The organism is Pseudogemmobacter sonorensis, assembly GCF_042762395.1.
Lineage (GTDB): Bacteria > Pseudomonadota > Alphaproteobacteria > Rhodobacterales > Rhodobacteraceae > Pseudogemmobacter > Pseudogemmobacter sonorensis.
Window position 1 is genome coordinate 114909 of sequence record NZ_JBEFZE010000001.1, and the last position, 225451, is coordinate 340359.

Genomic DNA, 225451 nt, shown 5'->3' on the forward strand with positions numbered 1-225451 from the left:
GTGGCGGGGGCGGGGCGGGTGAGGGTCTTGGGCATTCGGATCCGGTTCCGGCTGGCTCGGGTCAGAGGACGCGCCCGGCGACCGCGTCGAGCCGGGCAAGAAGGTCGGGGTCGCGGCGGTCCGGCGCGGTCATCAGCGCATGGGTCAGCGCGCTGTCGCAGCCGCATGGGCAGGCCTGGCGCGTGGCGCCAAGCCGCGCGGGCAGGGCCGCGACGCAGGCCCGGGCCTTGGCGGCATTGGCCGAAAGCGTGGCGATCACCGCCGCCACATCCACCGCGTCATGGCCGGGATGCCAGCAGTCGTAATCGGTGACCATGGCGAGGCTCGCATAGCAGAGCTCGGCCTCGCGGGCGAGCTTGGCCTCTGGCATGCCGGTCATGCCGATCACATCGGCGCCCCATTGGCGGTAGAGCAGGCTCTCGGCCCGGGTCGAGAATTGCGGCCCCTCCATCGTCAGATAGGTCGCGCCCTCATGCAGCCGCACCCCGCTTTGGCGCGCGGCCTCGGCAACCCTTTCTCCAAGCCGGGCGCAGGTCGGGTCGGCCAGCCCGACATGGGCGACAAGGCCTTCGCCGAAAAAGCTTTTCTCGCGCGCGAAGGTGCGGTCGATATATTGGTCGACCAGGACGAAATCCCCCGGCGCGAAACCCTCCTGCAAGGATCCCACCGCCGAGACCGCAAGAACGTCGGTGCAGCCGATGCGCTTGAGCGCGTCGATATTGGCGCGATAGGGCAGCGAGGAGGGCGAATGGGCATGGCCGCGGCCGTGACGGGGCAGGAAGGCGACCTTCACCCCCGCGATCCTGCCGACCAGAAGATCGTCCGAGGGCCGCCCCCAGGGCGTCTCGACCCGGGTCCAGGCGGCCTCCTCCAGCCCCTCGATCTGATAGACGCCCGATCCGCCAATCACACCGATCATCACCTGCATTCTGGATCCCCCCTCGGGCCGTTCCCGGGCCAGGGAATGCTATCGGCGCCCCCCGGGATCGGCAAGGGGAGGGGCGCCGGCCCCGCCTCGCCGCCCCCCTCTCCCCGAACCCGCCCGCCGCCTGACCCGCCGCAGTGCCGCCTTTTTCCGCATCCCGCCCTTTCTTCTTTGCAGAAATATCCCCGCCGGAGGCGCAGGCCGACCATCCCGCGCCAGGGCCCGCATTGCGCGAACCCCGCACATGGCGCCTCTTGCGCGCGGGCGCGTGGGGTTATAGGAAGCGCCCGATTTCGACCCCCTCGCAGATGCCGCCCCGGCAGGATGCGGCCGGGATCTGGATCGGGGATTTTTCGGGCCCTTGCCATCGGGCCCAGATTTCGGGGGGGTGACCGTGCCGCTTCTGGTGATGAAATTCGGCGGCACCTCGGTCGCCGACCTTGATCGTATCGCCAATGCCGCCGCCAAGGTCCGGCGTGAGGTCGAACGGGGCTATGACGTCATCGTCATCGTCTCGGCCATGTCGGGCAAGACCAACGAGCTGGTCGGCTGGGTTGAGGGCACCTCGAAATTCTACGACGCCCGCGAATATGACGCGGTGGTCTCTTCGGGAGAGAACGTGACCGCCGGGCTGATGGCGCTGCGGCTTCAGGAAATGGGCGTGCCCGCGCGAAGCTGGCAGGGCTGGCAGGTGCCGATCAACACCACCTCGGCCCATGGCTCGGCCCGCTTCGTCGACATTCCGCGCGCCAATCTGGACGCGAAATTCGCCGAGGGCTTCAAGGTCGCCGTGGTCGCGGGCTTTCAGGGCGTCAGCCCCGAGGGCCGGATCACCACGCTGGGCCGGGGCGGATCGGACACCACCGCCGTTGCCTTCGCCGCCGCCTTCGGCGCGGAACGCTGCGACATCTACACCGATGTCGACGGCATCTACACCACCGATCCGCGCGTGAGTTCGAAGGCGCGCAAGATGGACCGCATCGCCTTCGAGGAGATGCTCGAACTGGCCTCGCTGGGCGCCAAGGTGCTGCAAACCCGTTCGGTCGAACTGGCGATGCGCTACAAGGTGCGGCTGCGGGTGCTGTCCTCCTTCGAGGAAACCGACGAAAACTCCGGCACCCTGGTCTGCGACGAGGAGGAAATCATGGAATCGAAAGTCGTCAACGGCGTGGCCTTCTCGCGCGAGGAAGCCAAGATCACCCTCTTCACCATCGAGGACCGCCCGGGCGTGGCCCAGGCCATCTTCGGCCCCCTGGCCGAGGCCGGGGTGAATGTCGACATGATCGTCCAGAACATCAGCGAGAAGGATTACGACGAGCACCATTCCGGCGCCGTCACCGACATGACCTTCTCCTGCCCGATCAACCAGGTCGAGCGCGCCAAGAAGGCGATGGAGGATGCCCGCACCCGGGGCGAGATCAAATACGACGAATTGATCATCGACACCGATGTGGCCAAGGTCTCGGTCGTGGGGATCGGCATGCGCAGCCATGCGGGCGTGGCGGCCACGGCCTTCCGGGCGCTGGCGGCGGAAAACGTCAATATCAAGGTGATCTCGACGTCGGAGATCAAGATCTCGGTGCTGATCGACCGCAAATATCTGGAACTGGCGGTGCAGGCGCTGCATGACGCCTTCGAACTGGACAAGCCCTGAGGATCTGGGCCTGAGGGGCAGGGCCCGAGGATCTGGGCCTGGGGATCTGGGCCTGGGGGATCTGGGCGGGCTTCGGCCCGGCCCTGGTCCTGAAGCGATGAAACCGCGCCGGGGCGATCCGGGCGCGGTTTTTCAATGGGCGGGGCTCGGTTCGCCCGTGCTTGTGGGCGGTTCGTGTGGCGAATGGGTCTGGAGGCGCCATCCGTGGCGTCGGCGCGCCTGTGGGGGCAGAGGTGGCCTCGGTCATGGCCCCATGCCTTCCGCGGTCGCGCCGCCCCGCCTTGCCCGCCCCGCCTTGCCCGCGCCCCGTCTTTCCCGCGCGGCGTTGCGCCTGCGGGCTTTCGCCGTTAAGCGGAGGGAAAGCGATCACGGGAGGTAAGGCCATGAGCCGCGCATTCGTATTCCCCGGCCAGGGGGCGCAGACCATCGGGATGGGCCGGGCGCTGGCCGAGGGCTGGAGCGCGGCCCGCGCCGTCTTCGACGAGGTGGACGAGGCGCTTGGCGAGAAGCTTTCGACGCTGATCTGGGAGGGGGAGCTGGAAGAGCTGACCCTGACCCGCAACGCCCAGCCCGCGCTGATGGCGACCTCGATCGCGGCCCTGCGCGCGCTGGAGGCCGAGGGGTTCGACCTGGTCGGCACCGCCGATTTCCTGGCCGGGCATTCGCTGGGCGAGTATTCGGCGCTTTGCGCGGCGCAAAGCCTGAGCCTGGCCGATACCGCGCGGCTCTTGCGCATCCGGGGCGAGGCCATGCAGGAGGCGGTGCCGGTGGGCCTGGGCGCGATGGCGGCGCTGCTGGGGCTGGATTTCCAGGCGGCCTCGGAGGTCGCGCATGAGGCGGCGCAGGGCGAGGTCTGCCAGGCCGCGAACGACAACGATCCGGGGCAGGTGGTGGTCTCGGGCCATCGCGGCGCGGTGGAGCGGGCGGTGGAGATCGCCAAGGCGCGCGGCGCGAAACGGGCGCTGATGCTGCCGGTCTCGGCGCCCTTCCATTGCGCGCTGATGCAGCCCGCGGCGGCGCGGATGGCCGAGGCGCTGGCGGCGGTGGTGATCCGCGATCCACTGGTGCCGGTGGTGGCCAATGTCAGCGCCGAGGCGGTGCGCGATTCGTCCAAGGTCCAGGATCTGTTGGTGGCGCAGGTCACCGGATCGGTGCGCTGGCGGGAATCGGTCCTGTGGATGGAAAGCGCGGGCGTGACCGAATTCTGGGAGGTCGGCGCGGGCAAGGCGCTGTCGGGGATGATCCGGCGCATCGCCAGGGAGGCGGTGACGAAGCCGGTCGGAACCCCGGCCGACATCGAGGCGCTGAAGGCCTGACGGCGGCGCCTTGGCGCATCCGCCGGGAACAATCTGGATCAATGGGACGAAGCAGGAGAACGCCATGTTCGATCTGACGGGGAAGACGGCGCTGGTCACCGGCGCATCGGGCGGGATCGGGGCCGAGATCGCCCGCGCCCTTCACGGGGCGGGGGCCACGGTGGGGCTTTCGGGCACGCGGGTCGCGCCCCTGGAGGCGCTGGCCGAAGAGCTTGGCGCGCGCGCCCATGTGCTGGCCTGCGACCTGTCGCAGCCCGAGGCGGTCGAGGGGCTGGTCAAGCGCGCGGCCGAGGCGATGGGCTCGGTCGAGGTGCTGGTCAACAATGCCGGAATCACCCGCGACGGGCTGGTGATGCGGATGTCGGACGAGGATTGGCAATCGGTGATCGACGTCAACCTGACCGCCAGCTTCCGGCTGTGCCGGGCGGCGATCCGGGGCATGATGAAGGCGCGCCGGGGGCGGATCGTCAACATCTCGTCGGTGGTGGGGCAGACCGGCAACGCGGGCCAGGTGAATTATGCCGCCGCCAAGGCCGGGCTGGTGGGCCTGTCGAAATCGCTTGCCGCCGAGGTGGCCAGCCGGGGAATCACCGTCAATTGCGTGGCGCCCGGCTTCATCGAGACCGCGATGACCGAAAAGCTGAACGAGGCGCAGCGCGCGGGCATCCTGGCCGCGGTCCCGGCCGGGCGGATGGGCGCGCCGAAGGAAATCGCCGCGGCGGTGCTTTACCTGGCCTCGGACGAGGCGGGCTATGTCACCGGCGCAACGCTGCATGTCAACGGCGGCATGGCGATGGTCTGAGCTTTCGTCCCACCCTCCGCCCCCCTGTCGGTCGCGGCGCGGGGGCGGACACGGGTGGACTCGGGCGGGCGCGGGAAAGCGTTTGCCATCATGCGCGCGGGTTGCTATAGCGCGCGCCAGAATTCCCGGGGGTTTCGATCCCCGGTGCTGCCGCCTCGGCGGGGCGAAAGAGGCCCGGGGACCCCTCCGGGCGGATGAACCAGCCGGGGGTTGTCCCCGCGAACGGAGTAGAGGACGAAACATGAGCGACATCGCCGAGCGCGTGAAGAAGATTGTCGTCGAGCATCTGGGCGTCGAAGAGGACAAGGTGACCGAGAACGCCTCGTTCATCGACGATCTCGGCGCCGACTCGCTTGATACGGTCGAGCTGGTCATGGCCTTCGAGGAAGAGTTCGGGATCGAGATCCCCGACGACGCGGCCGAGACCATCCAGACCTTCGGCGATGCGGTTTCCTTCATCTCCAAGGCCGCCTGAGCCGGATTTCCCGTCTGACGGGTGAAAGGGGTGTCCCGGTCGGGGCGCCCCTTTTTTCTTTGCGCGGGACCCGGGGGCGCTGGTTGGGGGGCGGTCTAGGGATGCCGGTTCCGGGGCACGGCTTTCAGGGTGGGCGGCCCTGAGGCCCCGCTTTCAGGGCGCTGCCTTCAGGGTGGCGGCCCTGGGGCGCTGTCTTCTGGGGCGCGCCCCTGAGGCGCCGCCTTCGGGTGGGCGCGGGGGTCAGCCCGCCCGCGCCGCCCGGCGCGCGAGACCCGCCACGTCGCGGCTGAGGCGAAGCGCGGTTTCCATCCCCTCGACCGGGGTCCAGCGCGCCTCCAGCGCATCGTCGGCGGCCAGCGGCTCGCCCGCCTGCCAGCGGCACAGCACCGCGACCAGCACGAAATGATGGCGCAGCCCTCCGTCCCCGGCGCGGTCGAGCGCGTCGAGCGCGTCGATCACCCGCTCGGCCCGCGCGGTGACGCCGGTCTCCTCGCGCAATTCGCGCTCGGCGGCGGCGAAGAGGGATTCGCCGGGCTCGATCCGGCCGCCGGGAAAGCCCCACAGGCCCGCGTCGGGCGGGTTGGCGCGCCGCACCAGCAGGGCGTGGCCGTCGCGCAGGACGACGGCAAGGACGGCCGGAACTGGGCGCGGGAAGGGATCGTCAGCGGGCATGCGGGATTTCCAGGCTGCCGGAGAGGCGCTTCGATGAGGGCGTTTCGATGCGGGGGCCTTAGAGAGGGCCGCCGCCGGGATCATCGTGGTCGGGCCGTCACGGATCTGTCAACCGTCCGCGCCAGGTTGGGCGGGCGGGGCGGTTTCGGCGGCGACCATGATCCCGATCAAGGCGGCCCGCGCCTCGGCGGCCTATCGGTGGCGCAAAGATGAATCCTGGATGGAGATTGGCAGATGAAGGCAGCACGTTGGCACAAGGCGCGCGACATTCGGATCGACGAGATCGACGAGCCCGACGCCGGGCCGGGCCAGGTCAAGATCCGCGTCGGCTGGACCGGGATCTGCGGCAGCGACCTGCACGAATATCTGGCCGGGCCGATCTTCGTCCCGGTCTCGGCCCCGCATCCGGTCAGCAAGGATGTGGCGCCGATCGTGATGGGGCATGAATTCTCGGGCGTGGTCGAGGCGGTGGGCGAGGGCGTGACCCGGGTCCGGCCCGGCGACCGGGTGGTGGTCGAGCCGATCCTGGCCTGCGGCACCTGCGCGCCCTGCCTGCACGGCAAATACAATGTCTGCGACAATCTGGGCTTCCACGGCCTTTCCGGCGGCGGCGGAGGGTTCGCCCCCTTCACCGTGGTCGGCGAACGCTGGGTCCATCCGATGCCCGAGGGGCTGTCGCTGGAACAGGGCGCGCTGGTCGAGCCCGCCGCGGTCGCGCTTCACGCGGTGCGGATCAGCCCGCTTCGGGCGGGCGATACGGCGGCGGTCTTCGGCGCCGGGCCGATCGGCCTTCTGCTGATCGAGGCGCTGCGCGCGGCGGGGGCGGCGGCGATCCATGTCGTCGAACTGTCCGGGCAGCGCGGGGCCAAGGCACTGGAACTGGGCGCGACCTCGGTCATCAATCCGGCCGAGGTCGCGCCCGCGGAACGGATCCGCGAGCTGACCGGCGGCGGGGTCGAAGTGGCCTTCGAGGTGACCGGCGTGCCCGCCGTCCTGCAGCAATGCATCGACGCCACCCGCTACGAGGGCGAGGTGGTGGTGGTCTCGATCTGGGAGAAGGAGGCCGCCTTCCAACCCAATACGGTGGTGCTGAAGGAGCGGTCGCTGAAAGGCACCATCGCCTATCGCGACGTGTTCCCGGCGGTGCTTGACCTGATGACGCGCGGCTTCTTCCCGGCCGAGAAGCTGGTCACCAAGAAGATCGCGCTGGCCGATCTGGTCGAGGAGGGGTTCGAGGCGCTGGTGCGCGAGAAGACCCAGATCAAGATCCTGGTCGAGCCGGGCGCCTGAGCGGCGGGGGCCAGAGAGCCGGGCGCCCCGGGGGACCTGAGCGGCGGGGGCGGCTTGAAGCTGACGCGCGCGGCCGGGGGCCTGAGCGGAGGGGCCGGATCGACAGGGGGAAGGGCGGGCGGCTGCGGTGTGGCCGGACGAGAGGGGCGCCCGCCCGTGCATTCCTGCGAGAGGGGACGCCCTTGCCGGGGGGATGAGACTGGTTGATGCCACTCGGAGCCGGGAGCCGGGAGCCGGGAGCCGGGAGCCGGGAGCCGGGAGCCGGGAGCCGGGAGCCGGGAGCCGGGAGCCGGGAGCCGGGGAGGGGGCAAGGCCTTGGCCGCGCGCGGGCTTCTGCCCGGGCCGGGCGGGGCGGTGCCAGCTCTGTTGCGGCTGTGACGATGGGCGTGTATCACCCGCGGGGAAACAATCGCCTTGTCCAAGGGGGGAGCATTGATGCGCCGCGTCGTCGTCACGGGTCTGGGAATGGTCACGCCGCTGGCCTGCGGAGTGGAGGAAACCTGGAGCCGCCTGCTGGAGGGAAAATCCGGCGCCGGACCGATCACCCGCTTCGATCCGGCCAATGTGGTGACGAAATACGCCTGCGAGATCCCCTTCGGCGACGGCACCGACGGCAGTTTCAACCCCGACGACTGGATGGAGCCGAAAGAGCGCCGCAAGGTCGACGACTTCATCCTTTACGGCATGGCCGCCGCCGTCCAGGCGGTGAAGGATGCCGGGATCGGCGAGCTGTCCGAGGAAGAGAAGCTGCGCGCGGGCGTCATGATCGGCTCGGGCATCGGCGGCCTGGGCTCGATCGCCGAGACGGCCAGGCTGATCGCGGAAAAGGGCCCGAAGCGGGTTTCGCCCTTCTTCATCCCCGGCGCGCTGATCAACCTGGTCTCGGGCCAGGTGTCGATCCGCTTTGGCTTCAAGGGGCCGAACCATTCGGTGGTGACCGCCTGCTCGACCGGGGCGCATGCCATCGGCGACGCGGCGCGGCTGATCATCTTCGGGGATGCCGACATCATGGTGGCGGGCGGGGCCGAGAATCCGATCTCGGAAATCGGCATCGCGGGGTTCAACGCCTGCAAGGCGCTGTCCACCAAGCGCGAGGACGATCCGGTCAAGGCCAGCCGCCCCTATGACGCCGACCGCGACGGTTTCGTCATGGGCGAGGGCGCGGGCGTGGTTGTGCTGGAGGAATACGAACACGCCAAGGCGCGCGGCGCGAAGATCTATGCCGAGGTGCTGGGCTATGGCCTGTCGGGCGACGCCTATCACATCACCGCCCCCTCCGAGGATGGCGACGGCGGCTTCCGCTCGATGTCGGCGGCACTGAAGCGCGCGGGCGTGACGCCCGCCCAGGTCGATTACATCAACGCCCACGGCACCTCGACCATGGCCGACACCATCGAGCTTGGCGCGGTGGAGCGGCTGCTGGGCGAGGCGGCGGCGGGGGCCACCATGTCCTCGACCAAGTCGTCGATCGGCCATCTGCTGGGTGCTGCGGGCGCGGTGGAGGCGATCTTCTGCATCCTCGCCATCCGCGACCAGATCGCGCCGCCGACCATCAACCTGGACAATCCGGCGGTGGCGCCGAAGCTGGACCTGGCCCCGAACAAGGCGGTGCGGCGCAAGATCGACATCGCGCTGTCGAACAGTTTCGGCTTCGGCGGCACCAATGCCAGCCTGGTGCTGGGCAAGGTCGGCTAAGGATGTGGAAGAGCATCGCCTCGAACGCGCTGACGCTGTTCATTGTCCTTCTGGTCGCGGTGGCGGCGCTGGTCGCCTGGGGGCGCAATGAATTCGTGCGGCCGGGGCCCTTGGCGGATGCGATCTGCGTCGAGGTGGAGCGGGGGGCCAGCATGGCCTCGGTCAGCCGCAACCTGGAGGCGCAGGGCGCGGTCTCGGATGCCAGGATCTTCCGCATCGGCGCGGAATATTCCGGGCGGGCGCGGGATCTGAAATTCGGCTCATACCTGGTGCCCGCGCTGGCCTCGATGGAGGATGTGCTGGGGATCGTCACCACGGGGGGGCAATCGACCTGCGGGCAGGAGGTCTTGTTCGTAGTCTCGGTCGCCTCGGCCTCGGTGCAGGTGCGCGAGCTGGACCCGGCCACCAACCGCTTCGTCGAGGTGGTGCGCTTCAACCCCGCGAGCGAGGCCGCGCCGGTGGAATATCTGGATGCGGTCGAGGTGGCGGGGATGCGGTTCCGCATCACACTGGCCGAAGGGGTGACGAGCTGGCAGGTGGTGGATGCGCTGAAACGCGCGGATTTCCTGACCGGCACGGTCGAGGCGGTGCCCGCCGAGGGCACGCTTGCCCCCGACAGCTACGAGGTCGACAAGGGCGCCGACCGCGCGGCGCTGGTCGCGCAGATGGAGGCGCGCCAGGCCCGCATCATGGCCGAGCTTTGGCCGACGCGGGACCGCGACCTGCCCTATGACACGCCGGAAGAGGCGATGATCATGGCCTCGATCATCGAGAAGGAGACCGGGGTCGCCGACGAGCGCCCGCTGGTCGCCAGCGTCTTCGTCAACCGCCTGCGCCAGGGCATGCGGCTTCAGACCGACCCGACGGTGATCTACGGCATCACCAAGGGCGAGGGCACGCTGGGCCGGGGCCTGCGGCAGAGCGAGCTTCGCGCCGCGACGCCGTGGAACACCTATGTGATCCAGGGCCTGCCGCCGACGCCGATCGCCAATCCGGGACGGGCCTCGATCCAGGCGGCGCTGAACCCGGGCGAGTCGGATTACATCTTCTTCGTGGCCGACGGAACGGGAGGACATGCCTTCGCGGTCACGCTGGAGGAGCACAACCGCAATGTCGCGCGCTGGCGCGAGATCGAGGCGGCGCAGGCCGCGGCGGGGGCCGAGGGCGAAGAAAGCGGCGTGCAGACCGCGGATTGAGCGTGGTCGGCCAAGGGTCTGAAACGGCTGGGTTATCCGGGGGGGCGGTGCGCGCGGGGGCAGGCCGCCCTCCTTGCGTTTCGGCGGGATCCCTGGGGTCGGGTTAACGGAAGATTAAAACTGAGATCTCATAACCATTTGATCTTGTTGATTTTTTATCTTGACCTTCCGCACGGTCCAATGTAGGACTTATGGCATGCTGGTAGAAATCCGAAGACGGCCGGGGCTGATCCCCCGCGCCGTCTTTTCATTTCTCTCGTGCGGGGGCGGCATGGGGCAGGCGGACGGATATGACAGGTATGACCGAGGGCGACAGCGATCCCGAAGGGGCGCTGAAACTGACGGAGCAATTGTTTCAGGTCGCGGTCGAGGATCTGAACGAGGCGTTCGAGGCGATCCGGGGTGGACGTTTCGAGGCCGCGAAAGAGGGCAGGCGCGCGGTGCGCGACCTGCACGACCTGACCAAGCTGGTGCTGGAGGAACGTAGGAATGTCGAAAAACTCCGCAAGCAGGTCGCCGGGGCTGTCGGAGCCCGGGGAGAGCTGGACCTCGACGCCGCGCGCGATGAAATCGGGCGCCGTCTGGCTTGCCTCCGCGCAGCCCGAGGAGATTGACGCCTTCCTGGGCAGCCTGTCGGAAAACGCGCTGATGGCCTTGCCCTGGGTGTTCGAATTCTGGGCGCTGCCGCATCAACTGCCGCCCGAGACGGCCTGGAAGACCTGGGTCATCATGGGCGGGCGCGGCGCGGGCAAGACGCGGGCCGGGGCGGAATGGGTGCGCGCCCAGGTCGAGGGTGCTACGCCCTCGGCCCCGGGACGGGCGCGGCGGGTGGCGCTGGTGGCCGAGACGCTGGAACAGGGGCGTGAGGTGATGGTGAAGGGCGAGAGCGGCATCCTGGCCTGTTCGCCCCCCGACCGGCGGCCGCGCTGGATCTCGACCCGGAACCTGCTGGAATGGGAGAACGGGGCCACCGCGCAGGTGTTCTCGGCGCATGACCCGGAGCGGCTGCGCGGGCCCCAGTTCGATGCCGCCTGGGCGGATGAGCTGGCGAAATGGCCCAAGGCGGGCGCGGCCTGGGACCAGTTGCAATTCGCGTTGCGGCTGGGGGAGAATCCGCAGCAGGTGGTGACGACGACGCCGCGCAATGTCGAGGCGCTGAAGGCGATCCTGCAGAACCCCTCGACCGTGATCACCCGCGCGCCGACCGAGGCGAACCGGGCCTATCTGGCGCAAAGCTTCCTGGCCGAGGTGGAGGCGCGCTATGGCGGCACGCTTCTGGGGCGGCAGGAACTGGCGGGAGAGCTGGTCGAGGATCTGGAGGGCGCGCTCTGGACGCCGATGATGGTGGCGCGGGCGCGCGGCGCGGCGGCGGTCTCGCCCGCGCGGGTGGTGGTGGCGGTGGACCCGCCGGTGACCGCGACGAAGCAAAGCGACGAATGCGGCATCGTGGTGGTGGGCGCCGATACCCGGGGGCCGGTCGGAGAGTGGCGGGCGGTGGTGCTGGCCGACCGATCCGTCCGGGGGGCGAGCCCGGACGGCTGGGCCCGTGCCGCGCTGGCGGCGATGGCGGAATTCGGCGCCGAGCGCATGGTGGTCGAGGTGAACCAGGGCGGCGATCTGGTGACGCAGGTGGTGCGCCAGGTCGATCCGATGGTGTCCCTGCGCGAGGTGCGGGCGATGCGGGGCAAATGGCTGCGCGCCGAGCCGGTGGCGGCGCTTTACGAACAGGGCCGCGTCGCCCATGGCCCGGATCTGGCCGGGCTTGAGGCGCAGATGCTGCAGATGACGCGCACCGGCTGGCAGGGCCGGGGCAGCCCCGACCGGCTGGATGCGCTGGTCTGGGCGCTGACCGAGCTGATGATCCTGCCCGCGGGCCGGACCGGCCGCCCGGGTGTTCGGACGATCTGACGACGAAAAACTGGCGAACGACGGAAAAACCGGAAGAGGCGGCGCAACCGAGGGGGCGCGGCGCGTCTTCTTGCGGCCGGATGGAAGGAGCGCGAACGTGTTCGATTTTCTGAGAAAAGGCGCGGCGACGGGGCCTGGGGCGCCGGATGGGGTGCCAGAGCGCAAGGCCAGCGCCAGCGGGCGGGTCATCGCCTGGGCCAGCGGCGGGCGCGGCCCGGCCTGGAGCCCGCGCGACGCGGTCTCGCTGACGAAAAGCGGGTTCCAGGGCAATCCGGTGGGGTTCCGCGCGGTCAGGATGATCGCCGAGGCGGCGGCGGCGGTGCCGGTGATCTGCCAGGATGCGGGCCACCGCTATGAAAGCCATCCGGTGCTGGACCTGCTGGCGCGGCCCAATCCGGGGCAGGGGCGGGCGGAACTGCTGGAGGCGGTCTACGGGCATCTGCTGCTCAACGGCAATGCCTATGTCGAGGCGGTGCCGGGGATCGGCGCGCTGCCGGGCGAATTGCATGCGCTGCGGCCCGACCGGATGGCGCTGGTCCCCGGCGCCGATGGCTGGCCGGTGGCCTACGACTATACCGTGGGCGGGCGCAGCCACCGCTTCCATATGGGCGAGGGGCCGGGCGCGATCTGCCATATCCGCAGCTTTCACCCGCAGGACGACCATTACGGCCTGTCGCCCTTGCAGGCGGCGGCGGTGGCGATCGATGTCCACAACTCGGCCAGCGCCTGGTCGAAGGCGCTTCTGGACAATGCGGCGCGGCCCTCGGGCGCGATCGTCTACAGGGGGGTGGACGGCCAGTCGGTGCTGACGCCGGATCAATACGACCGGCTGGTCGGCGAGATGGAGGCGCATCACCAGGGCGCGCGCAATGCCGGGCGGCCGATGCTGCTGGAGGGGGGGCTCGACTGGAAGCCGATGGGGTTCAGCCCCTCGGACATGGAATTCCACGAGACCAAGCTTTCCGCCGCGCGAGAGATCGCGGTGGCCTTCGGCGTGCCGCCGATGCTGATGGGGATCCCGGGGGATGCCACCTATGCCAATTACCAGGAGGCCAACCGCGCCTTCTACCGGCTGACGGTGCTGCCGCTGGCGGGGCGGGTGCTGGCGGCGCTGGCGCATTGGCTGGCGGGCTTTGCAGCGGAGGGGCCGGTCGAACTGCGCCCCGATCCCGACCAGATCCCGGCGCTTGCCGGTGAGCGCGACCAGCAATGGAAGCGCGTCGGCGAGGCGGTCTTCCTGACCGATGCCGAGAAGCGCGCGCTGCTGGGCCTGCCGCCTGTCGCCACAGAGGCGGCGGAGGGGGCATGAGCCTGCGCAAGGAAGGGCCGGGTTCGCGCTTCGTCCTGGACAGCTTCGACGCCGCCCATGCCCGGATCGAGGCCAACGAGCGCGTTCTGGAGGAACGCTGGAGCGCGCTGGAATTCCGGCTGGGCCAGATCGACCAGGCGCTGGAGCGGCTGGAAAAGCGCATCTGGCTGGGGGTTTACGGCGTCGCGGCCTTTCTGCTGGCGCAGGGGGCCGAGGCGGTGATCACGGCGGCGATGAGGTAGCGAGATGCTGGAACACAAGTTCCACCGGCCCGAACGGGGCCTGGTGATGACCGAGACCGCGCAGGGCGGGCGGGGGATCGAGGGCTATGCCTCGGTCTTCGGCCTGCGCGACCAGGGCGGGGATGTGGTGGCGCGCGGCGCCTATGCCGCCTCGCTGGCGCGGCTGGCGGCCAGGGCTGGGCGGGTCAAGATGCTGTGGCAGCACGACCCGGCCCAGCCCATCGGCCTTTGGGAGGAGGTGCGCGAGGATGCCACCGGCCTTTGGGTCAAGGGGCGGCTGCTGACCGAGGTCGAGCGCGGCCGCGAGGCGGCGGCGCTCTTGGAGGCGGGCGCCATCGACGGGCTGTCGATCGGCTATCGCACGCTGCGGGCCGGGCGCGACGGCAAGGGCCGCCGGGTGCTGCATGAGCTGGAGCTGTGGGAGGTCTCGCTGGTGACCTTCCCCATGCTTCCCGAGGCGCGGGTCGCCGGCAAGTCCGACGACCTGCCGCAGGCCCTTCGCGAACTGGCCGGCCTTTTCGACGAGGCGCGCCGGTCCCTGGCCGGGCGCTGAGGCGCCGGGGCCCATCAACCGAGAAAGAGGATCACGAGGATGACCGAGAGAAAGGCTCGGGCCGGGGAAGGATCGCCTTTGGCCCAGACCGAGGATCCGGCGGCGGAAGTGAAGGCCGCAATGTCGGTTTTCCTGAAGGAGTTCAATACCTTTCAGGGCGAAGTGAAACAAGCGTTGCAACATCAGGAAGAGCGACTGACCATGCTTCAGCACAAGACGATCAGCTATGGCCGCCCGGCATTGTCCGCCATGGTCGAAACCGATGCCCCGCATCTGAAGGCCTTCAACGCCTATCTGCGGCGCGGCGACGACGAGGGGCTGCGCGGCCTTGCGCTGGAGGGCAAGGCGATGTCCTCGGCGGTTGCGGCCGACGGCGGCTATCTGGTCGATCCGCAGACGGCGGACACGATCCGCTCGCTCTTGCTGTCGACCGCCTCGCTGCGGGCGGCGGCCAATGTGGTGCAGGTCGAGGCCACAAGCTTCGACGTGCTGATCGACCGCACCGAGGTCGGCTCGGGCTGGGCGACCGAGGTGGCGGCGCAGGCCGAGACCTCGACGCCCGCGATCGAGCGCATCTCGATCAAGCTGCACGAGCTTTCGGCGATGCCGAAAGCGAGCCAGCGCCTGCTCGACGACAGCGCCTTCGATGTCGAGGGCTGGCTGGCCGGAAAGATCGCCACCCGCTTCACCCGCGCCGAGGCGGCGGCCTTCATCACCGGCGACGGCGTGGACAAGCCGCGCGGCATCCTGCATCCGGCCAAGGTGGCCAATGCGACCTGGGCCTGGGGCCAGATCGGCTATGTGCCCACCGGCGCGGCCGCGGATTTCGCCACCGCCAATCCGGCCGATTGCATCATCAACCTGGTCTATGCGCTTGGCGCCGATTACCGCGCCAACGGCACCTTCCTGATGAATTCGAAGACCGCGGGCGCGGTGCGAAAGATGAAGGATGCCGACGGCCGCTTCCTTTGGGCCGACGGGCTTGCGGCGGGCGAGCCCGCGCGGCTGATGGGCTATCCGGTGCTGATCAGCGAGGACATGCCGGATGTGGGCGCGGGCGCCTATCCCGTGGCCTTCGGCGATTTCCGCGCGGGCTATACCATCGCCGAGCGCCCGGACCTGCGCATCCTGCGCGACCCGTTCTCGGCCAAGCCGCATGTGCTGTTCTACGCCTCGAAGCGGGTCGGCGGCGATGTGACCGACTATGCGGCGATCAAGCTCTTGCGCGTGGCGGTGTCCTGACCCCGGCGGCGGCTTCGTGATCCCGGTCCCGGCATGTCCGGGGCCGGGTCCGGGCGCGTGCCGGGGCGCAATCCCGCGTGCCCTTTCCGTGTCGTCCGGCTGCTCCCGATCTTCGCATGAGCGGCACGGGTGGCGGTGGCGGGGCGGCGCGCGCCCGGTTCCCAGAAATCTGCGGCAGACGAGGTATGAGATGGTGTTGACCGAGGTGACGGGGGTGCCGGGCGCGGCGCTGCCGGTGGCGGCGCTGAAAGAGCATCTGCGGATGGGAAGCGGCTTTGCCATGGCGCCCGACCAGGACGGGCTGCTGGAGGCCTATCTGCGCGCGGCCATGGCCGCGATCGAGGGCCGCATCGGCAAGGCGCTGATCGAGCGGCGGTTCCGGCTGGTGCTGGAATACTGGCGCGGCGGATCGGAACAGCCGCTGCCGCTGGCGCCGGTGGGCGCGATCGAGGAGGTGGTCCTGGTCGATGCGGGCGGGGTGGAAAGCGTGGTCGCGCCCTCGCGCTACCGGCTGGTGCGGGACCTGCACCGGCCGAAACTGGCGGGGATGGCGACCGTCCTGGGCGGCGCCCTGCCGGACCTGCCGCCGGGGGGGCGGGTCGAGATCGGCTTCGAGGCCGGGTTCGGCCCGGGCTGGGACGACCTGCCCGCCGATCTGCGCCAGGCGGTGCTGCTGCTGGCGGCCGAATATTACGAACATCGCCATGAGGATGCGGCGGCGCAGGCCGGGCTTCCCCGGGGCGTGGCGGCGCTGGTCGAACGCTGGCGCCAGGTGCGGATCCTGGGGGGGAGGGGTCGATGAAAGTGCCGCATCTTGCCCGCGCGCTGGTGCTTGAGGCGCAGGCGCGCAGCCCGGACGGCGCCGGGGGCCATGTCGTGACATGGGAGGCCTTGGGCCTGCTTTGGGCCGAGGTGGCGGCGGGCGCAGGCCGCGATCCGGCGGGCGAGGAGGTGATCCTGACCTCGGTCCCCTACCGGATCACCCTGCGCGCCGCCCCCGTGGGCAGCGCGATGCGGCCGGTGGCGGGGCAAAGGTTCCGCGAGGGCGCCCGGATCTTCACCATCCAGGCCGTGGCCGAGCGCGATGCCTCGGGCCGCTGGCTGACCTGCTTTTGCCGCGAGGAGGCCCCGCGATGAGCTATGGCGCGACGGCCGCGTTGCAGGCGGCGGTGTTCCAGCATCTGGCGCAGGACCCGGCGCTGGCGGGCGTGGCGATCCATGACGCGGTGCCGCCGGGCGCGCCGGGGACCTTCGTGCTGATCGGGCCCGAGGAGGTGCGCGACGCCTCGGACCGGAGCGGCGCGGGGGCCGAGCACAGGCTGGCGATCAGCGTGATTTCCGATGGCGCGGGGTTCCTGGCGGCCAAGGGGCTGGCGGGGGCGATCTCGGACCGGCTGGCGGGGGCGCAGCTTGCGCTGTCGCGCGGGCGGCTGGTGAGCCTTGGGTTCGAGCGCGCGCAGGCGCGGCGGATCGGCGAGGGCGAGGTGCGGCGGATCGACATGACCTTCCGCGCCCGCGTGGAGCTTTGACGCGCCATCCCGGCGCAGGACATTTCCAAGGAGAGAGCCATGGCAGTGCAAGCCGGCAAGGACCTGCTTTTGAAGATCGACCAGACCGGAGACGGCCAGTTCGAGACCGTCGCGGGGCTGCGCGCCACGCGGGCGAGCTTCAATGCCGAGACGGTGGATGTGACCAGTCTTGAAAGCTCGGGCGGGTGGCGCGAGTTGCTGGCCGGGGCGGGGGTGCGCTCGGCCTCGATCTCGGGCTCGGGCGTGTTTCGCGATTCCGAGACCGACGAGCGTGCCCGCCAGATCTTCTTCGACGGCGAGATCCCGGCCTTTCAGGTGGTCATCCCCGATTTCGGCGTGGTGGAGGGGCCGTTCCAGATCACCTCGCTGGAATACTCGGGCAGCCACAACGGCGAGGCGAGCTACGAGATCAGCCTCGCCTCGGCCGGGGTGCTGACCTTTACCGCGCTGTGAGGGCGGCCGATGGCGAACCCCTGGGCCGGAGAGGTGGAGGTCACGCTGGACGGCGTGGCGCATGTGGCGAAGCTGACGCTGGGCGCGCTGGCCGAGCTTGAGGCGGAACTGGGCGAGGGCTCGCTGGTCGCGCTGGCCGAGCGGTTCGAGGCCGGGCGGTTCTCGGGGCGCGACGTGCTGGCGCTGATCGTGGCGGGGCTGCGCGGCGGCGGCTGGCGCGGCGGCGCGGGCGACCTGATCGCGGTCGAGATCGGCGGCGGCACGGCGGGGCCGGGGCCGGTGGGTGCCGCGCAGGCGGCGGCGCAGCTTCTGGCGCGGGCCTTCGCGCTGCCGCCTGCGGGCGGGGCATGAGCGGCGCCCGCATCGACTGGCCGGGCCTGGTCCGGGCGGGGCTGCACCGGCTGGGGCTGGCGCCCGGGGCGTTCTGGGCGCTGACCCCGGTGGAGTTGAAGATCATGCTGGGGGCGGATCAGGCCGCCGCGCCCTTGACTCGGGCGCGGCTGGCCGAACTGGCCGCGGCCTTTCCCGATGCGATGAAGGGGGCGGATGATGGCGGAACTGGAAAGCCTGACCGAGCGGCTGGCGACGCTGGAGGAGCGGCTGGGGGCCTCGGCCCTGATGGTGACGGCCTTTGACGGCGAGCTGGCGCGGCTGCGCCAGTCGGCGGCCTTCACCGGGCGCGAGGTGGGGGCCCTGTCGGCGGGGATCTCGGGCGGGCTGCGGCGCGCCTTCGACGGGCTGGTCTTCGACGGGCTGAAGCTGGAGGACGCGCTGAAGGGCGTGGCGCGCAGCATCGTCGACACGGTCTATTCCATCGCCATGCGCCCGATCCACAACGCCGCCGGGGGCGGGATCGCCCAGGGGCTGGCGACGATGATGGGCAGCATGATGCCCTTTGCCGATGGCGCAAGCTTTTCGCAGGGCAGGGTGATGCCCTTTGCCCAGGGCGGGATCGTGACCGGCCCGGTCGGCTTTCCCATGCGTGGCGGGCGCGGGTTGATGGGCGAGGCGGGGCCCGAGGCGATCATGCCGCTGGCGCGCGGCGCGGACGGTCGGCTTGGCGTGCAGGCCCAAGGCGCGGGGGCACGCGCGGTGAATGTGGTGATGAACGTCACCACCCCCGATGTCCAGGGGTTCGAGCGCAGCCAGAGCCAGATCGCCGCCCGGCTTTCGCGGGCGATGGGGCGCGGGCAGAGGAACAGGTGAGCGGTCGGTCGGGTGAATGGGCAGTCGGGTGAATGGGCAGGCAGGGGAGCGGTCAGCACAATGGCATTCCACGAGGTGAGGTTTCCCGCCGGGCTGAGCTTCGGCTCGGTCGGCGGGCCGGAGCGGCGCACCGAGATCGTCGCGCTGCAAAACGGGCATGAGGAGCGCAACACCCCCTGGGCGCATTCGCGCAGGCGCTATGACGCCGGGGTGGGGCTGCGGTCGCTGGACGATCTGGAGGCGCTGGTGGCGTTTTTCGAGGCGCGGCGCGGCCAGTTGCACGGGTTTCGCTGGAAGGACTGGTCGGATTTCAAATCCGCCCCGGCCACGCGCGCGGTCTCGGCGCTGGATCAGGTGATCGGGCTGGGGGACGGGCGGCAGGCGGTCTGGCCGCTGGTGAAGACCTACCGCTCGGGCCCCGGAAGCTATCTGCGCCCGATCGCCAAGCCCGTGCCGGGCACGGTGCTGGTGGCGGTGGCGGACGATCCGCTGGTCGAGGGGGTGGATTTCACCGTCGACCCCGCCACGGGCGAGGTGCTGTTCGACCATCCCCCCGCGCCCCTGACCCAGATCACCGCCGGTTTCGAATTCGACGTGCCGGTGCGTTTCGACACCGACCGGATCCAGGTCTCGGTCGCGAGTTTTCAGGCGGGCGAGGCGCCCGACGTTCCGGTGGTGGAGATCCGGCTTTGAACGACGCATTTCACGCACATCTGCAATCCGGCACCACCACGCTGTGCCGCCTGTGGTCGCTTGTCCGCCGCGACGGGCAGGTGCTGGGCTTCACCGACCACGACCGCGACCTGACGGTGGGGGGACAGGTGTTCCGGGCGGGCTCGGGCCTGACGGCCTCGGCGCTGGAACAGTCGAGCGGGCTTTCGGTCGACAACAGCGAGGCGGTCGGCGCGCTGAGCGATGCGGCGATCAACGAGGCCGATCTGGCGGCGGGGCGCTTCGATGGCGCCGAATTGCGGATCTGGCTGGCGAACTGGGCCGCGCCCGCGGAGCGGCGCGAGATCTTTCGCGGCACGCTGGGCGAGGTGATCCGCCGCGGCGGCGGCTTCCGGGCCGAGCTGCGGGGGCTGGCCGAGGCGCTGAACCAGGAGACGGGCCTGGCCTATACCCGCAATTGCGGCGCGGTGCTGGGCGACGGGCGCTGCCGGTTCGACACCACGCGCCCGGGCTATGCGATCGAGATCGAAGCCGACGAGATCGACGCCGAGGGGCGGATCTTCGGCTTCGCCGCCTTGCCCGGCTTCGATCCGAACTGGTTCGACGGCGGTCGGTTCGAGGTGCTGGGCGGCGCGGGCGCGGGCCTCGTTGCCATGATCAAGGGCGACCGGATGGTGGGGGCCGGGCGGCGGGTGGAGCTGTGGCAGGCGATCCGCGCCGGGGTCCGGCCCGGCGACATGCTGCGGCTGGTGGCAGGATGCGACAAGCTGCCCGGCACCTGCCGCGCCAAATTCGGCAATTTCGAGAATTTCCGGGGCTTTCCGCATCTGCCCGGGGACGACTGGCTGACCAGCTATCCGCGCGGATCGGACGGGGGCTGAGGGGCGGGCGATGGCTTGGGGACGGGCGAAGGGGGAGGGATCTGCGATGGCAGGCCTGGGTTCGGAGGCACCGGCTGAGGGGCGGCTGGCGGAGGCCATTATGGGCGAGGCGGTGGTGGCCGAGGCGCGGGCCTGGATCGGCACCCCCTATCTGCATCAGGCCAGTTGCCGCGGCGCGGGCAGCGATTGCCTGGGGCTGGTGCGGGGGATCTGGCGCGTGCTTCACGGGGCCGAGCCCTGCCCGGTGCCGCCCTATACCGCCGATTGGGCCGAGGTGGCGCGGCACGAGGCGCTGCTTGAGGCCGCGCGGCACTGGCTGGTGCCCAAGGCGCAGGACGATGCGGCGCCGGGCGATGTGCTGGTGTTTCGCATGCGCCCGGGCGGGATGGCCAAGCATCTGGGCGTGCAGTCGGCCTGCGGGGTCGGCGGCGGCGGGCGCTTCATCCATGCCTACAGCGGCCATCACGTCACCGAAAGCGCGCTGACCGCGCCCTGGACGCGCCGGATCGCGGCGCGGTTCCGCTTTCCGCTGAAAGGAGAATGAGACATGGCCACTCTGGTGCTTTCGGCGGTAGGGGCGGGGATCGGCGCGGGGTTCGGCGGCACGGTGCTGGGGCTTTCCGGCATGGTGATCGGGCGCGCCGTGGGCGCCACCCTGGGCCGGGCCATCGACCAGCGGCTGATGGGCGGCTCTGACGCGGTCGAGGTCGGGCGGATCGACCGGCTGCGCATCGCGGGCGCAAGCGAGGGCACGCCGGTCTCGAAGGTCTGGGGCCGGATGCGGCTGGCGGGGCAGGTGATCTGGGCCTCGCCCTTCGAGGAACATGCCGCGCGGCGCCGGGGGGGCAAGGGCGGCGGCGGCAGCGTCACCGAATACAGCTATTCGATCAGCCTCGCCATCGGCCTGTGCGAGGGCGAGATCCTGGGGATCGGGCGGATCTGGGCCGATGGCGCAGTGATCCGCGAAAGCGACCTGACGCTTCGGCTTTACACCGGGACGGACGAGCAGATGCCCGACCCCAAGATCGAGGCGGTCGAGGGGGCGGGACTTGCGCCGGGCTATCGCGGGCTGGCCTATGTGGTGATCGAGGATCTGGACCTTGCCCCCTGGGGCAACCGGGTGCCGATGTTCAATTTCGAGGTGATCCGCGCCGCACAGGGGCCGGGCGTGCAGCGCGGCCTGGCCGATCTGGTGCGGGCGGTGGCGCTGGTGCCGGGCACGGGCGAATATGCGCTGGCGACGACGCCGGTGCATGAGGAATACGAGCCCGGCCATGCCAAGGCGCTGAATTCGAACAGCCCTTCGGGAAAGACCGATTTCAGGACTTCGCTGGATCAACTGGTCACCGAATTGCCGAATGCTGGTTCGGTTTCTCTGGTGGTGTCATGGTTCGGTGACGACCTGCGCGCCGGATCCTGCACCATTCGCCCCAAGGTCGAATACAAGGCCTTCGATGGCGTGGGCATGCCCTGGCGCGCGGGCGGCATCGCCCGGGGCGAGGCGATGGAGGTCCCGCGCGAGGAGGATGCGCCGATCTATGGCGGCACGCCCTCGGACGCGTCAGTGGTCGAGGCGATCCGCGCCATCCGCGCCGAGGGGCGGGAGGTGATGTTCTACCCCTTCATCCTGATGGAGCAGCTTGCGGGGAACAGCCTGCCCGATCCCTGGAGCGGGGGCGAGGGCCAGCCGGTGATGCCCTGGCGCGGCCGGATCACCACCGCGCTGGCGCCCGGACGGGCGGGCACGACGGACCGCACGGCCGCGGCCACGGCCGAGGTGGCGGCCTTCTTCGGGGCGGCCCAGCCCTGTCATTTCACCGTGAATGGCGAGATCGTGCAATATTCCGGCCCCGAGGAATGGGGCATGCGCCGCTTCATCCTGCATTATGCAAGGCTTTGCGCCGTCGCGGGTGGGGTGGATGCCTTCTGCATCGGCTCCGAGATGCGCGGGCTGACGCAGATCCGGGGCGCGGGCGACAGTTTTCCCGCCGTCGCGGCGCTGTGCCAGCTTGCCGCCGAGGTGAAGGCGATCCTCGGTCCCGGCTGCCGCGTCAGCTATGCCGCCGACTGGACCGAATACGGCGCCTATGTCGCGGATGGGAATGTGTATTTCCCGCTCGACCCGCTGTGGTCCGACCCGGCGGTGGATTTCGTCGGCATCGACAATTACATGCCGCTGTCGGACTGGCGCGATGGCCCGGACCATCTGGACGCGCATTGGGAGACCATCCATTCGCTGGACTACCTGACCGGAAATGTCGCGGGCGGCGAGGGGTTCGACTGGTATTACGACAGCCCCGAGGGCGAGGCGGCGCAGAACCGCCTGCCGATCACCGACGGCGCCTACGACGAGCCGTGGATCTATCGCGTCAAGGACCTGCGCGGCTGGTGGGAAAACCCCCATCACCCCCGCACGGGCGGGGCGCGGGCCGCCGCCCATACCGGCTGGGCGCCGATGTCGAAACCCATCGTCTTCACCGAATACGGCTGCGCGGCGATCGACAAGGGCAGCAATCAGCCGAACCGGTTCCTCGACCTTCGATCCTCGGAATCTGCGCTGCCGAGGGCGTCGGACGGGCGGCGCGACGACCTGATGCAGATGCAATATCTGCGCGCCGTTGACCGCTACTGGAGCGATCCGGGGAACAACCCCGTCTCGCCCTATTACGCGGGGCGGATGCTGGATGTTGCGCGCTCGCATGTCTGGGCCTGGGACGCGCGGCCCTTCCCGGAATTCCCGGCGCGCGGCGATCTCTGGGCGGATGTGCTGGCCTATCCGCGCGGCCATTGGCTGAACGGCCGGGCCACGAACCAGCCGCTTTCGGCGGTCATCGCCGAGATCTGCGCCGATGCGGGGGTGGCGGAGATCGACACCTCGGGCGCCGAGGCGGTGGTGCGCGGCTATCTGGTCGACCGGGTGCAGAGCGCGCGGGCCGGGCTTCAGCCGCTGCTTCTGGCCTATGGCTGCGATGTGTTCGACCGCGAGGGCCTTCTGCATTTCGAGATCCGCCGCGCCGGGACCGATTTCGAGATCGACCCCGACCGGCTGGCGGTGACCGAGGGGCTTGCGGGGCGGATGGAGCTTTCCCGCGCGCCCGAGCCCGAGATCACCGGCACGGTGCGGCTGGGCCATATCGACGCCGACGGGGTCTACGATTCCCGCACCGCCGAGGTGCGCCATCCCGACGAGGCGCTGGTCTCGGTCTCGACCAGCGAATTCCCGCTGGCGCTGACCCCGGCCGAGGGGCGCGGCGTCGTCCACCGCTGGCTGACCGAGATGCGGGTGGGGCGCGACGGGTTGCGGCTTGCGCTGCCGCTGTCGGCGCTGGAGGTGGGGCCGGGGGCGCGGCTGCGGCTGCCCGACGGCAGCCATTACCGGGTCGAGCGGGCCGAACTGGCCGAGGCGCGGCTGATCGAGGCGCGCCGGATCGAGCGGGGCGCCTATGACGGCACCGACTTCACCGACGAACCGATCCTGCTGCGGCCCTTCGTGGCGCCGGTGCCGGTGCATCCGGTGTTTCTGGACCTGCCGCTTTTGACCGGAGAGGAGGTGCCGCATCAGCCCCATGTCGCGGTTTCGGCCCAGCCCTGGCCGGGATCGGTCGCGGTCTGGTCCGAGACCGGGGCGGGGAGTTTCGAGCTCAATCGCCTGGTGGCGGCGCCCGCGCTGCTTGGGCGGACCGAGACGGCGCTGCTTGCGGCGCCCTGCGGGCTATGGGACCGGGGCGAGGCGCTGCGGGTGCGGCTGGCCGGGGCGGCGGCGGGCCTCGCGGCGGGGGGGCTGGCCTCAGCGGGTCCGCTCGCGGTGCTGAACGGGGCCAATGCGGTGGCGATCGGCGATGGCAGCAGCGATCTGTGGGAGGTGTTCCAGTTCGCCCGGGCCGAGCTGGTGGCGCCCGGCGTCTGGGATCTGTCGATGCGATTGCGCGGCCAGTTGGGCACCGACGGCATCATGCCCGAGGTCTGGCCCGAGGGCAGCCAGGTCGTGGTGCTGGACCGCGCGCTGGTGCAGCTCGACCTTGCCGCAGGCGCAAGGGGGCTGGCGCGGCGCTGGCGGATCGGGGTCAGCGCGCGCGGCCATGACGATCCGGCGGTGGTCGAGCGGACCGAGGCCTTCCGCGGCATCGGGCTGCGGCCCTATCCGGTCGCGCATCTGCGGGCAAGGGCGGGGGCGGGCGGGCTCTGGCGGATCGACTGGATCCGGCGGACGCGGATCGAGGGCGATTCCTGGGAACAGCCCGAGGTGCCCCTGGGCGAGGAGAGCGAGGCCTATATCCTGCGCGTCATGGCGGGCGAGGCGATCCTGGCCGAACATACCCTGGCCCAGCCGGGTTTCGACTATACGGCGGCGATGCGGGCGGCGGACGGGGCGGGGCCGGGCTTTGCCGTCGCGGTGGCGCAGGTGTCGCAGCGTTTCGGGCCGGGGCCGTTCCGGCGGATCCTGCCCGGCGGCTGAGCGGGGCGGGGCGGCGCCTCGCGGTTTGGCGATTGCCGCGCCGGGGGGGATGGCCCATAATGCCGCCCTGCATCCCCTTGCTGCGGGGATGCCCGGATGACGAGCACGGGGACCCCAGCATGGCCGAGACCAGACAGCGCCTTACGCCTCTCGACCCGGTCTGGTCGCGGATTTGCGACGAGGCCGAAGAGGCGGTGCGGGCCGAGCCGATCCTGGGCGCGCTGATCCATTCGGGGCTGCTGCATCACGCCACCTTCGAGCGCGCGCTGGCCTATCGTTTCTCGCTCAAGCTCGCCAGCGGCGAGATGAGCGAGCAGATCCTGCGCGAGATCGCCGACAGCGCCCATGCCGCCGAGCCCCTGCTGGGCGCGGCGGCGCGCGCCGATCTGATGGCGGTGTTCGAGCGCGACCCGGCCTGCCACCGGCTGATCCAGCCGGTGCTGTTCTTCAAGGGCTATCAGGCGATCCAGGCCTATCGCATTGGCCATTGGCTGTGGCAGGCTGGCCGGCGCGATATGGCCTATTTCGTGCAGATGCGGGTCAGCGAGGTCTTCGGTGTCGACATCCATCCGGCGGCGCGGATCGGGCGCGGGCTGATGATCGACCACGCCCATTCCATCGTCATCGGCGAGACGGCGGTGGTGGGCGACAATGTCTCGATGCTGCATTCGGTGACGCTGGGCGGCACCGGCAAGGAGCATGGCGACCGCCATCCCAAGATCGGCGACGGGGTGCTGATTGGCGCGGGCGCGAAAGTGCTGGGGAATATCGGCGTCGGCCATTGCTCGCGCATCGCGGCGGGGTCGGTGGTGTTGGAGGAGGTGCCGCCCAATACCACGGTCGCGGGCGTCCCGGCGCGGGTGGTGGGAAAGGCGGGCTGCGCGCAGCCCTCGCTCAGCATGGACCAGAATCTGCCCGGCTGACTGGATTTCGAGGTGGCCCTCGCAGGCCGCTCAGAGCGGGCCGAGCAGGCGGGTGCAAAGCTCCGGCAGTTCCGAAATCCGGGTGAAGGCGCCGCGCGGCATATCCCTGTGGGCGGGGCGTTCAAGCTTGGTGCCCTCGGCATTTCCCTTGCTGTGACGCGAGGGGCGGAAGCCCGAAATATCGGGCAGGGGATGGCCCGGCGCGCCCCCGAACCACAGGAAATGGTCGAATGCCAGTTCTTCGGTCACCACCATCCAGACGGTGCAGCCCGAGGGGTGGTGGCCAAGCCGCGTGCAGATGCCGACCTTGGCCGCCTTGCCACGCATCACTGGATATGGCGGGTCAACGCATCGCGGCTGAGCACCAGATCATGGCCGCCCGCATCGAATTCCGAGCGCAGGATCTCGGCATCGGTGACGCCCGCGCGCCACAGATGCCTCAGAAGCTCACCCACGAACAGATGTTCAAGAATGATCTCCCGCAACACCGAGTTGCGGGAGTGTTTTTCGTGATCCGTCACGCCAGCATCGAGATCGGATTCTCCAGCGCATCGACCACGGCCTGCAGGAACTGCGCCCCAAGCGCGCCGTCAATCACCCGGTGGTCCACCGAAAGCGTCATCGACATCACCGTCGCCACGCCCAGGGTTCCATCCGCCAGCACCACCGGCTTTTTCAGCCCGGCGCCCACGGCAAGGATCGCGCCATGCGGCGGGTTGATCACCGCGTCGAAATTCTCGATCCCGAACATGCCGAGGTTCGAGATCGCGAAACTGCCGCCCTGATATTCATGCGGGGCAAGCTTTTTCGTCTTGGCGCGGCTGGCGAGGTCCTTCATCTCGGCCGAAAGCGCCGAGAGGGTCTTCTTCTCGGCATCCTTCAGGACCGGGGTGAACAGCCCGCCCTCGACCGCGACCGCGACGGCGACGTCCGAGGGTTCGAGCTTCAGGATCCGGTCCCCGGCCCAGACGGCGTTGGCATCCGGCACGGCCTGCAGCGCCACGGCACAGGCCTTGATGATGAAATCGTTGACCGAAAGCTTCACGCCGCGCGATTCCAGCCCCTTGTTCAGCTCGGCGCGGAATTTCATCAGCGCATCCAGCCGCACCTCGCGGCGCAGGTAGAAATGCGGGATGGTCTGCTTGGCCTCCGAGAGCCGCGCCGCGATGGTGCGGCGCATGCCGTCGAGCGTGACCTCCTCGTGGGGGCGGTCGGCATAGGTCTTCAGCACGGCCTCGGTCGAGGGACCGGCAGGCGCCGCAGGCTTTGCCGCCGCCGGGGCAGGGGCCGCCGCGACGACGGGGGCCGCGGCGGGTTTCGCGCCCTCGACATCGGCGCGCACGATCCGGCCATGCGGACCCGAGCCCTTGATCGCGGTCAGGTCGAGCCCCTTTTCCTTGGCGATCCGCCGTGCCAGCGGCGAGGCGAAGACGCGCGCGCCCGTCGCAACTGGCGCAGAACCCGCCAGCGCGGCACCGGCCTCGGGCGCGGCGCCGGGGGCGGGGGCCGCCGGGACGGCCTCGATGGCCGGAGCGGCGGCCGGTTTGACAGAGGCGCCCGCCGCCGGGACCTCCTCGCCCTCCTCGACCAGCACGGCGATCGGCGTGTTCACCTTCACGCCCGAAGTGCCCTCGGCGATCAGGATCCGGCCGACGATCCCCTCATCCACCGCCTCGAATTCCATCGTCGCCTTGTCGGTCTCGATCTCGGCCAGGATCTGGCCGGACTTGACCGCCTCGCCTTCCTTGACCAGCCATTTCGCCAGCGTGCCCTCTTCCATCGTCGGAGAAAGCGCGGGCATCAGGATTTCGGTTGCCATCTTTCTGCCCCCCTCAGCGATAGGTCACGGATTTCACCGCCGCCACGATCTCGGCCGGGGTGATCAGCGCCAGTTTTTCCAGATTGGCCGCATAGGGCATCGGCACATCCTTGCCGGTGCAGGTGATCACCGGCGCATCGAGGTGGTCGAAGGCCCGCTGCATGATGGTCGAGGCGAGGTGGTCGCCGATCGACCCCACCGGGAAGCCCTCTTCCACCGTCACGCAGCGGTTGGTCTTCTGCACGCTCGCCAGCACGGTGTCGTAGTCGATCGGGCGCAGGGTGCGCAGGTTGATCACCTCGGCCTCGATGCCCTCGCCCGCCAGCAGTTCGGCCGCGGCCAGCGCATGGCCGACCCCGATCCCGAAGGAGACCAGCGTCACATCCTTGCCCTCGCGCATGATCGAGGCCTTGCCGAAGGGAATGGTGAAATCCTCATCCATCGGCACTTCGAAAGAGCGGCCGTAGAGGATCTCGTTTTCCAGGAAGATCACCGGGTTGTTGTCGCGGATCGCCGATTTCAGCAGCCCCTTGGCATCGGCCGCCGAATAGGGCATCGCCACCCTCAGCCCCGGGATCGCGGCATACCAGGCCGCGTAATCCTGGCTGTGCTGCGCGCCCACCCGCGCCGCCGCCCCGTTCGGGCCGCGGAACACGATCGGGGATCCCATCTGGCCGCCCGACATGTAAAGCGTCTTCGCCGCCGAATTGAGGATCTGGTCGATCGCCTGCATGGCGAAGTTGAAGGTCATGAATTCGACGATGGGCCGCAGCCCGCCCCAGGAGGCGCCGACGGCGATCCCGGTGAAGCCGTGTTCGGTGATCGGGGTATCCACCACCCGCCTGGGTCCGAATTCATCCAGCAGGCCCTGGCTGATCTTGTAGGCGCCCTGGTATTCGCCGACCTCCTCGCCCATCAGGAAGACGGTCTCGTCGCCGCGCATCTCCTCGGCCATGGCCTCGCGAAGCGCCTCGCGCACGGTCATGGTCTTGGTGGCGGCGCCTTCGGGCAGGTCGGCATGCGGCCAGCCTTTCGCGGCCTGGGGCGCGGAATGGGGCACAGGGCCCGCCTGCGCGGCGCCGGCCAGGGGCGTGGCGGTGGGGGCGGGTGCCGCCGGGACGGCCTCGATGGCCGGAGCGGCGGCGTTTGCTCCCGCCGCCGGGACCTCCTCGCCCTCCTCGACCAGCACGGCGATCGGTGTGTTCACCTTCACCCCCGCCGTGCCCTCGGCGATCAAGAGCTTGCCGACGATCCCCTCATCCACCGCCTCGAATTCCATCGTCGCCTTGTCGGTCTCGATCTCGGCCAGGATCTGGCCGGATTTGACCGCCTCGCCTTCCTTGACCAGCCATTTCGCCAGCGTGCCCTCTTCCATCGTGGGCGAAAGCGCGGGCATCAGAACTTCGGTTGCCATTCTTCTCTCTCCCCCTCAGACGTAGATATCGGTCCACAGCTCTTCGAGCGGCGGCTCCGGGCTTTCCTTGGAGAATTCGGCGGCCTCGTTGACGCGGGCCTTGATCTCCTTGTCGATGGCCTTCAGATCCTCGTCCGAGGCCAGACCGCCCTGCAGCAGCAGGTCGCGGACATGTTCGATGCAATCCTTTTCGGTGCGGATCTTCTCGACCTCCTCGCGGGTGCGGTATTTCGCCGGATCCGACATCGAATGGCCGCGATAGCGATAGGTCATCATTTCAAGGATGTAGGGGCCGTTCCCGGCCCGGCAATGCGCCACGGCCTTCTCGCCTGCCGCCTTCACCGCCAGCACGTCCATGCCGTCGACCTGCTCGCCCGGGATGCCATAGGCCACGCCGCGCTCGTAAAGCGTCTTCGACTTGGTCGAGCGTTTCACGCTCGTCCCCATGGCATATTGGTTGTTCTCGATCACGAAGATCACCGGCAGCGACCACAGTTCAGCCATGTTGTAGGTCTCGTAGACCTGGCCCTGGTTCGCCGCGCCGTCGCCGAAATAGGCGAAGGTCACATTGTCGTTGCCAAGGTATTTGTCGGCGAAGGCCAGGCCCGCGCCAAGCGGCACCTGGGCGCCGACGATGCCGTGGCCGCCGTAGAAATGCTTCTCGCGCGAGAACATGTGCATGCTCCCGCCCTTGCCCTTGGAATAGCCGCCGATCCGCCCGGTCAGTTCCGCCATCACCCCCTTGGGGTCCATGTCGCAGGCCAGCATATGGCCGTGGTCGCGGTAGGAGGTGATGCGCTTGTCGCCTTCCTTGGACGCGGCTTCCAGCCCGACGACGACCGCTTCCTGTCCGATGTAGAGGTGACAGAAGCCGCCGATCAGCCCCATGCCGTAAAGCTGGCCCGCCTTTTCCTCGAACCGGCGGATCAAGAGCATCTCGCGGTAGTATTCCAGAAGCTCGTCCTTCGAGACATTGGGTCTCGCGTCGGGCTTTCGTGCCATTGTGGTCCTCCCCGCAGGCGAATGGTTCAACGTTGAACCATCTCTAGCCTATCGGTGTTTGCTGGGCAAAGCGAAAAATCGGCGGGGCGGCTCCGCGCCCTGCCCGGGCGGGGGCCCGAAGGTCAGCGGCACATCCCGCTGATCCAGCCGGGCGGAAGCGCCGAAGCGGGCGCGGCCCCCACCATGCCCTGGCCGACCTGCACCAGCGACCGGCCCAGCCCGGCGCAATAGGCCCGCATTCCGGCGGCGATCTGGGCATGGCTGGCCTTGCGCGTGTCGAAGATCACCATGTCGAACCCGTCGAAATCGCCGTAGCGCGCCGATCCCAGCGGGGTCGGGGCGGCGTTCATCAGCATGTCGCGCCCCGGCACGAAGCGCGACACCGACGAGGCGCGGAGATTGACCGCCCCCGCCACCTGCGGCTCGCTCCAGATCCGGGCCGCGATCGGCGCGACCGCCCCCTGGGCGGCGGGCCTGCGGTCGGGCGGGGCCGAACAGGCGGCCAAAACGGCCAGCGCCGCGCATTTGATTGCGATGGATCTCATTCCTGTCCCCTTCATCGGCCCGCGCGAGGGTTCGGAAAGGCGCGCGGCCGCGCCGCCTTCAGGATCAGCCGATCATGGCATGAGCATGACCGGAACCGGGAAAGCGCCGGGGCAGGGGGGATAGGATCAGCGGATGACGATCTCGTTGGCGCGGATATAGCCCAGCACGTCGCGCGCCTGCTGGTCGAGCAGGTCGAGGTCCAGATAACCGTCCGACAGCCGCAGCGTCATGTTCTGCATCCGGTCCAGCTCGGCCCGCAGCCGGTCGCGCTCGGCGCGCAAAGTGTGGGCCTCGGCGCGGATCTCGACCCGGCGGAACACGCCGTAATCGCCCTGAACGGCGGCAAAGGTGAAATAGGCGCCCAAAGTGAACGCCAGGCTGAAATAGACCAGCCCTCCGATATTTCGCCCTGCCGCCGCCTGGGTCATCCGCTCGTGCCTCATGACGCCCCTCTTTGCGGGGGCATGGCCGAATCATGCCACGGGCGATTCGAAAAGGGAATCCCCCATCTGCCCGTTTTCGCGCGGAATTTCTCAGGGCTGTTGCAGGTTCGAATCACCTTGCCGGGTCCCTCGGGGCAGGGGGCCAAGCAAAGGCCCCCCGGAGCGGATCCGGGGGGCCTTTCCGGCCGGGCGCGAGCGACCGAGAAGATCATCGACGACACGCCGACCCGCCATATCCAGTGACGCGCGCCCGCGAAGATCAACCCGCGACCGAGGCCGCGTGGATCGAGGTCACCGCGCGCTCCAGCACCGCGTCGAATTCGGCATCCGACTGCTGCGCGCTCAGGCCCTCCGACAGCGCGCGCGAGAACGAGGCGATGATCCCCCGGTTCCGCGCCAGGATCTCGTTCGCGGCATCGCGCGAATGGCCGCCCGACAGCGCCACCACCTTCAGCACCTTCGGATGATCGACCAGCGGCGCGTAGAAATTCGCGACCGTCGGCAGCGACAGCTTCAGCATGACCTTCCGGCCTTCGGGAAGCTGGTCCAGATGGCGCAGGATCGCCTTTTGCAGCAAGTCCTCGGCCTCGGCCTTGTCGGGGATCGAGATCGTCACCTCGGGCTCAAGGATCGGCATCAGCCCGGCGGCGGTCACCTGGGCGCCGATCTCGAACTGCTGGGCGACGACCGCCTCGATGCCCTTCTCGTTGGCGGCCGAGACCACCGAACGCTCCTTGGTGCCGAAGATCCCCGCCTTGGCGGCGCGGGCCAGAAGCGCGTCCAGCCCCGGCATCGGCTTCATCAACTGCACGCCGTCGGCCTCGGCCTCAAGCCCCTTGTCGATCTTCAGGAAGGGCACCACGCCGCGCTTTTCCCAAAGATAGGTCGCGGTCGGGATGCCGTCGATGTCGCGGTCCATGGTCTGTTCGAACAGGATCGCGCCCACCACCTTGTCGCCGGTGAAGGCGGGCGATTTGATGATCCGCGCGCGCATGGCATGGATCAGGTCGAACATCGCCTCTTCGCCGTCATAGGCGTCGGCCTCGACACCATAGAGCTTCAGCGCCTTGGGGGTCGATCCGCCCGATTGGTCGAGCGCGGCGATGAACCCCTTGCCGCCCGCGATCAGTGCCGTCTGTTCCGCCTTGCTCATCTTCTCATCCTTCCCCGAACTGGTCCTCAGGCCGCATAGCCGGATCGGCGCGCGGCCTGCAATGCTGATTGCGCTAGCACGCGCCGCCTCAGGCCAGAAGCGCCGCGACTCCGGGCAGTTCCTTGCCCTCCATCCATTCCAGGAAGGCGCCGCCCGCGGTGGAGATGAAGGTGAAATCCTGCGCCACCCCGGCCTGGTTCAGCGCCGCCACCGTATCGCCGCCGCCCGCGACCGAGACCAGCCGCCCCGCCCCGGTCAGCCGCGCCGCCTCTTTCGCCGCCGCGACCGTGGCGGCATCGAAGGGCGGGATCTCGAAGGCGCCGAGCGGCCCGTTCCAGATCAACGTCGCGCATTGCGCCATCACCGCCTTCAGCCGCGCCACCGTCTCGGGGCCCGCATCCAGGATCATCGCATCCTCGGGACAGCCCGAGGCCGAGACGATCTGGCTTGCCGCATTGGCCCTGAATTCGCGCGCCACCACCACATCGACCGGCAGGTGGATCCGGCAGCCCAGGCTTTCGGCCTTGGCCATGATCTCGCGCGCGGTCTCGGCCATGTCGCGCTCGGCCAGGCTTTTGCCGACCGGGACGCCCTGGGCGACAAGGAAGGTATTGGCCATGCCGCCCCCGATCGCCAGATGGTCGACCTTGCCGACCAGATTGCCCAGGAGTTCCAGCTTGGTCGAGACCTTGGCGCCGCCCACCACCGCGATGACGGGGCGCGCGGGCGTGCCGAGCGCGGCCTCAAGCGCGCGCAGTTCCGCCTCCATCAGCCGACCCGCGGCATGGGGCAGGGCGCGCGCCAGCGCCTCGGTCGAGGCATGGGCCCGATGCGCGGCGGAGAAGGCGTCGTTGACATAGACTTCGCCCAGTTCGGCGAAAGCGGCGGCCAGGGCGGGGTCGTTCTTCTCCTCGCCCGCATGGAAACGGGTGTTTTCCAGCAGCACCACCTCGCCCGGCGCGGCCGAGGCGATGGCCGCCTTCGCCGCCGCGCCGGTGCTTTCGGGTGCGAACACCACCTTGCGGCCAAGCGCCGCCTCCAGCGCGGGGGTGACGCGGCCCAGGCTCATCTCCGGGACGACCTTGCCCTTGGGCCGGTCGAAATGCGCCAGCAGCACCGGCCTGCCCCCGCGTGCGAGGATATCCTCGACGGTCGGCACGATCTTGTCGATCCGGGTGGTGTCGGTGACCCGCCCGTCCTCCATCGGCACGTTGATGTCCACGCGCACCAGCACCGTCTTTCCCGCCAGCGCGATGTCGTCGAGTGTCTTCCAGCCCATCTTGATCCCTCTCCTGTTCCTTGCGGCGGTCGGCCCGGGGGGCTTCGCCGCCCCGGGGCCTTTCGCCGGTTGTCCCGCCGATCGTGTTTCGGCGCAATTTCTTTCGCGCAAATTCCCGCCCGTCAACCGATCACACCCATTTGCCCTTCCCCTCGCGCGCCCGCGCCGCTAGGTTCCGGCCCGACCGAAAGCCCTGAAAAGGACCAAGACCCATGGCCGAGATCAAGGATCCCGAGAATACGATCATCCTGACGCTGAAGGACGGCGAGGTGGTGATCCAGCTTCTCCCCGAGGTAGCCCCCAAGCATGTCGAACGCATGAAACAGCTTGCCCGCGACAAGGCCTATGACAATGTGGCCTTTCACCGCGTCATCGAAGGCTTCATGGCCCAGACCGGCGATGTCGAACATGCCAATATGGAGAAGGACTACAATCCGCGCCGCTCTGGCACCGGCGGGTCGCAATATCCCGATCTTCCGGCGGAATTCTCCAAGCTCCCGCATGCCCGCGGCTCGATCGGCGCGGCGCGCTCGATGAACCCGAATTCGGCCAACAGCCAGTTCTTCATCAATTTCAAGGACAACAGCTTCCTCAACGGCCAATATACCGTCTATGGCCAGGTGATCTCGGGGATGGAGCATGTCGACCGGATCGCGCGCGGCGAGCCGCCCGCCAACCCCGACCGCATGATCACCGTCCGGGTGGCCGCCGATGTTGCGTGAGCTGCGCCTGACCCTTGCGGCGGCCGGGCTTTTCGCCGCGGGCCTCCTCCCCGGCCTCGCCCCGGCGCTGGCGCAGGAGGGCCTGCCCGACCTGCCCGGCCCCAATCTGGTGATCGAGATCGCGGGCACCGCCAACGGCACCGTGGTCATCGACCTGCTGCCCGACACCGCCCCCCGGCATGTCGAGCAGATCACCACGCTCGCGCGCCAGGGCGCCTATGACGGCGTGGTGTTCCATCGCGTGATCGAGGGTTTCATGGCCCAGACCGGCGACGTGAAATTCGGCAAGACCGGCGGAGATACCCGCATGGCGGGCATGGGCGGATCGGACCTGCCCAATATCCCGGCGGAATTCTCGAACATCTCGTTCCAGCGCGGCATCGTCGGCATGGCGCGTTCGAACGATCCGAATTCCGCCAACAGCCAGTTCTTCATCATGTTCGCCGACGGCGCCTTCCTCGACGGCCAATATACCGTGGTGGGCCGGGTGATCTCGGGCCTCGACGTGGTCGACCGGATCCAGCGCGGCGAGCCCCCCGCCACGCCCGACGTGATGGTGAAGGTCACCGTCACCGAATAGCCGAACCACCGAACCGCATGAAAAAGGCCCGCCCGGATCCCCCGGGCGGGCCTTTCCAACACCCCCCGAACCCCTTCCCCCATTCTTCTTTGCAGAAATATCCCGGGGGTGAGGCGCCAAAGGCGCCGAGGGGGCAGCGGCCCCCTCCCTTGCCGCACATTCATCCTCTGGACGCCCGCCTCCGGGCGCTCAGCCGATCTCCACCAACGCATGGCGCTTCTTCCCGGCGGTCAGCTTCACCGGATCCGCCAGATCGCCCGCGCCGATGCGCAGCCCGGCATCGGTGACGATCTCGTCGTTCATCCGCGCGCCGCCCTCGGCGATCAGGCGCTTGGCATCCTTGCCCGAGGCCGCCAGCCCCGCCCGCACGAACAATTGCACGATGCCGAAGCCATCGGCCAACTCCTCGGGCGCGATCAGGATCCGGGGCAGGTCCTCGCCGATGCCGCCCTTCTCGAAGACCTCGCGCGCGGTGGCCTCGGCGGCCTGCGCCGCTTCCTCGCCATGCAAGAGCGCGGTCGCCAGATTGGCCAGCAGGATCTTGGCCTCGTTGATCTCCGAACCCTGCAGCGCGCCCAGCCGGTCGCATTCCGCCACCGGCAGCTCGGTGAAGATCTTCAGGAACCGCCCCACATCGGCGTCAGAGGTGTTGCGCCAGAACTGCCAGAACTCATAGGCCGAGAGCATGTCGCCGTTCAGCCAGACCGCGCCCGAGGCCGATTTCCCCATCTTGCGCCCGTCCGAGGTGGTCAGCAGCGGCGTGGTCAGCCCGAAGATCTGACCATCCATCACCCGCCGGGTCAGGTCGATCCCGTTGACGATATTGCCCCATTGATCCGAGCCGCCCATCTGCAGAAGACAGCCGTAGCGGCGGTGGATTTCCAGGAAATCATAGGCCTGGAGGATCATGTAGTTGAATTCCAGGAAGGACAGCGACTGCTCGCGGTCCAGCCGCGACTTCACCGATTCGAAGGACAGCATCCGGTTGACCGAGAAATGCCGCCCGATGTCGCGCAGGAATTCAAGGTAGTTCAGATGGTCCAGCCATTCGGCATTGTCGAGCATGACCGCATCCGTCGCGCCCTCGCCGTATGACAGGTAGCGCGCGAAGACCTTCCGCAGCCCGGCGATGTTCTCGGCGATCCGCTCGGAGGTCAGCAGCGGACGCTCCTCGCTGCGGAACGACGGATCGCCCACCTTGGTCGTGCCGCCGCCCATCAGGGTGATCGGCTTGTGGCCGGTCTTTTGCAGCCAGCGCAGCACCATGATGTTCATCAGATGGCCGACATGCAGCGAGGCCGCCGTGGCGTCATAGCCGATATAGGCCGGCACCACGCCCCTGAGAAGCGCATCGTCCAGCGCCTGATAATCCGTGCAATCGGCGACGAAGCCGCGCTCGAACATCACCTTGAGGAATTCGGATCGGGGTTGGTAGGCCATGGTGCGCTCCGCGCTCTCGTGCAAATAGTGGGCCGCATATAGCCGGGTGGGGGCCAAAGGGAAAGATGCGCGAGGCGCGGGTGAAGACGGGATCGGGAAAGGCGGCGGTCATGGCGATTTCGGCGGGGGCGGTTTCGGCGGGGTCGGGTTCGTCTGGCGCAGGTCCGGCCGAAGCGGGCGGGGCCAGCCCAGATCGGGCGAGCGCGGATCGGGCCGGGCCAGGCGCGGGCACGGCGGATCTTGCCGGCAAAGCGCCGGTCTGGGCGCTTGGCGCGATGTCGGGGACCTCGCTCGACGGGGTGGATGCGGCGATGATCCTGACCGACGGGCATCGGGTGCTGGAATTCGGCCCCCATGCCTATCGCCCCTATACCGAGGCCGAGCGCGCGACCTTGCGCGCGGCGCTCGGCCGCTGGCCGGGCGAGCCGGGCGTTGCCGAGGCCGCCGAGGTGGTCGAGACGGCGCATGCCGAACTGCTCTCGCGGTTCGAGGGCGCGCAGGTCCTGGGCTTTCACGGCCAGACGCTGGCGCATGATCCGCAGGGGCGCGGCACCCATCAGGCCGGGAACGGCAGCCTCCTGGCCGAGGTCCTGGGCCTGCCGGTGGTCTGGGATTTCCGCTCCTCCGACGTGGCCTTGGGCGGGCAGGGCGCGCCGCTCGCGCCGTTCTACCATTTCGCGCTGGCGCGCCGGATCGGGGCCGAGGCGCCCCTGGCCTTCCTCAACCTGGGCGGCGTCGGCAATCTGACCTGGGTCGATCCCGCGCAGCCGGGCCCCGAGGTGCCGGGCGCGCTTCTGGCCTTCGACACCGGCCCGGCCAATGCGCCGATCGACGATCTGATGCGGGCGCGGCTGGGGCTGTCTTGCGACCGTGACGGGCGCATGGCCGCGAAGGGCCGGGTGCGGCGGCAGGTGGTCGAGGCCTTCCTGCGCGATCCCTATTTCGCGCGGATGCCGCCGAAATCGCTCGACCGCGACGCTTTCGCGGGGCTGCTTGAGCGGGTCCGCCGCCTCGACACCCCGGCCGCCGCCGCCACGCTGACCGCCGCCGCCGCCAGCGCGGTCGCGCGGGGGGCCGAGCATTTCCCCGCCCCGGTCTCGCGGCTTCTGGTTGCGGGCGGGGGGCGGCACAACCCGGTCCTGATGCGCCATCTCGCGCGCCAGATCGGCGTCCCGGTGGCGCCGGTCGAGGCGGCGGGCCTTGACGGCGACATGATCGAGGCCCAGGCCTTCGCCTTTCTCGCCGTGCGGGTGGCGCGGGGGATGGCGACCTCGGGCCCCGGCACGACCGGGGTCGCGGCCTTCGTCGGCGGCGGCCAGATCAGCCGCCCCGAAACTGGGCCCGAAACCGATCTCGAAACCGGGCCAGAACCGCCCGGGCCGGGGCCGGATCCGGCATGAGTCCGATCCCGACGCGCGAGGGGATGGAGCGCGGCCAGCTCTGGATCTATCTGCTGGCGATCCTGGCGGGGCTGGGGCTCGGCGCGGTCCTGCCGCCGGGCGCGGGCCCGGGGCTGGAGGCCTTGCTCTGGCCCGCGCTGGCACTGCTCTTATACGCCACCTTCGCCCAGGCGGGCCTCACGCGCCTGCCCGAGGCCTTTCGCGACCGAAGGCTGATCGCGGCGGCGCTGGCGGGGAATTTCGTCGCCCTGCCGCTTCTGGTGCTGGCGGTGCTGCAACTGGCGCCCGATGATCCGCCGATCCGGCTGGGGCTTTTGCTGGTGCTGCTGGTGCCCTGCACCGACTGGTTCCTGACCTTCACCCATCAGGCCGGGGGCGACCTGCGCCGCGCCATCGCCATCACGCCCGCGCTGCTTCTGGGCCAGATGCTGGCGCTGCCGCTTTACCTGTGGCTGTTCATGGGGTCGGAATTCGCGGGGCCGGAATTCGCCGGAATCGTTTCGGGCATGCGGATGGCGGCGGTGTTTCTTGGCGTGATGGCGCTGCCCTTGGCTCTGGCCTTCGCGACCGAGAAATGGGCCGCGCGCGCGGCCCGGGGGGCGGCGCTGGTCGCGCGGATCGGCTGGGCGCCGGTGCCGCTGCTGGCGCTGGTCTTGTTCCTGATCGCCGCCTCGCAGGTCGAGCCGGGGCGGGGCGCGCTGCCGGTTCTGTGGCGGATCCTGCCCGCCTGCCTGGCCTTTCTGGCCGGGGCGGTGCTGATCGGGGTCGGGATAGGCCGGGGGCTGGGGCTGCCGGTGGCGCAGGCGCGGGTGCTGGTCTTCACCTTCGCCACCCGCAATTCCTTTGTCGTGCTGCCCTTCGCGCTGGCGCTGCCCCCCGGCTGGGAGGCCGCCGCCGTCACCGTCATCTTTCAGTCGCTGATCGAGCTTTTCGCGATGCTGGCGCTGTTGTGGCTGGTGCCCAGATGGCTGTTGCCCGACAGAACCGGCGAATGAAAAGGGCCGGGGTTTCCCCCGGCCCGTTTCATATCCTGCGGCGTCCCCCTCGGGGCAGGGCCGTTCTCAAAACAGGGCCTTGGCCTTGGCCACCGCCGCCTCGGCGGTGATGCCGAATTCCTTGTAAAGCCGGTCATAGGGCGCCGAGGCCCCGAAGGAGGACATGCCGACGAAATCGGCCTTGGCCTCGCGCCCGCGCTCACCCAGAAGCCAGCGGTCCCAGCCCTGGCGCACGCCCGCCTCGATGGCGATGCGGACCGGGCCCGAGGGCAGGACCTTCTTGCGCCAGGCCTCGTCCTGCCGGGCGAACAGCTCCATCGACGGCATCGAGACGACGCGGGTGCCGATGCCTTCGGCCTCCAGCGTGGCGCGGGCGTTCAGCGCGATCTCGACCTCCGATCCGGTGGCGATCAGGATGACCTGACGCTTGCCCGTGGCTTCGGCCAGCACATAGGCGCCGCGCGCGGACAGGTTCTGTCCGGTGTGCGAGGTCCGCACGGCGGCGAGGTTCTGCCGGCTCAGCGCGAGGACGGAGGGCGTGGCCTTCTGCGTCAGCGCGATCTCCCAGCACTCGGCCACCTCGACCAGATCGGCGGGGCGCAGGACCAGCGTGTTGGGCGTGGCGCGGCTGATCGCCAGATGCTCGACCGGCTGGTGGGTCGGCCCATCCTCGCCCAGGCCGATCGAATCATGGGTCATGACATAGACCACCGGCACACCCATCAGCGCCGAAAGCCGCATCGACGGCCGGGCGTAATCGGTGAAGGCCATGAAGGTGCCCGAATAGGGCCGCAGGCCGCCATGCAGCGCCATGCCGTTCATCGCCGAGGCCATGCCGTGCTCGCGGATGCCCCAATACATGTAGCGGCCCTTGCGGCTGTCCAGGTCGAAGACGCCCAGATCGGCGGTCTTGGTGTTGTTCGATCCGGTAAGGTCGGCCGAGCCGCCGAAGGTCTCGGGCATGATCGGGTTCACCGCCGCCAGCACCTTTTCCGAGGCCGCGCGGGTGGCAAGCTTCGCGGGCGCCTCGACGGCGGATTTCTTCACCGCGCGGATCGCGGCGGCCAGCTTCGCCGGCGCCTCGCCCGAGAAGATCCGCTCGAATTCGGCGCGCTTGCCCTGGGGCAGGGCGGCCAGCCGGCTCTCCCATTCCGCGCGGGCCTCGGCGCCGCGCCGCCCCAGGCCTTCCCACCAGGCCTTGATCTCGGCGGGCACCTCGAAGGGGCCGCCGGTCCAGCCATAGACATCCTTGGCGGCCTGAAGCTGGGCCTTGTCGGTCAGCGCGCCATGGCCTTTCGACGTGTCCTGCGCGGCATGGCCAAGCGCGATATGGGTCTTGCAGTCGATCAGCGCCGGGCCGGGGCTGGCCTTGGCGGCGGTGATCGCGCGGTCGATGTCCTCGGGGTCATGGCCGTCGCAATGGAACACGTCCCAGCCCGAGGCCGCGAAACGCGCGCGCTGGTCGGTCACGTCGGAAAGCGAGACCTTGCCGTCGATGGTGATGTCGTTGTTGTCCCACAGCACGATCAGCCGCGACAGCTTCTGGCGCCCGGCGATGCCGATGGCCTCCTGGCTGACGCCCTCCATCAGGCAGCCGTCGCCCGCGATGACATAGGTGTAATGGTCCTGCACCTTGGCGCCGTAGCGGGCGCGCAGGTTCTCTTCCGCCATGGCGAAGCCCACGGAATTGGAGATGCCCTGGCCCAAGGGGCCGGTCGTCGTCTCCACCCCCGCGACATGGCCGTATTCGGGATGGCCCGCCGTGATCGCGCCCCATTGGCGGAAGCTTCGGATCTGGTCGAGCGTGACATCCTCGTATCCGGTCAGATGCAGCAGCGCATAGATCAGCATCGAGCCATGGCCAGCCGACAGGATGAACCGGTCCCGGTCCGGCCAGCGCGGCGCCTTGGGATCGAATTTCAGATGTTTCTCGAAAAGCACGGTCGCCACGTCGGCCATGCCCATCGGCATGCCGGAATGGCCCGAACTGGCGGCGGCGACGGCATCGAGCGTCAGCGCGCGGATGGCGCTTGCACGCATCCAATGGTCGGGGTGGCGGGCTCGGATCTGTTCGATATCCACGGGGCGCGTCCTTCATCCGGGGCTGGAACCTGCGCGCCCCTTAGCCCATGGCGCCGCGCAAGATCAAGCGAAGAGCCGGGACGGCCCCCAAGGCCTTGGCGGGAAAGGGGCAGGGGCCGGGGCGGTGAGGGGCCGGATTCGCGCCAAACCGGCGCCGGGGGGCTTTCGCGGTCGATTCGCTTGCGTTACCCTTGGGCGGAGAAGGGGCGGCGACGGCCCCGCGACCGGGGCCCCGACAGGTCCGGGTCCGCCCTCCGCGCCCGGCCCGGCGGGACCCGGCTGCGGGGCGGGAGGCGGCAAGAGGTGCAGGAAGGGGTGGCGGATGCAGGAGATCGTGGAACTTGAGCGGCGGATCGCCGCCGCGCTGGAGCGGATCGGCCTCGGGATCGAGGCCCTACCCCTCCCCGCGACACCGCCCGAACCCGCGCCCAAGGTCGAGCCCGCGCCCAAGGTCGAGCCCGAGCCCGAGGCGGCGGCGGAAGATACGCCCCCCGATGGCGCAGAGGACGCGCCGCTGCCTTCCCCTGGGCCCGCGCCGGAGGCCGAGGGCCTCGTCATCTCGCGCCTGCGCCAGCGCCTTGCCGAGGCGCGCGAATCCGAGGCCCGGCTGCGCGCCGAACAGGAAGAAAAGCTCGCCCGCCTCATCCATATCAACGACATCCAGGGGCTGGAGCTGCAACGGATGCGCCGCGCCACCTTCGCGCTTGGCGAGGAATTGCGCCGCCTGCGCGAGGCCGGGGCCGAGGCGCTCTCGGACCCCTCGCTGATCAACCGCGCGCTGCTGGCCGAACTCGACGCCCTGCGCGCCACCCGGTTTTCCGAAATCGCCGAACTCGACGATATCTCCGCCGCGCTCGACGCCCATCTGACGGCGGCCGAAACCCCGCCCGCCCAATCCCTGCCGGACGAAGGCGCCATGCCCGCGGCCAAAGCCCTGGAGGCCGACGATGCCTGAGATCGAAGTCACTATCGGCGCGCGGAATTTCACCGTCTCCTGCCAGCCCGGAGAAGAGCATTTCCTGCGCGCCGCGGCGGGCCTTCTGGATGCCGAGGCCCAGCCCCTGGTCGCCGCGATGGGGCGGCTGCCCGAATCGAAGATGCTTCTGATGGCGGGGTTGATGCTGGCGGACAAGACCGCCGCGCTGGAGGATGAGCTGCGCAGCCTGCGCGAAAGCATCGCCGCGCTCGAGGCCCGGCCCGCGCCCGATCCGGTCACCGTCGAAGTGCCGGTCATCCCGCCCCAGGTGCCCGAAACCCTCGCCGAAATCGCCGCCCGTGCCGAGGCGCTCGCAGCGCGGATCGAGGAAAAGGCGGCGGGCTGACCCGCTGCCGCAATCGCCGACCCGCGCTGCTCCGGCAAAGCGCCCCGCCCGATCCATGGGGCGTTCATCGCCCCGGGGGCGCGAAAACGCTCCACCCGGCGCCTGACCACAGGCGCCCCGACCACAGGCCCCCCCGACCACGGGCCCCCCGACCACGGGCCCCCCGACCACGGGCCCCCGACAAACCGGCCGCATCGAAGCACCCGTCTCCCCGCTCCGGGGCTCTGCTGCAAAGGCCGAATCTCCCGCCCGCCTTCTCTCCCCCACGGTGCCCGGATCGGCCCTGGCCGCGCAATCATGTCCCTGAAAATAAAACATGCGCGCAGCGACGACCCTAAACCTCCTGCCCCGATGGCCGCGCTCCGGCTCCAGGCATACCGATTTCCGAACCATGCTCCACAAGCCGCAGAACAGAATCCCGCCCCCGCCATGACGGACAGCGCCCCAGATTCCACCCGATCCGCCCCAGAACCGGCACGGTTCAGGACATGCCGGACACAGCCCTCAACCTGCAGCGCGAAGCCCGCACGCCCATATCACACCGCACCCGCGCCTCCGCTCCCCCCGCGCCACCGCCAAGGCAGCACCCGCGGCCCCTAGACCTGGGCCTTGACCCGGATGCGATAGCGCCCGTCGACGAACACTCCGGCAATCGCGGGCAGCAGGATGCAAAACCCCACCAATCAAGGGACACCGCACCGAACCCGGAACCCACCCCATTTCTTCTTTGCAAAAATATCCCGGGGGTGAGGCGCCAAAGGCGCCGAGGGGGCAGCGCCCCCTTCCTGCCCCCCAACGAAAACCGCCCGCCGCTCGAGGAGGGCCCAAGCCCCCGCCGACAAGCCTCAGCCGTTGCCGCGCCCCGGACCGCCCCCGGCGAAAAGCCCCGCCTCCTCGGCGGCGCGGCGCAGGGCGCCGGACTTGTTCACCGTTTCCTGGTATTCGGCCTCGGGATCGCTGTCATAGACCACGCCGCCCCCGGCCTGGATATACAGCTTTTCGTCCTTGATCACCGCCGTGCGCAGCGCGATGCAGAAATCCATCTCGCCATTGGCGGCGAAATAGCCAAGCCCGCCGCCATAGACGCCGCGCTTCTCGGGCTCCAGCTCGTCGATGATCTCCATCGCGCGCACCTTGGGCGCGCCCGAGACCGTGCCCGCGGGCAGGCCCGCCAGCAGGGCCGAGAGCGCATCCTCGCCGTCGCGGATCTCGCCCACCACGTTCGAGACGATATGCATCACATGGGAATAACGCTCGATGATGAACTTCTCGGTCGGCCGCACCGTGCCGGGCTTCGCCACCCGGCCCACATCGTTGCGGCCCAGGTCCAGCAGCATCAGATGCTCGGCCAGTTCCTTCTGGTCGGACAGTAGGTCCTCCTCCAGCGCGCGATCCTCGGCGGGCGTCGCGCCGCGCTTGCGCGTGCCCGCGATCGGGCGCACCGTCACCTCGCCGTCGCGCAGCCGCACCAGGATCTCGGGGCTGGCGCCGACGACCTGGAAGGTGCCGAAATTGAAGAAGAACATAAAGGGCGAAGGGTTGGTCCGCCGCAACGAGCGGTAGAGCGCGAAGGGCGGCAGCGCGAAATCCATCGTCCAGCGTTGCGAGGGCACGACCTGGAAGATATCGCCCGCTCGGATATAGCCCTTGGCCTTCTCGACCGCCGCGCGATAGGCTTCGGGCGCGAAATTCGACACCAATGGCCCGGTCAGCGCCGCGCCGTCCATTGCCCGGCTTGCCCCCCCGGGCGTGCGGTCCAGATCGCGCAGCGCCTCCATCACCCGCTCGGCGGCCTGGGCATAGGCGGCGCGGGCCGACAGCCCGCTCGCCGCCCAGGCGGGCGAGACCAGGATCACCTCGCCGCGCACGCCGTCCAGGATCGCCACCACCGAAGGCCGCAGCAGCACCGCATCCGGCGTGCCGATCGGATCGGGGTTCACATCGGGCAGATCCTCGACCAGGCGGATCATGTCATAGCCCAGATAGCCGAACAGCCCCGCCGCCATGGCGGGCAGGCCCTCGGGCATGTCGATCCGGCATTCGGCGATCAGCGCGCGCAGGTTCTCCAGCGGATCTCCGGGCTGCGGGGCGAATTCCCCGGGTTCGATCCGGGCCTGGCGGTTGATCTCCGAGGCCTTGCCCCGGCAGCGCCAGATCAGGTCGGGCTTCATGCCGACGATGGAATAGCGGCCCCGGATCTCGCCTCCGGTGACGGATTCGAGCATGAAGGTCTCGGCCCGCGCCTCGGCCAGCTTGAGCATGAGCGAGACCGGCGTGTCCAGATCGGCCGCCAGCCGGGTCCAGACGATCTGGTTCCTGCCCTGGCCCCAGGCTTTTTCGAAGGCGTCGAAGGCGGGTTCGAGGGTCATCTTACTGCAGGCTCGCATTCACCAGATTGATCGCGTTCTGGTCGATGGAAATGCCCGCCGCGCGCGCGCTGGCATCGGTAAAGGCCGTCAGCGCATCCCGCGCCAGCGCGGTTTCAAGATTGCGGGCCAGATCGTCGCGCGCCGCATCGGCCGCCTCGCCGGTCTCGGCGGCGGCATGGATCTGGTCGAGCCGCAAGACCGCGACGAAATCGCCCGAGACGATCACCCGCAGATCGCCCGGTTCCATGGCGAAGATGTCCCCGATCAGCGTCGCGGGCGCATTGGCGATCGCGCCCGAGCGGGCGATCTCGCGCGTGACCTCGACCATGCCCTGGGTGGAAAGCGAGGCGCCGCCCTCGACCGCCGCCTTGATCGCCTCGGCGCGCGTGGCCAGCGCCTCGGCCAGCCGGGCGCCCTCCAGCGCGTCGTTCACCGCCTCGCGCGCCTCGTCGAAGGGGATGGGGGCAGGAGGCAGGGTCTCGACATATTCGATGGCGACCACGCCGCCGTCGTCCAGCAGCACCGCTTCGGCGAAATCGCCCTCGGCCACCGCCTCGGCGGCCTGGCGGAAGGCCGAATAGCCCTCAAGCACATGATCGCCCTGAAGCGCGGCCGCGTAATCGAGCGTGCCGTATTCCATCCCCATCAGCCCGGCCAGCGAATCGAGCGATTCTCCCCCGGCCAGCAGGTCGTCGATCTCGTCGACCCGCGCCGCGATCTCGCGCCGCGCGGCCTCGGCCTGGATCTCCTCGGCCAGTTGCGCGCGGGCCTCCTCGAAGCTGACCTCCTCGCCCGGAAGCGTGCCGTTCACCCGGAACAGCGCGGGCCCCAGCGGGGTTTCGGCCGCGACGACCGTGCCCTCCGCCGCCGCGAAGACCGCAGCCCCCGCCGCGCCCAGTTCGGGCTCGCTCACATCGCCCATGTCGACCGCGATCATGGTCAGGCCGCGCGCCTCGACCAGAGCCTCGAACCCGGTCCCGGCCTGATGGGCGGCCAGGGCGGCATCGCGGGCGGCCTCGTCGGGATAGACCAGCCGCTCGACCAGCCGCCGCTCGGCCACGACGAATTCGGCGATGCGGTCCTGATAAAGCTGCTCCAGCGCGGGTTCATCGACCGGCTGGTCGCCCGCAAGCATCGCGGGCAGCAGCATCGCATATTGGATACGCTTGGATTCGGGGCGGGTGAAGGCCTCGGGATTGGCGTCGTAATAGGCCCGAAGCGCCGCCTCGTCCGCCGGGGCGGGCAGTTCGGCCAGATCGCCCGGCCCAAGCCGCAGAAGCGAGAAACCCCGCCGCTCGGCCTCGAAACGGTAAAGCGCATCGACCAGCGCCGCAGGCGCCCTGGTCCCGCCCGCGACCGAGGCCGACAGAAGCGAGCGCGAGATGTCGCGGCGCACCGAGGCTTCGAATTCCGCCTCGGTCCAGCCGTTCTGCTGCAGCGACTGGCGGTAGCCCGTGCGGTCGAAGCCGCCGGTCGCCCCGGTGAACGAGCTTGAGCGCATCACCTCGGTCGCCACCGTGGCATCGCCGACCGAGACGCCCACCGACCAGGCCTCGTTGTCCAGCGCCGCCTGCGAGACCAGCTCCGACAGCACCTGCTCGCCCAGGCCGAGCGCCAGAAGGTCCTGGACGCCGAAAGCCATGCCGAACTGCTGCGTGATCGCCGAGGATTGCTGGTAAAGCGCCCGCGAATATTCGCGAGTGGTGATGCGGGTGTCGCCCACGGTGCCGATGGTCGAGACGGTGGTGCCGAAGCTCGACGCGCCGAAACCGCCAAGGCCCAGGATCAGAAGCGCGGTGACGCCCCAGGTCGCGGCCTGCTTGCCGCGCGCGGGCTTTTTCCGCTCGCCTCCGTCGTCCGATCCCGCCTTCGCCTCTCGCGCCTTCGCCATGCCCGGCCCCGCCTTGCTTCCCGTCCAGTTCCCGGACTGTCTAGAGGGAAGGCGGGGGCGGGGCAAGATGGGCAGGCCAGACCGCCCGCCGCTCTCAGGGCCGGAAGGCCGACAGCCGGGCGAACATCTCGGCGATGCCGGTGGCGTCGATATTGGCGAAGGCGATGCGGATCTGGCGCCGCCCGGCCGCGGATCCTTCGGGCTGGAACATGGTGCCGGGCAGCATCAGCAGCGCGCAATCGTCGACCAGCCTTTTGCACAAAACGTCCGAGGCCATGTCGTAGGGATGCTCGACATAGGCGAAATAGGCGCCGCAACCCAAGAGCCGCCAACCCTCCAGCGCGGCGAAGCCCTCGATCATGGCGCGGCGGCGGGCAAGGATCTCGTCGCGCTCGCCCGCCACCCATTGCGACAGGTTGCGCATCCCCCAGAGCGCGCCGATCTGGCCAAGCTGAGAGGGGCAGATCGCCACGGTGTCGAGGAATTTCTCGACCTCGGCCAGCCGCGCCTGCGAGGCGGTGATCGAGCCGACGCGATGCCCGGTCAGCCGGTAGGCCTTGGAAAAGCTGTAAAGCTGGATCAGAACCTCGTCCCAGGCGGGATCCTGAAACAGGTCGTGCGGGCGCCCGCCGGTCAGGGCAGAATGGCGGCTGTCGAAATCGCGGTAGGTCTCGTCCACGATCAGGGCGAGGCCGTGGCGGCGGGCAAGGTCGCGGAATTCGGCCAGGACCGGCGCCGGATATTCGACCCCGCCCGGATTGTTGGGGGTGACCAGCACGATGGCCCGGGTCCGAGGGGTGATCAGCGCGGCGCAGGCCCCGGCCGAGGGAACCAGCGTCTCGCCGCTGTCGAGGGGAACCGTGGCCACCCCGTTCATGTCGAGCCACATGCGATGGTTGAAATACCACGGCGTGGGCAGGATCACCTCGTCCCCCGGTCCCGCGAGCGTGGCCATCACCGCGCAGAAGGCCTGGTTGCAGCCCTGGGTGATCGCGACCTGCGCAGGCAGGATCCTTCCGCCATAGGCCAGGGAAAACTGCTCCGCGATCTCTTCGCGCAGCGCGCCCATCCCCAGGACGGGGCCGTAGAGATGCGCCTGCGGATCGTCGAGCGCGGCCGCGGCCAGGGCCTCGCGCAGCCCGAGCGGCGGACTTTCGACCGGGGCGGCCTGGCTCACGTTGATCAGGGGGCGGGCGGGGTCGAAGCTCTTGCCCTGGATCCAGCGCCGCGCCTCCATCACCGGAGGGGCGTCGGTCGTGGCGAAGGCGGGGTTCAGGGGCAGGGGCATCAAGCGGATCCGTTCGGGCTTGTGGCAAACCGGGACGGGGGCTGTCTGCCCCCGGCGCCCTTTCAGGGCGCTCCCCCGAGGATATTTGGACCAAGATGAAAGACCAGATGCTTCGTCTTCATCTTGGCAGAAATATCCCGGGGGTGAGGCCCGCAAGGGCCGAGGGGGCGGCGCCCCCTTGCTTCAATCCGCGCCGCGATAGGGCTGCACATATTGCAGCGCCATGTCCCAGGGGAAGAAGATCCAGGTGTCCTGGCTGACCTCGGTGATATAGGTGTCGACCTGCGGGCGGCCATGGGGCTTGGCATAGACGGTGGCGAAATGCGCCTTGGGATAGAGCCGCCGCACCAGTTCCAGCGTTTTCCCCGAATCGACCAGATCGTCGATCACCAGGATGCCGGAGCCGTCGCCCATCAGCTCGGCCTGGGGCGATTTGGTGACCTGCGCCTCGACCTGGGCCTGGTGGTTGTAGGATTTCACGCTGATCGTGTCGATCACGCGGATGTCGAGTTCGCGCGCGACGATCATTGCCGGAACCAGTCCGCCCCGGGTGATCGCGACCACGGCGCGCCATTGCCCGCCTTCGCCGGGCCCGCGACCGTCGAGCCGCCAGGACAAGGCCCGGGCATCGCGATGGATCTGGTCCCAACTGACATGGAACCCTTTCTCATGCGGAAGGCGATCTGCGGCGGCCATGCGGTCCTCTCTGTCGTTGCGGGTGGCGGCGGGTCGATATCTGCGGGGCGTGAAGTTCAGGGCGCGGCGATCCCGATCCGCGGAAGGGCGCCCATTCCCGCGAGGCTGCGGTCGATCTCGGTCTTGGGGCCGATAGGGCCCGTGCGGGTGGGCTCGGGCGGGCAGATCCGCGCGACGATGCCGTTCCACGGCGTCTCGTCGCGAAACATCCTCGCGGGCGCCGCCGCATGGGCACGAGGCGCGCCGCCCGGCGGCAGGGGGCCGAGCCGGGGGCCGAGGAAGATCGCGCGGAGCATCGCCGCCGGTTCGGGAGTGGCAAGCCGGGGTCGCAAGGCCGAGAGGCCCCGGCGGGGCAGGGGGCGCATATCCAGAGGGGCGCGGGTACGCCCCCAGGCCATCCACAGCGGACAGGCCGCGCCGAAGATCTTAAGCGTCCATGGGGCGACGGCGAAGAGGGCGGTCGGCCTGGGCATCGCCGCCAGGGCGCAGAACACCGCGCCGGTCCCCGCCATCAGCGGCATGCCGCTGCGCAGCCCCTCGATTCGCGCCGCCATCCGCGCCGCCATCCCCACCGCAGGCCCCGGGCGGCGCGCGGCGGCGAGGCGCGCGCGCCCCGCGAAGGCGAGGGCGGCGGCCGGGATCACTCCTTGCGGCCCGTCACGATGTCGATGTCCGGGGCGTCGATCGCCTTCATGCCCACGACATGATAGCCCGCATCGACATGGAGGTTCTCGCCCGTGGTGCCCGAGCCGAGATCCGACAGCAGATAAAGCGCGGCCTTGCCGACCTCTTCCTGGGTCACGTTGCGCCGCAGGGGCGAGTTCAGCTCGTTCCAGCGCAGGATATAGCGGAAATCGCCGATCCCCGACGAGGCCAGCGTCTTGATCGGCCCGGCGCTGATCGCATTCACCCGGATGCCGTCGCGGCCGAAATCCTCGGCCAGGTATTTGACGGAAGCCTCCAGCGCGGCCTTGGCCACGCCCATCACGTTGTAATGCGGCATGACCTTTTCGGCGCCGTAATAGGTCAGCGTCAGGATCGAGCCGCCAGGCCCCATCAGCGCCCCCGCCCGCCGCGCGACGGCGGTGAAGCTGTAGACCGAGATGTCCATCGACATCAGGAAATTGGCGCGGCTGGTCTCGGCATAGCGGCCGCGCAATTCGTTCTTGTCGGAAAATCCGATGGCATGGACGACGAAATCGAGCTTGCCCCATTTCGCCTCCAGCGCGCCAAACAGCGCGTCGAGGCTTTCCTCGCTGGCCACGTCGCATTCGTAGAGCAGCGGCGTTCCAAGGCTGGCCGCCAGCGGCTCCACCCGCTTCTTGAGCGCATCCCCGAGATAGGAGAAGGCAAGCTCGGCCCCCTGCGCGGCCAGGGCCTGGGCGATGCCCCAGGCGATCGACTTGTCGTTGGCAAGGCCCATGATCAGGCCGCGCTTTCCTGCCATCAGTCCGGTTGACATTCCGTTTCCCTCGCCCACCCTTACGGCACGTTGAGCCCGGTGTTTAGGCGCAAAGGCGGTCTGCCGCAAGGGTTGCGGGCGGGGGCGGGGCGGCGCGCGCCGGAGAGGCGGGGCGGCCCGTAAAGGACGAAAGGACAGGCGATGGTCGGGGCAGGGGACGGGGCGCAGGGCGGGGCGCCGGATCGGCAACAATCCGCGGAGGCGCCGCCCGCGCGGTCGGGGATCTTCGCGGGCGCGGATCCCTTCGCCATCGCGCGCCGCTGGCTCGCCGAGGCCGAGACCAGCGAGATCAACGATCCCAACGCCATCGCCCTTGCCACGGCGGATGCCGACGGCCTGCCCAATGTGCGGATGGTTCTGCTCAAGGAGATCGAGGCCGACGCCTTCGTCTTCTACACCAATTACAATTCGGTGAAGGCGCGGGAGATCGGCAGTGCCGAGGCGATTGCCCAAGGTGAAGGCAAAGCTGCCTTCGTTCTGCACTGGAAAAGTCTGCGGCGGCAGATTCGGGTGCGCGGCCTGGTTTCGCGTGAGGATGGTCCGCAGGCGGATGCCTATTTTGACAGCAGAAGCCTGAAGTCTCGGCTGGGGGCCTGGGCCTCGCAGCAATCCCTTCCGCTGGCCTCGCGCGAGGCGCTGATGGCCGAGGTCGCGAAGGTTACGCTGCGCCAGGGACCGATGCCGAAACGCCCGCCGCATTGGGGCGGATTCCGCATCCATCCCGTGGAAATCGAGTTCTGGGCGGACGGCAATTTCCGCCTGCACGACCGCTTCCGCTGGACCCGGACGGGACTGGACGCGCCCTGGGGGATCCAGCGTTTGAATCCATGATTACGGTTGCGTGGTAAACTATTATTCCGGGATGTTACGATTTCCTCTTGAACCTTACCCTTCGAAAGCCGCATCAACACGAACGGGGCTTAATCTGGGGAGATAGCTCTTGCTATGACGGAAGAAGAGAAGGCCGTGCAGTTGTTGCAGGGCCGGGTGAAGTGGTTTGATCCGGCCAAGGGCTTTGGCTTCATCGTATCAGATAATACCAATGCCGACATCCTGTTGCACGCCAATGTCTTGCGCAATTTCGGGCAAAGCTCGGTCGCGGACGGTGCGGGAATCACGGTGCGGATCCAGACCACCTCGCGCGGCGTTCAGGCGGTTGAGGTTCTGAAGATCGAGCCGCCGGAAGGCGGCTTGGTTCCGCTTGGAGACGAAGCGGGCGTCGTGTCGACCGAGGATCTGCTCGGGCTCGAGATGGAGCCTGCGCGCGTCAAATGGTTCGACAAGGCCAAGGGTTTCGGCTTTGCCAATGTCTTCGGGCGTCCCGAGGACGTGTTCATTCATGTCGAGGTGCTGCGCGTCTCGGGTTTCGCCGATCTGGGATCGGGCGAGGCGGTGGCGCTGCGGGTGGTCGAGGGGCGCCGGGGCCGCATGGCGGTGCAGGTGCTGAGCTGGGAAAGCGCGGTGAAGGCGCGGGCCGGGCAAGAGGCCTGAGCCCGGCCGCGCGGGCCCCGGATCTTCCTGCGGGATCTTCCTGTGGAAATCGTTCCTGGAGCCCTCCCGGACCCTGTCCGGGGGCGCGTCCCTGCCTGTCCGGCGGCTGGTCTTTCGGCGGCGGGGGTGGCATCCTTGCGGGGAAACCTTCAGGGAGGCGCGTCTGGCATGGATGCCGATATGACCCTTTTGCCGTCCGCTCCGGCGGATCCGGCGTCGCCGCTGCGATCCGGCGGCGGCGGTCGCTTGCCTTGCGGGCGCGGCATGGCGGCGGCGCGGTCGCGCGGCTTGCCGCGCGCCGACGGGCGGCTTGCAAGGTCGTCCTTTGGGGGCGGCCGGTCGCTTTGCCGGGCTGCGCAGGGCCTTGCCATGCTGCGCGGTTGTCTCCTCATGCCGGGTGGTCATTTTGCCGCGCGGCAGGGGGCTTTGCCATGCCGATGAGCGACCGCTTTGCCGGACTGCCCGGCCGCGCTGCCGCGCTGCGCGGTTGCCTTGCCGCGCTGCTCGTGGCGCTGCTTGCCGCCATTCCGCCCGCCGCCGCCCGGGCCGAGACCACCGACACCCCGGCGCTTGCCGCCTGCGCCACCGACCGCGTCGACATCGGCTGGGCGACCGGGCGTCAGAGCTTCGTCGTCGAGATCGCCGACACCGCCGAGAGCCGGGCGCTCGGGCTGATGCACCGCGAGTCGATGCCTGCCGGGGCGGGGATGCTTTTCGTCTATGAAAGCCCGCGGCCGGTGGCCTTCTGGATGGAGAACACGCTGATCCCGCTGGACATGGTCTTCGCCGACGCCTTCGGGCGGGTGACGCGGGTCCATGCCGAGGCGGTGCCGCTGGACCGCACCCCGATCGATGGCGGCGAGGGCGTGCGCTTCGTGCTTGAGATCAACGGCGGGCTGGCGGCGCAACTGGGGATCGAGCCGGGCGCGCTGCTGCGCCATCCCGCCATCGGCCCCTCGGCGCTCTGGCCCTGCTGAACGGGGGCGCTCGCGAAAGGCCGGTTTTCGCGAGCGGCCTCTGGTGAGGGTTTGGCGGCAGCGCCGTCATGGGTGCGGTAACGGCCCGGGCCGGGGTTCCGGCCCGTCGCCCCGGCGCCGAGGGCGCATCCGAACGGGCGCATCCGAAGACGCCCGCCGCCGTTCCGCCTTTGGCCTCGCCCGCCCCTCGGAGCGCCCCTCAGATCGGCGCGCAGGCCGCGCGAAGCCAGGCCTGCGCCTCGGGCCCCAGCCGTGGCCCGATCCGCTCAAGCACCCCGGCGTGATAGCCGTCCAGCCAGGCGCGCTCTTCGCCCGAAAGCATCGCGGTCAGGATCAGGCGGCGGTCGAAGGGCACCCAGGTCAGGGTCTCGAAATCGAACTGCCGCCGCAGATCGCCAAGCGCCGAGGCCTCGCGCACCACGATCAGGTTCTCCAGCCGGATCCCGAAGGCGCCCTCGCGGTAATAGCCCGGCTCGTTCGACAGGATCATGCCCGGCTCCAGCGCGACCTCCGAGACGCGCGAGATCCGCTGCGGCCCCTCATGCACCGACAGGAAGGCGCCGACGCCATGCCCGGTGCCATGGTCGAAATCCAGCCCCGCGACCCAGAGCGGAAAGCGCGCCAAAGGATCCAGGTCGCGGCCCGCAAGGCCCGCGGGCCAGCGCGCCCGGCTGATCGCGATCAGCCCGCGCAACACCCGGGTATAGCAGGCCCGCGCCTCGTCCCCCGGATCGCCGATGGCGAGGGTCCGGGTGATGTCGGTGGTGCCGTCGGGATATTGCCCGCCGGAATCGACCAGCAGCAATTCGCCCGCGCGCAGGGCGCGGTCGGTCTGGGTGGTCACCCGGTAGTGGATGATGGCGCCGTTCGGGCCCGCGCCGCAGATCGTGTCGAAGCTGATGTCGTGCAAGGCGTTGGTGGCGCGGCGAAACCCTTCGAGCGCCGAGACCACGGCGGTTTCGGTCAGATCGCCCGGCGCCTCGCGCTCCAGCCAGCACAGGAATTCGACCATGGCCGCGCCGTCGCGCAGATGCGCCTCGCGCATGCCCGCGATCTCGGCCGGGTTCTTGCGGGCCTTGGGCAGGCGGCAGGGATCCTCGCCCCAGGTGATCGCCACGCCCGCCGCTTCCAGCGCCAGCGCCACCGCCAGCGGCGCGCTGCCCTGGTCCAGCCGCACCGGGCCGCTCAGCCCGCGCAGCGCGGGCGCGAAATCCCCGGGCGGGGCAAGCGTGACCTCGGGCCCCAGATCGTGGCGCAGCCCGGCGTCGAATTTCGCCTCATCGGCGAAAAGCAGGACCGAGCCGTCGTCGCGGAGAATGGCGAAGGCCTGCACCACCGGATTGCGCGGCACGTCGCCGCCCCGGATGTTCAACAGCCAGCAGATCGAATCCGGCAGGGTCAGGACCGCCGCCCGCTCGCCCCGTTCGCGCAGTTCCGCCGCCAGCCGCGCGCGTTTGGCGCCATGGCTTTCCCCGGCCAGATCTTCGCGGTGAGGGAAGGCCCGCGCCCCCGGCCCGGGCGGCCGGTCCGGCCAGATCGCATCCACCGCATTCGCCACCGGCCGCAGCGTGACGCCGCCCGGGCTTAGCGCCGCCGCGATGGCGTCGATCTCGGCCCTTGTGTGCAGCCAGGGGTCGAAGCCGATCACGCCTTCGGCCAGATGCTCGCGGATCCAGGGGCCGGGCTTGACCTCGGGCCAGGGCACCGGGGTGAAGGCCGCGAGATCGACCTGGGCCTTGACCTGGGTGCGGTAGCGGCCGTCGACGAACACCCCGGCGACCCCGGGCAGCACGATGCAGAACCCCGCCGAGCCGGTGAAGCCGGTCAGCCATTGCAGCCGCTCATCCCGCGCGGCGACATATTCGCCCTGATGGGCATCGGCGCGCGGCACCAGAAACCCGGCGAGCCCCTGACGCGCCAGTTCGGCCCGCAAGGCCGCCAGCCGGGGCGGCCCCTGTTCGGGCGATGCGGTGCTGTCGAAGGTCTGGAACACGGGGGTCTGGAACACGGGAAACCTGCCTTTTTCCTGATGCCTTGGAGGAGCGGGGAGGGCACACCGCCCAGCCGGGGAAGCCCCTTTCCCCGATCACGCCGATCACGCCGGGCGCGCGGCGGCGGCCTCAGGCCACCCGCCGCCGTCCGCGCTGGCCGCGCGGGTCCTTGTCGAACAGCCCCGCCAGTTGCTCGGTCATCGCGCCGGCCAGTTGCTCGACATCGGTGATCGTCACCGCGCGCTGGTAATAGCGCGTCACGTCATGGCCGATGCCGATGGCGATCAGTTCCACCGCGCGGCGCTTTTCCACCATGGCGATCACGTCGCGCAGGTGCTTTTCAAGGAAGCTCGCCGGATTGACGCTCAGCGTCGAATCGTCGACCGGCGCCCCGTCCGAGATCACCATCAGGATCCGCCGCGCCTCGGGCCGCGCCATCATGCGCCGATGCGCCCATTCCAGCGCCTCGCCGTCGATGTTTTCCTTCAGCAGCCCCTCTTTCATCATCAGGCCCAGATTGGCCCGCGCCCGCCGCCAGGGCGCATCGGCGGATTTGTAGATGATGTGGCGCAGGTCGTTCAGCCGACCCGGCGCCGCCGGACGGCCCTGCGCCAGCCAGCGTTCGCGCGATTGCCCGCCCTTCCAGGCCCGGGTGGTGAAGCCCAGGATCTCGACCTTGACCGAGCAGCGCTCCAGCGTGCGCGCCAGCACATCGGCGCAGATCGCGGCGATCGAGATCGGCCGCCCGCGCATGGATCCCGAATTGTCCAGCAGCAGCGTGACCACGGTGTCGCGGAATTCGGTGTCCTTTTCCCATTTGAAGGAAAGCGGCGTCGTCGGATTGGCCACCACCCGCGCCAGCCGCCCCGCATCAAGGATGCCCTCCTCCAGATCGAAGAGCCAGGAGCGGTTCTGCTGCGCCTGAAGCCTGCGCTGAAGCTTGTTGGCGAGCCGCCCGACCGCGCCCTTCAGAGGGTCGAGCTGCTGGTCCAGATAGGCGCGCAGCCGCTCAAGCTCGGCGGGTTCGGCCAGATCCTCGGCCCGGATTTCCTCATCGAAATCGGTGGTATAGACCGCGTAGTTCGGATCGGCGTCGGAATAGGGCGCGGGCGCGGGGGGCTCGGGCGGGGCCTCGCCCTGGGGGACCTCGGTCTCCTCGCCGGATTCGGCGTCGGCCTCTTCGTCCATGCGGACCTGGGCCTGGGACTGATCCTGTTCCTGCTCCTGGCTGCGCTCGGGGCTGGCCTCTTCCTCGCCGCCCTCCTCCTCGTCCTGGGAATTGTCGTCGGGGGCGTCCTGGTCCTCTTCGGCCTCGTCCCCGGCCTCGTCCTCGTCGGGGCGGTCGGGATCGTCGCCCAACTGGTCGCCATAGCCCAGATCGGCGATCACCCGGCGCGCCAGGCGGGCGAAGGCGGCCTGGTCGTCCAGCGCGCCGTCAAGCCCCGCAAGCGCGCCCCCCGCATCCCGGGTCAGCTTTTCCGACCACAGGTCGAGCACGTTCTGCGCCCCCCCCGGCAGGGGCCGCCCGGTCGCCAGATGGCGCACCAGATAGCCCGCCGCCACGGCAAGCGGCGCATCCTCGGCCCGGCCGATCTGGGCATAGCCCTTGCGGTCGGCCTCATGCCCGATCCTTGCGTCGATATTGGTCGCGGTGCCGGGCATGAAGCGCGCGCCAAGCGCCTCGGCCCGGGCGGTTTCCATCGCATCGTAGATCTCGCGCGCCAGTGCGCCCACCGGGGCATAGCGCGCGGCCAGCGCCTCGTCATGGTGGCGGCGGCGCAGCGCGAAGGCATCGGCGGTGCCGCGCGCGAGCAGCACCTCGTCGCGGGTCAGGCGGCGCGAGACCTGCGGCAGCCGCAGGCCCTCGCGGTTCATCCCCGGCGGGTCGACCGAATAGGCCACGGTCATCTCGGGATCGTCGGCCATGACCCTCGTAGCCTCGGCCAGGGCTTTCTTGAACGGATCGGCGGGGTTTTCGACAGGTTTCGACATGGCGCGAAGATGGCACCCCGCGCGGGCGGGGGCAAGGCCGTCCGCTGTCGCGGGGCCTTCGCAAGGCAGGCTCTTCGCGTGGCGCCGCGGCCCGGCAGCGGCGAAAGCCTCTTCTGGGTGCGGGGGCGCACAACCGGCCCGCCATTGTGCGCAATTGCCCGGAATCGGCGCCCCGGGCATGATCGACCCATCGAACAGGGCGCCCGCCCGGCCCCAAGGGGGAACCGGAGGCGCGGGCGCCGGGTTGGACCGAAGCGGAGCGGCCCGTGCGGGGCCGGTCCGGCCTCGGCCCGCCGATCAAGGGCGACGGGCCCCGGCCCGCGCCGCAACCAGGAGAAGCAACGACCATGTCGAAACCAAAAATCGCCGTCATCATCGGCTCCACCCGCCCGACCCGCTTTGCCGAGATCCCGGCGAAATGGATCGTCGAAAAGGCCCGCGAACATGGCGAGCTGGACGTGGAACTGGTCGATCTGCGCGACTATCCGCTGCCCTTCTTCGACGAGGTGGCCTCGAACGCCTGGGCGCCCTCGCAGAACGAGGTCGCGGTGGCCTGGCAGAAGAAGCTGGCGGAGTTCGACGGCTATATCTTCACCGTGGCCGAATACAACCATTCGGTCACCGGCGTGCTGAAGAACGCGCTGGACCAGGCCTATGTCGAATGGGCCAAGAAGCCTTTCGGCGCCGTGGGTTACGGCGGCACCGGCGGCGCGCGCGCGGTCGAGCATCTGCGCCTGATCGCGGTCGAGCTGCAAGGCGTGCCGGTGCGCAACGCCGTGCATATCGGCGGCGGGGATTTCTTCAAGGTGCATCCGGGCTTCGGCGGCTCGGGCGATCTCTCGGAGATCGAGGGCTCGATCGGCGCCTCGGCCAAGGCGCTGCTCGACGACATCGCCTGGTGGGCCAAGGCCACCAAGGCCGCGCGCGGCTGACCGAAGCGGTCTTCGAGGGTTCAGGCGAAGGTTCAGGGCGGTCTCCCGAAGGTTGGGGGGCCGCCCTTTTCCGTTTCCTGGCGCGCGCCGATCCTGCGGATCACCGCGGCGGCGTCTCCTCCAGATCGCCATCGGACACGAGGAAGGCGGCGGAGAGCGGCGCCAGCCCGCGGGCGGCATCGTCCGGCCAGGGCGCGGCGGGCTGGTGACGGGCGCGGGCGTGATTGGGCGCCTGCGGCGATTGCGTGATCGACAGATCGTAAAGGATTCCCGGCTCCAGCGCGAAAGTGGCAAGCGTCACATAGGATTCGCGCGGGTAATGGCAGTAGGGGTCCCAGACCGAGACGGTCTGGCGCTGCGCCTCGCGCCCGTGGTCCAGCAGCACCACATCCAGCAGAGGCGAGGCGGGGCCGATTTTCTGATGCTGGACCAGGCGGGCCCTGGTGGTCCTGCCGCCGGTCGCCCGCAGGCCAAGGCGCATCTCCCGCCGCTCGGGCGACCATGCCGCCTCGACCGGGGTCACCCGCACCGGAAGGTCGGGCGCCCGGGGCAGGTCGCGCAACCCCGGAAGCACCCGGCGCGGATCGCCGATCCGGGCCATCCCGGCAAGGATCTGCCGGACATAGATCCGCGCGCCCGCATGGGTGGTGTGGACGCTGACGAACCGCCCTTCGATCGGGCCCTCATCGGTCAGGTCGACCTCGATCACCGGCAGGTAGTGGCGTCGGCAAAAGCGGTGGAAGCGTTCATATTCCGGGTTGGCGCGGGGGTGGCGCTGGCTGGGCACCGGCAGCATCAGGGTGATCGGCGCGATTCCGGCATCGACCAGGCTGGCATAGACGAAGGCGATCTCCTCCTCCGTCGCCCGCGTCCCGCGCGAGACATCCTCGATCAGCGGCTCGAACAGGCAGACATCGGGGCGCCATTCCAGCAGTTCGGCCAGTTTCGCCAGGCCGCCGTCGGAAAGGCGGTTGCCGGGATAGGTGAAGCGCCGAAGCGTCGAGGCGCCGATATCGGCAAGGTGGTCGCGGCACAGCACTTCGGTATAGCCGGTGACCGCCCCGGTGGAATGATGGACGGACTGGGCGCTTACCGACGCCCCGAGAACGGCAAGACGCAGCATTCTGGACTCCTCTGTCGCGGCCGAGGGGTAGCACGAGGGGCTGAGGGTGAACAACCGTCCTGGGCCGGGCGGTGGACAAGACGCGGCGCTGGCGCGGCCAAGGTGGAAGCTGGGCGGCAGAGGTCCCGCATCGGGCCGACCGGCGGGGCGCAAAGACGATCCGCGCCCTCTGCCCCGGGCGACGCCCCCCCATGGCAAGGGCGGCCGAAGCCGCCCCGCAACCCGGCCCGGATGGCGCGGTTTTGTTATTTCATCGCCGTGGAGACCGCCGATTCCGGCAGTTCCTCATTGAAGCAGCGCTGGTAGAATTCGGCGACCGTCTGGCGCTCCAGCTCGTCGCATTTGTTCAGGAACGACAGGCGGAACGCATAGCCCACATTGCGGAAGATCCGCGCATTCTCGGCCCAGTTGAGCACGGTGCGCGGGCTCATCACCGTCGAGAGGTCGCCGTTCACGAAGGCGGTGCGGGTCAGATCCGCCACCGTCACCATCTGGCTGATGGTCTTGCGACCCTCGGCGGTGTTGTATTGCGGGTTCTTCGCCAGCACGATGGCGCTTTCGGCGTCATGGCTGAGGTAGTTCAGCGTGGCGACCAGGCTCCAGCGGTCCATCTGCGCCTGGTTGATCTGCTGGGTGCCGTGGTAAAGCCCGGTGGTATCGCCCAGCCCCACGGTATTCGCGGTCGCGAACAGCCGGAAGCTGGGATGGGGGGTGATGATCTCGTTCTGGTCCAGAAGCGTCAGCTTGCCGTCATGCTCCAGCACGCGCTGGATCACGAACATCACGTCGGCCCGGCCCGCGTCATATTCGTCGAAGACCACCGCGACCGGGTTGCGCAAGGCCCAGGGCAGGATGCCCTCGTGGAACTTGGTGACCTGCTTGCCGTCTTCGAGCTTGATCGCATCCTTGCCGATCAGGTCGATGCGGCTGATGTGGCTGTCGAGGTTCACGCGCACGCAGGGCCAGTTCAGCCGCGCCGCCACCTGTTCGATGTGGGTGGATTTGCCGGTGCCGTGATAGCCCTGGATCATCACCCGGCGGTTCCAGGCGAAGCCCGCCAGGATCGCGAGCGTGGTGTCGGGGTCGAACTTGTAGGTCGGGTCGATCTCGGGGACGCGGTCGGATCGTTCCTCGAACCCCTTCACCTTCATGTCGGTGTCGATGCCGAAGACCTCGCGGACCGAGATTTCTTCGGTGGGTTTCACGGCTTGGTCGAGCATGGGAGGCGTCCGGGACTGGGGGAATTTCTTCCGGTTCATGGATCATTCCGTCCGGGCGTGCAAGGGGAGGCGGGGCGAACCGGCACGATTGGGCCCGCATGATCGGGCTATTGCTGGTCCGGGTCGCGCGGCGGTTCGCGGTCGGGGGAGGGGGCCAGCCCATAGGCGGCGCGGGCCTCGGCCATCCGCCCGGCGACCGAGCGGGCGGGAAACAGCGCATAGCTGGGCGCGACGATCGGCGCCATGCGAGAGATTTCCACCGCGATGACATGGCGCAGGGGATAGGCGCCGCCGGTCATCGCCAGCAGCGGCGCCGCGGCCGGGGCGAAGTGCTGCGCGTCGGGGCGAAGTGCTGCGCGTCGGGGGCGATCACCTCGGCCCGGCCGTAAAGCTTGAAGCCGCGCTGGCGCAGGATGTCGATCAGGCTGACGCAGACCCGCGGATCGCGTCGGATGTTCGCGACCGAATGGCCCGAGGCGATGTCGGCGATCACCAGCCGACCGGGCGCGGGCAGGGCCCAGATCTCCTTGGGAGAGGTGCTGGCGCCGAATTCACCATCCGCCGTGGCAAGCCAGCACAGCACCACATCGGGGCGCAGGGCGAGAAGGGCGTTCCAGCCTTCCATGACCGCCTTATCTTCCATGACCGCCTCAATCCCGGAAATAGCGGCTGTCCTTGATCTGGTCCCAGGCCCAGACCACCTCTTGCAGGCGCTCTTCGTCGCGGCGGTCGCCGCCGTTCATGTCGGGGTGAAGATCCTTGACCAGGCTTTTGTATTGCTTGCGGATCTCGGCCTTGGTCATGGTGTCGCGGGCGTCGAGGATCTCGATCGCCTTCCTTTCGGTCGGGGGCAGCTTGCGCGTGGCGCCCGAGGCGGGCGCGGCGCCGCGATTCATCGTGGCCTTCTCGCCCAGGATCTGCATCGGGTCGGAGACCCCCATCCGCGCCCAGGCATTGCCGTCGTCCTTGCGCGAGAAGGGCTTGGTCTCGCGGCCCCAGACCCGGTCCTTGTCGACGAATTTCTGGAATTCCTCATCGGTGGTGCCGTTGAAGAAATTCCATTTCAGGTTGTATTCGCGGATGTGATCCTTGCAGAACCAGAAGAATTCATCCAGCAGATCGGGCGATTTCGGCGCCCGGAACTGGCCCGGGTTCGAGCAGCCGGGATAGTCGCAGCCCTTGCCGCTCAGTTCCGGGGCGGCCGGGCCGCGACGGCCCGAAGCCTTGCGCTTCTTGTCTGCGCTGACGCGGATGTCGAAATCGAAAGGCGATTTGCTGACCATTTGGCGGGCCCCTTTGCTGGACTGCCGTGCAGGGGGCCTTGGAGGGGCTTCCCGACTCGGGCGCCCAAGTCTAGGGATTTCGACGGGAATTTGAAGGGGAGATGGTCAAAATGCCCGTGATGAGGCGGATGGAAATGCGGGCGGGGCCGCGATGAGCGTCGCCGAGGAGATCGAGGCGCGACTGCGCGCGGCTTTCGCCCCCGAGGCGCTGGAGGTGGTCAACGAGAGCCATCGCCATGCCGGACATGGCGGCGACGACGGCAGCGGCGAGAGCCATTTCGCGATCCGAATCCGTGCCGCGGTTTTCGCCGGAATGTCGCGGATCGAGCGTCACCGGGCGGTGAACCGGGCGCTTGGCGATCTGACGGCGCGGGTTCATGCCCTGGCGCTGGATATCGGGTGAGGCGGCTGTGAGGGCGGCGGAAGGGAGGGGGCGCTGCCCCCTCGGCGCCTTTGGCGCCTCACCCCCGGGATATTTTTGCAAAGAAGAATGGGGATGGGCGGTTTTTTGGGGGGCGCGCGGTGTGCGGGGGGGTCAGTCTTCGGCCTTGCGTTGCAGGCGCCAGGCGTGGAGGAGGGGTTCGGTATAGCCTGAGGGTTGTTCGCGACCTTTCAGCACCAGATCGCGCGCGGCGAGGAAGGCCGGGCCGTCGAAGCCGGGCGCCATCGGCCGATAGGCGGGGTCCTGCGCGTTCTGCTGGTCGACCACCCCGGCCATCTTGCGCAGGGCGCGTTCGAGCTGGTCCTCGGTGATGACGCCGTGGTGGAGCCAGTTGGCCAGCGCCTGCGACGAGATGCGGCAGGTGGCGCGGTCCTCCATCAGGCCGATGTCGTGGATGTCGGGGACTTTCGAGCAGCCCACGCCCTGATCCACCCAGCGGACGACATAGCCGAGGATGCCCTGGGCGTTGTTCTCGACCTCGGCGCGGATTTCCGCTTCGGACCAGTTGCGGCCCTCGGCCAGCGGCAGGGTCAGCAGATCGGCCAGGGTGGCGCGGGGGCCGCCCCTGGCGATCTCGTCCTGGCGGGCGAAGACGTCGACGCGGTGGTAATGGGTGGCATGGAGCACCGCCGCCGTGGGCGAGGGCACCCAGGCGCAATTCGCGCCGGCCTTGGGATGGGCGACCTTCTGCTCCAGCATGTCGTGCATCAGGTCGGGGGCGGCCCACATGCCCTTGCCGATCTGGGCCCGCCCGCGCAGCCCGCAGGCGAGGCCGATGTCGACGTTGCGATCCTCATAGGCCTTGATCCAGGCCGCGCCCTTCATGTCGCCCTTGCGCAGCATCGGCCCGGCTTCCATCGAGCTGTGGATCTCGTCCCCGGTGCGGTCGAGGAAGCCGGTGTTGATGAAGGCCACCCGCGCTTTCGCCGCCCGGATGCATTCCTTGAGATTGGCCGAGGTGCGGCGTTCCTCGTCCATGATGCCCAGTTTCACGGTATTGGCGGGCAGGCCCAGGACCGATTCCACCCGGTCGAAGATCTCGACCGCGAAGGCCACCTCTTCGGGGCCGTGCATCTTGGGCTTCACGACATAGATCGATCCGGCGGCGGAATTGCGCAGCCCGTCCTGCTTGCGCAGGTCGTGCATGGCGCAGAGCGTGGTGACGAAGGCGTCGAGGATGCCCTCGCCGATCTCGCGCCCTTCGGAATCGAGGATGGCGGGATTGCTCATCAGATGGCCGACGTTGCGCACCAGCATCAGGGCGCGGCCCTTGAGGGTCAGGCTGCCCGCCTCCTTGCCGTCGGAAAAGGCGGTGAAGACCGGATCGGGCGAAAGCGCGCGGGTGAAGCTTCGTCCGTCCTTCTCCACCACCTCGGCCAGGTCGCCCTTCATCAGGCCGAGCCAGTTGGAATAGGCCAGAACCTTGTCGGGCGCATCGACGGCGGCGACCGAATCCTCGCAATCCATGATCGCGGAAATCGCCGCCTCAAGCCGGATATCGGCGATCCGGGCCGGGTCGGCGGCGCCGATCCGCGATTCGGCGTCGATCTGGACCACGATATGCAGCCCGTTCTTGCGCAGGACGAAGGCGGTCAGCGCCCCCGGCTCGCCGGTGAAGCCCACCAGCTTTTCGGGCTGGGCGAGCCGCGCCGAACCCGCGCCCAGCCGGACCGAGAGCCCGCCTTGCTTGATCGAGAAGCCGCGCGCCTCCTTCCAGCTTGCCCCCACCAGCGGCACGGCGGAATCGAGGAACTTGCGCGCCCAGTCGATCACCTTCTGGCCGCGCGCCGGATCATAGGCCTTGCCCTGGGGTGGTTCGCCAAGCGCATCGGTGCCGTAGAGCGCATCGTAGAGCGAGCCCCACCGCGCATTTGCGGCATTCAGCGCATAGCGGGCATTGGTCACCGGGACCACCAGTTGCGGGCCGGGGATCAGCGCGATCTCGGGGTCGACATTCGCGGTCTCGATCTGGAAATCCTCGCCCTCGGGCAGGAGATAGCCGATCTCGCGAAGGAAATCCTCGTATCCGGCGGGGTCGAAGGGCTGGCCCCGGCGGCTGCGGTGCCAATCGTCGATCCGGGCCTGGATCTCGGCCCGGCGCGCCAGCAGCGCGCGGTTCTTCGGCCCCAGATCGGCCACGGCCCCCGCCAGCCCGCCCCAGAACACGCCGGGGGTGATGCCGGTGCCGGGAAGCGCGCTTTCCTCGATGAAGGCCACGAGTTCGGGCGCGACGGCCAGTCCGGCTTTCTCGATCCGGCCGGGATGGGCGGCTGCTGCGGTCATCGGGTATCCTCCGGTGAAGCTTTTCGGGATTCTCGCATCTGCGGGGCGCACCATAAGAGCGCCGATGCGCGCGAGGCAACCCGAGCCGGGCGGAAATCGCGGCCGGGCGGGGCAGAAACGCTTTTGCGGATTTCCTGAAGGCGGGGCGCGCCATATTGCGGGCGGGCCGGGAAAGGCGGGGTTTTTCCGGGGATTGCGGGTCGGGCGCGGCGTTCGCCCCCTTGTGTCCGGCGCCGCAGGTTCTAGGCTGCGTCCATCGCATCCCGGGCGCGCGCGCGTTTCCCCGGGGGCACATCCGCCGAAAGGCCGGATCCGCGACGGGCCGCGTTCAAGCGGGCCCCGGCGCGCGCACGGCCCCACCGTAACCCGGCCCGGCCGCCACAGGCCAGGGCAGAAAGGCCCGAGATGTCCGACGCCAGTTCCGATGCCCCGCCGGTAGAAGCCTCGATCGCCGATGTTCCGCCAGCCGAGGCCCCCGAGGTGGACCGGCGCGTCCATCTGGCCGATTACCGGCCCTTCAGCCACCGCGTCGAAAGCGTGGCGCTGACCTTCCGGCTGTCGCCGGGGGCGACGCGGGTGCTGGCGCGGCTGCGGCTGGCGCCCGATCCCGCGCGGCCCGGCGGCGAGGATCTGCGCCTCGACGGCGAGGGGCTGCGGCTGATCGCGCTGCGCCTTGACGGGCGCGACCTGGCGGTGACGCCGGATGCCACCGGACTGACCCTGCCCGCCGCGGATCTGCCCGCCGCCCCCTTCACGCTGGAGACCGAGGTCGAGATTGCGCCCGAGGCCAATACCGCGCTGGAGGGGCTTTACATGTCGAACGGCATGTTCTGCACCCAATGCGAGGCCGAGGGCTTTCGCAAGATCACCTTTTATCCCGACCGCCCCGATGTGATGGCGCCGTTCCGGGTGCGGATCGAGGCGCCCATCGAAGCGCCGGGGGCCGAGGCCTTTCCGGTGCTGCTGTCGAACGGCAATCCCGTGGGCAGCGGCAAGGGCTGGGCCGAATGGGACGATCCCTGGCCGAAGCCCGCCTATCTTTTCGCGCTGGTGGCCGGGGATCTGGTCGCGCATCGGGCGGCGTTCACCACCCGCTCGGGCCACGCGGTGGATCTCGCGGTCTGGGTGCGCCCGGGCGACGAAGACCGCTGCGCCTATGCCATGGACAGCCTGATCCGCGCCATGCGGTGGGACGAAGAGGTCTACGGCCGCGAATACGACCTGGATGTCTTCAACATCGTCGCGGTGGACGATTTCAACATGGGCGCGATGGAGAACAAGGGGCTGAACATCTTCAACTCCAAATTCGTGCTCGCCAGCCCCGAGACCGCGACGGACGAGGATTACGCCCGGATCGAAGCCATCGTGGCGCATGAATATTTCCACAACTGGACCGGCAACCGCATCACCTGCCGCGACTGGTTCCAGCTTTGCCTCAAAGAGGGGCTGACGGTCTTCCGCGACCAGCAGTTCTCGGGCGACATGCGCAGCCCGGCGGTGAAACGGATCGAGGATGTGGCACTTTTGCGCGCGCGCCAGTTCCGCGAGGATCAGGGCCCGCTCGCCCATCCGGTGCGGCCCGAGAGCTTCGTCGAGATCAACAATTTCTATACCGCCACCGTCTATGAAAAGGGCGCCGAGCTGATCGGCATGCTCCGGCGGCTGGTGGGGGATCGGGGCTATGATGCGGCGCTGGAGTTGTATTTCACCCGCCACGACGGTAGGGCGGCGACGATCGAGGATTGGCTGGAGGTGTTCGAAGATGCCACCGGCCGCGATCTGGCGCAGTTCAAACTGTGGTATTCCCAGGCCGGAACCCCGCGCCTGAAGGTGACAGAGGACTGGAAGGACGGTCGCTACACGCTTAATTTCACGCAGGAAAACCCGACCACGCCCGGCCAGCCGGAAAAGGGCGCGAAACAGATCCCCATCGCCGTCGGCCTGATCGGCCCGAACGGGGACGAGGTTCTGCCGACGCAGGTGCTTGAGATGACCCGGGCGCGGCAGAGTTTCAGCTTCGAGGGGCTGGTGGCGCAGCCGGTGGCCTCGATCCTGCGCGGCTTTTCGGCGCCCGTGGTGCTGGAGCGCGAGATCGACGACGCCACCCGCGCCTTCCTTCTGGCCCATGACGGCGATCCGTTCAACCGCTGGGAGGCGGGGCGCGCGCTGGCGCTGGAACTGGCGGTGCGGATCGTCGGTGCCGGGGATGTGGCAGGGGATGCGGGCGCGGAGGTGTCAAGCGCCGACTGGGTGCGGGCGCTGGCCGGGCTGGTGCGCGACGGCGCGCTCGATCCGGCATTCCGGGCGCTCGCGCTGCGGCTGCCCGCGCAGGACGAGGTGGCGGGGCTTCTCCATGCCCGGGGCCTGGTGCCGGATCCGGCGCGGATCTGGGCGGCGCTGCGGGGGATGCGGCTGGATCTGGCGCGCGGGCTTGCCGGGGATCTGCCCGATCTGGTCGCGCAGGGCGCTTCGGGCGCGGCCTATGCCCCGGATGCGGAACAGGCCGGGCGGCGGGCGCTCGGCAATGCCGCGCTCGGGCTGCTGACGCGGCTGGACGGGGGCGCGGCGGCGGGGGCGGCTTTCGCGGCGGCGGGCAATATGACCGACCGCATCGCCGCGCTGTCGGCGCTGCTCGACATCGGCGCGGGGGCCGGGGAACTCGCGGCCTTCGAGGCGCGCTGGCGGGCCGACCGCAATGTGATGGACAAATGGTTCGCGCTTCAGATCGCCTTCTCGGCGCCCGATCGCACCGCCGGGGTGACCGAGGCGCTGACCCGCCACCCGGAGTTCCACTGGAAGACGCCGAACCGCTTCCGCGCCGTGATCGGGGCGCTGTCGGCCCATCACGCGGGCTTTCATCATGAAAGCGGCGCGGGTTATCGGCTGCTGGCCGACTGGCTCTTGAAGATCGACCCGCTGAACCCGCAGACGGCGGCGCGGATGTCGACCGCCTTCGAGACATGGCCGCGCTATGACGCGGCGCGTCAGGCGCTGGTGCGGGCCGAATTGGGGCGGATCCTTGCCGCGCCGGGGCTGAGCCGCGACCTGAGGGAAATGGCGGGCCGGATGCTGGAGGGCTGAGCGCGGCGGGCCTCCCGGCCCGCCTCTGTCTTGCAAATGCCGGGCTTGTGCAAAATCCCCGGCAGGCACCCGGCGCAGGTCTCAGTCCTTGGCGTCAAGTCCCGGCAAGCAACACCATCCGGTCGATCTCGCGCAGTAGCGGCGCCGCGATCAAGGGCGAACCCCGGGCCTTGGCGCAGGCCTCAAGCCTCCGGCGCAAGGCCCCGGCCCCAGATCCAACCTCACGGCCCAGTCCCGGGCCGCAAGCCTTCGACAGCCCTCAGCCCTTGGCGCAATAGGGCTGGGCCGAGGTCCAGGCCGCCATCTCGGCACGCTTGTCGGCCTTGCGGAACGGGCCCCAGTCGCGCCCGACGCCCCGGTTGCCGCCGCCCGCGACCATGCCGTCGCGCGCGACCTTGCCCGCGAAGATGTCGACGGCGCAGCTCAGGTTCCCGGCGCCGTCCTTCAGCGCGGATTTCGACGTCGCCTCGCAGCCATGGCCCCGTGCCGTGGTGGGCGAGATCTGCATCAGCCCGATATAGCGCCCGCCGCCGCCCTCGATCTCGGGCGTCCAGCGGCTTTCATGCTTGGCGACCGCGCTCATCAGCCCGACCCAGAAGGCGCGGCGCTCGTCCAGCGAGGCGGTCTCGTAGCCGGGGCACCAGTGCTCGATATCCTCGGGCACCAGACCGGCCAGTTCCCGGTCGCGCCCGGCCACGGCCTCGAAGGCCTCTTCGGTCCATTCGGCGGCTTCGGGGCGGTGGTCCCACTGCATCGGCGCGCCCGAGGTGGCGAGGAAGGATTCGCTCGCCCTGCCGCCCGCCGAGGTCTGGCCCGCGCCGACGCAGGCCGAAAGCAGGACCGCCGCAAGGATCCCGCCCGTCGCCGCCCGGATCCGCGAGAGGTGGGGCAGGGTGGCGGTCGGGCCGCGCGCGGAAAGATCCGCTCTGGTCTGGCTTGGTCCGGTCTGGCCCTGTTCGGTCGGGTCTTGTTCGGTCGGGGACTTCGGCGTGGGCAGGGGCATCCGGGGCTCGGTTGTGGTTTCGCTCGGCGCGGCTGATAGACCGGGCCGGGGGGGCGGGGCCAGAGGCGCCCGCGGCCCGCGCGGATTTTCGGCAGAATATCGCCAGTCCCGCCGGGCCGGGCCGCTTTACAGGGCGGTGGTGGGTCCCTAACCATTGCCCCCGGCCTCGCGCCTTGCCCGACCACCCGCGCCGAACGCCGTCCTGGCGGGAAGGACCAGCCAAGGAAGAACGCCCCCGGATGACAAAGGGCCAGATCCCTCCGAAAAGCCAGATCTCTCCGAAAAGCCGGGCCCCGCTGAAAAGCCAGGCCCCGGCGACAGGCCCGCGCCGCCCCGGCCGGGGGGCTGCCGACAGGTCCCTGGCCGACGAGCCCCTGGTCAACGAGTCCCTGGTCGACAAGGCCTCCGCCGACAAAACTACTGCCGACAAAACTCCCGCAGCCGGGATCCCGGTCCGAAAGGCCGTCGCCATCCGCAGGCCCGGCAATGCCGCGATCTGGTATGCGCCCGATGGTTACGACCCCAAGGCGCGCGGCATCAACGGGCGCCGGGTCGCGGGCGAAAGCTTCCTGCGCGGCTTCTTCGCCCATGGCGCGGTCGAGGAATTCGTCTGCCTCTGCCATCGCGAAACGGACGAGGCGCATTTCCGCGCCTTCGCCGCGCGCGAGGGCGTGGCGGCCCCCCTGCGCGGCGTGCGGCTGGACCGGCCCGCCGGGATCGCGCCCCTGGACGTGGTCAGCTATCCCAGCCCGAATTTCGCCGCCGAGGCCTGGCGGCGCGGCGCCGAGGGCGGCGGGGGCTATGCGATCTGCGGCCTGACCCATACCACCGCGACCCGGGCGGTGATGCAGGGGCTGTTCGACCTGCGCGCGGCGCCGCAGATGGGGTGGGATGCGGTGATCTGCACCTCGCGCGCGGTGAAGGCCTCGGTGCTGGCGCAGATGGATCTGACCGACGCCCATCTGGCGGCGCGTTTCGGGGGCGGCGATGCGGCGCTTCTGCCGCCGCGTCCGCTGCTGCCGGTGATCCCGCTGGGGATCGACACCGCCGCCTTCCGGCGCGACGCGGCGGCGGGCCGGGCGCTTCGCGCGCGGCTGGGGATCGCGGAGGGCGACATCGCCTGCGGCATCGTCGCCCGGCTGAGCCCGAGCGGAAAGTTCGACCCGCTGCCGCTGTTCGTCGCCCTCGCGCGGGCGCAGGCCGAGTTGAAGGGGGGCGCGCGCTTTCACCTTATCCTGTGCGGCCAGTTCGCCGATCCCCATGGGCGCGAGGTCTTCGTCAAGGGCGCGGCCGCGCTCATGCCGGGTTGCGGCTTTCACCTGACCGACGGCGCCGACCGGGCCGAGCGGCTGGCGGCGCTTTCGGCCTCGGACATCTTCCTCTTTCCCGTCGACAACGTGCAGGAGACCTTCGGCCTCGCACCGATCGAGGCCATGGCGGCGGGGCTGCCGGTGATCGTCTCGGACTGGGACGGGATGAAGGACACCGTGACCGAGGATTGCGGCTTTCGCGTGCCCACCACCTTCGCCCATGGCGGGCTGACGACGAGGATCGGGCGGCGAATGTCCGGCGGCTCGGACAGCTACACCCAGTATCTCAGCCAGCTTTCGGCGCTGACCGTCCTGGACCTGCGCGAACTGACCGGGGCGCTCTTGCGGCTGGCGCAGGATCCGGCGTTGCGGGCGCGGATGGGGCGGGCGGGGCAGGCGCGGGCGCGCAGCCATTACGACTGGGCGGCGGTGATCCCGCAGATGCAGGCGCTTTGGGCCGAGCAATCGGCGCGGCTGGCCCATGCCCGGGCCTCGGGCCGACTGCCCGCGCCGATCCATCCCGCCCGGGTGCCGCCCGCGCCCGCGCCGGGGGTCTTCTTCGGTGCCTATCCCTCGCGCTTCGGGCCCGCGCCGGGCGCGCGGTTCCGGCCGGGCGAAGCGGCGGGCCTGCCGGGCGTCGAAGAGGCCATGGCCCTGCGCAACTACCTCGCCGAGCGCCGCCTGGTGGCCGGGCCCGAGCGGTTGCAGGCCCTGCGCGACGCGCTTGCCGCCCGGCCCGAGGGCGCGACGCTCGCCGATCTGGCGCAGGCGGCGGGGCTTCGGTCCGCGGGGGCGGCGCGGGCGCTGTTGTGGTTGATGAAATATGGCTATGCCGAGGAGGTGGGTGAGGGGTGAACCATTACAATTCAATGCGTTGAGTGAATTATATAAAGCAATTTATCAGGATTGGCATTGCTGGCTATGGCCATGAACTGCCATGCTGGCGAATAGCATCATCGCTTCAGGGGCCCTATATATTCATTTTAATTCAGTGAAATACCGGCGACACTTCAACCATTGCATGAGCACTTCCCGCTCCCCCGCACGGCAGGCTATTTCGCACGCGTCGGGCGGTCGAACACCTTCTTGCCCATCAGGCTGCCGACCAGGTCCACCATCAGCCGCGCCGTCATGCCGCGATCGTCGAGGAAGGGGTTCAGCTCCACCAGGTCGAGCGACGTGACCAGCCCGCTTTCGTGCAGAAGCTCCATCACCAGATGCGCCTCGCGGAAGGTGGCGCCGCCGGGCACAGTGGTTCCCACCGCGGGCGCGATCGAGGGGTCGAGGAAATCGACGTCCAGGCTGACATGCAGCATGCCCTGCGCCGCGCGCACCGCGTCGAGGAATTCGCGCAGCGGCGCGACGATGCCACGCTCGTCGATCACCCGCATGTCGTTGACCCGGATCTCGTGCAGCGCCATCGCTGCATGTTCCTCGGGATCGACCGAGCGGATGCCGAACATGCAGATCCGCTCGGGCGGCAGCGGCGCCGGAAAGGGCGGGAAGGCGTCGAAGCCCTCGCGCCCGGCGATATAGGCCAGCGGCGTGCCATGCAGGTTCCCCGAGGTGGTGGTCAGCGGCGTGTGGAAATCCGAATGCGCATCAAGCCACAGCAGGAACAGGGGCCGCCCGGCCCGGGCCGCGAAGGCCGCAGCCCCCGCGACCGAGCCGAGCGCGAGCGAATGGTCGCCCCCCATGATCACCGGCATCCCGCCCGCCTCCAGCGCGGCGAGGACGCGGGCCGAAAGCGCCTCGGTCCAGCCCAGGGTCTCGGCCAGCGCATGGACGGCGGGATTGGGACAGCTTGCCGCGCGCAGCGGCACGGGCAGGGCGACATCGCCCCAATCCGCGACCTCATGCCCGCCGCTGGCCGCGATCTCGCGCGCGATCCCGGCCACGCGATAGGCGGAGGGGCCCATCAGGCAGCCGGCGCGGCGCTGGCCGCTGTCGATGGGGGCGCCGATCAGGATGGTGCGGGCCATGGCGGTCTCCGTTCCGGGTGGATCTGTTGCCGGACCGCGCCCTGGGGCGGGCGGCCCCATGGTGATACCGCCCCGGCCGCGTCCTGGCGAGGGGGCGCGCGATGAGAAATCGGGCAAGCCCTGGCCATGCGGCCCCGGTGGGCCGGGGGGCTGCGCGGGGAATCGCCCGGGGAAGCGCCCCCGGCGCCGGTTCGGGCTTGACCCCGCGCCGATCGAACCTAACTTGAGATGCAGGAACAAAGGAGTGCCGTCCATGGAAATGATCCTCGCCGCCTTCGCCCTGCTGGCCGCGCAGGTCGGGATCATGCAGGTTCTCGCCCGCCGTCCGGTCCGGGTGCGCCAGGTGGCCGAGGCCCGCCGCTGAGGCTGGCCCTCGCCCCGGGTGGGCCCGGGGGCGAGAGTTTCGTCGGGCAGGGATCAGGCCGGGCCCCGGGCATGGCTCCGCATCGCCGATGCGGAGCTTTTTCATTCCCGGCCCCCTGCGTCATCCCTTGATATTCCACGGCCGCCCTCTCGCCCGGATCGCGGCTTGACGGCCGACGGGCTTCTTCCCTCCAACGGCAACCGCCGCCTGAGTCACCCTGCGCGGTTCCCGGGGGCGCGTCTCGGGGAGCGGCTTGACCGCCTCTGTCTTCCACCGCAACCGCCGCCTGCGTCCAATAGGCGCGGCGCCCCGGGGCTCCCGAAGCCCGGCGCCCGGCCTTCGCCCCATTGGATCGCGCCGCCACCCGGTCTATGCTGGCCCCCGAAATGAGGAGAGCCAGATGATCGTCGAGCTAGGGCATTTCGCGCTGATTCTGGCGCTGATGGTGGCCATCGTGCAGGCCGTTCTGCCGCTTTGGGGGGCGCAGCGCGGCAATTACGCGCTGATGGCGCTGGCGGGACCTGCGGCGGTGGCGCAATTCGCGCTGATCGCGCTGGCCTTCGGGGCGCTGACCTGGGCCTTCGTGCGCTCGGATTTCTCGGTGCTTCTGGTGGTGTCGAATTCGCACAGCCTCAAGCCCATGCTCTACAAGGTGTCGGGCGTCTGGGGCAATCACGAGGGCTCGCTGCTTCTGTGGGCGCTGATCCTGGCGCTGTTCGGCGCCTCGGCCACGGTCTTCGGCGGCAATCTGCCCGAGCGGCTGAAGGCGCGGGTGATCGCGATCCAGGGGCTGGTGGGCGTGGCCTTCCTGGCCTTCATGCTGTTCACCTCGAACCCGTTCCTGCGGCTGGCGGTGCCGCCCCTGGACGGGACCGACCTGAACCCGCTTCTGCAGGACCCCGGCCTCGCCTTCCATCCGCCCTTCCTCTACCTTGGCTATGTCGGGCTTTCGATGTCCTTCTCCTTCGCGATCGCCGCGCTGATCGAGGGGCGGATCGACGCCGCCTGGGCCCGCTGGGTCCGGCCCTGGACGCTGGCGGCCTGGGTCTTCCTGACCATCGGCATCGCGCTTGGGAGTTGGTGGGCCTATTACGAGCTGGGCTGGGGCGGGTTCTGGTTCTGGGACCCGGTCGAGAACGCCAGTTTCATGCCTTGGCTGCTGGCGGCGGCGCTCTTGCATTCGGCCATCGTGGTGGAAAAGCGCGAAAGCCTGAAAAGCTGGACCGTGCTGCTGGCGATCCTGGCCTTCGGCTTTTCGCTTCTGGGGACCTTCCTCGTGCGCTCGGGGGTGATCACCTCGGTCCATAGTTTCGCCAACGACCCCGAGCGCGGGATCTTCATCCTGGCGATCCTGGCCTTCTTCACCGGCGGCGGCCTTGTGCTTTTCGCGCTGCGCGCGGGCGCGATGGAGGCCAGGGGCGTCTTCGGCACCGTCAGCCGCGAATCCGCGCTGGTGGCGAACAACGTCTTGCTGGCGGTGGCCTGTTTCGTGGTTTTCCTGGGCACGATCTGGCCCCTGCTGTCCGAGCTTTTCATCGGCCGCACCGTTTCGGTGGGCGAGCCCTTCTTCAACCGCGCCTTCACGCCCTTCTTCATCCTGCTGGCGCTGATCCTGCCGCCGGGCGCGATGCTGGCGTGGAAGCGGGGCGATGTCGGGCGGGCGCTGCGCCAGCTTTTGCCCGCGATGCTTCTGGCGCTGGCCTGCGCGGGTCTGGCCTTCGCGGTCCAGACCGGACGCTCGGCGGTTGGGCCGATCGGCGCGCTTCTGGGGGCCTGGGTGGTCTTCGGCGCGCTCACCGATCTGTGGGGGCGCGGCGGGCGCGGCGCGGTCCCCGCGCGGCTGGGGCGGCTCGCGCGGGCGCCGCGCGCCGACTGGGGCAAGGCGGTGGCGCATGTCGGGCTGGGGCTGGTGATCTTCGCCGTCTCGGCGCTTAACGCCTGGAAGGTCGAGACCGTGCTGGTCGTCGACCGGGGCGAAAGCTTCGCCCTCGGCCCCTACAGCGTCGAGATGCGCGGGGTCGAGCAGGTCCAGGGCCCGAACTACCATTCCGTCATGGCCGAGATGGCGGTGACCCGCGACGGCGCGCCGGTCGCCACGCTCTACCCCGAAAAGCGGGTCTATCCGGTGCAGGCCATGCCCACGACCGAGGCCGCGATCCACTACGCCTTCCTGCGCGACATCTATCTGGTGATCGGCGATCCGCAGGAGGGCGGAGGCTGGGCGGTGCGCGCCTATATCGAGCCTTTCGCCAACTGGCTGTGGGCGGGCTGCGCGCTGATGGCGCTTGGCGGCTTCCTCAGCCTCTCGGACCGGCGCTATCGGGTGGCGGCGGGGGCGCGGCGGGCGCAGGCCACGCGCGGGCGCGCGGGCGATCCCGGCGGGGTGGCGGCGGAATGATGCGCCTTGCCCCCCGTTTTTGGCCCCGTTTCGCCCCGCTTCTTCTTGGCCTCGCGCTGGCGATCCTGCCGCCCGCGTCGCCCGCCCTGGCCGTCGAGCCGCATGAGATCCTGGCCGATCCGGTGCTTGAGGCCCGTGCCCGCGCCATCAGCCGCCAGGTGCGCTGCCCGGTCTGTTCGGGCGAGAGCATCGACGATTCCAGCGCCCAGATCAGCCGCGACCTGCGCCAGATCATCCGCGAGCGGCTGGTGGCGGGCGATTCCGACGCCGAGGTGATTGATTTCCTGGTCGCCCGCTACGGCGAGGTGATCCTGTTCAACCCGCGCCTCGATGGCTGGAACCTCCTGTTGTGGGGCGGCGGGCCGCTGATGCTGCTGGTCGCGGGCGGGGTGGTCTTCCTGTCGCTGCGCCGCCGCGAGGCGCCGGTGAAGCGGCTCACGCTCGAGGAAGAAGCCCGGCTTGCCGAACTGATGAAGGATTAGGGGCAGGGCGCGCGTTCTGACGCCACGTCCGCCTGTGCGAATCCGCCCGTTGCGCCGAAGATCGCGTCAGATCGAAGCGCCGGGGAGGGCCGCGAATGGAATTCCAGACCATCCGAGTCAACGAATCCGGGGGAGTGACCCGGATCGTCATGAACCGGCCCGAGGTGATGAACGCGCTTTCCGCCCGGATGCGGCGCGAATTGATCGCGGCCTTCGACGGTGCCCGGGGCCGGGCGATCGTCCTGACCGGCGAGGGGCGCGCCTTCTGCTCGGGTCAGGATCTGCAGGATGCCAGCGATGTCCAGGCGGTGGATTTCGAGCGCATCCTCGCCGAGGAATATGTGCCGCTCCTGTCCCGGATCACCGGTGCGCCGGTGCCGGTGATCGCGGCGGTGAACGGCGTGGCGGCCGGGGCCGGGGCCAATCTGGCGCTGGCCTGCGATGTGGTGATCGCCGCCGAGACGGCAAGCTTCATCCAGGCCTTCACCCGGATCGGGCTGATCCCGGATGCGGGCGGCACCCATTGGCTGCCGCGCCAGATCGGGCTGGCCCGCGCCATGGGGGCGGCACTTTTCGCCGAGAAGATCCCCGCCCGCCAGGCCGCCGACTGGGGAATGATCTGGGAGGCGGTGCCCGAGGCCGGGTTCGAGGCGCATGTCGCCGCCCGCGCCGCGCATCTGGCCGCCGGGCCGACCCTGGCCTATGCCGCCCTGCGCCAGGCCCTGCGCGGAAGCTTCGAACAGGATCTGGACGGCGCGCTGGCGCAGGAGGCGCGGCTTCAGGGCGAATGCGGCGCAAGCGCGGATTTCCGCGAGGGCCTGGCGGCGTTTCTGGAAAAGCGCGCGCCCCGGTTTCGTGGCGGCTGAACGGCTTTGGCCCGTGGGATTGGGCGGCAGAGCTTCTGCCCGGGTGCCTGGGCGGGTGGAAACCTGCGCCTCCGGCGGGGATATTTTTGCCAAGATGAAGGGGTGAGGGAAGCGCCCGTGCCCCGAAGGGAGGGGAGGCCTTGCGGCCCCGACCCTTAGGCGCCGCGCGAAAGGGCGGCGACGCCGGTGCGGGCGATCTCCTTCAGGCCCAGGGGGCGCAGCAGCTCGGCGAAAGCGTCGATCTTTTCCGGTGTGCCGGTCATTTCGAAGACGAAGCTTTCCAGCGTGGAATCCACCACCTTGGCACGGAAGATCTCGCACAGGCGCAGGGCCTCGATCCGCGCCTCGCCCTTGCCCGCGACCTTGAGAAGCGCCAGTTCGCGCTGCACGCTCGGCCCTTCCGCGGTCAGGTCGTGCACGGCATGGACCGGGACCATGCGCGAAAGCTGCGCCTCGATCTGGTCGATGACGGCGGGCGTGCCGCTGGTGACGATGGTAATGCGCGAACGCCGCCCGGTGTGGTCGACCTCGGCCACGGTCAGGCTGTCGATATTGTAGCCGCGCCCCGAAAACAGCCCGATCACCCGCGCCAGCACCCCCGGCTCGTTCTCGACGATCACGGCGAGCGTGTGGCTGGCCTCGATCTCGCTGTGGGGATCGCGCAGGTCATAGGCCGAATGGCTGGTCGAGCCCTTCTTGATGTTCAACGCGGACATGTCTGCCCTTTCTTCTTTGCATAAATATCCCGGGGGTGTGGGGGCAGCGCCCCCACCACTGCCTCACACCAGGGCCGCGCCCGATTTGAAGGCCTCGGCATCGGCCGAAAGCAGCATCTCGTTATGCGGTTTGCCGGACGGGATCATCGGGAAACAATTCTCGTGCTTCTCCACCAGGCAATCGAAGATCACCGGCCCGTCGTAGCGGATCATCTCCATGATGGCATCGTCCAGATCCGCCGGGTCCGAGACCTTCAGCCCCTTGCAGCCGAAGGCTTCGGCCAGCTTGACGAAATCGGGCAGGCTTTCCGACCAGGAATGCGAATAGCGCTCGCCATGCAGCAGTTCCTGCCATTGCCGCACCATGCCGAGACGCTCGTTGTTGAGGATGAACTGCTTCACAGGCGCGCGGAACTGCATCGCCGTCCCCATCTCCTGCATGTTCATCAGCCAGGAGGCCTCGCCCGCGACATTGATCACCAGCGCCTCCGGGTGGGCGATCTGCACCCCGATCGAGGCCGGGATGCCGTAGCCCATGGTGCCGAGCCCTCCGCTCGTCATCCAGCGATGCGGTTCCTCGAAACGCAGGAACTGCGCCGCCCACATCTGGTGCTGGCCCACCTCGGTCGCGATATAGCGGTCCATGCCGCGGGTCAGCGCCTCCAGCCGTTCCAGCGCATATTGCGGCTTGATGGTCTTTTGCGAGGGCGTGTAGGCAAGGCAGTCCACCGCCTTCCATTCCTCGATCTGCGCCCACCATTTCTGCAGGCCCGCCTTGTTCACCTTGCGCCCGCGCGCCTTCCAGATCCTGAGCGCATCCTCCAGCACATGGCCCACGTCGCCGACGATCGGCAGGTCCACCCGGATGACCTTGTTGATCGAGGAGGGGTCGATGTCGATATGGACCTTGGTCGAGCGGGGCGAGAAGTCCTTCACCCGGCCGGTGATGCGGTCGTCGAAGCGCGCGCCGACGTTGATCATCAGATCGCAGCCGTGCATCGCCAGATTGGCCTCGTAGAGCCCGTGCATTCCCAGCATGCCCAGCCAGGCCTTGCCGCTTGCGGGATAGGCGCCCAGGCCCATCAGGGTCGAGGTGATCGGAAAGCCGGTGGCATCGACGAATTCGCGCAGAAGCTGGCTTGCGGCGCGGCCCGAGTTGATCACGCCGCCGCCGGTGTAGAACAGCGGCCGCTCGGCGGTTTCCATCAGTTCCACAAGGCGGGTGATCGCCTCGATATCGCCCTTGACGCGGGGTTGGTAATGGCTGGTGCGGGCCTTTTGCGGCGGGGTATAGGCGCCGGTGGCGAATTGCACATCCTTGGGTATGTCGATCAGCACCGGGCCCGGGCGGCCCGAGCGGGCGACATGGAAGGCCTGGTGGATGGTGTCCGAGAGCCGCTCGCTCTCTTTCACCAGCCAGTTCATCTTGGTGCAGGGGCGGGTGATGCCGACGGTGTCGGCCTCCTGGAAGCCGTCGGTGCCGATCATGAAGGTCGGCACCTGGCCCGAGAGCACCACGATCGGGATCGAATCCATCAGCGCATCGGTCAGCCCGGTGACCGCATTGGTCGCGCCCGGGCCCGAGGTCACCAGCGCCACCCCCACCTTGCCGGTCGAGCGGGCATAGCCCTCGGCCATATGCACCGCGCCCTGCTCGTGGCGCACCAGGATATGGCGGATGTCGTTTTGCTGGAAGATCTCGTCATAGATCGGCAGGACGGCGCCGCCGGGATAGCCGAAGACCACTTCGACGCCCTGATCCTTCAGGGCCCGGACCACCATCCTGGCGCCGGTCATCGCATCTGTCGTCGCATCCTTCGGCCCGCCGGTCGTCCGCTCGGTCCGGGTGCCTGCCGTGGTCTGGATCATCGCCTCACCTTCCGCCGCCCGGAGGCGGTCCTTCCCGCGCCATCGGCGCGCAACAAAAAGCCCCCGAGGATCACTCCGGGGGCGCATGGGAACCATCATGGTCAACCGTCACCGGCCCATGCGCCACACCTCAATGACTACGAGAAGCTGTGCCATCTTCATTCCCTTCGCGGCCCGGCGGGATGCGGGGCGGCGCTTGTCTGCTTGCAGGCGGAACCTAGGCAAGCGCCGGGCAGGCGTCAACCGCAAAACCGCACCCTATCTGTCGCCTGGGGTGTATTTTTTGCAACTTTATTTCATGAAGTGGCGGCTCACGGGAAAGATGTGGAAAAATCGGCTGCTCGGAGCGGCGGTTCAGGGGGCGCCGCCCGGGTGGCGGGGCAGGGTGATTCTCTACCGCCCCGCCGGGGCGCGGGGGCGGGGCCAAGCGCGGGCGGGCGCATTCCGCGCTCCCGCGCCGGTTTCTTGCCGAAGGGTGATGAAATCACGGGCATATGTCGCGCATCTGTGCAGGTTTCGTTTCGACAGTCCGGTCCGTGGCGACGGGCCGCGCAACCCTGGGCAGAGGCGTCGCGGGTTTCACGCAAGAAAGTCGCGGGTTTCACGCAAGAAAGTTGCCGGGAGAGCCGTCGCATCGGTTTTTTCGGATTGCGCAGCCTCGCCAAGCCGTTAGGTTCTGGAACACGAAGCCCGCCGCAAAGAATGGCGGGCCACGATCAGGAGGAGCATCATGGATCGTCGTAAATTCATCTCCCGCGCCAGCATCGGCGGCGCGGCGGCGGCGGGGGCTGCGGCCCTTGCGGCCCCGGCCATCGCCCAGACCCATCCCAAGGTGACCTGGCGTCTGACCTCGTCCTTCCCCAAGTCGCTCGACACGATCTACGGCGGCGCGGAAGTGCTGTCGAAATACGTCTCGGACATCACCGAGGGCAATTTCACCATCCAGGTCTTCCCGGCGGGCGAGCTTGTCGGCGGGCTTCAGGCGGCGGATGAGGTGACCGCGGGCAATATCGAGGCCTGCCACACCGTCGGCTATTACTACTGGGGCAAGGATCCGACCTATGCGCTGGCGGCGGCGGTGCCGTTCTCGCTTTCGGCGCGCGGCATCAACGCCTGGCACTACCACGGCGGCGGCATCGACCTCTACAACGAGTTCATGGCGACCCAGAACATCTTCGCCCTGCCCGGCGGCAATACCGGCGTGCAGATGGGCGGCTGGTTCAACAAGGAAATCAACACCGTCGAGGATCTGCGCGGGTTGAAGTTCCGGGTCGGCGGCTTCGCCGGCAAGGTGATGGAGCGCCTTGGCGTCGTGCCGCAGCAGATCGCGGGCGGCGACATCTATCCGGCGCTGGAGCGCGGCACCATCGACGGCGCCGAATGGGTCGGCCCCTATGACGACGAAAAGCTCGGTTTCGTCAAGGTGGCGCCCTACTACTACTATCCCGGCTGGTGGGAAGGCGGCCCGACCGTCCATTTCTACTTCAACAAACCGGCCTTCGAGGGGCTGCCGCCGGTCTATCAGGCGGCGTTGCGCGTGGCCGCGCAGGCGGCCGATGCCAACATGCTGCAGATGTATGACTACAAGAACCCCGAGGCGATCAAGACCCTCGTCGGTCAGGGCGCGCAACTGCGTCCCTTCAGCGCCGAGATCCTGCAGGCCTGTTTCGAGGCGGCGAATGCCACCTATGCCGAGATGGAAGCCACCAACCCGGCCTTCAAGAAGATCTGGGAATCCATCAAGGCCTTCCGGTCCGAGAACTATACCTGGGCCCAGGTCGCCGAATACAACTACGACACCTTCATGATGATCCAGCAGAACAACGGCGCGCTCTAAGCGACTGCTTTTTCAAGGATTTCCCAAGGTTCGACAACGCCCCCGGAGCCCTCAGGCGCCGGGGGTTTTCGCTGGCGGGTAGGCCGAGGCAGGACGCGCAATCCCTGGGGATGGGGGCGGAGATGTGTCCCGCCGCAACCGGCGGGCATGGGCAGGACGCGACCCTTGCCGCAATCCCTGCCGGGGCCGTCTTCACCGTCACAGGGCGTCGCTGTCGGGAGGCCGCGTCTTCAAGGATGGGGGCCTCACCGGGAAGCCCAGTCTCTTCAAACCCAGTCTCAAGCCCAGTCTCAAGCCCAGTCTTTGCCGGTTGGGCGCCTCGTCTTCGGGGGGAAGGTCTTGGCTTGTCGCGGTGGCCCGGTGCCAGAGGCAGAGCCTTGCGCGGCACCAAAGGAAAAGGGCGGCACCCGGAAGTGCCGCCCTTGACGTTTCGTTTGCCGACCAGCGGGGGGCGGGCCGTGGGGCTTACTCGCCCGCGGGGGCCTCCCCGGCCTCGCCCTGTTCGGGGCTGGCCGGATCGGGCGTTTCCAAAGCGGGGGCACCCAGACCGGGAGCACCCAGGCCCGGAGCGCTTCCCGGAGCGCTTCCCGGAGCACCCAGACCGGGGGCACCCAGACCGGGGGCACCCAGACCGGGCGCGCCCAGGGCCGGGGCGCCGGGGGCCGGAGCCGTCGCGCCGCCGCCCAGACCTCCACCGAGGCCTCCGCCGAGGCCGCCGCCCAAACCTCCACCCAGGCCACCGCCCTGGGGCAGGGTGATGGTCATGTTGCTGGTGTCCACCGGGGGCGCCTTGTAGTGCATGACCATCTGCGGGAAGACCACGACCAGCACCGTCATCAGCACCTGGATGCCGATGAAGGGGATGGCGCCGACATAGATGTCGCGGGTGCTGACGCCCTCCATGGTCTTCTGCGTCACCCGGTCGGTGTAGCGGTTCCTGGGCGCGACCGAGCGCAGGTAGAACAGCGAGAAGCCGAAGGGCGGCGTCATGAACGAGGTCTGCATGTTCATGGCCAGGATGACCCCCAGCCACACCAGGTCGATCCCCAGCGTCTCGGCGGCCGGAACCACCAGGGGCACGATGATGAAGGCCAGCTCGAAGAAGTCGAGGAAGAAGCCCAGGAAGAACATCACCAGGTTGACCACGAAGAGGAAGCCGTATTGGCCGCCCGGAACCGAGGTCAGCAGATGCTCCACCCAATGGTGGCCGTTCACGCCGTAGAAGGTCAGCGAGAACACCCGCGCCCCGATCAGGATGAACATGACGAAGGCCGAAAGCCGCGTGGTCGAGGCCACGGCCTGGCTGATCACGCTCCAGGTCAGCCGCCGCTTGGCGCCGGCCAGCAAAAGCGCGCCCGTGGCCCCCATGGCGCCGCCCTCGGTGGGCGTCGCGATGCCAAGGAAGATGGTCCCCAGCACCAGGAACACCAGGGCCAGCGGCGGGATCAGCACCATGACGACCTGCTGGGCCAGCCGCGACATCGTGTTCATCCCCAGTGACTTGTCGAGGATCGTATAGCCGTAGACCGCCAGGACGCCGACCGTCCCGCCAAGGATGTCTGCATTCGGGCCCTGGCTTTCGTAAAACCAGACATGGGCGCCGTAGCCGATGGCGACCACCGCGGCCAGCGCGACGACCAGCGACGTCATCCCCTTGCCCAGCGTGCGCGCCTCGGCCGGAAGCGCGGGCACCAGATGCGGCTTCACGATCGAGATGACGAAGACGAAGAGGATGTAGAGCGCGATCAGCACCATCGCCGGGATCAGCGCGGCGCGGTAGATGTCGCCCACCGAGCGGCCGATCTGGTCGGCCAGAACGATCAGCACCAGGGACGGCGGCACGATCTGCGCCAGCGTTCCCGAGGCCGCGATCACCCCGGTCGCCACGCCCCGGTCATAGCCGTAGCGCAGCATGATCGGCAGCGAGATCAGCCCCATCGCGATCACGCTTGCGGCGACGACGCCGGTGGTGGCGGCCAGAAGCGCGCCCACCAGGATCACCGCATAGGCCACGCCGCCCCGGATCGGCCCGAAAAGCTGCCCGATCGTGTCGAGCAGATCCTCGGCCATGCCCGAGCGTTCGAGGACGATCCCCATGAAGGTGAAGAAGGGAATGGCCAGCAGCGTGTCGTTCGACAGGATGTTCCACAATCGGCTTGGCATCGTGTTCAGAAGCGGCCAGTCCAGCGTGATCGTGCCCCCCGACAGCGGCGCCAGCTCGACCCCGATCAGGAAGAACAACAGCCCGTTCGCCGCCAGCGAAAACGAGATCGGATAGCCGATCAGGATGAAGACCATCAGCGAGGCGAACATGATCGGCGCCATGTTCTGGGCGATGAATATCATCATTGCTTGATCTCCTCGATCAGGGCCTTGGCCTCGGCCTCGGCCGCCTCATGCGAGGATATGAAGGGGTTGGGATCCTCCATCAGCCCCAGCATCACCGCGATCTTCTTGATGATCTCGGACACGCCTTGCAGCGAAAGCAGGAAAAAGCCCCCGACCAGCAAGAGTTTCGCGGGCCACAGCACCAGCCCGCCCGCATTGGTCGAAACCTCGATCCGGCAGAATTCGTTCTGGCCGATGCAGAGCGAGCGCATCGCCCAGGGCCAGAGATAGTAAAGCATCAAGAGGCAGAACGGCATCAGGAACAGCAGATGTCCCAGAAGGTCGATCCAGTGCTGGACCCGGCGCGACCAGCGGGCATAGACGATGTCGATGCGCACATGTTCGCCCTGTTTCAGCGTATAGGCCGCCGCGCCCAGAAAGGCCGCGCCGAAGAGATACCATTGCAGCTCCAGCCAGGAGTTGGACGAGGTGTTGAGCACCTTGCGGACGATGGCATTGACGGCGCTGACAAGAATGGCGACGAGGATGGCATATCCGACCACCTTCCCGATGATCTCGTTCATCCTGTCGATCGCCCGCGATAACGCAAGCAATGCGTTCATTTATTTTGCTCCCCCTTGGCCGACCGGGATGACCGCTGAGTTGGTTGCAGCGGTTTGGCCGACGGATTCGTTCGCCCACCTAAAGGGTCGCTCCCGCCGCCGTCAATCAGCCGGATCCGCGATTAGGGTAATTTTATTGCTTGACCCGGGGGGTAAATTCGACCTTTCGCCATGCCCCAAGCGGGGCGGGGACAGAACCTGTCCCGGATCGCGCAAGCCTTGGGCAAATGCCTTGTTTGCGGGCGGATGCGGCGGGGGTGCGGAAGGCGGCGAAGGCCGTGCCCGGGCCGCGCCCGCCGGGGGCGATTTCCCTTGCCAGGCGGGGGCCGGAGGGCCGGGGCCGGGCCCCTGCCGGGCCTCGACTCCCGGGCGACCTTCAGGGGGGAGCCTGTCATGGAGAAATCGTCCGGGGACGGTTCCGGGGGCGTCTGTCGTGGGCCGAGGCTGCGCGGAAACCCGGGTCCCGGGATTTGCCCGGGCGCGGCTGCCCCGCGTGACCATCCCGACCGGCTGCCGGGAGGGCGCCGTCGCGATGCCCGGCGCGTCGAAGAGCGTCGTTCCGGGCTGGTCGGGTTTTCACACGGGCTCGGCCGGTTTTCGCGCCGGGGCATCGCCTGGCGGGCGGGCTTCCCGGCGCCTCGGGCCCCCGGCTCAGGCGCCATCCCTCCGGCACCCTCTCGGCCATCCCGGGGCAAGGCTTTCCGGTTCCAGGGGAGGCCGGGTAAGCGCCTATTCCCGGGGCCCGCGCGCTTCGGGAAGCGAGATCCGCGCCACCTGCTCGGCGATCGGATCGACGGAGAGCGGGTGCAGCTCGGTCCGGTGGTCGGCCGGATCGCCAAGCGGCACCCATTCGCCGGCCTTGTAGATCTCAAGCGCCGAATAGCCCGCCTTGTAGCCCATCTTGCGTGAGCCCGGCACCCAATAGCCCAGATAGACGAAGGGCAGCCCGGCCTCGCGCGCGATCTGGATGTGATCGAGGATCACCTGCGCCCCCAGAGAGCGCGCCGCCAGATCCGGGTCGTAGAAGGAATAGACCATCGACAGCCCGTCGTCGAAGACATCGGTCAGGCAGACCGCCGTCAGCGGGCGGGCCTCTTCCCCGGCCTCGCCCGGGCGGGAATATTCGATCACGCGCGAGCGGATCGGGGTTTCCTCGATCATGGCGGCGAATTCGAAGATGTCCATGTCGGCCATGCCGCCATCGGCGTGGCGGTGGTCCAGATAGCGGCGGAACAGCGCATATTGCTCTTCGGTCGCCCAGGGGCTGGTGGGGTTGCGCCGCAGGTCGGCGTTGCGCTTGAGGATGCGGCGCTGCGTGCGCGAGGGCGTGAAATCCGCCACCCGGATCCGGGCCGAGAGGCAGGCCGAGCATTCGGCGCAGGACGGGCGGTAAAGCACGTTCTGGCTGCGCCGGAAGCCCTGTTTCGACAGCGCGTCGTTGAGCCTTTGCGCATGTTCGCCCTGCAGCGCCGTGAACAGCTTGCGCTCCATCCTGCCGTCCAGATAGGGGCAGGGCTGCGGGGCCGTCACATAGAATTGCGGCGCAAGGGGCAGGGTGTGGCGCATCGGATCTGGCGGGGTGCGGTTTCGGGGCGGGGCTGTCGGCGGCGGATCTGGGTGGCGGTTCTGGCGGGGCGGATCCGGGGCGCGAAGGCCCCGGGGGGTCGAGGAAACCGGCGCCATGCGGGCCGGAGGGCGGCGGGCGGGCCGGTCCGTTCGCGGGGCAGGGCCCGGTCGGGTCGGCCCGGTTTAGGCGGGCAGCAGGGGCAGGGCGGGAAGGGGGGTGGCGATCGCCACGGGGATCCCCGGAGAGCCTGGCAAGGCCCATACCATCCGACAAGCGCGGCTGCGCCGCAAGAAAAATCCGTAAGGCCCTGTCGGGCTGTGTCCCATCGCAATCTTGTTGGCCTATGGCCGTTGCGCTTTGATCGGTCTGCGGCCATCTGGCCGTGTGACCATCTGACCATCTGACCATCTGACCGTGCGACCGCGCCGAGTTGTGGCGACGCGCCTTGCGGTTCCACTTGCGGGCGCCGGGGTTTCGGGGTTCCGGGAGGCCGGGGGCTCCGGGACTTCGAGGGGCCGTGCGACTGGGGCCGTGCGACTGGGGCCGGGCGACTGGGGCCGTGCGACTGGGGCCGGGGCGCGGCATCGGTCGGATCGGGAATGAAAACGCGCCCGCCGGGAGGGGGCGGGCGCGTCTCGGGTCGCTCGGGCGCGCCGGGTTTGAACACCGGGGCGGGCGGATGTGCCGGGGGGGCGGAACGGGCGGCCCTGCCGGAGCCGCCCGCCCGGGATCCGGAAGCGGGATCCGGAAGCGGGAACTGCTCCCCGGCCCCCCCCCACCCGGGAACCCGTTCGGGATCAGTATTCGCCGCGGCGCTCTTCACCCTGGCGCTCGGCGACCGGAGGCGCTGTTCCGGCATCCGCCGATCCGGGGGCCGCATCGGTGCCGGACCTGCGGGCGGCCTCGGCGCGGTCTTCCATGAAGCGGTCGAACTCCTGCTTGTCGCGGGCGTCGCGCAGGCGCTGGAGGAACCCTTCGAAGGCCTCCTGCTCTTCTTCCAGGCGGCGCAGGGTATCCGACTTGTAGGCGTCGAAAGCGGCATTCCCCGAGGGGCGAAGCGCCGCGTCGATCCCGGACCAGCGCGCCCCGAACGGCGTCGATCCGGCGTCATGGCGGCGGTTGTGGCGTTTGCTGCGGCAGGCGGATCCGAACATGCGTTTTCCCCAGATCATATAGGCCAGAAGGGCAAGGCCGACCGGCCAGACAAAGATGAATCCCGCCACCATGGCGGCGATCCAGGCCCAGGTGCCCCGGGCGTCGAGCCAGGCCTCGGCCCGGCGCAGCCAGCGGAAGATCCCCGATGCCCCGGCGCCGGGCTCCGCAGGATCGCGGTAGGAGGCACCGGAAAGACCGGGCGTGGCGGCAGATGTCGTCATCGGATGGACTCCCCTCTGGATGAGCGATGAAGTTATGTGAATTGCTTTCACATCGCAAAGATGCGTGTAGGGCGACGGCTTCGCAAGGGGTATGTTAAGATTATTTACATGCGCCCCGACCGAGGTCGCGACAGGCAGCGGATTTCCGCCTGCGGCGCGGTTTTCCCGGGCATTCGCGCGCGATCCCCGCGGCGCCTGACCCCGGGTGCGTTCCGGTCAGGTGAGGATCCTTCACGTCAGCCCCCCTCGCGGCCTCCGCCTCGCCGCCTCCCCGTGCCCCTCCGGTCTCTGGCCCGGGAATGCGCCGGACCGGGCAGGGCACATCCCGGGGCGGCATTCGTCGGAGGCCGGCGCGAGGGCTCCAGCCACCCGACAGATCGCTGCCGATCCGGGCGCGGGCCGCGACGCGTCGGGACCGGCGCGGCCGCCCGCACCGACATCGCCAGCCGCGCCGGGCCCCGCCCTTGCTTGACCGCCGCCCCGGCCTTGCCCATGGTGCCGCCCATGACCCAGACCCGTTTCGCCGCCCGGCTGACCCGCCAGCCCCTGCCTTTCGACCCCGAGGCCGCCGCCGACACCGCCCGTGCCTTTGCCGACCAGCCGCCCGAGATCCGCGACCTTCTGGCCGCCACCGCCGCCTGCGCGCCCTATCTGCGCGACCTGATGCGGCGCGAGGGCGACTGGCTGCGCGCGGCGCTGGACCTTGCGCCCGAGGCGGCGATGGCCGGGATCCTCGCCGCGCCGGAAGAGGCCGGGCTCGACCGTCTCGGCGCCGCCCTGCGCGAGGCCAAGGGCCGCGCGGCGCTTCTGATCGCGCTGTGCGACCTTGGCGGTGTCTGGCGGCTGGAGGAGGTGACCGGCGCGCTGACCGCGCTGGCCGACCGGGCGGTGGACCTGTCGCTGCGCCGCCTTGTCGCCGACGAGATCCGGCGCGGCAAGCTGCCCGGCGCCCGGCCCGAGGATGCCGCGACGGCGGCGGGGATGACCGTGCTCGCCATGGGCAAGATGGGCGCGCGTGAGCTGAACTATTCCTCGGACATCGACCTGATCTGTCTCTTCGACCAGGACCGCTACGGCGAGGACTGGTCCGAGGCCCGCGCCGCCTTCATCCGCGTCACCCGCAAGATGGCGGCGATCCTGTCGGATGTGACCGAGGGCGGCTATGTCTTCCGCACCGACCTGCGGCTGCGCCCCGACGCCAGCGTGACGCCGGTCTGCATCTCGATGGCGGCGGCCTACAGCTATTACGAGGCCGAGGGCCGCACCTGGGAACGCGCCGCCTATATCAAGGCGCGGCCCTGCGCCGGGGATATCGCCGCCGGGACCCGCTTCCTGCGCGCGCTGACGCCCTTCGTCTGGCGCCGCCACCTCGATTATGCCGCGATCCAGGACGCCCATGACATGCGCCTGCGCATCCGCGACCATCGCGGGCTGCACGGGCCGATCGTGGTCGAGGGGCACAATGTCAAGCTTGGCCCCGGCGGCATCCGCGAGATCGAATTCTTCACCCAGACCCGGCAGTTGATCGCGGGCGGGCGCGACCCGGACCTGCGCGACAACACCACCGTGGGCGGCCTGGCGGCGCTGGCGGCCAAGGACTGGATCCCCGCCGATGTGGCGGAGGAGCTTTCCACCCTCTACCGCGCGCATCGCGAGGTGGAGCACCGGCTTCAGATGGTGAACGACGCCCAGACCCAGACCATGCCGACCACGGCCGAGGGTATCGCGCGGATCGCGGCCTTCTGCGGCCAGAGCGACGCCGCCTTCCGCGAGGGGCTGCGCGCCCGCCTGGGCCGGACCGAGGAACTGGTGGACGGTTTCTTCTCGCCCCCCGGCGGCGCGGCCGAGGCGCCAGTGCCCGGGGATGTCACGCTTCCCGAGGGGTTCGCGCTTTCCGACCACGCCCGCGCCATCACCGAGGGCTGGAACGCCTATCCCTGCCTCAGATCCGACCGCGCCCAGTCGATCTTCCGCCGCCTGCGGCCGCAGTTCCTGCGGGCGCTGTCGCGCGCGGCCAACCCGGACGAGGCGCTGCTGGCGCTGGACGGCTTTCTCAAGGGCCTGCCCGCCGGGGTGCAGCTTTTCTCGCTGTTCGAGGCCAATCCGGTGCTGATCGAGCTGATCGCCGATATCGCGGGCACGGCGCCCGCGCTGGCGCAATATCTCTCGCGCCATGCCGGGGTGCTGGATGCGGTGATCGGCGGCAGTTTCTTCGATCCCTGGCCGGGGCTGTCGGGCCTCGCCCCCGATCTGGCGCGGCGCCTGGCCGAGGTGCCGGATTACGAGCGCAAGCTCGACGCCACGCGGCGCTGGATGAAGGAATGGCATTTCCGCATCGGCGTCCATCACCTGCGCGGGCTGATCGACGGGTTCGAGGCGGCCAAGAGCTATGCCGATCTGGCCGAGGCGGTGGTGGCCTCGGTCTGGCCGGTGGTGGTGGCGGAATTCGCCGCCCGTCACGGGCCGATGCCCGGGCGCGGCGCGGTGCTTCTGGGCATGGGCAGCCTGGGGGCGGGGCGGTTGAACGCGGGCTCGGACCTCGATCTGATCCTGATCTACGACGCGGCGGGGGCGGAAAGCTCCGAGGGCCCCAAGCCCCTTGCCGTGCGCTCTTATTACGCCCGGCTGACCCAGGCCATGGTGACCGCGCTTTCGGCCCAGACCGCCGAGGGGCGGCTTTACGAGGTGGATGTGCGGCTGCGCCCCTCGGGGCGGCAGGGGCCGGTGGCGACCTCGCTTGCGGCCTGGCGCGACTATCAGGCCAACGAGGCCTGGACCTGGGAGCATCTGGCGCTGACGCGCGCGCGGGTGATGGCGGGCGCGCCGGATCTGGCCGCCGAGATCGAGGGGCTGCGCCGCGCCATCATCGCCGAGAAGGGCCGGGGGCCGAATGTGATCGCCGATGTGGCGGCGATGCGTGCCCGCCTTGCCGCCGCCAAGCCCGCGCGCGGCGCGTGGGAGACCAAGAACGGCCCCGGTCGGCTGATGGATATCGAGCTGCTGGCCGAGACCGCCGCCCTGATCGCCGCCAGCCCCGCCCGCCCGGTGGAGCGCCAGATCGCGGCGGCGAAGGATCTGCTGGACGCGGAGGAGCGCGAGGCGCTGCTCTCGGCCTTTCGTTTCCTCTGGCCGCTGCATTGTGCGGCGCGGCTCTTGACCGACGGGCCGCTGGATCCCGCCGCCCTGGGCGAGGGCGGCCGGGCCTTTCTGCTGCGCGAAAGCGGTGCGGCGGACGAGGCGGCGCTTTCCGAGCGGCTGGCCCTGGTGACGGCGGCGGCGGGAGGGATCGTCTCGCGCCGGTTCGAGGGGGCGGAGGGCGCGGCAGGGCCGGGCGGGTCGGCCGGGGGGGACGGCTAGGCAGGGGTTGACGGTTGGGCGGGGGTAGACTGGGCGGGGCCGGGCGGCTGAAGACGACAACCCGGCTGGTGATCCGCCGCGCGGCCATAGGGGGGCGAGGCTGTGTGAAAACTCCGATTTCCAGAAGCTGCGGAGAACGGTTTCCTTGGGAATCCAGCCTTGCCGGGTCAAGGCGGAACGAAATCTCTCAGTATTGCCTGCGATGGAATATTTTCTCGGTTTCAGAGATATTCGACCGGGTTTGCACACAGCATCAGCCATTACCCGGCGCGGGCGCCGTGGTCTTGTCTCCCCGGTCTTTTGGATGGTCGTTTGGGCGGGCGCGGCGACGTTTCCGAGGCCATTCTTCGGGCGGGCCTGTCTACGGTTGGAACTGCGGCTCGTCTGCCCCCCCGCCCATCTTCGCATGCAAGACCAACCGCGCCTACCTTCGCAAGGCGGCGCGGCAGCCTCGCGTCTATGAGACGCCGCCCGCCAGCCTTGCCGCCTCGGCGGCCAGCGCGGTGACCCGCGCCCAATCCTCCGCCGCCACCGCCTCTTTCGGCGCGACCCAGCTTCCGCCCACGCAAAGCACGTTGGAAAGCCCGAGATAGTCGGGCGCGTTCGCCGGGCCGATCCCGCCGGTGGGGCAGAATTTCACCTGCGGGATCGGCGCGCCGAGCGCGCGCAGGAAGGGCGCGCCGCCCGCCTGTTCGGCGGGAAAGAACTTCATCACGCCGTAGCCGCGTTCATGCAGCGCCATCACCTCGCTGGCGCTGGAGGCGCCGGGCAAGAGCGGCAGGTCCGCCTCGGCGCAGGCATCGAGCAGCGCGGGCGTTGCCCCGGGCGAGACCCCGAACCGCGCGCCCGCCGCCACCGCCGCCTTCACATCCGCTGGCGTCAGCAGGGTGCCCGCGCCGACCACGCCGCCCTCGACCCCGGCCATGGCGCGGATCGCCTCAAGCGCGGCGGGGGTGCGCAGGGTCACCTCAAGCATCGGCAGCCCGCCCGCGACCAGCGCCTGCGCCAGGGGCACGGCGCGCGCCGCATCCTCGACCACCAGTACGGGCACGACGGGGGCGAGGCGGCAGAAGGCCCCGGTGGCGGCGGATTGCTCGGATGGGGTCATGTCGGTCACGCTCCTGTTGAGGCGCGCCTCGGGCGCCGGGGAAAGCCTGGAGGCCTGGGTCAGGCCTATCGTCATCGCGGCGGGGCGGCAAAGCCTTTTCGCGTGCGCGCCCAACAGGGCGGCGGGCAGGGCTCAGACCACCACCGCCGCCCCGGTCGCGGCCGGGCCGACGCGCCGCCGGAACGCCTCGAACAATTCGCGGCCCATGCCGTGGCCATTGGCCGAAAGATCCGCCGTCGCCGGGGCGCGGCTTTCGAAATCCGGGGCGAGGCAGGTCAGCAGGCCCGCCGCCGCATCCAGCCGCACCCGGTCGCCGTCGCGCAGCCGCGCGAGCGGGCCGCCCGCCGCCGCCTCGGGCGAGACATGGATCGCGGCGGGCACCTTGCCCGAGGCGCCCGACATCCGCCCGTCCGTCACCAGCGCCACCCGCAGCCCGCGATCCTGCAGCACCGACAAGACCGGGGTCAGCGAATGCAACTCGGGCATGCCATTGGCCTGCGGCCCCTGGAAACGCACCACGACGATGCAGTCTTCGGTGAATTCGTTGCGCCGGAAGGCCTCTTTCACCTCGGTCTGGTCGTGGAAGATCCGCGCCGGGGCCTCGATCACATGGCGCTCGGGCGCGACGGCCGAGACCTTGATCACCCCCTGGCCCAGATTGCCCGCCAGCCTGCGCAGCCCGCCGCTGGCCTGGAACGGATCCGAGGCCGGGCGCAGGATGCGCTCGTTCAGCGTCGCGCCAGAGGTGTCCTGCCACAGCAACCGGCCGTCGACCAGCTTCGGCTCCTGCCGGTAGGGGGCCAGGCCCTCGCCCGCGACGGTGCGCGCATCGGCATGCAAGAGCCCCGCGTCCAGCAATTCGCCGATCATGAACTGAAGCCCGCCCGCCGCGTGGAAATGGTTCACGTCGGCCAGCCCGTTGGGATAGACCCGCGCCATCAGCGGCACCGCATTCGAGAGCGCGTCGAAATCCTCAAGCTCCAGCAAGATCCCGCTCGCCCGCGCCATGGCGGGCAGGTGCAGGATCAGATTGGTCGAGCCCCCGGTGGCCATCAGCCCGACGATGCCGTTGACATAGGCCTTTTCGTCCAAGATCTCGCCCACCGGGGTAAAGGCGTTGCCAAGCGCGGTGATCTCGGCCGCGCGGGTCACGGCGGCCTCGGTCAGCGCGTCGCGCAAGGCGCTGCCGGGGGGGACGAAGCTGGCGCCGGGCAGATGCAGGCCCATGATCTCCATCAGCATCTGGTTGGTGTTGGCGGTGCCGTAGAAGGTGCAGGTGCCGGGGCCGTGGTAGCTGGCCATCTCGGCCGCCATCAGTTCCGCGCGTGAGGCCTTGCCCTCGGCGAAGGCATTCCTGACGCGGGCCTTCTCGTCGTTGGGGATGCCGCTTTCCATCGGCCCGGCGGGGACGAAGACGGCGGGGACATGGCCGAAACTGGCGGCGGCGATGATCAGCCCGGGCACGATCTTGTCGCAGACGCCCAGGTAAAGCGCGGCGTCGAAGCAGTTGTGGCTCATCGCGACGCCGGCCGCGAGCGCGATCACATCGCGCGAGAACAGCGACAGCTCCATCCCCGGCTGGCCCTGGGTGACGCCGTCGCACATGGCGGGCACCCCGCCCGCGACCTGCGCCGTAGCACCCGCGCGCCGCGCCGCCGCGCGGATCCGCTCGGGGTAGCTCTCGAAGGGGCGATGCGCCGAAAGCATGTCGTTATAGGCGGTGACGATGCCGATGTTCGGGGCGCGCCCCTCGGCCAGGCGGGGCTTGTCGCCCTCCATCGCGGCATAGGCATGGGCCTGGTTGCCGCAGGTCAGATGCGCGCGGGCCGGGCCCGCGGCCACCGCCGCGGCGAGGCGGTCGAGATATTCGGCGCGGGTCTTTTCCGAGCGGGCGCGGATCCTGTCGGTCACGCGGGCGAGGGTCGGGTCGAGCGACATGGATCTCTCATCGGGCTGGGGTGCTGGCGGCCCTGGCGTCTTGGTCTTCGGGTCGGGGCCGGGCGGGCAGGGGTTTTCTAGCAATTTATGTTACCGCTAACAACCCGCTTCCTCACCGATGCCGTCCCTCGCGATCCGGGTCCCGCAGGCGGGGTGCGGCGCGGGCAGGCGAGAGGGGCGGGCCCGGCAAGGGGCAGGCAAGGGGCAGGCTGGGCGGCCAGCGACTGGTCGGGCCAATCTGCCATGCCGCGCCCGGGGCCGGGGTGTGAAAATGCCGCTTCGGGCGGGATCGGGCGATCCCCCGCCGCCCTGTGCCCGCATCTTTGCCGCGCCCGCCGCTTTTCCCGGCAATCCTGCGATCCGGGACGGGGAGCCGGGGCCTTTCGTCGCGCCCGGGATGGGCGTGGCGGCCGGGCCGGTCCTTTTCACGCGCGCCCCCGTCCGTGCCGGAACGCCGGTCGGGAGGTGTTCCAGAGGCTTTCCGGCGCGGGCCGAAGCGGATATGAGGGGGCATGGTCGCCTCGCATCCCCCCTCCCGCCCCGCTGCCCCTTCCGAATCCGCCGCCCCGGGGGCCTCCGCCGCGCCCGACAGCGCCGCGCACGGCGCCCCGGCCCGCCCCGTCGTGCGGCTGCGCCCCAAGGCCGAGGCCCGGGCGATCCGCCACGGCTTCCCCTGGGTCTATGCCGACGAGTTGGTGATGGACCGGCGCAGCTCGAACCTCGCGCCCGGCACGCTCGCGGTGCTGGAGGATGCCGAGCGGCGCCCGCTGGGGCTGGTCACCGTCAACCCGGCCTCGAAGATCGTGGCGCGGATGCTCGACCGCGATCCGGGGGCGGCGATCGACCAGGCCTGGTTCGCCGCGCGGCTGGCGCGGGCGCTGGCGCTGCGGGCGCGGCTTTACGAGGCGCCCTTCTACCGCCTGGTCCATGCCGAGGCCGACGGCCTGCCCGGCGTGGTGATCGACCGCTTCGGCGCGGTGGCGGTGGTCCAGCCCAATGCCGCCTGGGCCGAGGCGCATCTGGCGCCCCTGGTCGCGGCGCTGGTCGCGGTGACCGGGGTCGAGACGGTGATCAAGAACGGATCGGGCCGCGCGCGCGGGCTGGAGGGGCTGGCCGAGGAGACCGGGGTGATCCACGGGCCCGCGCCCGAGGGGCCGGTGCCGGTCGCCATGAACGGCGCGGTCTATATGGCGGATCTGATGGGCGGGCAGAAGACCGGCCTTTTCTTCGACCAGCGCGAGAACCACGCCCTTGCCGCCCGGCTGGCGCGCGGCGCGCGGGTGCTCGATGTCTTCAGCCATGTCGGCGGCTTTGCGCTGGCGGCGCTGGCGGGGGGCGCGGAAAGCGCGCTGGCGGTGGATGCCAGCGCGGCGGCGCTGGATCTGGCGCGGCGCGGCGCCGGGGCCATGGGCCGGGACGCGGCGTTCCAGACCCGGCAGGGCGACGCCTTCGCCACGCTTGAGGCGCTTGGGCAGGAGGGGGCGGTCTTCGATCTGGTGATCTGCGACCCGCCGGCCTTCGCCCCCGCCAAACCCGCGCTGGAGGCGGGGCTGCGCGCCTATGAGCGGGTGGCCCGGCTGGCGGCGCCGCTGGTGGCGCCGGGTGGGTATCTGGTGCTGTGTTCGTGCAGCCATGCCGCCGATCTGTCGGCCTTCCGCAATGCCAGCGCGCGCGGCATCGGGCGCGGCGGGCGGCGGGGCCAGTTGATCTGGACCGGCTTTGCCGGGCCCGACCATCCGGTGCTGCCGCAGCTTGCGGAATCGGGCTATCTCAAGGCATTGGCCTTCCGGCTCGACGGGGCATGAGGCGGGGCATGAAGGCGGTTCTCGACGCCTGCGTGCTGTATCCCACCGTCCTGCGCGAGATCTTGCAGGGCGCGGGCGAGGCCGGGCTATACCAACCGCTCTGGTCCGACCGCATCCTTGGCGAATGGACGCGGGCGACGGCCAAGCTGGGCGCCGCGGCCCAGGCCGGGGCCGAGGCCGAGGCGCGGGCCTTCGCCCTTGCCTTTCCGCAGGGGCGCATCCCGCCCCAGCCCGCCATCGAATCGCGTCTGATGCTGCCCGATCCGGCCGATCTGCATGTGCTCGCGGTGGCGATCGCGGGCCATGCCGATGCCATCGTCACCTTCAACGCACAGGATTTCCCCGGCCATGCGCTGGCGGCCGAGGGGATCAGCCGCCGCGACCCCGACGGTTTCCTGTGGGAGCTGCATTCGGGCGCGCCCGAGACCATGGCGGCGGTGGTCGAGACGGTGCGGACGCGGGCCGAGGCGATCTCGGGGCGCGCGCTGGAGCTGAAATGGCTGCTCAAGCGGGTCCGGCTTTACCGGCTGGCCAAGGCGCTCGGGCTTTAGCAAATGGGGCGGGGCCTCAGCCCAGCCAGCGTGCCTCATTGGCCTCGATGGCCTTGATCCGGTCCTCGGTCCTGGGGTGGCTGCGCATCCAGTCGGGAATGCCGTCCGCGCCCGACCGCCCCACCAACTGGTCCAGCTTGCGAAACAGCGATTTCTGCGGCCCGGTGCCGATGCCTGAGCGGATCAGCAGCGCCGAGGCCCAGGCATCGGCCTGGTATTCGTGCTCGCGCGATTGCAGGGCCATCAGCGTCTCGGCGATGCGGGCGGTGATCCAGGGCCCGATGAAAGGCAGGAAACGCGCGATCAGCATGTTCGACATCATCTGGGCGGCGGTATGGCCGGTCGCGTCGCGCATGCGCTTTTTCACATGGCCATGGGCGACATGGCCCAGTTCATGCGCGATGACCGAGGCCAGCTCCTCGGCGCTGACATGGCCGAAATGGTGGCGGCGCACGAAGCCTCGGGTCAGGAAGACCCTGCCGTCGGCATCGGCGAAACCGTTGATCTCGGGATCGTCCAGCTCCAGCACCTCGATCCGGGGCAGGTCGAGCGCCCGCGCCAGCCGGTCGGCCTGAAGCAGGATCTGCGGATCGTTCAAGGGGCGCGAGCGCGCGGTCAGGTCCTGCCGCGTCTTCCACAGGTTGAAGCGCGTGATCAGAATCGCGCTGATCAGGGCCATCGCAAGGGGAATCAGGATCATCGGTATCATGGCGCGATCCTGACCGATTCCGCCCCCGCCCGTCCAGCGGCGCCAGGGCCCCCGGTCGCCGGTCGCCGGTCGCCGGAGAGCGGGATTTCGGCAGGCTCAACGCAAGTCGCGAACGCCGCGCGCGATGCCTTCGGGCGTCATCGGCACCATCCGCCCGCCGAAGGCCGCCTGGATCATCGCGGTCGAGGGCGTCCAGCGCCATTCCGCCTCGGCCACCGGATTGATCCACAGGTGATGCGGCCATTGCCCGGTGGCGCGGGAAAGCCAGAGCGCCCCCGGCTCGGGGTTCCAGTGTTCGACCGCGCCGCCGGGATGGCTGATCTCATAGGGGCTCATCGCCGCGTCGCCGACGAAGATCGCCCGCCAGTCCGGACCATGGCCGCGCAACAGGTCCCATGTCGGCGTCCGGTCGCCGTAACGCCGCCGGTTGTCGCGCCAGACCGATTCGTAAAGGCAGTTGTGGAAGTAATGCACCTCAAGGTGGCGGAACTCGGAGCGCGCGGCCGAGAACAGCTCTTCCATCACCCGCACATGCGGGTCCATGCTGCCGCCCACGTCCAGAAACAGCAGCACCTTGGCGCCGTTCCGGCGCTCGGGCCGGGTCTTGACGTCCAGCCAGCCCTGATGGGCGGTGGCGCGGATGGTGTGGTCGAGGTCGAGCTCTTCCGCCGCGCCGTCGCGCGCCCAACGGCGCAGCGCGCGCAGGGCCATCTTGATGTTGCGGGTGCCGATCTCGACCCGGTCGTCGAGGTTGCGGAACTCGCGCCGGTCCCAGACCTTGACGGCGCGGAGGTGGCGGCTTTCGTCCTGGCCGATGCGGATGCCCTCGGGGTTGTAGCCATGGGCCCCGAAGGGCGAGGTGCTGCCGGTGCCGATCCATTTGCTCCCGCCCTCATGGCGGCGCTTCTGCTCGGCCAGGCGCTGGCGCAGGGTCTCCATCAGCGCCTCGAACCCGCCGAGCGCCTCGATCCTCTCGCGTTCCTCGGCGCTCAGATGGCGTCCGGCGCCCTTGCGCAGCCAGTCTTCCGGCAGGTCGAGCGCGGCCAGCACCGCCTCGGGCGGGATCGTCTCAAGCCCCGAGAAGGCGCGCGAAAAGGCGCGGTCGAAACGGTCGAGATGGCGCTCGTCCTTGACCAGCGCGGCGCGGGCGAGGTGGTAGAACCCCTCGGTGTCGAAGGTGACGATGCCCTCGGAGAGCGCGGCGAGGAAGGTCAGGAACTCGCCCGGGCCGGTCGGCACGCCCTCCTCGCGCAGGATCCGAAGGAAGGGCAGGAACATCGGCCCCGCCCCTTACAGCATCCGTTCGATGGCGATGGTCAGGAACAGGCCCAGAAGCCCGAAAAGGATCGCATGCGCGGCGGCATATTGCGCGATATCGGCGGGACGGCCGCCCTTCCTGCGGGCGCTGAACCCGCCGATTGCCGCGCCCATGACGCCCGCTGCGATGACGATCATGCCGCCCCTCCGTTGCCTGTCGTCGCGCGCCTTGCCGCAGATGCGCCCGCCCATCTGCCCGGGGAATCGCCCGGCTTGCCGCCGGACCCTTCCCCCGAGGCGGGCGCGCCCCGCCGATCATCCCCGGCGGTCATCCCTTGGGGGGAATCACCCTCTGGGGCCAAGCGCGCCCAGGGCCGCGATCTCGCGCATCCGGGCATTGACCTGGATTTCCGAGCCGAAGCCATAGCTGGCCAGCGGACGGCTGTCCAGACGCAGCGCCGCGGCCTCGGCGCCGCGGCCCATCAGGTCCAGCGCCTCGGCCTTGATCAGTTGCGACGAGGCGACCAGCGCGTGGTTTTCCGCCGCCCGGGCGGCCGGGATCGCGCGGTCGGCAAAGCGCAGCGCCTGCTCGGGCTGGCCCGAGGCCACCGCGATGGCGGCAAGCTGCATGTCGATATGGGCGACATGGATGGCGCCGCCTGGCAGGCCGCGGTAGATCGCGGCGGCCCTGGTGAATTCCTCGACCGCGCGGGCCCGGTCGCTTGCGACATGCAGGCGGGCCAGGGCGAAATGGCTGAAGGCCATGCGCCCGTCCTTCCAGCCCTGGGCCTGGGCGATCGAGAGCGCCCGCTCGGCCGCGCTGCGCCGCGCGCCCATGCTGCCGCCGCCCACGGCCTGTTCGATGGCATTGATCCAGACCCGCGGCGTGGCCGAAAGATCGGCCCGGCTGGCCGCTCCGCCGCCGTTCACCCGGGCGATCACCGCGCCGATCCGGGCGCCGACCTCTTCGCGCGTCATGCCCGAGGCCAGTTCGGGCGCATACCAGGCGCGCAGGATCTTCATGTCGGTCGCGGTCAGGACCGAATGGAAATTGTCGTCGTTGAAGACGGTGTCGGTCAGCCGGTAAAGGTCGTTCAACGGGCCGAGGGCCTGGGCCAGCTCCTCGTGCAGGCAGTCGCGGATCTCTTGCGGCGCGCCGTCCGAGGGGGCGAAGATGCCGACCTGCTGGCGCTGCGCGACATTGGCCCAGTCCAGCCGCGCCTGGCCCCGGCTGGCGCGGTAGTCGGCCAGGGTCGCGACATTGGGCACGACGAAGCAGGCCGCATTGGCGGCGGCCTGGCGCAGGGCGGATTTCGGACTGAACTCGACGGTGATCGAGGCGGTCTCGCCCGGGCGGGCGGGGCGGATGTCGATCCCGGCCTCGGTCCGCAGGCGGTTCAGCAGCCGCGTCATCTCGGCGGGAGCCGAGGCCGGGACGGCGCCGGTCATCGCCACCGTGACCGTGCCCTCGAACCGGCTGAAATGCTTCAGCGCGCGCCCGCTTTCCAGCGCGAAGCCCAGTTCCATGAAATCCGCCGCCAGATCGGCGTTGGAATGGCCGCCGCGCCCGGAAAGGGCGGCGGTCGGGCCGGGATCGAGGAAGGCCTCGCTCCGGGGCAGGGCGGAGGCGGTCGTCTGTTGCGCCGCCCCCGACTTGGTTACCTCGACCCCCGGTCCGGGCGCGCAGGCAGAGGTGGCGGCGATGGCCGCAAGCAGCAGGTATTTGCGCATGAGTTGGCAGCTCGATCTATGCGGCGCCGTGGGGCGGGCCCCCGGCGGCTGTGGGCCCCCCGCGCGGGCCCGGCCCGGGATGCCCCCGCATCCCGGGCCGGCCGCACGCCGGGGTGGTCCGGTGTCGCGCCGGACAGCGCCGGTCCATGGGGGCGAGCAGACAGACAGGTGCCCCATGGACCCGCGCCGGTCCTGTCCATCCCGGGGACCATCCGGGCGGACGCGCGGTTCGTCCCGCCCCGAACCCGCCGGGCAGCGGCGGGCAAGGGGGAGGGGACGCGGATCTTGCGCCGGGGGCGGGCCCCCGGAATCGTGGTCGTGGTCGTCATCGTGGTCATCCCGGCTCGCCCGGTCGGGGCAGGCGTCAGGCCCGTGCGGTCCCGGGCCACGAACGCACCGGCGCCGACCGGCAGGGTCGGGACGGGTCGCAAAGGCAGGGGCTTGGCACGAAGCATCGGGACACGACTTTCAGGTGAGTGGATCACTGGCTTTGCAACTGGCAACTTCACAGGCTTTCGATCCAACAGGGGCCGAGTGTCGGGATCTGGGCCCGGTTGTGTCAATTGCGAGGAATCCGGCGAAGCGCGCGCGCACCATCCATGGCGGTCGCGGCGGGGGAGGGGACCATATTTGCTGGGCCCGGCTCACGCAATATTTCAAATTATGTCGTAATATTGGTTGTTCGTGATTGAATTGTGGCAGGACTGTGGCCGAAACGGGGCGAATCTGCCCGATTCGTTGCGGTGTCGGAAAAGGTTAAATCCGGGTGATCTCAATGGCCGTTCGCGCCCGGACAGAGTCCCGGACGGAGTCCAGGATCGGGGCCCGGATCGCGCCCGCGCGACCAGGATTCGCCGCCCGCCCGCCGGGCGGCGGGGGGGTGGAGAGTTCGGGAAAGTGTCGCCGGGCCCGGCAGGCGGTTTCGGGCGCGGGGGGGCTGGCCGGTCCAGAAAGCCCGGGGTTTCCCCCCCCCGCCCCGGGACCGGAGATGGCCTTCGCCGCCGCCTCGCGGTCTGGCACTGCCGCTTGCGCTCCTGGCACTGCCTCGCGGCCTGGCACTGCCGCACGCGCCCCGGGCGCTGGCGCCGCGCCCGCCGGGGGTCAGCCGCGCCGCCCGCCCCGGTCCAGGAAGGCCAGCCGCTCGAACAACTGCACGTCCTGTTCGTTCTTCAACAGCGCGCCATGCAGCCGGGGCATGATCCGGTTCGCGTCGCGCCGCAGGTCCTCGGGCGCCAGATCCTCGGCCAGGATCAGCTTGATCCAGTCCAGCACCTCCGAGGTGGAGGGCTTCTTCTTCAGCCCCGGCGTCTCGCGGATCTCAAGGAATTCTGCCAGCGCGACCGAGAGCAGCCGGTCCTTGATGTCGGGAAAATGCACCCGGACGATGCGCGACAGCGTCTCGGCATCGGGAAAGCGGATGTAATGGAAGAAACAGCGGCGCAGGAAGGCGTCGGGCAGTTCCTTTTCGTTGTTCGAGGTGATGATCACCACCGGGCGATGCCGCGCCCGCACGGTCTCGCCGGTCTCGTAGACGTGGAATTCCATCCGGTCGAGTTCCTGCAGCAGGTCGTTGGGGAATTCGATATCGGCCTTGTCGATCTCGTCGATCAGCAGGACCACGCGCTCGGGCGCCTCGAAGGCCTGCCACAGCTTGCCCTTGCGGATGTAGTTCGACACATCGCCCACCCGTTCGGCCCCCATCCCGGGGCCGAGCTGGCTGTCGCGCAGGCGCGAGACCGCGTCGTATTCGTAAAGCCCCTGCTGCGCGCGGGTGGTGGATTTCACGTTCCATTCCAGAAACGCCAGGCCCAGGCCTGCCGCCACCTGGCGGGCAAGCTCGGTCTTGCCGGTCCCCGGCTCGCCCTTGACCAGCAGCGGGCGCCCCAGCCGCACCGCCGCATTGACCGCCACGCCAAGTTCGGGCGCGGCGACATAATCCGCTGTTGACTGGAATATCATCGTGTCCTCAACGCCATGGCCGTCTTTCTCGGGTCGGGCCCGACGATGCCGAGATTTTGTCGCAACCGCTAGTGACAATCGCCTGCCCATGGGCTAGATGCGCGTCAACAGGAGCATGTCCATGACAGAAGCCCACCTGTCGGCCCCCGTTCAGGGGCATGGCGCCGGCAAAATGGAGAGATCTGCGATGAAGGCCGAAGTCTTCCTGCCCGACGATTATCGTCCCGCCGAGGACGAGCCCTTCATGAACGACCGCCAGCTTGAATATTTCCGCCGCAAGCTGATCGTGTGGAAGCAGGAGCTGCTCGACCAGTCGGCCGAGACGCTGGACAACCTGACCGAAAGCGGGCGCAACGTGCCCGATCTGGCGGACCGCGCCAGCGAAGAGACCGACCGCGCGCTGGAGCTGCGCACCCGCGACCGCCAGCGCAAGCTGATCGCCAAGATCGATTCCGCGCTGCGGCGCATCGACAGCGGCGAATACGGCTATTGCGAGATGACCGGAGAGCCGATCAGCCTCAAGCGGCTCGACGCGCGCCCGATCGCCACCATGACGCTTGAGGCGCAGGAGCGGCACGAGCGGCGCGAAAAGGTCCATCGCGACGATTGAGCGCAGCCCTGCGGGCGGGCCGGGACCGGCGCGTCCTGGCAGATCCTCCGCGTTTTCCCGGGTGGGTGGTGCGTAGCGCAGGCGCAGCCTTTGGCGGGCCGTGTCTTCAAGCAGGCGCATCCGGGGCCAGGAAGATCGGGGGCTGGCCGTGTCGAACGACGCGCGTGAGGCCTCCTTCGATGGTTCTGCCCGTAGAAGACCCGCGGCCTGAAGCCACCGCCCCGTCCGTTGGGGGGTAGCCCGGCCCCGCCCCGCAAAGCCCGCCACGGGACCTGCGCCGCGCCTCTGGCCAACGGGTTGCGGCGGCGGCGAAAACCAAGGAATGTGGCGCCGGGCGGGACCCTCCCCCGGCGCTTTTCATTGGCGCCCCGGGCGCATCCCGTCCCGCCCTTTTCCCGACCGGGGAGCCGGTCGCCCCATCCCGACGGAGAGCCCCCGATGGATCTGAACGGCAGAAGCGTCACGGTGCTGGGGGCGGGCGTCGCCGGGCTGGCGGTGGCGCGGGCGCTGGCGCTGCGCGGCGCCAGCGTCACGGTGCTGGAACAGGCCGATGCGATCCGCGAGGTGGGGGCGGGGCTGCAGATCAGCCCCAATGGCGCGGCGGTGCTGCGCGGGCTCGGCCTTGGCGCGGCGCTGGATGCGGCGAGCCTGCGCGCCGGGGCGGTGGAGTTGCGCGACGGTTTCGACGGCCGGGTGGTGACGCGGCTCGACGTCGGTCGGCTGCGCCCCGACCGGGGCTGGCATTTCATGCACCGCGCCGATCTGATCGGTCTCTTGCTTGACGGCGCGCGGGCGGCGGGGGTGGAGCTGCGGCTCTTGCAAAAGGCCGAGGGCGTGGACCTCTCCGGCCCCCGTCCCGTCCTGACCATGTGCACCGGCGCGCGGGAAGAGGCGGGCCTCCTGATCGGCGCCGACGGGCTGCATTCGCCCCTGCGCGCGGCGCTGAACGCGCGGGCCGAGCCGTTCTTCACCGGCCAGATCGCCTGGCGGGCGCTGCTGCCCTGCGAGCCGGACGACGCCGCCCCGGTGGCCGAGGTCCATATGGGCCATGGCCGCCATCTGGTCAGCTACCCCCTGCGCGGCGGCGCCTTGCGCAACATCGTCGCGGTCGAGGAACGCCGCCGCTGGGTCGAGGAGGGCTGGTCCCTGCGCGACGATCCGATGGAGCTGCGCCTTGCCTTCGAAAGCTTCGGCCCCCGGGTGCGCGGCTGGCTGGCGCAGGTCGAGGATGTCTGGCTCTGGGGCCTCTTCCGCCATCCGGTCGCAAGGGCCTGGCACCGGGTTCTGCCCTCGGGCGCGGTGGCGCTGCTGGGGGATGCGGCGCATCCGACGCTGCCCTTCCTTGCCCAGGGGGCGAACATGGCGCTTGAGGATGCCTGGATCCTGGCGGCGAGCCTTGCGCGCCACGACGACGACGAAACCGCGCTGGCGGGTTATCAGGCGGCGCGGCGCGGGCGCTGCGCGAAGATCGTCGCGGCGGCGAACCGCAATGCGCGGGCCTATCACCTGTCCGGGCCGATCCGGCCGCTGGCCCATGCGGTGCTGCGGCTGGGGGGGGCGGTGGCGCCGGGGCTGGCGCTGTCGCGTTTCGACTGGATCCACGGTTTCGACGCGACGGCGGCCTGAAGGGCGATCTGTGCGGGGATCCGGGGGAATGGAACCGCCCCTGACGCCGCCCCCGACGCCAGGGCGCCCGACCTGACGGCATGCGACACGACCGGCACCTGACATGACCGGGGCCCAGCCGTGGCCGGGAATTGACGTGACCGGGGACTCGCGTGACCGGAGCCTATCCGCCTCAGGCCGCCAGATCGACCCAGACCGGAACGTGGTCCGAGGGTTTGTCGCCCGCCCGCACCTCCTTGTCGATGCCGGTCTCCTGGATCAGGTCGGCGGCCTGCGGGCTCATCAGCAGATGGTCGATGCGGATGCCGTTGCCGCGCTCCCAGGAATTGGCCTGGTAATCCCAGAAGGTGTAGAGGCCGGGGCGGGAATCGCGGATGCGGATCGCCTCGGTCAGGCCGAGGTTCAGCATCCGCCGGAAGGCCGCGCGGCTTTCGGGCAGGAACAGCGCGTCGCCGATCCAGGCCTCGGGGCGGGCGGCATCCTCGGCCTGGGGGATGACGTTGTAATCGCCCAGGAACACCACCGGCTCTTCCAGCGCCAGAAGCGCGCGCACCCGCGCCTCCATCCGCGCCATCCAGGCCAGCTTGTAGTCGTATTTCGGCCCCGGCGCCGGGTTGCCGTTGGGCAGGTAGAGCCCGCAGACCCGCACCGGGCGGGTGCCGATCACCGTGGCCTCGATCCAGCGCGCCTGTTCGTCGGGGCTGCCGTCGGGGTTTTCGCCGGGCAGGCCGCGGGTCACATCCTCCAGCGGCAGGCGCGACAGGATGGCGACGCCGTTGAAGCTTTTCTGGCCATGGGTTTCGACGTGGTAGCCCAGATCCTCGAAGATCTCGCGCGGGAAGGCGGCATCGACGGATTTGATCTCTTGCAGGCAGACCACGTCGGGCCCGGCCTCTTTCAGCCAGCGCGGCAGAGCCTCGATCCGGGCCTTGATGCCGTTGATGTTGAATGTGGCGAGTTTCATGGCATTCCCCTTGGGGCGCCCTGCGGCGCTCTGGCGCCATCTTGCCGCCCGGGGCGGAGAAGGGCAAGCTGGCGGGCGCCGGATCTTCAGGCCTTCAGGCGGAGGAAAGATGCCCCCGACCCCTTTCCCTCCCGGGCCTGCTCCGCTGGTTTCGGTGATCGTCCCCGCCTTCGCGGCCCATGCCCATGTCGCCGGGGCGGTGGCTTCGGCGCTTGCGGGGGGGATTTCCGAACATTCGCTCGAAATTCTGGTCGAATCCGATGACGGCAGCGATTACGCCGCGCTCTCGGCCCTGTCTCCCGCCGTCAGGCCCGCCGCGACCGGCGCGGTCAGAACCGGGGCGGGCGCGACCAGGAACCGCGCCATGGCACGCGCGCGCGGCGCGTATCTGGCCTTTCTGGATGCCGACGACCTGCTCGACCCTGGCTGGCTTGCCGCGCTTTTGCCGCTCGCGCGGGCCGAGGGCGCCGCCGTCAGCCCGCTGGTCGTCGAAGAGGCGGGGGCGCCCCTTCTGCATCTGTGGCAGCCCGCCGGGCCCTCGGCGCGGCTGAGCCTTGCCGATCTTTGCCGCAGCGGGGCTTCGGTCCGGGGCATGGTGGCGCGCGCGCTTTGCCCGCCTTTCGCCGATGCGCTGGCGCAGGACATCCTGCATATGGTGCAGGTGATGGCCCGGGCGGGCGGCAGCCTGCCGCTGTCGCGGGTGCCCTATCGGCTACGCCTGACGCCCGCGAGCGTGACCGATGCGGCGGATTTCGGCGCTCGGGTGCATCTGGCCTATCTGGCGCATGTCGAGACCCTGGCCCGCGATGCGGGCCTTGCGCCCGCGCTTGCGGCGCAGGCCGCAGAGGTGTTCCGCGCCAAGATCGCGCTGAACGCCGAACATGCGGCGCGGGGGCGGGGCGAAAGCTATTACGCCTTCATCGCCGGGCGCCTGGGAGATGCGCCGGAAGGGGATGGTACGGGTGGTCGGACTCGAACCGACACTCCTTGCGGAAACAGAGTTTGAGTCTGTCGCGTCTACCATTCCGCCACACCCGCATGATCCGGCACCCCCATGGCAGGGCGGGCCGGGGGGGGGCCGCGCCGGGGATGCGCCTTCTGACTTACAGCCCGGCGCGGGCGGCGGCAATACGGGATCTGCGCGCGAAGCGCCGGGATCGGGGGCCTGGATCGGCGGGCGCCGGGGCAGGAGCGAGGCCGGACCGGCGGGGGCGGATCAGAGCCGCGCCGCCTCGAACGTGTCGCAATCGGCGATCCGGCCGCTGTCGTGGCCGCGCGCGAACCAGCGCATCCGCTGCTCCGAGGTGCCATGGGTGAAGCTGTCGGGCATCGGCCGCCGCCCGGCGTTCCTTTGCAGCGTGTCGTCGCCAATGGCGGCGGCGGCGTTCATCGCCTCTTCGATGTCGCCCGCCTCGATGGTGCCCAGACGGCGCGCGGCCTCGCGCGCCCAGATCCCCGAGAGGCAATCGGCCTGCAATTCGATCCTGACCGAGATCTCGTTCGATTCGGCCTCGGAGACGCGGGCGCGGATGCGGTTGGCCTCGGCCAGGATGCCAAGCTCGTTCTGGATGTGGTGGCCGACCTCATGGGCGACGACATAGGCGGCGGCGAAATCGCCCCCGGCGCCCAGCCGGTCGCGCATCACCGCGAAGAAGGCGGTGTCGAGATAGACCTTGCGGTCGGCGGGGCAGTAGAACGGCCCCGTGGCCTCGGAGGCGCCGCCGCAGGGCGAGGTGGTCGCCTCGCGGAAAAGGACCAGCGTCGCCGGGGCATATGTGCGGTTCAGTTGCGCGCGGAAAAGCGCGGCCCAGACCTCTTCGGTATCGGCCAGGGTGACCGAGACGAATTCGCCCGCCGCGCGTTCCTCGGCGCTCAGTTCCGCCGTGCTGCCGCCCGTGCCGCTGCCGCCGAGGTCGATGCCGCCGCCGTCCAGCAGGCTGCGCGGATCGACGCCCAGGAACAGGGCGAGCAGGATGACCACCACGGCGCCCGCGCCGCCGATGCCCGCGCTTGCCCGGCCCGTGCCGGTTCGCCCTGTGCCGCCCGTTCCGGTGCCGCCCGCGCGGCGGCGGTCCTCGATATTGCCGCTGCCCCGGCGCCCCTTCCACTGCATGACATGCCCCCGCGCAAGATGATGCGGGCGACTCTAGCGCCTGCCCGCGGCGGCCGGAAGCCCTTCGCGGCGGCCTGGTCGCAGGTCGCGGATCAGGTCGGGAGGGCTGGTCGTGACCCGGCTGGGATGCTTTGGGCCGCTGCCCGAGGCGCTGGCGGCACGGTGCGGGCGGCGGCGTCCGCCGGGGGCAAGGTCAGGGGGCAAGGTCCGGGGGGGCAAGGTGGAGAGGCAGGCGGCCGCGCCGGACCCGCTCAGGCCCGAGGCTCAGGCTGGAGGCTCAGGCCCAAGGCCCAGGCCCGAGGCGCGGCCCCGAGGCGGAAGGCGCGGGCCCTCGCACGGCTGCGTGAGCGGCCCCCGACCGCGCCAGGCCGCCCCTTCCGCCCGGGCCGCGCCCGGCCTATGCTGGCGCCGCAACAGCGGAGGCGGGAATGCAGGGTGCGGTGCAAATCAGCCTGAGGACGGTGGCCATCGTGCTGGCCGGGCTCGGCTCGGCGGCGATGCTGCTGTCGGCCTTCGCCTTCCAGTATCTGGGCGGCCTGGCGCCGTGCCAGCTTTGCCTCTGGCAACGCTGGCCCCATGCGGCGGCGGTGGTGATCCTTTTGCTGTGGGCGGTGACGCGCTGGCGGATCTGGCCCTGGCTGGGCGCGCTGGCGGCGCTGGCGACGGCGGGGATCGGGCTGTTCCATGCCGGGGTGGAACAGGGCTGGTGGGTGTTCGTCTCGACCTGCACCCAGGGTTCGATCTCGGGGGAATCCGCCGCCGCGCTGCTGCCCGGATCGGGCGCCGATTTCGCCCCGCCGGTGCGTTGCGACCGGATCCCGTGGGATTTCCTTGGCCTTTCGATGGCGGCCTGGAACGCCATCGTCTCGGTCGGGCTTGCCCTGGTCTGGCTTTTCGCCGCGACGCGGAGGCGGTGAGGGCGGGCGCGGCCCAAGGCGGGGCGCTTCAACCGGCCCCCCGGCCGCCATCGACCGACAGCGTCGTGCCGGTCACGAAGCTCGACGCGTCCGAGCACAGATACAACACCCCGAGCGCGATTTCTCGCAGGCCCGCCTGTCGGCCCATCGGGGTGGTCGCGCCATTATGCGCGTCGAGCCGGTCGCCGAAGATCCGTTCCGACATCGCGGTTCGGAACGAACTGGGGCAGATCGCATTCACCCGGATGCCGTCGCCGGCATAGGCGAGCGCGGCGGAGCGGGTCAGCCCGATGATCGCATGTTTGGATGCGGTATAGGCCGGAAGCAGCGGATGGCCCTTCAGCCCGGCGGCGGAAGAGACGTTCACGATGGCCCCGCCCGAGGCCTTCAGATGCGGGATCTGGTGCTTCATGCACAGGAACACCCCTCCGGCATTGATGCCCATCACCATGTTCCAGTCGTCCCATCCATAGTCGCCGCAGGGTTTCACCGGGCCCTCGACCGCGGCATTGTTCACCGCGATGTCGAGGCCGCCGAAATCCGAGGCGATGCGCCGGGTGATTTCCTCGACCTCGGGCTCGGAGGCGACGTCGCCGTGCAGAAAGAGCGTGCGGGGGTTGATCCGCCGCAACTCCGCAGCAGTGGTCTCGCCGCAGGCCCGGTCGATATCGACGATGGCGACATTGCAGCCTTGTTCGCAAAGCAGCCCGGCGATGGCGCGGCCAAGGCCGGACCCGCCCCCCGTGACCATGGCGGATCGGCCCGAGAGCCCGAAATCCATCGCGGAGCGAAGATGCCCCGGCGCCGTATTGCCCATGGCTTTTTCCTTTCCGGCCAGATGTCGGGTCGCTGAATGGTGCCGATCGCCTCGGTCGCCGCCTGAGGAGGGCTGGCCGGGGAGCGGCTAGCCCGCATAGACCGCCCGTTCGAAGGCCTGGTAGGTCTGCATGTAACGCGGGTCCAGGAACGGCAGCGATTGCGTGAACAGCACCGCGGCCAGATCCGATTTCGGGTCGAACCAGAAATGGTTGTTGCAGACCCCGGCCCAGCTTTGCGATCCGGCGCGGCGCATGCCGGGGATATCCTCGTCGTTCCTGAAAAAGCCAAGGCTGTGGGATTTCCGGGTTCCCTCGAAGAAATCGACATCGCCGACGAAGGCGGGGGCGACGCTGCGCAATCTGCGAAAGCCCAATCCGTTCAGGTGGTCTTGCAGCATGAAATCGACCGTCTCCGGCCGCATCAGCCTTGTGCCCTCAAGCACGCCCCGTCCCAGCAGCATGCGCAGCAGGCGGATGTAATCCGCCGCCGTGGTGTAGAGCGACGAGCCGAAGGGAAAGATCTCGGGCGCGACCGGCAGGTCGATCCGGGTGGGGACCAGATCCCCGGCATCGTTCCGGGCGCTGACCCCGGCCAGCCTTTCGGCCATGGGCGTGCGCAGATGCACGTCGGTATCGTGCATTCCCAGGGGGATCAGCACCTCCTCGCGCGCGAAATCCTCGATACGCCGACCGTCTATCGCCTCGATCACCAATCCGATCCAGTCGGGGCCCATGCTATAGGCCCATCTGGTGCCGGGATCGGTCATCATCGGATAGAACAGCGCCTCGCGCTTTCCGTCGAGCAGGCCGGGATGGCCGGTCGCGGCGACGTAATCCATGACGTCCTGATTCCAGAAATCATGCTCCAGCCCCGAGCTGTGGGTGGCAAGATGCCGGATGGTCGCGCGCACCTTCGGCCTGCGCAGCACCGGGACGCCGTTCTCGATGCGCTCAAGCACCTGGATCCTGGCGAATTCGGGCAGGATTTCCTCGACCGGGGTCTCGATATCCAGCTTGCCCCGGTCGACCAGCAGCATCATCGCCGTGGCGCAAACCCCCTTGGTGGCGGAAAAGGCCCGGATGACGGTGTCCGGCGCGGCGGGAAGGCCGGGCGCGGCCTCTCCGGCGGCGCCGGAGAAGATCGTCCGGTCCGAGCTTGCGCAGATTCCCACGGCGAAGGGCAGATCCCCTCGGGCGACGGAACGATCCAGAATGGATTGGATTTCGGGTATGCTCTCCTCCTGCAGGCCAAGGTTTCGCGGCGGCTTGCCGCTTGCCGCCGGGCCGGGGCGGCTGCGCGCATGAAGACGGCGCGCCCGCGGGCCGGGGGCAAGCGGGGCGGTCATGGGATCTCGGTGACGAATTTGGTGTTCACATAGGCGTCCAGCGCCTCGCTTCCCCCCTCGGAGCCATAGCCGGAATCGCGGACGCCGCCGAAGGGCACCTCCGGCAGGCCCAGGCCGAGGTGGTTCATCGTGATCATGCCGGTCTCGATCCGGTCGGCCAGCAGGGCGCGGGTCTCGGCGCTGCGGGTGAAGGCATAGGCGGCAAGGCCGTAGGGCAGGCGGTTCGCCTCGGCCAGCAGCGCCTCGGTGTCGCGAAAGCCGATCACCGGCACTAGGGGGCCGAAGGGTTCCTCGTTCAGGATGCGGGCCTGGGGCGAAAGGCCGGTCATCAGGGTCGGCTGGAAGAAATAGCCCTTGTTGCCGATCCGCTCGCCGCCTTCCAGGATCTCGGCGCCGCCGCCTTGGGCATCGGCGACGAGGCCCTGCATCGCGGCCAGCCGCCGCTCATGTGCCAGCGGGCCCATGGTCACGCCCTCTTCCAGCCCGTTGCCGACGCGCAACTCGGCCATATGGTCGCGAAAGCGCGACAGGAAGCGGTCCTGCACATCCTCATGCACCAGGAAGCGGGTGGGCGAGACGCAGACCTGTCCGGCGTTGCGGAACTTGTGCCCGCTGAGAAGTTTCGCGGCCCGGTCCACATCGGCATCGGCGAAGACGATGGCGGGGGCATGGCCGCCAAGCTCCATCGTCACCCGCTTCATGTGCAGGCCGGCGAGCGAGGCCAGTTGCTTGCCCACGGCGGTCGAGCCGGTGAACGAGATCTTGCGGATGTCGGGATGGGCGATCAGATGTTCCGAGACCATGGCCGGATGGCCGAAGACCAGGTTCAGCGCGCCCGGCGGAACCCCGGCGTCGTGGAAAAGGCGCACCAGCTCCATCGGGCTGGCGGGGGTCTCTTCGGGCGCCTTCAGAACCAGGGTGCAGCCGGTGGCCAGCGCGGCCGAGATCTTGCGCGCGGCCTGGTTCAGCGGGAAGTTCCACGGCGTGAAGGCGGCGACGGGGCCGACCGGCTCGCGGATCACGGTCTGGCGGATGCCGGGGGCGCGGGCGGGGATCAGGCGCCCGTAGCCGCGACGGCCCTCTTCGGCCATCCAGTCGATGACATCTGCGCAGGCCAGCGCCTCGCCCCGCGATTCGACCAGGGGCTTGCCCTGCTCCAGCGTCATCAGCCGGGCGATGGCGGCGGCGCGTTCGCGCAGCAGATCGGCGGCCCGGCGCAGGATGCGGTAACGCTCGAAGGCGGGGGTGTCGCGCCAGATGCGGAAGGCGCGCACCGCCGCCGCGACGGCGCGGTCGAGGTCGTCTGCCGTGGCAAGCGGCACGGTGGCGAGTTCCTCCTCGGTCGCCGGGTTCAGGACCGGCAGCCGCGCGCCGTCCGAGGCGGCCCGCCACTCGCCGTCGATGAACATCGAGATTTCCGGGTAATCCATTGCGGTCTCCTTCACGCGTATTCGTCCGGCCAGCGGGGTTGACCCGTGCGGCTGACTCCGTCTTCGGCTGGGGCCCGCCCGCCACGCAAGCGGAATCGCCGCGCCATGGTCTTCAGAAATAATGGATCTCAAGCATGACGCAGCCGGTCTTCGAGCCGATCGGCGCATGCAGCGTGCCCGGGGCGCGATGCACATATGCCTGCACGTCGAAGCTGCCGAAACCGGCCGCTTCGCGAAAGCCATACATGTCGCCCGAGATCAGATAGACCTCCTCGTGATATTCGTGGCTGAGCTGGCGGTCGGATTCGGCGCCGGCGTCGAATTTGACCAGCCGGGTGCGCCGTCCGGTCCGGGCGGTTTCGTCCAGGGTGTCGTAAAGGTTCATGACATAGATGCCGGGCAGGCCGGGGACGGCCTGCCAGTCCGCGTCGCGGATGGGGGTCAGGGTGTCGGTGATGGGTTGGGTCATTCGTCCGGTTCTCCTGCTGGCCGGGGGGCGGGGGCGCGGCCCCCCGGGAATGTCATTGCGCGGCGGTGATATAGTCGCAACCGCTTTCCGAGAGCGGCCGGAAGGCCTCTTCCCCGGGGATGGTCTTCACCAGTTCGATGAGATCCCATTCCCCGGTCGATTCCGAGGGCAGCTTCGCGCGGACGAGGTAGATGTCATGGACCATGCGGCCGTCCTCGCGCAGCACGCCGTTGGTGGCGAACATGTCGTTGACGGGGGTGTCCTTCATCATCCGCATCACGGCCTGGGCCTCGTCCGTGCCCGCGGCCTCGACCGCCCTGAGATAGTGCAGCACCGCCGAATAGACCCCGGCCTGGGTGTCGGTCGGCATTGTCTTGTGCCGCTCGAAGAAACGCTGGGCCCATTCCGTCGCCTCGGGGCTGGATTGGGGGACGAAGGCGGTCGCGAAGGTCAGGCCGTTGGCGATCTCAAGGCCGACGGCCTTGAGGTCGGTCAGGAACAGCGCCGTCCCGACCAGCGTCTGCCCGCTGCCTTGCAGGCCGAATTCATGGGCTTGCTTCATCATGTTGATCAGATCCGCCCCCGCGTTCGACAGCGCGATATACTGCGCGCCCGACGCCTGGGCTTGCAGAAGATAGGACGACATGTCGGCGGTGCTTTGCGGGTGGTAGACGCTGCCCAGCATCTTCGCCCCCGCCGCTTCCAGGAAGGGCTTGAGCGAGTTTTCCAGCGCATGGCCGCCCGCGATGTCCACGGTCAGGAAGAACCACGACGAATCCGGCGTGGCCAGCGCCCCGGACAGGGCCTTGCCCACGGCATAGCTGTTGTAGGTCCAGTGCGCGCCGTTGGGCGAGCATTGCGCATCGGTCAGCGCCTCGGTCGCGGCGGTCGAGGCGATGGAGATGCGGTTCTTTTCCTCGGCCAGGGCCTGAACCGCCAGCGCGATGGCCGAGACCGGCATGTCGAGGATGATGTCCACGCCCTCGACGTCGAACCAGCGCCGGGCGATGGAGATGCCCACATCCGGCTTTTGCTGGTGATCGGCCGAGATCAGCTTGATCGGCACGCCCAGGACCGATCCGCCGAAATCCTCGATCGCCATTTCCGCCGCCAGCACCGATCCGGTGCCGCCCACATCCGCGTTCGAGCCGCTCATGTCGGTCAGCACCCCAACATGGACGAAACCGTCGGTCAGCTCGGCCCGGGCCGGCGCGGCAAGGGCCAGGGTCAGTGCGGCCAGCGCGGCCGCCGTCTTTCCATAGGTCATTCCATCCTCCTCCTTACTGGAAATCGCGCATTCTCTTCCATCGCGCGCGGCCCCCGCCCTCCCGCAGGTGGCGCGCGCGGCGAAACTCACAATGGAATCCCGGTCTTCTTCGAGATCCGGCCGACGATCCCCTCGCGGAATGTCATCACGCAGACCAGAAAGATCGCCCCCTGGATGATCGTCACCCAGGCGCCGAATTCGGCGAGGTAGTTCTGCATCGAGACGATGACCAGCGCACCCACGATGGGGCCGAACACCGTGGCCAGCCCGCCGACCAGCGTCATCAGCACCACCTCGCCCGACATCGACCAATGCACGTCGGGCAGGGCGGCGATCTGGAAGACGATGGCCTTCAGGCTGCCCGCCAGCCCGGCGAAACCGGCCGAGAGCACGAAGACCATCAGCTTGTAGCGGTTGGCGTCGTAGCCCAGCGAGATCGCCCGGGCCTCGTTGTCGCGGATCGCCTTGCAGACCTGGCCGAAGGGCGAATGGATCACCCGGTAGATCAGCGCGGTGCTGCCGAAGAAGACCGCTGCCACCGCCGCATAAAGCACCCGGTCGCTGGACAGGTCGAACAGGCCGAACAGCCAGCCCCGGCGCACCGACTGGATCCCGTCCTCGCCGCCGGTGAATCCGGTGGCCTGCAGGGCGAAGAAATAGATCATCTGCGCCAGCGCCAGCGTCACCATGGCGAAATAGATGCCCTGGCGCCGGATGGCGATGGCCCCGAAGATCAGCCCCAGCAGGGCCGATGCGCCGACCGCGCAAAGCACCGCAATCTCGGGCGGCACGCCGTGGGTCTTGAGCAGCCAGGCGCAGACATAGCTTGCAAGGCCGAAATAGGCCGCATGGCCGAAGGACAGCAGCCCCCCGTAGCCAAGCAGCAGGTTGAAGGCCAGCGCGAACAGCGCGTAGCACATCACCTTCATCAGGAAGATTGGGTAGGCGACGAAGGGGGCGACCACCAGCAGCACCAGCAGCCCGGCGAAGACGAGGCGGTGCAGCCGCTCCGTCCGCCGTGCCAGGCTTGCCGGAGGCGCGCGGTCGGCCGGGATTGCGCCCGAGGCGATCTGGGTCATGTGCGGCTCCTTTGCCGTATCGGATTGCGGATCATGCGCCACGGCCGAACAACCCCCTGGGCTTCAGCATCAAGACGATGACCATGATGATGAAGATCGCGGTGGACGAGGCCTGCGGATAGAAGACCTTGGTCATGCCCTCGACCAGGCCGATGCCGAAGCCGGTGACGATCGCTCCCAGGATCGAGCCGAGCCCACCGATCACCACCACGGCGAAGACGACGATCAGCAATTCGGCGCCCATGTTGGGATTGACCGAATAGATCGGCGCGGCCAGCACCCCTGCAAGGCCCGCCAGCCCGACGCCGAAACCATAGGTCAGCGTCACCAGAAGCGGCACGTTGATGCCGAGCGCCTGCGAAAGCTCGGGCTTTTCGGTGGCGGCGCGCAGGTTGGCGCCCAGCCGGGTCTTCTCGATCATCAGCCAGACCCCGGCGCAGACCACCACCGAGACGACGATGACCCAGGCCCGGTAGGTGGGCAGGAACATGAAGCCCAGATTGTAGCCCCCCCGCAGCGCCGCGGGGATGTCGTAGGGCTGGCCGGTGGCGCCATAGGCGTTGCGCAACAGCCCCTGGATCACCAGGGCCAGGCCGAAGGTCAGCAAGAGCCCGTAAAGATGGTCGGCATCTGCGATGCGCTTCAGAAGCAGCCTCTCGACCAGCACCCCGCTCAGCCCGACAAGAACCGGCACCAGGATCAGCGCGAACCAGTAGTTGATCCCCAGGTAATGCAGCAGCATCCAGGCCACGAAGGCCCCCAAGGTGAACTGCGCGCCATGGGCGAAATTGGCGATGTTCAACAGCCCGAAGATGATGGCGAGCCCAAGGCTCAGCAGCGCGTAGAAGGCGCCGTTGATCAGGCCGAGAAGCAATTGCCCAAGCAGGACCTGGGGCGCGATGCCCAAGAGTTCGAACATTTCACACCCCCAGATGCTTCTTGAGTTTTTCCGCATTCGCCTCCAGCGCCGCATTGGGGATCAGGTCGACGACCCGGCCCTCCTCGACGATGTAGTGCCGGTCGGCGACCGAGGCCGCGAAGCGGATGTTCTGCTCGACCAGGATGATGGTGAACCCCTCGCGCTTCAGCCGCTCGATGGTGCGGCCGATCTGCTCGACGATCACCGGGGCCAGCCCCTCGGTCGGCTCGTCCAGCAGAAGAAGCTTCGCGCCCGTCCTCAGGATCCGCCCGATGGCCAGCATCTGCTGCTCGCCTCCCGACAGCGTGGTGCCCTGGCTTTTCAGCCGCTCTCGCAGGTTCGGGAAAAGTTCGAAGATCTGCGCGACGCTCATCCCGCTGTCGCGGATGCGGGGCGGCAGCAGAAGGTTCTCCTCGACGTTCAGGCTGGCATAGATGCCGCGCTCTTCGGGCACGAAGCCGATCCCCAGCCGCGAGATCAGCCGCGACGGCATCGCGATCGTCTCGCGGCCCTCGAAACGGACCGAGCCGGAGCGGCGGCGCATCATGCCGATGATCGATTTCAGTGTGGTGCTTTTTCCGGCGCCGTTGCGGCCGAGCAGGGTGACCGTCTCGCCCTCGCGCACCTCCAGGTCGATGCCGTGCAGCACATGCGATTCGTCATACCAGGCCTGAAGCCCCTCGACCCGCAGCATGGGGGGCGCGCTTTCAATGTGCATGGGCCGCCCCCGATCCGATATAGGCCTCGATCACCCGGGGATCGGCGGAGACCGTCGCGTAATCGCCCTCGGCCAGCACCTCGCCCCGGGCCAGCACGGTGATCCGGTCCGAGAGCGAGGCGACGACCGAGAGGTTGTGCTCGACCATCAGGACGGTGCGGTCGGCGGCCACCTTGCGGATCAGTGCCTCGACGCGGACCACGTCCTCGCGCCCCAGTCCCGCCATCGGCTCGTCCAGCAGCATGATCTGCGGATCGAGCGCCAGCGTGGCCGCCAGTTCCAGCGCGCGCTTGCGCCCGTAGGACAGTTCGGCGGCCGGATGGTCGGCGAAATCCGACAGCCCTACGGCGTCGAGCAGTTCCATCGCCCGCCCGTCGTAGCGCGACAGCCAGCTTTCGCCGCGCCAGAAGTCGAAGGATTCTCCGCGTTCGCGCTGCAGGGCGATCCGCACATTCGTCAGGGCCGACATCTGCCCGAAGACCGCCGAGATCTGGAACGAGCGCACCAGCCCGCCGCGCGCGATCACCGCGGGCTTGCTGGCGGTGATGTCGCGGCCGTTGAAATGGATCGTGCCGCGCGTGGGATCCAGAAACTTGGTCAGCAGGTTGAAACAGGTGGTCTTGCCCGCGCCGTTGGGGCCGATCAGCGCGTGGATCGTGCCCCGGCGCACGTCGATGTCGACGGCATTGACGGCGGTGAAGCCCGCGAAGACCTTGGTCAGCCCCCTGGTCGACAGGATGATGTCCGGCGCGGTCATCCGCCTGCCCCCGGAGATGCGGGCAAGAACCCGGCAGGCCGATGCCTCCCGGCCTCGACTGATCGATTGTCCATTTTAGCTCCTCCCGCCGGACTCGTCGCAAGCCCCGTGCCAGCCGGATCGGCCAGAGGCGGGGACGGGTGGGGCGGACGGGCGGGATCGTAACGGTTTCAATGTCTTGCGTTGCGTCCGGCCCGCGCTTGGGTGGGGCAGGGCTCCGGTTCCGGGCGATGCGGCCACGGCGGCGGCGCGGTGGGCTCGGCGGCGGGTTTACCTGGCGTCACCCGCGCGGGCGCCACGATCCCGGCCGGATTGGCCGTGCCACGGACAGGTGTCAGCCATTGTGTCCGCGCGGAAGCCATGCCATCGGCCCTGCGGTGGGCCCAGTCAGGCGGCCATGGAGGGCAGGGGCCCAAGCTGCCGCAGCCCGGGCTGTCTCCGGGCGCCGCGCCGCCTTTCCGACGGACCGCGCCATCGCCGGGGCGCCGACCAAACCCTCCGCGGGCCGTCCAAGGCCCCTCAGGGCGCGCCGACGAGCGGCGGCTGCCCGGTCAGCCTGGCATGTTCCTGGATCGCGAAACGGTCGGTCATGCCCGCGACGTAATCGGCGATCACCCGGGCCAGCCCGATCTCGTCCCGCGCCGCCGCGACATCGGCCTGCCATTCGGCGGGCAAAAGCCCCGGATCGGCCATGAACATCGGGAAAAGCTCGTCCACGACGCGGGTGACACGGGCGCGCACCTCCATCACCGAGGGCGCGCGATACATGCGGTGGAACAGGAAGGCGCGCACCACCTTCAGTTCCTGATAGAGCGGTTTCGAGAAGCGGATGATCGTCGTGCCCATGTGGCGGATCTCCTCCACCGATTTCGGCTGGGCCGAGGCGAGGCGGTTCTGCGCCACCGCGATCACATCCTCGACCATCCGGCCGAAGACGCGGCGCAGCGCCTCGTGCCGACGGCGCATGCGGTCGAGGCCCGGGTGCAGCCGGTCCACCTCTTCGAAGGCCGGGCCCGTGACGGGCAGCGCCATCAGGTCGTTCTCGTCGAACAGGCCCGAGCGCAGGCCGTCATGCAGGTCGTGATGCGAATAGGCCACGTCGTCGGCGATGGCGGCGACCTGGGCCTCGGCGCTGGCATGGGTGGAAAGCTCAAGGTCCCAGGCCTCGTTCACCTCGGCCAGCGCATAGGGCAGGGGGCCGTGGTGCTTTTCGTCGGCATGGGGGCCGGTGACGGGGCCGTTGTGCTTGGCGATGCCCTCCAGCGTCTCCCATGTCAGGTTCAGCCCGTCGAAATCGGCGTAATGGCGCTCCAGCTTCGTCACGATGCGCAGGGCCTGGGCATTGTGGTCGAAGCCGCCGTAGGGCGCCATCAGCCGCTCCATCGCATCCTCGCCGGTATGGCCGAAGGGGGTGTGGCCAAGGTCGTGGGCCAGCGCGATCGCCTCGGCCAGATCGGTGTTCAGGCCAAGGACGCCCGCGATGGTGCGGGCGACCTGGGCCACCTCGATCGAATGGGTCAGGCGGGTGCGGTAATAGTCGCCCTCATGCTCGACGAAGACCTGGGTCTTGTGCTTGAGCCGCCGGAAGGCCGAGGCATGGATGATCCGGTCGCGGTCGCGCTGGAAGGGGCTGCGGAAGCTGCTCATGCCTTCGGGGTAAAGCCTCCCGCGGGAGGCGTCTGGCAGGCAGGCGAAGGGGGCAAGCGTCACGGGATCGGCCTTGGATCGGTTCTTGGGGGGGGCGCTTCGGTCTTTGTCGGGTTCGCTTCGGTCTTGGTCGTTCGGTTCGGCTGCCGCACTTGTTGCCGCGCCCGTCCCCCCCTATATTGCGCGCAGGGCCCGAATGATACCGGAACAGCCATGGAACTTTCCCCTGCTCTGACGCTTCCGCCGCGCGTGACCGACCGCGCCTTTGCCCGGCTGGCCGAGATCGCCGACATGACCGGCGAGGCGAAGCCGCTTCGCGTCGGGGTGCTTGGCGGCGGCTGTTCGGGGTTCCAGTATGACCTGCGGCTCGACGATCCGGCCTCGGACGATCTGGTGCTGGAGAAGGACGGCCAGAAGGTTCTGGTCGATCCGGTCTCGCTGCCCTTCCTGTCCAATGCCGTGATCGATTTCACCGATGAACTGATCGGGGCGCGTTTCGTGGTGGAAAACCCCAATGCGGCCTCGTCCTGCGGCTGCGGGACGTCTTTCTCGATCTGATCAGGCTCGACCCGAATCTCCGGCTTTCGGCCGAAGGGTTTTGCGGCGGCGTGTCCCGGGCGGCGCGAATCCTTGACCGTCTTCTTTCGCATGCCCTTGCGCGATCTGCCGCGCGATGCCCCTGGCAAAGGGGCGAAATCCTGTGGCTGCGCGGAGTCTTGCCTGGCGGCACAGGCGGGTGATTCGGTCTTTGTTAACCCTAACCGTTTGTTAACTCGCGCCATATCCCACCCCTCTGGCGAGATTGATGCGGGTTGGAGAACAAGCCCCGCCGCGATGGTGGCGAAAAAATGCCAATTCTTGGGCAAGGGTTAACGGGCCGGGATTGTCGCCCTGCCGGAAACAATCGCGCAGCCGCGATCCTGGCCTTTCTCACGCGAAACCGCAGTTGGTGCCGGAATCACAGGAAAAAATCGCAAGCCCTCGGCAAGGTCGCCAAAGTCGGCTTTCCCGAATGCGAAACGATCCCGCCGAAAACCACCCCGGCGGAGGCCGCGCTTCGGGCCGGATTGGCGCTGGACGGCGCCACGGCGGCCGCATTCCCGCCGTTTTCTGCTTCACTCCGAGGTTAACCGAAGGTAACTAGATATTGTCTGCGAAGACGTATGGGCCGTGGGGGCGGTCGTATGTTGGTAGGGCGCCTTCGGGGGCCTGCGGCGTGACGGAAAGCTGCCAAGCCGGGACCACCCGGCATCTCCACCGCATTTCGATGCGGCGGATGTTTCTTATCGGCATCTCTCCCAAAGCCACCGCCATATCGGTCAGGTCCTGACGGCGCAACGCGCGTTCGAGCCCGTTGCGTGTGTATCTGGACCGACCTTTGGTCCGGCTTGATGGGAACGGATGGCGACGGATGATCCGTCGTCGGGATCGACGAGGGAACGGAAATGCCGGTTTTCGCACTTTACAATTTCGATGACCCGTCGACAGTCGTGGACGAGGCGCTGTCGAACGGCGCGCAGAACGGCGCCTTTTTCAACGGCGCCCATGCGGCGGATGGGCTGCTCCATCTCGACGGCATCGACGATGTCGCCAAGATCTACGCCTCGGACACTTTCCAGCTTGAGCGCGGGACCCTTGAGATCCGCTTCTCGCCCACCGATACCGCCATCGACACGCCCCAGACAGTGCTTTCGCGCGACACGGTCGGCGAGAATGCGGGTAGCCTGCGCATCGAGGTCCTGCCCGACGGCGCGGTCCAGCTTGTCCACGAGACCGACGGCGGCTCCGAGGTCTTCTCGACCGGGCCGGGCTTCTACACCCCGGGCGACCAGATCCAGCTTTCCTATTCCTGGGACCAGGGCGGCGATCCCGGTGTCCTGCGCATCGTGAACGAGACCACGGGCACGCCCTATGGCACCTCGGTCCCCGACACGCTGTCGCTGGTGATGGTGCCGAACACCCAGCCCTGGATGCTGGGCGCGGGCCAGAACCTGTCCGATCCCGGCGCGCTGAACAATGTCGACAGCCATTTCCAGGGCACGGTCGACTATTTCTCGCTGTCCGATACAGTGGACAACCGCGATCCGTCGCAAAACCCCGTCGCCAATCCCGACACCGCCGAGACGGACGAGGATGTGCCGGTGGTGATCGACGTGCTGGCCAACGACACCGATCCGCAGGACGATCCGCTGAGGGTGATCTCGGCCACGGCGTCGAACGGCGAGGTCACGGTCAACCCCGACGGCACGCTGACCTATACCCCCAATCCCGACTGGAACGGCGAGGATGTGATCGAGTATACGATCGAAGATCCCGACGGCAACACCGCGAGTTCGACCGTGGTGGTGACGGTCCATCCGGTGAACGACGATCCGGTCGCCAATCCCGACAGCGCGACCACGACCCAGGGCACCGCCGTGGTGATCCCGGTCCTGGCCAACGACACCGATGTCGACGGCGACACGCTCTCGATCCTGGGCACCCCGACCTCGCCCGACGGCACGGTGACGGTGAACGGCGACGGCACGCTGACCTTCGTGCCGAATCCCGGCTTCACCGGCGAGACCACCTTCACCTATGAGATCAGCGACGGCAACGGCGGCACCGACACCGCCACCGTGACCGTGACCGTCACCCCCGGGGGCGTGCCGGGCGACCGCGACGGAATCGTGCGCGGCACCGACGGCAACGACCTGATCGACGAGAGCTACGTCGATCCCACCGATGGCGACCGGGTCGACGGCAACGATGCGATCATCCCCGGCGACGGCCCCAACGACGACCGCATCGTCGCGGGCGAGGGCGACGACACCATCCGCGCCGGTCTGGGCAACGACACCGTCTGGGCCGGTCCGGGCAATGACCGCGTCTATGGCGGGCCGGGCGACGACCTGCTTTACGGCGGGCCGGGCAACGACACCCTGCATGGCGACGCGGGCGATGACACGCTTTACGGCGACGAGGGCGACGACCTGCTTTACGGCGGCGACGGCGACGACAGCATCTATGGCGGCGACGGGCGCGACACCGTCTATGGCGGCGCGGGCAACGACTATATCGACACTTCGGCGCCGATCAGCGCCTCGCCGCTGCCCGACATCGACTATCCCGGCTTCTACCCGGCCGATTCCGATCCCGACAACGACCGCGACCTGGTCTATGCCGGTTCGGGCGACGACACGATCATCACCGGCGACGATGCCGACACGATCTATGGCGGCCGCGGCAACGACTATATCGACGGCGGCATCGACGCCGACCTGATCTATGGCGGCCGCGACAACGACACGATCATCGGTGGCGAGGGCGCGGACACCATCTACGGCGGCCATGGCGACGATCTGATCTACGGCGGCCTGGGCCCGGTCGGCAACGACCTGCTGGACATTCCCGACGCAGATGACCTGCGGCCCGACAACAACCGCGACCTGCTTTACGGCGGCGGCGGCAACGACACCATCTATGGCCGCGACGACGCCGACACGCTTTACGGCGATGCGGGCGACGACCTGCTTTACGGCGGCGTCGACGACGACCTGCTTTACGGCGGTGTCGGCCATGACACGCTCCACGGCGACGAGGGCAACGACACGCTCTACGGCGGCGCGGGCAACGACGTGCTCTATGGCGGTGAAGGCGACGATTCGCTTTTCGGCGGCGCGGGGATCGACACGCTTTACGGCGGCACCGGCAACGACACGCTTTACGGCGAGGACGGCACCGACCTGATCTATGGCGGCGACGGCGACAACCTGATCTACGGCGGGCGCGGCGCGGATACGATCCACGCCTCGGTGGGCGCCGAGACGATCTACGGCGGCGCCGACCGCGACCTGATCGTGATCGGCAGCCAGGAGGCCGGGCTGAACACCCATGTCGACGGCAATGAGGAAGGCCACGACTGGGATACGCTGGACCTGAGCGACGCGGGCCCGCTGCGTATCGACTACGACCCGGACAATTCCGAAAACGGCACGGTCCATTTCTTCGATGCCGACGGCAATCCCACCGGCACGCTGACCTTCGTCAATATCGAGAATGTCATCCCCTGCTTCACCCCTGGCACGCTGATCGCGACGCCGAAGGGCGAGGTCCCGGTCGAGGAACTGCGCGCGGGCGACCGCGTGATCACCCGCGACAACGGCATCCAGGAAATCCGCTGGATGGGCCAGAAGGCGCTGTCGGGGCAGGAGTTGCGGCTGAACGCCCATCTCCAGCCGGTTCTGGTCAAGGCCCACAGCCTTGGCAACGGCCTGCCCGAGCGCGACATGCTGGTCTCGCCCAACCACCGTCTGCTGGTGGCCTCGGACCGCACCCAGCTTTACTTCGACGAGCATGAGGTGCTGGTCGCGGCCAAGCATCTGGTGGGCGGGCAGGGCATCCATGCCGTCGAGGCGATCGGGGTGAACTACATCCACTTCATGTTCGACCGCCACGAGGTCGTGCTGTCCAACGGCGCCTGGACCGAAAGCTTCCAGCCGGGGGATTACACGCTCAAGGGCATGGGCAACGCCCAGAGGAGCGAGATCTTCGAGCTTTTCCCCGAACTCAAGACCGAAGCCGGGCGCGAGGATTACCATGCGGCGCGCCGCACCCTCAAGCGCCACGAGGCGCGCCTTCTGGCGCGCTGAGGCCGGGATTGGTCGGCGTGCCTTCCGGGCGCGCTGAAGGCCGGGGCGACGGATGCCCGTTTTCCGGGCGCGCCGAGGACCGGCCTGCCGCCTGATGGCGCGCTTTGGCGGGGCCGGGCGGCACATCGAAATTTCCGGCCCGCGCCTCCGCCCCGGCGGTTTCGGCGCGCGGCTGGTCCGGGCGGCGCGCCTTCGTTTCGCGGGCGCGCCGGACGAAGAAGGGTTATGCAGCTCGATCGCAGGGCACGGGGCAGGCTGCCACGCCCCGAAGCGGCGGTCGAATGGAAAAGGGGCTCCGGTTTCGGGGCCCCTTTTTCCTTTGGTCGCAGCGGTTTCATGGCCTTGATTTCAACGGGTTGATCCCAAGCGGAGCCCCGCGGCGGAAGCGGCTGCCGTCCGCGGGGCCGGATCCTCATCAGCGGCCCGAAATAACGTGCTCTCATGGGTGAGATTCGCCGGGGCCGATCTGCCCTGTGGGCGCGTCCTCGCGATGCCCGGTCCCCCGGCGGCCGACCCGCGCGGCGGCGCTGCCTCCATCGCCCCCGGAAAGGCGCCCGGTGGGGCGTGCCTTGAAACCGCCATCATTGCCGAAACTTCGCCACGCTCTTCCCGAAGCCTCGCCAGATTCATCGCCTATCAAATCAGTAGAATGGCCTGTGCTGGAGGGAATCCTCCCGGCGGGGACCGCGAATTGACCTGTGCCCGATGGGCGCCCCGGTAAGTAAAGGTTGCGACATGGCAATTGCCACTCCCTTGGACCTGACCGTCACCAGCGATGGCATGCTGTTGGCCGAGAGCATCTTCGGCCAGGGTGTCCAGGTCGAATCCGCGACCTATACCGGCGCCGCGAACGCGGCCGGGCTTTACACCGGCGCCGATACCACCATGCCGGGGGTGGCGCCGGGCGACAGCGGCATCATACTTTCGACCGGCAGCGCCGCGGCGATCACCAATTCGCACGGTGGCACCAACACCAACATGGCCACCAACACCTCCACCGACAACGGTCAGCCGGGAGATGCGCAGCTGACCGCGCTTGCGGGCATGACCACCCGCGACGCCGCCATCCTGGAGGCGGTGTTCATTCCCGACGGCGAATATATCACGATGCGCTTCGTGTTCCTGTCCGAGGAATACCCGGAATATGTGAACGGCGGCGTGAACGACGTCTTCGGCGTCTGGATCAACGGCGAATATGTCGATGTCAGCATCGCGAACGGTGGTTCGGTTTCCATCGACACGATCAACGGCACCGCGAACCAGAACCTCTATATCGACAACACCCAGGACCAGTTCAACACCGAGATGGACGGGTTCACCTATGTCGTCTCGATCAAGGCGAAGGTCGTCCCGGGCGAGACCAACACGATCAAGATCGCCATCGCCGATGGCGGAGATTCCGTCTATGATTCCAATGTGATGATCGCGGCCGACAGCGTGCAGTCGATCATGCTGGCCTTCGACGACCAGGTCCAGATCGTGGCGGGCCAAACCCGCATCGTCGATGTCCTGGCCAATGACCACGACCTGTCGGGCACCGGGCTCACGATCACCGAGATCATGGGTCAGCCGGTGGTGCCGGGCTCCACCGTCACGCTGGGCACTGGCCAGACGGTCACGCTCAACCCCGACGGCACGCTGACGGTCACCTCCACCACCACATTGGGCGAAAGCGTGCTGACCTATACGGTCACCGATGGCGCCGGGAACAGCGATGTCGGCTATCTGACCATCAACACCGTCGCCATGGTGGCCCCCGACTATATCGTCGACGGCACTGATGGCGACGACGTGATCGACGTGAGCTACACCGGCGATCCCGATGGCGACATGGTGGATGGCAACGACAACCAGACCGGCGGCAACGAGGATGTCATCTACGGCTACGGCGGCAACGACACGATCTTTTCGGGTCTTGGCAATGACACCGTCTATGGCGGCGACGGCAATGATTACATCGACGGCGGCGCGGGCGATGACGAGCTTTATGGCGGCGATGGCAACGATTACATCGAGACCGGAACCGGCAATGACACCGCCTATGGCGGCCTGGGCGACGACACGCTGACAGGCGCGGGCGGCGACGACCTGTTTTACGGCGGCCATGGCAACGATGTCGCCATCATCACCGACAACAGCGGCAACGACACGTTCCACGGCGGCGAGGGGGTCGATTCGCTGGTTTTCGGCACCACTTCGGGCAATGGGGTGGATGTCACGCTGGCGGGCGACGGCCACGGCGGCTACAGCTATGACGGCCAGGGCTCGGGCGCGTTCACCAGCGTCGAGAGCTTCCAGCTTACCTCCGGCGGCGACAGTTTCGACGGTCAGGCCAGCGGCGAAGGGGTGATGGTCTTCGCGGGTGGCGGCGAGGACACCGTTCTGGGCGGCAGCGGCAATGATTCGATCGACGGCGGCACCGGAAACGACCTGATCGACGGCGGCGCGGGCGACGACAGCCTGCTGGGCGACGAGGGCAACGACACCCTGATCGGCGGCGCGGGCAACGACATCCAATACGGCGGCGGCGGCGACGACGTCTTCGCCCTCGGCGACGGTTTCGGTCAGGACACCATCCTTGGCGGCGAGACGGGCGAGACGCTGGGCGATCTGATCGACGCCTCGGCGGTGACGGGGGACATGGTTCTCGACCTGTCCTACGGCGATCCCTCCGATCCCGAACAGGGCGTGCTTTCCGTCACCGGCGGGGCCGGCGATACCGCCGTCTTCTCCGAGATCGAGCGGGTCACCCTCGGCTCGGGCAACGACAGCGTGATCGGCTCCGAGGGCGACGACCATGTCGTCACCGGCGCGGGCGCCGATACCGTCGACGGCGGCGCGGGCAACGACTATTTCGATATCGGCGCCGATGACGGCGCGGTCGATCTGGTGCGCTTTTCGGACGGCGACGGCTGGGACACGATCAAGGGGTTCGAGGCCCCGGTGCTGGTGGACGGCAACTGGGTCGGGCGCGACCAGCTCGACGTTTCGGCGCTGCACGACGATTCCGGCAATCCGGTCGATACCCGCGACGTCAGCCTGGCCTTCGATGCCGAGGGCAATGTCGTTCTCTACTTCCCCAACGGCGAGGCGCTGACCCTTCTGGACGTCGATCCCGGCCTGGCCTTCGATCCCGACACCGGCGAGGTCAATCCCGATTACCTCGTGGCCATGGGCATTCCCGCCGCGCCGCCGCCGAACTACATCGTCGAGGGCACGGCGGGCGACGATCTGATCAACGAATATTATACCGGCGATCCCGAAGGCGACATGGTCGATGCCGGGGACAACCTGACCGGCGGCGACGAGGATCTGATCTACGGCTTCGGGGGCAATGACGCGATCTTCGCGGGCCAGGGCAACGATACCGTCTATGGCGGCGCCGACGACGATTACGTCGATGGCGGCGATGGCGACGACCTGCTTTACGGCGGCACCGGCAATGACACGCTTGAAGGCGGCCTGGGCAACGACACGCTGCATGGCGAGGAAGGCGACGATCTGCTTTCGGGCGGGGCGGGCGACGATGCGCTTTACGGCGGCACCGGCAACGACACGCTTTACGGCGGCGCGGGCGACGACCATCTCGAAGTGACCGAGGGCGAGAACCTGCTTTCGGGCGGCGCGGGAGAGGATACGCTCCTTGGCGGCTCGGGCGACGATACGCTGATCGGCGGCGGCGATTCCGACACGATCCACGGCGGCTCGGGCGACGACCTGATCTATGGCGGCAGCGGCACCGATCTAGACACGACCGTGATCTGGAGCGGCGACAGCGCAGGCAACCTGCTGCGCGTCGAGAATGTCGAGGGCGAGGCCTCGGTGACCGTGGTCGGCCCGATGGGCCATGTCATGGGCGACATCGGCATGGCGCCCGATGGCACGCTTTACGGCATCACCCTGTCGGGCGACCTGTTCGAGATCGACACCGAGACCGGCGCGGCCAGCCAGATCGGCAACCTGCCGGTGATCACGGCCAATTCCTTGTCCTTCGACGAAAACGGCATCGGCTATACCGGCGGCGCCAGCGGCGATTCGATCTATGCCTTCGATCCGCAGGATCCCTATGCGGCCTGGGTCTGGTGGACCAATCCCGATGGCGGAAATCCGGCGGGCGATTTCATCTTCATCGGCGACAAGGCCTATGTGGCCTGGTCGACCGGGCTTTACGAACTGAGCCTTGACGAAGACAATCAGGTGCTGGGCCATTCCTATCTCGGCACTTTGCCCGACCAGGCCTACGGCCTGACCGCGGGCGGGGACGGCACGCTCTACGTTCTGGGCGCCGACGGTCTCTACCGGCTCGACCCCGAGGCGGCGGACGGCAGCGGCGCGGTGCCTGCGGTGCTGATCCCGAACACCGAAGCCCCGGACGGCGCCCAGCATTACGGCGCCACCTCTAATGCCGAATCGCACCTGGGCGGGGCCGAGGACAGCGCCGACCTGATCCATGGCGGCGCGGGCAACGACACCATCTACGGCCAGCAGGGCGACGATACCCTTCACGGCGACGAAGGCGACGACCAGATCTATGGCGGCCAGGGCAACGATCAGATCCACGGCGGCACGGGCGACGACCTGGCCTATGGCGGCAAGGGCGACGACCTGCTCTACGGCGGCCAGGGCAACGACACGATCCATGGCGACGATGGCGACGATACGCTGCACGGCGACGAAGGCGACGACCTGCTCTACGGCGGCGACGGCAATGACGAGATCCATGCCGGGACCGGCAGCGATACCGTCCATGGCGGCGCGGGCAATGACACGATCCATGGCGGCGGCACCGGCGGCAATCTGCTTTACGGCGGCGCCGACGAGGATGTGTTCCACGGCGTCGGCATCGGCGATGTGGTCGACGGCGGCTCCGAGGGGCAGGATTACGACGTCCTCGATCTGACAGACTGGGGCCGCGATTTCGTCAACATCATCTACGAGCCCGGCAATCCCGAGAACGGCACCGTCGAATTCCTCGATGCCAACGGCGATGTCATCGGCACCATGACCTTCACCGATATCGAGAAGGTCATCCCCTGCTTCACCCCCGGCGCGATGATCGCGACCGACCGGGGCGAGATCGCGGTCGAGGATCTGACCCCGGGCGACCGGGTGCTGACCCGCGACAACGGCTATCAAGAGATCCGCTGGGTCGGACGGCGCGACCTCTCCGCCGCCGATCTGGCCGCCGCGCCGCAGTTCGCGCCGGTGATGATCCGGGCCGGGGCGCTTGGCGTCGGCCTTCCCGAGCGCGATCTCGTGGTCTCGCCCCAGCACCGGATGCTGTTCTCGGGCAGCCGGGCGGAACTGCTGTTCGGCGAGCATGAGGTGCTGGTCCCGGCGGTGCATCTGGTCGGCCGCCCCGGGATCGAACGGCTGGGCGCCGCGCAGGGCGCGACCTATCTGCACCTGCTGTTCGACCGGCATGAGATCCTGCGTTCGAACGGGGCCTGGTCGGAAAGCTTCCAGCCCGGCGCGATGGTTCTGGCCGGGATGGAGGAGGAGACGCGGGCGGAACTCCTCGCGCTTTTTCCCGAGCTTGCCAGTGGCGAGGCTTTCACCGCCGCGCGGATCTCGCTCAAGAAGCGCGAGTCGCAGCTTCTGGTCGCGGCCTGAGGCGGGGCGCAGGGGCGCGGACGCGGACGGCGCGCCCCGCCCGGCGTCGGATCCGGTTCGGGGCGGGCAGGGCGCCAGGCGGTTTCGTGAAGTCTGGCGGGGGGGCTGCCCCCGGGCCGAAGGACATGCCGACCCGCGGGCGGTTTCGCAAATCCGGGGGTCCCCAGGGCCGCCCTTGCGCGCAGGCCCGCCCCCGAGCCGCGATCATTTCTCGGGGATCAGCCCGCGCGGCGCGAAGCGCAGCACCAGAAGCAGCGCCGCCCCAAGGGTGACCAGCCGCATCTGCGCCGCCCCGTCCAGCAGCCGGTCGCGCAGGGCGCCCGCCGGGATATTGGCGGTCAGCGCCTCCATCAGCCCGGGGCCGAGGAATTCCACCGCCAGATACAGCCAGCCGATCAGCAGCCCGCCCAGAACCGCGCCCCAGTTGTTGCCCGATCCGCCGACGATCACCATCACCCAGATCAGGAAGGTGAAGCGCAGCGGCAGGTAGTTCCCCGGCACCAGCAGCCCGTCCATCGAGGTCATCATCGCCCCCGCCAGCCCGACCACGGCCGAGCCCAGGATGAAGATCTGCAAATGGCGGAACTTCACATCCTTGCCCATGGCCGCCGCCGCGATCTCGTTGTCGCGGATCGCCCGCACCATCCGGCCCCAGGGGCTGTTCAGCGCGCGCTCGCAAAACCAGATCAGCGCGAACAGGACCAGGACGAACATCCCGGCGTAAAGCAGTTTCACCAGGATCGTCGAGCTGGTCACCGGGTCGAGGCCCAGATCCATCACCCGCGCGCGAAAGCCGGGGCTGTTTTGCAGCGCCAGTTCCATCGGCACCGGCCAGGGGCGCGGCAGGCCCGAAAGGTTCTTGACCCCGCGATCCAGCCAGTCCTCGTTCTTCATCACGGTGACGACGATCTCGGCGATGCCCAGCGTGGCGATGGCCAGGTAATCCTCGCGCAGGCCAAGGGCGATCTTGCCGATGGCCCAAGCCGCCAGCGCGGCGAACAGCGCCCCCACCGGCCAGGCCCAGATCGAGTTCAGCCCCAGCCCGCCGATATGCCCGGCATGTGAGGGGTTGTTGGCCTCGACCGCCGTCACCGCCGGGTCGAGAATGGCGCGATAGGCGAAAAAGCCGGCCACGACCAGCAAGGTGACGATCAGCGCGCGCGGCCGCCCCTCGGGCAGGCGGCGGCGCAGCCAGACCAGCGCGGCGATCCCGGCCACGGCGAAGGCCAGGGCGGCGAAGATGCGCGGCGTGCCCGCCTTCCACGCGCCCTCGACCGGATTGCCCGAGACCAGCACCACCGCCAGCCCGCCAAGCGCGACCGAGCCGACGATCCCGGTCGAGAACAGCCCGGCATAGCCCCATTGGATGTTCACCCCGATCGCCATGATCGCCGACAGGAGCGCAAGGTTGAGGATGTTGAGCGAGAGGTTCCAGCTCTGGAACAGCCCTGTCAGCACGAACAGCATGCCGACGGCCGCGAAGAGGGCGGTATTGCGCAGGGCGTCGCTCATTTCGTTTCCCTTCCGAACAGGCCCTGAGGCCGGATCAGCAGCACCAGGATCAGGATGGCGAAGCTGACCGCCACCTTGTAATCGGTCGACAGCGCCTGATAGAGGCCCGGCGCCAGCCAGCCCTCGGGCGTCAGATAGCCCAGGATCTTGCCCCAGGCGCCGGTCAGCAGCAGTTCGGAAAAGGCGATGACATAGCCCCCCGCGATGGCGCCCAGGGGCGAGCCCAGCCCGCCGACGATGGCCGAGGCGAAGATCGGCATCATCAGCCCGAAATAGATGAAGGCGCGAAAGCTTTTGTCCAGGCCGTAAAGCGTGCCCGCGATGGTGGCCAGCGCCGCCGCGATCACCCAGGTCACCCGCACCACCCGGTCGGGGTTGATGCCCGACAGCAGCGCCAGATCCTCGTTGTCGGCATAGGCCCGCATCGACTTGCCGGTGCGGGTGCGGTTCAGGAACCAGAACAGCGCCAGCACGCAGGCCAAAGCGACGGCCACGGTTACCGCCTGGGTGGTCTTGATCGCCAGCGGCTCGGCCAGGCCCGTGGCCTCGCGGAAGTCGCGCGGGTTCAGAAGCATCCGCTCGCCATCGGTGAAATTGCGCTCCGAGGTGCCGATGATCATCCGCACCAGCCCGTTCATCACGAACATCACCCCCACCGAGACGATGACGAGGATGATCGGCTTGGCCTTCTGCCGCCGGTAGAAGCGATAGACCAGCCGGTCGGTGCCCAGGACGAAAGCCACGGTGACAAGGATCGCGAAGGGCAGCGCCAGCAGCGCGGTCGGCAGGAAGCCCCCGGTGATGCCCATGGCCTGGAAGCCCCAGGTGAACAGGATCGCGAAGACCGTCCCGAAGGCCATGGTGTCGCCCTGGGCGAAGTTCGAGAACCGCAGCACGCCATAGACCAGCGAGACCCCAAGCGCGCCGAGCGCAAGCTGGCTGCCATAGGTCAGGCCGGGGACCAGGATGAAATTCGTGAAAGCCGCCAGGGCGTTGAGAATATCCATCAGCTTGCAGCCTCGTTGCAGATGCCATGCCAGGACACGGCGCGTGGCATGTCACGGTTGTGCACGGTGTAGACGGTGTCGCCGGAGCGGTTGCGCGTCAAAAGCGAAACTGAACTGGTATCGGGAAACATGTAGGCCGATACCCCGCTGAAGGTCACAAATTCGGCCCCGATCCAGTCGCCATCCCCGACCAGCGGCGGCTGAAGGATGATGCGCGCATCGCCGATCGTCAGCACCGCCTCCTGCCCGAAGAACGAGCCCGCCGTGACGCTGAGCTCGCCCGCGAGGCTCAGGCTCTCGCAACCCTCTGCAAGCGTGCATTTCTGCTCGAAGTGGCAGGAAAGGCTGCAGGGCAGGGCTGGGAGGACCAGGCCTGGCATGTCTTCGGCAAGAAGGCGCGGCGCGGGGAATGCGGCGGCGGCGAAGACCACGATCGCGAAAGGGATACGCAAGGATCAGCCCCCCAGAAAGCTGCGGCGAACCTCGGGGTCGGCCAGCAGGGCCGCGCCGCTGTCGCTGAAACGGTTGGTGCCCTGGACCAGCACATAGCCCTTGTGGGCGATCTCCAGCGCCTGGCGGGCGTTCTGCTCCACCATCAGGATCGAGATGCCGCTGCGCGCGATCTCGATGATGCGGTCGAACAATTCGTCCATCACGATCGGAGAGACCCCCGCCGTCGGCTCGTCCAGCATCAGAAGCGAGGGCCGCGTCATCAGCGCCCGGCCGACCGCCACCTGCTGGCGCTGCCCGCCCGAGAGTTCGCCCGCCGGCTGGTGGCGCTTGTCGCGCAGGATCGGGAACAGGGCGTAGACCTGTTCCATGGTCTCGGCGATGTCGTCGTCGTGCCGGATGAAGGCGCCCATTTCCAGGTTTTCCTCGACCGTCATCGAGGTGAAGATGTTGTGGGTCTGCGGCACGAACCCCATGCCCTTGCGCACCCGCTCTTGCGGCGAAAGCGCGGTGATGTCCTCGCCCGCCAGCCGCACCCTGCCGCCGCGCAGGTTCAGCATGCCGAAGACCGCTTTCATCGCGGTGGATTTCCCGGCGCCGTTGGGGCCGACGATCACCGCGATCTCGCCCCGGTCCACCGCGATGGTGCAGCCATGCAGGATGTCGACCGAACCGTAGCCGCCGGTCATGTCCTCGCCGATCAGGAAGGGCTCGGTCATGCCGCGCCCTCTTTGAGCTTGTTCTTCAGCCCGCGCCCCAGATAGGCCTCGATCACGCGCTCGTCGGATTTCACCTGCTCGACGCTGCCCTCGGCCAGCACGCGGCCCTCGGCCATGCAGATCACCGGATCGCAGAAGCGGCCGATGAAATCCATGTCATGCTCGATCACGCAGAAGGTGTAGCCGCGTTCCCTGTTCAGCCGCACGATGGCGTCGCCGATGGTGTTCAGCAGCGTGCGGTTCACGCCCGCGCCCACCTCGTCCAGAAAGACGATCCTCGCATCCACCATCATGGTGCGGCCCAGTTCGACAAGCTTCTTCTGCCCGCCCGAAATCTCGGAGGCCCTGCTGTCGGCGATATGCGAGATGGTCAGGAAATCAAGCACTTCATCGGCCTTCTCGCGCAGGCGGCGTTCTTCCTCCTTGATGCGGCCGCGGTTGAAGACCGCGTTCCACAGCCGCTCGCCCGACTGGTTCGCGGGCACCATCATCAGGTTCTCGCGCACGGTCATCGAGCCGAATTCATGGGCGATCTGGAAGGTGCGCAGCAGGCCCTTGTGGAACAGCTCATGCGGGGCGAGGCCGGTGATCTCGTCCCCGCCCATGAAGACCTTGCCCGAGGTGGGCGGCAGCCGCCCGGCGATCACGTTGAAAAGCGTGGACTTTCCGGCGCCGTTGGGGCCGATCAGCCCGGTGATCGTGCCCTTGCGGATTTCAAGCGTGGCGCCATCGACGGCCCGGAACCCGCCGAAATGGCGGTGAAGGTCTTCAACCCTGATCATCCTGTCCCCAAGGTCCTTCCTGCGCGCTGCACCGTCCCGCCGGGGATGGATCCGCGTTTTGGCAGATCGGTCTTCATGGCGGTCCCCATTGATTGGCCCCCGGGCGATTGGCCCCCGGCTATTGTCTGCGGCCCGGGCTGATGCCCGGGCCGCAGCCGCATGTCAATCGCGAAACCCGGGATGCCGGGCGCAAGGCGACGGTGGCGCCTTGGCCAGGGCGCGCGGGCTCAGCGGTATTGGACGGTTTCCCACTTGCCGTCCTTGATCTCGTATTCGCGGTAGCGCCCGGTGGCGTCGCCGCCCTCCAGCATGGTCACGCCGGTCGCGCCCTCGTAGTCGATGGCGGTGCCCGCCGCGATCAGTTCCAGCGCCTTGCCGATCTCGCCCGGGTTGATCTTGACGCCCGAGCCGTCGGCGGGGCCGTTCGCGACTTCGAGGATCTTCTCCTTGTAGACCGCCGGATCGGTGGAGCCCGCCGCCTGCATGGCCAGGATCATCAGCGCGGCGGCGTCATAGGCCTGGGGCGCGAAATTGGTCGAGCCGTCGAAAGCGGGTTCGAAGGCGGCGGCCAGATCCATGTAGATCGGATAGCCCTCGGCATCCGAGGCCGGGTGCTGGCCGTAGGAGCCTTCCAGCGCCGGGCCGATGGCCTCGGTCAGCGAATCCCCGAACATGCCGCCGGGCAGGCCGAAGACGTCGAAGGCGCCGGTGTCGACGGCGGCCTGGATGATGCCCTTGCCGCCCTGGTCGACATAGCCCGCGACGACGAGGATCTCGCCGCCCGCCGCCGCCAGCGCCGCCACCTCGGCCGAGTAATCGGCCTTGCCGTCGTCATGGGCGGCCTCGATGGTGACGGTGCCGCCCTTGGCCTTGAAGGCGGCGGCGATGGCCTCGGCCTGGCCCTTGCCGTAGTCGGAATTCGAATAGGTCAGCGCGATCGAGGTCACGCCGCGGTCGGTCAGCACATCGGCCATCACCTCGCCCTCGCGCGCGTCCGAGGAGACCGAGCGGAAGAACAGCCCCTCGTCGGGGTCGGTGGTCAGCGCGGGCGAGGTGGCCGAGGGCGAGATCATCACGATGCCGTTCGGAATGGCGACATTGGTCAGCACCGCCCGCGTCACGCCCGAGCAATCGGCGCCGATGATGCCCTTGACGCCTTCGGCCGTCACCAGCCGCTCGGCCGCCGAGATGGCGGCGGCGGAGTCGATACAGGTCGAATCGGCGCGCAGATTGGCAAAGACCCAGCCATTGGCGGCATGGCCGGAATCGTTCGCCTCCTTGATCGCCATGTCGACGGCGGTGAACATGTTCGGCGCGATGCTTTCGATCGGCCCGGTCAGGCCGAGAAGCGTGCCGATCTTGACCTCTTCCGCCGAGGCCGCCCCCGCCATCAGCGCCGTGACCGCCGTGGCCAGCATGAGTCTTTGCATCCGTCATCTCCCTTGTTGGATCGAAATCCCGATGCCGAGCCTAGCGGGCCCGTTTCCAAAAGAAAAGCGCCTGGCCGCAGCGGTGTTCCGGCCTTGTTTCGCAGGTTTCGCCGCCCTGTTCCCGCCATGTTTTCCGGCCGGTCCCGCGCGGGCCGTGGCGCGATCACGCGGGTTTTGGGTGCAAGCCTGCGACGCGCCACCTAAGTTGGAGGACAGAGAACGGAAAGGAAATGAAAGATGTGGCTCTCTCCTCCCGCTTCCGCCCTGTTGCTGGCGCTTTTGCCGCTTTTCTACGCAACCGCGCCGCGGGCCGAGATCCGGGCCGAGACCGGCATGATCGCCACCTCGGCTGGCGAGATGCGGGTCGAGGCCGTGGCGCTTGGGCTGAACGAGCCCTGGGGCCTTGCCTTCCTGCCCGACGGCAGCCCCCTGGTGACCGAGCGGGGCGGGCGGCTTCTTTTGCTGCGCGACGGCGCGGCGCGCGCGCTTGAGGGGGTGCCGCAGGTGGCGGCTACGGGGCAGGGCGGGCTTCTCGACGTTCTGGTCGCCTCGGATTTCGCGCAAACGCGCGAGATCTGGCTGAGCTTCGCCGCCCCCCTTCGGGGCGGGGCCGCGACGGCGGCGGGGGGCGGGCGGCTCTCGGACGACGCCACCCGGATCGAGGGGTTCGAGACCGTCTTCACCGGCGACGTGCTGCCCGGCGGGCGCCATTTCGGCGCGCGCCTGGTCGAGACCGCGCCGGGCAGGATCGTCCTGACCACCGGCGACCGGGGCACCGGCCCCTCGGGGCACGAGGCGCAGGACCCGCGCAACGCCATCGGCAAGGTGATCGCCCTGACGCGCGCGGGCGCCGATCCCTCCGCCACCGGGGCCGAGGGCTGGGGGGCGGGCGTGGTCTCGCTGGGCCATCGCAACATCCAGGGCGCGGCGCTGATGCCCGGGGGCGGGCTGCTGGTCTCGGAACATGGCGCACGCGGCGGGGACGAGATCAACCTGGTCGCGCCGGGGCGGAACTACGGCTGGCCGGTGATCTCCTACGGCGTGGATTACGACGGCAGCAGGATCGGCGAGGGTCAGGAAAAGCCCGGCATGGAGCAGCCCGCGCATTACTGGGACCCCTCCATCGCGCCCTCGGGGCTGATGGTCTATTCCGGCGCGCTGGTGCCCGAATGGCGGGGCCATGTCTTCGCCGGATCGCTGAATTCCGACTTCATCTCGCGGCTGGACCCGTCGCGGCCGGGCGAGGGCGGCTGGAGCGAAGAGCGGATCGCGGCGGAGGAGACCGGACGGGTGCGCGACATCCGCGAGGGGCCTGACGGCGCGATCTGGTTCCTGTCGGTGACCCGGGGCGCGCTTTATCGCCTGTTGCCCTGAGATCGCCTGTTGCCCCGAGCGCGCCGGAAAACTGGCGGCGCGGCATCGCCTCCACCGCGGAAAATCCGCGCGTTTCCGGCCCGCTCCCCCGGCCCCCATCGCCGCGACCGAGGAAAAGCCTCCGCAGCGATGCAGGCCGAATTTTCCGGCGGCCCGCTAGGCCTGAAGCCGGGTCGGGGGCGCGGAAACGAACGCGGCGGGCGATGCGCCCTGGCTGCCGCGCTCGCGGTAGGGCGTCGTCGCGTAATGCGCCCGGTAGCATTTCGAGAAATGCGACGGGCTGGCAAAGCCGCAGGCCAGCGCCACGTTGATCACCGACATGTCGGTCTGCATCAAGAGGTTGCGCGCCTTCGACAGCCGCAGCTCCATATAATAGCGTTTGGGGCTGCGGTTGAGATAGCGGCGGAACAGGCGTTCGAGCTGGCGGGCGGACATGCCGACCCGCTCGGCCAGATCGGCGGGCGAGAGCGGATCCTCGATGTTCCCCTCCATCATCCGGATCACCTGCGCGAGCTTGGGGTGGCGCACCCCGATCCGGGTCGGGATCGACAGGCGCTGCGTGTCCTGGTCGGTGCGGATGGTCGAATAGATCAACTGGTCGGCGACGGTATTGGCCAGATCCTCGCCATGATCGGCGGCGATCACCCGCAGCATGAGGTCCAGGGATGAGGTCCCCCCGGCGGTGGTCCAGCGGTTGCCGTCCATCACGAAGACCGAGCGGGTCAGCCGCACCTCCTCGAATTCTTCCACGAAGCCGTCCTGGTTCTCCCAGTGGATCGTCGCGCGCCGCCCGTCCAGCAGGCCCGCGCGGGCCAGCGCATAGGCGCCGGTGCAAAGCCCCCCCAGGATGACGCCGCGCCGCGCCTCTCGCCGCAGCCAGTTCAGCACCGCGCGGGTGGTCGCGCGCTGCACGTCGACCCCGCCGCAGACCAGCACCACATCCTCGCGGTCGATCTCGTCCAGGCCCATGTCCAGCCGGAAGGCGGCGGCATTGGAACAGGTCGCGGTCTCGCCGCCCTCTCCGGCCAGGACCCAGGCGTAAAGCGGGCGCCCGGCCACCCGGTTGGCGATGCGCAGCGGCTCGATCGCGCTGGCGAAGGCCAGCATGGTGAAACGGTCGAGCAGAAGGAACACGAAGCGGCGCGTTCCGGTCGCGGGAACCTGTGGGGCGGCCTTGCTGGCGGGGCTGGGCATCTTTGCGACCTGACCATGTCGGGAAAGCCGGATGGAAGCGGAAATCCGCCCCTTGCGCAAGAGGGCTGGAGCCCGCGCCCGCCGCACGCCCCTCGGGTTTCCGGTCTGCCCGAAAAAAGCCCATTCGCCCTTTGCATCGGACGCGCGAGCGGCCTATATGCCGTCAGTTACCGCAAACGACACCGGAGGGTGCCATGACCAAGGGCTGGAAAAAGACGGACTGGCGCGCGCTGCCGCGGATCCAGATGCCGGATTATCCCGATACCGCCGCGCTGAACGCCGTCGAGGCGCAGCTTGCCAAGTATCCGCCGCTGGTCTTTGCGGGCGAGGCACGTCGGCTCAAGAAGCAACTCGCGCTTGCGGCCGAGGGCAAGGCCTTCCTGCTCCAGGGCGGCGATTGCGCCGAAAGCTTCGCCGAATTCAGCGCCGACAACATCCGCGACACCTTCCGGGTGATGCTGCAGATGGCGGTGGTGCTGACCTATGGCGCCAAGGTGCCGGTGATCAAGGTCGGCCGGATGGCCGGGCAGTTCGCCAAGCCGCGCTCGGCGCCGACCGAGGTGATCGGCGGCGTGGAACTGCCCAGCTACAAGGGCGACATCATCAACGGCTTCGACCCCACGCCCGAGGCGCGGATCCCCGATCCGAACCGGATGCTGCAGGCCTATACCCAGGCGGCGGCCAGCCTGAACCTCTTGCGCGCCTTCTCGACCGGGGGCTTCGCCGACATCAGCCGGGTGCATTCCTGGACGCTGGGCTTCGCCGATCAGGACAAGGCCGAACGCTACCGCGAGATGGCCAACCGGATCTCGGACGCGCTGGATTTCATGAGCGCGGCCGGCGTCGATTCCGAGACGGTCAACGACCTCAGCCGCGTCGATTTCTACACCAGCCACGAGGCGCTGCTGCTGGAATACGAAGAGGCGCTCTGCCGGGTCGATTCGATCTCGGGCCGTCCGGTGGCGGGCTCGGGCCATATGATCTGGATCGGCGACCGCACCCGCCAGCCCGACGGAGCCCATGTCGAATTCTGCCGTGGCGTGCTGAACCCGATCGGACTGAAATGCGGCCCCTCGACCACGGCCGAGGACCTCAAGGTGCTGATGGCGAAGCTGAACCCCGAGAACGAGGCCGGGCGGCTGACGCTGATCGCGCGCTTCGGCGCGGGCAAGGTGGGCGACCACCTGCCGCGCCTGATCGAGACGGTGCGGGCCGAGGGCGCCAATGTGGTCTGGTCCTGCGACCCGATGCACGGCAACACGATCAAGGCGGCCTCGGGCTACAAGACCCGGCCCTTCGAATCGGTGCTGCGCGAGGTGCGCGAATTCTTCGAGATCCACAAGGCCGAGGGCACCGTCCCCGCAGGCGTGCATTTCGAGATGACCGGCCAGGACGTGACCGAATGCACCGGCGGCCTGCGCGCCGTGTCGGATGAAAATCTGGCCGACCGCTACCACACCGCCTGCGACCCGCGCCTGAACGCCTCGCAATCGCTGGAACTGGCCTTCCTCGTGGCCGAGGAACTCACCCGCCAGCGCGACGAGGCCCGGCGCGTCGCGCTCTGAGAGCCGCCGCATCGCGCTCCGAGCCCCGGCGCATCGCGTTCATGGGCGTGGAACGGCAAGAATGAAGGGCGGGCCTTCCGGTCGGAGGGGCCGCCCTTTTCCTTTGCTCTACCGCTTGACGGTCTGTCCGGGACAGGCCCCCGGGATGGCAGGGCGAGCTGTTCTGGCGTCGAGCCTTGGTCGCGATCCTGCCTTGCCGTCCTGCACACGCGCGGGCTCACGTGCAAGTCCCGCACCGAAATCCCCGCGCGCGATGGTCACGTCCGGCCAGAAGGTTCGGGCAGGCGGCGCCTCGGCGGCCGGATCATCCCCCGGATCAGACTTCGGGGCCCAGACTCTCGTAAAGTGCGAAATCCTCGGCGGCGACCTCGCGCAGCCGGGCCTCGGTCGCGGGGGAAAGCGCCAGATCCGCCTCTGGCGAGACATTGACCCGGGGCAGGGCGATGCCCCCCGTGCCTGAGCCTGCCACGCCTGAGCCTGCCGCGCCTGAGCCTGCCGTGCCGGGGGCCGCCGCTTCGGGGCCGCTGCCCGCGCCGTCCAGCCTTTCGGCCAGAAAGGCGGTGAAACCCGCCATGTCCTCATAGCGGAACAGCCGGTCCACGCCTTGCCCCTGTCGCGGGCGCAGGAACCGCGCCTGGCTGCCGACATCGGCAAAGGCGGGGCGGGTGGGGGCGCACCAGGCCTCGACGAAACTGTCGAAATCCATCCCCCGGGTGGATTTGCGGGCATCGGTCTGGTCCGGGCGCTGGCGAAAGCGATACCACGAGCCCAGCCAGTCGCGCGGCTCGCGCATCAGGGCGACCACGCACCATTCGTCCTTCGAGGCGGCTTCGAGATAGGGGCCCAGGAAGCGGCGGAAGCGGTGGACGGTGGTGTGTTTCAGCAAGGGCGGCCGCTGCACCGAGATCGCCGCCCGCGATTCGAGCGCCTCGGCGATGGCCGTCGATCCCGTCTTGGGCGTGGCCAGAAAGACCAGCCTCGCCTCCCAGAACACCAGCATCCGCGCCCTTTCCCTGCTTCGACCGCCTGCGGGCCCGGCACTTGCGCCCGTTTTGCCCCTGGCTGCGTAAACTATCTCTTAACGGATTCGCGGCAAAGCTGATTTTATGAGAATGCGCTTGATTTGTTCCTGTTTTATTTCGATAAGAATGGGAACATTATAAAAACATCTGCCGGGATTGCCGCCCCTTCGCGGCTATGGGATAAGGGATCGGGATATGAGCACGGCCAGTCTGCTCGACTTCGGGGGCAAGAAGGAAATGGACAAGCAGAAGGCGCTTGAAAGCGCGCTGCAGCAGATCGAACGCCAGTTCGGCAAGGGCTCGATCATGAAGCTGGGCGCCGACAGCCCGGCGATGGAGATCGAGGCGACCTCGACCGGCTCCCTGGGGCTCGACATCGCGCTCGGGATCGGCGGGCTGCCCAAGGGCCGCATCGTCGAGATCTACGGGCCCGAAAGCTCGGGCAAGACCACGCTGACGCTGCATGTCGTGGCCGAAGAGCAGAAGAAGGGCGGCGTCTGCGCCTTCGTCGATGCCGAACACGCGCTGGATCCGAGCTATGCCAAGAAGCTGGGCGTCAATCTGGACGATCTGCTGATCTCGCAGCCCGACACCGGCGAACAGGCGCTGGAAATCGTCGATACGCTGGTGCGCTCGGGCGCGGTTTCGCTGATCGTGGTCGATTCGGTCGCCGCGCTGACCCCCAAGGCCGAGCTTGAGGGCGATATGGGCGATGCCACCGTCGGCGCCCAGGCCCGGCTGATGAGCCAGGCGATGCGCAAGCTCACCGCCTCGATCGGGCGGTCGAACTGCATGGTGATCTTCATCAACCAGATCCGCATGAAGATCGGCGTGATGTTCGGCTCGCCCGAGACCACGACGGGCGGGAATGCGCTGAAATTCTACGCCAGCGTCCGGCTCGACATCCGCCGCATCGGTGCGATCAAGGACCGCGACGAGGTGGTGGGCAACACCACCCGCGTCAAGGTGGTGAAGAACAAGGTGGCGCCGCCGTTCAAGCAGGTCGAATTCGACATCATGTATGGCGAGGGGATCTCGAAGACCGGCGAGCTGGTCGATATCGGCGTCAAGGCCGGTGTCGTCGAGAAATCCGGCTCCTGGTATTCCTACAAGGACGAGCGGATCGGCCAGGGGCGCGAGAATGCCAAGACCTTCCTGAAGAACAATCCCGCCGTGGCGGGCGATATCGAGGACCGCATCCGCGCCGCCAACGGGCTCGATTTCCACATGGCCGATGGCGAGGTGACCGAGGACGACGCCTGACCGCAGGCGGCGCTTCGGCCCGCCGGGGCGGTCTTCCGGCCAGCCACGGCGGGCCGTCGCATCGCGAGCAAGCTCGGCGGGGGGCTCCGACCGCCCGCGAGGCGCTGCGCGGGACCGCTGCATGGGCGGAAGCGGTCTTGTCCTTCTCGCAGCCGGCGGGCGGGCGATGCGGGTCGGTGGGTCGATCTGCCGAAGCACCGGATCCGCCCATGGATCGATCCGTTGCCATGCCGGGGATGCGATGCGGGCCGGTGGCGCAGCCCGTCCGCGCCCCGGAGGCGACCTGCCTCGCGGCGGGTTGCACCGGCAACAATGGTTGCGCGCCCTTCGCTGGTCCGTCCGGCGCCCGGGCCGGAAATCCCGGGGTGGCACCACGGCCCACGCGAAGGCATGTCCGGGCCGCCCGCTTTGGCCCTGCCGGGTCGAGCGGAAACGAAATCCTCTCGCCTCATGCCGCCCGGCCGCGCCGGGGCGATTTCCGGGGCGATTTTCGCTCCATCGGGCGAAACCGCCCGTGGACAGGGTGAAATGCCACCGTTACACGGGGGGCCGGAAGTCCGGTCGCCGCAAGCTGCCGGAGCCCGCAACCGTCCGAAAGCCACAAGGGGCCCCGCCATGGCGTCTTTGAACGATATCCGTTCCACCTTCCTCGGGTTTTTCGAGAAGAACGGCCACCGCGTGGTGGAAAGCTCGCCCCTCGTGCCGCGCAACGACCCGACGCTGATGTTCGCCAATTCCGGCATGGTGCAGTTCAAGAACCTGTTCACCGGCGCCGAACATCGCGACTACAAGCGCGCCACCACGGCGCAGAAATGCGTCCGCGCGGGCGGCAAGCACAACGACCTCGACAATGTCGGCTATACCGCGCGCCACCATACCTTCTTCGAGATGCTGGGGAATTTCTCCTTCGGCGACTATTTCAAGGACCAGGCCATCCCCTTCGCCTGGGAACTTCTGACCAAGGGCTTCGACCTTGACCCCAAAAGGCTTCTGGTCACCGTCTATCACACCGACGACGAGGCGGCGGGGCTGTGGAAGAAGGTCGCGGGCCTGCCCGAGGAGCGGATCATCCGCATCGCCACCAACGACAATTTCTGGATGATGGGCCCGACCGGCCCCTGCGGCCCCTGCACCGAGATCTTCTACGACCACGGGCCCGGGATCTGGGGCGGCCCGCCCGGCAGCGCGGAAGAGGACGGCGACCGCTTCATCGAGATCTGGAACAACGTCTTCATGCAGTTCGAGCAGTTCGAGGACGGCACGCGCCGCGACCTCGACGCCAAGTCGATCGACACCGGCATGGGGCTGGAGCGGATCGGCGCGCTCCTGCAGGGCAAGCACGACAATTACGACACCGACCTGATGCGCAGCCTGATCGAGGCCAGCGCCAATGTCACCTCGGCCGATCCCGACGGGCCGGGCAAGGTGCATCACCGGGTGATCGCCGACCACCTGCGCTCCACCTCCTTCCTGATCGCCGATGGCGTCATGCCCTCGAACGAGGGGCGCGGCTATGTGCTGCGCCGCATCCTGCGCCGCGCCGCGCGCCATGCCCATATGCTGGGCGCCAAGGATCCGGTGATGCACCGGCTTGTTCCTGCGCTGGTGCGCCAGATGGGGGCGGCCTATCCCGAACTCGTGCGGGCGCAGAGCCTGATCGAGGAGACGCTGAAGCTGGAGGAGACCCGCTTCGGCCAGACGCTGGAGCGCGGGCTGAAGCTCCTGGACGACGAATTGGCGAAGATCCCCGAGGGCGCCGACCTGCCCGGCGCCGCCGCCTTCCGGCTTTACGACACCTACGGCTTCCCGCTGGACCTGACCCAGGACGCATTGCGCGAGATGGGCCGCAACGTCGATATAGCCGGTTTCGACGATGCGATGGAAGAGCAGCGGGCCAAGGCGCGCGCGTCCTGGTCGGGCTCGGGCGAGGCCAAGGACGCCCGGATCTGGTTCGAACTGGCCGAGGCGCATGGCCCCAGCGAATTCCTCGGCTATGAGACCGAGACCGCCGAGGGCGTGATCCAGGCCCTGGTGCGCGAAGGCGCCACGACCGGCGCGGTCGAGGCCGGGACCCGGGCACAGGTCGTGGTCAACCAGACCCCGTTCTATGCCGAAAGCGGTGGTCAGATCGGCGACCAGGGCTGGATCCGCACCGATACCGGCCTGGCGCGGGTCGACGACACGATCAAGGCGGCGGGCGTCTTCATCCATGTCGTCGAGGTGATCGAGGGCACGGTGCTGCGCGGCCAGCCTGCCCGGCTCGAAGTCGCCCATGCCCGGCGCGGCGAGATCCGGCAGAGCCATTCCGCCACCCATCTGCTGCATGAGGCGCTGCGCCGCCATCTTGGCGACCATGTCGCCCAGAAGGGCAGCCTGAACGCCGACGGCCGCCTGCGCTTCGACTTCAGCCATGCCAAGGGCGTGACCCCCGACGAGCTTTCCGCCGTCGAGCAGGAGGTCAACGCCTATATCCGCCAGAACTCGCCGGTCGAGACCCGGATCATGACCCCCGACGATGCCCGCGCCATCGGCGCGCAGGCGCTTTTCGGCGAGAAATACGGCGAGGAGGTCCGCGTGGTCTCGATGGGCGTGCTGGAGGGCTCGGCCAAGGGGGCGGACGGCAAGACCTACAGCCTTGAGCTGTGCGGCGGCACCCATGTCGCGCGCACCGGCGATATCGGCGCCTTCGTGATCCTGGGGGATTCGGCCTCCAGCGCCGGGGTGCGGCGGATCGAGGCGCTGACCGGCGCGGCCGCGCTGTCGCATCTGCGCGGGCAGGAGGCCCGGCTGGCCGAGATCGCCTCCGTGCTGAAGACCCCGGCGGCCGAACTGGTCGAGCGGGTGCGGGCCCTCTCCGAGGAACGCCGCGCGCTGGCCGCCGAAGTGGCAGCGCTGCGGCGCGAACTCGCCCTGGGCGGGGGGGCTGCGGCGCAGCCGGGCGAGGATCCGGTGATCGGCGGCGTGCCGTTCCGGGCGCGCAGGCTATCGGGCGTGGGCGGCAAGGACCTGCCGCCGATGATCGACGAGATGCGCGCCCAGGGCTTCCAGGGCATCATCCTGCTGGCGACCGAGAGCGACGGCAAGGCCGCCGTGGCGGTGGCGAACAGCGCGCCGGATCTGGCCGGGGTCTCGGCGGTGGATGTGCTGCGCGCGGTGGTCGGCGCGCTTGGCGGCAAGGGCGGCGGCGGGCGGCCCGACCTGGCCCAGGGCGGCGCGCCCAGCCTGGAGGCCTGGGAAACCGGGGTCGAGGCCGCGAAGCTCAGCCTGCAGACCCTGACGGCCGGGGGCTGACCCGATGCCCGCCGCCTATTGGATCGCCCATGTCGAAGTGACCGACCCCGCGCGTTACGCGCTCTACGCCCGGGGCGCCAGCGATGCGATCGCCGCCCATGGCGGCGAATTCCTCGCCCGCTCGGGCCGGTTCGTGCAGCTTGAGGGCAGGGCGCGGGCGCGCAATGTGCTGGCGCGCTTTCCCAGCCTTGAGGCGGCGGTGGCCTGCTACAATTCCGCCGAATACCAGGCCGCGCTGATCCATGCCAAGGGCGCGGCCGAACGCGACCTGATGGTGGTCGAGGCGCTGGAATAGCGGCCCGCGCCGTTTCTTTCGGCAGATCGCGAAAAAATTCCTCCCCCGCGTCGAAAACCCGGCGCGGGGGCCTTACCCGCGGCCGCGGCGATTGCTAGCCTGCCTGCGAAGGGGCGTGTGATCCGCCCCCGATGAAGACCCCCGATGAAGACCCCCGATGAGGACCCCTCGAACGAAGACCTCTCGACCCCCTCCGGTGGCCCGGCCCGCCGCGGGGCCGCAGAGGGGCCCAGGAAGGTTGCGGAAGATGTGTCGTTGGGCGGCCTATACGGGCGAGCCGATCTTTCTTGAGGATATCGTGTCCCGTCCGGGGCATTCGCTGATCCATCAAAGCCAGAACGCCACCCGCTGCCATACCGCGATCAATGCCGATGGCTTCGGCATCGCCTGGTATGACCGGCGGGCCGAGCCCGGGCTCTACCGCGACGTGATGTCCGCCTGGTCGGACCCCAACCTCAAAAGCCTGACCTCGCAGGTCCGCTCGGGGCTGTTTCTGGCCCATGTCCGGGCCTCGACCGGCACGGCGACCTCGCGCAACAACTGCCATCCCTTCACGGTCGGGTGCTGGAGCTTCATGCACAACGGCCAGGTCGGCGGCTACGACCGCTTCCGCCGCGATGCCGAGATGCTGATCCCCGAGGCGCTCTACCCCCATCGCAAGGGCGCGACCGACAGCGAGGCGCTGTTCCTGGTCGCCCTCTCCGAAGGCCTGGACCACGATCCGCGCGGCGCGATGGAACGCGCCTCGGCCCGCTTCATCGCGCTGGCGCGCGCGAAGGGCGAGGGGCCGCATCTGCGGATGTCGATCGCGCTGTCGGATGGCGAGCGGCTCCACGCCCTGCGCTACGCCAGCGACGCCGAACCCGCGCCCAGCCTGTTCTACCGCTGGTCGGAAAGCCGCAGGGGCATGGCAGTGGTCTCGGAACCGCTGGAGGACGCCGAGGGCGACTGGACCGAGGTCGCGGGCGGCTCCTTCTGCACCTTCCAGGGCCAAAGCGTGGCGGTCGAGCCGTTCAGCCCCCGCCTCGCCCGCGCCGCCGCCTGACCCCTCGCACCGGCAAAGCCGACGCAAGACAACACCCGCCCGCAACCGCCAACCCCCGGGCTTCCTCCTTCATCTTGGCCCAAATATCCCGGGGGTCCGGGGGCAGCGCCCCCGGCCTTTCCCTCTCAAAGACCCTGCCCCCCGATCAATCCAGCGGCTTGAAGTTCAGCGCCGCGCCCTCCTTGATCCCCGAGAACCAGCGCGCCGTCACCGTCTTCGTCTTGGTGTAGAAGCGCAGCGCATCCGGCCCGTATTGGTTCAGGTCGCCGAAGGCCGATTTCTTCCAGCCGCCGAAGGTGTAGTAGCTCAGCGGCACCGGGATCGGGAAATTGATCCCCACCATGCCGACATTGACCCGGCTTGCGAAATCGCGTGCGGTATCGCCATCGGCGGTGAAGATCGCGGTGCCGTTGCCGTATTCGTTGTCGATGACAAGCCGCAGCGCCTCGTCATAGTCGCGGGCGCGAACGGTCGAAAGCACCGGGCCGAAGATCTCCTGCTTGTAGATCTCCATCTCGCGGGTCACGTCGTCGAACAGCGTCGGGCCGACGAAAAACCCGTTCTCATAGCCCTGCAGCTTGAAGCCGCGGCCGTCGACCACCAGTTTCGCGCCCTGTTCCACGCCCGAATCGATCAGCCCGCGGATGCGCTCGGCCGCGGCCGAGGTGATCACCGGCCCGAAATCGACGTCGTCCCCGGCGGTGTAGGGCCCGATCTTCAGCTTTTCGATCCGGGGCACCAGCCGCTCGATCAGCGCATCGGCGGTGGCCTCTCCGACCGGCACCGCGACCGATACCGCCATGCACCGCTCGCCCGCCGCGCCGAAACCGGCCCCGATCAGCGCATCCGCCGCCTTGTCCAGATCGGCGTCGGGCATGATCACCATATGGTTCTTGGCGCCGCCGAAACATTGCGCGCGCTTGCCGTTGGCGGCGGCGCGGCCATAGATATATTGCGCGATCGGGGTCGAGCCGACGAAGCCCACGGCCTGGATCACCTCATGGTCGAGGATGCCGTCCACCACCGACTTGTCGCCGTTCACCACCTGCAAGACCCCGTCGGGCAGCCCCGCCTCCTGCGCCAGCCGGGCCAGCATCAGCGCGGTCGAGGGCGTGCGCTCCGAGGGCTTCAGGATCATCGCATTCCCCGCGACCAGCGCAGGCGCCATCTTCCACAAGGGGATCATGGCGGGGAAGTTGAAGGGCGTGATCCCGGCGACGACGCCAAGCGGCTGGCGCATCGAATAGATGTCGATCCCCGGGCCCGCATTGTCGGTGAACTCGCCCTTGAGCATGGCGGGCGCGCCCATGCAGACCTCGACCACCTCAAGCCCGCGCTGCACGTCGCCCTTGGCGTCGGGCAGGGTCTTGCCATGTTCGCGCGAGACCAGCTCGGCCAGCGCATCCATGTTGCGGGTGATCAGATCGCCGAAACGCATCATCACCCGGGCGCGGCGCTGCGGATTGGTGGCGGCCCATTTCGGCTGGGCGGCGGCGGCGCCCTGGATGGCGGCCTCCAGCTCTTCGCCCGAGGCGAGGGCGAGCCGCGCCTGCACCTCGCCGGTGGCGGGGTTGAAGACATCGGAGAACCGCCCCGAGCTTCCGGCGACCTCTTGCCCGTTGATCCAATGGCCGATCGTCTTCACGCTGTCTTCCGGCATGGTGTCCTCCACATTTTCCTGGTTGCAAGGGTTTTAGTCTTGCACAAATGCGCGTGGAAGGGGGAATATCCCAAAGTGGTTTTGCAAAGATGCAGGATGGGCGGTGCCCCAACGGCGGGCCGGAGGGACGCATTTGGACTGGGACGATCTGCGGGTGTTTCTGGCGGTCGCGCGCGGAGAAAGCCTGTCGGCGGCGGCCAGGCGGCTGAAGATCGACGCCGCCACCGTGGGGCGGCGGGTGGCGCGGCTGGAAGAGGCGCTCGGCGGGCGGCTCTTCACCCGCTCGCCCCAGGGCTACGAGCTGACCGGGGCGGGGCTGCGGCTGATGCCGCATGCCGAGGCCGCCGAGGCGGCGGCGCGGGCGGGCGCGGGCGTGATGACCGGCGAGGGGGCCGAGGCCGAAAGCGGCATCGGCGGGCTGATCCGGCTGGGCGCGCCGGATGGCTGCGCCAATTTCCTGCTGCCGCAGGTGCTGGCGCGGATCTGCGACGCGCATCCCGCGCTTGAGGTGCAGCTTGTGGCGCTGCCCCGGGTCTTCAACCTCTCGAAGCGCGAGGCCGACATGGCCATCGGCGTCTCGCGGCCCGAGACCGGCCGGTTGGTGGTGCAGAAGCTGGTCGATTACCGGCTGGTGCTGGCGGCATCCTCTGGCTGGCTGGCGGCGCATCCGCCGATCCGCACCCGGGCCGATCTGAAGGCGCATCGCATCGTCGGCTATATCCCCGACCTGATCTTCGACCGCGAGCTGGATTATCTCGCCGGGATCGGCGCTCCCGGGGCGGTGCTGTCGTCGAATTCGGCCTCGGTCCAGGTGAACATGCTGCGCCATGGCGCGGGGGTCGGGATCGTGCATGATTTCGCGCTGCCCCATGCGCCCGAATTGCGCCGGGTGCTGGCGGAGGAGGTGGAGCTGACCCGCGCCTTCTGGCTGATCCGCCATGCCGACGATGCCCGCGTGGCGCGGCTGAGCCGTTTTGCCGAATTGCTGCTGCGCGAGGCGCGGGCGGAGATGGCCGCTCTTGCGGCGGCCTGAGGGGGTGGACGGCCGAGGGAATGGCCCGACGTCGCGCTTGACAGATGGAGGACGGGGGCCGAGGCTCGGTCGGACAACGGGGCAAAACGGGAGGTGCGCCATGATTGTCAGCCAGATCCTCGGCCTGAAAGCCGATCCATCCGTCGTCACCATCGCGCCGCAGGCCAGTATCGCCGAGGCGGTCGCGCTTCTGGCCGGGCGGCGGATCGGGGCGCTTGTCGTCTCGGCCGACGGGCGCCGGGCCGAGGGCATCCTCTCCGAGCGCGACATCGTGCGCGGGCTGGCCGGAAGCGGGGCGGATTGCCTGCTGGCGCAGGTCGATACGCTGATGACGCGGCGGCTTTTGACCTGCGCCAGGGGGGATGCCGCGGTCGAGGTGCTGACCCGGATGACCGAGGGGCGCTTTCGCCACATGCCGGTGATCGAGGCGGGCGAGCTGGTCGGGCTGATCTCGATCGGCGACGTGGTGAAGGCGCGGCTGGACGAGCTTCGCGCCGAGCGCGATGCGCTGGAAAGCATGATCAAGGGCCATTGAGCCGCGGCTCGCCGGGCGGCGGGCCGGGAGCTTCGCGGGAGCCTCGGCCGCTGCGGGGGGGGGCGGGTTTCCGCGGGCACAGGTCTTTGCGGGCACGGGCGCCCCGGGGCACAGGCGTCTCTGGGCATCTGCTTCCCGGGGCACTTGCTTCCCGAGGGCCCGCGATTTTCGCGGGATGGAACTTCCGGTGCCGGGGGGGGGGGCATTTTCGGCTTGCGGCGGCAGGCGCAATATTGTTGCGTGCGCCCAGGGCGAAAACAGCCGGGGAGGGGCAGCCAGATGCGCATCGGACTTTATCCGGGCACGTTCGATCCGGTGACTCTGGGTCACACCGACATCATCCAGCGCGCCATGGCGCTGGTGGACCGGCTGGTGGTGGGCGTCGCCATCAACCGCGACAAGGGGCCGCTGTTCGACCTGGACGCGCGGGTGGCTATGGTCCGGGCGGAATGCGACCTGATCCAGGCCCGCACCGGCGGCGAGATCGTGGTCCATCCCTTCGAGAACCTGCTGATAGACTGCGCCCGCGACGTCAATGCGACGCTGATCCTGCGCGGGCTGCGCGCGGTGGCGGATTTCGAATACGAATTCCAGATGGTGGGGATGAACCGCCTGCTCGATGCCAGCGTCGAGACCGTCTTCATGATGGCCGATGCGCGCAGGCAGGCCATCGCCTCGAAACTGGTGAAGGAGATCGCCCGGCTGGGGGGCGATGTCTCGGGCTTCGTGCCGCCGATGGTGGTCGAGGCGCTGGCGGCGAAATATCGCTGAGGCGGGTTCGCGACGGGTGCCTTTGGGGGCCTTTCGCGACCAGGGGGTTTCGCGACCGCCGGATTTTCGCGGCCCCGCGGCGCCTTCGCAATTGCCGAAGCTTTTCGCAACTGAAGGTTTTCAGTTGCGAAGGACCGTGCTAGGCTGGGGCAATGAACAATGTTGCCAGACCCGCCAGACCCGCCCCGCCGGACAGTGCCACGACCGACGGGACCGATCGCATGGCCCAGGCCCTGCGCGACGGCGGCGTGCGGCTGACGCGCCAGCGCGCCGCGCTCTTGCGCGTGCTCGACGCCGCGCAGGACCATCCCGATGCCGCCGAACTGCACAGGCGGGCGCAGGAGATCGACGATACCGTCTCGCTCGCCACGGTCTACCGCACGCTTTCGGTGCTGGAGCGCGAAGGCGTGGTCCATCGCCACAGTTTCGAGAACGGCGGCGCGCGGTTCGAGATCGCCGATCCCTCGCATCACGACCATATCGTCGATGTGGACAGCGGCGAGATCATCGAATTCCATAACGACCGCATCGAGGAGATCCAGCGTCGCATCGCCGCCGAGATGGGATATGAGATCGTCCATCACCGGCTGGAGCTTTACTGCCGCAAGATCCGGGGCTCGGAGGGGTGATCGTATACTGGGCTGATCTTTCCGGGGGCTGATTTCCCGGCGGCTGATGTCGCGGGGCCGGGCGTTGCGGCGCAGGTTTTTCCTGGGAAGGGTGGAGGAGAGGGGGCGCTGCCCCCTCGGCGCCTTTGGCGCCTCACCCCCGGGATATTTCTGCAAAGAAGAAAGGGGATAAGCGGGCGGTTCGGGGCGTGGTGGTCGTGGCGCGGGGGCGTGGCGTTTTGCGGGCTTTGGGCCGGGGTCCCGGGGGCGGGCGAGCGGGGCCTTAGGGGCCGGTTGCGGGCGGCTCGGCTGCGGTCGCGGGATGGGCGGGGGTCAGGCGCATCACCCCGGCGGCCGCGGCATTGGCCAATGCGGGGTCGAGGCTCATCGGGATATATTCGCCCCGGCGCCACAATTCGCCCAAGTCGTCGTAATGGCGCGACAGGAAATGCCCCGACTGGCCGGTGGCGGAGATGAAGACCGAACTGTCAGGATCGGCGAAATCATAGACGCCGCGATAGCCCGCGCCATGGACGTTGAGGAAGGGATTCGGCCCCGAGCCGATGGTGCGCCCGCGCATCAGAGTGTCATCCCCGCCCGAGGTGGACTGGCGGATGTTCACGAACCATTTCAGCACCGCGACCTTGCCCAGCACGGGATGGTCGTGGGTGGCCTGATGCGCATCGCCCCACCGCCAGCTTTCGATATTCGGCCCGTAGCTTTCGGAAAGCCGGATCAGCGCCTCGTCCAGCGCGATCCGGGCCATGTCGGTGCAGGTCTCGACCGGGGCGGATTGCACCACGTCGCACCAGACCGAAGCGCCGCCGATGTCGCGCCAGACCCTTTCGATGAAGACCGGCGAGGGGCGGGTGAGGTTTTCGGCGAGCGGGCCCAACTCGTCGCGGATCAGCCGCTCTTGCAGCGCGCGCAGCCAGGCCTCGGCGATCAGGGGCTCGGGCAGATGCTCGTTCATCTCGCCGTTCCATTCCGCCAGCAGTTTCAGCGCACGCTGGCGGAAGGCCTCGGGCGTGCCCTCGGGCGCGGCCTCTCCGGTGAACCACAGATCCGCCCCGATCAGCGGCAAAAGCGCGCGGGCGGTCGGGTTCACGGTGTCGAGCTGCGCCTCGATGAAGCTTTCGCGGGTATGGACCTCGCGTGTTTTCATCAGGTTGAGCCAGGCCTGGATCCGCATCGTATCGCCCCAGACGAAGCTGACATGGCGGGGGAAGGGGCGGTCCACGGTCTTGTTGTTGGTATTGCCAAGAAGCCCGGCCTCGGGGTTCAGGAAGCGGGGATTCTCCTCGTAGGGGAAGCTGCCCCGGAAGCCGGTGGTCTCGATCCAGCCGGGGGCGGGCATCCGGCCCTGGGTCGGATGGGCAGGGTCGCGCATCGGCATGGCGCCGATCAGTTGCAGCGCGATGCCGTCCCGGCCCGCCAGCATCAGGTTCTGCGCGGGCGCGATGTAAAGTCGGCCCGCCTCCAGCGCCGCGTCGAGGCCGGGCGCGCTCATCAGCCGCATCGCCGCCGTCATCGAGGTATCGGCCCCCGACAGCGCGGTCCAGGACAGGGCGGCGACATGGCCCGCCGGCGTCACGCCTTGCAGGTCGTAATGGTGGCCGGGCAGGATCGGGCCGTTCCTGGACCAGCGCAGCGTCAGGGTGACGGGGGCGGCATCCTTCACGGTCACGATGGTCTGGCGCATGCGGAACCGCTCATGCCGACCGTCGGGCAGCAGGTATTCCTGCGGATCCTCGGGGTTCAGCTTCTCGATCACGATGTCCTGGTCGTCGAGATAGGCCGTGGTCAGGCCCCAGCCCATTTCCTCGGAGCGCCCGATCATCACCACCGGCATGCCGGGGATGGTCGCGCCGATCACGCCGCCGCTTTGCAGCTCCAGCCGCGCCAGATACCAGATCGTCGGCGCGGTGAAGCCCAGATGGGGGTCGTTGGCCAAAAGCGCCCCCCCGGCGGCCGAGCGCCCCGGCACCGCCGCCCAGGCGTTCGAGGCGCCGGAAAGGCCCGGCTCGGCCACGGGCGAGAGCGGGCCCGAGGCGAATCGGATCGGGCGGTCGCCGGGCAGGGTGCCGGGGATCAGTTCGGCGTAATCGGGCAGGGTGGTGACGCCCTGGCCCGGATCCTCGGGCATGATGTCCGACAGACGCTCGGCCGGAAGCACCAGGGACAGGCGCGCGCGCAGGACCTCGTTCTGGGCATGCCCGGTCAGTTGCAGCGCCATCAGTTTCAGGATGGCGATCGAATCCGCCGGGGCCCAGGCCGAGATCTCCGGCTCGAAGAACCAGAATTCCGGCGCGCCGCGCCCGCGCGCGCCGCGATTCACCTCTTCGATCCAGGCGTTCACCCCGGCGGAATAGGCGGTCAGCGCGGCCAGCGTCGTCTCGTCCTGCGCCGCGACCGAGTCGAGCGCCAGGGTGTAGAGGTCGAGCCTGCGGATCAGCTCGTCGGTCTGCAGGGTCATCGGGCCGAACAGCTCGGAAAGCCGCCCCTGGGCGGTGCGGCGCAGGAGCGTCATCTGCCAGAGCCGGTCCTGCGCATGGACGAAGCCGAGCGCGAAGAACACGTCCTCGTCACTCTCGCCGATGATATGGGGGACGGAATCGTTGTTGCGGATCACCTCGACCGGGGCCGAAAGGCCCGCAAGGGTGAAATCCTCGTCGTAATCGACCAGCGAGCGCGACAGGAACCAGTAGCCGACCGCCAGCCCGGCGACCCCAAGGATCAAAAGTCCGCTCGCGATGCGCAGGAGCCAACGGAAAAGCGTGAACATCGGGGCGGGTCCTGATGGCAGAGGGCGGGGGCGGCGGTTGCGGGGCTGCGCCTGACGGCGACGCTTGACGGCGGCGGCCCGAGGCGTTCCTAGTCGAAACCGGCACGAAGGGCAATTCACGGGAAGGTTTGTCGGATGGCGAAAGTCGCGTTTCTGGGGCTTGGGGTGATGGGATTTCCGATGGCGGGCCACCTGGCCGCCAAGGGGCATGAGGTGACGGTGTGGAACCGCTCGCCCGCCCGCGCGGCGGAATGGGGCGCGCGCCATGCCGGGCGGGTCGCGGCCTTGGCCCGCGAGGCGGCGGAGGGGGCCGAATTCGTGATGGCCTGCGTCGGCAACGACGACGACCTGCGCGCGGTCTGCCTGGCCGAGGCGGGGGCCTTCGCCGGGATGGCGCCGGGGGCGGTCTTCGTCGATCACACCACGGTTTCGGCGCGGGTGACGCGCGAATTGTCGGCGCTGGCCACGGCGCGCGGCCTCGGCTTTGTCGACGCGCCGGTCTCGGGCGGCCAGGCGGGGGCGGAAAACGGCGTGCTTTCGGTGATGTGCGGCGGCACGGCCGAGGATTACGCCCGGGCCGAGCCGGTGATCGGCGCCTATGCCCGGGTCTGCCGTAGGCTGGGCGAAAGCGGGGCGGGGCAACTCGCGAAGATGATGAACCAGATCTGCATCGCGGGGCTGGTGCAGGGGCTGTCCGAGGCGCTGGCCTTCGGGCGGAAGGCGGGGCTCGACAGCGCGGCGGTGGTCGAGGTGATCTCGCAGGGCGCGGCGGGAAGCTGGCAGATGGCGAACCGGGCGGGCACCATGCTGGCGGATGAATTCGACTTCGGCTTCGCGGTGGACTGGATGCGCAAGGACCTGAAGATCTGCCTTGAGACCGCCGACGAGATCGGCGCGAGCCTTCCGGTCACCGCGCTGGTTGATCAGTTCTACAAGGACGTCCAGGGCATGGGCGGCGGGCGCAACGACACGTCGAGCCTGATCCGGCGGCTGAAATAGCGCGCGGCGGGCGGGGGCCTGCGGGGCCCGGGATCTGCGGGCGGTGTGCCGCCCGCCGCCGGGCTTTGCGGGTGTCGGGCGGGGGGGCTGCCCGGCCTTTTGGGCCTGTCCTGCGCCACTGTCGAAGGGGTGGCGAACTCGTCGGGGCGCCTCGCGCGTCGGCGGGCGTTTGTCGCCTTGGCGCTGATCGCCACCGCTCCCTGCCGGACATGATCGACCTCGGGTCAAGCGGGTCGCGGGCGCGGCGGCGTTCAGCACCCCCGGGGAGTGCCTCTCAGACGACGGCTCAGGGGATGATCCGGGTGTATTTCACCCCCGCCAGCGTCGCCCCCGCGATCAGCCCCTGCTGGCCGAAGACCAGGGCGATCACCGGCTCGATCTCGGTGGTGGCCTTGCCGATGGTCGCGCCCTCGTCCGGGGTGGCATAGCGCAGGTCGGCCGAGGCCGCCCAGCCCGAGGATCGGCGGAATTCCGACAGCGCGGGCTCGGTCATGAAGAACAGGGCATGGGCATATTGCTGGGCGCCGACCTGAAGCCCCACGCTGGCCTTGGCGGCGGAATAGTAATCCACCGTCGCGCCCTGGATCCGCAGGGCGCCGCGCCCGTAGGCACCGCCCCAGACCAGCCCGGCCTCGGTGATCAGGGGCATGTAGAGCACGCCCACGGCGCGCGAGGCCAGGTCGCGGGTGCCGGGATAGCGCCCGAACAGGTAGTTCTGCGTCGCATCCACACGCGCGTCGATCTGCGAGGCCGCGTTCGACCCCACGCCATTGCCGCAGCCCGCCGTCAGAAGCGCCGCCGCGCCCCCGGCGACCAGAAAGCCGCGTCGTGAAAGCGGGCCTGCCGAAGCCCGATCGGTTTCCGGGCCGGTTTCGTCGTGAAAGGTGCTGTCCATCGCCTGTGCCTCATGCTCTCTGCGCGCCGCCGGACCTGGTCCCGGGCGGGCAGGCGGCGGGCCGGTGTCGATCCGGGGGGCTTCTTGAAAGGCCCCGCTCCGGGCGCCAGTCTAGCCCCGGCCCCGGGTCTTGTCATGCCTTGTCATGCGTTTGGCGCAAGGCTCGGCAGAAAGGCGCGAAGGGGCGGGGGAAGGCGCCCCTCAGCCCTTCAGCGCCCGCGCCACCTCGACCGCGAAATAGGTCAGGATGCCGTCGCAGCCCGCGCGGCGGAAGGCCGTCAGGCTTTCCATCACCACCCGGTCGCGGTCCAGCCAGCCATGGCCGAAGGCCGCCGTCAGCATCGCATATTCGCCCGAGACCTGATAGGCGAAGGTCGGCACGCCGAACGCGTCCTTCACCCGGCGGCAGATGTCCAGATAGGGCATGCCGGGCTTCACCATCACCATATCCGCGCCCTCCGAGAGATCGCGCGCGACCAGCCGCAGCGCCTCGTCGGAATTGGCGGGATCCATCTGATAGGTCTTCTTGTCGCCCACCAGCCGCGACCCGGCGCCGACCGCGTCGCGGAAGGGTCCGTAGAAGGCCGAGGCATATTTCGCGGCATAGGAGAGAATCGCCACCTCCTTGTGGCCCGCGCCCTCAAGCGCGGCGCGGATCGCGCCCACCCGGCCGTCCATCATGTCCGAGGGGCCCAGGATATCGGCCCCCGCCTCGGCCTGGGCCAGCGCCATCCTGACCAGCGCCGCGACGGATTCGTCGTTCAGGATCACGCCGTCGCGCACCAGCCCGTCATGGCCATTGGCATTGTAGGGGTCGAGCGCGATATCCGTCATCACCGCCAGATCGGGCAGTTCGCGCTTCAGGGCGCGGATGGCGCGGTTGGTCAGGTTCTCGGGGTTCCAGGCCTCTTCGCAGCCCTCGGTGCGCAGTTCGGGGGCGGTGTAGGGAAAGAGGCAGATCGCCGGAATGCCAAGCGCCGCCGCCTCTTCGGCCCGCGCCAGCAGCCGGTCGAGCGAGAGCCGGTTCACCCCGGGCATCGAGGGCACCGGCTCCTCGACGCCCTCGCCCTCGCGGATGAAGACCGGCCAGATCAGGTCGCCCGCCGAAAGCGTGGTCTCGCGCACCAGCGCGCGAAGGGCGGGGCTGCGCCGGTTGCGGCGCAGGCGGGTGGCGGGAAAGGGGGCGAGGATCGGGTCCATCGGGTCTCTCGTCTCTGGCGGGGCCGGGGCCGCGGCGGGGGCCCGGGGTCGGGCGGTTCCATGCGGCGGCTTCGGGCCTCTCGGCTTGCGGAAGGTCTTGCGGCTTTGCGCTCTGCCTGCCATGGAAAGGGGCGCGCCTCAAGCGGCCCATGTGCCGCAGCCCGCATCCCAGAGGCAGATGCCGCGCCGCCCGGGGAGAGGGGTGGGCTGCGAAAGACGAAGGCGCGCAGGCTGGGCGCGAAGACGAGGGAACGACGCCACCGTGGAGTTTTACCGGATCCTGCTGGAAGTGATCGACATGCGGTCCTTCTCGAACCTGTGGTTCTGGATCGTGCTGGCCGTGGCCTGGTCCTCGGTCAGCCGCTGGCTGCTTGGCGTGCCGATCGACCTGATCCAGCGCGGGCGCCGCCAGGGCGGCCAGGTCCAGGCCGATGTCGAGGCGCTGGTCGCGATCAACGTGCGCCGCATCCTGGGCCTGACCCGGACCGCGGCGGTGCCGCTGTTCTTCGGCCTGGCCTTCTACCTGACCACGCTGGGCATCCTGGCCTTCTGGTATTGGGTGGAATTCGCCCAGGCGGTGTTTTTGCTGACCGCGCCCATGGTGCTGGTGGGCTGGCTGTCGCTGCATGCCGCGGTCAAGGTCGAGGCGGGCGAGAACGCCGGCGCCGCGCTTTATCGCCGCCTGATCCTGCATCGCCGCTTCGTCCAGGGGGTGGGCATGGTGGCAATCTTCATCACCGCGCTTTTCGGCATGTGGCGCAATCTCAACTTTTCGGTCCTGCATTGACCATGACGCCCGAGACGATCCTGCTTGGCGGCGCCCCCGAGGGGCTGGACGCCCATCTTCTGGCCCGCGAACTGGCGAAGGGCCGCCCCGTGATCCATGTCGCCCGCGACGACCGGCGGGCCGAGGCGATGCGCGCCGCGCTGCGCATCTTTGCCCCCGGCGTGGCGGTGGTGGAGTTTCCGGCCTGGGACTGCCTGCCCTACGACCGGGTGTCGCCCAATCCGCTGGTCTCCTCGCGCCGGATGGCGGCACTGGCGGCGCTGGCCGGGGATCTGCCGGGCGCTTTCGTCGTCCTGACCACGCTGAACGCGGCGACGCAAAGGATCCCGGCGCGCGATCTGGTGCGCGACAGCGCCTTCCGCGCCCGCGTCGGCGACCGGGTGGACGAGGCGCGGCTGCGCGCCTTCCTGGCCCGGATGGGCTTCACCCCGGTCTCCACCGTGGCCGAGCCCGGCGATTTCGCCATTCGCGGCGGCATCGTCGACATCTATCCGCCGGGGCCGGGCGGGCCGGTGCGACTGGATTTCTTCGGCGACCAGCTCGACGGCGCGCGGCGCTTCGATCCGGTCAGCCAGCGTACGGTCGAGAAGCTTTCGGGCGTGGATTTCGCGCCGGTTTCCGAGGTGGTGCTGGACGAGGCCTCGATCACCCGCTTTCGCCAGAACTACCGGGTGGAATTCGGCGCGGGCGGCGCCGAGGACCCGCTTTACGAGGCGGTCAGCGCCGGGCGCAAGCATCAGGGGATGGAGCATTGGCTGCCCTTCTTCCACGACCGGCTCGAGACCATCTTCGACTATCTGCCCGGGGCCTCGGTCATGCTCGATGACCAGACCGGCCCGATGCAGATCGCGCGGTGGGAGGCGGTGGCCGATGCCTATGACTCGCGCGCCGATGTGATGGCGGCGCGGGCGCGGATGGACACGGTCTACAAACCCGTGCCGCCCGATGCGCTTTATCTGGACGAAGCGGCCTGGGCCGCCGCCCTGGCGCCGCGCCGCGTGATCCGCCTGTCGCCGCTGGCGCAAAGCCCGGGGCCCGGGGTGCTGGATGCGGGCGGGCGGCGCGGCCGCAGTTTCGCGCCCGAACGTCAGCAAGAAAACATTAGCATTTTCGGTGCTTTGGCCGATCATATTCGCGCGTTGCGCAAAGAGGGCGACGTGGTGCTGGCCAGTTGGTCCGAGGGCGCGCGTGAGCGGCTTCGCGGCCTTCTGGCCGATCAGGGGATCGAGAGTGTCGACATCGCGGACCTGCGCGACTGGTCCGGCGCCGCGCCGAAAGGGCAGGCGCGCGGGCCCGGCAAGGTGGAACAGATCGTCTGGGCGCTGGAAGAGGGTTTCACCGCGCCGGGGCTCGCCGTGGTCTCGGAACAGGACGTGCTGGGAGAGCGCCTGGTCGGAAAGCCGAAAAAACGCAGGAAAGCCGAGAACTTCCTGCGCGAAGTTGATGCTTTGTCTCAAGGCGATCTGGTGGTCCATGTCGAACATGGCGTCGGCCGCTACCTGGGGATCGAGACCATCACCGCCCTTGGCGCGCCGCATGCCTGCGTCATGCTGGAATATGCCGACAGCGCGAAACTCTACCTGCCGGTCGAGAATGTCGAACTCCTCAGCCGCTACGGCCATGAGGAGGGGCTGCTCGACCGTCTGGGCGGCGGCGCCTGGCAGGCGCGCAAGGCCAGGCTCAAGGAGCGCATCCGCGAGATCGCCGACCGGCTGATGCGGGTCGCGGCCGAGCGGCTTTTGCGCGCCGCCCCGATCCTTGAGGCGCCCCATGCCGCCTGGGAGGCCTTCGCCGCCCGCTTCCCCTGGCCCGAGACCGAGGACCAGCTTGCCGCCATCCAGGATGTGGTCGGCGATCTGGGCAAGGGCAGCCCGATGGACCGGCTGATCGTCGGCGATGTCGGCTTCGGCAAGACCGAGGTGGCGATGCGCGCGGCCTTCGCCGCCGCCATGGCCGGGATGCAGGTGGCGGTGATCTGCCCGACGACGCTGCTCGCGCGGCAGCATTACCGCAGTTTCGCCGAACGCTTCCGGGGCTTCGGGCTGAACCTGCGGCCCCTGTCGCGCTTCGTTCCCGCGCGTGAGGCCGCCGCGACCCGCGCGGGCCTTGCCGACGGATCGGTCGATATCGTGGTCGGCACCCATGCGCTTCTGGCCAAGGGGATCAATTTCAAGACCCTGGGCCTGCTGATCATCGACGAGGAGCAGCATTTCGGCGTCGCCCACAAGGAACGGCTGAAGGAGATGCGCTCGGAGGTGCATGTGCTGACCCTGACCGCGACGCCGATCCCGCGCACGCTGCAACTGTCGCTGACCGGGGTGCGCGACCTGTCGATCATCGCCACGCCCCCGGTGGACCGGCTGGCGATTCGCACCTATGTCTCGGAATTCGACGGCGTGACCCTGCGCGAGGCGCTCTTGCGCGAACGCTATCGCGGCGGGCAGAGCTTCTTCGTGGTGCCGCGTGTCTCGGACATTCCCGATATCGAGGATTTCCTGAAGACCCATGTCCCCGAAGTCTCGTATATCGTGGCGCATGGCCAGTTGGCGGCGGGCGATCTGGACGAGCGGATGAACCAGTTCTACGATGGCCGCTTCGACGTGCTGGTGGCGACGACCATCGTGGAATCCGGTCTCGACATCCCGACCGCCAATACCATGATCGTGCATCGCGCCGACATGTTCGGCCTGTCGCAGCTTTACCAGATCCGCGGCCGGGTGGGGCGGTCGAAGACGCGCGCCTATTGCTATCTGACGACGAAGCCGCGCGTTCCGCTGACGCCGCAGGCGATGCGGCGGCTGAAGCTGCTGGCGAGTTTCGACAGCCTGGGCGCCGGGTTCAACCTGGCCAGCCACGACCTCGACCTGCGCGGCGCGGGCAACCTTCTGGGCGAGGAACAGTCGGGCCATATCCGCGAGGTCGGCTACGAGCTTTACCAGCACATGCTGGAGGAGACCATCGCCAAGCTGAAATCGGGCGAGATCGACGGGCTGTCCGAGGTCTCGGACGACTGGAGCCCGCAGCTCAACCTTGGCGTGCCGGTGATGATCCCCGAGGATTACATCCCCGATCTGGACGTCCGGCTGGGGCTTTACCGCAGGCTCTCGGGCCTGACGCGCAAGGTGGAGCTTGAGGGTTTCGCCGCCGAACTGATCGACCGTTTCGGCCCGCTGCCGAAAGAGGTGAACACGCTGCTTCTGATCGTGCGCATCAAGGCGATGGCGAAGCGGGCGGGGATCAACCGGCTGGATGTCGGGCCCCGGGGGGCGACCGTGCAGTTCCACGGCGACAAATTCGCCAATCCGGCGGGGCTGGTGGAATTCCTCAAGGCCCAGGGCGGCGCGGCAAAAGTGCAGGGCACGAAGATCCTGCTTTCGGGCGAGATGAAGACCGAGGCCGAGCGCATCAGGGGCGCTTTCGCCATCGCCCGCGACCTGGCGGAAAAGGCGCGGGGGGGCTGAAGCCCTCCGCGCCCCTCCGCGCCCGTGGCCCACTGCGCCGGGGGATCAGTTCTTCAGAAAGCGCATCAGTGCCAGCGAAAGCGCGATCAGCACCGCCGCCCCCAGGATCAGCGGCAGCGGCGTGCCGTCGAAGGCCTGCCCGATCGGCATCGCCACCACCACCGACAGCACCGTCGCCAGCGCCGTGATCATCGAGGCGGCAAAGCCCGCGATATGGCCCACCGGCTCCATCGAAAGGGCGTTCAGATTGCCCATGGTCAGGCTCATCATCCCGAAGAGGCAGACCATCCATGCCAGGAAGACCGCGAAATCGGCGGCGGGCGGCAGATCGGTTCCCAGCCGCAGCAGAAGGTGCACCGCCGTCAGCGCCAGCACCACGGTATAGGTGACGGTGATCACCCGGCGCATGCCCATCCGCATCACCACCCGCGAATTGATCAGCGAGCCGAAGCCCGACAGCCCCGCGATCAGCGCGAACCACAGGGGAAAGCTGGCCTCGCGGCCGTAATATTCGCGGAAGATCCCCTCGATCGAAGAGATCGAGGCGACCATGGCCGCCATGGTCAGCGACTGGATCACGATCGCCACCAGGATGGTGCGGCGCGAGAACAGGTCGCGCGCGCTGGCGGTCATCGTCGCCAGCGACAGCGGAATGCGGTCGGCCACGGGCAGGGTCTCGGGCTGGCGCACGCCCATCCAGCTCATGGTGATCAGGCAGAACAGCACATAGACCAGGAAGATCGCATGCCAGCCCGCCAGCGCGATCACCCCCTGGCCGATCAGCGGCGCGGCGGCAGGGACCAGCATGAAGATCATCATGGCGAAGGACATGATCCGCGCCATCTCGCGCCCCTTGTAGAGGTCGCGCACCATCGCCATCGAGACTGTGCGCGGCCCGGCGGCGCCGATCCCCTGCAACACGCGCGCGGCCAGGAACAGCTCGAAACTCTGGGCGAAGAAGCAGATCACCGCCGCCACGCAATAGACCGCGCCGCCCCACATGATCACCCGCTTGCGCCCGAAGGCGTCCGACAGCGGCCCGGTGAAGATCGTGCCCAGCCCCATGCCCAGGAAGAAGGCCCCGACCACGAACTGGGCGCGGTTCGGCGCCTCGGGCGTCATCACCGCCGCGATCTCGGGCAGGGCAGGCAGCATGGCGTCGATGGAAAGCGCGATGGTGGCGAAGAGCATCGCGATCATGGCGACGAATTCGCCCTGGCCCAGCCGTTTGTGCGGGCCGGGAGGGGTTGGGGAAACGGGGGTGTTCATGACTATGACTGGCTTTCGGGGTTCTGCTGTGCGGGGGCGCGGCTGGTCTCGGCAAGGATTTCGGTGATCACCTGATCCCAGAACTCGGGCGGCTGCGCGCCCGGGACGACGTATTTCTGCGCGATGAGGAAGGTGGGCACCGCCGTCACGCCCTTGTGCCGGGCGTCGCGGTCGCGCGCGGCCAGGTCGTCGGCATCGGCCTGGGAGGCCAGCAGCCGCAGCAGGGCCTCGCGCGTCATGCCGTTCTCGGCGCCGATATCGGCCAGCACCTGCGCATCGCCGATGTCGCGGCCCTGGTCCCAATAGGCGTGAAACAGCGCATCCACCACCTGGGTCTGCCGCCCCTCGATCCCGGCCCAGTGGATCAGCCGATGGGCGTCAAGCGTATTGGGCAGCCGGGCGGGCCGGTCGGGGTCGAGTTCCACCCCGGCGTTGCGGGCGGTCTCGCGCAGGCGCTCGTGCATGGCGTCGACGCGGGGCTTGCCGCCGAATTTCTCTTCCAGCCAGGCGCGCTTGTCGACGCCGCCGGGCTTCATTTCGGGGTTGAGCTGGAACGGATGCCAGATCAGCCGGAACGGATGGTCGGGCCGGGCGGCCAGCGCGCGGGCCAGATTGGCCTTGCCGACATGGCACCAGGGGCAGACCGGATCGATGAAGATGTCGAGCCGCACGGCCTCGGGCTGAATGTCGGAGGGCCGGGTGCCGGAAGGCCGGGTGCCAGAGCGCAGCGCGCCATCGAACGGGGCGCCATCGGACTGGTCTGGGCGGTCGTCGGTCATGCTTGGGCTTTCCGATAGAGATCGAGCAGCGCGCCCCGGCGGATCTTGCCGGTCGGGCCCCGGGGAATCTCCTCGACCCGGATCCAGGCGCGTGGCGCCTTGTAGCGCGCCAGCCGTTCGGCTGCAAAGGCGTCGGCTGTGCTTTCCTCAAGGTCCGGCCCTGCGTAGAAACACGCGATGATCCTTGTGCCGGGGGCGGGCTCGACTTCGGTCACGGCCAGGTCGGTGACGCCGGGCAGGTCGGCCAGGGCCTGCTCCACCTCGCGCGGGCTGACGCGGACGCCGCCGGGGTTCATCATCTCGTCGGCGCGGCCGTGGTAGTGGATCGCCCCGCCGTGGTCCTGGTGGACCAGGTCTCCGGTCGGGAACCAGGGGCCTTCCGGGGGGGCGTGGCCCTCGTAGGACAGCATCAGCCCCGGGTCGGCGGTCGAGACGGCAAGGATGCCGATCTCGCCCGGCGGCAGGGGTTTTCCCTCGGGCGAGAGCACGGCGACGCGGCGCCCGGGCTGGGGCGTGCCGGTGGTGCCGGGGGGCGCGGGCCGCGCGGGCGCGCCCGAGACGAAGGTCGAGATCTCGGACATGCCGAGCGCCTCGTGGATGTCGGTGCCGGTGCGCGCGGCCCATTCGGCGCGCAGGGCCGCGGGCAGCGCCTCGCCCGCCGAAAGCGCGTGGCGCAGCCGGGGCAGGGCGGGCATCTCGCCGCGCAGGAGCCTGCGGAACACCGTGGGGACCGAGGCGAAGATGGTGGCGTCGTGGCGCCGGAGCACCAGCCCCAGATGATCGAGCGAGACCGAAGGCGCGGCGATCAGCGCGGTGGCCCCGGCCGTCCAGGGGTCGATCAGTCCGACCCCCATCGTATAGGTCCAGTTGAAGGCGCCCGAATGCAGCAGCCGGTCCGAGGCGGTCAGATCCTGCCAGCCCCGGTGCATCATCGCCCGCGCGAGCACCGAGCGATGGGCATGGCGCACCGCCAGCGGCGTGCCGGTGGTGCCCGAGGTGAAGACGACGAAGGCCTCGCGCCCGGCCGCGTCCATGTGCCAGTCGCAGGGGGGGTGGCTCTCCCAGATGCGGGGATCGGCGCGGCGCAGGCGGTCGGGGGGCAGGTCCTCGGGCAAGGCGATGCCGTTCTCGGCGACGACGAGGCGCGGCGCCACGGTCCGGGCCATGCGGGTGATCTCGGGCCCGGTCAGCAGGGGCGAGGTCGCGACCGGCACCAGCCCCGCCGCGATGGCGCCGAGGTAGAGCACCGGATAGGCCGGGCTGTTGCCCAGCCGGATCAGCACCCGCGCGCCGGGCTGCGCGCCCTGCGCCAGAAGCCAGCCCCCGGCGCCCAGGACGGCGCGGGTCAGCCGGGCATAGCTCCAGCGTTCGGCGCCGGTCAGGGTCAGCACCGCCAGCGCCACCTTGTCGGGCGTGGCCGCGCCCGCCGCCAGCACATGCCGCGCGAGGTTGAAGCGGGCGGGATCGGGCGGCGGAGGGGCGGAAGGGGCTGTGGCGCACATGCCCCCGGGGATAGGACGGGCGAGGGGGGCGATCAAGAGCGCTCTTCGCGGCGGGTCGGCGGGACGGGCGCGCGGGCGGGGCTTGGGGCCAGGACCGGGGGCGGGGAGAGGGGCAAGGAGGACCGCCAAAGTGAGCGGCGCAGGTCCCACACAGGACCGGAACGCGCGAAGGCGGGGGACGGAGGCGCGGGACGGAACTGTGGAACGGGCGCAGATCCGCCCGAGGCCGGGGCCGCAGGGCGGAGGGGCGCGACCGGCGCGCTCGCGTAGGGGGGGCGCAGGACGGAGCCACAGGACGGAGTGGCGCATTCCGCGCCCTCAAACATAGGCGCTTCGCCACAGGTTTCTTGCCACAGGCTCGGTGGCGGGGGCTTTGCCGCAGGTTCAGAACCCTGGGGCCGGGACGCTTGCGCCGACCCGCAGGGCGGGCCGACGCAGCGAATGGCAGCGCCGGTTCTGGGGGCGTGAGCCGCAAGGGCCTCGGGGGCAATGCGGGCGGTCTCCGGCGGCGATCCCGGCCTGCCGACATATCCCCGGGCGGGGGCTCCGCCGAAGGCATTCCGGCAGGTGCCCGGCCGGGGGCGTGAGCCGCTGGGGGGGGGAGGGCAATGCGGGCGGTTTCCGGCGCGACCCCGGCCTGCCGACATATCCCCGGGCGGGGGCTCTGTCCGGGGCATTCCGGCTGGCGCTTGAGCCGGATCGCGCCCCGGTCGCAGCCTTGCCGCTTTCCCGACCCGGCGCGCCGTGCGGAGCCCTCCGGGAAATCCCGCCCGCGACGCCGAAGCAAAGGCGAAAGAAAATGATCCGGGTCATGGCGCCGCTTCGGATTTGGCCCTAGCCTGCCACCGGAGGGCCACCGCGAGGCGGCATGGGGAGAGGGCGCCCGACGCGGAAACCGCTCTATGGCCCCGGTGGAGGAGCTGTGCTGCGCGCATGAGGATCGCGATCCTGACCGATATTCACGGCAACCGCCCGGCCTTCGAGGCGGTGCTGGCCGATCTTGCCGCCCGGGGGGCGGAGCGCATCGTCCTTCTGGGCGATTACGTCGGCTACGGCCCCGATCCCGAATGGTGCTGCGAGCGGGTCATGGCGCTGGTGGCGGGGGGCGCGACCGCGCTGCGCGGCAATCACGACGATGCCGCCGCCGGTCGGCCCCAGAGCATGAGCGCGCTGGCCCGCGCCGCGATGGACTGGACGCGCCCCCGCCTTTCGGCGGCGCAGAAGGCGTTCCTGGGCGCACTGCCGCTGCAGGCGCGCGAGGGCGAGGCGCTGTTCACCCATGCCTCGGCCAATGCGCCCTCGGACTGGATCTATGTCACCTCGGAGACCACGGCGGCGGGCTCGTTCCGGGCCTGCGACGCCCGGCTGATCTTCTGCGGCCATGTCCATGTGCCGCTGCTGGTCAGCCGCGACCGGGGGGGGGTGGTGCGGCCCCAGGGCTTTCGCATCGGCGCGGCGCTGCCCATGATCCGCTCGCGCCGCTGGCTGGCGGTGGCGGGATCGGTGGGGCAGCCGCGGGACGGCACGCCCGAGGCGGGATACCTGATGCTCGACACCGAGCCGGGGGGCGGCACGGCGGCCCCCGGGGCCGGAACGGTTGCGGGGGGCGGCGCGGTCGCGGAACTGACCTTCCTGCGCGTGCCCTATGACGCGGCGGGGGTGGCGGCGCGAAGCAGGGCCCTGGGCCTGCCCGAGGAGCTGGCGCTGCGGCTGGTGCGGGGGCGGTAAGGGGGCCGCCGCCGGTGCGGCGGCGAAGGGAGAAGGGCGGGGACATGACGCAAAGGCCGCATCAAGGCTTGCAGATCGACGGTTTCACCTTGGGCGAAAAGCTCCACACCGGGGGATTCGCCACGATCTGGGACGTGCGCCATCCCGACCACGACCTGCCGATGGTGATGAAGGTTCCCACCATCCTTGACGGCGACGACGGCCCGACCATCGTCGGCTTCGAGGTCGAGCAGATGATCATGCCCCGGCTGAGCGGCCCGCATGTGCCGCGCACCATCGCCACCGGCGATTTCGACGTCATGCCCTATATCGTCACCGAGCGGATCGAGGGTGGATCCTTCCTGCCCGTGTTCAAGCGCGCGCCGCTGCCGCTGCCGGACCTGGTCGAGATCGGCGCGCGGATGGCGGATGCGGTCGCGGACATCCACCGCCAGGGGGTGGTGCACCTGGACCTCAAGCCCGAGAACTTCCTCCAGCGCCCGGAAGGCGAGATGGTGCTGATCGACTACGGCCTGTCGCGCCACGACCGGCTGCCCGACCTTCTGGCCGAGGAATTCCGCATCCCCATGGGCACCTGGCCCTATATCGCGCCCGAGCAGATCCTGCGCGCGCGCTCGGACCCGCGCTCGGACCTGTTCGCGCTTGGCGCCATGCTCTACGAGATGGCGACCGGGCGCCCGCCCTTCGGCGTGCCGCAGAAGCTGCGCGCGACGCGGCGGCGGCTGTGGCGCGATCCCGACCCGCCGCGCGCGCTTCGCCCCGAGATCCCGGAATGGCTGCAGGAGATCATCCTGCATGCGCTGGAGGTCGATCCGCTGCGGCGCTACCAGGCGGCGGCGCAGATCGCCTTCGACCTGACCCATCCCGCCCAGGTGCGGCTGACCGGGCGGGCGCTGCGGCTGCGGCGCGACGGCTGGCTCAAGGTGTTCCACCGCTGGCGCGACCTGCGCGGGCTGAAGCAGTTCCACGCCCCGGATTCGGTGCAATCGCTGATGGAGACGGTGCCGATCCTGTGCGTGGCGGTGGACCTGGCGCCTGAGCACGAGGCGCTGTCCTTGCAATTGCGCGCCCATGTCCAGCGCATGCTGGTGACCCGGCCCGAGGCGCGGATCGCCTGCGTGAACGTGATCCGCACCGCGCGGCTCGGCATCGACCAGATGACCGACGCGCAGGGCAATCACCTGCATGTGGCGCGGCTGGTGGCGCTGAAACGCTGGGCCGAGGGGATCGGGCCCGGCGACGGTCGGCTGACCCATTCGGTGCTGGAATCGCCCGATCCGGCCCAGGCCCTGATCACCCATGCCGCGCGGATCCATGCCGACCATATCGTCATGGGCGCGCGGGGGCATTCCTCGACCCGGCGCTATCTCGGCTCGGTCTCGGCGCAGGTGGTGGCCGAGGCGCATTGCTCGGTCACCGTGATCCGGCTGCCCGAGACGCGGGGCGTGCTGGTGGATGGGGGCGCCGCGCCGCAGGTGCCCGCCTAGCGGAACCAGCCCTGCACGGTGCGCGCCCCGCCCGAGACGTCATCGCCGACGCCCGCCACGGTGTTGCATCCCGCCAGCGCCGCCATGAGCGCCGCCCCGATCATCCATCCGCGCATCAGCCCGTTCTTTCGCATCTGCCCGTTCTTGTGCATTGCCTGCCTCCGTCTTCTTTCCGGTTTCCGGTTTCTTATTCCTGATACCACCAGATATCGGGCTGGAATCCCAGCCAGTCGCCATAAAGCGGCAAGGTTTCGGGAAAGTGAAGACGCCGCGAATGCGCGATCCGCGCGCGGTCGCCATACCAGATCGGCACCACATAGCGCCCCGCCGTCAGCACCCGGTCGAGCGCCTGCACCGCCGCGTCGAATTCCGCCCGCTCCCCGGTCGAGAGCATGGTTTCGATCATCGCATCCACGGCGGGCGAGGCGATGCCGGGCCAGTTCCGCGTGCCCTCGGCCACGGCGGAGGCCGAACCCCAGTAGAGCGACTGCTCGTTCCCCGGCGAAAGCGAGACCGAGCGGATGTAATGCGTCATGTCGAAGTCGAAGGTATCGGTGCGGATCTTCATCTGCGCCGAATCCAGCACATTGACCCGCGCCTCGATCCCCAGGGGCTTGAGCGCCTCGACATAGAGGTTCGAGATCGCGACCATCTCGTCCTGGCCGGTGGTCAGCAGGATCTCGAAGCGGAAGGGCACGCCCGAGGCGTTGCGCAAGACGCCCCGGTCGTCGACCTGCCAGCCCGCCTCTTCCAGCAGCACCATGGCCGCGCGCAGGTTGCGCCGGTTGGCGGGCGATCCGTCCGAGACCGGCAGCGCATAGCCCTCAAGCGTGCCGGGGGGCAGGTCGGCGGCGAAGGGGGCCAGCAGTTCGGCCACCCGGCCCTCGGCGGGCGTGCCCGGCTCCATGCCCAGGGGCGAGTTCGAGAAATAGCTCTGGATCCGGGGCTGGACGCCGCCGGTGATGGTCCGGTTGATGAATTCGAAGTTGAAGGCCAGGATCAGCGCCTCGCGCACCCGCCAGTCGGCGAAGATCGGGCGGCGGGTGTTGAAGGCCAGCCCCTCGATCCCCGAGGGGCGGTGATGCGGGATCTCGGATTTCACCACCTCGCCCGAGGCGGCCAGGGGAAAGTCGTAAAGACTGTCCCATTTCGCCGGATTGGTCTCGCGGTAGCTGGTCAGGACGCCGGCCTTGAAGGCCTCGAACTGCGCCTGCGGCATCGAGAAATATTCGTGGCGGATCACCTCGAAATTCCACTGGCCGCGATTGAAGGCCAGGTCCTTGCCCCACCAGTCGGGGTTCTTGCGATAGGTGATCGACTGGCCGGGATCGACCCTTTCGACCAGATAGGGGCCGGAGCCTATCGGCACCTCGAAGCCCGAGGCCTCGAAATCGCGCCCCTCCCATTGCGCGCGCTTGAGGACGGGGCGCAGCCCCAGGATCAGCGGCAATTCGCGGTCGGCGGTGTTGAAGGTGAAGCGCAGGGTGCGGGGGCCGGTCGCCTCGGCGCGGGCCACCTTCGACCAGGCGGCGTGGTAGCGCGGATTGCCGATGGTGCCGAGCGTCTCGAAGGACCACAGCACATCCTCGACCGTGACGGGGCTGCCGTCCGAGAACCGGGCCTCTTCACGCAAGGTAAATTCCACGTATGAGCGCGAATCGTCGGTCTCGACCGATTCGGCCAGGAGGCCGTAGAGGGTGAAGGGCTCGTCGTAGTTGCGGCCCATCAGCGTCTCGACCACCAGGGGGGTGACGCCGGTTCCGGGGCGGCCCGAGGTGATGAACGGGTTCATGGAATCGAAACTGTTCGCCTCGCCCAATGTGATGGTGCCGCCCTGCGGCGCGTCGGGGTTCACCTGCGGCAGCGACACAAAATCCGGGGGAAGCGCCGGGTCGCCATACATAGCTATGCCATGCTTCGGCTCGGCCGACGCGGGCATGCCCGCCGCGCCAAGCCAGAGCGCCGCCATCAGGCAGCGCAGCGGGGCAAGCCTGGCCGTGCTTTTCATCATGCGCATTTCGGAAACGATCCCCGTTCAGCTTTCGGTCCTGCGGCCAGATTACGTCCCGGTTGCAGGCTTTTCAAACTTTTAGCTTGGCCCGCGCGGCCAAGGCGGCTATATAGTGTTTACTGCTCGATAGGTTTCTTGCCTGTATGAAACCTGCCTCAATGACTGGACGCCGGCCTTGCGCCGGCGTTTTTTTTGGTCCGCGCTTTGGGCGGGGGCGGCCGGAAAACCGGCCCCGCGAAGGATCCCGCGTCGCGGTGATCGGGCATGGCCTTTTGCGCCTGATCGTATAAAAATCCGGTGCAGTCGCAGAAATGGGAGGGTTTCATGGATCTCAAGGGCAAGCGCGCCGTCGTCACCGGGTCGAATTCCGGCATCGGGCTGGGCATCGCCGAAGAGCTGGCGCGCGCCGGTGCCGATGTCGTGATCAACAGCTTCACGAATCGTGATGAGGATCATGCCATCGCCCGCGACCTGGCCGGGCGATTCGGCGTGAAGGCGGCCTATGTCCAGGCCGATCTGTCGAAGGGCGACGAGGCGCGGGCGCTGGTCGCCCGGGCGGTGGAGGCCATCGGCGGCTGCGACATCCTGGTCAACAACGCGGGCATCCAGCATGTCGCCCCGGTCGAGGATTTCCCGGCCGAGACCTGGGACCGCATCATCGCGATCAACCTGACCTCGGCCTTCCACACCGCGGCGGCGGCGCTGCCGCTGATGCGGGCGGCGGGCTGGGGGCGCATCGTCAACGTGGCCTCGGCCCATGGGCTGACCGCCTCGCCCTACAAATCGGCCTATGTCTCGGCCAAGCACGGCGTGGTGGGCTTCACCAAGACCGTGGCGCTTGAGACGGCGGGGCAGGGCATCACCGCCAATGCGGTCTGCCCGGGCTATGTGCTGACGCCGCTGGTCGAGGCGCAGATCCCCGATCAGATGAAGGTCCACAACATGGATCGCGAGACCGTGATCCGCGAGGTGATGCTGCAACGCACCCCCTCGAAGCAATTCGCCACCACCGAGCAGATGGGCGGCACCGTGGTCTGGCTGTGCTCGCATTACGCCGATCAGGTGACCGGCACCACGATTTCCGTCGACGGCGGCTGGACCGCGCTGTGAGCGGGACGCGCGCCGCGAAGGGGGCGAAGGCCCCCGCCCGAACCTCTGCCCGAACTTCCGCCCGAGCGGCCGCCGAAGCGGCGGGGAAACCCGCGCGCGCGGCCCGGGCGGGCGCCGCTGCGGCGGGCGAAAGCCGGGCGCCCGCGGATCCGGGCCGGACAGGTCCCGCGGGGGCCGAAAGCAAGGCCTCCACCCTTTCAGGCCCCACTCTTTCAGGCCGCGTCAGCCTCGCGCTTCAGGGCGGCGGCGCGCATGGCGCCTTCACCTGGGGCGTGCTCGACCGCCTGCTGGAGGAGCCGGGGCTTGAGATCGCCGCCGTCACCGGCACATCGGCCGGCGCGCTGAACGGCGCCTGCCTCAAGGCGGGCCTGGTCGCCGGAGGCCCCGAGGCCGCCCGCAAGCGCCTGCGCGCCCTGTGGGAGCGCGTGGCCGATATCGGCGATCTGCGGATGATCCCCTGGATGCAGCCCTTCCTGCCCGCGATGCGGCTGTGGCAGGACACCGCCCAGGCCCTGCTGCCGGTCAGCCCGGCCGGCCTTGCCGCGCAGATCTGGTCGCCCTACGCGCTTGGCGGCCAGTATCGCAACCCGCTGGAGCCGGTGGTGCGCGACCTCGATTTCAGCGAGGTCTGCGCGGGCGCGGGCCCGGCGCTGTTCGTCGGCGCGACCAATGTGCGCACCGGCAAGGTCCGGGTCTTCGCCGGGAACGAGATCACGCCCGAGGCGATCATGGCCTCGGCCTGCCTGCCCAGCGTCTTCCAGGCCGTCGAGATCGGCGACGAGACCTATTGGGACGGCGGCTATGCGGGCAATCCCTCGCTCTGGCCGCTCTACCAGAAGGACCTGCCCGACGATATCGTGATCGTCCAGGTCAACCCCCTGCGCCGCGATTCCATCCCCGAGACGCCGCTGGAGATCCAGAACCGCGTGAACGAGATCAGCTTCAACGCCTCGCTGCTGTCGGAGCTGCGCTCGGTCGCCTTCGTCAAGCGCCTGCTGGCGGAAGGGCGCCTCCAGCCTGGCCAGATGAAGGATCTGCGCATCCATATGATCGCGGACGACGCGCTGATGAACGACCTTTCGGCGACCTCGAAGCTGCAACCGGGCGGCGCGCTGGTCGAGCGGCTGTTCGAGGCCGGGCGCGCCGCCGCCGCGGGTTTCGTCGCCGGGGACGGCAGGTCGGTGGGCATCGAGAGCACGGCCGATCTGACCGGCCTGCTCGGCTAAGGACAGGCCCGGTCCGGCGGCGGGGCCCAGGGACTCAGCCGTCGATCCGCGCCATCTCGATCGCGATGGCGGCGGCCAGGCGCGCGTTGTTCAGCACCAGCGCGACATTGGCTTCCAGCGAGCGGCCCCGGGTCAGTTCCAGGATCCGGCCCAGCAGGAAGGGCGTGACCGCCTTGGCGCTGATCCCCTGCGCCTCGGCCTCGCGCAGGGCGGCCTCGATATGGGGCACGATCTCCTCGCGGGGGATCTCATGCGCGGCGGGGATCGGATTGGCGACAAGCTGCGCGGCGGGCAGGCCGAGCGCGCGCCGCATCGCCCAGGCCCGCGCGATGGCCCCGGCGCTGTCCAGCCGGATCGGCGCCTTCAGCCCCGAATCGCGCGACCAGAAGGCCGGGAAGGCGTCCTGGCCATAGGCGATCACCGGCACGCCGTCGGTCTCCAGCACCTCAAGCGTCTTCGGCAGGTCGAGGATCGCCTTAGCCCCCGCCGCGACCACCGTGACCGAACCCTGCGCCAGCTCGCGCAGATCGGCGGAAATGTCGAAACTGCTCTCGGCGCCGCGATGGACGCCGCCGATCCCGCCGGTGGCGAAGACATGGATCCCCGCCAGCCCCGCCGCGATCATCGTCGCCGCCACCGTGGTCGCGCCGTAGCCCCCGCCCGCAAGGCAGGCGCCGATATCGGCGCGAGAGACCTTGGCCACCTCGCGCGCCTGCGCCAGTTCGCGCAGTTCCGCCTCGGTCAGGCCGATGTGCAGCCGTCCCCCCATCACGGCGATGGTGGCGGGAACCGCCCCGGCCTGGCGCACCTCGGCCTCGACCCGCAGCGCGGTCTCCAGGTTGTCCGGCCAGGGCATGCCATGGGTGATGATGGTGGATTCCAGCGCGACCAGCGCCCGCCCCCCGTCTCTCGCGGCGGCGACCTCGGGCGAAAAGGCAAGCGGCAGGGCCGACGGGGTGGGGGCGGTCATGACGGCATCTCTCCTGAAACATAGGCGGCGGCAGAGGCGAGGGCCTTCGACAGCGCCTCCTCCCGCGTCCCGCCCGCGCGTTCGGCCACCAGATGGGCGGCCATGAATGTATCGCCCGCACCGGTGACCCGGGTCACCGGCACCCGGGGCGGGCGGGCCGAGATCACGCCCGCGCCGCGTCGCCCGCAGGCGGCGGCGCGCCCGCCATCGGTGACCAGAACCCGCGCGGCGCCCCGCGACAGCAGCGCCTCGGCCGCCGTATCCGCCGTCCCGGCCGAGGCCTGGGCAAGGATATTGGCCTCTTCCAGATTGGCATAGATCGTCACATGCGCCGGGCCAAGCAGCGGGCGCAGCCGCTCGGCCTTGCCGGGGCTTGCAGGCGCCACCCGCAGGTCGGCGGCGGCAAACAGCGGCGAGGCGGCGATCGCCGCCAGCAGCGCCCCGGTCAGGTTGCCGTCCAGCGCCACCGGCCCGGCCCAGGGCGCGCCCGCATGCCCCAGCCGCCCGTCGGCCAGGGGGGCGAGGATCGCCTCTCCCGCCGCCTCCAGCGAATGGGCGTCGGCGATGGCGGCGATCAGCCCGTTCGCGCCCTCGACGGCCATGTAGCGGTCGGTGGGCAGATCGGCCGGGCGCAGCGCGAAGGCGGTCGAGACGCCGAGGCTCTCGGTCTCGCGGATCAATTCGTCGCCCTCGGCATCGCGGCCGATGGCGGTAAGCACCGCGGGCGCCAGGCCGAACCGCGCCAGCGTCGCGGCGATGTTCATCGCCACGCCCCCGGGCAGGCGCGAGATGCGGCCCGGCAGGTCCGAACCCTGCCGCATCGCCGCGGCCGAGCGCCCGATGATGTCCCAAAGGACCGAGCCGATGCACAATATGTCGGGTGTCCTGACCATGGCCGCTTTTCGCCGCTTGCCGCGCGGCGCGCAAGTGGCAGCGCGCGCCCCGACCCCGAAGGCCGCCGTCCCCCAGGGCCGACCCGCGCGCCCGACGCATTCGCAGCCAACCCTCCGCCGCATACACCCAGACCCCCAAGGCGCCTTGCCCTGCACCAGATGCGCCACCCGGACCCAACCGCACCCCGCAGACCCGCCCAAAACACGGCTCCGCCTCTTCATCTTGGCCAAAATATCCCCGCCGGAGGCCCCGGCCAGCCCGGGGGCACCCCGTCCGGCACGATGCGCCACGCCATGGCCAGCAGTTTCCCTGCTTGCCTTCCCCGCCCCCTGCCGCTATATGCGCGCCACTTCACAGGCGGATGCGGGCCTCGGCGGGGAGAAATCCCGCCAAGGTCCACCGGTTGGGGCTGATGCCCTGAATCATCCGCTCAGGCGCAAACCGGAAAGGACACGACATGGCGCTTCCCGATTTCTCGATGCGTCAGCTCTTGGAAGCTGGCGTTCACTACGGTCACCAGACGCAGCGCTGGAACCCGCGGATGGCCGAATACATCTACGGCGACCGCAACGGTATCCACATCCTCGACCTGACCCAGACCGTGCCGCTCCTCGACCAGGCGCTCAAGGTCGTGCGCGACACCGTGGCCCGCGGCGGCCGCATCCTCTTCGTCGGCACCAAGCGCCAGGCACAGAAGCCGATCGCCGAAGCCGCCGAGAAATGCGCGCAATATTACATGAACCACCGCTGGCTGGGCGGCACGCTGACCAACTGGAAGACCGTCTCCCAGTCGATCCAGCGCCTCAAGCAGATCGACGAGGTCCTGGCCTCGGGCGGCGAGGGTCTGACCAAGAAAGAGCGCCTCAACATGGAGCGCGACCAGGCCAAGCTGCAAGCCAGCCTCGGCGGCATCCGCGAGATGGGCGGCACCCCCGACCTGATCTTCATCGTGGACGTGGGCAAGGAAGACCTCGCCATCCTCGAGGCGCAGAAGCTGGGCATCCCGGTCGTGGCCGTGGTCGACACCAACTGCTCGCCCAAGGGCGTGGATTACGTGATCCCGGGCAATGACGACGCCGCCCGCGCCATCGCGCTTTACTGCGACCTGATCTCGCGCGCGGCGCTCGACGGCATGTCGGCGCAGCTCGGCGCCGCCGGCGTCGATCTCGGCGCGCTGGAAGAGGCGCCCGAGGAAGAGGCCGCCGAGGCCTGATCCGACGCCCCTCCGGCGCGAAGCGGGGCGATCCGCCCCGCTTTCCCGGAAAGCTGTCACGAATCCGTTTCCCGGCGGGGGTCTGATCCCGCCGGATCGCCCCCTATCGAAGGAGCAGGAACATGACGATCACCGCCGCTATGGTGAAAGAGCTGCGCGACGCCACCGGCGCGGGCATGATGGACGCCAAGAAGGCGCTGACCGAGACCGAAGGCAACATGGAAGCCGCCGTCGACTGGCTGCGCACCAAGGGCCTCGCGAAAGCCGCCAAGAAGGCCGACCGCGTCGCGGCCGAGGGCCTGGTCGGCGTCGCCGTCTCGAACGGCAAGGGCGTCGCGGTCGAGATCAACTCGGAAACCGATTTCGTCGCCAAGAACGCCGATTTCCAGGCGCTGGTGCGCGAAGTGGCCAAGGTCGCGCTGGAAACCGGCGATGAGGTCGAGGTGGTCAAGGCCGCCGATCTGAACGGCAAGACCGTCGAGACCGTCATCTCCGAAGCCATCGCCCGCATCGGCGAGAACCTGAACTTCCGCCGCCTGCATGTGCTGGAAGGCCAGACCGTCGTGTCCTATGTCCACAACTCGGCCGCCGACGGCATGGGCAAGATTGGCGTGCTGGTCGCGCTGAACGGCCCCGAGGACAAGGCCAGGGAGATCGGCAAGCAATTCGCGATGCATATCGCCGCGACCTCGCCGCTGTCGCTGTCGGAGGCCACGCTCGACCCGGCGCTGCTGGAGCGCGAGCTTCAGGTCCAGACCGCCAAGGCGCTGGAAGAAAACGCCACCTCCTCCAAGCCCAAGCCCGATCAGGTGATCCACAACAACATCATCCCGGGCCGGATGAAGCGCTTCCTTGCCGAGAACACGCTGCTCGGCCAGGCCTTCGTGATCAATCCCGACCTGACCGTCGAACAGGCGGCCAAGGAAGCCGGGGTCGAGATCACCGGATATGCCCGCGTCGCCGTGGGCGAGGGCGTCGAGAAGAAGTCCGAGGATTTCGCCGCCGAAGTCGCCAAGGCGCTTCAGGGCTGATGCTTTCGCGCCTGGGCCGGAAAGGGCGCGGGCCGCGCATGAGACCGGGAAAAGCCGGGCCGCCTTCGGGCGCGCCCGGCTTTTTCGTTCCCCGGCGGGCTGGCGCCGCCTGCCGCCGTGCCGCTCGGGCGGTGCCATCCCCTGGAATGCGGAGAGTGACGGAAGCCAGGATCCGGCGTTTGCCGGTCTTCAGGTCTGTCGGTCTTCAGGTCTGTCGGTCTTCAGGTTTGCCAGCCTCCTGGGGGGCGAGGAGATCGGCAGGAGCAGGCCGTCGCCTGAATCCCCCGGAAACCTGTCCGGGGATCGGGGCGTCGTTTGGGCGCGGAGTGGAGACTGCCGAAATCGCGACGCTCCACCCCGCTGTTCCCGGGCGGAAATGCCCTTTGACGGAACGGTGCCACGTTGTCGGCGCCGCAACGGGGCGCATAGTGCGGCATTCCCGACCTTCTCTTCCGCGCGCCGAGCCGCCCCGCTGGCGCCTTCGGCCCATACAGGGGGGCTTCTCTCGCGGGCGTGAAGCGGTGCTGATCCTTGGCGGCGGAGTCTCTCCGCTGGCGCTTTCCCTGCGCGGAACCTGGGTTTGTCTCACCCGTGCCTGCCGATCAGGAGAGGGATTCCCCCCGGGTGGCGTAGATGGGCGGCGTAAACGGGCGGCGTTAAACGGTGCGGATCGAAAGCGGCGGGGCTTTCCTGGCCGCCCTTTCCCCGCGCGGCAGCGGCCATTCGCCTTGCCGAGGCATCCGGCCCGGACAGGGGCGTGGAGTGGCCGTCAACGATAGCGGCGGCCGCGGGGGTCCCTTTGCTTCGCGCGCGAGGCGGTGGGTGTCTGGCGGTTTGCGGGCAGGCTGCGCATCGGCGCGCTTCCGTGCGCGAAGCCGTGGGCCTGCTTTGTCGGCGGCGGGCCCCGTCTGGCCGTCAGAGCCAAATCGTCCCCGGGCCGCTCGCAGGCAGCGCCTCATCGCCCGCATGCGGGGCGCGAGCGGGCTGGCGGCTTGTCGGCCTCCGGCGCGCCGACCGTGCCTCAGCGCGCGGCGCGGGCGGCGGGGGGATCGTCGGAGGGGCCCAGGAAGATCATGTTCAAAAGCGCGCCCTTGGCCACCGCCTGGGCCGTGGTCTCGACCGCCAGCGCCTCGCGCGCCAGCCGCAGGTGCTTTTCCACCATGGCCGAGGACACCCCCATCAGCAGCGCCACATCCTGCGTCGTCTTGCCGTCCGCCACCCATTCCAGCGCCTCGCGCTGGCGCGGCGACAGGCTGCGGGCGCGGCTGAGTTGCGGCAGTTGCACGATCCGCAGATGCATCATATGCGCCACCGCCAGGATCTCGTTCTGGCGCGCGGCCCAGATCCGCTCCACCGCCGCATGGTCGAGCCCGGGATCCGCGATCAGCCCGAGCGCGCCCTTGGCCCGGGCCGAGGTCTGCGGGAAGGAGACCGTGATCCCCGCCCCGATCCCGAGCGCGAGATTGCGGCGCACCGACTCGGCTTCGTCGGGGGCGAGACGGCCCGCCGCGAGCGCCTCATGCACCCATTTCCAGGTGCAGGCGCCGGAATTGCGCTCGGCCCAGCGAAACAGCGGCGAGCGGTTGAACTGCCCGCCCTGGAAATAGGCCCGGGCATAGGCCTCGTCGCAGGTGGTCAGATAGAGCGCATCCTCGGGATCGCCGATGGTGCGGGCGTGGCGGAAACGGGTGAAGCCGTAGTTCGCCCGTGTCAGGCCGAGCCCGGCGAAATATCCGCAGGCCTGGCTCCAGGTCTCGTCGATGCTGGGGCTTTGGGCGATGCGGCCCAGAAGCCCGAGGATGGCGCAGCCGGTCATTTCAGCCTCCTTCCGGATGGGGGCGGGGGTTCCGCCGGGGTCTTCGTCGTTCGGTCCTCCATTGCATATGCAGCGCGGGCCGGGGCTGTCGAGCCCCGGAAGGGATTGAAAACAAACATGACGGAAGATGTCATCAAACCGTGCCTTGGGCGGCGCGGATCGCCCGGCCCCCCCCCGCCCCGGCCTTTCCTCTTGCGGGGGCTGCTGCCAAGGCAGGGCTGGTGCTGGCGGGTGATTTTCCGCAGGCCGAGGTCGGGACTTATCGGGACGGGCTTGGCGGGGATATGCGGGGGGGCGGTGGCGGATGGCGGTAAGGGGGCGCTGCCCCCGTCCGCGCCGGGGCGCGGACTCCCCCGGGATATTTTTGCAAAGAAGAATGTGGGGCGGATTGGTGAGTGGGAGGGGTTCGGGTTCCTCGGGGCCTGTCGCCTGGTGGGGCGCCGGGGGCGAGGAGGGGCGGTGGCGGGCGGCTTCAGGAAACGAGGCCGGTTTCGCGCAGGAGGCCCAGGCGTTTGGCCTCGTAGTAATAGCCGCGCGCATACCAGCCGATGGCGGCATCCTGGTTGCCGCGCGACACCAGCCAGGCGCCGCGCAGGTATTTGCCGGCGAATTCCAGATTGGTTTCGGCATCGAGCAGCCCCTCGGGCGCGCCGCGATAGCCCATGGTCCGCGCCGTCTGGGGATGGATCTGCATCAGCCCCCAGTAAGGCCCGTTGCGGGCGGCCGGATTATAGCCGCTTTCACGCTGGACCACCCGGTGGAGCAGGCTTTCGGGGATCTCGTGATGCGCGGACCATTTGCGGATGAGGCGCCGCATCTCGGGCGTCTCGCCGGGATGGAGCGCGGCGGGGTTCGGGGCGCTCCCGTCGGCCCGGCGGCTGCCGCAGGCGGCGAGGGCGAGGGGCAGGGCGGCGATCAGGCCTAGGGCCTTGCGGCGCGGATGCGGCATCTGGGTCTCCACCGGTCGGGGCGCGGTATGTTCAGGGCGAAGATAGGCCGGGGCCGGGGGCGCGGCAAGCCGTGCCGGACCCATCTGCGCGGACCGGCGCCGCGGAACCGCCGCGTTCGGGTGGATCCGTCATCTGCCTGTTTCCTTGGCAGGGCAGAACCCGGGGCAGGCCGCACCCTTGCTTGGGGGTTGCATGACGAAAAGGCCCAGATATAGTCGGGCAGGCGGAGGGCCGGGTTTCGCCCTTCCCGTCGGCGACCGGACGGGGGACCGGACGGCCGCTGGCCCGCCGGGGCTAAGTGGAGTGTCTTGCGCAAATGGACGGTGATTTCAGAACTCAATTCGTGCGCGAGCCTGCGGCGCTGAAGCATTTTCCGGCGCTGGTCCTGAATGCGGATTTCCGCCCGCTCAGTTACTATCCGCTCAGCCTCTGGCCCTGGCAGGAGGCGATCAAGGCGGTCTTTCTCGACCGGGTGACGATCGTGGCGGAATACGACCAGATCGTGCGGAGCCAGCGAAGCGAGATACGGATCCCCTCGGTCGTGGTGTTGAAGGAATTCGTCAAACCCCAGAAGCGCGTGGCCTTCACGCGCTTCAATCTTTTTCTGAGGGACGAATTCTGCTGCCAGTATTGCGGCGCCAAGGGCGATCTGACCTTCGACCATGTGCTGCCGCGCGCGCGCGGCGGCATCACCAGTTGGGAGAACGTCGTCGCCGCCTGTTCGCCCTGCAACCTGCGCAAGGGCTCGAAAACGCTGCGCCAGTCCGGGTTGCGCCTGCGCCGCACGCCGCGCCCGCCCACGGCCGAGGAAATGCAGGCCCATGGCCGCCGCTTTCCGCCCAACCACCTGCATGACAGTTGGATGGACTATCTTTACTGGGATGCCGAGCTGGAGGCCTAGGCCGGAATGGCAAGGCCTATCTGTAAACGGCATCATAAATCTCACCAAAACCAGGGGTCTGATGCCGAAAATGACCCATCGGATTCACAATCTGCCGATTTTCGGCAGTTGCAGAGCAGTGCAAGGGTGAGGCCGCGTGACAAAGATTGCGCTCTCTCACTGAACTTTCGAGGCAGAGGGCGATACATTTGCCCCCTGCCACCGGAAGGTTCAGGCCGCCTCCCAGACCTGATTGAGGATCCTGGCCGCGATCTCGGCTTTGTCCTGCGGCAAGAAGCGCCCGTAGTGCTGGGCGACCATCTCGGCTGTATCCTGTATCGCATAGCTGGCCTGTTCATAGGAACCGGTCTGTTTCAGGATATGCGTGGCCAGAACGTCCCGGACGTTGTGGGGGCCGTGGGGCAGCAGACCCTTGATGGCACCGCGCTCTGTCCACGGGTTGTAGATGCCATAGCGCTGGATTGCTGTGCGCCAGGCTTCATAGAAGGTGTTTTGGCAATAGGCGGCATTGGTGCTGGTCATCTTCGCCGTCTTGACGAAGAGGGTATCGGGATCGGCCGCTGTGCCGATCAGCCTGCTTCGGTGCCGATCGATCCAGGCCTCCAGTAGTTCATAGAGACGGCCAAGGTCGGGCAGGATCAGTCGGAACGGTTTTGATCCGAAGAAGGACGAGTTGGCGTTCTTGAATGCGACGGATGGGATCAGGATCTCCCAGCCGTGATCGCGGCTGCTCCAGCGCAACTCGCCGCGCTTCATGTCTTCGAGCTTGCGCTCCGACGTGGGCAGGTTGCGCGGTTTGCACAGCAGCAGCTCCCTCAGGTTCTTCTGCCGCAATCCGGTGTGCAGGCCGATGCGGAGCAGCAGGAAGGATCTGACGGCCTCCGCCGCGGCGCGCGGATGATGTCGTTCATCCGGCATCCGGGCCAGGATCTCCTCGGTGATCTTGCGATACTCGCCGACCGGGCTGGAGGCCTCCAGGACCGGCAGGATGGGCTCGAAGGGATCGCGGTGGATCCGGGCGACGCGATCGATTTCCTTGATACGCCGCCGGGCGTGCTTATACATCCTCTCGCATGCGCCGGGCCAGTCGTCACGGGCTGCGGCGATGTCCTGACCGCTGATCAGCCCATCGATTTCATGCAGGTTGTCTGCGATGCGCGGGGTCTGGCGCAGCCAGCCGGTTTCCTCACGGCAGAAGGCGGCGGCGATGGAAAGAAGGTCGACTTCCCATTTGGTGTAGAACCCGCGGCGCCGTTCGCGCCATGTGAGATACCAGTCCCAGACTTGTGGAAAGACCATCATTGCGAAGGTCAGCAGCTTTGGATCAACGCCGCGCCCCTGAACCTCACTTTCGGGCGGGGCGGCGAAGGCGCCGAACCACAGCCCGAAATGCTCGACCTTCTGCGAGGCTGTCTCGGTCCCCCACCTCAAGGCGGTGAAAGCTCTGATCAGCCATGACGACGGCGGCCCCTGGCTGGTGCAGGCGCCGGCGGAAATCTGTTCCGGGCTGGCGGGCGGGGCTTATGTGTCCTCGGCCGAGATTGCGCGTTTCCAGACGGACTACGCAAGCATCGCGATAGTCGCGCGCACAGTCGGCATCCACGCCCGCTCCGTGCAGCGCATGCTCGAAGAACGCGGCGTCTGGCCGATCTTCGATCCCGCCCGGCTCGGATCACGGATCTATCGGCAGGCCGACGTGGTCGGATTTATGTCGGAGGTGAGCGGTAAGTTCGAGCGCGGTCGCCGTGCAGTTTTCGACCCGAAAGCACCGGATTTCACGAAAAATGGCCAGTTTGGTGAATCCGATGATGCCTTTTTGTGAATCCGCTATGTCACTTCCTGTTCAGGGATTGCTTTCGCCATATAAAAATCAATGAGTTGCGTCAAAAATTGTGCTTTTTATGGTGCTCTCTACACTATCGCGGATCCTGCGGCGCGGGGGTCCGGCGGGTATGGACCAGCCGCAGATGGGGCGCGCGCGCGGCCGTGGCGGTCCCGGATGGGCGCAGGCGGGGGAGGGCGTGTTCGGCGAAGCCCTCGATGGGCGGGGACTCGATGTGCAGGGAGTCGTGGCGCAGCGGTCCGGGGCGCAGGGGGCTCTCCAGGGGGCCCTCCAGGGGCTCGCTCCTGGCATGGGTGACGGTGAAGCGGCGCGGCTTGCGTTCGGCCTTGCCGTCACCGGCGAGGCAGCCGAGCACCGGATGCGACCCGTGATCCTCGGGCGCGAGCGGCAGGAGCAGCATCCGCGCGCTCAACTCGGGCTGGCCAAGCGCGCGCTCGGCCAGAAGGTCGATCCGGGCGAGGCTGCGGCCGCGCGCCACCGCTTCGATCATCGGAGTGATCCGGGCCCGCGCGCCGGGCAGGAACAGCATGGTCAGCGGCAGGCCCCTCATGTCGCAGCCGCCCAGATCGGCCAGGCCGGAACCCGCGATGCCAAGCCGCAGGATGCCCTCGCCGATACGCTCGGCGATGAAGACATGCGACAGGATCGGCGCCAGCCCGCGCGGATCCAGCATCGCACGGGTGGGAAAGCCGCCGTCCTCGCGGCGCAGCGCCTCCCAATAGGCGCGCAGGATCTGCGGCGCGGTGTCGCGCGGTGTCGGGCGGGCACCGCCGCCGAGGAATGAAAAGACCATCGCCTTCCCCCGTTCGCTTGTCGTCGGCCTTCGCCGCCTGCCGCCGTTTCTTGCGGTCCGAACCCTTGTTGCCAAAGCCTTCCGGCCCGCACGGCCGCCCCGCCTCTTTCACGCCGCGCCGTTGCCGGATGTTGCCCGCGCGCGGCGCCTTTGCTAGGTCGGAGAAGCGTGCCGGAGCCTGCGCGCCGGGACGCGGCCTTCTGGCAAGACCCCCGGCCTTAGGTTTCGTCTTAACGGGAATCCGGCGGATGCGCTGGAAAATCTTGACAAATGGTTAACCGACAAAGGGTTGACCATCGCGGCCGGGACCTGGCGGTTCCGCCATTCTCGAACGGGGTTTGAACGGCGCATGACGGTTTCGATGACGGGCTTTGCCGCAGGGCGCGGCGAGGGGGCGGGCCATGGCTGGCAGTGGGAGATCCGCTCGGTCAACGGCAAGGGGCTGGAGCTGCGGCTGCGGGTCCCGGACTGGATCGACGGGCTTGAGGCCGCGATCCGGGCCGAGCTGCAAAAGGCGCTTGGGCGCGGCAATGTCAGCCTGTCCCTGAAATTGGTCCGGGACGAGGGCGCCGCGCCCCCCGCCCGGGTCAACCGCGCCACGCTGGCCGGGGTGCTGGCCGCGCTGGCCGAGGCCGAGGGGATGGCGATGGCGGCGGGGGTCACGCTGGCGCAGGCGACGGCGGCGGATGTGCTGGCGATGCGCGGCGTGATGGAAACCGGCGCGGTGGAAGAGGATACCGCGCCGCTGCGCGACCTGATCCTGCAGGGATTGCCCGCGCTGCTGGCGGATTTCGACGCCATGCGCCGGGCCGAGGGCGCGGCGCTGCGGGGCGTGCTGGCCGCGCAGCTCGACCGGATCGCCGCGCTGGTCGCCGAGGCCGCGGGCGCCGCCGAGGCCCGCCGCCCCCGCGCGGCGCAGGCGCTGGAAGAGGCGCTCGCCCGGCTTGGCGCCAATGCCGAGGGCTTCGACCCCGCCCGGGTGGCGCAGGAGCTTGCGCTGCTCGCGGTGCGCCAGGACGTGGTCGAGGAACTCGACCGGCTGCAGGCCCATGTCGCCGCCGCCCGCGCGCTTTTGGCGCAGACCGTTCCGGTCGGTCGCAAATTCGATTTCCTGATGCAGGAATTCCTGCGCGAGGCCAATACCTTGCTGTCGAAATCCCAAGACAGGGAGCTGACCCGCATCGGGCTTGATCTGAAGACGCTGATCGACCAGATGCGCGAACAGGTCCAGAATGTGGAATGATGCCCCATGACTGACATGCCGTCCGATACGCAGACCGAGAAGCCCGCCGTCCTCCCCCGCCGGGGGCTCTTGCTGATCCTGTCCTCGCCCTCGGGGGCGGGGAAATCCACGCTGGCGCGGCGGCTGATGGACTGGGACCCCGACCTGCGCTTTTCGGTCTCGGCCACCACGCGGGCGCCCCGGCCGGGCGAGGCGCATGGCGTGCATTACTGGTTCCACGACCACGCGGGCTTTCGCGCGCTGGTCGAACAGGGCGGCATGCTGGAACATGCCGAGGTCTTCGGCAATTTCTACGGCAGCCCCCGCGCGCCCGTAGAGGCCGCCATGGCCGAGGGGCGCGACACGCTTTTCGACGTGGACTGGCAGGGCGGCCAGCAGATCCGCAATTCGGCGCTTGGGCGCGACGTGGTCTCGGTCTTCATCCTGCCGCCCTCGATCGCCGAGCTGGAGCGCAGGCTGCGCGGGCGCGGCCAGGACAGCCCCGAGGTGATCGCGGGCCGGATGGCGAAAAGCCGCGACGAGATCAGCCATTGGGCGGAATACGATTATGTGCTGGTCAACGACGATCTGGACGCGACATTCGAGCGGCTGAAAGGCATCATCGCCGCCGAGCGGCAGCGCCGCGACCGCCAGCCGGGGCTGAGCGATTTCGTGCGCGGCCTGAACCGCGAATTCGAAGGGGAGGGAACGGCATGATCTGGGAACTCGACGGCATCCGGCCCGAGATCGCCTCCGACGCCTGGGTGGCGCCCGGGGCGCAGGTGATCGGCAAGGTGCGGCTGGGGCCGGGGGCTGGCATCTGGTTCGGCGCGGCGCTGCGCGGCGACAACGAATGGATCGAGGTGGGCGAGGGCTCGAACATCCAGGAGAATTGCGTCCTGCACACCGATATCGGCTATCCGCTGACCATCGGCGCGCATTGCACCATCGGGCACAAGGCGCTCTTGCATGGCTGCACCATCGGCGAGGGCAGCCTGATCGGCATGGGCGCCATGGTGATGAACGGGGCAAGGGTCGGCCGGGGCTGCCTGATCGGCGCGGGCAGCCTGATCACCGAGGGCAAGGAGATCCCCGACGGCAGCCTGGTGATGGGCGCCCCGGGCCGCGTGGTGCGCGCTCTGGACGAGGCCGCGCGGGCGCGGCTTCTGGACTCGGCCACCGGCTACCGCGCCAATGCGGCGCGGTTCCGCCAGGGGCTGCGGCCCCTTGGCACCGACGCGGGTTGAGAGCGCGAAGATGGAACATACCGCATTGGCCGAGTTGCTGGCGGGTCTTCCTTTCCCCGCCTTCGTCGTCGGCGCCGACGAGCGGATAGAGGCCGCCAATGCCGCCAGCCTGCCGATTCTGGGGCAGGCCGCGGTCGGGCGCAACCTTGCGCTGGCCCTGCGCGCGCCGCCGCTGCTGGCGGCGGTGGCGGCGGTCCACGCGGGCGAGGCCGCGCGCGACGTGCCCCTGCGGCTGTCGGACGAGACGCTGTTTCGCGCCAATGTCTCGCCGCTCAGCGGTCCGGGCGGGATGCGCGCCTTCTGCGTGTTGCGCGACATGACCTCCGAGGTGCAGTCCGAGGCGATCCGGCGCGATTTCGTCGCCAATGTCAGCCATGAATTGCGCACCCCCCTGACCGCGATGATCGGCTTCATCGAGACCCTGCGCACCTCGGCCCGCGACGATGCCAATGCGCGCGAACGCTTTCTGGGCATCATGGAGCGCGAGGCGGGCCGGATGAACCGCCTGGTGCGCGATCTGCTGCATCTGAGCCGGGTCGAATCCGAGGAACGGATGCGTCCGCGCGACCAGGTCGATCTGGCCGGGGTGCTGCGCGGTGCCGCCTCGACCGTGCGGCCAGGCGCCGAGGAGAAGCAAAGCCACATCACCATCATCGGCGCCGACGCCCCGGTGATGGTGACGGGCGATGCCGACCAGTTGACCCAGGTCTTCCTGAACCTGATCGAGAATGCGGTGAAATACGGCGCCCCGGGGCAGGAGGTCCGCGTCTCGGTCACGCGCGAGACGGTCTCTCGCGGCGCCTTCCTGCGCGTCGACGTGATCGACCGGGGCGAGGGGATCGACCCGATCCACCTGCCGCGCCTGACCGAACGCTTCTACCGCGTGGACGCGCACCGCTCGCGCGCCGAGGGCGGCACCGGGCTGGGGCTGGCCATCGTCAAGCATATCGTGAACCGCCATCGCGGCAGCCTGCGCATCGACAGCCGCAAGGGCGAGGGCTCGACCTTCTCGGTCCTGCTGCCCGAGGGGGAATAGGCGGCGGAATGGCCCCCGGGGGGCGGGATCGCTCGGCGGAAGCGGCGGGTGACGCGACAGGCCGCCCCGTCGAGCGGATATGCCCGAACAGACCCGCCCGAACGGGCAGCAGGCGGGCAGGCCGTCGGCCGGGGAACAGCGGGCTTGGGTGCGAGCAGGCGACCCGGCAGGCTGCCGAAGAAATGTCTCGCGACCGCGTCGAGGCGGAATTCTTCCCTGAAGTGCCAAAGATCACTGCGGAAACCGGATTTTGGCCCGCTACCGGACCGATCTACCGCACAGGCCGCCGCCGCATGACCTTTTCGGCAGCCAGCTAGAGCCGCGCCAGACGCTCGGTCAGCAGGGCGAAGAGGCCGTCGCGGTCCACCTCGCGCAGGAACAGCGCATTGGCGGGCCGGTCGGTCACGCGCCACCAGTCGGCCACCGTCATGCCCAGGGTCAGTTCCGACCCGGTCTCGATCTCGACATTGATCTCGCGGCCCGAGAACAGGCCCGGCGCCAGCAGCCAGGCGATCACGCAGGGGTCGTGCAGCGGCCCGCCCTCGCTGCCGTATTTCGCCACGTCGAAGCGTTCGAAGAAATCGGTCCAGCCCGCGACGGCGCGGCCGACCGGCGTCTCCAGCGCGCGCATCCGCGCGATCCAGTCGCGCGAAGTCAGCGCCTTGTGGGTGGCATCCAGCGGCACCATGACCACGCGGCAGCCGGATTTCAGAACGATCTCGGCGGCTTCCGGGTCGACGTAGATGTTGAACTCGGCGGCGGGGGTGATGTTGCCCACCTCAAAATAGGCCCCGCCCATCAGGACGATCTCCTGCACGCGGGCGGCGATCTCGGGCGCGCGGCGGAAGGCGGTGGCGATATTGGTCAGCGGCCCGAGCGGGCAGAGCGTGACCGTGCCGGGCGGTTCGCGCATCAGGGTCTCGACGATGAAATCGACGCCATGCTGCGGCTCCAGCGCAAGACGCGGCACGGGCAGGTCCGCGCCGTCGAGCCCGGTCTTGCCGTGGACATGTTCGGCGGTGACCAGCGCGCGGTGCATCGGCCGATCGCAGCCCGCGAAGACCCGGGCCGGGCGGCCCGAAAGCTCGACCACCCGGCGGGCATTGGCCTCGGTCAGCGCCAGCGGCACATTGCCCGCGACGGCGGTGATGCCCAGGACCTCGATCTCCTCGGGACTGGCCAGCGCCAGAAGGATGGCCACCGCGTCGTCCTGTCCGGGATCGGTGTCGATGATGATCTTGCGCGGAGGCTTCGGTCTGGACATGGGGGTTCCGTTTCTAGGGTGAGCCGGAGGCAGGGAGGCAGGGAGGCAGGGAGGCAGGGAGGCAGGGAGGCAGGGAGGCAGGGAGGCAGGGAAGCCGATCCGTCCGGCCTTGTCCAGACCGTCCCGGTTATCGGATGGGGAGCCTTCGGAGGAGGTGGGTCTTTGGAAGGGCCGGGGCCTTCTCGCGCGCCGGATCCCGGGCCTGATCCCAGGATGGGCGCAGGATCGTCCTTGTCTGTCTGGACCGGCCAGGCAGGCGGATGGTGTCGGGAGGATCGGCCAGGCCGCCCGTCAGGACTCGCCACCCGGTCGGCACAGGCCCCGCGACAGCACGGGTCTACCGTCAGCGCGGGCGGCCCGAAAGGCCGTCTGTCCCGGACGGGCCGGGCCGCCAGACCGTTCGGGACGCCAGACCGTTCGGGCCGCCGAACGGTCCGGGCGACCCGAGGCGCCGCCGCTCAGCCGCGTTCCTCGGCCTTGGCGCGGTTCCAGAGCGCATCCATCTCGGCCAGCGTCGAATCCTGCGGCCCGCGCCCCTCTTCGGCCAGATAATCCTCGATCCGGCCGAAGCGGCGGGTGAACTTGCGGTTGGCCGCGCGAAGCGCCGCCTCGGGGTCCAGCTTCAGGTGGCGCGCGAGATTGGCCATCACGAACATCAGATCGCCGAATTCCTCGGCCACCTCTGCCTCGGTCAGCGTCTCGCGCGCCTCGACCAGTTCGGCGGCCTCCTCGCGGATCTTCTCGACCACGTCGGCGGGCCCGGGCCAGTCGAACCCGACCCTTGCGGCGCGGTTTTGCAGCTTGACCGCCCGGGTCAGCGCGGGAAGCGTCTGCGCCACCCCGTCGAGCACCCGCGCCGCGCCGCGCTCGCGCGCCTTGGTGGCCTCCCAGGCGCGGCTCTGCTCCGAGGAACTGCGGTCGGGCGCGCGCTCGTCCCCGAAGACATGCGGATGCCGCGCCACCATCTTGTCCGAGATCGCTCGGGCCACATCCCCGAAGGCGAAGAGTCCGGCCTCCTCGGCCATTCGGGCGTGGAACACGACCTGCAGCAGCAGGTCGCCAAGCTCCAGCCGCAGCTCGTCGAAGGCGCCGCGCTCGATCGCATCGACGACCTCATGGGCCTCTTCCAGCGTATAGGGCGCGATCGAGGCGAAATCCTGCTCCAGATCCCAGGGACAGCCGCGCGCCGGATCGCGCAGCCGCGCCATGATCGCAAGCAGGCGCGGCAGCCCGCCGTCGGGGTCGTGGATCAGCGCGTCCTGGTCTTGCATCTTCGCGGGCTCCGGCTTGGGGATTGTCGGGGCCAGACTAGCGCCTTGGCGGGCAATGTCACGGGGCGGGATGCGGCGGTGGATTTCCGCACCGGACCCTGAGGGCCGTCGGCGCAGGCGTCGACGGGGGCGGCGATGCGGGCCGGGAAAAGCCATGCCCCCCCCGTGATGCGGCATCCCGGCCGCAGGCCGCGCGCCCCGGGGCCGACGGCGCGACCTTCCCGCCGTCCGACCGCGAGATCGGCCGACCAAGGTCCCGCTTCAGGCCCGGCCCAGCTTTTCCAGCCGCGCCGCGCGCAGCCGGGCGAAATCCTCGCCCGCGTGATAGGAGGACCGGGTCAAGGGCGTCGCCGAAACCATCAGGAACCCCTTGTTCCAGGCCGATTTCTCATAGGCCGCGAATTCCTCGGGCGTGACGAAATCGGCGATTCGATGATGCTTGGGCGTGGGTTGCAGATATTGGCCCACTGTCAGGAAATCGATATCGGCCGAGCGCATGTCGTCCATCACCTGAAGCACCTGGGGCCGGGTCTCGCCCAGGCCGACCATGATGCCGGATTTGGTGAACATGGTGGGATCGAGATCCTTCACCCGCTGCAACAGCCGCAGGCTGTGGAAATAGCGCGCGCCGGGGCGGACCTCGTGGTAGAGGCCGGGCACTGTCTCAAGATTGTGGTTGAAGACGTCGGGCCGGGCCTCGACCACCTTTTCCAGCGCCTCGGGGCCGCAGCGCAGGAAATCGGGCGTCAGCACCTCGATCGTGGTCGCGGGGGCGCGGTGGCGGATCGCGCGAATGGTCTGGGCGAAATGCTCGGCCCCGCCGTCGTCGAGGTCGTCGCGGTCGACCGAGGTGACCACGACATGGTTCAGCCCCAGTTTCGAGACCGCATGGGCGACCCGGCCCGGCTCGAACGCATCGAGGTTCTGCGGCTTGCCTGTCGCGACATTGCAGAAGGTGCAGCCGCGGGTGCAGATCTCGCCCATGATCATCATGGTGGCATGGCCCTGCGACCAGCATTCGCCGACATTGGGGCAGCCCGCCTCCTCGCAGACGGTGACGAGGCGGTTTTCCTTCATGATGTCGCGGGTCTTGCGATAGCCCTCGGAGGTGGGCGCCTTGACGCGGATCCAGGACGGCTTTTTCGGCTGGGCCTGGTCGGGGCGATGCGCCTTTTCGGGGTGGCGCTGGTCGGGGATCTTCAGATCGCGCATTTCGGCTTCCTGTCGGCTTCCTGTCGGCTCCACCGGGGCGCCGGCGCGGGGGCCGGAGGTGACGGGCCTGCGGGTGAGGGACGACCCGTCGGAGGCGCCGCCCGGCATTTTCCCCCTTACAAGTCGGGGATCCAAGACATAAGCCGAACCGAGCCACATGGCAACGCATCCAACGCGCCTGCCTGTCGCCTGGAACGCCGGGAAAAACCGGCACCATCCTGTGGAGGGACAATGTCCAAGGAAATTACCATATCCAAGAAATTCACCGCCGAGGTGATCGGCACTTTCATCCTGGTCTTCTTCGGCTGTGGCGCCGCCGTGATCGCGGGCGCGGACGGCACCACCGGAGTGGGGCTGACCGGGATCTCGCTTTCCTTCGGTCTCGCCATCGTCGCGGCGGCCTATGGGATTGGCGCGATCTCGGGCGCGCATCTGAACCCGGCGGTCTCGCTCGGCGCGCTGCTGGCGGGGCGGATCGACGGCGCGACCTTCGGCGCCTATGTCGTGGCACAGGTCCTGGGCGCGGTGCTGGGGGCGGCGGTGCTCTACCTGATCGCCTCTGGCAGCGCGGGCTGGGACGGCGGGCTGGGCCAGAACGGCTATGGTCCGAACTATGGCGCGGGCTACAACCTGACCTCGGCGCTGGCGTTCGAATTCGTGGCGACCTTCCTGTTCGTCACCGTGATCCTGGGCGCGACCGCCGCCGGGGCGGCCCCGGGCTTTGCCGGGCTGGCCATCGGCCTGACGCTGGCGATGATCCATATCGTCGGGATCAAGATCACCGGGGTCTCGGTCAATCCGGCGCGCTCGATCGGGCCTGCGCTGTTCGTGGGGGGGGATGCGCTGAAATCGCTCTGGGTCTTCCTTCTCGCGCCGCTGGCCGGGGGCGCGCTTGCGGGCGTGCTGCATGCGGCGGGCGTGACCCGGGCGGATTGAGCCTTTGAGGGCACCGAGTTGACGAGGGGCCGTGCGGGATCCGCGCGGCCCCTTTTCCTTTGCGGCTTGACCGGATTTGCACCCCGGCGCTTGATCGCGATCAAGGCGCCGCCCGCGCCGCCGGGCGAGGTTGACCCCCGGTCGCGTCGGGTGCGAGTCATCGCGTGGCAATAGGCGCGGCAAAAGGGGCGGGCGGATGACGGGTTTCGAACTGGCGATGGCGATCCTGGCGCTTCTGGTGACGCCGGGGCCGACCAATACGCTGATGTTCCTGGCCGGGGCCGAGCGCGGCGCGCTCAGGGCGATGCGGCTGATCCCGGCCGAGCTTTGCGGCTATCTTGCCACGGTCCTTCCGCTGACGCTGTTCGGCGCCGCCGTGCTGGCCGACCGGCCCGGGCTGCGCGCCGGGGTCGCGCTGGCGGCGGGGATCTGGGTGGCCTGGCTCGCGCTCCGGCTGTGGCGGCTGCCCGATCCGGCGCGGGTGCAGGCCTCGGTCGACGGGCGCACGGTCTTCGTCACCACGCTTCTGAACCCAAAGGCGCTGATCTTCGGGCTGGTGCTTCTGCCCGCGCCCGAGGGGGTCTGGATCAACCTTGCGCATTTCTCGGCCCAGGTGGTGGCGGTGGCCTGCCTCTGGGCCCTTGGCGGCGCGCTGATCGCGGCGCGGCGCGCGGGGGGCGGCAGCCCGCCCTGGGTGCGCCGCGCGGCGGCGGTCTGGCTGGGCGGGCTGTCGGTGCTTCTGGTCCTTCGCGGGATCGGCGCGGCCTGAGCGGCGCTTCCTGGGCCGGGGATCAGCCGATCAGCGGCCCCGACCGGCCATAGGTCTCGTCGTAATGGCGGCGCAGCCGCATCAGAGCGATCCGCAACACGATCTTGCCCGAGCGCGCGGCCCATCCCATCCGCCGCTCGGCGCTTTCGACGCCTTCGAGAAAGCAGCAGACCCGCAGGGCCACGTCGCCCAGGCCCGGGCCCAGATCGGCAAGCGCCGCCGCCACCCGGTCGCGCGCCCGGCCCGAGCCGTCCGCCGGGCCCGAGGCCGCAAAGCCGCCGCGCGTCCCGGCGGTCAGGAACCTTTCCCAGTTCTGCGCCACCCGGGGCCCCATCTGCGCCAGTTCGAAATCCTCGCGCAGGCGCTCGGCGGCATTGACCAGTTCGGGCGGCAGGAAGGGCGTGCCGTCCTTGTCGCGCCGCCGCCCCAGCACGGTGATCGGGCTTTCGGCCAGATTGACCCGGGTGCGGCGCGGGCCGTCGTCGGCGATGGTCTGGCGCTCGCCCCAGATGCGGTGCTGGTCGGCGAAGGGGGCGGCCGATTCGGCCAGGCCGGGGGTGCCGGGCGGCACCTCGCCTGCCATCCTTTCCCCGGCCATCCTTCCCCCCGCCATGCGCCGCAGCGCCGCGCGGCCCGAGGGCGTGATCGCATAGGTCGAGATCCGGCCCGGCTTGCGGCAGGCGATCCAGTCCCTGAGGCTGAAGGCCTGGGCCATGGCGCGCTCCAGCACGGCGGTGCGGGTGCTGGAGCCGTCGGGCAATTCGCGCAGCACCACCGCCTTTTCCATATCCGGGGCGAAGGCCAGCACCGCGCCCGGCTCGACCAGGCGGCGCAGGATGCGAAAGCCCTCGCGGCGGATCCGGGCCTCGTCCGGGAGGCCTTCGGGCGGCAGGCCTTCGGGCCGCGGGCCGCTGCGCGAGGGGCCGGGGGGCGCGGGGTGGGGGTGTCGCATGGCGGCGGTCTCCATCTGGAAAGGGGGGTGGGATGTCGCACCGGATCCGGCGCGGCTGAGCGCGGCCAGCGCGCCATCCATCAACGGGTCGTCGCGGCGCGCCTCATAGCGGCGGATCTGGCGCATCACGGTCGAGGGGTTCAGCCCCGCCGCCCGCGCCAGGGCCCGAAGCGATGCGCCCTCATCGGTATGTTTCAGATAGAGCCGCACCGGATCGGGCAACCAGGCGGGCAGGGCTGTGCAGGGCGGCTCCGAATCCCTTGGGCGGGGGTGCTTCGGGCCGGGGGCGGTCGCGCGGGGGCCGGGCGGGGAAGACGGGCTCGGGGTCAAGGCTGCGCTCCTCGGGGTTGGACAATCATGGGTTGCATGTCCGCATCTTGCACAAATCATACCGATAACGTGAATATGGTTACTTGTCCGTTAACTGTTTACCTTCTGTCGATAATCGTAACCAAAACCTAAACAATCCGGAACTCGCCGCACGGTTGTATTTCCGGTGCCGCAACGCGAGCCCGGACCGGGGCAGACTGGCACCCTTGTCGAAGGAGGCTGCCGATGTCCGATTTTCCCATCCCCGACCTTGCCGCCCCGGATCTGCGCCGGGCGGTGTCCGAGCTGCGCCGGCCCGGCATCCTGATGCGCGCCACGCGCTTCGGCCTTGCCGAATACCAGCGCGGGCGGCTTCTGAAACGCCTGACCCCGGGCGAGACGCGGCCCGAGCGGACGGTGCCGCGCCTCTACGCGCTGGAGGCTGCGATGGAGGCGCGGCGGCGGCAGGGCGATTCGATCTATTCGGTCTCGGACCATATCGAGGTGCTGGTGGCGCTGGTCGCCGAGGCCAGCCTGCTGCGCCCCAATGTCGAGCCGAGCCCGCGTCCCTCGGTCGACACGCCGAGGATCTACCTGGTGACCGGCGGCGCGGCGCCCGGAGCCATCGCCGGAGAGCGCCCGAATGCGACGGTGCCGCGCCCGGCGGCGGCAGGAAGGGGACGGGGCCCCGGACCGGGCGTGACCCTCTGCGCGCTTCCGGCCTCCTGGGCCTGATCGGGCGCCCCCGCTCGCGCGCCCTCATCGCGGCCGCGCGGGCGACCGGCCCCGCAACCCTTGCGCCGCTCCCACATGGAAACCGGCCTCTGGTCGGCCTATCCGTCCGCCGGCAGGATCCCCAGCCCGCGCAGATAGATCCCCATCGCGGTCTCCAGCAGATCCTCGGGCGAATAGGGCAGGGGCGCGCCATTGCCGCGCAGGAACAGCTCGACCACGCCATGCGCGGTGGCCCAGACATGGGCGGAAACCATGTTCGCGGGGGGGCGCCGCGCGGGCGGAAGCGCGGCCAGAAGCCCCTCCGCCGCGCGGTCCATGGTGGCGCGGGCGCGGTTCGCCACCAGCGCAAGCTCGGGGTGTTCGCTCGCCTTCACGCCGCTTTCGAACATGGCCTGGTAATGGCCGGGATATTTGCGCGCGAAGGCCATATAGGCCCGGCCGGTGGCGGTGAAGGCCGCAAGCGCGCCGGGCCGCCCCTCGTCCCAGGCGTAATCCAGCAGCGCGGCGAAGATGTCGAAGCCCTGCCGCGCCACCTCGGCCAGAAGATCGTCGCGCCCGGCGAAATGGCGATAGACCGCCGCGGGCGTGACATCGGCGGTCTTCGCCGCCTCGGACAGGCTGAACCCCTGCGGCCCGCGCCCCGAGATCAGCGAAAGCGCCGCCTCGACCAGGGCCTGGCGGAGATTGCCGTGATGATAGCCGCGTTTCAATCTTTCGCCTTGCCGCGCTTCTTGCCGCCGGTCCTGCCCGCCGCCTTCCCGGATGCGGCCTTTCCGGGCTGGGCCTTCTCGGCCCGCGCCGCCCGCTCGGCGCGCAGATCCGGCGTGCCGCAGATCTTCGGATCCGGCGTGCCGATCAGGGCGGGGTCGCGGCCCGCGAAGTCGATCCGCCCCAGGATGGCCTGGATCGCGGCGATCCGGGCGCGGCGCTTGTCGTCCGAGAAGATCACCGTCCAGGGCGCCGCCTCGGTATGGCTCTTCTCCAGCGTCTCGTCGATGGCGGCGGTGTAGTCGTCCCATTTCGCCAGCCCCTCGATGTCGATGCGGCTCAGCTTCCATTGCTTCAGCGGATCGCGCTCGCGCGACAGGAAACGCTTCAACTGCTCGGCCCGCCCGACCTGAAGCCAGATCTTGATCAGGATCACGCCCTCGTCGACCAGCATCTTCTCGAAATCCGGCACCTGGCGGAAGAACTTGCCGCGCTCCTCCTCGGTGCAGAAGCCGAAGACCTTCTCGACCACGCCGCGATTGTACCAGCTTCGGTCGAACAGCGCGATTTCGCCGGCCGCGGGCAGCCAGTCGATGTAGCGCTGGAAATACCACTGCCCGCGCTCGCGGTCCGAGGGCGTGGACAGCGCCACCACATTGGCCACGCGGGGGTTGAGGTTCTCGCGGATCGCGCCGATGGTGCCGCCCTTTCCGGCGGCGTCGCGGCCCTCGAAGACCACGACCACGCGCTTGCCGCGGGCCTTCACATCGGCCTGCAGCCGGACGAGCTGGCGCTGGAGCCCCTCCATCGCCGCCTCGTAATCCTTGCGCTTCATCTCCTCGCGATAGGGATAATCGGCGGTCAGGATCGACTTTCCGTCGTCCTTCTCGATGGCCTCGCGCACCGGGGCCGGGGCCGCCTCGCGGAAATAGCGGCTGATGGCGCCGTCGAAGGGCAGGTCTTCCATGGGTTCTCCGTCACTGGCCGTCCCGCCCCCATCATGACCCGCAAGCGACCCGCGCGCAATCCACCCGCCCCCCTCGCACCCCACCCGTCCCAAAGCCTCCCCCCATTCTTCTTTGCAAAAATATCCCGGGGGTGAGGCGCCAAAGGCGCCGAGGGGGCAGCGCCCCCTCCCTTCCGCATCGCCCGCACCGACAGCCATGTCACCCCCCGTCCGCGCCCTGTCTTCCCTTCGCCATCCCGCCGTGCTAGCAGCGCGCCATCCGAACGGGCCGGAACCGATCTTGCGGCCCCAGAACCGATGGAGAGCCCGATGGCCACCGAACGCACCCTGTCGATCATCAAGCCCGATGCGACCAAGCGCAACCTGACCGGCAAGGTCGTCGCCAAATTCGAGGAAGCGGGCCTGCGCGTCGTCGCCTCGAAGCGCATCCAGCTCTCGACCGCCCAGGCCGGCGAATTCTACGCCGAGCACAAGGAGCGCCCCTTCTATGCCGAGCTGGTCTCCTTCATGGTCTCCGAACCCGTGGTGGTGCAGGTGCTCGAAGGCGAGGGCGCGATCGCCAAGAACCGCGAGGTGATGGGCGCGACCGATCCGGCCCAGGCCGCCGACGGCACGATCCGCAAGGAATTCGCGCTTTCGAAGGGCGAGAATTCGGTCCATGGCTCGGACAGCCCCGAAGCGGCGGCGCGCGAGATCGCCTTCTTCTTCTCGGGCCTCGAACTGGTGGGCTGAACCGCCCGCGCCGCCGCCTCACGCGGTGGCGCAAGGCCAGGCGCCCGGTCGCCGCTCGCGGTGGCGCCCGGACAATCCGTCCGTGCCGCCGCGTTCAGGGATGGCGCGGGACCACGCCGAAGAACCGAAGGGCCGCCTCCAGATCGGAGCGGCCCTTTTCGCTGCTGCCCGCCACTTCGGCCTTTATCGCGTCGAATCGCAGGCGAAGGGCCTTCTTCTCCTCGCCCCGGCAATCGTTCCAGGGGCGGCCCTGAAGGCCCATCACCAGCACATAGAAGCCGATGAAATGCGGCGCCGTTCCGGCGCGGAGCAGCCGCCGATAGGCTTCCTCGGCGCCGATCGCGCGCAGGCTTTCGGCGTCATGGATGCCGATCCGGGCAAAGGCCGCCTCGGTCGCCGGGCCCAGATTGGGGATGGAGGAGACGGGCTGCGGGGCCGGGTCCGCGGCGCGGGCTCCGACACGGCGCGCCATCGGCTCGTTCCCCAAAGGTCCGCCCGCCACAGCCTCCGCCACAGCCTCGGTCGCCACGGCCTCGGCCGCCGGAACGTCCTTCGCCGGTGATCCCTTGCCGGAGCGGCTGTTCATGGGCGGTCCTCCGGGGTGGAGACAGGTGGGTTGCAGGCGGAAGAAATGCCGGGGGGCAAGGCGGCACCACGCATCGGGATGCCAGGGGCAAGCCTCGCGGTCGGCGTGCTTTGCGTCAAGGGGGCTGGCGCCCGGCTGGCGGGGTGGTGGAGCAAGCGCGAGGAAGAGGCGCAGAAAGGGCAGGGCGGGCCTTGGGCGCTGCGCCGCCGTCCCGGGCGGGACGGCTCGGCTGCCGGAGAGGCCCGCGGTCGGGCGAACTTCCAAGCGCCTCGCCCGCTTTCGACGCGCTCCGCGACGCTTCGATCAGGAGGTGTCCGGGCCAAGCCGAGCGTGCTGTCATTGCGACCGCGAACCGGCGATTTTAAGGACGCCGATCAAGGTCGCAGCCTCTGGCGCGCCGTAGACCCTCACACCCGTGGGCGCGGGGGATCAGGTCGCTGAACCGGCGCATCCGCCCGTCAATCCTCCCGCCTCGGGCGGGGGGATCGGTAGGGGCCGGAAGGGCCCAGGCGGAGCAGGGACCCGGCGAAACCGGCCGGGCTCAGATCGCGGCCCAGTCCTTGAAGACGGTCTTGCCGCCCTGCTGCTGCTGGGGCGGGGGCGCGCTGCCCTGCTGCTGTTGCTGGGGTTGCGAGGGCAGGGGCGAGCCCTGCTGGGGTTGTGCATTTGCCATCTTGCTGCTCCGGGAGAATGGTTCTTGCCGTGGCGGGCCATTTGCCCGCTCACCATGGCAAGCGCAAGGCCGGATGATGGCCGGATTCCTCGCCGATATTCACATCCGCGCGACCTGTTGCCGCTTCTCCACAGGCTGCATACACAGCATTTTCATGCCGCATTCGCGGCATTCCGGGCCCGGCATCGGGCCGGGCCGCTTCCCGGGCCGTTGCCCTGTCAGCCCTTCACTTCGCCGGCACTTCGCTGGCCGGAAATCCGATCGCCTCCAAGGCGCGCAGAAGGGGGGCGGTTTCGCCCCCTTCGACGGTGACGCGGCGGGCGGGCAGGTCGATCTCGACCCTGCGCGCCAGCGGCGCGAGCGCCGCCTCGACGCTGGCGCGGCAATGGCCGCAGCTCATGTCGGGAACGCTCAGGATCGTGGTTGCGGCGGCGGTCATCGGGGCACCTCTGGCTTCGGGGCACGCGCCCGGAAAGGGGGCGCCTGTCCGGCCTCTCTGGGGCTTCCGGCAGCGGGAAGGTCAAGCCCCGTCATCCGGGGCGCGGCCGGGGCGGGACGATACGCCGCAGGGCGGGGCCGATGACTTGAGGGGGGGGCATGCGGCGGCGGGGGTTGACCTTCCAGTCACCGGAAGCCCCATATGGGATGCGAAAGGGGATTTTCCATGTCCAGCCCACCCATTCCCGAGCCCGTTCCCAAGAATGCCGTTTCCCAGATCGCGACCGCAGCGCCGCCCCCGGCCGACGCCCGGCCGCAAGCATCCGCCGAGACCGCGCGCTTCGCCGTCGAGGGGATGACCTGCGCCTCTTGCGTCGGGCGGATCGAGCGCGGCCTCTCGGCCCTGCCAGGGGTCGAGGCGGCGGTGGCGAACCTTGGCACCCGCGAGGTGCGGGTGCGCTTCACCGCCCCCGCCACGCGCGAAAGCATGGCCGGGACGCTTGCCGGGATCGGCTATCCGGTCCGGCCCGAGACGGTCGAGCTTTCGGTCGAGGGGATGACCTGCGCCTCTTGCGTCGGGCGGGTCGAACGGGTGCTGAAGGCCCAGCCCGGCGTGATCTCGACCACCGCGAACCTGGCCACCCGGCGCGCCCGCGTGGTGACGCTGGAGCCGCTCGACCCCGAGCGGCTCGCGGCGCTGGTGCGCAAGGCGGGGTTCGAGGCGCAGCCGCTGGCCGAAGCCGCCCCCCGGGCCGAAGGCTCCGAAGAGCGCGCGCTATGGCGCGATGCGCTGATCGCGGGGATCCTGACGCTGCCGGTCTTCGTGACCGAGATGGGCGGCCATCTGGTCCCGGCCTTCCACCACTGGCTGCACGGGCTGACCGATCCCTGGAACCTGTGGCTGATGCAATTCGTGCTGACCACGCTGGTCCTGGCCTTTCCGGGGCGGCGCTTCTTCGCCAAGGGCCTGCCCGCGCTGGCCCGCCTTGCCCCCGACATGAACAGCCTGGTGGCGCTTGGCACCTTCGCGGCCTGGGCCTATTCCAGCGTGGTGACCTTCCTGCCCGGTCTGGTCCCGGCCGAATCGCAATCGGTCTATTTCGAGGCGGCGGCGGTGATCGTGGTGCTGATCCTTGCCGGCCGCGCGATGGAGGCGCGGGCGCGCGGGCGCGCGGGGGCGGCGATCTCGCGCCTGATCGGGTTGCAGCCCCGGACCGCGCGGCTTGAAAGCGGCGCCGAGGTGCCGGTCGCAAGCCTGCTGCCCGGCATGCGCGTCACCCTGCGCGCGGGCGAACGGGTGCCGGTCGACGGCCATGTGGTCTCGGGCCGCTCGGCGGTGGACGAGAGCATGCTGACCGGCGAGCCGCTGCCCGTCGCCAAGGAACCGGGCGCAAGCGTGACCGGCGGCACGGTGAACGGCACCGGCGCGCTGGTGGTCGAGGTCTCGGCCGTGGGCTCGGATACGGTCCTGGCGCGGATCACCGCCATGGTGGAAGAGGCGCAGGGATCGAAACTGCCGATGCAGGCGCTGGTCGACCGGGTGACGCTGTGGTTCGTGCCCGCGGTGATGGCGGTGGCGCTGGTCGCGACCCTGGCCTGGCTGGCGATCACCGGCGACATGGCGCGGGCGCTGGTCGCCGGGGTCTCGGTCCTGATCATCGCCTGTCCCTGCGCGATGGGGCTGGCGACGCCGGTCTCGATCCTGGTGGGCACCGGGCGGGCGGCCGAGATGGGGGTGCTGTTCCGGCGCGGCGAGGCCTTGCAGCGGCTGGCCGATGTGAAGCGCATTTCCTTCGACAAGACCGGCACCCTGACCGAGGGGCGGCCCCGCGTCACCGCCGTCCATGGGCCCGAGGAGATGCTGGCGCTGGCGGCGGCGGTGGAGCGCGGCAGCGAGCATCCGCTGGCGCTGGCGGTGCTGGAGGCGGCGGCAGAGGCAGGGTCGCCGGTCCCCGTGGCCACGGATTTCGCCGCCCGCCCCGGCTATGGCGCCGAGGCGACGGTTGAGGGCGGGCGGATCGGGGGCGCCCAGATCGAGGGTGGACGGATCGGCGTCGGATCGGCGCGGATGTTCGGCATGGTGCCCGAGGAACTGGCCCGGATCGCGGCCGAGGCCTCGGCGCGCGGCGAAAGCCTGATCCATGTCGGGCGCATCCACCCCGATGGAGGGGGCGAGGTGCTTGGCCTGATCACCGTCGCCGACCGGGTGAAGCCGCAATCGGCCCGCGCCGTGGCGGCGCTGAAGGAGATGGGCGTCACCCCTGCGATGATCTCGGGCGACACGCCCGCAGCGGCGCAGGCGGTGGCGGCGGGCCTGGGGATCGAGGAGGTCCATGGCGGCATCCTGCCCGAGGGCAAGCTGGCGCTGATCCGCGAGACCCGGGGCGCCTTCGTCGGCGACGGCATCAACGACGCGCCCGCGCTGGCGGCGGCCGAGGTCGGGATCAGCATGGGCACCGGCACCGATGTCGCCATCGAGGCGGGCGACGTGGTGCTGATGCGGGGCGATCCGCTGGCGGTCGCTTCGGCGCTGAAGATCGGGCGGGCGGTCCTGCGCAACATCCGCGAGAATCTCGTCTGGGCCTTCGGCTACAACGTGGCGCTGATTCCGGTCGCGGCGGGGCTGCTGGTGCCGTTCGGCGGGCCGCAGCTTTCGCCGGTGCTGGCGGCGGGGGCGATGGCGCTGTCCTCGGTCTTCGTGCTGTCGAACGCGCTGAGGCTTCGCTTCGTGAGGGATGTGCGATGAACATCAAGGAGGTCGCCGAGCGCGCGGGCCTGCCCGCCAAGACCATCCGCTATTACGAGGAGATCGGCCTGATCCGCCCTCTGCGCGCCGCCAACGGCTATCGCAGCTTTCGCGAAAGCGACCTGCACAAGCTGGCCTTCATCGGGCGGGCGCGGGGGCTTGGCTTTTCCATCACCGATTGCCGGGCGCTGCTGGCGCTATACGAGGACCAGGGCCGGGCCAGCGCCGATGTGAAGGCGCTGGCGGGGGCGCATCTGGCGCAGATCGCCGCCAAGATCGAGGAATTGCGCGAGATGCAGGCCACGCTTTCGGCACTGGTGCGGGCCTGCGCGGGCGACCAGCGACCCGATTGCCCGATCCTGACCGGGCTCGCGCTTGGCAAGGCGGAGGCGGGGAGCGGGGCGGCCTGCTGCGGCTAGGGTGCGCGCTCTCGGTCGCGGCCGGGGGGAGGCTTTGAGCGGCATCGCGGCCGGGAGGGGCCGTCCGGTCGCAGGCGCCAGGGGGGGCGTGTGCGAGGGGCGCGCGCTGCCTCAGGCCACTTGCAGGATGCGTCGCAGCGGGTGGTTCTCCTCGACCAGATCGGCCAGGCTCACCCGGTCGAGCCGGGCGTAGAAATCGTCCAGCGCATCGTTGAGCAGGCAGGACAGGCGGCAGACGCCCTTGAGCGGGCATTTGCCGTCCTCTTGCCCGATGCATTCGGAAAACGGCAGCACGCGCTCGAAATCGCGAAACACCTGGCCCACGGTGATCTGGTCGGCCGGGCGGCCCAGCGTCAACCCGCCCGCGCGGCCCCGGATCGTATGCAGATAGCCCTTCTGCGCCAGAAGATGGATCACCTGCGCCAGATGATTCTCGGAGGCCTCGCAGCATTCGGCGATCTCCTGGCGGCGCACGATCCGCTGGGTGTTCACCGCGCAGAACATCAGCGTCTTCATGGCAAGGCTGGTTCGCATCGTCAGGCGCATCGCGGTTCCTCCTGTGGGTTCGGGCGGCAGGGTTGGGCGGCAGGGCAGGGCAGGGGCGGGGGTAGGACTGGGGGCCCGGACCCGGCCATTTCGCCCGCGGCGGGGGCGACCCGCCATGACATAGATCAGAAATGCCTTTTATCTGCGCGTTTCCCCCGCCGCCGCCCGGGCGGGCCGCATATCGGGGCGGCAAAGGGGCCGAAGCCCGGCCCGGGCCGCGCCCCGGGGCGCGGCGAATGTCTAGCATTCTGATTTGAAAGGCGTTATCGCAAGGGCGCGCGCGGATGCGGCCCGGTTTCGGGCCGGTTCCGCCGTGCCGGATGCGGCCCCGGGCCCTCATGCGGCGGTGCAGCAACCGCTTGACGCTTGCCTTGGCGCAACTAGGCTTGACGCCAAGACCCGACCCAAAGGCAGGTGCCCCTTGACCGATCTGAGCCTCACCACCCCCTCCGCCCTGAAATCCGACATCCTGCGCCATCTGACCTTCACCCTGGGCAAGGACCGGCCGAACGCGAGCCTTTACGACTGGCGCATGGCGCTGTCCTACGCCATCCGCGACCGCATCGTGGAACCGTGGTTCGCCTCGACCCGCCGCACCTGGGCCACCGGCCACAAGCGGGTCTATTACCTGTCGATGGAATTCCTGATCGGCCGCATCCTTGAGGATGCGACGATCAACCTGGGGCTTTACGACGCCGTGGGCGAGGCCATGGCCGAATTCGGCCAGGACCTGCGGCTGATCATCGAGGACGAGCCGGATGCCGCGCTCGGCAATGGCGGTCTGGGGCGGCTGGCGGCGTGTTTCATGGAAAGCATGGCGACGCTGGGCTGTCCGGCCTATGGCTACGGCATCCGCTACGAACACGGGCTGTTCCGCCAGCGGTTCGAGGGCGGCCGCCAGGTCGAGACGCCCGAGGACTGGCTGAAACAAGCCCATCCCTGGGAATTCCCGCGCCCCGAAAGCGCCTATACCATCGGCTTCAAGGGCCATGTCGAACATCGCGACGGCAAGGAGGTCTGGCATCCCGCCGAGACGGTGATCGCCGAGGCCCATGACACGCCGGTGATCGGCTGGCAGGGGAAATGGGCCAATACGCTGCGCCTGTGGGCCGCGAAACCCACCACGCAATTCGATCTTGAGCGGTTCAACCGCGGCGATTACGCCGCCGCGGCCGAGCCCGAGGCGCTGGCGCGGACGCTTTCGCGCGTGCTCTACCCCGACGACACCACCTATCAGGGCAAGGAATTGCGGCTGAAGCAGGAATTCCTGATGACCTCGGCGGCGCTGAAGGACATCCTGCGCCGCTATCTGGCGGCCTGGAGCGACCTGCGCGACCTGCCCAGACATGTCGCGATCCAGATGAACGACACCCATCCCGCCATCGCCGGACCCGAGCTGATCCGGCTCTTGCACGACGAACACGGCATGCCGTTCGAGCAGTCGCTGAAGACCGCCCAGGCCTGCCTTGGCTACACCAACCACACCCTCCTGCCCGAGGCGCTGGAACGCTGGGCCACCTTCACCTTCGGCAATGTCCTGCCGCGTCACATGCAGATCGTCGAGCGGATCGACCAGTGGCACAAGGAAGAGAACCACTCGCGCCCGCATTACGTCGGCATCCTCAAGCATCACGAGGTGCGGATGGGAGAGTTGGCCTTCATCATGGCCAACAAGGTCAACGGCGTCTCGGCGCTGCATTCGGAACTGGTGAAGAAGAACCTTTTCCCCGAGCTGAACGCGCTGCATCCGGGCCGGATCGTCAACCAGACCAACGGGGTGACGCCGCGCCGCTGGCTGCGGATGGCGAACCGCCCGCTCTCGGGCCTGATCACCGAGACCATCGGCGCGGGCTGGGAGAGCGATCTCGACCGGCTGAAGGGGCTGGAGCCGCATGTCGGGGACAAGGGCTTCCGCGACGCCTTCGATGCCGCGAAGCGGATCAACAAGGTCGCGGTCTCGAACTGGATCGGGGCGGATTTCGGCATCAAGGTCACGCCGGACGCGATCTTCGACGTGCAGGTCAAGCGCATCCACGAATACAAGCGCCAGTTGCTGAACATCCTGGAAACCATCGCGCATTGGCACAAGCTGCGCTCGGGCCAGATCGCCGATCCGGTGCCGCGGGTGAAGATCTTCGGCGGCAAGGCGGCGCCGGGCTATGCGGTGGCCAAGGAAATCATCCGGCTGATCAACGACGTGGCCCAGATCGTCAACAACGATCCCAAGACCGGCGATCTGCTGAAGGTGGTCTATCCGGCGAATTACAACGTCTCGATGGCCGAAAGGCTGATCCCCGCCGCCGATCTGTCGGAACAGATCTCGACCGCCGGGAAAGAGGCTTCGGGCACCGGCAACATGAAATTCATGATGAACGGCGCGCCCACCATCGGCACGCTGGACGGCGCCAATGTGGAAATCCTTGAAGAGGTGGGGGCCGAGAACTTCTTCCTCTTCGGCCTGACCGCCGAAGAGGTGATCGAGCGCCGCAAGATGCCCGAGCACGAAAAGGCCGCGATCGAGGCCAGCCAGGAATTGCAGGACGTGCTGCAGATGATCGCCGAGGGCCGCTTCTCGCCCGACGAGCCGGGGCGCTACCACGGCATCGTCCACGGGGTGTGGCATCATGACTATTTCCTCGTCTCTTCGGATTTCGCAGACTTCCACCGCGCGCAGGGCGAGGTCGATCTCGCCTTCGCCGACCGGGATCGCTGGGTGAGGATGGCGGCGCTGAACACCGCGCGAAGCGGTTTCTTCTCTTCCGACCGGACGATTCGCGGTTACATGAAGGATGTATGGGATGTGACCTCGGCGCTTTGACCGGCGCGCTTTGCCGGGGCAGGGGGCGCCTTGGCCCGGCATCCCCGGAAGTGGAAGGTCCGCTGTGACGGCAAGGGTGGAAGAACGAGCGATGCAGAGTGAACCCGGACGGGGAGGTCTGGGCGAGGAAGAGGCCCGCGCCATTGCCGAGGGGCGCCATGGCGATCCTTTCGCCGTTCTGGGCCCGCACAGGGTCGAGATCGCGGCGGAAGGCGGGCGGGCGCGGCCGAAGTGGCGCATCTGCGCCTTCGTGCCCGGCGCGCTGCGGCTTTTCGTGCTGACCGGACGCCAGACCGCCGGACGCCAGACCGAGGCCGAGGCCCGGCCCTATCCCGGCATTCCGGGCCTGTTCACCCATGTCCTGCCGCGCAGGGCGGCCTATCGGCTGCGGGCCGAGACGCCGGATTCGGCCTGGGAGTTCGAGGACCCCTTCCGCTTCGGCCCGGTTCTGGGCGAGATGGACGAATATCTGCTGGGCGAGGGCACGCATCGGCGGCTCTGGCAGGTGCTCGGCGCGCATCTGGTCACGCATGAGGGCGTGGCGGGGGTGCATTTCGCGGTCTGGGCCCCGAATGCCGAGCGGGTCTCGGTGGTGGGGGATTTCAACACCTGGGACGGGCGGCGCCATCCGATGCGGCGGCGCGGGCCCACCGGGGTATGGGAGATCTTCGTCCCGGGCCTGACCGAGGGCGAGACCTACAAATACGAGATCCGCGGCCCAGGCGGCGCGCTCTTGCCGCTCAAGGCCGATCCGGTGGGATTCGGCTCGGAACATCCGCCCCGGAACGCGAGCGTGGTGCGACGGATCGGCGGCGCCTTCGGCGATGCGGAATGGATGGCGGGGCGGGCGGGGCGCAATTCGGTCGATGCCCCGGTCTCGATCTACGAGGTGCATCTGGGCTCGTGGAAGCGGGCGCCCGGGGGGCGGATGCTCTCCTACACCGAACTGGCGCGGGAACTGGTCGAATATGTCGAATGGATGGGCTTCACCCATATCGAGCTGCTGCCGGTTTCCGAATATCCGTTCGACGGAAGCTGGGGCTACCAGCCGGTGGGCCTGTTCGCCCCCACCATCCGCCACGGCACGCCCGAGGAATTCCGCGCCCTGGTCGATGCCGCGCATCGGCGCGGGATCGGGGTCATCCTTGACTGGGTGCCGGGCCATTTCCCCACCGATCCGCATGGGCTGGGCCGGTTCGACGGCACCGCGCTTTACGAGCATCAGGACCCGCGCGAGGGTTTCCATCAGGACTGGAACACCCTGATCTACAACTACGGCCGCAGCGAGGTGCGCAACTATCTGGTCTCGAACGCGCTGTATTGGCTTGAGGAATACCATATCGACGGGTTGCGGGTGGATGCGGTGGCCTCGATGCTTTACCGCGACTATTCGCGGCCCCAGGGCGGATGGGTGCCGAACAAGGATGGCGGGCGCGAGAATTACGAGGCGATCGCCATGCTGCAATGGATGAACAGCGTGGCCTATGCCGAAGCCCCGGGCATCCTGACGGCGGCCGAGGAATCCACCTCGTTCCCCGGCGTGTCGCGGCCGGTGGACCAGGGCGGGCTGGGCTTCGGCTTCAAATGGAACATGGGCTGGATGAACGACGTGCTGCGCTATATGGCGCTGGACCCGGTGCACCGCAAATTCCACCACAACCAGATGACCTTCGCGCTGGTCTATGCCTTCAGCGAGAATTTCATCCTGCCGATCAGCCATGACGAGGTGGTGCATGGCAAGGGCTCCATGCTGGCGCGGATGCCGGGGGATGGCGAACAGAAGTTCGCGAACCTGCGGGCCTTCTACGGTTTCATGTGGGGCCATCCGGGCAAGAAACTGCTGTTCATGGGCCAGGATTTCGCCCAGGGGCGGGAATGGAACCACGACCAGAGCCTCGACTGGCACCAGACCGGGCTTGCGCCCCATCGCGGCGTGCAGCTTCTGGTGCGCGACCTGAATGCGGCCTACCGCGCCAATCCGGCGCTGCATGTCCATGACTGCCGCCCCGAGGGTTTCGAATGGATCGAGCCCGACGACGGCGCCAATTCGGTCTTCGCCTGGGCGCGGCGCGGGCGGGCGGGGGATCCGCCGGTGGTGGTGGTTTCCAACATGACGCCGGTGGAGCGGCGCTACCGCCTGGGCCTGCCCGAGGCCGGGCGGTGGGATGAGATCCTCAACACCGACGCGCAGGTCTACGATGGCGGCGGGCGCGGCAATCTGGGCGGCGTCGCGACCGAGGCGCATCCCGCCCATGGCCGCGCGCAATCGGCGGTGCTGACCCTGCCGCCGCTGTCGACGCTGTGGCTGCGCCATGTGCCGGGGGAGGGGCCGGGGGGAGGGGGCGGAAATCCGGTGGCGGACTGACAGGGGTCTGAATGGGATCTGACAGGGATCAAGGCCGGGACGGGCGGGAATGTTCTATCCTTGGCACGACAATGCGGCATTCGCGCGATGAGGAGAGCGGGATGAAGGCGAGGTTGAACAAACGTCTCTCGGCGCAGGCGATGGCCTTCGTCCTGGCGGGCGGGCGCGGATCGCGGCTGAAAGAGCTGACCGACCGGCGCGCCAAGCCCGCGGTCTATTTCGGCGGCAAGCATCGGATCATCGACTTCGCTTTGTCGAATGCGGTGAATTCCGGCATCCGCAAGATGGCGATCGCCACGCAATACAAGGCCCACAGCCTGATCCGCCATGTCCAGCGCGGCTGGGATTTCTTCCGCGCCGAGCGCAACGAATATCTCGACATCCTGCCCGCCAGCCAGCGCATGGACGAATTGAACTGGTATCGCGGCACCGCCGATGCGGTCAGCCAGAACATCGACATCATCGACAGCTACAGCGTCCGCTATGTGGTGATCCTGGCCGGGGATCACATCTACAAGATGGATTACGAGGTGATGTTGCAGGCCCATGCCGACAGCGGCGCCGACGTGACCGTCGGCTGCCTGACCGTGCCGCGAGAGGAGGCCTCGGCCTTCGGGGTGATGGCGGTGGACGAACAGGCCCGCATCACCGATTTCCTGGAAAAGCCGCAGGATCCGCCGGGGATCCCGGGGGATCCGGCGCATTCGCTGGTCTCGATGGGGATCTATGTCTTCGACTGGTCCTTCCTGCGCGACCTGCTGATGCGCGACATGGCGGACGGCAGTTCCAGCCACGATTTCGGCAACGACCTGATCCCCGGCATCGTGCGCGGCGGCAAGGCCATGGCGCATCTCTTCACCGACAGTTGCGTGACCACCGGGATCGAGGACGAGCCCTACTGGCGCGATGTCGGCACGCTGGACGCCTATTGGCAGGCCAATATCGACCTGACCGATTTCACGCCCAAGCTGGATCTTTACGACCGCGACTGGCCGATCTGGACCTATGCCGAGATCGTGCCGCCGGCCAAGTTCATCCATGACGAGGACGGGCGGCGGGGGCAGGCGATCTCGTCGCTGGTGTCGGGGGATTGCATCGTCTCGGGCTCCGAGATCCGCAACTCGCTGCTGTTCACCGGCTGCCGGGCCCATAGCTGGTCGAGCCTGGAACATGTGGTGGCGCTGCCCCGGGTGGATATCGGGCGCAAGGCGGAATTGCGCAATTGCGTGATCGACGCCGGGGTGATGATCCCCGAGGGGCTGGTGGTGGGCGAGGATCCGGCCGAGGATGCCCGCTGGTTTCGCCGCAGCGAGAAGGGTATCGTGCTGATCACCCAGGACATGCTGGACCGCCGCGCCCTGGCCCTGGGCTGAGGGCGCGGACGGAACGCCGGGGTGCGGAAAACATGGGCCACAGAACAGGGGCCACGGAACAGGGGGCGGCGCATGGGTGGCAAGGTTCTGTCGGTGGCATCGGAATGCGTGCCGCTGATCAAGACCGGGGGGCTTGCCGATGTGGTGGGCGCCCTGCCTGCGGCGCTGGCGCGCGAGGGCTGGGAGATGCGGGTCCTGCTGCCGGCCTATCGTCCGCTGCGTCGGCTGATCCAGGACGATCCCGCCGCCTGGACCGAGGTCTGGTATGAGGACGGGCTCTGGGGCGGCGTGGGCCGGGTGCTGGCGGGGCAGGTGGCGGGGCTTTCGGTCCTGCTGCTGGACGCAGCCCATCTTTACGACCGCGAGGGCGGGCCCTATGCCGGCCCCTCGGGCGACTGGCCGGACAATGCGCAGCGCTTCGCGGCGCTGTCCTGGGTGGGCGCGCGGATCGCGCGCGACGGGCTGGCCGATTGGAAACCCGATCTGCTGCATGCCCATGACTGGCAGGCCGGGCTCGCGCCCGCCTATCTGGCCTATCACGGCGCGGGCGGGGATGGCGCGGGCGGGCAGGGCGCGGGCGGGGCGAAATCCGTGATCACCGTCCACAACATCGCCTTCCAGGGCCAGGCCGCGCCGCATCTGCTGGGCGATCTGCGCCTGCCCGGCCATGCCTTCACTCCCGAGGGGGTGGAATATTTCGGCGGCATCTCAAGCCTGAAGGCCGGGCTGGTGACCGCCGACCGCATCACCACCGTCTCGCCCGGCTATGCGCGGGAGTTGATGCGGCCCGAATTCGGGCGCGGGCTGGAGGGGGTGATCGCGGCGCGGGCGGAGGTGGTCAGCGGCATCCTCAACGGCGTCGACACCGCGATCTGGTCGCCCGGAGCCGAAGCCGAGACGCCCTATACCGCCGCCGACCCTTCGGGGAAGGCCGCGGCCCGCGCGGCGCTTTGCGCGGCCTTCGGGCTGGAGGTGCCGGGCCCGCTTGCGGTGCTGGTCAGCCGGTTGACCGACCAGAAGGGCATAGACCTTCTGCCCGGCGTGCTGCCGGAATTCATCGAGGCGGGCGGCGGGCTGGCGGTGCTGGGCTCGGGCTATCCCGAGCTGGAGGGCGCGCTTCTGGATCTGGCGGCGCGCCATCCGGGCCGGGTCGCGGTGCGGATCGGCTATGACGAGGCGCTGTCGCACCTGCTGTTCCAGGGCGGCGACGCGGTGCTGGTGCCCTCGCGGTTCGAGCCCTGCGGCCTGACCCAGCTATACGGGCTGCGCTACGGCACGGTGCCGGTGGTGGCGGCCGTGGGCGGGCTGGGGGATACGGTGATCAACGCCTCTCCCGCCGCGCTGACGGCGGGGGCGGCGACCGGGATCACCTTCTGGCCGACCGACGCGCTGGCCTTCGCGCAGGCGCTGCGGCGGCTGGTCTCGCTTCATGCCGAGCCGGAGATCTGGCGCCGCATCCAGGCCAATGCCATGGCCCATCCTGTGGGGTGGGAGACTTCGGCCGCCGAATATGCCGCGCTTTACCAGGGTCTTATCGACAGATGAGCAGCCATTCGCTCTCGCCCGGACGGCCCTGGCCGATGGGGGCCACGATCACCGGGGACGGGGTGAATTTCGCCGTCTTCTCGGCCCATGCCGAGATGATCGAACTGTGCCTGTTCTCGCCCGACGGCCGCAAGGAACTGTCGCGCCTGCCGATCCGCGACCGCGACGGCGATATCTGGCATATCCATGTCGGCGGGCTGACGGCGGGGCAGGTCTACGGCTTTCGCGCCCATGGCCCCTACGACCCCGAGCGCGGGCACAGGTTCAACCCGCACAAGCTGCTGCTGGACCCCTATGCGCGGGCGCTGGAGGGGCGGCTGCGCTGGTCGGATGCGCTGATGGGCTACCGGATCGGCAGCCCCAAGGCGGATCTGAGCTACGACACCCGCGACAGCGCCTTCGCGGTGCCCAAGGCGGTGGTGGTCGATCCGGCCTTCGGCTGGGGCAACGACCAGCCGCCCGACCGCAGCCGCAGCGAAAGCCTGATCTACGAGGCCCATGTGCGCGGCCTGACCATGCGCCATCCCGGGATCGAGAAGGGGCTGCGGGGGACCTACCTGGGCCTCGCCTCGGATCCGATGATCGAGCACCTGCTGAAGCTGGGCGTCACCGCGGTCGAGCTGCTGCCGGTCCATGCCATGGTGGACGAGCGGTTCATCGTCGCCAAGGGGCTGCGCAATTACTGGGGCTACAACACCCTGGCCTATTTCGCGCCCGAGCCGCGCTACATGGGCAAGGGCGGGCTGTGGGAGTTCCAGACCATGGTGCGCCGCCTGCATGTGGCGGGGATCGAGGTCATTCTGGACGTGGTCTACAACCACAGCGCCGAGGGCGACGAATGGGGCCCGACGCTGTCGTTTCGCGGGCTCGACAATGCCAGCTACTACCGGCTGACCGACGGAGGGCGCCATTACGCCAACGACGCGGGCACCGGCAATACGCTGGACCTGACCAATGCCATGGTGCTGCGCATGGTGATGGACAGCCTGCGCTACTGGGTCGAGGTCGCCCATGTCGACGGTTTCCGCTTCGATCTGGGCACCGTTCTGGGACGCGAGCCGGGCGGGTTCGACCCCGAGGGCGGCTTCTTCGACGCCATCCGGCAGGACCCGGTGCTGAGCCGGGTGAAGCTGATCGCCGAGCCCTGGGACATCGGCCCCGGCGGCTATCAGCTTGGCGCCTATCCGCATCCCTTCCTGGAGTGGAACGACCGTTTCCGCGACGGGGTGCGGCGGTTCTGGCGGGGGGATGCGGGGCTGACCGGCGATCTGGCGGCGCGGCTGCTGGGGTCGGCCGAAAGGTTCGACCATTCCGGCCGCGCCGCCACCTCTTCGGTGAACTACCTTGCCAGCCATGACGGCTTCACGCTGCAGGATCTGGTCTCCTTCACCGTCAAGCGCAACTGGGACAACGGCGAGGACAACCGCGACGGCCATTCCGAGAACCATTCCGACAATCTGGGGGTCGAGGGGCCAAGCCATGACAAGGCCGTGCGCGCCGCGCGGGCGCTGCGCAAGCGCAACCTGCTGGCGACGCTGTTCCTGTCCCAGGGCGTGCCGATGCTGCTCGCGGGCGACGAGATCGGCCAGACCCAGGGCGGCAACAACAACGCCTATGCCCAGGACAACGAGATTTCCTGGCTGAACTGGCGCGAGGCCGACCGCGACCTGACCGATTTCACCGCCCGGCTGGCGCAGATCCGGCGCGCCCATCCGGTCCTGCGCCAGCGCCGCTTCCTGCATGCGCGCGCGCGGCCCTCGGACGGGATCCGCGACGTGATCTGGCGCAGGCCCGACGGGGCCGAGCCCTCGGCCCAGGACTGGCACGATCCGGCCTTCCGCTGCCTCTGCGTCGAGCTGCGCATGGCCGCCGAAGGCGGCGATCCCGCGCCGGATGCGGTTTTCGCGGTGTTCAACTGCGGCGGGCCGGTGGCGCTTTCCATGCCCGATACCGCGCCGGGCTGGGAACTGATCCTTGACACCACGCGCCCCGAACTGATCCTTGACGCCCCGCCCCGGCAGGTGCCCGGGGGGGCGGTCCTGCTGATGCGTGCCGGGCATGGTCCGGCGCCCGATCCTTTGCAAGATCCTGTGCCAAGACCCGATCCCGCCTGAAAGACTGCACCCGAGAAGACTGCACCCAAAGTGGAGTGAGCGAGCCAATGACCCTGACCGTCGCGACGACCCCGATCCCGGGCCAGAAGCCCGGCACCAGCGGCCTGCGCAAGAAGACCCGGGTCTTCATGGCGCCGCATTTCCTGGAGAATTTCGTCCAGTCGATCTTCGACGTGGTCGGCGCCAGGGGGGAAGACGGGCGGGGCAAAACCTTCGTCCTGGGCGGCGACGGGCGCTATTTCAACGACCGCGCCGCGCAGGTGATCCTGCGCATGGCGGCGGCCAATGGCGCGGCTCGGGTGATCGTGGGGCAGGGGGCCTTGCTGTCGACCCCGGCGGCCAGCCATCTGATCCGGCTGAACCGCACCGACGGCGGGCTGATCATGTCCGCCAGCCACAATCCCGGCGGCCCGGACGAGGATTTCGGCCTCAAGTTCAACATGCCCAACGGCGGCCCGGCGCCGGAATCGGTGACCGAGGCGATCCATCGCCGCAGCGCGGAACTGCGCGAATACCGCATCGTCGAGGCGCCGGACGTGGATCTGTCGCGGATCGGGCGGCAGGATCTGGGCGGGATGGTGGTCGATGTGGTCGATCCGGTCGCCGATTATGCCGCGCTGATGGAAGACCTGTTCGATTTCGGTGCCATCCGGGCACTGTTCGCGGGCGGATTCCGCATGCGGATGGATTCGATGTGCGCCGTAACGGGGCCATATGCAAGGGAAATCCTGGAAAACCGTCTTGGCGCCGCGCCCGGGACGGTGGTGAACGCGACGCCGCTGCCGGATTTCGGCGGCATGCATCCCGATCCGAATCCGACCTGGGCCCATGCGCTGATGGAAGAGATGTTCGGCCCGGATGCGCCGGATTTCGGCGCCGCCTCGGACGGCGACGGCGACCGCAACATGGTGGTCGGGCGGGGGGTCTACGTCTCGCCCTCGGACAGCCTGGCGGTGCTGGCGGCCAATGCCCATCTCGCGCCGGGCTATGCGGCGGGGCTGAGGGGGGTGGCGCGCTCGATGCCCACCTCGATGGCGGCCGACCGGGTGGCGCAGCGCCTCGGGATCGCGGCCTATGAGACGCCGACCGGCTGGAAATTCTTCGGAAACCTGCTGGACGACGGCCGCGCGACCCTGTGCGGCGAGGAAAGCTTCGGCACCGGATCGGATCATGTGCGCGAAAAGGACGGTCTCTGGGCGGTTCTGCTATGGCTGAACATCCTTGCCGTGCGGCGCGAGAGCGTGGCCGCCATCCTGGCCGCGCATTTTGCCGAATTCGGCCGCAACTATTACTCGCGCCACGATTTCGAGGCGATCGAGAGCGCGCGCGCCGATGCGATGTTCGCCGCCTTGCGCGCGGCGCTGCCCGGGCTGGCCGGGCGCCGGATCGAAGGGCTGGAAATCGGGGCCGCCGACGATTTCGCCTATGAGGATCCGGTGGACGGATCCGTCTCGCAGCATCAGGGCGTGCGGATCCTGTTCACCGACGGCGCGCGCGCTGTCTTCCGGCTTTCGGGCACCGGAACCGAGGGCGCGACGCTGCGGCTTTACGTCGAGCGTTTCGCGCCGGGGCCCGAGGGGCTCGACCTCGACCCGCAGGCCGCGCTGGCGCCGGTCATCCGCGCCGCGCATGAACTCGCGCGGATCGAGGCGTTCACCGGACGGACGGTGCCCGATGTGGTGACCTGACTGATATCTGATGCGCCTCGGGCTGTTCCAAAGGTAATATTGGCACTGGCCCCACAGGATAAATATTACATAATACTAATTATGCGACTTTTTGAGCGCTCCGAAAATGCGGGACGCATGGCCGATGGCCCGCGCTTCGCCCGCCCTGTCGCATGGCCTCAGCCCCGAGGATCGTGCCGGGCGCGGAAGGCTGCGATTTCGGACGCCGAGGGCATCTTGCCGGTAAAGGTCAGCGCATAGGTCGGCACGCGGGCCATCCGGGTCTCGAAATCCTCATCCTCGCCCATGGCGATATAGCCGATCTGGGTCAGATAGACCGTGCGGGCGCGCACCTCGGCCTCGTCTCCATCGGCGCCGTGGCGGCGGAACAGCCCGGCCAGCGCCGCAAGCCGCAGCGCATCCTCGGCTTTCAGCGCCTGCGCCACGGCGGTATCGGTCAGCGCCCAGTTGCGGATCGCGAATTCCAGGCGGCTGTCGAAAAGCGCCGCATCCACCCAGCAATCGAAGACCCCCAGGATCGCCTCGGTCACCGTGGATGCAGCGGCCCCGGCGCGGCCGACCAGTGCCGGGCCGTTCCGCGCCCGCCAGCGTGAGACCAGGGCCGCAAGCAGCGCCTCGCGATCGTCGAAATGGTGATAGAACGAGGTGCGCGACAGGCCGAGCCCCTGCGCCAGCGGCAGCACCTTGACCGCCTCGACCCCGCCGCGCACCAGCGCCTCATGCGCGGCGTCAAGCCATAGATCAGCCGTGCCGCGCCAGCCCTTTGCCCGCCCGACCGCCACGGACCTTTCCTGCCCGCTACCGGATCGCCCTGCCCCCTTGGGCCCCGGGCCCGTCTCTTCCGTCATTCTCCCCCCGCCGGATCATGCGCCGGATTGCCGTCCTGGCGATCTTGCGCCGCATTCCCGGGCACGGCAAGCCGGAGCGACATGAAAATCGACACATGTGTCGATTCCAGGATGGACGGACCGCCGACAGGCCCTAATCTGGCCGAAACCAACCCGAGGGGGGCACCCATGGCCACATCCGCCGCGACGCGCATATCGAAGGATCCGCTGCTTCAGCCCTACCGGCTTCGCCACCTGGCGCTGCGCAACCGGATCATGACCACCAGCCACGAGCCGGCCTATACCGAGGACGGCATGCCGAAGGACCGTTACCGGCTCTATCACCTGGAGCGCGCCCGCGCCGGGGTGGCCATGGTGATGACGGCGGGCTCGGCCAGCGTGTCGCGCGACAGCCCGCCCGCCTTCGGCAATGTGCTGGCCTGGAAGGACGAGGTCGTGCCCTGGCTGCGCCGCCTGAGCGACGATTGCCACGAGGCCGGGGCGGCGGTGATGATCCAGCTTACCCATCTGGGCTATCGCACCCGCTGGGACAAGGGCGACTGGCTGCCCGTCCTGGGCGCGGGCCCGGCGCGCGAGCCGGCGCATCGCGCCTTTCCCAAGGTGATCGAGGATTGGGACATCGCCCGGGTGATCTCGGACTACGCCGATGCGGCCGAGCGGATGCGGGCCGCCGGGCTCGATGGCGTGGAATTCGAGCTTTACGGCCATCTGATGGACCAGATGTTCAGCCCGCTGACCAATGCGCTCGACGCGCCCTGGGGCAGCGGGTTCGAGGGCCGCATCCGCTTCGCGACCGAAGTGCTTGAGGCCGCGCGCCGCCGCGTCGGCCCCGATTTCATCCTGGGCATCCGCCAGGTCGCGGACGAGGCCCATCCCGGCGGCATCACCCCCGCCGACGGGATCGAGATGGCGCGGCGATTCAAATCCGCCGGGCTGGTGGATTTCGTCAATGTGATCCGGGGGCGGATCCATACCGATGCGGCGCTGTCGGATGTGATCCCGCTGCAGGGCATGGCCTCGGCCCCGCATCTCGATTTCGCGGGCGAGATCCGGGCCGCGGTCGGCCTGCCTACCTTCCACGCCGCCCGCATCCCCGATGTGGCGACCGCGCGGCATGCCGTGGCCTCGGGCCTTGTCGACATGGTGGGGATGACGCGCGCCCATATCGCCGATCCGCATGTGGTGCGAAAGATCGTCGAGGGCCGCGAGGATGACATCCGCCCCTGCGTCGGCGCCACCTATTGCCTCGACCGGATCTATCAGGGCGGCATGGCGCTGTGCATCCACAACCCCGCGACCGGGCGCGAGGTGGAAGGCATCCCCCATGTGATCGCCCCCGCCCCCGCGCGCAAGCGGGTCGTCGTGATCGGCGCGGGCCCCGCCGGGCTGGAGGCCGCCCGCGTCGCCGCCGAACGCGGCCATGCGGTCACCGTCTTCGAGGCCGCCGCCCGCCCCGGCGGCCAGGTGCTGTTGACCGCGCGCTCCAGACGTCGGGCCGAGATGATCGGCATCATCGACTGGCGCATGGCGCAATGCGCGGCGCAAGAGGTCGCGTTTCACTTCAACACCTGGGCCGAGGCGACTGATATCCTTTCGCTTTCGCCGGATGTGGTTGTGGTCGCGACCGGCGGCCTGCCGCAGGATCCGCCGCTGGAGGCGGGCGGGGAGCTTTGCGTCTCGGCCTGGGATATCCTCTCGGGCGACGTGAAGCCCGCCGCCCGGGTGCTGCTCTATGACGATGCGGGCGATCACACCGCCCTGCAGGCGGCCGAGGTCCTGGCCGAGGCCGGGGCGCAGGTCGAGGTGATGACCCCCGACCGCAGCTTCGCGCCCGAGGTGCCGGGGATGAACCTCGTCCCCTATATGCGGGCGCTGCAAGGGAAATCCGTCACCTTCACCGTGACCTACCGGCTGCGATCGGTGGCGCGCGACGGCAATGGGCTGCGGGCGCTGGTCGGATCGGACTACCTGCCCGGCCTGGGGCTGGAGCGGCAGGTGGATCAGGTGGTGACGAACCATGGCACCATGCCGAATGCCGATCTCTACCACGAGCTGAAACCCTTGTCCGAAAACATCGGCGCGGTCGATTACGCCGCGCTGATCGAGGGGCGGCCCCAGCCGCCGGGTCAGGGCACCCGGGGCTTCCGCCTCTATCGCATCGGCGATGCGGTCGAGGCACGCAACACCCATGCCGCGATCTATGACGCGCTGCGGCTGATGAAAGAGATCTGAGGGGGCCCCTGAACCTCATCGGCGAACCTCATCGGCCCGGACCAGGCCACCTGCCCCGGCCACACCCCGCCTGCCTGGGGCACGCGCGCGTCAAGCCTGCGCCAAGAGCCTGCGCTCCGACGGGGCTTGCACCCTGCCCCGCTTTGCCCTTCCCTGTCTCCGAGACCCGAGACCCGAGACCCGAGACCCGAAATCCGGCCCGCCAAGCCCCGGACCCGCCCGAAAGGACGACATCGATGCGCATCGCAGTCTGGCAGGGATATTCCCCCGCCGCCGATCCCGACCTCGCGCTGGAGGGCGCCACCCGCGCCCTGCGCGCCGCCGCCGCCGCGGGGGCCGGGATCCTCGTGCTGCCCGAACTCTGGCTCCCGGGCTACAATGCCGAGGCGGTCGCCGACCTCGCGCTCACCCCGGACAGCGCGCCGATGCGGCAACTGGCCGAGGCGGCCCGCAACACCGGCTGCGCCCTCGTCCTCGGCTATGCCGAACGCGCGGGCGAGAGGATCTTCAACTCCGCCGCCGCCTTCGGCCCGGATGGCGCGCTTCTGGCGAACTACCGCAAGATCCAACTGTTCGGCCCGCGCGAATCCCGGCTGTTCAGCGCGGGCGACAGCTATCTGACCTTCCCGCTGGGGGCCGAGCGTATCGCGCTGCTGATCTGCTACGACGTCGAATTCGCCCCGCATGTAGCGGCGCTGGCCGCGCGCGGCGCCACGCTGCTGCTGGTGCCGACGGCGAACATGCAGCCCTTCCACCATGTCCCCGCCCATACCATCCCCGCCATGGCCGCGAACCACGGGCTGGCCATCGCCTATGCCAATTACTGCGGAAGCGAGGGCGATCTGACCTATACCGGAGGCTCGGTCATCGCCGGGCCGCATGGCGAGATCCTGGCCCAGGCAGGTGAGCACCCCGCACTCCTGGTCGTGGACCTGCCGCCCCGCGATCCCGCCCGCCTCTCGACCCAAGGCACAGACCTGCGCCAGATCCCCTGATCCACCCCCCCAGGAAGAAAAGCCTCAAACCCGCCTTCCCCATTCTTCTTTGCAAAAATATCCCGGGGGTGAGGCGCCAAAGGCGCCGAGGGGGCAGCGCCCCCTCCCTTCCGCCGCCGTCACAGCCCCCGCCAGCGATTCTCCTGCCGGGCCGTCCAATACACCTCCACGACCCACCCCTCGTCGCCGCCGGTCTCGGAACGCACCACGCCCTCCTCATGCAGCCAGGCGCGCTTGCGGCCCTCGGCAAAGCCAAGATGCAGGGTGCAGGCCTCGCGCCGCTCGTCCAGCGCGGCCGAGACGGCGTGCAGGAACCGCTCCACCCCCTCGCCGGTCAGCGCCGACAGCGCGAAGACCTCGGGCCGCGCGCCGGACTGGGCCAGAAGCGCCTCGCGCGCCAGCGGATCCACCAGGTCGAGCTTGTTCCACACCTCGAACCGCGGCACCGCCGCATCGACGCCAAGCGCGGCCAGGATCTCCTCGACATCGGCGGCCTGTTCCGCCGTCTCGGGATGCGAGATGTCGCGCACATGCACGATCAGATCGGCCGAGAGCACCTCTTCCAGCGTCGCCCGGAACGCGGCGACCAGTTGCGTCGGCAGGTCCGAGATGAAGCCCACCGTATCCGAGAGGATCACCTTGCGCCCCGTCCCGCCACCTGCCCCGCCGCCCGTCTCGGCGGGCAGCACCAGCGCGCGCATGGTGGGGTCGAGCGTGGCGAACAGCATGTCCTTGGCCAGGACCTCGGCCCCGGTCACCCGGTTGAACAGCGTCGATTTCCCCGCGTTGGTATAGCCCGCCAGCGCCACGATCGGGAACGGCACCTTGGCCCGCGCCGCGCGGTGCAACTCGCGCGTCCTGACCACGCGGTCGAGCTGGCGCTTGAGCCGGATCACCTGGTCGTCGATGGCGCGGCGGTCGGCCTCGATCTGGGTCTCGCCCGGGCCGCCGACGAAACCGAAGCCGCCGCGCTGGCGCTCAAGGTGGGTCCAGGCCCGGACCAGGCGCGATCGCTGGTAGGACAGCGCCGCCAGTTCCACCTGCAGGACCCCCTCGCGCGTGCGGGCGCGATCGGCGAAGATCTCAAGGATCAGGCTGGTGCGGTCAAGGATCTTGACCCCCCATTCCTTTTCCAGGTTGCGCTGCTGGACCGGGCTCACCGGGCCGTCGATCAGCACCAGTTCCACCGCATCGGCCTTCAGCCGCGTCTTCAGTTCTTCGACCTTGCCCGAGCCGAACAGCATGCCGGGATGGACCTTGGGCAGCCGCACCACCTCGGCGCCCAGGATCTCAAGCCCCGGCAGGGCTGCGGCCAGGCTCACCGCCTCGGCCAGGCCATGTTCGGGCAGGCGCCGCCCGGCCCGCGCGCGGGTGTCGGGATGCAGCACCATGGCGCGCGTGGGCGCGGCGGCGGTGACCTGCCACTTGCCCTCGTGCCGGTCCTTCGGCCAGAGCGCGTCCAGCGCCGCATCCTCGCCTTCCGCGAAAGCGTCAGCGAAGGAATCCGGGGTGGTTTCGTCTTCGGGATCGGGGCGGATCAGTCTTCACCCTCGTAAAGGTTGATCGGCGCGCCGGGCATGATGGTCGAAATCGCATGTTTGTAGACAAGCTGCGATTGACCGTCGCGGCGCAGAAGCACGCAGAAATTGTCAAACCAGGTGATCACGCCTTGCAGCTTGACCCCGTTGATCAGGAAGATCGTGACCGGGACCTTGGCCTTGCGGACGTGATTCAGGAAGGCGTCCTGGAGGTTTTGCTTATCGCCAGCCATTGTTGTCGTGCCTTGCGCTTGTCACCGCGTTGCCCGCGGCATTCGTTGGATCCGAAATCTGACCTTCGACCACCCCGGCAAAATACCGCAGGCCGGATGGATATTATGCCTCCGGCGTTAAGTTACCAGACCCAAAACGCCTTTTTCGCCGCCATGCGAAAGGATGTTGCGCGTAAACCGCGCCGGGGCGGGCGCCCCCCCCGGAGGGGCCCGCCATCCGGGGAGGGCCAAGGGGGGATCAGCCCTCGACATCCTCGTTTTCGTCGGCCTCGAAATGGGCGCTGCGCAGGCCGGATTTCGAGGTGGTCACCACGCCCAGGGATTTCAACTTGCGATGGAGCGCCGAACGCTCCATGCCGACGAAATTCGCCGTGCGCGAGATATTGCCGCCGAAGCGGTTGATCTGGGTCAGCAGATATTCGCGTTCGAACAGTTCGCGCGCCTCGCGCAGGGGCAGCGTGGCGACGACGCCGCCAAGCACCATGCCCTCGCCCTCGCCCGGGCGGGCCTCGGCCCCGGTTCCGGGCAGTTCGCGCGCCTCGATCTCGCCCGCGCCCTCGCCCAGGATCAGCACGCGCTCGACCATGTTGCGCAACTGGCGCACGTTGCCCGGCCATTGCATGGTCTGGAGCATGGCCTCGGCCTCTGCGGAAAGCCTGCGCGCGGGCAGGCCCTGGCTGCGGTGGAAGTAGTCGACGAAATGGCGCGCGAGCTCGGGGATGTCGTCGCGCCGGTCGGCCAGCGCGGGCACGGCGATCGGCACCACGTTCAGCCGGTCGTAAAGCTCCTGCCGGAAGCGCCCGGCGCGGATCTCGGCCGCCAGATCGCGGGTGGTCGAGGAGATCACCCGCAGATCCACCCGCACCTTGTCCGAGCCCCCCAGCCGGGTGAATTGCTGCTCGGTCAGCACCCGCAGGATCTTCGATTGGGTGCCGGGCGGCATGTCGGCCACCTCGTCGAAATAGACCACGCCGCCATGGGCCTGTTCCAGAAGGCCGGGCTCGACCCCGCGTTCGGGCGTTTCGCGGCCGAAGAGCACCTCCTCCATCCGCTCGGGCTCGACCGTGGCCGAAGAGACCGAGACGAAGGCCGCCCCCGCCCGCGCCGAATTGGCGTGGATGAAGCGCGCGGCCAGTTCCTTCCCGGATCCCGGCGCGCCGGTCAGCATCACCCGGCCGTTCGATTTCGTCACCTTGTCGAGCTGCGCGCGCAGCGCCTTGAAGGCGGGGCTGGAGCCGACCATCTCGGTCGAGGTCACGTCGCGGCGGCGCAGTTCGTGGTTTTCGCGCCTGAGCCGCGAGGTCTCCATCGCCCGGGCGACGACGACGGTCAACTGGTCGATATTGAAGGGCTTTTCGATGAAATCATAGGCGCCCTGCTTGATCGCCGCCACCGCGATCTCGATATTGCCATGGCCCGAGATGATGATGACCGGAATATCGGGATTGTCGCGCTTGACGGTCTTGAGGATGTCGATCCCGTCCATCCGGCTGTCCTTCAGCCAGATGTCGAGCACCATGAGCGAGGGCGGCTCGGCGTTGATCTCGGCCATGCAGGCGTCCGAATCCCCCGCAAGCCGCACGCTGTATCCCTCGTCCGTCAGGATATCGCCGATCAACTCGCGGATATCCTTTTCGTCATCGACGATCAGAATGGACATGGCTCAAGCTCCCCGATCCTGCAAACGCCCCTGCGGGCCCCCGTTCAACCGGCCCCCAGGGCCGCTCACCTCGCCTTGCGGCGTCTCGTTGCGGCCATCCCGGCCCGGTCCTGACCCCGGCCCAGGTCCAGGCCCAGGTCCAGGCCCTGACCCGGCCGCGCCCATATTGCGCCCCATGCGCCGCCGCGCCAGAGGCGGCAGGCGGATCTCGGCCATGGCGCCGGGGCGCCCCCCCGCCTCGGTCTCGAAAAGCGGCGCATCCACCAAAGACAGCGTGCCGCCATGTTCCTCGATGATCTTCTTGACGATGGGCAGGCCCAGGCCGGTGCCCTTGGCGCGGGTGGTGACATAGGGCTCGAACAGGCGCGAGCGATCCTCGGGCAGGCCGGTGCCATTGTCCATGATGCGGATCAGGCTTTCGCCGCCCTCGACCCGCATCTCGACGCGGATCTGCGGGACATATCCGTCCGGCGCCCCATTTTCCAAAACGGTTTCAGTGGCTTCGCCTGCGTTCTTGATCAGGTTCGTCAAGGCCTGTGCGATCATGGTCGCATCCAGATCCATCAGCACCGGCGCCTCGGGCAGCGTGCTGGAGAAGCGCACCCCGGGCTGGCCCGCCTCCTGCAGGATCAGCGCGTCGCGCACCAGCGCCACCAGATCGGTCTCGCGCCGGTCGGGCTCGGGCATGCGGGCGAAGCGCGAGAATTCGTCGACGATGCGGCGCAGGTCGTTGGTCTGGCGCACGATCACATCGGTCAGGTTTTCCAGATCCTCGGGCGCGGCGACCTGGTTGCGGAACTTGCGCTTGATCCGTTCGGCCGAAAGCGCGATCGGGGTCAGCGGGTTCTTGATCTCATGCGCGATGCGGCGCGCCACATCGCCCCAGGCCGCCAGCCTTTGCGCCGAGACCAGGTCCGACACGTCGTCGAAGGTGACCACATAGCCCTCGAGCCCGCCGTCCTCGGCGCGCCGCTCGCTCAGCCGCACCAGCAGGCTTTCGATCTGGCCGCGCCGGGTCAGGCGGATCTCCTCTTGCGCCACGGAAGCGGATTCGTCGCGCAATCGGTTGAAAAGGTCGGAAAATTCCGGGACGGCATCGCGGATGTCCATGCCGTGCGGATCGCCCTGGATGTCCAGCAGCCGCGCCGCCGCGCGGTTCATGAAATCGACCCGCCCGTCGGCCTCAAGCCCGAAGACGCCGGCGGTGACATTGCTCAGCACCGAATCGAACAGCCGCCTTTGCTCCTCGGTCAGGGCATGGCTTTGCATCAGGGCCAGGCGCTGGCCCTTCAACTGCCGCGTCATGCGGTTGAAGAGGCGGCCCAGCATGGCGATCTCGTCATCGCCGTCCTCCTCGGTGACCTGCACGTCCAGATCGCCCGCCCCCACCCGCTGCGCCGCGCCCGCCAGCCGCCCCACCGGGCGCGACAGCCGCTCGGCGAACCACAGGCCCAGCCAGATCGCGGCCAGCAGCAGGATGATGGCGAAGCCCAGGTAGATCAGGCCGAAATTGAACAGAAGCCTGCCCCGGTCGGCCTCAAGCTGGGTATAAAGCAGCACCGTCTCCTGGGTTTCGTCCAGAAGCGACAGGATATGGCCGTCGACCTCGCGGCTGACGTAGAGATAGCGGTCGGGATAGGCGGCCAGATGGACCAGCGCGCGAAATTCGCTGTTGGGCCAGTCGGGGATCAGCACCACCCTGCCCGCCCGCGCCTGCGCGAGCTGGTCGGGGCTGACCGGCTCGAACCCGAAGAGATACGAGCGTTCGCCGCGCGCGCGCAATTCGCCCGCGCCGTCGATCAGATAGGCCTCCTTCAGGCCGCGCTGGATGGTGCGCTGCGCGTCGGACAGGTAAAGCCGCAGGTCGCCGTCGCTGGGAATGCGCGAGAAGCGGCGGCGCAATTCGTTCAGCTCATGCGCCAGGGCGGCGGCATCCTCGGTCAGATCCTCGCGCTGCTCGCCCTCGTAGGCCTGGGCGGCCGCCAGCGAGGAACCGACGACCGAGCGCACCCGCTCGGAAAACCAGCCCTCCAGCCCGAGGTTCAGCGAAAACACCGCGAAGACCGCGACCAGAACGGTCGGCACCAGCGCCACGCCCGCGAAGACCACCGACAGCCGCAGGTGCAGCCGCGATCCGGCCGACTGGCTGCGCCGGTCGGCGATCATCCGCGCCACCCGCGCCATGACCAGCGCCGCGACCACCAGCACATAGACCAGATCCGCCAGCAGGATCACCCGCAAGGCATCCGAGGTCCCGCCCTGCCCCAGGGGGCCCAGCAGAAGGAAGGTCGCCACCACCAGGACCGGGGCCAGGAACACCAGCCCCAGCATGGCCGCCGTCTGCGCCCGCCGCTGGCGGCGCAGACGTGAGACCCTGAGCCAGACATCCCGGCGAATCGCGCGATCGGTAACCGTCATAACCCTGCAACATCTTGTGGCCCGACCGCGCCCTTGCCGGTCTGCCACGCTTGATGTTGCGGTTTTACATCAGCTTCCTGCGCCGTGTCACGCGGATATCAAGATCGGTGATCTTCTTGCGCAAAGTATTGCGGTTGATCCCCAGAAGATCGGCGCATTTGGCCTGATTTCCGCCGGTGGCGTCCAGCGCGATCTCGATCAGCGGCAGTTCCACCTCCTTGAGGATGCGCTGATAGACGCCGGGGGGCGGCAATTGCCCGCCGTGCAGGTCGAAATACCGCTTGAGATGCCGCGCCACGCTGGCCGAGAGCTTTTCGCTCTCCACCGCGCCCTTCAGCGGCTCGGCGGCGGGCTGCTGGCCCAGAATCGCCGCCACTTCGGGTTTGGAGATCTCGGCATCGGTCGAGGTCACCAGAAGCCTGCGGATGGTGTTCTCAAGCTGGCGTACATTGCCGGGCCAGGGATGGGTGCGGATCAGGTCGCGCGCCTCGTTCGACAGCCGCCGGACGGTGCCGAAATCGCGCTCGCCCTTGGCCAGGAAATGGTCCGCCAAGAGCGGGATGTCCTCGACCCTTTCGCGCAGGGACGGCACATGCAGCGTTACGCCGCCCAGGCGGAAATACAGGTCCTGGCGGAAATGCCCCGCCTCCATCCGGCCCGAGAGGTCGACCTGGCTGGTCGCCATCACCCGGGGCGCCTTGTCGCCCAGCATGTCCAGCAGGCGCACGACGCGGGCCTGGGTGTCCTCGTCGAAATCGGCCACCTCGTCGAAGACGACCGAGCCGCCGCGGGCGCGCGAGATCAGGCTCGCGGGCCCCTCGACCCCTTGCAGGTCCACCGCCTGCGCCACCACGAAGGGCAGCGTGCGGCGGTCGGAAAAGTCGTGGATCGCACGGGCGAGCAGGCTTTTGCCGGTGCCGGATTCGCCCGAGATCAGCACCGGGATGTCGGTGTTCATCACCTTGGCCACCAGCCGGTAAAGCGCCTGCATCGCGGGCGTGCGGCCAACCAGCGGCAGGTCCTCGACCGATTCGCGCACCGGGGCGGCGGGTTTGGGGGCGCGGCGCTTCTGCTCCAGCGCCCGGGCCGAGCGTTTCATCAGGTCGGGCAGGTCGAAGGGCTTGGGCAGATAGTCGAAGGCCTCGGCCTCGGCGGCCTGGATCGCCGTCATGATGGTGTTCTGGGCCGAGATCACGATCACCGGCAGGCCGGGCCGCATCTTGGCGATGCGCGGCAGCGCATCCAGCCCGTTGCCGTCGGGCATGATCACATCCGAGATCACCAGATCGCCCTTGCCCTCTTCGACCCACCGCATCAGCGTCATCAGACTGCTGGTCGCATGGACCTTGCAGCCCGCCCGTGTCAGCGCCTGGGTCAGAACCGTGCGGATCGTGCGGTCGTCATCCGCGACCAGAACCGTGCCATCCATGCTCAGAGGTCCTTCCGTTTGTCCTTGGGTGCCATCGGCAGCGATATGCGGAACGAGGTGCGGCCGGGCGAGCTGTCGACCGAGATCCAGCCCTCGTGATCGGCGATGATCTTCGAGACCAGCGCAAGGCCCAGCCCGGTGCCGTTCTCGCGCCCCGAGACGAAGGGCTCGAAGATCTCGCCCGCGATGTCGGGGGGCAGGCCGGGGCCGTCGTCGCTGATCTCGATGTTCAGGGGCAGCGGCCCGCGCTCGCCATCCTTGCGGCGCAGGCGCAGCGACAGGTCGTAGAAGGTGCGCAGCCGGATCGTGCCGCCCCCTGCCCCGGCCGCCTCGGCCGCGTTCTTGATCAGGTTGAGGAAGACCTGCATCAACTGGTCGGGGTCGGCCCAGGTCGGTGGCAGCGAGGGGTCGTAATCCTCAAGGATCGTCATATGCGCCGCGAACCCCACCAGGGCCGAGCGCCGGGCCCGGTCCAGCGCGTCATGCACGTTGACCGCGCGGCGGTCGGGCGGGCGGATATTGCCGAACTGCTCGACCTGTTCGAGCAGCTTCACGATGCGCCGCGTCTCCTCGACGATCAGATCGGTGAATTCGCGATCCTCGGGCGTGAGGCTCATCGACAGAAGCTGCGCCGATCCGGCGATCCCGGCCAGCGGGTTCTTGATCTCATGCGCCAGCATCTCGGCCATGCCGATGGCCGAGCGCGCGGCGGTCTTGGCCCCCATCGAGCGCCCCATCCGGTCGGCCAGGTCGCGCGGCGACAGGATCATCATCACGATCTCGGGGTTGTCGTGCATCGGGCTGATGTGCAGCGTGCATTGCACCGGGGGCTTCTCGCCGGTGGTCACGTCGACGTCGTTGACGTTCAGCGCCGATTGATTGGCGCGGACGCGGGCGAAGGCCTCTTCCATCGGCGCGTCGATCGCCAGCCGGTCCAGCACCGGCTGGCCCAGAAGCGCCTTGGCCGAGGCGTTCATGAAGACCTCGGCCGCCGGATTGGCCTCGATGATCTGCCCGGCCGGATTGATCAGCAGCGACGGCAGCGGCAGCGAGGCCCAGATCACGCCGGGCACCGGATAGGGTGAGCGATAGGGCATCACGCAGCCACCTCCATATCTGTGAACGCTTCCTCGATGCGGCGATGGACCAGGGCGGGGTCGGTCGCGGTCAGCACGCCTTCGCGCGCGTGATCCAGCCCCGCCGCCTCCAGATACCAGCCCAGATGCTTGCGCGCGCAGCGCAGGCCCAGGTCCAGCCCGTAGAAGGACAGCATCGCATCGTAATGGCGCAGGATCATCTCGGCCCGGGCGCGGCCCTCGGGGATCTTCGGCGTGGGCGTGCCGTAAAGCGCGGCGGCGATCTCGGCCAGCCGCCAGGGCCGCCCCTGCGCGCCGCGCCCGACCATCACCCCGTCGGCGCCGCTGTCGGCCAGCGCGCGGGCCGCACTCGCGGCATCGACGACATCGCCATTGGCCACGACCGGGATCCCGACCGACCGCTTCACCGCGCCGATGGCGCGCCAGTCGGCGCGGCCCTTGTAGAACTGGCAGCGGGTGCGGCCGTGGATCACCACCATCGCTACCCCCGCCTCTTCGGCGCGCCGCGCCAGTTCGGGCGCGTTCAGGCTGGCGTCGTCCCAGCCCAGCCGGGTCTTGAGCGTGACCGGAACCTTCACCGCCCCCACCACCGCCCGGACCAGATCCAGCGCGAGGTCGAGGTCGCGCAGCAGCGCCGAGCCGCAAAGCCCCGTGGTCACCCGCTTCGACGGGCAGCCCATGTTGATGTCGATGATCCGCGCGCCCTGATCCTCGCACCATTTCGCGGCCTCGGCCATCAGGGCGGGATCGCGGCCCGCAAGCTGGACCGAGGTCGCCTGCTGGTCGAACCCCAGTTCCGCCCGCGCCCGCGCCTCGGGGCGGTTGCGCAGCACCTCGTCCGAGGCCACCATCTCGCTCACGACAAGGCCCGCGCCGAAGGATCCGACCAGCCGACGGAACGGCAGGTCTGTGATCCCCGCCAGCGGAGCCAGCAGAACCGGGGGATGGATAGAAATGGGGCCAACCGGGATCGACACGGCCTGTTCCTTGTGCGGTTGTGTTATCACTTCCTGCGCGAACCCATATAGACAACGCTAGATCGGTTCAATTCTGCCTCTCAATAAGGCAGTGATTATTATTTAATCACATCTGCCTGTTCCCGCGCCAGATTGTCACAAGCCGGTGGCTGGCCTATGACAGCCGGGCCGCGCCACCGCGCGCCCCGAACCATGGACCCCGCCCGATGACAGACGAAATCCCGCCGAACCTGCCGCCGACCACGCTGGTCATCGTGCTCGCGGCCGGGCGCGGGACGCGGGCGGGCGGGAAGGTGCCCAAGCAATGGCGGCCCCTTCTGGGGCGTCCGGTGCTGGCGCATACGCTGGAGTGTTTCGCGGCCTTCCCCCGCATGGTGGTGATCGACCCCGCCGATGCGGCGCGGGCGCACCGCCTGCTTTCGCCGGAGCAAGCCGGGCTGCATCTGGTCCATGGCGGCGCCAGCCGGACCGCATCGGTCCGCGCCGCGCTGGAGGCCGCGGCGCGGCTGGCGCGGCCGATCAGCCATGTGCTGATCCACGACGGCGCGCGGCCGCTGGTCTCTGCCCGCCTGATCGCCGATCTGATGGCCGCGCTTGAGCGCAGCCCCGCCGCCGCCCCCGCGCTGGCGGTCACCGACGCGCTCTGGCGCGGCGCGGGGGGCCGGGTGACCGGAACCCTCGCGCGTGAGGGGTTGTTTCGCGCCCAGACCCCGCAGGCCTTCCGCTTCGACGCCCTCCTGGCCGCTTACCGCGATTTCCGGGGCGATGCGGCCGACGATGTGGCGGTGGCTCGGGCCGCCGGGCTTGACGTCGCCATCACCGAAGGCGAGGAGGACAACATCAAGCTCACCTGGCCCGGCGATTTCGCCCGGGCCGAGGCGCTGATCGCGAAACGGAACGGAGAGGGCGCGATGGATCTGCGCATCGGCAACGGCTACGACGTCCATGCCTTCACCGGGGGCGACCATGTCTGGCTCTGCGGCGTCAGGGTGGCGCATGACAAGGCCCTTCTGGGCCATTCCGACGCCGATGTGGGCATGCATGCGCTGACCGATGCGATCTATGGCGCGCTGGCCGAAGGCGATATCGGGCGGCATTTTCCGCCCTCGGACCCGCAATGGAAGGGGGCGGCCAGCCATATCTTCCTCGATCATGCGGTGAAGCTTGCCGCCGCGCGCGGCTACCGTATCGGCAACTGCGACATCACGCTCGTCTGCGAGCGGCCCAGGATCGGCCCCCATGCCCTTGACATGCAGGCCGAACTCGCCCGCATCATGGGGCTGGACCCCGCGCGCGTCAGCGTGAAGGCGACCACCTCGGAACGGCTGGGCTTCACCGGGCGCGAGGAGGGGATCGCCGCCATGGCGAGCGTGGTCCTGCTCGGGGCCTGAAGCGAAGGGGGCCCGAGACGAACGGGGGACCCGGGCCCAGGACCAAACCCCGCCCTCCCCGGCGGGATCCGCGACAACCATCCGCCGCCCGGCGAAAGGGCCAGAACCACATGACCAGCATCATCGCAACCTTCCTCGGCATCGGCCATCTGCGGCCCGCGCCCGGCACCTGGGCCTCGCTCGTCACCACGATCCTGGCGGTTCTGGCCTATCAGGCGGGGCTGGCGCTTCTGGTGCCGCTGGCCTTCGTCGCGGCGACGGTCGCGGGCTTCGTGACCGTGCCGCGCTATCTGGCCGGACGGGCCGACCGTGACCCGTCCGAGGTGGTGATCGACGAGGTGGCGGGCCAGCTTCTGGCGCTGTGCTTCACCATTCTGCCGCTGTGGAACCACGGCGCGGCGCTTGGCTTCGTGTCGGGCGCCTGGCCGGGCTGGGTCGCGCCCTTCGTGCTGTTCCGGCTGTTCGACATCTGGAAGCCCTGGCTGGTCGGGCGGGCCGACCGGCGCCATGACGCGGCGGGGGTGATGCTGGACGACCTCTGGGCGGGGCTGTTCGCCGGGATCGTCTCGGTGGTGCTGG

The 225451-nt window shown here is 69.1% G+C and carries 189 protein-coding genes, 1 tRNA gene and 1 pseudogene (2 of these 191 only partly in view); 94 read left to right on the forward strand and 97 right to left on the reverse strand.

Annotation, left to right across the window (positions count from 1 at the left end; translation table 11 throughout):
• Positions 1-35, reverse strand: the start of a protein-coding gene (locus tag ABNX41_RS00480) for an adenine phosphoribosyltransferase (RefSeq protein ID WP_438667751.1). The gene continues 523 nt to the left of window position 1, outside the view; 35 of the gene's 558 nt are visible here — the first part of the coding sequence; it begins with the start codon at positions 33-35; its stop codon lies beyond the left edge, outside the window.
• Positions 36-61: 26 nt separating this feature from the next.
• On the reverse strand, positions 62-928 hold the full coding sequence (locus tag ABNX41_RS00485; protein WP_438667752.1) for an S-methyl-5'-thioadenosine phosphorylase: 867 nt from the start codon (positions 926-928) through the stop codon (positions 62-64).
• Positions 929-1319: 391 nt separating this feature from the next.
• On the opposite strand from ABNX41_RS00485, the gene ABNX41_RS00490 reads away from it, so the two are divergent.
• The 4 genes from ABNX41_RS00490 to ABNX41_RS00505 all read left to right on the forward strand — a co-directional run bounded on the left by ABNX41_RS00490 (position 1320) and on the right by ABNX41_RS00505 (position 5172).
• Positions 1320-2579: an aspartate kinase gene (locus tag ABNX41_RS00490; protein ID WP_438667958.1), complete on the forward strand. Its 1260-nt coding sequence runs from the start codon at positions 1320-1322 to the stop codon at positions 2577-2579.
• A 383-nt stretch (positions 2580-2962) separates the two neighbouring features.
• Positions 2963-3895: an ACP S-malonyltransferase gene (gene fabD / locus ABNX41_RS00495; RefSeq protein WP_438667753.1), complete on the forward strand. Its 933-nt coding sequence runs from the start codon at positions 2963-2965 to the stop codon at positions 3893-3895.
• Between the two features lie 64 nt (positions 3896-3959).
• Positions 3960-4697: a 3-oxoacyl-[acyl-carrier-protein] reductase gene (gene fabG, locus ABNX41_RS00500; RefSeq protein ID WP_438667754.1), complete on the forward strand. Its 738-nt coding sequence runs from the start codon at positions 3960-3962 to the stop codon at positions 4695-4697.
• A 241-nt stretch (positions 4698-4938) separates the two neighbouring features.
• Positions 4939-5172, forward strand: coding sequence for an acyl carrier protein (locus ABNX41_RS00505; protein ID WP_438667755.1), 234 nt, complete (start codon positions 4939-4941; stop codon positions 5170-5172).
• 240 nt (positions 5173-5412) lie between these two features.
• Here the strand turns inward: ABNX41_RS00505 and ABNX41_RS00510 are convergent, their stop codons facing one another.
• Positions 5413-5844, reverse strand: coding sequence for an NUDIX hydrolase (locus ABNX41_RS00510; RefSeq protein WP_438667756.1), 432 nt, complete (start codon positions 5842-5844; stop codon positions 5413-5415).
• A 234-nt stretch (positions 5845-6078) separates the two neighbouring features.
• Between ABNX41_RS00510 and ABNX41_RS00515 the strand changes: the two genes are divergently transcribed.
• The 21 genes from ABNX41_RS00515 to cysE all read left to right on the forward strand — a co-directional run bounded on the left by ABNX41_RS00515 (position 6079) and on the right by cysE (position 25399).
• Positions 6079-7134 (forward strand): 2,3-butanediol dehydrogenase, encoded by a 1056-nt coding sequence (locus ABNX41_RS00515; RefSeq protein WP_438667757.1) that lies wholly within the window; start codon positions 6079-6081, stop codon positions 7132-7134.
• 435 nt (positions 7135-7569) lie between these two features.
• On the forward strand, positions 7570-8829 hold the full coding sequence (gene fabF, locus ABNX41_RS00520; RefSeq protein WP_438667758.1) for a beta-ketoacyl-ACP synthase II: 1260 nt from the start codon (positions 7570-7572) through the stop codon (positions 8827-8829).
• A 2-nt stretch (positions 8830-8831) separates the two neighbouring features.
• Positions 8832-10025 carry an endolytic transglycosylase MltG gene (mltG, locus tag ABNX41_RS00525; RefSeq protein ID WP_438667759.1) on the forward strand — a complete coding sequence of 398 codons (1194 nt, stop codon included), beginning with the start codon at positions 8832-8834 and terminating at the stop codon, positions 10023-10025.
• 290 nt (positions 10026-10315) lie between these two features.
• Positions 10316-10639 carry a hypothetical protein gene (locus ABNX41_RS00530; RefSeq protein ID WP_438667760.1) on the forward strand — a complete coding sequence of 108 codons (324 nt, stop codon included), beginning with the start codon at positions 10316-10318 and terminating at the stop codon, positions 10637-10639.
• Positions 10590-11933, forward strand: a complete 1344-nt coding sequence (locus ABNX41_RS00535) for a DNA-packaging protein (RefSeq protein ID WP_438667761.1) — start codon at positions 10590-10592, stop codon at positions 11931-11933. The genes ABNX41_RS00530 and ABNX41_RS00535 overlap by 50 nt, the downstream gene beginning before the upstream one ends.
• Positions 11934-12030: 97 nt before the next feature.
• Positions 12031-13242 (forward strand): phage portal protein, encoded by a 1212-nt coding sequence (locus tag ABNX41_RS00540; RefSeq protein WP_438667762.1) that lies wholly within the window; start codon positions 12031-12033, stop codon positions 13240-13242.
• The gene (locus ABNX41_RS00545) at positions 13239-13484 is read left to right on the forward strand and encodes a GTA head formation protein, RCAP_rcc01685 family (protein WP_438667763.1); all 246 of its coding nucleotides are present in this window, start codon (positions 13239-13241) and stop codon (positions 13482-13484) included. The genes ABNX41_RS00540 and ABNX41_RS00545 overlap by 4 nt, the downstream gene beginning before the upstream one ends.
• A gap of 4 nt (positions 13485-13488) precedes the next feature.
• A complete protein-coding gene (locus ABNX41_RS00550) occupies positions 13489-14037 on the forward strand; it encodes an HK97 family phage prohead protease (RefSeq protein WP_438667764.1) in 549 nt (182 codons plus the stop codon).
• 39 nt (positions 14038-14076) lie between these two features.
• A complete protein-coding gene (locus ABNX41_RS00555; RefSeq protein ID WP_438667765.1) occupies positions 14077-15279 on the forward strand; it encodes a phage major capsid protein in 1203 nt (400 codons plus the stop codon).
• Positions 15280-15469: 190 nt separating this feature from the next.
• A complete protein-coding gene (locus ABNX41_RS00560; RefSeq protein WP_438667766.1) occupies positions 15470-16081 on the forward strand; it encodes a head-tail connector protein in 612 nt (203 codons plus the stop codon).
• Complete coding sequence (locus ABNX41_RS00565; protein ID WP_438667767.1) at positions 16078-16416, forward strand: head-tail adaptor protein; 339 nt, start codon at positions 16078-16080, stop codon at positions 16414-16416. Before ABNX41_RS00560 ends, ABNX41_RS00565 begins: the two co-directional genes overlap by 4 nt.
• Positions 16413-16808 (forward strand): DUF3168 domain-containing protein, encoded by a 396-nt coding sequence (locus ABNX41_RS00570; RefSeq protein ID WP_438667768.1) that lies wholly within the window; start codon positions 16413-16415, stop codon positions 16806-16808. The genes ABNX41_RS00565 and ABNX41_RS00570 overlap by 4 nt, the downstream gene beginning before the upstream one ends.
• 39 nt (positions 16809-16847) lie before the next feature.
• The gene (locus ABNX41_RS00575) at positions 16848-17261 is read left to right on the forward strand and encodes a phage major tail protein, TP901-1 family (RefSeq protein ID WP_438667769.1); all 414 of its coding nucleotides are present in this window, start codon (positions 16848-16850) and stop codon (positions 17259-17261) included.
• A 9-nt stretch (positions 17262-17270) separates the two neighbouring features.
• Entirely contained in the window at positions 17271-17612 is a 342-nt protein-coding gene (locus ABNX41_RS00580) for a gene transfer agent family protein (protein ID WP_438667770.1), read from the forward strand.
• Complete coding sequence (locus ABNX41_RS00585; protein WP_438667771.1) at positions 17609-17896, forward strand: rcc01693 family protein; 288 nt, start codon at positions 17609-17611, stop codon at positions 17894-17896. Before ABNX41_RS00580 ends, ABNX41_RS00585 begins: the two co-directional genes overlap by 4 nt.
• The gene (locus ABNX41_RS00590) at positions 17811-18467 is read left to right on the forward strand and encodes an RcGTA-type gene transfer agent tail tape measure protein (protein WP_438667959.1); all 657 of its coding nucleotides are present in this window, start codon (positions 17811-17813) and stop codon (positions 18465-18467) included. The genes ABNX41_RS00585 and ABNX41_RS00590 overlap by 86 nt, the downstream gene beginning before the upstream one ends.
• A 60-nt stretch (positions 18468-18527) precedes the next feature.
• Positions 18528-19160 carry a phage distal tail protein, Rcc01695 family gene (locus ABNX41_RS00595; protein ID WP_438667772.1) on the forward strand — a complete coding sequence of 211 codons (633 nt, stop codon included), beginning with the start codon at positions 18528-18530 and terminating at the stop codon, positions 19158-19160.
• Entirely contained in the window at positions 19157-20020 is an 864-nt protein-coding gene (locus tag ABNX41_RS00600) for a phage/gene transfer agent baseplate hub protein (protein WP_438667773.1), read from the forward strand. Before ABNX41_RS00595 ends, ABNX41_RS00600 begins: the two co-directional genes overlap by 4 nt.
• 46 nt (positions 20021-20066) lie before the next feature.
• The gene (locus ABNX41_RS00605) at positions 20067-20564 is read left to right on the forward strand and encodes an NlpC/P60 family protein (protein ID WP_438667774.1); all 498 of its coding nucleotides are present in this window, start codon (positions 20067-20069) and stop codon (positions 20562-20564) included.
• Between the two features lie 3 nt (positions 20565-20567).
• Positions 20568-24476, forward strand: coding sequence for a baseplate multidomain protein megatron (locus ABNX41_RS00610; RefSeq protein WP_438667775.1), 3909 nt, complete (start codon positions 20568-20570; stop codon positions 24474-24476).
• 119 nt (positions 24477-24595) lie between these two features.
• On the forward strand, positions 24596-25399 hold the full coding sequence (cysE, locus tag ABNX41_RS00615; protein ID WP_438667776.1) for a serine O-acetyltransferase: 804 nt from the start codon (positions 24596-24598) through the stop codon (positions 25397-25399).
• Between the two features lie 30 nt (positions 25400-25429).
• Here the strand turns inward: cysE and ABNX41_RS00620 are convergent, their stop codons facing one another.
• The 9 genes from ABNX41_RS00620 to ABNX41_RS00660 all read right to left on the reverse strand — a co-directional run bounded on the left by ABNX41_RS00620 (position 25430) and on the right by ABNX41_RS00660 (position 33055).
• Positions 25430-25726, reverse strand: a complete 297-nt coding sequence (locus ABNX41_RS00620; protein WP_438667777.1) for a hypothetical protein — start codon at positions 25724-25726, stop codon at positions 25430-25432.
• Positions 25726-25920 (reverse strand): hypothetical protein, encoded by a 195-nt coding sequence (locus ABNX41_RS00625; protein ID WP_438667778.1) that lies wholly within the window; start codon positions 25918-25920, stop codon positions 25726-25728. Before ABNX41_RS00625 ends, ABNX41_RS00620 begins: the two co-directional genes overlap by 1 nt.
• Complete coding sequence (locus ABNX41_RS00630; protein WP_438667779.1) at positions 25917-27218, reverse strand: pyruvate dehydrogenase complex dihydrolipoamide acetyltransferase; 1302 nt, start codon at positions 27216-27218, stop codon at positions 25917-25919. Before ABNX41_RS00630 ends, ABNX41_RS00625 begins: the two co-directional genes overlap by 4 nt.
• A 13-nt stretch (positions 27219-27231) precedes the next feature.
• The gene (locus tag ABNX41_RS00635) at positions 27232-28632 is read right to left on the reverse strand and encodes a pyruvate dehydrogenase complex E1 component subunit beta (protein ID WP_438667780.1); all 1401 of its coding nucleotides are present in this window, start codon (positions 28630-28632) and stop codon (positions 27232-27234) included.
• Between the two features lie 15 nt (positions 28633-28647).
• Complete coding sequence (pdhA, locus tag ABNX41_RS00640; protein ID WP_438667781.1) at positions 28648-29634, reverse strand: pyruvate dehydrogenase (acetyl-transferring) E1 component subunit alpha; 987 nt, start codon at positions 29632-29634, stop codon at positions 28648-28650.
• A 122-nt stretch (positions 29635-29756) separates the two neighbouring features.
• Positions 29757-30179, reverse strand: a complete 423-nt coding sequence (locus ABNX41_RS00645) for a hypothetical protein (protein WP_438667782.1) — start codon at positions 30177-30179, stop codon at positions 29757-29759.
• Positions 30180-30305: 126 nt separating this feature from the next.
• The gene (locus ABNX41_RS00650; RefSeq protein WP_438667783.1) at positions 30306-30623 is read right to left on the reverse strand and encodes an FtsB family cell division protein; all 318 of its coding nucleotides are present in this window, start codon (positions 30621-30623) and stop codon (positions 30306-30308) included.
• Positions 30624-30882: 259 nt separating this feature from the next.
• Positions 30883-31776, reverse strand: coding sequence for a fructose bisphosphate aldolase (locus ABNX41_RS00655; RefSeq protein ID WP_438667784.1), 894 nt, complete (start codon positions 31774-31776; stop codon positions 30883-30885).
• Positions 31777-31864: 88 nt separating this feature from the next.
• Positions 31865-33055 carry a phosphoglycerate kinase gene (locus ABNX41_RS00660; RefSeq protein WP_438667785.1) on the reverse strand — a complete coding sequence of 397 codons (1191 nt, stop codon included), beginning with the start codon at positions 33053-33055 and terminating at the stop codon, positions 31865-31867.
• A gap of 212 nt (positions 33056-33267) precedes the next feature.
• On the opposite strand from ABNX41_RS00660, the gene ABNX41_RS00665 reads away from it, so the two are divergent.
• Both ABNX41_RS00665 and ABNX41_RS00670 read left to right on the forward strand, forming a co-directional pair.
• Positions 33268-33777 carry a peptidylprolyl isomerase gene (locus ABNX41_RS00665; protein WP_438667786.1) on the forward strand — a complete coding sequence of 170 codons (510 nt, stop codon included), beginning with the start codon at positions 33268-33270 and terminating at the stop codon, positions 33775-33777.
• On the forward strand, positions 33767-34357 hold the full coding sequence (locus tag ABNX41_RS00670) for a peptidylprolyl isomerase (RefSeq protein ID WP_438667787.1): 591 nt from the start codon (positions 33767-33769) through the stop codon (positions 34355-34357). The genes ABNX41_RS00665 and ABNX41_RS00670 overlap by 11 nt, the downstream gene beginning before the upstream one ends.
• 189 nt (positions 34358-34546) lie before the next feature.
• Here ABNX41_RS00670 and tyrS read toward each other — a convergent pair whose 3' ends face one another.
• Positions 34547-35797 (reverse strand): tyrosine--tRNA ligase, encoded by a 1251-nt coding sequence (tyrS, locus tag ABNX41_RS00675; RefSeq protein WP_438667788.1) that lies wholly within the window; start codon positions 35795-35797, stop codon positions 34547-34549.
• Positions 35798-35907: 110 nt separating this feature from the next.
• On the opposite strand from tyrS, the gene ABNX41_RS00680 reads away from it, so the two are divergent.
• Together ABNX41_RS00680 and ABNX41_RS00685 are read left to right on the forward strand one after the other, a co-directional pair.
• Positions 35908-37197, forward strand: a complete 1290-nt coding sequence (locus ABNX41_RS00680) for an anhydro-N-acetylmuramic acid kinase (RefSeq protein WP_438667789.1) — start codon at positions 35908-35910, stop codon at positions 37195-37197.
• A complete protein-coding gene (locus ABNX41_RS00685; protein ID WP_438667790.1) occupies positions 37194-38192 on the forward strand; it encodes an arsenic resistance protein in 999 nt (332 codons plus the stop codon). The genes ABNX41_RS00680 and ABNX41_RS00685 overlap by 4 nt, the downstream gene beginning before the upstream one ends.
• A gap of 66 nt (positions 38193-38258) precedes the next feature.
• On the opposite strand, the gene tkt is transcribed toward ABNX41_RS00685, so the two are convergent.
• Positions 38259-40232, reverse strand: coding sequence for a transketolase (gene tkt / locus ABNX41_RS00690; protein WP_438667960.1), 1974 nt, complete (start codon positions 40230-40232; stop codon positions 38259-38261).
• A gap of 364 nt (positions 40233-40596) precedes the next feature.
• Here tkt and ABNX41_RS00695 point away from each other — a divergent pair, with 364 nt between their 5' ends.
• Together ABNX41_RS00695 and ABNX41_RS00700 are read left to right on the forward strand one after the other, a co-directional pair.
• Entirely contained in the window at positions 40597-41229 is a 633-nt protein-coding gene (locus ABNX41_RS00695; protein WP_438667791.1) for a hypothetical protein, read from the forward strand.
• Positions 41222-41596, forward strand: coding sequence for a cell division protein ZapA (locus ABNX41_RS00700; RefSeq protein ID WP_438667792.1), 375 nt, complete (start codon positions 41222-41224; stop codon positions 41594-41596). Before ABNX41_RS00695 ends, ABNX41_RS00700 begins: the two co-directional genes overlap by 8 nt.
• Positions 41597-42441: 845 nt before the next feature.
• Here ABNX41_RS00700 and trpE read toward each other — a convergent pair.
• From trpE to fabI, 6 genes are all read right to left on the reverse strand, one after another.
• A complete protein-coding gene (trpE, locus tag ABNX41_RS00705; protein WP_438667793.1) occupies positions 42442-43965 on the reverse strand; it encodes an anthranilate synthase component I in 1524 nt (507 codons plus the stop codon).
• 1 nt (position 43966) lies between these two features.
• Positions 43967-45856: a peptidylprolyl isomerase gene (locus ABNX41_RS00710; RefSeq protein ID WP_438667794.1), complete on the reverse strand. Its 1890-nt coding sequence runs from the start codon at positions 45854-45856 to the stop codon at positions 43967-43969.
• Positions 45857-45950: 94 nt separating this feature from the next.
• Positions 45951-47144: an aminotransferase gene (locus tag ABNX41_RS00715; protein ID WP_438667795.1), complete on the reverse strand. Its 1194-nt coding sequence runs from the start codon at positions 47142-47144 to the stop codon at positions 45951-45953.
• Between the two features lie 183 nt (positions 47145-47327).
• A complete protein-coding gene (gene gpt, locus ABNX41_RS00720) occupies positions 47328-47840 on the reverse strand; it encodes a xanthine phosphoribosyltransferase (RefSeq protein ID WP_438667796.1) in 513 nt (170 codons plus the stop codon).
• A 56-nt stretch (positions 47841-47896) separates the two neighbouring features.
• Positions 47897-48484, reverse strand: coding sequence for a LysE family translocator (locus tag ABNX41_RS00725; RefSeq protein WP_438667797.1), 588 nt, complete (start codon positions 48482-48484; stop codon positions 47897-47899).
• Complete coding sequence (gene fabI, locus ABNX41_RS00730) at positions 48481-49302, reverse strand: enoyl-ACP reductase FabI (protein WP_438667798.1); 822 nt, start codon at positions 49300-49302, stop codon at positions 48481-48483. The genes ABNX41_RS00725 and fabI overlap by 4 nt, the downstream gene beginning before the upstream one ends.
• 141 nt (positions 49303-49443) lie before the next feature.
• On the opposite strand from fabI, the gene pdxH reads away from it, so the two are divergent.
• The 3 genes from pdxH to ABNX41_RS00745 all read left to right on the forward strand — a co-directional run bounded on the left by pdxH (position 49444) and on the right by ABNX41_RS00745 (position 51770).
• Complete coding sequence (pdxH, locus tag ABNX41_RS00735; protein ID WP_438667799.1) at positions 49444-50133, forward strand: pyridoxamine 5'-phosphate oxidase; 690 nt, start codon at positions 49444-49446, stop codon at positions 50131-50133.
• A 114-nt stretch (positions 50134-50247) separates the two neighbouring features.
• Positions 50248-50793, forward strand: coding sequence for a cold-shock protein (locus tag ABNX41_RS00740; RefSeq protein WP_438667800.1), 546 nt, complete (start codon positions 50248-50250; stop codon positions 50791-50793).
• 437 nt (positions 50794-51230) lie between these two features.
• Positions 51231-51770, forward strand: coding sequence for a DUF192 domain-containing protein (locus tag ABNX41_RS00745; protein ID WP_438667961.1), 540 nt, complete (start codon positions 51231-51233; stop codon positions 51768-51770).
• Positions 51771-51969: 199 nt separating this feature from the next.
• On the opposite strand, the gene ABNX41_RS00750 is transcribed toward ABNX41_RS00745, so the two are convergent.
• Both ABNX41_RS00750 and cobT read right to left on the reverse strand, forming a co-directional pair.
• The gene (locus ABNX41_RS00750) at positions 51970-53763 is read right to left on the reverse strand and encodes an aminopeptidase P family protein (RefSeq protein WP_438667962.1); all 1794 of its coding nucleotides are present in this window, start codon (positions 53761-53763) and stop codon (positions 51970-51972) included.
• Positions 53764-53890: 127 nt separating this feature from the next.
• Entirely contained in the window at positions 53891-55753 is a 1863-nt protein-coding gene (cobT, locus tag ABNX41_RS00755) for a cobaltochelatase subunit CobT (RefSeq protein WP_438667801.1), read from the reverse strand.
• Between the two features lie 347 nt (positions 55754-56100).
• On the opposite strand from cobT, the gene ABNX41_RS00760 reads away from it, so the two are divergent.
• A complete protein-coding gene (locus ABNX41_RS00760) occupies positions 56101-56685 on the forward strand; it encodes an NADPH-dependent FMN reductase (RefSeq protein WP_438667802.1) in 585 nt (194 codons plus the stop codon).
• A gap of 100 nt (positions 56686-56785) precedes the next feature.
• Here ABNX41_RS00760 and ABNX41_RS00765 read toward each other — a convergent pair whose 3' ends face one another.
• The 5 genes from ABNX41_RS00765 to ABNX41_RS00785 all read right to left on the reverse strand — a co-directional run bounded on the left by ABNX41_RS00765 (position 56786) and on the right by ABNX41_RS00785 (position 60311).
• Positions 56786-57808: a hypothetical protein gene (locus ABNX41_RS00765; RefSeq protein ID WP_438667803.1), complete on the reverse strand. Its 1023-nt coding sequence runs from the start codon at positions 57806-57808 to the stop codon at positions 56786-56788.
• Positions 57809-58053: 245 nt separating this feature from the next.
• Positions 58054-59028, reverse strand: coding sequence for a cobaltochelatase subunit CobS (cobS, locus tag ABNX41_RS00770; RefSeq protein WP_438667804.1), 975 nt, complete (start codon positions 59026-59028; stop codon positions 58054-58056).
• 107 nt (positions 59029-59135) lie between these two features.
• Positions 59136-59327 carry a hypothetical protein gene (locus ABNX41_RS00775; protein WP_438667805.1) on the reverse strand — a complete coding sequence of 64 codons (192 nt, stop codon included), beginning with the start codon at positions 59325-59327 and terminating at the stop codon, positions 59136-59138.
• Positions 59324-59671 carry a pyridoxamine 5'-phosphate oxidase family protein gene (locus ABNX41_RS00780; protein ID WP_438667806.1) on the reverse strand — a complete coding sequence of 116 codons (348 nt, stop codon included), beginning with the start codon at positions 59669-59671 and terminating at the stop codon, positions 59324-59326. The genes ABNX41_RS00775 and ABNX41_RS00780 overlap by 4 nt, the downstream gene beginning before the upstream one ends.
• Before the next feature lie 7 nt (positions 59672-59678).
• Positions 59679-60311, reverse strand: a complete 633-nt coding sequence (locus ABNX41_RS00785; RefSeq protein WP_438667807.1) for a J domain-containing protein — start codon at positions 60309-60311, stop codon at positions 59679-59681.
• A gap of 151 nt (positions 60312-60462) precedes the next feature.
• On the opposite strand from ABNX41_RS00785, the gene ABNX41_RS00790 reads away from it, so the two are divergent.
• On the forward strand, positions 60463-60714 hold the full coding sequence (locus tag ABNX41_RS00790; protein ID WP_438667808.1) for a BolA family protein: 252 nt from the start codon (positions 60463-60465) through the stop codon (positions 60712-60714).
• Positions 60715-60846: 132 nt separating this feature from the next.
• Here the strand turns inward: ABNX41_RS00790 and ABNX41_RS00795 are convergent, their stop codons facing one another.
• On the reverse strand, positions 60847-63036 hold the full coding sequence (locus ABNX41_RS00795) for a malate synthase G (RefSeq protein ID WP_438667809.1): 2190 nt from the start codon (positions 63034-63036) through the stop codon (positions 60847-60849).
• 405 nt (positions 63037-63441) lie between these two features.
• Between ABNX41_RS00795 and pepN the strand changes: the two genes are divergently transcribed.
• A complete protein-coding gene (gene pepN / locus ABNX41_RS00800) occupies positions 63442-66117 on the forward strand; it encodes an aminopeptidase N (protein ID WP_438667810.1) in 2676 nt (891 codons plus the stop codon).
• Positions 66118-66376: 259 nt separating this feature from the next.
• Here the strand turns inward: pepN and ABNX41_RS00805 are convergent, their stop codons facing one another.
• Positions 66377-67120, reverse strand: coding sequence for a transglycosylase SLT domain-containing protein (locus tag ABNX41_RS00805; RefSeq protein ID WP_438667811.1), 744 nt, complete (start codon positions 67118-67120; stop codon positions 66377-66379).
• 239 nt (positions 67121-67359) lie between these two features.
• Here ABNX41_RS00805 and ABNX41_RS00810 point away from each other — a divergent pair, with 239 nt between their 5' ends.
• A complete protein-coding gene (locus ABNX41_RS00810) occupies positions 67360-69285 on the forward strand; it encodes a glycosyltransferase (protein ID WP_438667812.1) in 1926 nt (641 codons plus the stop codon).
• Between the two features lie 197 nt (positions 69286-69482).
• Here ABNX41_RS00810 and rocF read toward each other — a convergent pair whose 3' ends face one another.
• Positions 69483-70412, reverse strand: a complete 930-nt coding sequence (gene rocF / locus ABNX41_RS00815; RefSeq protein WP_438667813.1) for an arginase — start codon at positions 70410-70412, stop codon at positions 69483-69485.
• Positions 70413-71176: 764 nt separating this feature from the next.
• Between rocF and ABNX41_RS00820 the strand changes: the two genes are divergently transcribed.
• The 3 genes from ABNX41_RS00820 (at position 71177) to ABNX41_RS00830 (ending at position 74522) form a co-directional block, all read left to right on the forward strand.
• Positions 71177-73174: a heme lyase CcmF/NrfE family subunit gene (locus tag ABNX41_RS00820; RefSeq protein ID WP_438667814.1), complete on the forward strand. Its 1998-nt coding sequence runs from the start codon at positions 71177-71179 to the stop codon at positions 73172-73174.
• Positions 73171-73656, forward strand: a complete 486-nt coding sequence (locus ABNX41_RS00825; RefSeq protein ID WP_438667815.1) for a cytochrome c-type biogenesis protein — start codon at positions 73171-73173, stop codon at positions 73654-73656. The genes ABNX41_RS00820 and ABNX41_RS00825 overlap by 4 nt, the downstream gene beginning before the upstream one ends.
• Positions 73657-73751: 95 nt before the next feature.
• Entirely contained in the window at positions 73752-74522 is a 771-nt protein-coding gene (locus tag ABNX41_RS00830; protein WP_438667816.1) for an enoyl-CoA hydratase-related protein, read from the forward strand.
• 155 nt (positions 74523-74677) lie between these two features.
• On the opposite strand, the gene ilvN is transcribed toward ABNX41_RS00830, so the two are convergent.
• Complete coding sequence (gene ilvN / locus ABNX41_RS00835; protein WP_438667817.1) at positions 74678-75238, reverse strand: acetolactate synthase small subunit; 561 nt, start codon at positions 75236-75238, stop codon at positions 74678-74680.
• Positions 75239-75301: 63 nt separating this feature from the next.
• Entirely contained in the window at positions 75302-77107 is a 1806-nt protein-coding gene (locus ABNX41_RS00840) for an acetolactate synthase 3 large subunit (protein ID WP_438667818.1), read from the reverse strand.
• Between the two features lie 730 nt (positions 77108-77837).
• Between ABNX41_RS00840 and ABNX41_RS00845 the strand changes: the two genes are divergently transcribed.
• A complete protein-coding gene (locus ABNX41_RS00845) occupies positions 77838-78944 on the forward strand; it encodes a TRAP transporter substrate-binding protein (RefSeq protein WP_438667819.1) in 1107 nt (368 codons plus the stop codon).
• Between the two features lie 465 nt (positions 78945-79409).
• Here the strand turns inward: ABNX41_RS00845 and ABNX41_RS00850 are convergent, their stop codons facing one another.
• The 4 genes from ABNX41_RS00850 to ABNX41_RS00865 all read right to left on the reverse strand — a co-directional run bounded on the left by ABNX41_RS00850 (position 79410) and on the right by ABNX41_RS00865 (position 84838).
• Positions 79410-81293, reverse strand: coding sequence for a TRAP transporter large permease (locus tag ABNX41_RS00850; protein ID WP_438667820.1), 1884 nt, complete (start codon positions 81291-81293; stop codon positions 79410-79412).
• Complete coding sequence (locus ABNX41_RS00855) at positions 81290-81895, reverse strand: TRAP transporter small permease subunit (protein WP_438667821.1); 606 nt, start codon at positions 81893-81895, stop codon at positions 81290-81292. Before ABNX41_RS00855 ends, ABNX41_RS00850 begins: the two co-directional genes overlap by 4 nt.
• Positions 81896-82624: 729 nt before the next feature.
• Positions 82625-83461 carry an arginyltransferase gene (locus ABNX41_RS00860; RefSeq protein WP_438667822.1) on the reverse strand — a complete coding sequence of 279 codons (837 nt, stop codon included), beginning with the start codon at positions 83459-83461 and terminating at the stop codon, positions 82625-82627.
• Between the two features lie 798 nt (positions 83462-84259).
• Positions 84260-84838, reverse strand: a complete 579-nt coding sequence (locus tag ABNX41_RS00865) for a DUF2852 domain-containing protein (protein WP_438667823.1) — start codon at positions 84836-84838, stop codon at positions 84260-84262.
• 504 nt (positions 84839-85342) lie between these two features.
• On the opposite strand from ABNX41_RS00865, the gene ABNX41_RS00870 reads away from it, so the two are divergent.
• The gene (locus ABNX41_RS00870) at positions 85343-88195 is read left to right on the forward strand and encodes a bifunctional [glutamine synthetase] adenylyltransferase/[glutamine synthetase]-adenylyl-L-tyrosine phosphorylase (RefSeq protein WP_438667824.1); all 2853 of its coding nucleotides are present in this window, start codon (positions 85343-85345) and stop codon (positions 88193-88195) included.
• Between the two features lie 457 nt (positions 88196-88652).
• Here the strand turns inward: ABNX41_RS00870 and eda are convergent, their stop codons facing one another.
• A complete protein-coding gene (gene eda, locus ABNX41_RS00875) occupies positions 88653-89303 on the reverse strand; it encodes a bifunctional 4-hydroxy-2-oxoglutarate aldolase/2-dehydro-3-deoxy-phosphogluconate aldolase (RefSeq protein WP_438667825.1) in 651 nt (216 codons plus the stop codon).
• A gap of 132 nt (positions 89304-89435) precedes the next feature.
• The gene (edd, locus tag ABNX41_RS00880; RefSeq protein WP_438667826.1) at positions 89436-91241 is read right to left on the reverse strand and encodes a phosphogluconate dehydratase; all 1806 of its coding nucleotides are present in this window, start codon (positions 91239-91241) and stop codon (positions 89436-89438) included.
• Between the two features lie 512 nt (positions 91242-91753).
• On the opposite strand from edd, the gene ABNX41_RS00885 reads away from it, so the two are divergent.
• Together ABNX41_RS00885 and ABNX41_RS00890 are read left to right on the forward strand one after the other, a co-directional pair.
• Positions 91754-93046, forward strand: a complete 1293-nt coding sequence (locus ABNX41_RS00885) for an RSP_2647 family RNA methyltransferase (RefSeq protein ID WP_438667827.1) — start codon at positions 91754-91756, stop codon at positions 93044-93046.
• Positions 93047-93054: 8 nt separating this feature from the next.
• A complete protein-coding gene (locus tag ABNX41_RS00890; RefSeq protein WP_438667828.1) occupies positions 93055-93597 on the forward strand; it encodes an RSP_2648 family PIN domain-containing protein in 543 nt (180 codons plus the stop codon).
• Between the two features lie 16 nt (positions 93598-93613).
• Here ABNX41_RS00890 and ABNX41_RS00895 read toward each other — a convergent pair whose 3' ends face one another.
• From ABNX41_RS00895 to ABNX41_RS00915, 5 genes are all read right to left on the reverse strand, one after another.
• Positions 93614-94306 carry a M48 family metallopeptidase gene (locus tag ABNX41_RS00895; RefSeq protein ID WP_438667829.1) on the reverse strand — a complete coding sequence of 231 codons (693 nt, stop codon included), beginning with the start codon at positions 94304-94306 and terminating at the stop codon, positions 93614-93616.
• Between the two features lie 96 nt (positions 94307-94402).
• A complete protein-coding gene (locus ABNX41_RS00900) occupies positions 94403-95584 on the reverse strand; it encodes a vWA domain-containing protein (protein ID WP_438667830.1) in 1182 nt (393 codons plus the stop codon).
• 12 nt (positions 95585-95596) lie between these two features.
• On the reverse strand, positions 95597-95761 hold the full coding sequence (locus ABNX41_RS00905; RefSeq protein WP_438667831.1) for an apolipoprotein acyltransferase: 165 nt from the start codon (positions 95759-95761) through the stop codon (positions 95597-95599).
• A 147-nt stretch (positions 95762-95908) separates the two neighbouring features.
• Complete coding sequence (locus tag ABNX41_RS00910; RefSeq protein WP_438667832.1) at positions 95909-97294, reverse strand: DUF2927 domain-containing protein; 1386 nt, start codon at positions 97292-97294, stop codon at positions 95909-95911.
• Positions 97295-98395: 1101 nt separating this feature from the next.
• Positions 98396-99253, reverse strand: a complete 858-nt coding sequence (locus ABNX41_RS00915; protein WP_438667833.1) for an AAA family ATPase — start codon at positions 99251-99253, stop codon at positions 98396-98398.
• Positions 99254-99440: 187 nt separating this feature from the next.
• On the opposite strand from ABNX41_RS00915, the gene dksA reads away from it, so the two are divergent.
• Complete coding sequence (dksA, locus tag ABNX41_RS00920) at positions 99441-99863, forward strand: RNA polymerase-binding protein DksA (protein WP_438667834.1); 423 nt, start codon at positions 99441-99443, stop codon at positions 99861-99863.
• Positions 99864-100301: 438 nt separating this feature from the next.
• Positions 100302-101489, forward strand: coding sequence for an FAD-dependent monooxygenase (locus tag ABNX41_RS00925; protein ID WP_438667835.1), 1188 nt, complete (start codon positions 100302-100304; stop codon positions 101487-101489).
• A gap of 172 nt (positions 101490-101661) precedes the next feature.
• On the opposite strand, the gene xth is transcribed toward ABNX41_RS00925, so the two are convergent.
• Positions 101662-102453, reverse strand: a complete 792-nt coding sequence (xth, locus tag ABNX41_RS00930) for an exodeoxyribonuclease III (RefSeq protein WP_438667836.1) — start codon at positions 102451-102453, stop codon at positions 101662-101664.
• A 109-nt stretch (positions 102454-102562) separates the two neighbouring features.
• Here xth and ABNX41_RS00935 point away from each other — a divergent pair.
• A pseudogene (locus ABNX41_RS00935) lies at positions 102563-102916 on the forward strand (glycosyltransferase); the annotation flags it as partial.
• Between the two features lie 491 nt (positions 102917-103407).
• Here the strand turns inward: ABNX41_RS00935 and ABNX41_RS00940 are convergent.
• Together ABNX41_RS00940 and ypfJ are read right to left on the reverse strand one after the other, a co-directional pair.
• Positions 103408-103491: transfer RNA gene (locus tag ABNX41_RS00940), tRNA-Leu, on the reverse strand.
• 178 nt (positions 103492-103669) lie between these two features.
• Complete coding sequence (gene ypfJ / locus ABNX41_RS00945) at positions 103670-104566, reverse strand: KPN_02809 family neutral zinc metallopeptidase (RefSeq protein WP_438667837.1); 897 nt, start codon at positions 104564-104566, stop codon at positions 103670-103672.
• A 440-nt stretch (positions 104567-105006) separates the two neighbouring features.
• Between ypfJ and ABNX41_RS00950 the strand changes: the two genes are divergently transcribed.
• Positions 105007-105483: a disulfide bond formation protein B gene (locus ABNX41_RS00950; RefSeq protein WP_438667838.1), complete on the forward strand. Its 477-nt coding sequence runs from the start codon at positions 105007-105009 to the stop codon at positions 105481-105483.
• Between the two features lie 28 nt (positions 105484-105511).
• Here ABNX41_RS00950 and ABNX41_RS00955 read toward each other — a convergent pair whose 3' ends face one another.
• The 10 genes from ABNX41_RS00955 to ABNX41_RS01000 all read right to left on the reverse strand — a co-directional run bounded on the left by ABNX41_RS00955 (position 105512) and on the right by ABNX41_RS01000 (position 115996).
• Entirely contained in the window at positions 105512-106300 is a 789-nt protein-coding gene (locus ABNX41_RS00955; RefSeq protein ID WP_438667839.1) for an SDR family NAD(P)-dependent oxidoreductase, read from the reverse strand.
• A gap of 87 nt (positions 106301-106387) precedes the next feature.
• Complete coding sequence (locus tag ABNX41_RS00960) at positions 106388-107647, reverse strand: serine hydrolase domain-containing protein (RefSeq protein WP_438667840.1); 1260 nt, start codon at positions 107645-107647, stop codon at positions 106388-106390.
• Positions 107644-109077 carry an NAD-dependent succinate-semialdehyde dehydrogenase gene (locus ABNX41_RS00965; protein ID WP_438667841.1) on the reverse strand — a complete coding sequence of 478 codons (1434 nt, stop codon included), beginning with the start codon at positions 109075-109077 and terminating at the stop codon, positions 107644-107646. Before ABNX41_RS00965 ends, ABNX41_RS00960 begins: the two co-directional genes overlap by 4 nt.
• A 112-nt stretch (positions 109078-109189) precedes the next feature.
• Positions 109190-109546 carry a cupin domain-containing protein gene (locus ABNX41_RS00970; protein WP_438667842.1) on the reverse strand — a complete coding sequence of 119 codons (357 nt, stop codon included), beginning with the start codon at positions 109544-109546 and terminating at the stop codon, positions 109190-109192.
• 52 nt (positions 109547-109598) lie between these two features.
• Positions 109599-110813 carry an ABC transporter substrate-binding protein gene (locus ABNX41_RS00975; RefSeq protein WP_438667843.1) on the reverse strand — a complete coding sequence of 405 codons (1215 nt, stop codon included), beginning with the start codon at positions 110811-110813 and terminating at the stop codon, positions 109599-109601.
• Between the two features lie 86 nt (positions 110814-110899).
• A complete protein-coding gene (locus ABNX41_RS00980) occupies positions 110900-111892 on the reverse strand; it encodes a branched-chain amino acid ABC transporter permease (RefSeq protein WP_438667844.1) in 993 nt (330 codons plus the stop codon).
• Between the two features lie 31 nt (positions 111893-111923).
• Positions 111924-112811 carry a branched-chain amino acid ABC transporter permease gene (locus ABNX41_RS00985; RefSeq protein WP_438667845.1) on the reverse strand — a complete coding sequence of 296 codons (888 nt, stop codon included), beginning with the start codon at positions 112809-112811 and terminating at the stop codon, positions 111924-111926.
• 1 nt (position 112812) lies between these two features.
• A complete protein-coding gene (locus tag ABNX41_RS00990; protein ID WP_438667846.1) occupies positions 112813-113529 on the reverse strand; it encodes an ABC transporter ATP-binding protein in 717 nt (238 codons plus the stop codon).
• Entirely contained in the window at positions 113519-114286 is a 768-nt protein-coding gene (locus ABNX41_RS00995; RefSeq protein ID WP_438667847.1) for an ABC transporter ATP-binding protein, read from the reverse strand. Before ABNX41_RS00995 ends, ABNX41_RS00990 begins: the two co-directional genes overlap by 11 nt.
• A 519-nt stretch (positions 114287-114805) precedes the next feature.
• Positions 114806-115996, reverse strand: coding sequence for a deoxyguanosinetriphosphate triphosphohydrolase (locus ABNX41_RS01000; RefSeq protein ID WP_438667848.1), 1191 nt, complete (start codon positions 115994-115996; stop codon positions 114806-114808).
• A gap of 168 nt (positions 115997-116164) precedes the next feature.
• Here ABNX41_RS01000 and ABNX41_RS01005 point away from each other — a divergent pair, with 168 nt between their 5' ends.
• The 4 genes from ABNX41_RS01005 to ABNX41_RS01020 all read left to right on the forward strand — a co-directional run bounded on the left by ABNX41_RS01005 (position 116165) and on the right by ABNX41_RS01020 (position 126177).
• A complete protein-coding gene (locus ABNX41_RS01005; protein WP_438667963.1) occupies positions 116165-116491 on the forward strand; it encodes a HesB/IscA family protein in 327 nt (108 codons plus the stop codon).
• Between the two features lie 254 nt (positions 116492-116745).
• On the forward strand, positions 116746-117063 hold the full coding sequence (locus tag ABNX41_RS01010; RefSeq protein WP_438667849.1) for a hypothetical protein: 318 nt from the start codon (positions 116746-116748) through the stop codon (positions 117061-117063).
• 315 nt (positions 117064-117378) lie between these two features.
• Positions 117379-120564, forward strand: a complete 3186-nt coding sequence (locus ABNX41_RS01015) for a Hint domain-containing protein (RefSeq protein ID WP_438667850.1) — start codon at positions 117379-117381, stop codon at positions 120562-120564.
• Positions 120565-121299: 735 nt separating this feature from the next.
• Positions 121300-126177, forward strand: coding sequence for a Hint domain-containing protein (locus ABNX41_RS01020; protein WP_438667851.1), 4878 nt, complete (start codon positions 121300-121302; stop codon positions 126175-126177).
• Between the two features lie 204 nt (positions 126178-126381).
• Here the strand turns inward: ABNX41_RS01020 and ABNX41_RS01025 are convergent, their stop codons facing one another.
• The 6 genes from ABNX41_RS01025 to ABNX41_RS01050 form a co-directional block, all read right to left on the reverse strand.
• Positions 126382-127689 carry a branched-chain amino acid ABC transporter permease gene (locus ABNX41_RS01025; RefSeq protein ID WP_438667852.1) on the reverse strand — a complete coding sequence of 436 codons (1308 nt, stop codon included), beginning with the start codon at positions 127687-127689 and terminating at the stop codon, positions 126382-126384.
• Positions 127686-128696, reverse strand: coding sequence for a branched-chain amino acid ABC transporter permease (locus ABNX41_RS01030; RefSeq protein ID WP_438667853.1), 1011 nt, complete (start codon positions 128694-128696; stop codon positions 127686-127688). The genes ABNX41_RS01025 and ABNX41_RS01030 overlap by 4 nt, the downstream gene beginning before the upstream one ends.
• On the reverse strand, positions 128696-129148 hold the full coding sequence (locus ABNX41_RS01035; protein WP_438667854.1) for a hypothetical protein: 453 nt from the start codon (positions 129146-129148) through the stop codon (positions 128696-128698). Before ABNX41_RS01035 ends, ABNX41_RS01030 begins: the two co-directional genes overlap by 1 nt.
• Before the next feature lie 3 nt (positions 129149-129151).
• Positions 129152-129865 (reverse strand): ABC transporter ATP-binding protein, encoded by a 714-nt coding sequence (locus tag ABNX41_RS01040; RefSeq protein ID WP_438667855.1) that lies wholly within the window; start codon positions 129863-129865, stop codon positions 129152-129154.
• Positions 129862-130647, reverse strand: coding sequence for an ABC transporter ATP-binding protein (locus ABNX41_RS01045; protein ID WP_438667856.1), 786 nt, complete (start codon positions 130645-130647; stop codon positions 129862-129864). Before ABNX41_RS01045 ends, ABNX41_RS01040 begins: the two co-directional genes overlap by 4 nt.
• Positions 130648-130874: 227 nt before the next feature.
• On the reverse strand, positions 130875-132077 hold the full coding sequence (locus ABNX41_RS01050; protein WP_438667857.1) for an ABC transporter substrate-binding protein: 1203 nt from the start codon (positions 132075-132077) through the stop codon (positions 130875-130877).
• 237 nt (positions 132078-132314) lie between these two features.
• On the opposite strand from ABNX41_RS01050, the gene ABNX41_RS01055 reads away from it, so the two are divergent.
• A complete protein-coding gene (locus ABNX41_RS01055; protein WP_438667858.1) occupies positions 132315-133451 on the forward strand; it encodes a PQQ-dependent sugar dehydrogenase in 1137 nt (378 codons plus the stop codon).
• A gap of 156 nt (positions 133452-133607) precedes the next feature.
• Here ABNX41_RS01055 and ABNX41_RS01060 read toward each other — a convergent pair whose 3' ends face one another.
• Complete coding sequence (locus ABNX41_RS01060) at positions 133608-134645, reverse strand: GlxA family transcriptional regulator (RefSeq protein WP_438667859.1); 1038 nt, start codon at positions 134643-134645, stop codon at positions 133608-133610.
• Between the two features lie 194 nt (positions 134646-134839).
• On the opposite strand from ABNX41_RS01060, the gene ABNX41_RS01065 reads away from it, so the two are divergent.
• The gene (locus ABNX41_RS01065) at positions 134840-136210 is read left to right on the forward strand and encodes a class II 3-deoxy-7-phosphoheptulonate synthase (protein ID WP_438667860.1); all 1371 of its coding nucleotides are present in this window, start codon (positions 134840-134842) and stop codon (positions 136208-136210) included.
• A gap of 316 nt (positions 136211-136526) precedes the next feature.
• On the opposite strand, the gene ABNX41_RS01070 is transcribed toward ABNX41_RS01065, so the two are convergent.
• Positions 136527-137210, reverse strand: coding sequence for a hypothetical protein (locus ABNX41_RS01070; protein WP_438667861.1), 684 nt, complete (start codon positions 137208-137210; stop codon positions 136527-136529).
• A 217-nt stretch (positions 137211-137427) separates the two neighbouring features.
• Here ABNX41_RS01070 and recA point away from each other — a divergent pair, with 217 nt between their 5' ends.
• The 4 genes from recA (at position 137428) to ABNX41_RS01090 (ending at position 143126) form a co-directional block, all read left to right on the forward strand.
• Entirely contained in the window at positions 137428-138495 is a 1068-nt protein-coding gene (gene recA, locus ABNX41_RS01075; protein ID WP_438667862.1) for a recombinase RecA, read from the forward strand.
• 615 nt (positions 138496-139110) lie between these two features.
• Positions 139111-141786 (forward strand): alanine--tRNA ligase, encoded by a 2676-nt coding sequence (alaS, locus tag ABNX41_RS01080; RefSeq protein WP_438667863.1) that lies wholly within the window; start codon positions 139111-139113, stop codon positions 141784-141786.
• A 4-nt stretch (positions 141787-141790) separates the two neighbouring features.
• Complete coding sequence (locus ABNX41_RS01085; RefSeq protein ID WP_438667864.1) at positions 141791-142081, forward strand: DUF1330 domain-containing protein; 291 nt, start codon at positions 141791-141793, stop codon at positions 142079-142081.
• A gap of 247 nt (positions 142082-142328) precedes the next feature.
• A complete protein-coding gene (locus ABNX41_RS01090) occupies positions 142329-143126 on the forward strand; it encodes a class II glutamine amidotransferase (protein WP_438667865.1) in 798 nt (265 codons plus the stop codon).
• Positions 143127-143271: 145 nt separating this feature from the next.
• Here the strand turns inward: ABNX41_RS01090 and ABNX41_RS01095 are convergent, their stop codons facing one another.
• Complete coding sequence (locus ABNX41_RS01095) at positions 143272-144786, reverse strand: CoA-acylating methylmalonate-semialdehyde dehydrogenase (RefSeq protein WP_438667866.1); 1515 nt, start codon at positions 144784-144786, stop codon at positions 143272-143274.
• Positions 144787-144919: 133 nt separating this feature from the next.
• Here ABNX41_RS01095 and ABNX41_RS01100 point away from each other — a divergent pair, with 133 nt between their 5' ends.
• The 4 genes from ABNX41_RS01100 (at position 144920) to ABNX41_RS01115 (ending at position 147754) form a co-directional block, all read left to right on the forward strand.
• Positions 144920-145819 (forward strand): LysR family transcriptional regulator, encoded by a 900-nt coding sequence (locus ABNX41_RS01100; RefSeq protein ID WP_438667867.1) that lies wholly within the window; start codon positions 144920-144922, stop codon positions 145817-145819.
• A 100-nt stretch (positions 145820-145919) separates the two neighbouring features.
• Positions 145920-146354 carry a CBS domain-containing protein gene (locus ABNX41_RS01105; protein ID WP_438667868.1) on the forward strand — a complete coding sequence of 145 codons (435 nt, stop codon included), beginning with the start codon at positions 145920-145922 and terminating at the stop codon, positions 146352-146354.
• A gap of 279 nt (positions 146355-146633) precedes the next feature.
• Positions 146634-147125, forward strand: a complete 492-nt coding sequence (coaD, locus tag ABNX41_RS01110; RefSeq protein ID WP_438667869.1) for a pantetheine-phosphate adenylyltransferase — start codon at positions 146634-146636, stop codon at positions 147123-147125.
• Positions 147126-147346: 221 nt separating this feature from the next.
• Positions 147347-147754 (forward strand): Fur family transcriptional regulator, encoded by a 408-nt coding sequence (locus ABNX41_RS01115; protein ID WP_438667870.1) that lies wholly within the window; start codon positions 147347-147349, stop codon positions 147752-147754.
• A gap of 262 nt (positions 147755-148016) precedes the next feature.
• Here ABNX41_RS01115 and ABNX41_RS01120 read toward each other — a convergent pair whose 3' ends face one another.
• Positions 148017-150518, reverse strand: coding sequence for a penicillin acylase family protein (locus ABNX41_RS01120; protein WP_438667871.1), 2502 nt, complete (start codon positions 150516-150518; stop codon positions 148017-148019).
• A gap of 135 nt (positions 150519-150653) precedes the next feature.
• On the opposite strand from ABNX41_RS01120, the gene ABNX41_RS01125 reads away from it, so the two are divergent.
• Positions 150654-151517 carry an NAD(P)-dependent oxidoreductase gene (locus ABNX41_RS01125; RefSeq protein ID WP_438667872.1) on the forward strand — a complete coding sequence of 288 codons (864 nt, stop codon included), beginning with the start codon at positions 150654-150656 and terminating at the stop codon, positions 151515-151517.
• A gap of 286 nt (positions 151518-151803) precedes the next feature.
• On the opposite strand, the gene ABNX41_RS01130 is transcribed toward ABNX41_RS01125, so the two are convergent.
• Entirely contained in the window at positions 151804-152412 is a 609-nt protein-coding gene (locus ABNX41_RS01130; RefSeq protein ID WP_438667873.1) for a lipid-binding SYLF domain-containing protein, read from the reverse strand.
• A 201-nt stretch (positions 152413-152613) separates the two neighbouring features.
• Entirely contained in the window at positions 152614-153612 is a 999-nt protein-coding gene (gene hemB / locus ABNX41_RS01135) for a porphobilinogen synthase (RefSeq protein WP_438667874.1), read from the reverse strand.
• A gap of 262 nt (positions 153613-153874) precedes the next feature.
• Here hemB and ABNX41_RS01140 point away from each other — a divergent pair, with 262 nt between their 5' ends.
• Complete coding sequence (locus ABNX41_RS01140) at positions 153875-154399, forward strand: component of SufBCD complex (protein ID WP_438667875.1); 525 nt, start codon at positions 153875-153877, stop codon at positions 154397-154399.
• Between the two features lie 2 nt (positions 154400-154401).
• Complete coding sequence (gene mfd, locus ABNX41_RS01145; protein WP_438667876.1) at positions 154402-157860, forward strand: transcription-repair coupling factor; 3459 nt, start codon at positions 154402-154404, stop codon at positions 157858-157860.
• A gap of 45 nt (positions 157861-157905) precedes the next feature.
• Here mfd and ABNX41_RS01150 read toward each other — a convergent pair whose 3' ends face one another.
• Genes ABNX41_RS01150 through ABNX41_RS01160 form a run of 3 tightly spaced genes read right to left on the reverse strand, consistent with a single transcriptional unit; the run spans position 157906 to position 161446 of the window.
• A complete protein-coding gene (locus tag ABNX41_RS01150; protein WP_438667877.1) occupies positions 157906-159129 on the reverse strand; it encodes a multidrug effflux MFS transporter in 1224 nt (407 codons plus the stop codon).
• A gap of 2 nt (positions 159130-159131) precedes the next feature.
• On the reverse strand, positions 159132-159908 hold the full coding sequence (locus tag ABNX41_RS01155; protein ID WP_438667878.1) for a DsbA family oxidoreductase: 777 nt from the start codon (positions 159906-159908) through the stop codon (positions 159132-159134).
• Positions 159905-161446: a class I adenylate-forming enzyme family protein gene (locus ABNX41_RS01160; RefSeq protein WP_438667879.1), complete on the reverse strand. Its 1542-nt coding sequence runs from the start codon at positions 161444-161446 to the stop codon at positions 159905-159907. The genes ABNX41_RS01155 and ABNX41_RS01160 overlap by 4 nt, the downstream gene beginning before the upstream one ends.
• Before the next feature lie 897 nt (positions 161447-162343).
• Here ABNX41_RS01160 and ABNX41_RS01165 point away from each other — a divergent pair.
• Both ABNX41_RS01165 and ABNX41_RS01170 read left to right on the forward strand, forming a co-directional pair.
• Positions 162344-163138 carry a metallophosphoesterase family protein gene (locus ABNX41_RS01165; RefSeq protein ID WP_438667880.1) on the forward strand — a complete coding sequence of 265 codons (795 nt, stop codon included), beginning with the start codon at positions 162344-162346 and terminating at the stop codon, positions 163136-163138.
• 44 nt (positions 163139-163182) lie between these two features.
• A complete protein-coding gene (locus ABNX41_RS01170) occupies positions 163183-164625 on the forward strand; it encodes a protein kinase domain-containing protein (RefSeq protein ID WP_438667881.1) in 1443 nt (480 codons plus the stop codon).
• Here the strand turns inward: ABNX41_RS01170 and ABNX41_RS01175 are convergent.
• The gene (locus tag ABNX41_RS01175; RefSeq protein WP_438667882.1) at positions 164622-164777 is read right to left on the reverse strand and encodes a hypothetical protein; all 156 of its coding nucleotides are present in this window, start codon (positions 164775-164777) and stop codon (positions 164622-164624) included. The two genes, ABNX41_RS01170 and ABNX41_RS01175, sit on opposite strands and share 4 nt — an antisense overlap.
• A 35-nt stretch (positions 164778-164812) precedes the next feature.
• Entirely contained in the window at positions 164813-166633 is a 1821-nt protein-coding gene (locus ABNX41_RS01180; protein ID WP_438667964.1) for an extracellular solute-binding protein, read from the reverse strand.
• A 327-nt stretch (positions 166634-166960) separates the two neighbouring features.
• Between ABNX41_RS01180 and ABNX41_RS01185 the strand changes: the two genes are divergently transcribed.
• Both ABNX41_RS01185 and ABNX41_RS01190 read left to right on the forward strand, forming a co-directional pair.
• Complete coding sequence (locus ABNX41_RS01185; protein ID WP_438667883.1) at positions 166961-167746, forward strand: 3-hydroxybutyrate dehydrogenase; 786 nt, start codon at positions 166961-166963, stop codon at positions 167744-167746.
• A complete protein-coding gene (locus ABNX41_RS01190) occupies positions 167743-168972 on the forward strand; it encodes a patatin-like phospholipase family protein (protein ID WP_438667884.1) in 1230 nt (409 codons plus the stop codon). The genes ABNX41_RS01185 and ABNX41_RS01190 overlap by 4 nt, the downstream gene beginning before the upstream one ends.
• Before the next feature lie 34 nt (positions 168973-169006).
• Here ABNX41_RS01190 and ABNX41_RS01195 read toward each other — a convergent pair whose 3' ends face one another.
• Together ABNX41_RS01195 and ABNX41_RS01200 are read right to left on the reverse strand one after the other, a co-directional pair.
• Positions 169007-169942 carry a pseudouridine-5'-phosphate glycosidase gene (locus tag ABNX41_RS01195; protein WP_438667885.1) on the reverse strand — a complete coding sequence of 312 codons (936 nt, stop codon included), beginning with the start codon at positions 169940-169942 and terminating at the stop codon, positions 169007-169009.
• Complete coding sequence (locus ABNX41_RS01200; protein WP_438667886.1) at positions 169939-170835, reverse strand: PfkB family carbohydrate kinase; 897 nt, start codon at positions 170833-170835, stop codon at positions 169939-169941. The genes ABNX41_RS01195 and ABNX41_RS01200 overlap by 4 nt, the downstream gene beginning before the upstream one ends.
• Before the next feature lie 458 nt (positions 170836-171293).
• Here ABNX41_RS01200 and rpsB point away from each other — a divergent pair, with 458 nt between their 5' ends.
• Together rpsB and tsf are read left to right on the forward strand one after the other, a co-directional pair.
• Positions 171294-172049, forward strand: coding sequence for a 30S ribosomal protein S2 (gene rpsB, locus ABNX41_RS01205; RefSeq protein WP_438667887.1), 756 nt, complete (start codon positions 171294-171296; stop codon positions 172047-172049).
• A 122-nt stretch (positions 172050-172171) separates the two neighbouring features.
• Positions 172172-173080, forward strand: a complete 909-nt coding sequence (tsf, locus tag ABNX41_RS01210) for a translation elongation factor Ts (protein WP_438667888.1) — start codon at positions 172172-172174, stop codon at positions 173078-173080.
• 1021 nt (positions 173081-174101) lie between these two features.
• Here tsf and ABNX41_RS01215 read toward each other — a convergent pair.
• Together ABNX41_RS01215 and ABNX41_RS01220 are read right to left on the reverse strand one after the other, a co-directional pair.
• Positions 174102-174896 (reverse strand): helix-turn-helix transcriptional regulator, encoded by a 795-nt coding sequence (locus ABNX41_RS01215; RefSeq protein WP_438667889.1) that lies wholly within the window; start codon positions 174894-174896, stop codon positions 174102-174104.
• A 472-nt stretch (positions 174897-175368) separates the two neighbouring features.
• Positions 175369-175845: a transglycosylase SLT domain-containing protein gene (locus ABNX41_RS01220; protein ID WP_438667890.1), complete on the reverse strand. Its 477-nt coding sequence runs from the start codon at positions 175843-175845 to the stop codon at positions 175369-175371.
• A 317-nt stretch (positions 175846-176162) separates the two neighbouring features.
• On the opposite strand from ABNX41_RS01220, the gene ABNX41_RS01225 reads away from it, so the two are divergent.
• Positions 176163-176747, forward strand: a complete 585-nt coding sequence (locus ABNX41_RS01225; protein ID WP_438667891.1) for an HNH endonuclease — start codon at positions 176163-176165, stop codon at positions 176745-176747.
• A gap of 210 nt (positions 176748-176957) precedes the next feature.
• Here the strand turns inward: ABNX41_RS01225 and ABNX41_RS01230 are convergent, their stop codons facing one another.
• Positions 176958-178178, reverse strand: coding sequence for a hypothetical protein (locus tag ABNX41_RS01230; protein ID WP_438667892.1), 1221 nt, complete (start codon positions 178176-178178; stop codon positions 176958-176960).
• Between the two features lie 4 nt (positions 178179-178182).
• Here ABNX41_RS01230 and ABNX41_RS01235 point away from each other — a divergent pair, with 4 nt between their 5' ends.
• The gene (locus ABNX41_RS01235) at positions 178183-178569 is read left to right on the forward strand and encodes a hypothetical protein (protein WP_438667893.1); all 387 of its coding nucleotides are present in this window, start codon (positions 178183-178185) and stop codon (positions 178567-178569) included.
• A 94-nt stretch (positions 178570-178663) separates the two neighbouring features.
• On the opposite strand, the gene ABNX41_RS01240 is transcribed toward ABNX41_RS01235, so the two are convergent.
• Positions 178664-179383: a PAS domain-containing protein gene (locus ABNX41_RS01240; protein ID WP_438667894.1), complete on the reverse strand. Its 720-nt coding sequence runs from the start codon at positions 179381-179383 to the stop codon at positions 178664-178666.
• A gap of 349 nt (positions 179384-179732) precedes the next feature.
• Here ABNX41_RS01240 and ABNX41_RS01245 point away from each other — a divergent pair, with 349 nt between their 5' ends.
• From ABNX41_RS01245 to ABNX41_RS01260, 4 genes are read left to right on the forward strand one after another with little or no spacing between them, the layout of a single operon-like run.
• Positions 179733-180626 (forward strand): YicC/YloC family endoribonuclease, encoded by an 894-nt coding sequence (locus ABNX41_RS01245; RefSeq protein WP_438667895.1) that lies wholly within the window; start codon positions 179733-179735, stop codon positions 180624-180626.
• Positions 180627-180632: 6 nt separating this feature from the next.
• Entirely contained in the window at positions 180633-181322 is a 690-nt protein-coding gene (gene gmk, locus ABNX41_RS01250) for a guanylate kinase (RefSeq protein WP_438667896.1), read from the forward strand.
• Positions 181319-181852, forward strand: coding sequence for a gamma carbonic anhydrase family protein (locus tag ABNX41_RS01255; RefSeq protein ID WP_438667897.1), 534 nt, complete (start codon positions 181319-181321; stop codon positions 181850-181852). Before gmk ends, ABNX41_RS01255 begins: the two co-directional genes overlap by 4 nt.
• A gap of 10 nt (positions 181853-181862) precedes the next feature.
• Positions 181863-182888, forward strand: a complete 1026-nt coding sequence (locus tag ABNX41_RS01260) for a sensor histidine kinase (RefSeq protein WP_438667898.1) — start codon at positions 181863-181865, stop codon at positions 182886-182888.
• A 313-nt stretch (positions 182889-183201) separates the two neighbouring features.
• On the opposite strand, the gene ABNX41_RS01265 is transcribed toward ABNX41_RS01260, so the two are convergent.
• From ABNX41_RS01265 to lipA, 3 genes are all read right to left on the reverse strand, one after another.
• A complete protein-coding gene (locus tag ABNX41_RS01265; RefSeq protein ID WP_438667899.1) occupies positions 183202-184152 on the reverse strand; it encodes a nucleoside hydrolase in 951 nt (316 codons plus the stop codon).
• A gap of 458 nt (positions 184153-184610) precedes the next feature.
• Positions 184611-185423, reverse strand: coding sequence for a nucleoside triphosphate pyrophosphohydrolase (gene mazG / locus ABNX41_RS01270; RefSeq protein ID WP_438667900.1), 813 nt, complete (start codon positions 185421-185423; stop codon positions 184611-184613).
• A 261-nt stretch (positions 185424-185684) separates the two neighbouring features.
• Positions 185685-186635, reverse strand: coding sequence for a lipoyl synthase (gene lipA, locus ABNX41_RS01275; protein ID WP_438667901.1), 951 nt, complete (start codon positions 186633-186635; stop codon positions 185685-185687).
• A 249-nt stretch (positions 186636-186884) separates the two neighbouring features.
• On the opposite strand from lipA, the gene ABNX41_RS01280 reads away from it, so the two are divergent.
• The gene (locus tag ABNX41_RS01280; RefSeq protein ID WP_438667965.1) at positions 186885-187571 is read left to right on the forward strand and encodes an aquaporin; all 687 of its coding nucleotides are present in this window, start codon (positions 186885-186887) and stop codon (positions 187569-187571) included.
• A 196-nt stretch (positions 187572-187767) separates the two neighbouring features.
• The gene (locus tag ABNX41_RS01285; RefSeq protein ID WP_438667902.1) at positions 187768-188340 is read left to right on the forward strand and encodes a LysE family translocator; all 573 of its coding nucleotides are present in this window, start codon (positions 187768-187770) and stop codon (positions 188338-188340) included.
• Between the two features lie 22 nt (positions 188341-188362).
• Here the strand turns inward: ABNX41_RS01285 and ABNX41_RS01290 are convergent, their stop codons facing one another.
• Entirely contained in the window at positions 188363-189514 is a 1152-nt protein-coding gene (locus tag ABNX41_RS01290) for a DUF6456 domain-containing protein (protein WP_438667903.1), read from the reverse strand.
• Positions 189515-189847: 333 nt separating this feature from the next.
• On the opposite strand from ABNX41_RS01290, the gene ABNX41_RS01295 reads away from it, so the two are divergent.
• Positions 189848-190336, forward strand: coding sequence for a DUF6477 family protein (locus ABNX41_RS01295; RefSeq protein ID WP_438667904.1), 489 nt, complete (start codon positions 189848-189850; stop codon positions 190334-190336).
• Between the two features lie 98 nt (positions 190337-190434).
• On the opposite strand, the gene ABNX41_RS01300 is transcribed toward ABNX41_RS01295, so the two are convergent.
• Positions 190435-191046 (reverse strand): TetR/AcrR family transcriptional regulator, encoded by a 612-nt coding sequence (locus ABNX41_RS01300; protein WP_438667905.1) that lies wholly within the window; start codon positions 191044-191046, stop codon positions 190435-190437.
• The gene (gene ppk2 / locus ABNX41_RS01305; protein WP_438667906.1) at positions 191043-192011 is read right to left on the reverse strand and encodes a polyphosphate kinase 2; all 969 of its coding nucleotides are present in this window, start codon (positions 192009-192011) and stop codon (positions 191043-191045) included. The genes ABNX41_RS01300 and ppk2 overlap by 4 nt, the downstream gene beginning before the upstream one ends.
• A 309-nt stretch (positions 192012-192320) precedes the next feature.
• Here ppk2 and ndk point away from each other — a divergent pair, with 309 nt between their 5' ends.
• A complete protein-coding gene (gene ndk, locus ABNX41_RS01310) occupies positions 192321-192743 on the forward strand; it encodes a nucleoside-diphosphate kinase (RefSeq protein WP_438667907.1) in 423 nt (140 codons plus the stop codon).
• Positions 192744-192837: 94 nt separating this feature from the next.
• Here ndk and ABNX41_RS01315 read toward each other — a convergent pair whose 3' ends face one another.
• The 3 genes from ABNX41_RS01315 to ABNX41_RS01325 form a co-directional block, all read right to left on the reverse strand.
• Positions 192838-193215: a TfoX/Sxy family protein gene (locus tag ABNX41_RS01315; protein WP_438667966.1), complete on the reverse strand. Its 378-nt coding sequence runs from the start codon at positions 193213-193215 to the stop codon at positions 192838-192840.
• A 655-nt stretch (positions 193216-193870) separates the two neighbouring features.
• Positions 193871-194002 (reverse strand): hypothetical protein, encoded by a 132-nt coding sequence (locus tag ABNX41_RS01320; RefSeq protein ID WP_438667908.1) that lies wholly within the window; start codon positions 194000-194002, stop codon positions 193871-193873.
• Positions 194003-194228: 226 nt separating this feature from the next.
• Positions 194229-194441 (reverse strand): heavy-metal-associated domain-containing protein, encoded by a 213-nt coding sequence (locus ABNX41_RS01325; protein ID WP_438667909.1) that lies wholly within the window; start codon positions 194439-194441, stop codon positions 194229-194231.
• Positions 194442-194666: 225 nt separating this feature from the next.
• Between ABNX41_RS01325 and ABNX41_RS01330 the strand changes: the two genes are divergently transcribed.
• Together ABNX41_RS01330 and cueR are read left to right on the forward strand one after the other, a co-directional pair.
• A complete protein-coding gene (locus tag ABNX41_RS01330; RefSeq protein WP_438667910.1) occupies positions 194667-197186 on the forward strand; it encodes a heavy metal translocating P-type ATPase in 2520 nt (839 codons plus the stop codon).
• On the forward strand, positions 197183-197605 hold the full coding sequence (gene cueR, locus ABNX41_RS01335; protein ID WP_438667911.1) for a Cu(I)-responsive transcriptional regulator: 423 nt from the start codon (positions 197183-197185) through the stop codon (positions 197603-197605). Before ABNX41_RS01330 ends, cueR begins: the two co-directional genes overlap by 4 nt.
• Positions 197606-197716: 111 nt before the next feature.
• Here the strand turns inward: cueR and ABNX41_RS01340 are convergent, their stop codons facing one another.
• Positions 197717-198151, reverse strand: coding sequence for an RrF2 family transcriptional regulator (locus ABNX41_RS01340; RefSeq protein WP_438667912.1), 435 nt, complete (start codon positions 198149-198151; stop codon positions 197717-197719).
• Between the two features lie 421 nt (positions 198152-198572).
• Between ABNX41_RS01340 and ABNX41_RS01345 the strand changes: the two genes are divergently transcribed.
• From ABNX41_RS01345 to ABNX41_RS01370, 6 genes are all read left to right on the forward strand, one after another.
• Positions 198573-200969 (forward strand): glycogen/starch/alpha-glucan phosphorylase, encoded by a 2397-nt coding sequence (locus ABNX41_RS01345; RefSeq protein WP_438667913.1) that lies wholly within the window; start codon positions 198573-198575, stop codon positions 200967-200969.
• Positions 200970-201060: 91 nt separating this feature from the next.
• Positions 201061-203334 (forward strand): 1,4-alpha-glucan branching protein GlgB, encoded by a 2274-nt coding sequence (gene glgB, locus ABNX41_RS01350; RefSeq protein ID WP_438667914.1) that lies wholly within the window; start codon positions 201061-201063, stop codon positions 203332-203334.
• A 101-nt stretch (positions 203335-203435) separates the two neighbouring features.
• On the forward strand, positions 203436-204707 hold the full coding sequence (gene glgC / locus ABNX41_RS01355) for a glucose-1-phosphate adenylyltransferase (RefSeq protein WP_438667915.1): 1272 nt from the start codon (positions 203436-203438) through the stop codon (positions 204705-204707).
• Between the two features lie 72 nt (positions 204708-204779).
• Complete coding sequence (glgA, locus tag ABNX41_RS01360; RefSeq protein ID WP_438667916.1) at positions 204780-206252, forward strand: glycogen synthase GlgA; 1473 nt, start codon at positions 204780-204782, stop codon at positions 206250-206252.
• The gene (gene glgX / locus ABNX41_RS01365) at positions 206249-208366 is read left to right on the forward strand and encodes a glycogen debranching protein GlgX (RefSeq protein WP_438667917.1); all 2118 of its coding nucleotides are present in this window, start codon (positions 206249-206251) and stop codon (positions 208364-208366) included. Before glgA ends, glgX begins: the two co-directional genes overlap by 4 nt.
• Positions 208367-208413: 47 nt before the next feature.
• Entirely contained in the window at positions 208414-210054 is a 1641-nt protein-coding gene (locus ABNX41_RS01370) for an alpha-D-glucose phosphate-specific phosphoglucomutase (RefSeq protein WP_438667918.1), read from the forward strand.
• Positions 210055-210212: 158 nt separating this feature from the next.
• Here ABNX41_RS01370 and ABNX41_RS01375 read toward each other — a convergent pair whose 3' ends face one another.
• On the reverse strand, positions 210213-210836 hold the full coding sequence (locus ABNX41_RS01375) for a TetR/AcrR family transcriptional regulator (RefSeq protein WP_438667919.1): 624 nt from the start codon (positions 210834-210836) through the stop codon (positions 210213-210215).
• Positions 210837-211094: 258 nt separating this feature from the next.
• Between ABNX41_RS01375 and ABNX41_RS01380 the strand changes: the two genes are divergently transcribed.
• Together ABNX41_RS01380 and ABNX41_RS01385 are read left to right on the forward strand one after the other, a co-directional pair.
• Positions 211095-213134, forward strand: coding sequence for an oxidoreductase (locus ABNX41_RS01380; RefSeq protein WP_438667967.1), 2040 nt, complete (start codon positions 211095-211097; stop codon positions 213132-213134).
• Positions 213135-213370: 236 nt separating this feature from the next.
• Positions 213371-214129 carry a nitrilase-related carbon-nitrogen hydrolase gene (locus ABNX41_RS01385; protein ID WP_438667920.1) on the forward strand — a complete coding sequence of 253 codons (759 nt, stop codon included), beginning with the start codon at positions 213371-213373 and terminating at the stop codon, positions 214127-214129.
• Positions 214130-214248: 119 nt separating this feature from the next.
• Here the strand turns inward: ABNX41_RS01385 and hflX are convergent, their stop codons facing one another.
• The 7 genes from hflX to dusB form a co-directional block, all read right to left on the reverse strand.
• Complete coding sequence (gene hflX / locus ABNX41_RS01390; RefSeq protein ID WP_438667921.1) at positions 214249-215520, reverse strand: GTPase HflX; 1272 nt, start codon at positions 215518-215520, stop codon at positions 214249-214251.
• Between the two features lie 146 nt (positions 215521-215666).
• Positions 215667-215900, reverse strand: coding sequence for an RNA chaperone Hfq (gene hfq / locus ABNX41_RS01395; protein ID WP_023664101.1), 234 nt, complete (start codon positions 215898-215900; stop codon positions 215667-215669).
• 238 nt (positions 215901-216138) lie between these two features.
• Entirely contained in the window at positions 216139-217560 is a 1422-nt protein-coding gene (gene ntrX / locus ABNX41_RS01400; protein ID WP_438667922.1) for a nitrogen assimilation response regulator NtrX, read from the reverse strand.
• A 3-nt stretch (positions 217561-217563) separates the two neighbouring features.
• Positions 217564-219978, reverse strand: coding sequence for a sensor histidine kinase NtrY-like (locus tag ABNX41_RS01405; RefSeq protein ID WP_438667923.1), 2415 nt, complete (start codon positions 219976-219978; stop codon positions 217564-217566).
• 64 nt (positions 219979-220042) lie between these two features.
• Positions 220043-221407 carry a response regulator gene (locus ABNX41_RS01410; RefSeq protein ID WP_438667924.1) on the reverse strand — a complete coding sequence of 455 codons (1365 nt, stop codon included), beginning with the start codon at positions 221405-221407 and terminating at the stop codon, positions 220043-220045.
• Between the two features lie 2 nt (positions 221408-221409).
• On the reverse strand, positions 221410-222504 hold the full coding sequence (locus ABNX41_RS01415) for a two-component system sensor histidine kinase NtrB (RefSeq protein WP_438667925.1): 1095 nt from the start codon (positions 222502-222504) through the stop codon (positions 221410-221412).
• Positions 222504-223481 (reverse strand): tRNA dihydrouridine synthase DusB, encoded by a 978-nt coding sequence (gene dusB / locus ABNX41_RS01420; protein WP_438667926.1) that lies wholly within the window; start codon positions 223479-223481, stop codon positions 222504-222506. The genes ABNX41_RS01415 and dusB overlap by 1 nt, the downstream gene beginning before the upstream one ends.
• 206 nt (positions 223482-223687) lie before the next feature.
• Between dusB and ABNX41_RS01425 the strand changes: the two genes are divergently transcribed.
• Positions 223688-224872, forward strand: a complete 1185-nt coding sequence (locus ABNX41_RS01425; RefSeq protein ID WP_438667927.1) for a bifunctional 2-C-methyl-D-erythritol 4-phosphate cytidylyltransferase/2-C-methyl-D-erythritol 2,4-cyclodiphosphate synthase — start codon at positions 223688-223690, stop codon at positions 224870-224872.
• Between the two features lie 110 nt (positions 224873-224982).
• Positions 224983-225451, forward strand: partial view of a phosphatidylglycerophosphatase A family protein gene (locus ABNX41_RS01430; RefSeq protein ID WP_438667928.1) — the 5' portion only. 41 nt of this gene lie beyond the right edge of the window; only the first 469 of its 510 coding nucleotides appear in the window; its start codon is at positions 224983-224985; its stop codon lies beyond the right edge, outside the window.

What these genes read in the sequence shown, in the direction of transcription:
- ABNX41_RS00485 (WP_438667752.1), bottom strand. Translation starts at nt 928, where the DNA reads ATGCAGGTGATGATCGGTGTGATTGGCGGATCGGGCGTCTATCAGATC.
- fabD (WP_438667753.1), top strand. Translation starts at nt 2,963, where the DNA reads ATGAGCCGCGCATTCGTATTCCCCGGCCAGGGGGCGCAGACCATCGGG.
- fabG (WP_438667754.1), top strand. Translation starts at nt 3,960, where the DNA reads ATGTTCGATCTGACGGGGAAGACGGCGCTGGTCACCGGCGCATCGGGC.
- ABNX41_RS00505 (WP_438667755.1), top strand. Translation starts at nt 4,939, where the DNA reads ATGAGCGACATCGCCGAGCGCGTGAAGAAGATTGTCGTCGAGCATCTG.
- ABNX41_RS00510 (WP_438667756.1), bottom strand. Translation starts at nt 5,844, where the DNA reads ATGCCCGCTGACGATCCCTTCCCGCGCCCAGTTCCGGCCGTCCTTGCC.
- ABNX41_RS00515 (WP_438667757.1), top strand. Translation starts at nt 6,079, where the DNA reads ATGAAGGCAGCACGTTGGCACAAGGCGCGCGACATTCGGATCGACGAG.
- fabF (WP_438667758.1), top strand. Translation starts at nt 7,570, where the DNA reads ATGCGCCGCGTCGTCGTCACGGGTCTGGGAATGGTCACGCCGCTGGCC.
- mltG (WP_438667759.1), top strand. Translation starts at nt 8,832, where the DNA reads ATGTGGAAGAGCATCGCCTCGAACGCGCTGACGCTGTTCATTGTCCTT.
- ABNX41_RS00530 (WP_438667760.1), top strand. Translation starts at nt 10,316, where the DNA reads ATGACAGGTATGACCGAGGGCGACAGCGATCCCGAAGGGGCGCTGAAA.
- ABNX41_RS00535 (WP_438667761.1), top strand. Translation starts at nt 10,590, where the DNA reads ATGAAATCGGGCGCCGTCTGGCTTGCCTCCGCGCAGCCCGAGGAGATT.
- ABNX41_RS00545 (WP_438667763.1), top strand. Translation starts at nt 13,239, where the DNA reads ATGAGCCTGCGCAAGGAAGGGCCGGGTTCGCGCTTCGTCCTGGACAGC.
- ABNX41_RS00550 (WP_438667764.1), top strand. Translation starts at nt 13,489, where the DNA reads ATGCTGGAACACAAGTTCCACCGGCCCGAACGGGGCCTGGTGATGACC.
- ABNX41_RS00555 (WP_438667765.1), top strand. Translation starts at nt 14,077, where the DNA reads ATGACCGAGAGAAAGGCTCGGGCCGGGGAAGGATCGCCTTTGGCCCAG.
- ABNX41_RS00560 (WP_438667766.1), top strand. Translation starts at nt 15,470, where the DNA reads ATGGTGTTGACCGAGGTGACGGGGGTGCCGGGCGCGGCGCTGCCGGTG.
- ABNX41_RS00565 (WP_438667767.1), top strand. Translation starts at nt 16,078, where the DNA reads ATGAAAGTGCCGCATCTTGCCCGCGCGCTGGTGCTTGAGGCGCAGGCG.
- ABNX41_RS00570 (WP_438667768.1), top strand. Translation starts at nt 16,413, where the DNA reads ATGAGCTATGGCGCGACGGCCGCGTTGCAGGCGGCGGTGTTCCAGCAT.
- ABNX41_RS00575 (WP_438667769.1), top strand. Translation starts at nt 16,848, where the DNA reads ATGGCAGTGCAAGCCGGCAAGGACCTGCTTTTGAAGATCGACCAGACC.
- ABNX41_RS00580 (WP_438667770.1), top strand. Translation starts at nt 17,271, where the DNA reads ATGGCGAACCCCTGGGCCGGAGAGGTGGAGGTCACGCTGGACGGCGTG.
- ABNX41_RS00585 (WP_438667771.1), top strand. Translation starts at nt 17,609, where the DNA reads ATGAGCGGCGCCCGCATCGACTGGCCGGGCCTGGTCCGGGCGGGGCTG.
- ABNX41_RS00590 (WP_438667959.1), top strand. Translation starts at nt 17,811, where the DNA reads ATGGCGGAACTGGAAAGCCTGACCGAGCGGCTGGCGACGCTGGAGGAG.
- ABNX41_RS00595 (WP_438667772.1), top strand. Translation starts at nt 18,528, where the DNA reads ATGGCATTCCACGAGGTGAGGTTTCCCGCCGGGCTGAGCTTCGGCTCG.
- ABNX41_RS00605 (WP_438667774.1), top strand. Translation starts at nt 20,067, where the DNA reads ATGGCAGGCCTGGGTTCGGAGGCACCGGCTGAGGGGCGGCTGGCGGAG.
- ABNX41_RS00610 (WP_438667775.1), top strand. Translation starts at nt 20,568, where the DNA reads ATGGCCACTCTGGTGCTTTCGGCGGTAGGGGCGGGGATCGGCGCGGGG.
- cysE (WP_438667776.1), top strand. Translation starts at nt 24,596, where the DNA reads ATGGCCGAGACCAGACAGCGCCTTACGCCTCTCGACCCGGTCTGGTCG.
- ABNX41_RS00620 (WP_438667777.1), bottom strand. Translation starts at nt 25,726, where the DNA reads ATGCGTGGCAAGGCGGCCAAGGTCGGCATCTGCACGCGGCTTGGCCAC.
- ABNX41_RS00630 (WP_438667779.1), bottom strand. Translation starts at nt 27,218, where the DNA reads ATGGCAACCGAAATCCTGATGCCCGCGCTTTCTCCGACGATGGAAGAG.
- ABNX41_RS00635 (WP_438667780.1), bottom strand. Translation starts at nt 28,632, where the DNA reads ATGGCAACCGAAGTTCTGATGCCCGCGCTTTCGCCCACGATGGAAGAG.
- pdhA (WP_438667781.1), bottom strand. Translation starts at nt 29,634, where the DNA reads ATGGCACGAAAGCCCGACGCGAGACCCAATGTCTCGAAGGACGAGCTT.
- ABNX41_RS00645 (WP_438667782.1), bottom strand. Translation starts at nt 30,179, where the DNA reads ATGAGATCCATCGCAATCAAATGCGCGGCGCTGGCCGTTTTGGCCGCC.
- ABNX41_RS00650 (WP_438667783.1), bottom strand. Translation starts at nt 30,623, where the DNA reads ATGAGGCACGAGCGGATGACCCAGGCGGCGGCAGGGCGAAATATCGGA.
- ABNX41_RS00655 (WP_438667784.1), bottom strand. Translation starts at nt 31,776, where the DNA reads ATGAGCAAGGCGGAACAGACGGCACTGATCGCGGGCGGCAAGGGGTTC.
- ABNX41_RS00660 (WP_438667785.1), bottom strand. Translation starts at nt 33,055, where the DNA reads ATGGGCTGGAAGACACTCGACGACATCGCGCTGGCGGGAAAGACGGTG.
- ABNX41_RS00665 (WP_438667786.1), top strand. Translation starts at nt 33,268, where the DNA reads ATGGCCGAGATCAAGGATCCCGAGAATACGATCATCCTGACGCTGAAG.
- ABNX41_RS00670 (WP_438667787.1), top strand. Translation starts at nt 33,767, where the DNA reads ATGTTGCGTGAGCTGCGCCTGACCCTTGCGGCGGCCGGGCTTTTCGCC.
- tyrS (WP_438667788.1), bottom strand. Translation starts at nt 35,797, where the DNA reads ATGGCCTACCAACCCCGATCCGAATTCCTCAAGGTGATGTTCGAGCGC.
- ABNX41_RS00680 (WP_438667789.1), top strand. Translation starts at nt 35,908, where the DNA reads ATGGCGATTTCGGCGGGGGCGGTTTCGGCGGGGTCGGGTTCGTCTGGC.
- ABNX41_RS00685 (WP_438667790.1), top strand. Translation starts at nt 37,194, where the DNA reads ATGAGTCCGATCCCGACGCGCGAGGGGATGGAGCGCGGCCAGCTCTGG.
- tkt (WP_438667960.1), bottom strand. Translation starts at nt 40,232, where the DNA reads ATGCGTGCAAGCGCCATCCGCGCGCTGACGCTCGATGCCGTCGCCGCC.
- ABNX41_RS00695 (WP_438667791.1), top strand. Translation starts at nt 40,597, where the DNA reads ATGCAGGAGATCGTGGAACTTGAGCGGCGGATCGCCGCCGCGCTGGAG.
- ABNX41_RS00700 (WP_438667792.1), top strand. Translation starts at nt 41,222, where the DNA reads ATGCCTGAGATCGAAGTCACTATCGGCGCGCGGAATTTCACCGTCTCC.
- trpE (WP_438667793.1), bottom strand. Translation starts at nt 43,965, where the DNA reads ATGACCCTCGAACCCGCCTTCGACGCCTTCGAAAAAGCCTGGGGCCAG.
- ABNX41_RS00710 (WP_438667794.1), bottom strand. Translation starts at nt 45,856, where the DNA reads ATGGCGAAGGCGCGAGAGGCGAAGGCGGGATCGGACGACGGAGGCGAG.
- ABNX41_RS00715 (WP_438667795.1), bottom strand. Translation starts at nt 47,144, where the DNA reads ATGCCCCTGCCCCTGAACCCCGCCTTCGCCACGACCGACGCCCCTCCG.
- gpt (WP_438667796.1), bottom strand. Translation starts at nt 47,840, where the DNA reads ATGGCCGCCGCAGATCGCCTTCCGCATGAGAAAGGGTTCCATGTCAGT.
- fabI (WP_438667798.1), bottom strand. Translation starts at nt 49,302, where the DNA reads ATGTCAACCGGACTGATGGCAGGAAAGCGCGGCCTGATCATGGGCCTT.
- pdxH (WP_438667799.1), top strand. Translation starts at nt 49,444, where the DNA reads ATGGTCGGGGCAGGGGACGGGGCGCAGGGCGGGGCGCCGGATCGGCAA.
- ABNX41_RS00740 (WP_438667800.1), top strand. Translation starts at nt 50,248, where the DNA reads ATGACGGAAGAAGAGAAGGCCGTGCAGTTGTTGCAGGGCCGGGTGAAG.
- ABNX41_RS00745 (WP_438667961.1), top strand. Translation starts at nt 51,231, where the DNA reads ATGAGCGACCGCTTTGCCGGACTGCCCGGCCGCGCTGCCGCGCTGCGC.
- cobT (WP_438667801.1), bottom strand. Translation starts at nt 55,753, where the DNA reads ATGTCGAAACCTGTCGAAAACCCCGCCGATCCGTTCAAGAAAGCCCTG.
- ABNX41_RS00760 (WP_438667802.1), top strand. Translation starts at nt 56,101, where the DNA reads ATGTCGAAACCAAAAATCGCCGTCATCATCGGCTCCACCCGCCCGACC.
- ABNX41_RS00765 (WP_438667803.1), bottom strand. Translation starts at nt 57,808, where the DNA reads ATGCTGCGTCTTGCCGTTCTCGGGGCGTCGGTAAGCGCCCAGTCCGTC.
- cobS (WP_438667804.1), bottom strand. Translation starts at nt 59,028, where the DNA reads ATGCTCGACCAAGCCGTGAAACCCACCGAAGAAATCTCGGTCCGCGAG.
- ABNX41_RS00775 (WP_438667805.1), bottom strand. Translation starts at nt 59,327, where the DNA reads ATGACCGGCGGCGCCTATCCCCTGCGCCATGTCATCGCGGTGGAAATC.
- ABNX41_RS00780 (WP_438667806.1), bottom strand. Translation starts at nt 59,671, where the DNA reads ATGGAAGATAAGGCGGTCATGGAAGGCTGGAACGCCCTTCTCGCCCTG.
- ABNX41_RS00785 (WP_438667807.1), bottom strand. Translation starts at nt 60,311, where the DNA reads ATGGTCAGCAAATCGCCTTTCGATTTCGACATCCGCGTCAGCGCAGAC.
- ABNX41_RS00790 (WP_438667808.1), top strand. Translation starts at nt 60,463, where the DNA reads ATGAGCGTCGCCGAGGAGATCGAGGCGCGACTGCGCGCGGCTTTCGCC.
- ABNX41_RS00795 (WP_438667809.1), bottom strand. Translation starts at nt 63,036, where the DNA reads ATGACCGCAGCAGCCGCCCATCCCGGCCGGATCGAGAAAGCCGGACTG.
- pepN (WP_438667810.1), top strand. Translation starts at nt 63,442, where the DNA reads ATGTCCGACGCCAGTTCCGATGCCCCGCCGGTAGAAGCCTCGATCGCC.
- ABNX41_RS00805 (WP_438667811.1), bottom strand. Translation starts at nt 67,120, where the DNA reads ATGCCCCTGCCCACGCCGAAGTCCCCGACCGAACAAGACCCGACCGAA.
- ABNX41_RS00810 (WP_438667812.1), top strand. Translation starts at nt 67,360, where the DNA reads ATGACAAAGGGCCAGATCCCTCCGAAAAGCCAGATCTCTCCGAAAAGC.
- rocF (WP_438667813.1), bottom strand. Translation starts at nt 70,412, where the DNA reads ATGGCCCGCACCATCCTGATCGGCGCCCCCATCGACAGCGGCCAGCGC.
- ABNX41_RS00820 (WP_438667814.1), top strand. Translation starts at nt 71,177, where the DNA reads ATGATCGTCGAGCTAGGGCATTTCGCGCTGATTCTGGCGCTGATGGTG.
- ABNX41_RS00825 (WP_438667815.1), top strand. Translation starts at nt 73,171, where the DNA reads ATGATGCGCCTTGCCCCCCGTTTTTGGCCCCGTTTCGCCCCGCTTCTT.
- ABNX41_RS00830 (WP_438667816.1), top strand. Translation starts at nt 73,752, where the DNA reads ATGGAATTCCAGACCATCCGAGTCAACGAATCCGGGGGAGTGACCCGG.
- ilvN (WP_438667817.1), bottom strand. Translation starts at nt 75,238, where the DNA reads ATGTCCGCGTTGAACATCAAGAAGGGCTCGACCAGCCATTCGGCCTAT.
- ABNX41_RS00840 (WP_438667818.1), bottom strand. Translation starts at nt 77,107, where the DNA reads ATGATCCAGACCACGGCAGGCACCCGGACCGAGCGGACGACCGGCGGG.
- ABNX41_RS00845 (WP_438667819.1), top strand. Translation starts at nt 77,838, where the DNA reads ATGGATCGTCGTAAATTCATCTCCCGCGCCAGCATCGGCGGCGCGGCG.
- ABNX41_RS00850 (WP_438667820.1), bottom strand. Translation starts at nt 81,293, where the DNA reads ATGATGATATTCATCGCCCAGAACATGGCGCCGATCATGTTCGCCTCG.
- ABNX41_RS00855 (WP_438667821.1), bottom strand. Translation starts at nt 81,895, where the DNA reads ATGAACGCATTGCTTGCGTTATCGCGGGCGATCGACAGGATGAACGAG.
- ABNX41_RS00860 (WP_438667822.1), bottom strand. Translation starts at nt 83,461, where the DNA reads ATGCGCCACACCCTGCCCCTTGCGCCGCAATTCTATGTGACGGCCCCG.
- ABNX41_RS00865 (WP_438667823.1), bottom strand. Translation starts at nt 84,838, where the DNA reads ATGACGACATCTGCCGCCACGCCCGGTCTTTCCGGTGCCTCCTACCGC.
- ABNX41_RS00870 (WP_438667824.1), top strand. Translation starts at nt 85,343, where the DNA reads ATGACCCAGACCCGTTTCGCCGCCCGGCTGACCCGCCAGCCCCTGCCT.
- eda (WP_438667825.1), bottom strand. Translation starts at nt 89,303, where the DNA reads ATGACCCCATCCGAGCAATCCGCCGCCACCGGGGCCTTCTGCCGCCTC.
- edd (WP_438667826.1), bottom strand. Translation starts at nt 91,241, where the DNA reads ATGTCGCTCGACCCGACCCTCGCCCGCGTGACCGACAGGATCCGCGCC.
- ABNX41_RS00885 (WP_438667827.1), top strand. Translation starts at nt 91,754, where the DNA reads ATGGTCGCCTCGCATCCCCCCTCCCGCCCCGCTGCCCCTTCCGAATCC.
- ABNX41_RS00890 (WP_438667828.1), top strand. Translation starts at nt 93,055, where the DNA reads ATGAAGGCGGTTCTCGACGCCTGCGTGCTGTATCCCACCGTCCTGCGC.
- ABNX41_RS00895 (WP_438667829.1), bottom strand. Translation starts at nt 94,306, where the DNA reads ATGATACCGATGATCCTGATTCCCCTTGCGATGGCCCTGATCAGCGCG.
- ABNX41_RS00900 (WP_438667830.1), bottom strand. Translation starts at nt 95,584, where the DNA reads ATGTTCCTGCCCTTCCTTCGGATCCTGCGCGAGGAGGGCGTGCCGACC.
- ABNX41_RS00905 (WP_438667831.1), bottom strand. Translation starts at nt 95,761, where the DNA reads ATGATCGTCATCGCAGCGGGCGTCATGGGCGCGGCAATCGGCGGGTTC.
- ABNX41_RS00910 (WP_438667832.1), bottom strand. Translation starts at nt 97,294, where the DNA reads ATGCGCAAATACCTGCTGCTTGCGGCCATCGCCGCCACCTCTGCCTGC.
- ABNX41_RS00915 (WP_438667833.1), bottom strand. Translation starts at nt 99,253, where the DNA reads ATGATATTCCAGTCAACAGCGGATTATGTCGCCGCGCCCGAACTTGGC.
- dksA (WP_438667834.1), top strand. Translation starts at nt 99,441, where the DNA reads ATGAAGGCCGAAGTCTTCCTGCCCGACGATTATCGTCCCGCCGAGGAC.
- ABNX41_RS00925 (WP_438667835.1), top strand. Translation starts at nt 100,302, where the DNA reads ATGGATCTGAACGGCAGAAGCGTCACGGTGCTGGGGGCGGGCGTCGCC.
- xth (WP_438667836.1), bottom strand. Translation starts at nt 102,453, where the DNA reads ATGAAACTCGCCACATTCAACATCAACGGCATCAAGGCCCGGATCGAG.
- ypfJ (WP_438667837.1), bottom strand. Translation starts at nt 104,566, where the DNA reads ATGCAGTGGAAGGGGCGCCGGGGCAGCGGCAATATCGAGGACCGCCGC.
- ABNX41_RS00955 (WP_438667839.1), bottom strand. Translation starts at nt 106,300, where the DNA reads ATGGGCAATACGGCGCCGGGGCATCTTCGCTCCGCGATGGATTTCGGG.
- ABNX41_RS00960 (WP_438667840.1), bottom strand. Translation starts at nt 107,647, where the DNA reads ATGACCGCCCCGCTTGCCCCCGGCCCGCGGGCGCGCCGTCTTCATGCG.
- ABNX41_RS00965 (WP_438667841.1), bottom strand. Translation starts at nt 109,077, where the DNA reads ATGGATTACCCGGAAATCTCGATGTTCATCGACGGCGAGTGGCGGGCC.
- ABNX41_RS00970 (WP_438667842.1), bottom strand. Translation starts at nt 109,546, where the DNA reads ATGACCCAACCCATCACCGACACCCTGACCCCCATCCGCGACGCGGAC.
- ABNX41_RS00975 (WP_438667843.1), bottom strand. Translation starts at nt 110,813, where the DNA reads ATGACCTATGGAAAGACGGCGGCCGCGCTGGCCGCACTGACCCTGGCC.
- ABNX41_RS00980 (WP_438667844.1), bottom strand. Translation starts at nt 111,892, where the DNA reads ATGACCCAGATCGCCTCGGGCGCAATCCCGGCCGACCGCGCGCCTCCG.
- ABNX41_RS00985 (WP_438667845.1), bottom strand. Translation starts at nt 112,811, where the DNA reads ATGTTCGAACTCTTGGGCATCGCGCCCCAGGTCCTGCTTGGGCAATTG.
- ABNX41_RS00990 (WP_438667846.1), bottom strand. Translation starts at nt 113,529, where the DNA reads ATGCACATTGAAAGCGCGCCCCCCATGCTGCGGGTCGAGGGGCTTCAG.
- ABNX41_RS00995 (WP_438667847.1), bottom strand. Translation starts at nt 114,286, where the DNA reads ATGACCGCGCCGGACATCATCCTGTCGACCAGGGGGCTGACCAAGGTC.
- ABNX41_RS01015 (WP_438667850.1), top strand. Translation starts at nt 117,379, where the DNA reads ATGCCGGTTTTCGCACTTTACAATTTCGATGACCCGTCGACAGTCGTG.
- ABNX41_RS01020 (WP_438667851.1), top strand. Translation starts at nt 121,300, where the DNA reads ATGGCAATTGCCACTCCCTTGGACCTGACCGTCACCAGCGATGGCATG.
- ABNX41_RS01025 (WP_438667852.1), bottom strand. Translation starts at nt 127,689, where the DNA reads ATGAGCGACGCCCTGCGCAATACCGCCCTCTTCGCGGCCGTCGGCATG.
- ABNX41_RS01030 (WP_438667853.1), bottom strand. Translation starts at nt 128,696, where the DNA reads ATGGATATTCTCAACGCCCTGGCGGCTTTCACGAATTTCATCCTGGTC.
- ABNX41_RS01040 (WP_438667855.1), bottom strand. Translation starts at nt 129,865, where the DNA reads ATGACCGAGCCCTTCCTGATCGGCGAGGACATGACCGGCGGCTACGGT.
- ABNX41_RS01045 (WP_438667856.1), bottom strand. Translation starts at nt 130,647, where the DNA reads ATGATCAGGGTTGAAGACCTTCACCGCCATTTCGGCGGGTTCCGGGCC.
- ABNX41_RS01050 (WP_438667857.1), bottom strand. Translation starts at nt 132,077, where the DNA reads ATGCAAAGACTCATGCTGGCCACGGCGGTCACGGCGCTGATGGCGGGG.
- ABNX41_RS01055 (WP_438667858.1), top strand. Translation starts at nt 132,315, where the DNA reads ATGTGGCTCTCTCCTCCCGCTTCCGCCCTGTTGCTGGCGCTTTTGCCG.
- ABNX41_RS01060 (WP_438667859.1), bottom strand. Translation starts at nt 134,645, where the DNA reads ATGCCCAGCCCCGCCAGCAAGGCCGCCCCACAGGTTCCCGCGACCGGA.
- ABNX41_RS01065 (WP_438667860.1), top strand. Translation starts at nt 134,840, where the DNA reads ATGACCAAGGGCTGGAAAAAGACGGACTGGCGCGCGCTGCCGCGGATC.
- ABNX41_RS01070 (WP_438667861.1), bottom strand. Translation starts at nt 137,210, where the DNA reads ATGCTGGTGTTCTGGGAGGCGAGGCTGGTCTTTCTGGCCACGCCCAAG.
- recA (WP_438667862.1), top strand. Translation starts at nt 137,428, where the DNA reads ATGAGCACGGCCAGTCTGCTCGACTTCGGGGGCAAGAAGGAAATGGAC.
- alaS (WP_438667863.1), top strand. Translation starts at nt 139,111, where the DNA reads ATGGCGTCTTTGAACGATATCCGTTCCACCTTCCTCGGGTTTTTCGAG.
- ABNX41_RS01085 (WP_438667864.1), top strand. Translation starts at nt 141,791, where the DNA reads ATGCCCGCCGCCTATTGGATCGCCCATGTCGAAGTGACCGACCCCGCG.
- ABNX41_RS01090 (WP_438667865.1), top strand. Translation starts at nt 142,329, where the DNA reads ATGTGTCGTTGGGCGGCCTATACGGGCGAGCCGATCTTTCTTGAGGAT.
- ABNX41_RS01095 (WP_438667866.1), bottom strand. Translation starts at nt 144,786, where the DNA reads ATGCCGGAAGACAGCGTGAAGACGATCGGCCATTGGATCAACGGGCAA.
- ABNX41_RS01105 (WP_438667868.1), top strand. Translation starts at nt 145,920, where the DNA reads ATGATTGTCAGCCAGATCCTCGGCCTGAAAGCCGATCCATCCGTCGTC.
- coaD (WP_438667869.1), top strand. Translation starts at nt 146,634, where the DNA reads ATGCGCATCGGACTTTATCCGGGCACGTTCGATCCGGTGACTCTGGGT.
- ABNX41_RS01115 (WP_438667870.1), top strand. Translation starts at nt 147,347, where the DNA reads ATGGCCCAGGCCCTGCGCGACGGCGGCGTGCGGCTGACGCGCCAGCGC.
- ABNX41_RS01120 (WP_438667871.1), bottom strand. Translation starts at nt 150,518, where the DNA reads ATGTTCACGCTTTTCCGTTGGCTCCTGCGCATCGCGAGCGGACTTTTG.
- ABNX41_RS01125 (WP_438667872.1), top strand. Translation starts at nt 150,654, where the DNA reads ATGGCGAAAGTCGCGTTTCTGGGGCTTGGGGTGATGGGATTTCCGATG.
- ABNX41_RS01130 (WP_438667873.1), bottom strand. Translation starts at nt 152,412, where the DNA reads ATGGACAGCACCTTTCACGACGAAACCGGCCCGGAAACCGATCGGGCT.
- hemB (WP_438667874.1), bottom strand. Translation starts at nt 153,612, where the DNA reads ATGGACCCGATCCTCGCCCCCTTTCCCGCCACCCGCCTGCGCCGCAAC.
- mfd (WP_438667876.1), top strand. Translation starts at nt 154,402, where the DNA reads ATGACGCCCGAGACGATCCTGCTTGGCGGCGCCCCCGAGGGGCTGGAC.
- ABNX41_RS01150 (WP_438667877.1), bottom strand. Translation starts at nt 159,129, where the DNA reads ATGAACACCCCCGTTTCCCCAACCCCTCCCGGCCCGCACAAACGGCTG.
- ABNX41_RS01155 (WP_438667878.1), bottom strand. Translation starts at nt 159,908, where the DNA reads ATGACCGACGACCGCCCAGACCAGTCCGATGGCGCCCCGTTCGATGGC.
- ABNX41_RS01165 (WP_438667880.1), top strand. Translation starts at nt 162,344, where the DNA reads ATGAGGATCGCGATCCTGACCGATATTCACGGCAACCGCCCGGCCTTC.
- ABNX41_RS01170 (WP_438667881.1), top strand. Translation starts at nt 163,183, where the DNA reads ATGACGCAAAGGCCGCATCAAGGCTTGCAGATCGACGGTTTCACCTTG.
- ABNX41_RS01175 (WP_438667882.1), bottom strand. Translation starts at nt 164,777, where the DNA reads ATGCACAAGAACGGGCAGATGCGAAAGAACGGGCTGATGCGCGGATGG.
- ABNX41_RS01180 (WP_438667964.1), bottom strand. Translation starts at nt 166,633, where the DNA reads ATGAAAAGCACGGCCAGGCTTGCCCCGCTGCGCTGCCTGATGGCGGCG.
- ABNX41_RS01185 (WP_438667883.1), top strand. Translation starts at nt 166,961, where the DNA reads ATGGATCTCAAGGGCAAGCGCGCCGTCGTCACCGGGTCGAATTCCGGC.
- ABNX41_RS01195 (WP_438667885.1), bottom strand. Translation starts at nt 169,942, where the DNA reads ATGACCGCCCCCACCCCGTCGGCCCTGCCGCTTGCCTTTTCGCCCGAG.
- ABNX41_RS01200 (WP_438667886.1), bottom strand. Translation starts at nt 170,835, where the DNA reads ATGGTCAGGACACCCGACATATTGTGCATCGGCTCGGTCCTTTGGGAC.
- rpsB (WP_438667887.1), top strand. Translation starts at nt 171,294, where the DNA reads ATGGCGCTTCCCGATTTCTCGATGCGTCAGCTCTTGGAAGCTGGCGTT.
- tsf (WP_438667888.1), top strand. Translation starts at nt 172,172, where the DNA reads ATGACGATCACCGCCGCTATGGTGAAAGAGCTGCGCGACGCCACCGGC.
- ABNX41_RS01215 (WP_438667889.1), bottom strand. Translation starts at nt 174,896, where the DNA reads ATGACCGGCTGCGCCATCCTCGGGCTTCTGGGCCGCATCGCCCAAAGC.
- ABNX41_RS01220 (WP_438667890.1), bottom strand. Translation starts at nt 175,845, where the DNA reads ATGCCGCATCCGCGCCGCAAGGCCCTAGGCCTGATCGCCGCCCTGCCC.
- ABNX41_RS01225 (WP_438667891.1), top strand. Translation starts at nt 176,163, where the DNA reads ATGGACGGTGATTTCAGAACTCAATTCGTGCGCGAGCCTGCGGCGCTG.
- ABNX41_RS01240 (WP_438667894.1), bottom strand. Translation starts at nt 179,383, where the DNA reads ATGGTCTTTTCATTCCTCGGCGGCGGTGCCCGCCCGACACCGCGCGAC.
- ABNX41_RS01245 (WP_438667895.1), top strand. Translation starts at nt 179,733, where the DNA reads ATGACGGTTTCGATGACGGGCTTTGCCGCAGGGCGCGGCGAGGGGGCG.
- gmk (WP_438667896.1), top strand. Translation starts at nt 180,633, where the DNA reads ATGACTGACATGCCGTCCGATACGCAGACCGAGAAGCCCGCCGTCCTC.
- ABNX41_RS01255 (WP_438667897.1), top strand. Translation starts at nt 181,319, where the DNA reads ATGATCTGGGAACTCGACGGCATCCGGCCCGAGATCGCCTCCGACGCC.
- ABNX41_RS01260 (WP_438667898.1), top strand. Translation starts at nt 181,863, where the DNA reads ATGGAACATACCGCATTGGCCGAGTTGCTGGCGGGTCTTCCTTTCCCC.
- ABNX41_RS01265 (WP_438667899.1), bottom strand. Translation starts at nt 184,152, where the DNA reads ATGTCCAGACCGAAGCCTCCGCGCAAGATCATCATCGACACCGATCCC.
- mazG (WP_438667900.1), bottom strand. Translation starts at nt 185,423, where the DNA reads ATGCAAGACCAGGACGCGCTGATCCACGACCCCGACGGCGGGCTGCCG.
- lipA (WP_438667901.1), bottom strand. Translation starts at nt 186,635, where the DNA reads ATGCGCGATCTGAAGATCCCCGACCAGCGCCACCCCGAAAAGGCGCAT.
- ABNX41_RS01285 (WP_438667902.1), top strand. Translation starts at nt 187,768, where the DNA reads ATGACGGGTTTCGAACTGGCGATGGCGATCCTGGCGCTTCTGGTGACG.
- ABNX41_RS01295 (WP_438667904.1), top strand. Translation starts at nt 189,848, where the DNA reads ATGTCCGATTTTCCCATCCCCGACCTTGCCGCCCCGGATCTGCGCCGG.
- ppk2 (WP_438667906.1), bottom strand. Translation starts at nt 192,011, where the DNA reads ATGGAAGACCTGCCCTTCGACGGCGCCATCAGCCGCTATTTCCGCGAG.
- ndk (WP_438667907.1), top strand. Translation starts at nt 192,321, where the DNA reads ATGGCCACCGAACGCACCCTGTCGATCATCAAGCCCGATGCGACCAAG.
- ABNX41_RS01315 (WP_438667966.1), bottom strand. Translation starts at nt 193,215, where the DNA reads ATGGCGCGCCGTGTCGGAGCCCGCGCCGCGGACCCGGCCCCGCAGCCC.
- ABNX41_RS01320 (WP_438667908.1), bottom strand. Translation starts at nt 194,002, where the DNA reads ATGGCAAATGCACAACCCCAGCAGGGCTCGCCCCTGCCCTCGCAACCC.
- ABNX41_RS01325 (WP_438667909.1), bottom strand. Translation starts at nt 194,441, where the DNA reads ATGACCGCCGCCGCAACCACGATCCTGAGCGTTCCCGACATGAGCTGC.
- ABNX41_RS01330 (WP_438667910.1), top strand. Translation starts at nt 194,667, where the DNA reads ATGTCCAGCCCACCCATTCCCGAGCCCGTTCCCAAGAATGCCGTTTCC.
- cueR (WP_438667911.1), top strand. Translation starts at nt 197,183, where the DNA reads ATGAACATCAAGGAGGTCGCCGAGCGCGCGGGCCTGCCCGCCAAGACC.
- ABNX41_RS01340 (WP_438667912.1), bottom strand. Translation starts at nt 198,151, where the DNA reads ATGCGCCTGACGATGCGAACCAGCCTTGCCATGAAGACGCTGATGTTC.
- glgB (WP_438667914.1), top strand. Translation starts at nt 201,061, where the DNA reads ATGCAGAGTGAACCCGGACGGGGAGGTCTGGGCGAGGAAGAGGCCCGC.
- glgC (WP_438667915.1), top strand. Translation starts at nt 203,436, where the DNA reads ATGAAGGCGAGGTTGAACAAACGTCTCTCGGCGCAGGCGATGGCCTTC.
- glgA (WP_438667916.1), top strand. Translation starts at nt 204,780, where the DNA reads ATGGGTGGCAAGGTTCTGTCGGTGGCATCGGAATGCGTGCCGCTGATC.
- glgX (WP_438667917.1), top strand. Translation starts at nt 206,249, where the DNA reads ATGAGCAGCCATTCGCTCTCGCCCGGACGGCCCTGGCCGATGGGGGCC.
- ABNX41_RS01370 (WP_438667918.1), top strand. Translation starts at nt 208,414, where the DNA reads ATGACCCTGACCGTCGCGACGACCCCGATCCCGGGCCAGAAGCCCGGC.
- ABNX41_RS01385 (WP_438667920.1), top strand. Translation starts at nt 213,371, where the DNA reads ATGCGCATCGCAGTCTGGCAGGGATATTCCCCCGCCGCCGATCCCGAC.
- hflX (WP_438667921.1), bottom strand. Translation starts at nt 215,520, where the DNA reads ATGGTGCTGCATCCCGACACCCGCGCGCGGGCCGGGCGGCGCCTGCCC.
- hfq (WP_023664101.1), bottom strand. Translation starts at nt 215,900, where the DNA reads ATGGCTGGCGATAAGCAAAACCTCCAGGACGCCTTCCTGAATCACGTC.
- ntrX (WP_438667922.1), bottom strand. Translation starts at nt 217,560, where the DNA reads ATGTCCATTCTGATCGTCGATGACGAAAAGGATATCCGCGAGTTGATC.
- ABNX41_RS01405 (WP_438667923.1), bottom strand. Translation starts at nt 219,978, where the DNA reads ATGACGGTTACCGATCGCGCGATTCGCCGGGATGTCTGGCTCAGGGTC.
- ABNX41_RS01410 (WP_438667924.1), bottom strand. Translation starts at nt 221,407, where the DNA reads ATGGATGGCACGGTTCTGGTCGCGGATGACGACCGCACGATCCGCACG.
- ABNX41_RS01415 (WP_438667925.1), bottom strand. Translation starts at nt 222,504, where the DNA reads ATGCCCTATCGCTCACCCTATCCGGTGCCCGGCGTGATCTGGGCCTCG.
- ABNX41_RS01425 (WP_438667927.1), top strand. Translation starts at nt 223,688, where the DNA reads ATGACAGACGAAATCCCGCCGAACCTGCCGCCGACCACGCTGGTCATC.